This window comes from Pedobacter sp. B4-66 (genome assembly GCF_018492665.1).
Lineage (GTDB): Bacteria > Bacteroidota > Bacteroidia > Sphingobacteriales > Sphingobacteriaceae > Pedobacter.
This window is the reverse complement of record NZ_JAFVME010000005.1, coordinates 1-230,686: the sequence shown is the minus strand read 5'-3', so window position 1 is coordinate 230,686 and position 230,686 is coordinate 1. Positions and strand designations below refer to the sequence as shown.

Annotated in this window: 200 protein-coding genes and 1 tRNA gene (1 of these 201 cut by a window edge); 97 read left to right on the top strand and 104 right to left on the bottom strand. The window is 37.4% G+C overall.

Features of this window, described 5'->3' with window-relative positions:
• From metG to J1905_RS10355, 9 genes are all read left to right on the top strand, one after another.
• Window positions 1-1,082, top strand: the 3' portion of a protein-coding gene (gene metG, locus J1905_RS10395; protein ID WP_214227203.1) for a methionine--tRNA ligase. 1,027 nt of this gene lie to the left of the window's left edge; only the last 1,082 of its 2,109 coding nucleotides appear in the window; its start codon lies beyond the left edge, outside the window; its stop codon occupies window positions 1,080-1,082.
• Between the two features lie 257 nt (window positions 1,083-1,339).
• Window positions 1,340-3,691: a redoxin domain-containing protein gene (locus tag J1905_RS10390; RefSeq protein WP_214227202.1), complete on the top strand. Its 2,352-nt coding sequence runs from the start codon at window positions 1,340-1,342 to the stop codon at window positions 3,689-3,691.
• A gap of 106 nt (window positions 3,692-3,797) precedes the next feature.
• On the top strand, window positions 3,798-5,039 hold the full coding sequence (locus J1905_RS10385; protein WP_214227201.1) for a TPR end-of-group domain-containing protein: 1,242 nt from the start codon (window positions 3,798-3,800) through the stop codon (window positions 5,037-5,039).
• A gap of 58 nt (window positions 5,040-5,097) precedes the next feature.
• Window positions 5,098-6,096 (top strand): phosphotransferase enzyme family protein, encoded by a 999-nt coding sequence (locus tag J1905_RS10380; protein WP_214227200.1) that lies wholly within the window; start codon window positions 5,098-5,100, stop codon window positions 6,094-6,096.
• Between the two features lie 119 nt (window positions 6,097-6,215).
• Window positions 6,216-6,287: transfer RNA gene (locus J1905_RS10375), tRNA-Arg, on the top strand.
• Between the two features lie 223 nt (window positions 6,288-6,510).
• Window positions 6,511-7,110, top strand: a complete 600-nt coding sequence (locus tag J1905_RS10370) for an RNA polymerase sigma factor (RefSeq protein ID WP_214227199.1) — start codon at window positions 6,511-6,513, stop codon at window positions 7,108-7,110.
• Window positions 7,111-7,232: 122 nt separating this feature from the next.
• Window positions 7,233-8,246 (top strand): FecR family protein, encoded by a 1,014-nt coding sequence (locus tag J1905_RS10365; RefSeq protein WP_214227198.1) that lies wholly within the window; start codon window positions 7,233-7,235, stop codon window positions 8,244-8,246.
• A gap of 233 nt (window positions 8,247-8,479) precedes the next feature.
• Window positions 8,480-11,779 (top strand): TonB-dependent receptor, encoded by a 3,300-nt coding sequence (locus J1905_RS10360; RefSeq protein WP_214227197.1) that lies wholly within the window; start codon window positions 8,480-8,482, stop codon window positions 11,777-11,779.
• Between the two features lie 12 nt (window positions 11,780-11,791).
• Window positions 11,792-12,616 (top strand): hypothetical protein, encoded by an 825-nt coding sequence (locus J1905_RS10355; RefSeq protein ID WP_214227196.1) that lies wholly within the window; start codon window positions 11,792-11,794, stop codon window positions 12,614-12,616.
• A 169-nt stretch (window positions 12,617-12,785) separates the two neighbouring features.
• Here J1905_RS10355 and J1905_RS10350 read toward each other — a convergent pair whose 3' ends face one another.
• Window positions 12,786-15,086, bottom strand: a complete 2,301-nt coding sequence (locus J1905_RS10350) for a DUF6263 family protein (protein WP_214227195.1) — start codon at window positions 15,084-15,086, stop codon at window positions 12,786-12,788.
• Window positions 15,087-15,241: 155 nt separating this feature from the next.
• Between J1905_RS10350 and J1905_RS10345 the strand changes: the two genes are divergently transcribed.
• Window positions 15,242-15,580 carry a hypothetical protein gene (locus tag J1905_RS10345; RefSeq protein WP_214227194.1) on the top strand — a complete coding sequence of 113 codons (339 nt, stop codon included), beginning with the start codon at window positions 15,242-15,244 and terminating at the stop codon, window positions 15,578-15,580.
• A 74-nt stretch (window positions 15,581-15,654) separates the two neighbouring features.
• Here the strand turns inward: J1905_RS10345 and J1905_RS10340 are convergent, their stop codons facing one another.
• On the bottom strand, window positions 15,655-16,266 hold the full coding sequence (locus tag J1905_RS10340; RefSeq protein ID WP_214227193.1) for a hypothetical protein: 612 nt from the start codon (window positions 16,264-16,266) through the stop codon (window positions 15,655-15,657).
• A 374-nt stretch (window positions 16,267-16,640) separates the two neighbouring features.
• Between J1905_RS10340 and J1905_RS10335 the strand changes: the two genes are divergently transcribed.
• The 4 genes from J1905_RS10335 to J1905_RS10320 are packed head-to-tail and all read left to right on the top strand — an operon-like array spanning window position 16,641 to window position 22,077.
• Window positions 16,641-20,057, top strand: a complete 3,417-nt coding sequence (locus J1905_RS10335) for a ThuA domain-containing protein (protein ID WP_214227192.1) — start codon at window positions 16,641-16,643, stop codon at window positions 20,055-20,057.
• A 34-nt stretch (window positions 20,058-20,091) separates the two neighbouring features.
• Window positions 20,092-20,961 carry an alpha/beta hydrolase gene (locus tag J1905_RS10330; RefSeq protein WP_214227191.1) on the top strand — a complete coding sequence of 290 codons (870 nt, stop codon included), beginning with the start codon at window positions 20,092-20,094 and terminating at the stop codon, window positions 20,959-20,961.
• A gap of 38 nt (window positions 20,962-20,999) precedes the next feature.
• The gene (locus J1905_RS10325; protein ID WP_214227190.1) at window positions 21,000-21,560 is read left to right on the top strand and encodes a thiamine pyrophosphokinase; all 561 of its coding nucleotides are present in this window, start codon (window positions 21,000-21,002) and stop codon (window positions 21,558-21,560) included.
• Window positions 21,561-21,579: 19 nt separating this feature from the next.
• Window positions 21,580-22,077: a GNAT family N-acetyltransferase gene (locus tag J1905_RS10320; protein ID WP_214227189.1), complete on the top strand. Its 498-nt coding sequence runs from the start codon at window positions 21,580-21,582 to the stop codon at window positions 22,075-22,077.
• 3 nt (window positions 22,078-22,080) lie between these two features.
• Here J1905_RS10320 and J1905_RS10315 read toward each other — a convergent pair whose 3' ends face one another.
• Window positions 22,081-23,394, bottom strand: a complete 1,314-nt coding sequence (locus J1905_RS10315; RefSeq protein WP_214227188.1) for a M20/M25/M40 family metallo-hydrolase — start codon at window positions 23,392-23,394, stop codon at window positions 22,081-22,083.
• Between the two features lie 5 nt (window positions 23,395-23,399).
• Window positions 23,400-24,485 (bottom strand): DUF4407 domain-containing protein, encoded by a 1,086-nt coding sequence (locus J1905_RS10310; RefSeq protein ID WP_214227187.1) that lies wholly within the window; start codon window positions 24,483-24,485, stop codon window positions 23,400-23,402.
• 167 nt (window positions 24,486-24,652) lie between these two features.
• Here J1905_RS10310 and J1905_RS10305 point away from each other — a divergent pair, with 167 nt between their 5' ends.
• Together J1905_RS10305 and J1905_RS10300 are read left to right on the top strand one after the other, a co-directional pair.
• On the top strand, window positions 24,653-24,970 hold the full coding sequence (locus tag J1905_RS10305) for a rhodanese-like domain-containing protein (protein ID WP_173090139.1): 318 nt from the start codon (window positions 24,653-24,655) through the stop codon (window positions 24,968-24,970).
• Between the two features lie 3 nt (window positions 24,971-24,973).
• Window positions 24,974-25,162: a DUF6358 family protein gene (locus J1905_RS10300; protein ID WP_108204747.1), complete on the top strand. Its 189-nt coding sequence runs from the start codon at window positions 24,974-24,976 to the stop codon at window positions 25,160-25,162.
• Here the strand turns inward: J1905_RS10300 and J1905_RS10295 are convergent.
• Window positions 25,149-26,186 carry a dipeptide epimerase gene (locus tag J1905_RS10295; RefSeq protein WP_214227186.1) on the bottom strand — a complete coding sequence of 346 codons (1,038 nt, stop codon included), beginning with the start codon at window positions 26,184-26,186 and terminating at the stop codon, window positions 25,149-25,151. The two genes, J1905_RS10300 and J1905_RS10295, sit on opposite strands and share 14 nt — an antisense overlap.
• A gap of 88 nt (window positions 26,187-26,274) precedes the next feature.
• Here J1905_RS10295 and J1905_RS10290 point away from each other — a divergent pair, with 88 nt between their 5' ends.
• Window positions 26,275-27,243: a hypothetical protein gene (locus J1905_RS10290; protein ID WP_214227185.1), complete on the top strand. Its 969-nt coding sequence runs from the start codon at window positions 26,275-26,277 to the stop codon at window positions 27,241-27,243.
• On the opposite strand, the gene J1905_RS10285 is transcribed toward J1905_RS10290, so the two are convergent.
• From J1905_RS10285 to J1905_RS10275, 3 genes are read right to left on the bottom strand one after another with little or no spacing between them, the layout of a single operon-like run.
• Window positions 27,240-27,857: a rhomboid family intramembrane serine protease gene (locus tag J1905_RS10285; protein ID WP_214227184.1), complete on the bottom strand. Its 618-nt coding sequence runs from the start codon at window positions 27,855-27,857 to the stop codon at window positions 27,240-27,242. The genes J1905_RS10290 and J1905_RS10285 overlap by 4 nt on opposite strands.
• A 2-nt stretch (window positions 27,858-27,859) precedes the next feature.
• Window positions 27,860-29,599, bottom strand: a complete 1,740-nt coding sequence (locus J1905_RS10280; protein WP_214227183.1) for a M14 family metallopeptidase — start codon at window positions 29,597-29,599, stop codon at window positions 27,860-27,862.
• A 27-nt stretch (window positions 29,600-29,626) separates the two neighbouring features.
• A complete protein-coding gene (locus tag J1905_RS10275; protein WP_214227182.1) occupies window positions 29,627-30,274 on the bottom strand; it encodes a hypothetical protein in 648 nt (215 codons plus the stop codon).
• A gap of 67 nt (window positions 30,275-30,341) precedes the next feature.
• Here J1905_RS10275 and pepT point away from each other — a divergent pair, with 67 nt between their 5' ends.
• The gene (gene pepT, locus J1905_RS10270) at window positions 30,342-31,595 is read left to right on the top strand and encodes a peptidase T (RefSeq protein WP_214227434.1); all 1,254 of its coding nucleotides are present in this window, start codon (window positions 30,342-30,344) and stop codon (window positions 31,593-31,595) included.
• A 1-nt stretch (window position 31,596) separates the two neighbouring features.
• On the opposite strand, the gene J1905_RS10265 is transcribed toward pepT, so the two are convergent.
• From J1905_RS10265 to J1905_RS10210, 12 genes are all read right to left on the bottom strand, one after another.
• The gene (locus J1905_RS10265) at window positions 31,597-32,013 is read right to left on the bottom strand and encodes a DUF6691 family protein (protein WP_214227181.1); all 417 of its coding nucleotides are present in this window, start codon (window positions 32,011-32,013) and stop codon (window positions 31,597-31,599) included.
• A 10-nt stretch (window positions 32,014-32,023) separates the two neighbouring features.
• Window positions 32,024-32,581 (bottom strand): YeeE/YedE family protein, encoded by a 558-nt coding sequence (locus J1905_RS10260; RefSeq protein WP_214227180.1) that lies wholly within the window; start codon window positions 32,579-32,581, stop codon window positions 32,024-32,026.
• A 6-nt stretch (window positions 32,582-32,587) separates the two neighbouring features.
• Window positions 32,588-33,277 (bottom strand): class I SAM-dependent methyltransferase, encoded by a 690-nt coding sequence (locus J1905_RS10255; RefSeq protein WP_214227179.1) that lies wholly within the window; start codon window positions 33,275-33,277, stop codon window positions 32,588-32,590.
• Between the two features lie 27 nt (window positions 33,278-33,304).
• Window positions 33,305-34,702, bottom strand: coding sequence for an MBL fold metallo-hydrolase RNA specificity domain-containing protein (locus J1905_RS10250; protein WP_214227178.1), 1,398 nt, complete (start codon window positions 34,700-34,702; stop codon window positions 33,305-33,307).
• 10 nt (window positions 34,703-34,712) lie between these two features.
• Entirely contained in the window at window positions 34,713-34,919 is a 207-nt protein-coding gene (locus J1905_RS10245) for a YtxH domain-containing protein (RefSeq protein WP_214227177.1), read from the bottom strand.
• A gap of 73 nt (window positions 34,920-34,992) precedes the next feature.
• Window positions 34,993-37,482 (bottom strand): TonB-dependent receptor, encoded by a 2,490-nt coding sequence (locus J1905_RS10240; RefSeq protein ID WP_214227176.1) that lies wholly within the window; start codon window positions 37,480-37,482, stop codon window positions 34,993-34,995.
• A gap of 9 nt (window positions 37,483-37,491) precedes the next feature.
• Entirely contained in the window at window positions 37,492-38,619 is a 1,128-nt protein-coding gene (locus J1905_RS10235; RefSeq protein ID WP_214227175.1) for a PepSY-associated TM helix domain-containing protein, read from the bottom strand.
• A gap of 83 nt (window positions 38,620-38,702) precedes the next feature.
• A complete protein-coding gene (locus tag J1905_RS10230; RefSeq protein WP_214227174.1) occupies window positions 38,703-39,914 on the bottom strand; it encodes a DUF4374 domain-containing protein in 1,212 nt (403 codons plus the stop codon).
• A 32-nt stretch (window positions 39,915-39,946) separates the two neighbouring features.
• A complete protein-coding gene (locus J1905_RS10225; protein ID WP_214227173.1) occupies window positions 39,947-42,337 on the bottom strand; it encodes a TonB-dependent receptor in 2,391 nt (796 codons plus the stop codon).
• Window positions 42,338-42,427: 90 nt separating this feature from the next.
• A complete protein-coding gene (locus J1905_RS10220; protein WP_214227172.1) occupies window positions 42,428-43,675 on the bottom strand; it encodes a DUF4374 domain-containing protein in 1,248 nt (415 codons plus the stop codon).
• Window positions 43,676-43,693: 18 nt separating this feature from the next.
• Window positions 43,694-44,335: a hypothetical protein gene (locus tag J1905_RS10215; RefSeq protein WP_214227171.1), complete on the bottom strand. Its 642-nt coding sequence runs from the start codon at window positions 44,333-44,335 to the stop codon at window positions 43,694-43,696.
• Window positions 44,336-44,456: 121 nt separating this feature from the next.
• Window positions 44,457-45,002 carry a sigma-70 family RNA polymerase sigma factor gene (locus tag J1905_RS10210; protein WP_173089761.1) on the bottom strand — a complete coding sequence of 182 codons (546 nt, stop codon included), beginning with the start codon at window positions 45,000-45,002 and terminating at the stop codon, window positions 44,457-44,459.
• Window positions 45,003-45,153: 151 nt separating this feature from the next.
• On the opposite strand from J1905_RS10210, the gene J1905_RS10205 reads away from it, so the two are divergent.
• From J1905_RS10205 to J1905_RS10150, 12 genes are all read left to right on the top strand, one after another.
• Window positions 45,154-46,383, top strand: coding sequence for an enolase C-terminal domain-like protein (locus J1905_RS10205; RefSeq protein ID WP_214227170.1), 1,230 nt, complete (start codon window positions 45,154-45,156; stop codon window positions 46,381-46,383).
• Between the two features lie 19 nt (window positions 46,384-46,402).
• Window positions 46,403-48,046 (top strand): sodium:solute symporter, encoded by a 1,644-nt coding sequence (locus J1905_RS10200; RefSeq protein ID WP_214227169.1) that lies wholly within the window; start codon window positions 46,403-46,405, stop codon window positions 48,044-48,046.
• Between the two features lies 1 nt (window position 48,047).
• Window positions 48,048-48,464 (top strand): L-rhamnose mutarotase, encoded by a 417-nt coding sequence (locus J1905_RS10195; protein WP_214227168.1) that lies wholly within the window; start codon window positions 48,048-48,050, stop codon window positions 48,462-48,464.
• 52 nt (window positions 48,465-48,516) lie between these two features.
• Window positions 48,517-49,287, top strand: a complete 771-nt coding sequence (locus tag J1905_RS10190; RefSeq protein WP_214227167.1) for an SDR family NAD(P)-dependent oxidoreductase — start codon at window positions 48,517-48,519, stop codon at window positions 49,285-49,287.
• Window positions 49,288-49,447: 160 nt separating this feature from the next.
• Complete coding sequence (gene rplM, locus J1905_RS10185) at window positions 49,448-49,891, top strand: 50S ribosomal protein L13 (RefSeq protein WP_048907936.1); 444 nt, start codon at window positions 49,448-49,450, stop codon at window positions 49,889-49,891.
• A gap of 11 nt (window positions 49,892-49,902) precedes the next feature.
• Window positions 49,903-50,289, top strand: a complete 387-nt coding sequence (rpsI, locus tag J1905_RS10180) for a 30S ribosomal protein S9 (RefSeq protein WP_048907935.1) — start codon at window positions 49,903-49,905, stop codon at window positions 50,287-50,289.
• Between the two features lie 18 nt (window positions 50,290-50,307).
• Window positions 50,308-51,138, top strand: a complete 831-nt coding sequence (gene rpsB / locus J1905_RS10175; protein WP_173089767.1) for a 30S ribosomal protein S2 — start codon at window positions 50,308-50,310, stop codon at window positions 51,136-51,138.
• A gap of 101 nt (window positions 51,139-51,239) precedes the next feature.
• Entirely contained in the window at window positions 51,240-52,079 is an 840-nt protein-coding gene (gene tsf / locus J1905_RS10170) for a translation elongation factor Ts (protein WP_173089768.1), read from the top strand.
• A gap of 113 nt (window positions 52,080-52,192) precedes the next feature.
• Window positions 52,193-53,314, top strand: coding sequence for an N-acetylglucosamine-6-phosphate deacetylase (gene nagA, locus J1905_RS10165; protein ID WP_214227166.1), 1,122 nt, complete (start codon window positions 52,193-52,195; stop codon window positions 53,312-53,314).
• Window positions 53,315-53,337: 23 nt separating this feature from the next.
• Window positions 53,338-54,045, top strand: a complete 708-nt coding sequence (gene pyrH / locus J1905_RS10160; RefSeq protein WP_214227165.1) for a UMP kinase — start codon at window positions 53,338-53,340, stop codon at window positions 54,043-54,045.
• A gap of 42 nt (window positions 54,046-54,087) precedes the next feature.
• Window positions 54,088-54,651, top strand: coding sequence for a ribosome recycling factor (gene frr / locus J1905_RS10155; RefSeq protein WP_214227164.1), 564 nt, complete (start codon window positions 54,088-54,090; stop codon window positions 54,649-54,651).
• An 83-nt stretch (window positions 54,652-54,734) separates the two neighbouring features.
• Complete coding sequence (locus tag J1905_RS10150) at window positions 54,735-56,489, top strand: ABC transporter ATP-binding protein (RefSeq protein WP_214227163.1); 1,755 nt, start codon at window positions 54,735-54,737, stop codon at window positions 56,487-56,489.
• Between the two features lie 382 nt (window positions 56,490-56,871).
• Here J1905_RS10150 and J1905_RS10145 read toward each other — a convergent pair whose 3' ends face one another.
• From J1905_RS10145 to pnuC, 5 genes are all read right to left on the bottom strand, one after another.
• Complete coding sequence (locus tag J1905_RS10145; protein ID WP_250318071.1) at window positions 56,872-58,167, bottom strand: MFS transporter; 1,296 nt, start codon at window positions 58,165-58,167, stop codon at window positions 56,872-56,874.
• A 66-nt stretch (window positions 58,168-58,233) separates the two neighbouring features.
• Entirely contained in the window at window positions 58,234-58,866 is a 633-nt protein-coding gene (locus tag J1905_RS10140; protein WP_214227161.1) for a thiamine phosphate synthase, read from the bottom strand.
• A 4-nt stretch (window positions 58,867-58,870) separates the two neighbouring features.
• A complete protein-coding gene (locus tag J1905_RS10135; RefSeq protein ID WP_214227160.1) occupies window positions 58,871-61,333 on the bottom strand; it encodes a TonB-dependent receptor in 2,463 nt (820 codons plus the stop codon).
• A 263-nt stretch (window positions 61,334-61,596) separates the two neighbouring features.
• Window positions 61,597-62,130 (bottom strand): AAA family ATPase, encoded by a 534-nt coding sequence (locus J1905_RS10130; RefSeq protein ID WP_214227159.1) that lies wholly within the window; start codon window positions 62,128-62,130, stop codon window positions 61,597-61,599.
• Window positions 62,114-62,728 (bottom strand): nicotinamide riboside transporter PnuC, encoded by a 615-nt coding sequence (pnuC, locus tag J1905_RS10125; RefSeq protein ID WP_214227158.1) that lies wholly within the window; start codon window positions 62,726-62,728, stop codon window positions 62,114-62,116. The genes J1905_RS10130 and pnuC overlap by 17 nt, the downstream gene beginning before the upstream one ends.
• A 169-nt stretch (window positions 62,729-62,897) precedes the next feature.
• On the opposite strand from pnuC, the gene J1905_RS10120 reads away from it, so the two are divergent.
• Together J1905_RS10120 and carB are read left to right on the top strand one after the other, a co-directional pair.
• The gene (locus tag J1905_RS10120) at window positions 62,898-63,215 is read left to right on the top strand and encodes a carboxypeptidase regulatory-like domain-containing protein (RefSeq protein ID WP_214227157.1); all 318 of its coding nucleotides are present in this window, start codon (window positions 62,898-62,900) and stop codon (window positions 63,213-63,215) included.
• A gap of 218 nt (window positions 63,216-63,433) precedes the next feature.
• Window positions 63,434-66,250: a carbamoyl-phosphate synthase large subunit gene (gene carB, locus J1905_RS10115; RefSeq protein ID WP_214227156.1), complete on the top strand. Its 2,817-nt coding sequence runs from the start codon at window positions 63,434-63,436 to the stop codon at window positions 66,248-66,250.
• Between the two features lie 41 nt (window positions 66,251-66,291).
• Here carB and J1905_RS10110 read toward each other — a convergent pair whose 3' ends face one another.
• The 6 genes from J1905_RS10110 to J1905_RS10085 form a co-directional block, all read right to left on the bottom strand.
• Complete coding sequence (locus J1905_RS10110; protein ID WP_214227155.1) at window positions 66,292-67,257, bottom strand: DUF3137 domain-containing protein; 966 nt, start codon at window positions 67,255-67,257, stop codon at window positions 66,292-66,294.
• A complete protein-coding gene (locus tag J1905_RS10105) occupies window positions 67,257-67,814 on the bottom strand; it encodes a LemA family protein (protein WP_214227154.1) in 558 nt (185 codons plus the stop codon). Before J1905_RS10105 ends, J1905_RS10110 begins: the two co-directional genes overlap by 1 nt.
• A gap of 458 nt (window positions 67,815-68,272) precedes the next feature.
• On the bottom strand, window positions 68,273-69,649 hold the full coding sequence (gene radA, locus J1905_RS10100; RefSeq protein ID WP_214227153.1) for a DNA repair protein RadA: 1,377 nt from the start codon (window positions 69,647-69,649) through the stop codon (window positions 68,273-68,275).
• A gap of 100 nt (window positions 69,650-69,749) precedes the next feature.
• Window positions 69,750-71,300 carry an Rne/Rng family ribonuclease gene (locus J1905_RS10095; RefSeq protein WP_173089782.1) on the bottom strand — a complete coding sequence of 517 codons (1,551 nt, stop codon included), beginning with the start codon at window positions 71,298-71,300 and terminating at the stop codon, window positions 69,750-69,752.
• Window positions 71,301-71,550: 250 nt separating this feature from the next.
• Window positions 71,551-72,417, bottom strand: coding sequence for a tetratricopeptide repeat protein (locus J1905_RS10090; protein ID WP_214227152.1), 867 nt, complete (start codon window positions 72,415-72,417; stop codon window positions 71,551-71,553).
• Window positions 72,418-72,424: 7 nt separating this feature from the next.
• Entirely contained in the window at window positions 72,425-72,727 is a 303-nt protein-coding gene (locus J1905_RS10085; protein ID WP_008240139.1) for an HU family DNA-binding protein, read from the bottom strand.
• A gap of 171 nt (window positions 72,728-72,898) precedes the next feature.
• Here J1905_RS10085 and mutY point away from each other — a divergent pair, with 171 nt between their 5' ends.
• On the top strand, window positions 72,899-73,948 hold the full coding sequence (gene mutY, locus J1905_RS10080; protein WP_214227151.1) for an A/G-specific adenine glycosylase: 1,050 nt from the start codon (window positions 72,899-72,901) through the stop codon (window positions 73,946-73,948).
• A 14-nt stretch (window positions 73,949-73,962) separates the two neighbouring features.
• On the top strand, window positions 73,963-74,391 hold the full coding sequence (locus J1905_RS10075; RefSeq protein ID WP_173089785.1) for a single-stranded DNA-binding protein: 429 nt from the start codon (window positions 73,963-73,965) through the stop codon (window positions 74,389-74,391).
• A 65-nt stretch (window positions 74,392-74,456) separates the two neighbouring features.
• On the opposite strand, the gene glmS is transcribed toward J1905_RS10075, so the two are convergent.
• The 3 genes from glmS to J1905_RS10060 all read right to left on the bottom strand — a co-directional run bounded on the left by glmS (window position 74,457) and on the right by J1905_RS10060 (window position 78,657).
• A complete protein-coding gene (gene glmS / locus J1905_RS10070) occupies window positions 74,457-76,295 on the bottom strand; it encodes a glutamine--fructose-6-phosphate transaminase (isomerizing) (protein ID WP_214227150.1) in 1,839 nt (612 codons plus the stop codon).
• Window positions 76,296-76,377: 82 nt separating this feature from the next.
• On the bottom strand, window positions 76,378-77,814 hold the full coding sequence (locus J1905_RS10065; protein ID WP_214227149.1) for a DUF4270 domain-containing protein: 1,437 nt from the start codon (window positions 77,812-77,814) through the stop codon (window positions 76,378-76,380).
• 18 nt (window positions 77,815-77,832) lie between these two features.
• Window positions 77,833-78,657 (bottom strand): glycogen/starch synthase, encoded by an 825-nt coding sequence (locus J1905_RS10060; RefSeq protein WP_250318070.1) that lies wholly within the window; start codon window positions 78,655-78,657, stop codon window positions 77,833-77,835.
• Between the two features lie 153 nt (window positions 78,658-78,810).
• Here J1905_RS10060 and panC point away from each other — a divergent pair, with 153 nt between their 5' ends.
• The 5 genes from panC to J1905_RS10035 all read left to right on the top strand — a co-directional run bounded on the left by panC (window position 78,811) and on the right by J1905_RS10035 (window position 82,081).
• Window positions 78,811-79,650, top strand: coding sequence for a pantoate--beta-alanine ligase (gene panC, locus J1905_RS10055; RefSeq protein WP_214227147.1), 840 nt, complete (start codon window positions 78,811-78,813; stop codon window positions 79,648-79,650).
• A 44-nt stretch (window positions 79,651-79,694) separates the two neighbouring features.
• Entirely contained in the window at window positions 79,695-80,045 is a 351-nt protein-coding gene (gene panD, locus J1905_RS10050) for an aspartate 1-decarboxylase (RefSeq protein ID WP_214227146.1), read from the top strand.
• 98 nt (window positions 80,046-80,143) lie between these two features.
• Entirely contained in the window at window positions 80,144-81,283 is a 1,140-nt protein-coding gene (locus tag J1905_RS10045; RefSeq protein ID WP_214227145.1) for an acyl-CoA dehydrogenase, read from the top strand.
• Window positions 81,284-81,344: 61 nt separating this feature from the next.
• Window positions 81,345-81,548 carry a hypothetical protein gene (locus J1905_RS10040; protein ID WP_214227144.1) on the top strand — a complete coding sequence of 68 codons (204 nt, stop codon included), beginning with the start codon at window positions 81,345-81,347 and terminating at the stop codon, window positions 81,546-81,548.
• A 68-nt stretch (window positions 81,549-81,616) separates the two neighbouring features.
• Window positions 81,617-82,081 carry a pyrophosphohydrolase domain-containing protein gene (locus tag J1905_RS10035; protein ID WP_214227143.1) on the top strand — a complete coding sequence of 155 codons (465 nt, stop codon included), beginning with the start codon at window positions 81,617-81,619 and terminating at the stop codon, window positions 82,079-82,081.
• A 55-nt stretch (window positions 82,082-82,136) separates the two neighbouring features.
• On the opposite strand, the gene J1905_RS10030 is transcribed toward J1905_RS10035, so the two are convergent.
• Window positions 82,137-82,484, bottom strand: coding sequence for a phage holin family protein (locus J1905_RS10030; protein ID WP_214227142.1), 348 nt, complete (start codon window positions 82,482-82,484; stop codon window positions 82,137-82,139).
• Between the two features lie 18 nt (window positions 82,485-82,502).
• Between J1905_RS10030 and J1905_RS10025 the strand changes: the two genes are divergently transcribed.
• From J1905_RS10025 to infB, 4 genes are all read left to right on the top strand, one after another.
• On the top strand, window positions 82,503-82,937 hold the full coding sequence (locus J1905_RS10025) for a hypothetical protein (RefSeq protein ID WP_214227141.1): 435 nt from the start codon (window positions 82,503-82,505) through the stop codon (window positions 82,935-82,937).
• Window positions 82,938-83,079: 142 nt separating this feature from the next.
• On the top strand, window positions 83,080-83,544 hold the full coding sequence (rimP, locus tag J1905_RS10020; RefSeq protein ID WP_173089795.1) for a ribosome assembly cofactor RimP: 465 nt from the start codon (window positions 83,080-83,082) through the stop codon (window positions 83,542-83,544).
• Between the two features lie 2 nt (window positions 83,545-83,546).
• The gene (gene nusA, locus J1905_RS10015) at window positions 83,547-84,782 is read left to right on the top strand and encodes a transcription termination factor NusA (protein ID WP_108204798.1); all 1,236 of its coding nucleotides are present in this window, start codon (window positions 83,547-83,549) and stop codon (window positions 84,780-84,782) included.
• Window positions 84,783-84,865: 83 nt separating this feature from the next.
• Window positions 84,866-87,922 carry a translation initiation factor IF-2 gene (gene infB / locus J1905_RS10010; RefSeq protein WP_214227140.1) on the top strand — a complete coding sequence of 1,019 codons (3,057 nt, stop codon included), beginning with the start codon at window positions 84,866-84,868 and terminating at the stop codon, window positions 87,920-87,922.
• A 131-nt stretch (window positions 87,923-88,053) separates the two neighbouring features.
• On the opposite strand, the gene J1905_RS10005 is transcribed toward infB, so the two are convergent.
• A complete protein-coding gene (locus J1905_RS10005; protein WP_214227139.1) occupies window positions 88,054-89,016 on the bottom strand; it encodes a glycosyltransferase in 963 nt (320 codons plus the stop codon).
• A 30-nt stretch (window positions 89,017-89,046) separates the two neighbouring features.
• Window positions 89,047-90,066, bottom strand: a complete 1,020-nt coding sequence (locus tag J1905_RS10000) for a glycosyltransferase family 2 protein (RefSeq protein ID WP_214227138.1) — start codon at window positions 90,064-90,066, stop codon at window positions 89,047-89,049.
• Between the two features lie 55 nt (window positions 90,067-90,121).
• On the opposite strand from J1905_RS10000, the gene J1905_RS09995 reads away from it, so the two are divergent.
• Window positions 90,122-91,264, top strand: a complete 1,143-nt coding sequence (locus tag J1905_RS09995) for a glycosyltransferase family 4 protein (RefSeq protein ID WP_214227137.1) — start codon at window positions 90,122-90,124, stop codon at window positions 91,262-91,264.
• Here the strand turns inward: J1905_RS09995 and J1905_RS09990 are convergent.
• From J1905_RS09990 to J1905_RS09970, 5 genes are all read right to left on the bottom strand, one after another.
• Window positions 91,242-92,225 (bottom strand): glycosyltransferase family 10 domain-containing protein, encoded by a 984-nt coding sequence (locus tag J1905_RS09990; protein ID WP_214227136.1) that lies wholly within the window; start codon window positions 92,223-92,225, stop codon window positions 91,242-91,244. The two genes, J1905_RS09995 and J1905_RS09990, sit on opposite strands and share 23 nt — an antisense overlap.
• Window positions 92,226-92,230: 5 nt before the next feature.
• Window positions 92,231-93,181, bottom strand: a complete 951-nt coding sequence (locus J1905_RS09985) for a glycosyltransferase (RefSeq protein ID WP_214227135.1) — start codon at window positions 93,179-93,181, stop codon at window positions 92,231-92,233.
• Window position 93,182: 1 nt separating this feature from the next.
• Window positions 93,183-94,343, bottom strand: coding sequence for a glycosyltransferase family 4 protein (locus J1905_RS09980; RefSeq protein ID WP_214227134.1), 1,161 nt, complete (start codon window positions 94,341-94,343; stop codon window positions 93,183-93,185).
• Between the two features lies 1 nt (window position 94,344).
• The gene (locus J1905_RS09975; RefSeq protein WP_214227133.1) at window positions 94,345-96,186 is read right to left on the bottom strand and encodes an ABC transporter ATP-binding protein; all 1,842 of its coding nucleotides are present in this window, start codon (window positions 96,184-96,186) and stop codon (window positions 94,345-94,347) included.
• Window positions 96,187-96,260: 74 nt separating this feature from the next.
• Window positions 96,261-97,313, bottom strand: a complete 1,053-nt coding sequence (locus J1905_RS09970; protein ID WP_214227132.1) for a glycosyltransferase family 4 protein — start codon at window positions 97,311-97,313, stop codon at window positions 96,261-96,263.
• A 135-nt stretch (window positions 97,314-97,448) separates the two neighbouring features.
• Here J1905_RS09970 and meaB point away from each other — a divergent pair, with 135 nt between their 5' ends.
• The 6 genes from meaB (at window position 97,449) to recG (ending at window position 103,777) form a co-directional block, all read left to right on the top strand.
• Entirely contained in the window at window positions 97,449-98,333 is an 885-nt protein-coding gene (gene meaB, locus J1905_RS09965; protein ID WP_214227131.1) for a methylmalonyl Co-A mutase-associated GTPase MeaB, read from the top strand.
• A 379-nt stretch (window positions 98,334-98,712) separates the two neighbouring features.
• On the top strand, window positions 98,713-100,041 hold the full coding sequence (locus J1905_RS09960; protein ID WP_214227130.1) for an OmpA family protein: 1,329 nt from the start codon (window positions 98,713-98,715) through the stop codon (window positions 100,039-100,041).
• A gap of 193 nt (window positions 100,042-100,234) precedes the next feature.
• Complete coding sequence (locus J1905_RS23795; RefSeq protein ID WP_317172493.1) at window positions 100,235-100,375, top strand: DUF6728 family protein; 141 nt, start codon at window positions 100,235-100,237, stop codon at window positions 100,373-100,375.
• Window positions 100,372-100,752, top strand: a complete 381-nt coding sequence (locus tag J1905_RS09955; protein WP_214227129.1) for a RidA family protein — start codon at window positions 100,372-100,374, stop codon at window positions 100,750-100,752. Before J1905_RS23795 ends, J1905_RS09955 begins: the two co-directional genes overlap by 4 nt.
• A gap of 3 nt (window positions 100,753-100,755) precedes the next feature.
• On the top strand, window positions 100,756-101,667 hold the full coding sequence (locus J1905_RS09950) for an EamA family transporter (RefSeq protein WP_214227128.1): 912 nt from the start codon (window positions 100,756-100,758) through the stop codon (window positions 101,665-101,667).
• Between the two features lie 4 nt (window positions 101,668-101,671).
• The gene (gene recG / locus J1905_RS09945; protein WP_214227127.1) at window positions 101,672-103,777 is read left to right on the top strand and encodes an ATP-dependent DNA helicase RecG; all 2,106 of its coding nucleotides are present in this window, start codon (window positions 101,672-101,674) and stop codon (window positions 103,775-103,777) included.
• 3 nt (window positions 103,778-103,780) lie between these two features.
• Here the strand turns inward: recG and J1905_RS09940 are convergent, their stop codons facing one another.
• The 3 genes from J1905_RS09940 to J1905_RS09930 all read right to left on the bottom strand — a co-directional run bounded on the left by J1905_RS09940 (window position 103,781) and on the right by J1905_RS09930 (window position 107,476).
• Window positions 103,781-105,010 (bottom strand): serine hydrolase domain-containing protein, encoded by a 1,230-nt coding sequence (locus J1905_RS09940; protein ID WP_214227126.1) that lies wholly within the window; start codon window positions 105,008-105,010, stop codon window positions 103,781-103,783.
• A 98-nt stretch (window positions 105,011-105,108) separates the two neighbouring features.
• Window positions 105,109-105,855, bottom strand: coding sequence for a LytR/AlgR family response regulator transcription factor (locus tag J1905_RS09935; protein WP_214227125.1), 747 nt, complete (start codon window positions 105,853-105,855; stop codon window positions 105,109-105,111).
• 4 nt (window positions 105,856-105,859) lie between these two features.
• Window positions 105,860-107,476 (bottom strand): sensor histidine kinase, encoded by a 1,617-nt coding sequence (locus tag J1905_RS09930; protein ID WP_214227124.1) that lies wholly within the window; start codon window positions 107,474-107,476, stop codon window positions 105,860-105,862.
• Window positions 107,477-107,694: 218 nt separating this feature from the next.
• On the opposite strand from J1905_RS09930, the gene fumC reads away from it, so the two are divergent.
• From fumC to J1905_RS09905, 5 genes are read left to right on the top strand one after another with little or no spacing between them, the layout of a single operon-like run.
• Window positions 107,695-109,092, top strand: coding sequence for a class II fumarate hydratase (gene fumC / locus J1905_RS09925; protein WP_214227123.1), 1,398 nt, complete (start codon window positions 107,695-107,697; stop codon window positions 109,090-109,092).
• A 3-nt stretch (window positions 109,093-109,095) separates the two neighbouring features.
• Window positions 109,096-109,608: a fumarate hydratase gene (locus J1905_RS09920; RefSeq protein ID WP_250318069.1), complete on the top strand. Its 513-nt coding sequence runs from the start codon at window positions 109,096-109,098 to the stop codon at window positions 109,606-109,608.
• A gap of 31 nt (window positions 109,609-109,639) precedes the next feature.
• Entirely contained in the window at window positions 109,640-110,440 is an 801-nt protein-coding gene (locus J1905_RS09915) for a S1/P1 nuclease (protein WP_214227122.1), read from the top strand.
• Window positions 110,440-110,883, top strand: a complete 444-nt coding sequence (locus J1905_RS09910; RefSeq protein ID WP_214227121.1) for a low molecular weight protein-tyrosine-phosphatase — start codon at window positions 110,440-110,442, stop codon at window positions 110,881-110,883. Before J1905_RS09915 ends, J1905_RS09910 begins: the two co-directional genes overlap by 1 nt.
• Window positions 110,884-110,895: 12 nt before the next feature.
• Window positions 110,896-111,450, top strand: a complete 555-nt coding sequence (locus J1905_RS09905) for a DUF1543 domain-containing protein (protein ID WP_214227120.1) — start codon at window positions 110,896-110,898, stop codon at window positions 111,448-111,450.
• Window positions 111,451-111,504: 54 nt separating this feature from the next.
• Here the strand turns inward: J1905_RS09905 and cphA are convergent, their stop codons facing one another.
• Window positions 111,505-114,120 (bottom strand): cyanophycin synthetase, encoded by a 2,616-nt coding sequence (gene cphA, locus J1905_RS09900; RefSeq protein ID WP_214227119.1) that lies wholly within the window; start codon window positions 114,118-114,120, stop codon window positions 111,505-111,507.
• Between the two features lie 635 nt (window positions 114,121-114,755).
• Between cphA and J1905_RS09895 the strand changes: the two genes are divergently transcribed.
• The 5 genes from J1905_RS09895 (at window position 114,756) to J1905_RS09875 (ending at window position 122,283) form a co-directional block, all read left to right on the top strand.
• Window positions 114,756-115,631 carry a cyanophycinase gene (locus tag J1905_RS09895; protein ID WP_214227118.1) on the top strand — a complete coding sequence of 292 codons (876 nt, stop codon included), beginning with the start codon at window positions 114,756-114,758 and terminating at the stop codon, window positions 115,629-115,631.
• On the top strand, window positions 115,632-116,474 hold the full coding sequence (locus J1905_RS09890; RefSeq protein ID WP_214227117.1) for an isoaspartyl peptidase/L-asparaginase: 843 nt from the start codon (window positions 115,632-115,634) through the stop codon (window positions 116,472-116,474). It begins immediately after the preceding gene.
• Window positions 116,475-116,614: 140 nt separating this feature from the next.
• A complete protein-coding gene (locus J1905_RS09885; RefSeq protein ID WP_214227116.1) occupies window positions 116,615-119,146 on the top strand; it encodes a phosphocholine-specific phospholipase C in 2,532 nt (843 codons plus the stop codon).
• A 75-nt stretch (window positions 119,147-119,221) separates the two neighbouring features.
• Window positions 119,222-119,926, top strand: a complete 705-nt coding sequence (locus J1905_RS09880) for a tetratricopeptide repeat protein (protein WP_214227115.1) — start codon at window positions 119,222-119,224, stop codon at window positions 119,924-119,926.
• A 164-nt stretch (window positions 119,927-120,090) separates the two neighbouring features.
• The gene (locus J1905_RS09875; protein WP_214227114.1) at window positions 120,091-122,283 is read left to right on the top strand and encodes a carboxy terminal-processing peptidase; all 2,193 of its coding nucleotides are present in this window, start codon (window positions 120,091-120,093) and stop codon (window positions 122,281-122,283) included.
• An 87-nt stretch (window positions 122,284-122,370) separates the two neighbouring features.
• Here the strand turns inward: J1905_RS09875 and J1905_RS09870 are convergent, their stop codons facing one another.
• The 3 genes from J1905_RS09870 to J1905_RS09860 all read right to left on the bottom strand — a co-directional run bounded on the left by J1905_RS09870 (window position 122,371) and on the right by J1905_RS09860 (window position 125,115).
• Entirely contained in the window at window positions 122,371-123,303 is a 933-nt protein-coding gene (locus J1905_RS09870) for an SPFH domain-containing protein (RefSeq protein ID WP_214227113.1), read from the bottom strand.
• 74 nt (window positions 123,304-123,377) lie between these two features.
• Window positions 123,378-124,490: a CapA family protein gene (locus J1905_RS09865; protein WP_214227112.1), complete on the bottom strand. Its 1,113-nt coding sequence runs from the start codon at window positions 124,488-124,490 to the stop codon at window positions 123,378-123,380.
• A 70-nt stretch (window positions 124,491-124,560) separates the two neighbouring features.
• Entirely contained in the window at window positions 124,561-125,115 is a 555-nt protein-coding gene (locus tag J1905_RS09860) for a C40 family peptidase (RefSeq protein WP_173089827.1), read from the bottom strand.
• 234 nt (window positions 125,116-125,349) lie between these two features.
• Between J1905_RS09860 and pdhA the strand changes: the two genes are divergently transcribed.
• The 3 genes from pdhA to hisS all read left to right on the top strand — a co-directional run bounded on the left by pdhA (window position 125,350) and on the right by hisS (window position 129,516).
• A complete protein-coding gene (gene pdhA, locus J1905_RS09855; RefSeq protein WP_108204833.1) occupies window positions 125,350-126,345 on the top strand; it encodes a pyruvate dehydrogenase (acetyl-transferring) E1 component subunit alpha in 996 nt (331 codons plus the stop codon).
• A gap of 29 nt (window positions 126,346-126,374) precedes the next feature.
• A complete protein-coding gene (locus J1905_RS09850) occupies window positions 126,375-128,012 on the top strand; it encodes a dihydrolipoamide acetyltransferase family protein (protein WP_214227111.1) in 1,638 nt (545 codons plus the stop codon).
• 115 nt (window positions 128,013-128,127) lie between these two features.
• Window positions 128,128-129,516 carry a histidine--tRNA ligase gene (gene hisS, locus J1905_RS09845; protein WP_214227110.1) on the top strand — a complete coding sequence of 463 codons (1,389 nt, stop codon included), beginning with the start codon at window positions 128,128-128,130 and terminating at the stop codon, window positions 129,514-129,516.
• On the opposite strand, the gene J1905_RS09840 is transcribed toward hisS, so the two are convergent.
• Together J1905_RS09840 and hutU are read right to left on the bottom strand one after the other, a co-directional pair.
• Window positions 129,513-129,986: a nuclear transport factor 2 family protein gene (locus J1905_RS09840; protein ID WP_214227109.1), complete on the bottom strand. Its 474-nt coding sequence runs from the start codon at window positions 129,984-129,986 to the stop codon at window positions 129,513-129,515. The genes hisS and J1905_RS09840 overlap by 4 nt on opposite strands.
• The gene (gene hutU, locus J1905_RS09835) at window positions 129,983-131,635 is read right to left on the bottom strand and encodes a urocanate hydratase (RefSeq protein ID WP_250318068.1); all 1,653 of its coding nucleotides are present in this window, start codon (window positions 131,633-131,635) and stop codon (window positions 129,983-129,985) included. The genes J1905_RS09840 and hutU overlap by 4 nt, the downstream gene beginning before the upstream one ends.
• 72 nt (window positions 131,636-131,707) lie before the next feature.
• On the opposite strand from hutU, the gene J1905_RS09830 reads away from it, so the two are divergent.
• Complete coding sequence (locus J1905_RS09830) at window positions 131,708-132,052, top strand: hypothetical protein (protein WP_214227107.1); 345 nt, start codon at window positions 131,708-131,710, stop codon at window positions 132,050-132,052.
• Window positions 132,053-132,175: 123 nt separating this feature from the next.
• Entirely contained in the window at window positions 132,176-134,497 is a 2,322-nt protein-coding gene (locus J1905_RS09825; RefSeq protein ID WP_214227106.1) for a TonB-dependent receptor, read from the top strand.
• A 58-nt stretch (window positions 134,498-134,555) separates the two neighbouring features.
• Here J1905_RS09825 and hutH read toward each other — a convergent pair whose 3' ends face one another.
• Window positions 134,556-136,046 carry a histidine ammonia-lyase gene (hutH, locus tag J1905_RS09820; RefSeq protein WP_214227105.1) on the bottom strand — a complete coding sequence of 497 codons (1,491 nt, stop codon included), beginning with the start codon at window positions 136,044-136,046 and terminating at the stop codon, window positions 134,556-134,558.
• Window positions 136,047-136,134: 88 nt separating this feature from the next.
• On the opposite strand from hutH, the gene J1905_RS09815 reads away from it, so the two are divergent.
• On the top strand, window positions 136,135-137,124 hold the full coding sequence (locus J1905_RS09815) for an alpha/beta fold hydrolase (RefSeq protein WP_173089835.1): 990 nt from the start codon (window positions 136,135-136,137) through the stop codon (window positions 137,122-137,124).
• Here J1905_RS09815 and J1905_RS09810 read toward each other — a convergent pair.
• Both J1905_RS09810 and J1905_RS09805 read right to left on the bottom strand, forming a co-directional pair.
• A complete protein-coding gene (locus tag J1905_RS09810) occupies window positions 137,119-137,898 on the bottom strand; it encodes a M90 family metallopeptidase (protein WP_214227104.1) in 780 nt (259 codons plus the stop codon). The genes J1905_RS09815 and J1905_RS09810 overlap by 6 nt on opposite strands.
• A 4-nt stretch (window positions 137,899-137,902) precedes the next feature.
• Window positions 137,903-138,916 (bottom strand): Gfo/Idh/MocA family oxidoreductase, encoded by a 1,014-nt coding sequence (locus J1905_RS09805; RefSeq protein ID WP_214227103.1) that lies wholly within the window; start codon window positions 138,914-138,916, stop codon window positions 137,903-137,905.
• A gap of 133 nt (window positions 138,917-139,049) precedes the next feature.
• On the opposite strand from J1905_RS09805, the gene J1905_RS09800 reads away from it, so the two are divergent.
• Window positions 139,050-139,394 (top strand): hypothetical protein, encoded by a 345-nt coding sequence (locus tag J1905_RS09800; protein WP_173089838.1) that lies wholly within the window; start codon window positions 139,050-139,052, stop codon window positions 139,392-139,394.
• 79 nt (window positions 139,395-139,473) lie between these two features.
• On the opposite strand, the gene J1905_RS09795 is transcribed toward J1905_RS09800, so the two are convergent.
• From J1905_RS09795 to J1905_RS09755, 9 genes are all read right to left on the bottom strand, one after another.
• Window positions 139,474-140,154, bottom strand: a complete 681-nt coding sequence (locus J1905_RS09795) for a YiaD family glycine zipper/OmpA-like lipoprotein (RefSeq protein WP_214227102.1) — start codon at window positions 140,152-140,154, stop codon at window positions 139,474-139,476.
• A gap of 169 nt (window positions 140,155-140,323) precedes the next feature.
• Complete coding sequence (locus J1905_RS09790) at window positions 140,324-141,022, bottom strand: ABC transporter ATP-binding protein (protein ID WP_214227101.1); 699 nt, start codon at window positions 141,020-141,022, stop codon at window positions 140,324-140,326.
• 2 nt (window positions 141,023-141,024) lie between these two features.
• On the bottom strand, window positions 141,025-142,497 hold the full coding sequence (locus tag J1905_RS09785) for a DUF5687 family protein (protein WP_214227100.1): 1,473 nt from the start codon (window positions 142,495-142,497) through the stop codon (window positions 141,025-141,027).
• A 1-nt stretch (window position 142,498) separates the two neighbouring features.
• Complete coding sequence (locus tag J1905_RS09780; RefSeq protein ID WP_214227099.1) at window positions 142,499-143,779, bottom strand: replication-associated recombination protein A; 1,281 nt, start codon at window positions 143,777-143,779, stop codon at window positions 142,499-142,501.
• Window positions 143,780-143,825: 46 nt separating this feature from the next.
• Window positions 143,826-145,058, bottom strand: coding sequence for a DEAD/DEAH box helicase (locus J1905_RS09775; protein WP_214227098.1), 1,233 nt, complete (start codon window positions 145,056-145,058; stop codon window positions 143,826-143,828).
• Window positions 145,059-145,114: 56 nt separating this feature from the next.
• The gene (locus tag J1905_RS09770; protein ID WP_214227097.1) at window positions 145,115-145,501 is read right to left on the bottom strand and encodes a bactofilin family protein; all 387 of its coding nucleotides are present in this window, start codon (window positions 145,499-145,501) and stop codon (window positions 145,115-145,117) included.
• The gene (locus J1905_RS09765; RefSeq protein ID WP_214227096.1) at window positions 145,501-146,346 is read right to left on the bottom strand and encodes a M23 family metallopeptidase; all 846 of its coding nucleotides are present in this window, start codon (window positions 146,344-146,346) and stop codon (window positions 145,501-145,503) included. The genes J1905_RS09770 and J1905_RS09765 overlap by 1 nt, the downstream gene beginning before the upstream one ends.
• An 89-nt stretch (window positions 146,347-146,435) precedes the next feature.
• Window positions 146,436-147,170, bottom strand: coding sequence for a DUF4197 domain-containing protein (locus J1905_RS09760; protein ID WP_214227095.1), 735 nt, complete (start codon window positions 147,168-147,170; stop codon window positions 146,436-146,438).
• Window positions 147,157-149,115, bottom strand: coding sequence for a vWA domain-containing protein (locus tag J1905_RS09755; protein WP_214227094.1), 1,959 nt, complete (start codon window positions 149,113-149,115; stop codon window positions 147,157-147,159). Before J1905_RS09755 ends, J1905_RS09760 begins: the two co-directional genes overlap by 14 nt.
• A gap of 98 nt (window positions 149,116-149,213) precedes the next feature.
• Here J1905_RS09755 and J1905_RS09750 point away from each other — a divergent pair, with 98 nt between their 5' ends.
• Together J1905_RS09750 and J1905_RS09745 are read left to right on the top strand one after the other, a co-directional pair.
• Entirely contained in the window at window positions 149,214-149,792 is a 579-nt protein-coding gene (locus J1905_RS09750) for an RNA polymerase sigma factor (protein WP_214227432.1), read from the top strand.
• Complete coding sequence (locus J1905_RS09745; protein ID WP_214227093.1) at window positions 149,785-150,879, top strand: hypothetical protein; 1,095 nt, start codon at window positions 149,785-149,787, stop codon at window positions 150,877-150,879. The genes J1905_RS09750 and J1905_RS09745 overlap by 8 nt, the downstream gene beginning before the upstream one ends.
• Here the strand turns inward: J1905_RS09745 and J1905_RS09740 are convergent.
• From J1905_RS09740 to J1905_RS09720, 5 genes are all read right to left on the bottom strand, one after another.
• Window positions 150,876-151,886 (bottom strand): inorganic phosphate transporter, encoded by a 1,011-nt coding sequence (locus J1905_RS09740; RefSeq protein WP_214227092.1) that lies wholly within the window; start codon window positions 151,884-151,886, stop codon window positions 150,876-150,878. The two genes, J1905_RS09745 and J1905_RS09740, sit on opposite strands and share 4 nt — an antisense overlap.
• Window positions 151,887-151,897: 11 nt before the next feature.
• Window positions 151,898-152,539 carry a DUF47 domain-containing protein gene (locus J1905_RS09735; protein ID WP_108204854.1) on the bottom strand — a complete coding sequence of 214 codons (642 nt, stop codon included), beginning with the start codon at window positions 152,537-152,539 and terminating at the stop codon, window positions 151,898-151,900.
• Window positions 152,540-152,623: 84 nt separating this feature from the next.
• Window positions 152,624-153,652 (bottom strand): sensor histidine kinase, encoded by a 1,029-nt coding sequence (locus J1905_RS09730; RefSeq protein ID WP_214227091.1) that lies wholly within the window; start codon window positions 153,650-153,652, stop codon window positions 152,624-152,626.
• 62 nt (window positions 153,653-153,714) lie between these two features.
• A complete protein-coding gene (locus tag J1905_RS09725) occupies window positions 153,715-154,362 on the bottom strand; it encodes an HD domain-containing protein (RefSeq protein ID WP_214227090.1) in 648 nt (215 codons plus the stop codon).
• 4 nt (window positions 154,363-154,366) lie between these two features.
• Complete coding sequence (locus J1905_RS09720) at window positions 154,367-155,554, bottom strand: THUMP domain-containing class I SAM-dependent RNA methyltransferase (RefSeq protein ID WP_214227089.1); 1,188 nt, start codon at window positions 155,552-155,554, stop codon at window positions 154,367-154,369.
• A 72-nt stretch (window positions 155,555-155,626) separates the two neighbouring features.
• Here J1905_RS09720 and J1905_RS09715 point away from each other — a divergent pair, with 72 nt between their 5' ends.
• From J1905_RS09715 to J1905_RS09705, 3 genes are all read left to right on the top strand, one after another.
• The gene (locus J1905_RS09715) at window positions 155,627-155,992 is read left to right on the top strand and encodes a DUF3127 domain-containing protein (protein WP_173089853.1); all 366 of its coding nucleotides are present in this window, start codon (window positions 155,627-155,629) and stop codon (window positions 155,990-155,992) included.
• Between the two features lie 173 nt (window positions 155,993-156,165).
• On the top strand, window positions 156,166-158,013 hold the full coding sequence (locus tag J1905_RS09710; protein ID WP_214227088.1) for a sensor histidine kinase: 1,848 nt from the start codon (window positions 156,166-156,168) through the stop codon (window positions 158,011-158,013).
• A gap of 10 nt (window positions 158,014-158,023) precedes the next feature.
• Window positions 158,024-158,719, top strand: coding sequence for a response regulator transcription factor (locus J1905_RS09705; RefSeq protein WP_173089855.1), 696 nt, complete (start codon window positions 158,024-158,026; stop codon window positions 158,717-158,719).
• Here J1905_RS09705 and J1905_RS09700 read toward each other — a convergent pair.
• Together J1905_RS09700 and J1905_RS09695 are read right to left on the bottom strand one after the other, a co-directional pair.
• Window positions 158,716-159,492 (bottom strand): GLPGLI family protein, encoded by a 777-nt coding sequence (locus tag J1905_RS09700; protein ID WP_214227087.1) that lies wholly within the window; start codon window positions 159,490-159,492, stop codon window positions 158,716-158,718. The genes J1905_RS09705 and J1905_RS09700 overlap by 4 nt on opposite strands.
• A gap of 4 nt (window positions 159,493-159,496) precedes the next feature.
• Window positions 159,497-162,304, bottom strand: coding sequence for an outer membrane beta-barrel protein (locus J1905_RS09695; protein WP_214227086.1), 2,808 nt, complete (start codon window positions 162,302-162,304; stop codon window positions 159,497-159,499).
• Window positions 162,305-162,454: 150 nt separating this feature from the next.
• Between J1905_RS09695 and J1905_RS09690 the strand changes: the two genes are divergently transcribed.
• Window positions 162,455-164,749, top strand: coding sequence for a helix-turn-helix domain-containing protein (locus J1905_RS09690; protein ID WP_214227085.1), 2,295 nt, complete (start codon window positions 162,455-162,457; stop codon window positions 164,747-164,749).
• 6 nt (window positions 164,750-164,755) lie between these two features.
• Here J1905_RS09690 and dapF read toward each other — a convergent pair whose 3' ends face one another.
• A complete protein-coding gene (dapF, locus tag J1905_RS09685) occupies window positions 164,756-165,541 on the bottom strand; it encodes a diaminopimelate epimerase (RefSeq protein WP_214227431.1) in 786 nt (261 codons plus the stop codon).
• Between the two features lie 175 nt (window positions 165,542-165,716).
• Here dapF and J1905_RS09680 point away from each other — a divergent pair, with 175 nt between their 5' ends.
• The 4 genes from J1905_RS09680 to J1905_RS09665 all read left to right on the top strand — a co-directional run bounded on the left by J1905_RS09680 (window position 165,717) and on the right by J1905_RS09665 (window position 170,889).
• Window positions 165,717-167,240, top strand: coding sequence for a Do family serine endopeptidase (locus J1905_RS09680; RefSeq protein ID WP_214227084.1), 1,524 nt, complete (start codon window positions 165,717-165,719; stop codon window positions 167,238-167,240).
• A gap of 170 nt (window positions 167,241-167,410) precedes the next feature.
• Window positions 167,411-168,091 (top strand): succinate dehydrogenase cytochrome b subunit, encoded by a 681-nt coding sequence (locus J1905_RS09675; protein WP_214227083.1) that lies wholly within the window; start codon window positions 167,411-167,413, stop codon window positions 168,089-168,091.
• Between the two features lie 24 nt (window positions 168,092-168,115).
• On the top strand, window positions 168,116-170,095 hold the full coding sequence (locus tag J1905_RS09670; RefSeq protein ID WP_214227082.1) for a fumarate reductase/succinate dehydrogenase flavoprotein subunit: 1,980 nt from the start codon (window positions 168,116-168,118) through the stop codon (window positions 170,093-170,095).
• A gap of 23 nt (window positions 170,096-170,118) precedes the next feature.
• Complete coding sequence (locus tag J1905_RS09665) at window positions 170,119-170,889, top strand: succinate dehydrogenase/fumarate reductase iron-sulfur subunit (RefSeq protein WP_173089862.1); 771 nt, start codon at window positions 170,119-170,121, stop codon at window positions 170,887-170,889.
• Between the two features lie 77 nt (window positions 170,890-170,966).
• On the opposite strand, the gene J1905_RS23590 is transcribed toward J1905_RS09665, so the two are convergent.
• From J1905_RS23590 to J1905_RS09640, 3 genes are all read right to left on the bottom strand, one after another.
• Window positions 170,967-173,312, bottom strand: coding sequence for a TonB family protein (locus J1905_RS23590; protein ID WP_250318067.1), 2,346 nt, complete (start codon window positions 173,310-173,312; stop codon window positions 170,967-170,969).
• Window positions 173,309-173,686: a BlaI/MecI/CopY family transcriptional regulator gene (locus J1905_RS09645; protein WP_108204869.1), complete on the bottom strand. Its 378-nt coding sequence runs from the start codon at window positions 173,684-173,686 to the stop codon at window positions 173,309-173,311. Before J1905_RS09645 ends, J1905_RS23590 begins: the two co-directional genes overlap by 4 nt.
• Window positions 173,687-174,230: 544 nt before the next feature.
• Window positions 174,231-174,407, bottom strand: a complete 177-nt coding sequence (locus tag J1905_RS09640; protein WP_214227081.1) for a hypothetical protein — start codon at window positions 174,405-174,407, stop codon at window positions 174,231-174,233.
• A gap of 230 nt (window positions 174,408-174,637) precedes the next feature.
• On the opposite strand from J1905_RS09640, the gene J1905_RS09635 reads away from it, so the two are divergent.
• The gene (locus J1905_RS09635; protein ID WP_214227080.1) at window positions 174,638-175,669 is read left to right on the top strand and encodes a sensor histidine kinase; all 1,032 of its coding nucleotides are present in this window, start codon (window positions 174,638-174,640) and stop codon (window positions 175,667-175,669) included.
• Window positions 175,666-176,415 (top strand): LytR/AlgR family response regulator transcription factor, encoded by a 750-nt coding sequence (locus tag J1905_RS09630; protein ID WP_214227079.1) that lies wholly within the window; start codon window positions 175,666-175,668, stop codon window positions 176,413-176,415. The genes J1905_RS09635 and J1905_RS09630 overlap by 4 nt, the downstream gene beginning before the upstream one ends.
• Window positions 176,416-176,444: 29 nt before the next feature.
• Here the strand turns inward: J1905_RS09630 and J1905_RS09625 are convergent, their stop codons facing one another.
• Genes J1905_RS09625 through J1905_RS09615 form a run of 3 tightly spaced genes read right to left on the bottom strand, consistent with a single transcriptional unit; the run spans window position 176,445 to window position 180,290 of the window.
• Complete coding sequence (locus J1905_RS09625; RefSeq protein ID WP_214227078.1) at window positions 176,445-177,182, bottom strand: lysophospholipid acyltransferase family protein; 738 nt, start codon at window positions 177,180-177,182, stop codon at window positions 176,445-176,447.
• A 40-nt stretch (window positions 177,183-177,222) separates the two neighbouring features.
• On the bottom strand, window positions 177,223-177,777 hold the full coding sequence (locus J1905_RS09620; RefSeq protein WP_214227077.1) for an NUDIX domain-containing protein: 555 nt from the start codon (window positions 177,775-177,777) through the stop codon (window positions 177,223-177,225).
• A gap of 20 nt (window positions 177,778-177,797) precedes the next feature.
• Window positions 177,798-180,290, bottom strand: a complete 2,493-nt coding sequence (locus J1905_RS09615; protein WP_214227076.1) for a TonB-dependent receptor — start codon at window positions 180,288-180,290, stop codon at window positions 177,798-177,800.
• Between the two features lie 97 nt (window positions 180,291-180,387).
• Here J1905_RS09615 and J1905_RS09610 point away from each other — a divergent pair, with 97 nt between their 5' ends.
• On the top strand, window positions 180,388-180,987 hold the full coding sequence (locus J1905_RS09610; RefSeq protein ID WP_214227075.1) for a thioredoxin family protein: 600 nt from the start codon (window positions 180,388-180,390) through the stop codon (window positions 180,985-180,987).
• On the opposite strand, the gene J1905_RS09605 is transcribed toward J1905_RS09610, so the two are convergent.
• Window positions 180,984-181,265 (bottom strand): ATP-dependent Clp protease adaptor ClpS, encoded by a 282-nt coding sequence (locus J1905_RS09605; protein ID WP_048907811.1) that lies wholly within the window; start codon window positions 181,263-181,265, stop codon window positions 180,984-180,986. The genes J1905_RS09610 and J1905_RS09605 overlap by 4 nt on opposite strands.
• Window positions 181,266-181,345: 80 nt before the next feature.
• On the opposite strand from J1905_RS09605, the gene J1905_RS09600 reads away from it, so the two are divergent.
• Window positions 181,346-182,392, top strand: a complete 1,047-nt coding sequence (locus tag J1905_RS09600; protein ID WP_214227074.1) for a 3-oxoacyl-ACP synthase III family protein — start codon at window positions 181,346-181,348, stop codon at window positions 182,390-182,392.
• A 20-nt stretch (window positions 182,393-182,412) separates the two neighbouring features.
• Here the strand turns inward: J1905_RS09600 and J1905_RS09595 are convergent, their stop codons facing one another.
• Genes J1905_RS09595 through dcd form a run of 4 tightly spaced genes read right to left on the bottom strand, consistent with a single transcriptional unit; the run spans window position 182,413 to window position 187,328 of the window.
• Window positions 182,413-183,288, bottom strand: coding sequence for an SDR family oxidoreductase (locus J1905_RS09595; RefSeq protein WP_214227073.1), 876 nt, complete (start codon window positions 183,286-183,288; stop codon window positions 182,413-182,415).
• A gap of 3 nt (window positions 183,289-183,291) precedes the next feature.
• Complete coding sequence (locus J1905_RS09590; protein WP_214227072.1) at window positions 183,292-184,053, bottom strand: enoyl-CoA hydratase/isomerase family protein; 762 nt, start codon at window positions 184,051-184,053, stop codon at window positions 183,292-183,294.
• 6 nt (window positions 184,054-184,059) lie between these two features.
• Window positions 184,060-186,744 (bottom strand): carboxypeptidase-like regulatory domain-containing protein, encoded by a 2,685-nt coding sequence (locus J1905_RS09585; protein WP_214227071.1) that lies wholly within the window; start codon window positions 186,742-186,744, stop codon window positions 184,060-184,062.
• Between the two features lie 47 nt (window positions 186,745-186,791).
• Window positions 186,792-187,328 carry a dCTP deaminase gene (gene dcd, locus J1905_RS09580; protein ID WP_214227070.1) on the bottom strand — a complete coding sequence of 179 codons (537 nt, stop codon included), beginning with the start codon at window positions 187,326-187,328 and terminating at the stop codon, window positions 186,792-186,794.
• 68 nt (window positions 187,329-187,396) lie between these two features.
• Here dcd and J1905_RS09575 point away from each other — a divergent pair, with 68 nt between their 5' ends.
• The 5 genes from J1905_RS09575 (at window position 187,397) to J1905_RS09555 (ending at window position 190,475) form a co-directional block, all read left to right on the top strand.
• On the top strand, window positions 187,397-188,038 hold the full coding sequence (locus J1905_RS09575) for a 4'-phosphopantetheinyl transferase family protein (RefSeq protein WP_214227069.1): 642 nt from the start codon (window positions 187,397-187,399) through the stop codon (window positions 188,036-188,038).
• Window positions 188,039-188,050: 12 nt separating this feature from the next.
• The gene (gene lipB / locus J1905_RS09570; protein WP_214227068.1) at window positions 188,051-188,746 is read left to right on the top strand and encodes a lipoyl(octanoyl) transferase LipB; all 696 of its coding nucleotides are present in this window, start codon (window positions 188,051-188,053) and stop codon (window positions 188,744-188,746) included.
• Window positions 188,747-188,827: 81 nt separating this feature from the next.
• Complete coding sequence (locus J1905_RS09565; protein ID WP_214227067.1) at window positions 188,828-189,304, top strand: DUF5684 domain-containing protein; 477 nt, start codon at window positions 188,828-188,830, stop codon at window positions 189,302-189,304.
• Window positions 189,305-189,646, top strand: a complete 342-nt coding sequence (locus J1905_RS23710) for a DUF2752 domain-containing protein (RefSeq protein ID WP_284445102.1) — start codon at window positions 189,305-189,307, stop codon at window positions 189,644-189,646.
• Window positions 189,647-189,767: 121 nt separating this feature from the next.
• Entirely contained in the window at window positions 189,768-190,475 is a 708-nt protein-coding gene (locus tag J1905_RS09555; RefSeq protein WP_214227066.1) for an SGNH/GDSL hydrolase family protein, read from the top strand.
• A 7-nt stretch (window positions 190,476-190,482) separates the two neighbouring features.
• Here the strand turns inward: J1905_RS09555 and J1905_RS09550 are convergent, their stop codons facing one another.
• Window positions 190,483-191,214, bottom strand: a complete 732-nt coding sequence (locus J1905_RS09550) for an RDD family protein (RefSeq protein ID WP_214227065.1) — start codon at window positions 191,212-191,214, stop codon at window positions 190,483-190,485.
• 130 nt (window positions 191,215-191,344) lie between these two features.
• Between J1905_RS09550 and J1905_RS09545 the strand changes: the two genes are divergently transcribed.
• From J1905_RS09545 to J1905_RS09520, 6 genes are read left to right on the top strand one after another with little or no spacing between them, the layout of a single operon-like run.
• Window positions 191,345-192,319, top strand: coding sequence for a stage II sporulation protein M (locus tag J1905_RS09545; protein WP_214227064.1), 975 nt, complete (start codon window positions 191,345-191,347; stop codon window positions 192,317-192,319).
• The gene (locus J1905_RS09540) at window positions 192,297-193,187 is read left to right on the top strand and encodes a hypothetical protein (RefSeq protein WP_214227063.1); all 891 of its coding nucleotides are present in this window, start codon (window positions 192,297-192,299) and stop codon (window positions 193,185-193,187) included. Before J1905_RS09545 ends, J1905_RS09540 begins: the two co-directional genes overlap by 23 nt.
• A 1-nt stretch (window position 193,188) precedes the next feature.
• The gene (locus tag J1905_RS09535) at window positions 193,189-193,911 is read left to right on the top strand and encodes a hypothetical protein (RefSeq protein ID WP_214227062.1); all 723 of its coding nucleotides are present in this window, start codon (window positions 193,189-193,191) and stop codon (window positions 193,909-193,911) included.
• A complete protein-coding gene (locus tag J1905_RS09530; protein ID WP_214227061.1) occupies window positions 193,908-195,089 on the top strand; it encodes a DUF4350 domain-containing protein in 1,182 nt (393 codons plus the stop codon). The genes J1905_RS09535 and J1905_RS09530 overlap by 4 nt, the downstream gene beginning before the upstream one ends.
• A gap of 3 nt (window positions 195,090-195,092) precedes the next feature.
• Window positions 195,093-196,070, top strand: coding sequence for an AAA family ATPase (locus J1905_RS09525; RefSeq protein ID WP_214227060.1), 978 nt, complete (start codon window positions 195,093-195,095; stop codon window positions 196,068-196,070).
• Between the two features lie 11 nt (window positions 196,071-196,081).
• Window positions 196,082-197,428, top strand: a complete 1,347-nt coding sequence (locus J1905_RS09520; RefSeq protein WP_214227059.1) for a DUF58 domain-containing protein — start codon at window positions 196,082-196,084, stop codon at window positions 197,426-197,428.
• A 10-nt stretch (window positions 197,429-197,438) separates the two neighbouring features.
• Here the strand turns inward: J1905_RS09520 and J1905_RS09515 are convergent, their stop codons facing one another.
• The 9 genes from J1905_RS09515 to miaB form a co-directional block, all read right to left on the bottom strand.
• Complete coding sequence (locus J1905_RS09515; RefSeq protein ID WP_214227058.1) at window positions 197,439-198,866, bottom strand: L-serine ammonia-lyase; 1,428 nt, start codon at window positions 198,864-198,866, stop codon at window positions 197,439-197,441.
• Between the two features lie 16 nt (window positions 198,867-198,882).
• Window positions 198,883-199,542: an MgtC/SapB family protein gene (locus J1905_RS09510; protein WP_250318065.1), complete on the bottom strand. Its 660-nt coding sequence runs from the start codon at window positions 199,540-199,542 to the stop codon at window positions 198,883-198,885.
• Between the two features lie 90 nt (window positions 199,543-199,632).
• Entirely contained in the window at window positions 199,633-201,273 is a 1,641-nt protein-coding gene (groL, locus tag J1905_RS09505; RefSeq protein ID WP_173089887.1) for a chaperonin GroEL, read from the bottom strand.
• Window positions 201,274-201,349: 76 nt separating this feature from the next.
• A complete protein-coding gene (gene groES, locus J1905_RS09500) occupies window positions 201,350-201,643 on the bottom strand; it encodes a co-chaperone GroES (RefSeq protein WP_048907794.1) in 294 nt (97 codons plus the stop codon).
• A gap of 227 nt (window positions 201,644-201,870) precedes the next feature.
• Window positions 201,871-202,233, bottom strand: coding sequence for a preprotein translocase subunit SecG (gene secG / locus J1905_RS09495; RefSeq protein WP_214227057.1), 363 nt, complete (start codon window positions 202,231-202,233; stop codon window positions 201,871-201,873).
• Window positions 202,234-202,247: 14 nt separating this feature from the next.
• The gene (locus J1905_RS09490; protein WP_214227056.1) at window positions 202,248-203,399 is read right to left on the bottom strand and encodes a DUF8458 domain-containing protein; all 1,152 of its coding nucleotides are present in this window, start codon (window positions 203,397-203,399) and stop codon (window positions 202,248-202,250) included.
• A 33-nt stretch (window positions 203,400-203,432) separates the two neighbouring features.
• Entirely contained in the window at window positions 203,433-203,846 is a 414-nt protein-coding gene (locus J1905_RS09485; protein ID WP_350027978.1) for an LptE family protein, read from the bottom strand.
• An 86-nt stretch (window positions 203,847-203,932) separates the two neighbouring features.
• Entirely contained in the window at window positions 203,933-205,168 is a 1,236-nt protein-coding gene (locus J1905_RS09480) for a sigma-54 interaction domain-containing protein (protein WP_173089891.1), read from the bottom strand.
• Between the two features lie 16 nt (window positions 205,169-205,184).
• Window positions 205,185-206,633: a tRNA (N6-isopentenyl adenosine(37)-C2)-methylthiotransferase MiaB gene (gene miaB / locus J1905_RS09475; RefSeq protein WP_214227054.1), complete on the bottom strand. Its 1,449-nt coding sequence runs from the start codon at window positions 206,631-206,633 to the stop codon at window positions 205,185-205,187.
• A 142-nt stretch (window positions 206,634-206,775) separates the two neighbouring features.
• Here miaB and J1905_RS09470 point away from each other — a divergent pair, with 142 nt between their 5' ends.
• Together J1905_RS09470 and J1905_RS09465 are read left to right on the top strand one after the other, a co-directional pair.
• Window positions 206,776-208,575, top strand: coding sequence for an AsmA family protein (locus tag J1905_RS09470; protein ID WP_214227053.1), 1,800 nt, complete (start codon window positions 206,776-206,778; stop codon window positions 208,573-208,575).
• A gap of 45 nt (window positions 208,576-208,620) precedes the next feature.
• Entirely contained in the window at window positions 208,621-210,423 is a 1,803-nt protein-coding gene (locus tag J1905_RS09465) for a hypothetical protein (RefSeq protein WP_214227052.1), read from the top strand.
• Window positions 210,424-210,477: 54 nt separating this feature from the next.
• Here the strand turns inward: J1905_RS09465 and J1905_RS09460 are convergent, their stop codons facing one another.
• The 8 genes from J1905_RS09460 to J1905_RS09425 all read right to left on the bottom strand — a co-directional run bounded on the left by J1905_RS09460 (window position 210,478) and on the right by J1905_RS09425 (window position 222,503).
• On the bottom strand, window positions 210,478-211,545 hold the full coding sequence (locus J1905_RS09460; protein WP_214227051.1) for a phytase: 1,068 nt from the start codon (window positions 211,543-211,545) through the stop codon (window positions 210,478-210,480).
• 47 nt (window positions 211,546-211,592) lie between these two features.
• A complete protein-coding gene (locus J1905_RS09455; RefSeq protein ID WP_214227050.1) occupies window positions 211,593-212,846 on the bottom strand; it encodes a right-handed parallel beta-helix repeat-containing protein in 1,254 nt (417 codons plus the stop codon).
• Window positions 212,847-212,878: 32 nt separating this feature from the next.
• Window positions 212,879-215,644, bottom strand: coding sequence for a TonB-dependent receptor (locus J1905_RS09450; RefSeq protein ID WP_214227049.1), 2,766 nt, complete (start codon window positions 215,642-215,644; stop codon window positions 212,879-212,881).
• 257 nt (window positions 215,645-215,901) lie between these two features.
• Complete coding sequence (locus tag J1905_RS09445; protein WP_214227048.1) at window positions 215,902-217,497, bottom strand: tetratricopeptide repeat protein; 1,596 nt, start codon at window positions 217,495-217,497, stop codon at window positions 215,902-215,904.
• Between the two features lie 68 nt (window positions 217,498-217,565).
• The gene (locus J1905_RS09440) at window positions 217,566-218,375 is read right to left on the bottom strand and encodes a glycoside hydrolase family 16 protein (protein WP_214227047.1); all 810 of its coding nucleotides are present in this window, start codon (window positions 218,373-218,375) and stop codon (window positions 217,566-217,568) included.
• Window positions 218,376-218,401: 26 nt separating this feature from the next.
• Complete coding sequence (locus tag J1905_RS09435) at window positions 218,402-220,519, bottom strand: S9 family peptidase (RefSeq protein WP_214227046.1); 2,118 nt, start codon at window positions 220,517-220,519, stop codon at window positions 218,402-218,404.
• 113 nt (window positions 220,520-220,632) lie between these two features.
• On the bottom strand, window positions 220,633-221,919 hold the full coding sequence (locus J1905_RS09430) for an outer membrane beta-barrel protein (protein WP_214227045.1): 1,287 nt from the start codon (window positions 221,917-221,919) through the stop codon (window positions 220,633-220,635).
• Window positions 221,916-222,503: an RNA polymerase sigma factor gene (locus J1905_RS09425; protein WP_214227044.1), complete on the bottom strand. Its 588-nt coding sequence runs from the start codon at window positions 222,501-222,503 to the stop codon at window positions 221,916-221,918. Before J1905_RS09425 ends, J1905_RS09430 begins: the two co-directional genes overlap by 4 nt.
• Window positions 222,504-222,632: 129 nt before the next feature.
• On the opposite strand from J1905_RS09425, the gene J1905_RS09420 reads away from it, so the two are divergent.
• Entirely contained in the window at window positions 222,633-223,559 is a 927-nt protein-coding gene (locus J1905_RS09420; RefSeq protein ID WP_250318064.1) for a class I SAM-dependent methyltransferase, read from the top strand.
• A gap of 68 nt (window positions 223,560-223,627) precedes the next feature.
• Here the strand turns inward: J1905_RS09420 and J1905_RS09415 are convergent, their stop codons facing one another.
• The 4 genes from J1905_RS09415 to J1905_RS09400 all read right to left on the bottom strand — a co-directional run bounded on the left by J1905_RS09415 (window position 223,628) and on the right by J1905_RS09400 (window position 228,038).
• The gene (locus tag J1905_RS09415; protein ID WP_214227043.1) at window positions 223,628-224,692 is read right to left on the bottom strand and encodes a branched-chain amino acid aminotransferase; all 1,065 of its coding nucleotides are present in this window, start codon (window positions 224,690-224,692) and stop codon (window positions 223,628-223,630) included.
• A 78-nt stretch (window positions 224,693-224,770) separates the two neighbouring features.
• Window positions 224,771-225,736: a tryptophan 2,3-dioxygenase family protein gene (locus tag J1905_RS09410; RefSeq protein ID WP_214227042.1), complete on the bottom strand. Its 966-nt coding sequence runs from the start codon at window positions 225,734-225,736 to the stop codon at window positions 224,771-224,773.
• A gap of 33 nt (window positions 225,737-225,769) precedes the next feature.
• Window positions 225,770-227,068: an HAD-IB family phosphatase gene (locus tag J1905_RS09405; RefSeq protein WP_214227041.1), complete on the bottom strand. Its 1,299-nt coding sequence runs from the start codon at window positions 227,066-227,068 to the stop codon at window positions 225,770-225,772.
• Between the two features lies 1 nt (window position 227,069).
• Window positions 227,070-228,038, bottom strand: a complete 969-nt coding sequence (locus J1905_RS09400; RefSeq protein WP_214227040.1) for an NAD-dependent epimerase/dehydratase family protein — start codon at window positions 228,036-228,038, stop codon at window positions 227,070-227,072.
• 75 nt (window positions 228,039-228,113) lie between these two features.
• On the opposite strand from J1905_RS09400, the gene J1905_RS09395 reads away from it, so the two are divergent.
• Both J1905_RS09395 and J1905_RS09390 read left to right on the top strand, forming a co-directional pair.
• Window positions 228,114-229,295: a formimidoylglutamase gene (locus tag J1905_RS09395; RefSeq protein ID WP_214227039.1), complete on the top strand. Its 1,182-nt coding sequence runs from the start codon at window positions 228,114-228,116 to the stop codon at window positions 229,293-229,295.
• Window positions 229,296-229,404: 109 nt separating this feature from the next.
• Window positions 229,405-230,556, top strand: coding sequence for a TlpA disulfide reductase family protein (locus tag J1905_RS09390; RefSeq protein WP_214227038.1), 1,152 nt, complete (start codon window positions 229,405-229,407; stop codon window positions 230,554-230,556).
• Window positions 230,557-230,686 lie beyond the last annotated feature (130 nt).

Here is a 230,686-nt window from a genome sequence, read left to right as displayed (position 1 = left end):
TACCTGCAAATGAGTTCCTGAACCTGGAAGGCCAGAAAATATCGACTTCTAAAAACTGGGCTGTTTGGCTTGATGAATATCTTGTTGAGTTTAAAGATAAGCAAGACGTTTTAAGGTACGTTTTAACCGCTACAGCTCCAGAAACAAAGGATAATGATTTTACCTGGAAAGATTTTCAGGCAAGAAATAACAATGAATTGGTTGCCATTTTAGGTAATTTCATTAACAGGGTGGTAGTTTTAACCCACAAGTATTTTGATGGTAAAGTGCCAACGTGTATGGCTATCACGCCAGAAGATCAGCAAGTAATTGATGATTTGGCTGCATTCCCGGCAAAAGTAAGTGCTTCGATAGAAAATTATCGTTTCAGAGAAGCTTTAGCTGAGGTTATGAATGTTGCTCGTTTGGGTAATAAATACCTTGCTGATACTGAGCCTTGGAAAGTAATAAAAACCGACGAAGATCGTGTACGTACCATCTTAAATATCAGCTTGCAAATTGCTGCTACCATAGAAATACTGACTGAGCCGTTCTTGCCATTTACTGCCGATAAACTGCAGAAAATGCTGAATTACGGTGGTCATCTATGGGAAGATGCAGGTAAAATGGGGCTCTTGAAACGAGGACATCAACTTAATGAACCGGTATTGCTGTTTGATAAAATTGAAGACGAAACCGTACAGGCACAAATAGACAAGCTTAACAAAAGCAAGGCTGATAATATAGCTTCAACAGCTGTTGTAGAGCCTGCTAAAGAGAATATTCAATTTGAGCAGTTTACTGCAATTGACATTAGGGTAGCTACAATTGTGGCAGCAGAAAAGGTTGAAAAGACTAAAAAACTGTTAAAACTGACACTGGATACGGGTATAGACCAGCGGACTGTAGTTTCGGGTATCGCCGAATTTTATAAACCAGAAGAGGTAATTGGACAACAAGTTAGTTTAGTTGTAAATCTTGCTCCTCGCGAAATTAAGGGAATCCTGTCTCAGGGAATGATCTTAATGTCGGAGGATTCGGATGGTAAACTAGCTTTCGTATCGCCAGTTCAAAATCATAGCAATGGTAGCATAATCAGATAAGCTGATTGCACTGCTGGTGCGTTTTAAATATTATTGAAGCCCATTTCCTGTCGCAAATAGGAAATGGGCTTCTTCCGTTATAAAAGTCTTTAAAATAGTGAAGAGGTTAGGCGGTTTGTACTGAGACTCTAGCCAAATTATAGAATAGAGTGATGTGGCTGTGTTAAAGAAAGTTAAATCATTTTTTGTTTAGCAGACCACACCTCTTTTTTCTTTATCTTCAAGAATCGGTCTTTATCTAAACAAAATTAACGCTCATGAAATATCTATTACTTTGCCTAGTTCTTCTAAGTGTAAACCTTTCTTATAGCCAGAAACTGAAGCTCAGAAAAGGTCAAAAATTTACCTATGAATATCTTGATTTAAGTAGCTCTGTCCATTCAACACAATATAAAACCCTTAACTTTTCTGAATACAAGTTTGATGTAATCAACGTTAAAAACAACGTCTATAATATGAAAATGCAGCTTATACGCCGTATCAATTATAGCTCGCACAATGGTAGGATTCGCGATTCTTATGGACGGTCTGCTTCCGATGATAAAGATATTAGTAGTATGATAGATTCGATCCTTATCAAATCACCTATTACCTTTAGTATGGATTCGATGGGTAAGGTGATCAATTTAAATGGATTGGATAGTATTTCTGCCAGGATGACGCGTCAGGTTACAATCGAGAAAATTCCGCAAGACATCTATAGCTCTCCAAATGCAGACTTTATTAAGTACTCAACCCAGCCGGCAGTTTTTATTAGACAGGTTCATCTAGCTTTTCACCGCAACAGTCCTGCTAAATCCGACACTACTTTCCGCAGTTTTGAGGCTGGAAAAACTGACGACTCCATTACTGTAAAGAAGGAGGTTCTAGTTGATGAAGATTCAGGGGTAACCAAACTGGCTTATGTTGACTCCCTGGCGAAGGGTAGTATTCCTGGCAAAGCTTCCAGGCACGAAGATCAGGTTTCCTGGTGGTTTGCTGTAAAATCATCAAATATTGCAGGTTTGAAAGCCCCCATCGACTTGTTTGAAGAGTTTTCGCGTCAAACCGATTTGAAGAACTATAACACTCCAGTTAAAAAAGCAACCAGAGCAGTGGAAGACCTGAGTACGTGGTATCGAGAAAGTAAAGGTAAAATTGGTATCGATGATATTGCGAGGCAAAAATTGGATTCTTTGTCCAAGTTGGCCAAACCTGATGACTACGAATTTAATGCTGCCGCGGCTGAACTTCTTTCTTGGTTTGATTACGAGGGCAAAATGAAACTCATTGAAAAGATTCCAGTGGAATACCTCCGTAATGATCCTGCGGTGGCGGCTAAAGCAAAAATAGAATATCAGAATCGCAATACAGCGGGATTTGCAAACGCCCTCAAAGTTATGTTCACGAAGTTTTCACGTGATGGAAACTATCCTTCAAATACAGCTCATGTGGCCGATCTGATTCATTTTGATATCTGTAAAGAGGTATATAATACCAATACTAGCAGAGCTGATTTAATTAAGATTCAAGAAATGGTTAGGGCTGTTCAAAAGCTGAACTTACCTAAGCTTTCTTCACTTTTTGATGGCATTGAGCCATATATTGCTGCTACCCTGGCCAGCACACCTAAAGAAATTGAGGGTCTGGCTAATGATCGTTTTAAGGGCGTATTTGATAATTATGGCAGGTATCGCCTACTGATTTACGACCGCATGACAAGCTTAAAAGTACCCGATTCCATACGAATTGCATACCTGGACTATAGCATAGAGATGTTCAGAAATGATATAGCAGAGTTCAGCAAACCATTTGAAGGAGATCCGCAGGATCAGTTCTTCCATCGGTTTCATGTTGCCCCTCAAAGACTTGTTTTGCGCAAGCAACTTGCTGATGCGTATTACAGAAAAAGCATACTGGAGCCTAAAAACAGTGTAAAATATTTGCAGCTCGCCAGTGATTATCTGCCAACGCAAGAAGAACAGATCGAGGACAAATATATTATTAGTCATGAATACCCTTACTTGCCGGAAAGGAACTACACTGAGATGTACCTTAGCACGGCTGGTGCAACGGGTATCTCGGCTGAGGAAATGCTCAAGAAATATGTTGATATGGTTATTGTGGAGCCTGATAGATATTCCATTCTTAAGGAGAAATATCTTAAAGCTTACCCGAATGGTGATTTTAAAAGTTTCTTTAGGCAAGCACTGAAAGAAAAACTTCCGGCATCGCCTAAGTTTAATCTGAAAGAACGTAGCGGAACTGAGATTAGTAGCGCCAGTAATAAAGGGAAATTCCTGTTTATTGATTTTTGGGGCACATGGTGCGGAGCCTGTGTAGCCGAGATTGACAAGATTGAAGACCTGCATGTAAACAATCCTGTGCCTGATAAACTCAACGTTACCACTATCGCCTGCTATGATAAAAAGAACCTGGTTGATGAGTTCATGGAGAAAAAGAAATTCTCTTATCAGGTGCTGATGTCGGATGATAAGGTAGAGAAAGACTTTAAGGTGCAATCTTATCCCACCAAATTGCTCTTGCTGCCAAATGATGTGTATCTGCTCATTCCTTTTAGTGATGATTATAAAACAGTGGTGAAAAAATATACAAGCTGGGAATTATAAGAGTGATTATAGCCCTTCTTTGTAACTTACAGTGTTATTAAATAATTTTAAAGTACAAGTGCAACATATTAATTCATAGCGCGTCTAATTGTAAAAGCCAAATGGGATGAAGAAAATTATATTGACAACTCTTAGTTGTTTTATCCTTGTGATTTGTTCGGTTGCTCAGCAAAAACTTTCTAAAGAGGCCGAGGATTTTAAGTCCTACACTAAAGTTTTAGAGAATCAACGGGGCGCGGCTACCGACAAAAAGGATTACCCTGAGGCGATCAGGCTAGTTACGGAATGGTTAAATAAATACGAGCACGGATCGTCTGATATCAAGACTTCTGGTAAAGGCTACCATTCGGGTATGTATTACAATCTGGCCTGTTATCAGAATCTGGTTGGCAAAAAGGAGGTTGCATTGAGCACTCTTGAAAAATCGATAGAATTAGGATACTCTAATTATTCTGGTACGTTAAAGGATGCTGATTTTGCGAATTTACATGAGAACAAGCGTTTCAAAGCCGCGTTACAGCTGATGAGAGAAAAATGGGACATGAACTATATACTGAAAAAATCGGATCCATATCGCAATGAAAAGGTGGTTGGGATTCCGGTATTTACTTATCAGTCGCCTGATGCGCCAGAACTAGTTAAGTTAAGGAAGGAATTTAATCTGGATTCTGTGGCAGGTAAGGGTGATGAGATCACTAGAATAAAGAACCTTTTGTTATGGGCGCATAATTCAGTTCGTCATGATGGCGGAGCTTCTAATCCACCTTCAAGAAATGCTAGTGATTTGATTGCTGTATGTCGAAAGGAGAACAGAGGTATAAACTGCCGAATGATGGCGACGATTTTACGGGATGCTTATCAGGCAGAAGGTTTTAAGTCAAGAGTAGTTTCCTGTAATCCAAAGGATACAACGGATAATGACAGCCATGCAATTACAGTGGTTTGGTCGAATACTTTTGATAAATGGTTGTGGATGGATCCTACTTTTAATGCGTATGTGAGTGACAAAAAGGGAAATCTGCTAAGCATTGAAGAGGTTAGAGAAAGATTGATAAACGATTCGGATTTGGTTTTGAACGAGGATGCAAATTGGAACAACCAAAATAAACAGACCAAAGAATATTATCTTGGGTATTATATGTCTAAGAATCTATATTGGATTCAGTGTGCTGTAAACAGCACCTGGGGTGTGGAGACTTATAGGGAAAATGCTCCTCCTGTGGAATACGTAAATTTATTTCCGGGTAAGTTCGATACCATACAAGCCTGGAAAAAGAGTAGCGTTGAACGTAGAAGTACTGGAATTAGTAACCCCGCGTATTTTTGGCAGAGGCCTGAAGAGGAATAGTTCATTTGTCAGGTTGATAAGATGATCGTAATGTGCTTAAGAATATTAAATTTGATGCATGCAAATCTTCCCAACGCAATACTCTGTACTCCTTGCTTCGGCAATTGGAGATTTTATTGAGCAACAATATGGATTTGCTAAAACAGATTGCCGTCTTCTGATACATAATGTTGGCGACACCTATATTCTTAGCAATAAAATTGATAGGTATGTTTTTAAGATTTATCGCGATGCCCATCGTAGCCGAGATGAAATTAACGCTGAAATAGAATTGCTAAATGTTTTATACGAGGGAGGGGCTAAGGTGGCACGACCACTTGTAGATTTATCTGGAGCGTTTATACAATCGTTTAACGCTGCTGAGGGGATAAGGTATGGTGTTTTATTTGCCTATGCTCATGGAAGTGTACACCAGGACTTGAGCATTCAAGATCTTGAAGCTGTTGGTAGGGAAATGGCGCTGATTCATAATATCAGCTCTTCTGTGGAACTTTCCTGGCCGAGAAAAGCGTACAGCATAGACACGATGATCGTCCATCCATTAGAGCGCATTAAACCTGATTTTAAAAATATGGAAAGGGAGTACCATTATTTGGTACAGATCTCTGCTCAGGTTATGGAGAAAATTAGATCTTTCGACCTGAGTAAATTTAATTACGGGTATTGTCATTATGATTTTTTACCTAAAAACTTTCATTTCAAAGATGATGGTTCGATAACTTTCTTTGATTTTGACTTTGCTGGAAAAGGACATTTAGTTAATGATCTGGCATCATTTTATGCGCATTTCTTTTTACAGGTTCTATCTAATAAAATAACTCAGGAGGAGGCAGATAAGGATTTTGGTGTTTTCATTGCAGCATATAGGAGTGTTAGGCCTCTTTCTGACGAGGAGCTAAGTGCTATACCTTATTTTGGTTTCGCATGGTGGATCTTCTATTTTGGTTTTCATCATGATAACTTTGAAGATTGGTCTAACTTCTTTTATCACCCACGTTTTATTAAAGAGCGGGTAAGCTGGATAAAGAAATGGGCAGATTGGTATATTTTTAAGTAAATCTTTTTATTGCGTAGGGGTTATAAGATTGGCTAATAAATGTGTCAAATTTGTTTTAAAAAGCATTATAGCGCAATTATTTTATTCCTATATTTGCCCGAATTAAAACCCATATTATTGGTCCCGTAGTTCAACGGATAGAATAGAAGTTTCCTAAACTTTAGATATGAGTTCGATTCTCGTCGGGACCACAAAATAAGTCGAAGCCTTTAGATGAATTCTGAAGGCTTTTTTTATGCCGCGAGGCAAGAAATCCGCGAACCACGTTCGAGAGAGTTGCACATGCTGTTTGTAAATCCTTCCACCTCATTAACATTGATCCGACTTAGATAAGAGCTAACAAACAGTTAACATACATTTAATGTGCCGTTATCTACACGTGCCGTACTTTTGGTGGAAATAAAATTGGTTGAAATGTCCCCAAACCCAAAACACGAACGTGAATTGATTAGCCTTTGGAAAAACGGAGATGAAAGCGCATTCAACCGACTATTTAAACTTCATTTCCATAAACTGCTCAGCTTTGCTTCTCGTTACATTCCTGATTCGGAACTGGCAAAGGAAATGGCGATGGATGTCATGTTTAAGGCCTGGCAGAAAAAAGATAAGCTAGACAATGATTGCCAAAGCCTGGAGCCTTTCCTCTTTCATTTGCTGAAAGCAGTGATTGTGGATCAGTTCCGAAAGAAAAGCCTCCCTCTTTTAACCATAGAGGAGATGCTTACAGAACCTATGTCGATTGAACAGGCAGATGACCGGATCAATTACCGTGAACTTACAACAATATATCAGGAAGGCTTGAACTGCCTCAGCCCCCAAAGAAGGCTGGTATTTGAAATGCGTCAGCAGCAGGGAATGAGTTATCAGGAAATAGCAGATGAACTTGATATTTCATCAAAAACTGTAAACCGTCATCTTACGGATTCTTTTCATACGGTTAGAAACTTCATGAGAAAAAATGGTGAGATAGTCCTTCTTTTTCTAGCATCCATTGGGATCTCAATTTTTCGTTAAGTTTTTTTATCTCATTATCAGTGTTTTATGGGTTTATTGAAAAATAATGCCAATTCCTATTGGGTATAAATCCCGTTTCTTACGGTATGTATAGATAGGGGACTTTGCCCTGTACTATAAGAATGAAGAAAGAAATCGACAAGGAACTTTTAATTCGCTATATCAATGACAGATGCACTGCAGAAGATCTGCTCCAAGTGCAGCAGTTTCTTCAAGATCCACATTGGAAGCAGGCATTGGAAAACATGCTGGACACTGAATTTTCTGCAATGCAGAATGAACCGCCCAATGAAAAAGTTTTGGAAGAATGGACCCAGGAGTTTCGGGATAAATATTTTAAGAAGCCACATGTTAAATTCTGGAATAAACAGTGGATAGGCTATGCCGCAGCTTGCCTCGTGATGTTAGGTATTGGCGGATATTTTTTAAACAAGCAGAGACTAGAATCTAACCATTTTGTTGCCGCGTCCATTACAATGGTAGAAAAGACTAATCAAAGAGGTATCCGTTCTAAGATAATACTGGAGGATGGCTCTGTGGTTTATCTTGGTGCAGGGAGTAGCATCAGGTTCCCTAAGAGATTTGTCGGGAAAGAACGAACATTGATGCTTACCGGGGAAGCTTTTTTTGAAATAACAAAAAATCCTGAGCGGCCTTTTGTTATCCATACGGGAGAAATCCAGACCACAGTATTGGGAACTTCGTTCAAAATAACTGCATTCAAAGGGGCACCGCTGTCTGTCGAAGTAGCTACCGGTAAGGTGAGAGTATCTAAAAAGAAAAGCAAAAAAGGGGGTGCTGAACTTGCAATACTGATTCCAGGAGAAGGGGTAATGTGGGATGGAGGAAGCGGAAAAACGACAGCAATTCATACTGATATCTCCGCGGTTAAGGGCTGGGCTGCAGGTGAAATATCTTTCAAAAACCGCTCACTAGCGCAAATTGCCACTGAACTGGAAAACTGGTATAATGTAGAGATCAGTTTCGCTAAGTCAGTATCAGTTGGTAAGCGATTGTCTTTGAGCGTAGATGGTACTGGGTCGATATCGGATGCGCTGGATATTATCTGTAATACAGCTCATCTGAAATACCATTTTAATGAAAGACAGGAAATAATTATATCTGGTAGCAAATAGGATAAAAATGGAAAGGAGAAAAATGAACGGTTAGTTTTTACAAAAAAATCCGTCCCCGGTAAACCGGAAACGGAAATGTGATCACATGCAGTAACATGTTTACCAAGACGCTGTACTGCAGGTGAAATGCACCGGGCCAGGCCCGGATACAATTAAAGTGCTTTTATCAAACAACATTAACATTCAAAAATATGCATAATGTAGGAAAACTACGCCCAACAATTTTATATATCATGAAATTATCCCTGATTATTACCGTCTTCCAGCTCACCTTCATAGGGGTTCTGCTTGCCGGTGGTGTACGGGGCCAAAACCTCGATAAGTTAAAGATCGGGATTAAACTTAATGGTGCTTCTGTTGAAGAAGGCCTTATTACACTTTCGAAAAAAAGCGGCATTAGGATTTCCTATACTGATGACATGCTCCAGAAAGAAAGCAAGAAGATCACGTTAAACAGTAATGATATTACAGCAGGAGCTGTTTTAAGGAGCATCCTGGAGAAAACCAATCTTAAATATCGCCTCTTTAAAAACTACATTGTTATTGATGCTAAACCTGTTCCGCAACAACCCGGGCGCATTACCGGAAAAATTACAGATGACAGAGGTGATGTGATGCCAAGTACAACTGTTAAAATTGTAGAAACCGGTCAGACTGTACAAACTACCGTAGATGGTAAGTACAGCATTAGTCTTAAACCAGGGATTTATTCCCTGGAGGTCAGTTATATCTCCTACCAAAAACAGCGTATTACTGATGTTGAAGTCAAGGCGGGGGAGAATACAGCGCTAGATATTTCAATGAAACCGGATTCAAAAGGCCTGTCAGAGGTAACGATAACTTCGACCTATAAAAAAGCATCGGTGGCAGGGTTATATGCGCAGCAGAAAAACCTGTCCAATCTTTCAGATGGGATCTCTGCAGAGCAGATCGGAGCAACGCCGGATAAACATGTGGGTGAAACCCTGAAACGGATTACCGGGGTATCTACCAATGAAAATAAAAAAGTAGTGATCCGCGGTATTGCAGAGCGTTACAATGTGTCGCTGCTTAACGGAAGTACACTACCAAGCACAGATGTACAGGAGCGCGACTTTGAGTTTAACCTGATCCCCACTAATCTGGTCGAAAATATCGTGGTGGCTAAGTCCATCACAGCAGATATGCCTTATGGATTTGCTGGAGGTTTGGTTCAGATTACCACCAAATCTGTGCCCGAAAGCAATTTTCTGTCTATAAGTGCTGGTACCTCTTTTAACAGCCGTACCACCGGGAAAGATTTCCTTGGTTATGGTCGCGGTAAATACGATTACCTGGGTTTTGATGATGGAAACAGAAATCATTTTCCAAGTGGACTGTTGAACCTTGTGGGTAAATTTGATCCAACAAAAGATGAAAGCCAGAACGAGATCAAAGCGCCACAGGTTGGTGAGCAGAATAAACTTATAGGAGGAACCGGGCGTTTAGGCACACGCAGTTTTCAGGCTATGCCTTCACAAAATTACCAGTTGAGTTTGGGTAGGGCATATTCGCTTAGTGAAGCTAAAGTACGTAAACTTGGTTTTGTGGGCTCGGTAAGTTATCGCAACACACAGAGCAATGATTATGTCTCCACTATGCGTCGGGGCGACTGGGCCCATGAGCCTGCGCGGGCAGATGACCCAACTGATGTAAACACGGGGAATATTTATGGTTTTAATACGACCTTAGGACTACTGCTAAATGGGGGATTTAAGACAGAAAACCACCAGATAAACACCTATAATTTATATACAAGGATATTTGATAATAGGTTTAGCCGCTATACAGGCTGGAGTTTTGAAACTCCGAAAAATGATATGGACATGAAATATGGGGGCATACTAGAAGATGACCGGCCTAAGTTTACAGATTTGTTGCAAAACAAAGCAAGTGGCACGCATCGTTTTAAATCGCTCACGATTGAATGGGGTTTAGCCAGGACATCTTTAAAATCGCTTGAGCAGGATGCGATATCGGCCTCGCAGAATGCCAAGGAAATTGGAAATAGGGTGCTTTACATCTATCAGCCAGGCACCGTAAGCGATCCTGGTTCCGGTCCGCTGCACCGCGATGAATATGTCTACAAAGAAAATAATTTTGATGGTGTGATTAGTGCCGCATACGATTTTAAGCTTGGTAAAACCAGACATGTCTTTAAAACTGGGGTTAATTATTTAAAAAAACACGCGTTTTACGATTGGGAGGTGCTTCCTATCGTTAAAGGGGCAAATTCAATTGTCCCTATAGAACTAATCCCTATTCAGGATTGGGGCAATTATATGAGCATGGAGAATACCGAAAATAGTTTGTTCTACTTCAAGCAAGATTATACTTCAAATAAATTTGAAGCTAAAAGTATAAATAAAGGTGGTTTTGTAATGTTAGACCACAAATTGTTACCCGGCCTTAGGGTGGTTTGGGGAACCAGGGCTGAATATTTTAAACTGGATACCATAACGAACTCTGCCAGTTTGCTAAGGGACAAAAATAGTAAGATCTTTTTTGAAGAAAAGAAGGATTGGTATTTTCTACCTTCGGCAAACATTACTTATTCCCCTTTAAAAGATCTGAACCTACGTGCATCCTATGCCAAGTCAGCTGTTCGTCCAGGATTGATGGAAAATTCAAGGTTCTCACGTTACAACCCTAACTACGGATCGGTTGTGAGAAGCAACGGGGTTAGTAGTACGCTTATTGATAATTACGATGCCAAGATTGAGCTATTTCCCGGTGTAGGGGAACTCTTGTCGGTAGCCTATTTCTATAAGTATTTTGATAAGCCGGCAGAATATTATAGGATAGACAATGAAAATAATGGCAGGGGCTATATCACCATTTCAAACTCTGACTGGGCAAAAGTAAGAGGATGGGAGTTTGAGCTTCGTAAAAGTTTAGGTTTTGTGTATGATGGACTTCCTTTTCTAAAGGATGTGTACGTTAGCGGCAACCTTACTCTTCAAAAATCAGAAGTAAGGGCGCGGGAGGTACAATATGAAAAAACGGCTGCTGGAATCGATACGATGTATTACAAATACATGAAATATCCTCGCGCTTTATATGGACAAGTTCCAATATTGTACAACGCAGGAATACAATACGCGGGCAAAAAACTAGGTTTAAACGTCAGCTTGAACCATTCCGGGTATAAAACCTTTATTACGGGGATAGAACCCTCTTATGTTGAATATGAAAGGCCACGTACACAAATGGATGCACAAATCAGCTATAGATTTCTTAAAGGAAAACTAGAAACCAAGTTAAATATGAGCAACCTGCTTGATGCTCCTTTACGTTATTTCATCAATGATCCGACAACTTATGAACTAAAACCCGGAAATGAGGGCAAAGTTAACCTGGAATGGAACGATAAATACAAATATAAATTTGGTTTCTCTGAGAAATTTGAAGAGGGTTATATGGATCCGGTTACAAACAGGATGGTTGGTGACAGACAAACATCAACTCGTTACACAGGTCGTACATTCAGTCTTTCTTTATCCTATAATTTCTAATTTAAGTATATCATGATCAAAACATTTAAAATAATTTACCTGGCAGCTATTCTGCCTATATTCCTGTTCAGTGCGTGCGAAAAAGATGGTACTCATATAATGCCGAAAATAAAAGCTATTAACAAAGAATTTAGCATAAGCGGTTTTGTTGTAGGCGATACCCTTGAACAATATTTTGATGGTGTTAAAATGCGGGACTATTACGGGCAAGTTAGGACTGTATCTTTTCAGAACCAGCTTGCCTTTGAAAAGGACGAGATCAACATGGAATTGAGAAGAAAAAGTAGTGGGGAGACCATCTATCGCCAAACATTTAACATCAATGACAAGCAAAATGTTGTTCCTGAGTTTTATTTCGACGGGCTGAAGTTCAGCAAGGGCTACAATTACCCGGATCCACAGGGAGATGAGTATACCGCGAATTTTTATGTGGATCCCTCTGGAGGTTCTTCGCCAGTAGACATTAACATCGATGTACTTGAGTACTATTATGACAGTACCAAGCCAGATCCCATTGTAGTGGTAAATACCACTACAATCCCAATAGCCGAAAATGTTAAGCCTGGAGAATGGACACCTTACCTTAAAGTTCAAGTGCCAATAGTAACCCCACAGCAAAGTGGCACCGAACTTTATCCGATTGTCGTGATTAGAGATGCAAAGACCAAAGAATACTACGTCAATAAAAACAGGGACTATAGTACGGTCAATATGGAATTACCATACGATGGTGTTTCTCCGGGTAAGGTCCAGAGCATCTACTTGAATAAGATACCGGGTACTGGGAAAAGTTTCTTTCTGTTATTTTATGATCTTGTTCAGCTGTTTCCCCGCTAATTGTACGGGTGTGGAGATCTGATTTCTATTTTAGAGCGATAATTGTCGGTTCTTTAAAGTTGAGTATCGGGTCATATCAGCTCACAGAAAAACCTAAAAAGGATTAAAAGCCAGCAGCTTTTGCTGGCTTTTAAATTTTTATACAGAGATGCCGATTACTCTGTGTCCATTATTGGCTTGCATATATTTCATTAAACTTCTTCAGAATCCCTTTCCAGTCCTTACCAAATTGAACATTAAGCATACGTCCATCAGGGGAGATAATGATCTTTGAAGGGTATCCACTAACTTTATAATCTTTTTCGATCTTATTGTCAGACATTGCTACGGGTATCGTATACTTATTTAATTCCAAAAAGCCTTTTACTTTTTCTTCTGTATCATAACAAGCAACACTTAGGAAATTTGAATCGCCATGCTTGCCCTCTGTCAATTCTGTATAGAATTTATTCACGTCTGGTAATTCTTCCTTGCAAGGACCACACCAGGTTCCCCAAAAATCGAGTACCAGCCATTTGTCTTTGAAATCTGACAGTATATGTTCCTTGCCATCGATATTCTTTACCTTAAATTCGGGTGCATTTTGCCAAGTGGAGATAATGTGATCCATAAAGAAGGTCTTAAAACTTCGGTTAGGAAACTTTGTTTCAAAACGTTTCTGCATATCACTAAGAGTTTCAGGACTCGAATTGATTTGGACAGCCAATAATTTCAAAGCTTCTTGCTCATTGCCTGAACTGAGGAGCTGGTCAATATAGTCATCGCGATAGCTTTCTCTAGATTTTAGGAAAACCCGATCATAAAAGCTAGCATAAGCTTTCTCTTTATTGTTCTTTGGCGAGTATTCGGCTGCTTTAGCTAGATAAGCAATAGCCTTAGTCGAATCTGTTTTTACTACCGAAAGAAACTTTAAGTAGTAAGCGTGAGCCAGTATGTTCTGAATTGCGTAGCGCTCCTTGTTAAGGCTATCTGTAGTGTATTTTTGAAGTTTTATAATAGCAGAGCTTAACAATGAATCTGCCGCCTCTTTTTTGTTTACATCCAGCAACAAGTTGTACATCAGTAATGCATACCTGCCGCCATTACCTTCCTTCATTTCGGCGTCACCCATTTTGCTGAAAGCCATTGCGGTTGCTAGTTGTAACGGCGCATTTTTTGAATCAGCTTTGGCTTTAACCCACAGATTTAACGCCCTTGTTTTTTGGCGGTAAACAGGATTTTTATCGGATATAAACATCTGAATCAGCTCTGCACTTTTACTATCCATTTCTTTGCGTCCAGGATAATCGTGCTCACCAATGAAGTTTTGAGCAAAAGACTGTTGAACCCACTGTGTAAATGAAGATGTATTGTAGAAGTACTTACTTACTGCATAAGCATCTGCTGCACTTCCTTTATCCAAAGCGGTTCCTATCTTGTTGTGGAGGTGACTGTTTTGGTCTTTAAGGTACTCGTTTGGGGTTTCCATTAGGGCATCCGAATAGACCTGGTAACTATAGTCGTTTCCCGTTTGCTGGATTAAACGAAGTTTACTAACGGTATAATAAGCATCGTTTTTGAATTTGGGATTGAAAGTTTCTAAGGTCTTTTTGACTTTTAAAGAATCATATTCCCCCCGGGTTTTCAATTCATTGCTCCAGTAGCTCAGCTTAACAGCCATATCCATCCAAGTGGAATCTGGTTTGACAATGGTTGTTGTATTGCTTAGTTTTTTCATTGTGATGACCTCAGCCTGCTTTGTTTTTTCTGTACCCGATGAGAAGTCTGGAACTTTTGATGCAAAATTGGTTTTGGAGAATTCGTTAAGAATTAAACCTGTTTTTGAATCAAATGAATATTTTGAATTGGTGGTTGACCCATCTTTGCGTGTTTCTGACGTATTTAGTTTCAGCACCCCCGCCTTGTTTGCGACGATCTTGAACTTGGTACCTGTGTCTTTATTTTCCCAAGCGCTTTGAGTTGTTAATGCTTTGTCAGGGAATTGGTAGAATAGGCCTTGCATCTGCGCCGTAAAACCATCACCTGCATTGTTTAGTAGTTGTTGTTCAATTTCAGGATTTAAGTTCCATGTGCTAAGAGTAGATTTTAATTGTTCTTGCAATTGGTCTATACTAATTATCTTTCCTTTGTTATTTAAAGTTACTGTGAAAGGCTTGTTGAGCATGGCAATAGGAAAGAGTACGCCTGTTGACATGAAATTAGTCTTTTTTAGCGAGTCGGTGTTCAGCAATACCTTTTTGTCACTCTTGATTAATGCTTTTACAATTTTGCACTCAAAAATATTGTTGCCTTCCGAGCTTTTGCCTAATGATCGAAATGCATAAGTAAATGATTCATCAGATTTGGCGACTAAAGTATCGATAGTACGACTAGTGATTTCAAAAGTTTTGTTTTTGGCAACCTGTAGCTGTTGTGAAAAGCCATAGCTTATTGCCGTTAGAGTGATTAAGAGGGTTAAATAGGGTTTCATATTGAGAATGGTTAATAGTTCAATATAAGCATTTATTCCATGAATTTATCATTCAGCAACTATTACCATAGGGGGAGATTTGATGAAACAAAACAATAATGTCTCTAAAATTATTACCAGAATAGGATTTGATGTAAATTGCACAAAAATTAATTATGAGTACAATAAACGTTATTCCGGAATATAAAGATTTTAGTGAGTTTTATGTTAAAGGAGTTCTTCCATACAAAGAATTAAATCCAACTCATATTAGGCTTGATGGAAAAATGCGAGGAAGCACAAGAAATTTTTCTGCTTATTTTTGGTATTCGGGTAAAAAATGGAAAGTGGGTGCCGATACACATATTGACCGCCTAAAACTAGCTTATGATGCATGTAAAGCGAGTGATGAGCCATTCGTGATAAAAAGCACAAGAGACAAAAAAGGACAGTATTTAGAGATAAAAGGACAGCCCATAAGAGATAAGAAGTTCTATGTTTATAACGCAGGTTAAATATAGGGATCAATTAAGAAGCCTTTAGAATTATTCGTCTAAAGGCTTCTTAATTGACAGCTGTGTTATACAAATTATTTTAATTCGTCAAGTTTTACACTTTTGAGGAATGATTCTAATTCCTGAAGCGTATATCCAGTTCCATCTAAGCTTACAGAATACCTGTCTTTATGAAGGAATTTGATGGATGAGCTAACTGAGTTTTCAGATTTGGTTTCCTCAGTTATTGAACGAATGCCATTAACGTCTACCGTTTTAGATACAGTTCCATTAGACTCTGATTCTTTGTCCATACTTAATGTCATGGCCATTAAGGAAATGATCGCACTTCCAGAGTCACCTGCGCCATCAATAATGCCCACTTTTACATATTTAATATCATCACCGTACTCTGCTTCAATTGTACTCAGACCGGTTACGGCGTAACCTCCGGCACTAAAGCTCTTTCTTTTCAATCCGTCGATCGTTTCGGGAACTGCAGCTTTAAGTTCGTCGTTTGTTAAGGGAGTTAGTTTTTTTAGCTTGGTAGACAATTCTTCCATCTTATCTGCAGATTTGGCTACCTTATTCAGATTGCTAACATTGTCGATAAGATTGCCAGCACCAGAATCACTTTCTTCTTTTTTTTGATTACCACAAGAGAGCATTAAAAATGCCATGCCTGCTATTAGTGTCTTTTTCAGCATAGGGTTGAAATTAAATGTGATACAATTTAATGAATTTATAAGAATTAGTATATTAAATTTAGATGAATATTTAATCTAATTGTTTAATTGTCAGTCGGTTCATTGGGGGTTTTTCAGTTTGAGAATTTTGAGAGATGAAAAAGTGGAGGTATCCTAATCTCTGTAATCAGATGCCAAGCCCAAACTATCTGACATTAGTTGAAATCTTTTTCAATATAATTGCTAAGTTTACTTCTAAATGACCTGTATTGATAACCTAAACCCAGTGATTGTGAGTAGTTAACCAAAGTTTCTTCAGTAATTAGAACGCTCATTAATTCATAGGTTCTCCTTAAAATTCTTTTGGTGGAGGGCCACATTAACCAAATTCCTTTATGATTAAAACTAAATACTTTAAAATTTCTCTTGCTGTATTTTCAACAGTTTGTGCTTCTGTTGTATTTTATGCTTGTAAAACGGTAGTGCCTAAAACGCCTTCTACTCCTATTTCTGCCATTGCCACGCCAGTAAAGCCTTCACGAATTCTGGTGTTTTCAAAAACCAAAGGCTTTTACCATTCTTCTATTCCGGCAGGTATTGCTGCGATACAAAAGCTAGGTAAAGAGAATAACTTTATTGTTGACACGACTAAAAACGCAGCCTACTTTGTTCAAGATAGTTTAAAAAACTATAGTGCTGTAATTTTCTTAAGCACAACAATGAATGTGTTAAACTCTGATGAGCAGGTGGCTTTTGAAAGATACATTCAATCTGGAGGTGGTTATGCCGGAGTTCATGCTGCTGCTGATACTGAATACGATTGGCCTTGGTACAATAAGCTTGTTGGAGCCTATTTTATGAGTCATCCAAGTAATTCAAATGTGCGTAAGGCAACTATAGATGTTATTGATACAACACATTTATCTACTAAAGGATTGCCTAAAAGATGGGAGCGTACAGATGAGTGGTATAATTATAAGAGCATCCAGGGAGGCCTAAAAGTTGTTGCTAAACTTGATGAAAGTACTTACGAGGGGGGAGAAAATGGAGATAATCATCCTATTGCATGGTATCATGAATTTGATGGTGGTCGTGCTTTTTACACTGGTGGCGGACATACAGATGAAAGCTTTAGTGAGCCATTATTTTTAAAGCATCTTTTGGGCGGTATTAAGTATGCGATTGGTAGCAATGTAACTTTGGATTATTCTAAAGCGTACGCGGTTAAAAAACCAGAAGATAATCGTTTTACTAAAACAGTATTATCTAATGATTTAAATGAGCCTATGGAATTATCTGTAGCTCCGGATGGAAGAGTATTCTTTATAGAGCGTGCTGGTAATTTTTATGTATATGATCCTACAGATAAGAAAACAACATTGGTTTATAAATTCCCTGTTAAAGCGGTAGATAAATACCTTAATGGTTTATTGGGAATCACCATCGACCCAGATTTTGCAACCAATAGCTATTTGTATTTCTTCTATACAGCTTCAACAGGTGATAAGTACAAGCAACATATTTCTCGTTTTAAAATCAGTAAGGAAAATGAACTTGATCTTAAATCTGAAAAGATTATAATAGAGGTGCCAATTGATCTTGAAGTAAGTGCTCACACTGGTGGTTCTTTAGCTTGGGATAAACATAAAAACCTATACATTTCAACAGGAGATAATACTGTCCCTTTTGAATCGGATGGTTTTGCTCCTATAGATAGAATGGACAACAGGTTAGTATATAGTGCAGAACGTTCTGCTGGAAATACAAATGACCTACGTGGTAAGATTTTGCGTATTCATCCTGAAGCAGACGGGAGTTATACTATTCCTGAAGGAAACTTATTTGCTAAAGGAACGCCGAAAACTCGCCCTGAAATTTATGTAATGGGTTGTCGCAATCCCTATAGGATGTCTGTGGATGCAGAAACAGGGATCGTGTACTGGGGCGAAGTTGGACCGGATTCTGGCGAGGACGGCTTACAAGGGCCACGTGGTTATGATGAATTTAATCAGGCAAAAAAAGCGGGGAATTTTGGTTGGCCATATTTTGTAGGAGATAGTAAACCTTACAAAGAAGTAGACTTTGCGACAAGAGCGAAAGGAGCAACCTTGAAGGTAGGTCCACTTTTTGACATCAATGGAGCAACTAACAATTCACCGTATAATACAGGAGCGAAAGTCCTTCCTCCGCCAACCAAAGCTATGGTGTGGTATCCTTACAATAGGTCAGAAGAGTTTCCTGCTTTAGGGCAGGGTGGTAGATGTGCTATGGGTGGCCCTGTTTATCATTATAATGCAGCGCTTAAATCTGATACGAAATTCCCTGAGTATTATGATAAAGCTTTGTTTATGTACGATTGGATGAGAAACTGGGTGTTTGCTGTACGCCTGGATGAAAACCAAAACTATGTACGTATGGAACCTTTCATGGAAACTAACGGTGATTTCAGACGTCCTATTGATATAGAGGTTGGTCCGGAAGGATCGTTTTATATGTTAGAATATGGATCTGTTTACGGTATAGACAATGTTGATGCCCGTTTGGTTCGTATTGATTACAATGGTGGAAATCGTGCTCCGATTGCTAAAATTGAGACTAAAGATACTATTGGAATTGCACCATATAAGGTTGTCTTTAATTCAAAAAGCTTTGATAATGATGACGATGATAAATTATCGTACGAATGGCGTTTTGAGGGGGATAAGGTAGCATCAACAGACCAAAATGTTACTTATACATTCCAAAAAAATGGCATCTATAAAGCCATTTTAAAAGTAACAGATCTAGCTGGTAAAAGTGGACTAGACACAGTTGTGATTAAAGTAGGTAATACTATGCCTCAGGTAGCAATAAATACAACAAACAATAGTTCTTTCTTTTTCCCTAAGGCTACTAACTTTAATTATAAAGTTGATGTGAAGGATAACGAGGATAAGGTTATAGATGCAAAGAAAGTAAAAGTGAATCTTGACTTTATTGCCAAAGTAGAAAGCAACCAGGCACTGATAGGCCATCAGGAGATTTCGCCAACATATAATTTCGGTAAATCATTAGTTGCTAAAAGCGATTGTAAGGCTTGTCATCAGATAAATGGCAAATCAGTTGGTCCGTCATTTATGCAGGTTGCTCAACATTATTCTGGTAACAAAGAGGCTGTAGGCCTTTTGGCTAAAAAGATTATTGTTGGTGGTGGTGGTGTTTGGGGAGAGCATGCGATGAGTGCGCACCCTCAGATTTCTAATGACGATGCAACTGAGATTGTTAAGTATATTTTAAGTTTAAATGCTAAAAAGACCAATGTTGCACTACCACAACAAGGATCTGTAGCATTAAAACAGCATTTGGGTAATAAGGATCAGGGCAGGTATATTTTCTCTGCTTCTTATACCGATAAAGGTGGGGCAATAACCCCGTTAACAAAAAAGGAAACGATTGTATTGCGTCCTGCAAAAGTACAGGCAGAGGATGCTGATGTGTTTCACAATGTAGATAAAAGTGATACGTACGTAGGTAGCATTCATAATAAGTCTTATTTCGTGCTAAAAAACATCGACTTAAGAAATATTGATAAGCTTACTTATTACTATGCCTCGGCAAACCGTAATGGAACTATTGAAGTTCATATTGATTCGCCAAAAGGTGAGGTGATTAGTACTGTCGATTTTACCAAAACAGGTAACTGGGAGAAGTATACGGAACTAAGTGCTGCTATAAAAAATCCGGGAGGTAAGCATGATCTTTATTTCGTGTTTGTAAAAAATACCCAACCGAATAGAGATTTAATAAGTGTAGATTGGATCAATTTTGAATAAGTTATTCAGCTTTGCGTTTTTATCACTGGTGCTTATGGGTCTATACTGTAAGGCTCAACAGGTGATTCCATTATATCCAGACAAAATACCAAATTCCAGGTCTGTAACTAATGAAGAACTGAGAACAGCTAATGGAGACGTAGATAGTTTAACTTCTAACGTCTCTATTCCTACTCTTTCCGTTTTCTTGCCACCAAAAGGTCTGGCGAATGGAACTGCCGTTATTATTTGTCCTGGTGGTGGGTATCATGTTCTACTTACAAAAAGAGAAGGCAGTGATGCAGCGAGAGCATTTGCTAAAATGGGCGTAACGGCTTTCGTATTAAAATACAGATTGCCGAACGATAAGACAATGTTGGATAAATCTATAGGGCCACTACAAGATGCCCAGCAGGCAATTAAAATAGTGAGGCAGAATGCCAAAGAATGGAACGTTGATCCAAATAAAATAGGTATTCTAGGCTTTTCTGCAGGGGGGCATCTTGCCGCCACTGCTGGAACTCATTTTAAAAACCCTGTTGTAGAGAATGAGAAAGGGACTAGTCTTAGGCCTGATTTTATGTTACTCATAAATCCTGTTATTTCCTTTACTAATAAGATTGGCCATATTGGCTCAAGAGATAATCTTCTTGGGCCTTCACCAACGGAAGAAAAGATAAAGCTTTACTCTAATGAGTTGCAGGTAACTGCTGAAACTCCTCCTTCCATTTTAATCCATTCTGATGCTGATCAGGTTGTGCCTGTAGCTAATAGCATGGAATTCTATAGGGGCCTTAAAGAAAATAAGGTTTCAGGAGAGCTGCATATTTATGCTAAAGGTGAGCATGGCTTTTTAACGGCCCCATCTTTTGATGAATGGTTTGGGCGGTGCATTTTCTGGATGAAAAGCATGTCTCTGATTTGAAACTTAAATAAGAAAAAATAATAGGATATCTTTGCCCTATGTCGTCACATCATATCATTCGCGAGAAACAAGAACCAGCACTATACATCCACTATTTAGGTGCATTTGATGAAGAGTATCTTGGCCAGCTGTTAGAGTGGAGTCCAACATTAATAGTTAGTGCTGCGGTTTATGAGAAGGTAATTAGTCTTGGTTTAAAAGTGGATGTCGTGGTTAATTCAAGTGATCAGGATTTTCAGGAAAATACTAAAGTTATTCATGCCAAATCAGAGGAGTTAGATGCTGTTTTAGATTATTTGATCTCCGAGAAATATCCTGCGGTAAACATTATTGATTCAGAAAGTAACTTAAGAGAACTAGGAAGCTATATTGATGCAATAAATATTGTAGTATTTACGGAAACGGAAAAATCGTATGCCATTAAATCCGGATTTAATGTCTGGAAGCCTAAAGGCAGTGTCTTTAATATTGATGTGGTGTCTTATTTTGAAACAAGTAATTTAAGGCAGACAGAAAATAACAACTTTGAGGTAATAAATGATGGCTTTGTTGAGTTTACATTCAATGTGCCATATTTGTTTATTGGTGAAGTGTTGTAATTGAAAAAGAAACCTGTATATGATAATTTTAAGGAAAGCTAAGGAAGAGGATATTGCTACTATTCAAGATTTGGCAGATAGAACTTGGCGGATTACTTACGCTGAGTATCTTTCTACAGAACAAATCGATTATATGTTGGAGAAAATGTATAATCGTGGAGAGTTACTTTCGCAATTACAAAAAGGATATGCCTTTTTGATTGCTGAGGAAGATGATGTGGATTTGGGCTTTGCTAGTTTCTCTGTTTTTGAGCCTGAAAATCATTCCTTTAAATTGCATAAGTTATATGTTTTACCTCAAACGCATGGAAAAGGCGTTGGTAAGCTATTAATAAACGAAGTTTTTAATTTGGTGAAGAGAGCCGGAGCAAAATCACTTCAGTTAAACGTAAACAAGAATAATAAGGCTAAGGACTTTTATGAAAAGGCTGGGTTTATAATAAAAGAAACCGTTATCCTTGATATCGGTAACGGTTTCGTAATGGACGATTATGTGATGGAAAAGACCATCCTATAAAGTTTAGTTGTTTTCCAGTTTAGGGATTCTTGTTGGTGTATCAATACCTTTTACAATACTTATTGCACTCTTAGCAATCCCTTGTATGGTTGCCAGTATATTCTCTGAATCTAATGTGCTGTATTCGTCTTTTACAGTGTGATAAAACTTATCAATATCTATTTGATCAGTACTAATGGTGTGAGCCGGAACGCCAAGTGCGGCCAAAGTTGCATTGTCACTTCTATAGAATAGGTTTTGCTGTGGATATGGATCCGGATGAAAAGTGAACTCCGTTCCTTTAAGGTTTTTCTGTAAAATCTGTCCGAAATCCGATTTATCATAACCGGTTATAAAGGCAGTATTTTTACCAAACTTACTTTCCTTACCAATCATTTCTATATTAAACATGGCTACAACATCGTCAGGATTTAGTTTTTCTGAAAAATGTCTGGCGCCAAATCCTCCAATCTCTTCTGCTGTAAAAGCAACAAATATTAAAGTACGTTCATTGTTGTTTAATTTCTTGTAGTACTTTGCCAAAGCGATCATAGCTGTTGTACCTGATGCATCATCATCAGCCCCATTTGCAATACTATCTTGTCCATCAGCTTTGATAATGCCTAGATGATCATAATGACCTGAAAATATCACTAATTCTTTTGCTTTTGATTTACCAGGAATCATGCCTGCAACATTGAACAAAGGCATTTTTGCAAAGGAGTTTTTAAGCTCTACTTTGAAATTGTTCGCAACTGTATCCTTGTCGAGTACAAAAACAAGAGCGGTGGCTTTTGCGTTTAAATCTTTTTCGTCCAATATGCTGCCTTTCTCGAGATATCCTTTAATTCTATTAAAGGCATCCGCAAATTTTGCATCAACTAATATCAGCTGTTTCTTCCCACTTCTGCTGATTGGTCTGAACTGATCCATGAAAGGTTTAGATGGGTCAAGTTTTATCCATCCATCACTGTTTGTATTGTCAAAAGATAAGTTCTCTGAGGTGTTACCAAACACCATTATGTTTGTTGGATCAATAGGGGTACCATCAATTGAAACGGATGTAGCCTCAGGCTTTAGTTGATATTTAAAAAAGGATTGACGATAACCTGTTTGTCCTTCAAGAGGCTTTAAACCAATGTTTTTAAACTCCGATTCAATAAAAGTTGCGGCCTTATCAATACCGGGAGTAAAAGTTCCTCTGCCCTGCATATCGTCGCTGCTTAGGGTTTTGATCAGTCTGTCGACGTAATCTTTTGTGATTATTTTATTGATGTCTTGTGCGTTCACCTGTTGTGCAATTAGAAGCACAAAAAAGAAGTATAGGGCCTTTCTCATATATGTTAATTAGAATTCAATGCGTTTTTTCTTCTGTTTATCTCCGTTGAAACACGTGTGTCGTGAACGCCATCGATAACAGTTATTTCATAGTCTTTGTCTTTATCAGATTCATACATCTGGGCAGTTTCTATATTTTCTACAGATCTGTCATATGGTCCTCTGCTGCTCATCAATTTAACAAAAACAGGTAAGCATTCAAAGAAAATAAATAACAAGCCAATAAACGTTACTGCGAGTGAAGTATTTACATCTTTTTTACCATCCGGTTTAATGCTTAACTGACCTAAGGCAGAGTTCCTGTCGGCAAAACCGGCAATGCTGGTTAAACTATCAAGTTGTTTGCTGGTATATAATTTTTCACTCATTAAGCCATCAAACTGTTTTCTACCATCTACAAAATCCTCCAGTTTTCGTACCCCTGCTGATAAGGTGTCTAAGTTTTGTTCCCGTTGCTTCAGTTCTGCTTCCTTTCTTTTAGCATATGGGCCATAGCCCATAATCCCTGAAGTTTCAGTTGTTTTGTTTCCGAAGATTTCGAAATTTAGTTTTTGTCTGTCAACCTTTATTCTACTTTCCATAGAATCTCGCTGAGCTTTCACATCTTTAAGTTTAGCAAGCTCAATTTTGTATTTATTGCCAAAAGCCGCATTAAGGGTATCAATTTTTGAGCGCTGATTGTTTAAATAAGTAACCTTTAAGCGTTCCTTAATCTCCTTGTCGAATATTTTTAATTCAAGCGGACGAGAGATAACAATCCCGATCATGATAGCAAGTAAGATACGTGGGGTTGCTTGTAATAACTGTTTGCTAGTAGAAGCACTTTTATTAATGCTGGAGACGATGTAACGATCCATGTTAAAAATTGCAAGACCCCATATTAATCCGAAAAGAAAAGCAAATGGAAGCGCCGTAGAATCGCCTTTGAAAACGAAATACATAGCATAGCCACCTGAAAGAGCCGCAAACAATCCGGTAAAGAAGATGGTGGCACCGATGCCAATGTATTTATTATGTTCTGTAGGGTGTTTTTCAAGTGTAGAAATGTGTACTCCTGAGCAGAACCAAAAGAAACGTGATACTGAATTCATGATGTTAAGACCAAAGTTAGCAAAGACTTACTATTAAACGCCCGACATACCTAGTTGTTACAGTGAAGACTCTAAAATGCCATTATTCACTTTTTTGTAATGTTTCCTTTTACTCTTGTGGATACTTGCGTAACTTTATCTAAGTTTGAAAAAATCAAAATGATATGATTAAGGAAATAACAGTTGAGGAGCTTAAAGCAAAGATTGATAATAAAGAAGATTTTCAGTTGATCGATGTTAGAGAGCCATTTGAATACGAAACATCAAACCTTAACGGAGAGAATATCCCTTTGGGTGGTATTTTAATTGAAGCGGATAAAATTGCTACCGATAAACCGGTAATTATGCAGTGCAGAAGTGGTAAAAGAAGCGCTATGGCTGTAATGCAGTTGGAACAACAGCTTGGTTTAACCAATTTGTATAATCTTAAAGGAGGCATTCTGGCTTGGCAGGAAGCTTTTGATCCTGATATGCAAGTTTACTAAGGTATGTTTAAGAAAGTAGCTTTAAATGTTTTTTACAACCTGGGAGTTATCTTGTCGGGGTATGGAATATTTTGGGCTTTTAATAATGGAAAATACCCAATCGTAGCACTTTTTGTGGTTACTGCAGGGTTCTTTCTATATCAAAAGCTTCAACTCGTAAAAGAGATGCGTAGTACGCTTAAGAACAAGTAAAAAGATCATTAGGAATACCTTCCAGGCCAAGACCCGGAAGGTATTTTAATAAGTATTTGCCATCTACCATTTCTGGCGATTTAAATGGATTGTTTGTGGTTAATGATGGACCATCCAAATCTGCCCAGTCACACAAAGGAGCTAATGCAATTCCGGCTTGTGTTGCACACGAAGTTTCGCTCATACAACCAATCAGGATTTTCATTCCAAATGAACGTGCTTTTAGGATCATTTGGTGCGCCTCATACATGCCCGCACTTTTCATCAGCTTTACATTAATGCCATGATATGCACCTTTTAGTGCGTTGATACTCGATAGGCGCTGCACTGCTTCGTCAGCTATAATAGGAATTGGACTCCTGCCGGTTAGCCAGGCATTTCCATCCAGGTTGGTTTTATCCATTGGCTGTTCTATCAGCAATGCCCCCTTATCGTGTAACCAATAAATCATGTCAATAGCCTGAGCTTTGTCTTTCCAGCCCTGATTGGCATCAATATATAAAGGCAAATTACTTACGCTTCTTATCGCATCGATAAGTTCTTTGTCGTTGTCTCTGCCGAGTTTTATTTTTAGCACCTTAAATCCTTTGGCATCGGCTACCTTTTTCTTTATGACTTCAAGGCTATCAATGCCTATAGTAAAAGAGGTTACAGGCATTTTTAGCGGATTGGCACCATAAATTTCATAACATGGCTTGTTTAAAATCTTGCCGCTTATGTCGTTCAAAGCAATGTCTATCGCTGCTTTTATAGCAGGGTGGCCGCTTTCAATCTCATCAAGGTATGCTATTGCTTCGTTGAAATTAAAAGGGTAGGTGAATCTTTTCCAATCTATCTTGTTTAAAAAAGCTGCGGCACTTTCTATGTTTTCGCCCATGTAGGGAACCATTGATGCTTCGCCATACCCATCAACCCCTTCATAGGTAAGCTTTATCAGCATAAGAGGGGTACTTGTTCTGGTGAATTTGGCAATAGAAAATGGATGTTTTAATTCCAGTTGATATGGTTTGGCGTTTACCTGCATGAGCTAAAAAAGCTTTAAGTAATATCAAAGTTAAAAAAATGGGTGCTGCCGCTAATGTAAAAATAATATACCTAATATTGCGCCTAGTATGAATAGCACAATATATCAACCGTTTAAAAACTTCGATTTTAAGTATAAAAACTGCTTTCTTAGTGGAGATACATTTTCTGCGCCAATAACAGAGATCGGTATTTTGCCTGAATGGCTTTTAAAAGTGGCCAACTTTAGCGGAGAGGAGCAGATTAAATTGCTTGATGAAAGTATTCGCTCATACAATAGCTTAAAAGTACCATGCAGTACTGAGGTGCTCACTAATTTTATTGAGCCTTTAGAGGGGAAGATTTCTAATGCTTTTTCAAAAGGCTATGAAGAAGTTTCTAAGCTTGAAGAGGTTGAGCTGTTCAGATGGATTGGTAAATTCATGTTCAGCCTTATTTATGTAGAAATGAACGCAGCTGTTCGTCAGCAGCAATTAAGTGCTGATGGAGTAAACATGTCGCAAGGGTTAATGCATAAGTTTGGAAATCTACATACAATGATCCAGGGTATTTATACTGATGTCGTGTTTGAAGATTTTAACCCGTGGTCAATAATTGTTGTCCCATTGGAAAAGCAGGACACGGCTTTTAGTTTTAGGGATGAGATCAACACAATGACCTTCTCTTTGAAATTAAAGGACTTCGGTGTCATTGCCTGCCTGCAGGATAATGGGACAAATAAAAAATACCATCAGGAGTTGTTAGATCAAATTGGTGATTCAGCACTTTCACCACAGCAGTTTGAAGAGCTTTGTGCAAGATTCTTCTATTCGGCTTATTTGTTCAACAGGCTGCCGGAATATGCGATATTACCTGTTGAAGGGTCAATTTACATTGACGCAATGCCATTGAGAGGCACTTTGAATAAAGCTCTTTTTGATCACTGGCAGCATAAAACATATGCTCAGGTGTTACAGGATTTCTGGAAACCATGGGACCATACGCTTTTTGAAATCATTAAGGACCCAACAAATCCAATCAGTTATTTTACTCCATCTAGTTTACCGGCTACTACCTAGCCGATTTTTGCGATTATCTGGCTTAAGAAATGAGGAATTGTTCCCGGAACAATTAGTACAGTGACAATTAAGCCGGCAAGGGCCCCAAAAAAGTGAGCATCATGGTTAATGTGATCTCGTGAATGTCTGGATGCGTATACACAATATACCAGGTATAGTGGTCCAAATATTATAGCCCAAATTGGAATTGGTAGAGGGAATATCATCATGGAAGTAAAGGGCTGAAATAGAATGTAGCTGAATAATACTGCGCTTATTGCTCCTGAAGCGCCTAAACTGTTATACCACATGTCGTTTTTATGCTTTATTACTGATGGGATATCACTTAAGATTAAGCCCATAAAATAGACCACACCAAACTGCCATGACCCTATCATTGCCTCAAGTTGAAAAGCAAAGAAAAAGAAAGTCATCATGTTAAAAATTAAGTGCATCCAATCTGCGTGAATCAATCCGCTTGTTATCAGTGTATAAACTTTAAATCTACGCGACACACTATACGGATGTAGCATGAATTTGCCAAACAAATTTGGGTCGTTAAAGGCGTATATACTCGTAATAATTGTGAAGACAAAGATTATTGAGGCTACTGGTGTATGCTGAAGGTATTCCATTGTTATTTAAGGATTAATTTTGTGTCGTTTAATAGACGGGCTACGGGGTATCGGGAGTGCGTTTGTTCGTAATAATCAGAATTTTTATAGATAAAGTCAAGCTGTGCCTCAGCATTTTTACTTAAACTGCTGTCTTTTGTCTTTTGAGCATCAAGTTTTTTCTTTAGCTCTGGATTTTTCTTTAATAGTTCGGCCGCAGTATCTTCGAAAACATAAGCACTGAAGTGTTCTTTCATCCCAAGTATTGCATCAAAGAAATTCCAATTGAAAAAGGAATCCATAGCTTGGGGCTCAAGTGTTTCTATAATATATCTGTTAACAGATTGGTTTGTATAAACTACGTAATCACCTTCATAAAATTGCAACGCTTGTTTTACAGGGCTGACTTTTACAGAAGAATGTAGGTAATGTCCCTCAAATGGGGTGCTTACTGTTTTGTAATCAGTGATGTAATATGATTCGACATCAATTTGAGTATCCTTTTGCAGTTGTTGTACTTTTACATTGTTAAGCTTTAACAGATCAATTATTTTGTCCCAGGCTTTTGGAATGATATAAGCAACAGGCTTTGTAATGGTAATTGAAGGCTGATAGGTATTCCAATACTTTATGGTCTTAGTGTATGGCTCATTTCTGTCGTAATATAAACGATCTAGTCCGCTTACTTCACTTGGTTTTTGCTTTGCTGCATATCCTTTGAACTCCAAATCATCAGCTAGATTTTTATTGAGGCTCCATTCTATTGGAAACTCAACTTGATTTGTGGTCTCTTTATCTGCCCTTTGTTTATTCTCTCCAATTACTTTTGCATCACGAACTACTATGTCGATATAGATTTGAAGAAGCTTATATGTTGCATCAACTCTTTTATCATAATCTTTCAGCATATGAGTTTCGGGCATAAAGCCAATTGTATTGTGCAGGGTTGTGTAACCAGTAGAATACCTTGCTGATTCTAAAAAGCCTGTAATCCCTTCATCGGGTGTTTCCTCAACGGAATTTACATAAGGAATCATTTCGTACCCAACTTTTTTCATCTCAGTATATAGAGATGGCAACATGGTTTTGGTCATATAGCTGGATAGGATAGGGTTTAGCTTGTCCTTATGAGTAGGGATAAGGGTCATTACATATTGATAGTCGGCACCATTACTGGTGTGTGTATCTACAAATATCTCCGGCTGCCATATGTTAAAGATTTCCTGAAAAGAATGAGCGTTCTTTGAGTCTGTTTTTATGAAATCTCTGTTGAGGTCGTAATTTTTGCTGTTTCCTCTAAAGCCATACGCCACAGGGCCATTTTGGTTTGCCCTCGAAGTTCCTGTTCTATTAAAACTGCCATCAATGTTATAAACCGGAATAATACAGATTACTACGTCCTTAGGTAATAAATTGCCTTTTAGTAAGTCTCTGGCAAGCATCATGCTGGCGTCTATACCCTCTGGCTCTCCCGGGTGTATGCCATTGTTTATTAGTAAAATGCGCTTATTGCCTTTTTTTACTGCAATGGGATCAAATATTTTATCTTTTGATAGAACTAACAAGTTTAAGGGTTTGCCAAAATCGGTATTGCCGTAAGTTAGCAGCTTTGCCTGTTCATATGTTTTATCTAAAAGTTCATAATGTTTAATGGCTTCATAATAAGTTGCGGTTTCCTTTTTACCGCTTAACTCATATGGCGTTAACTGTGCTGATGTGTCCATTGCTATTAATAAAAGTAAGATGATGAGGTAGCACTTCATTTATGATTGATGTAGACGAAGGTATGCTTAATATAGTGTTTTTCTGGAAAGCCCCATTAGGCCAAACTGGTACCTGATCCCCACAGAAAAATAGGAGTATATATCTGTATGAGAAGTTGTTTCCTTCCCATCTATTCCTCCATCAAGGCTAATGGTGTTTTGATAGTTTGCGTTAATTCCATATCTGTAATATCCCGATCTGTTTGGGAAATAATAGGTGTAGCCAAGATTAAGTGGAATAATGAGGTCTTTGGTTTTAGGCTGTTCGGCACCACTAACATTGTTTAATATACCACCTAATCCCGCGCCAAAATAAAGGCCTTTTATGGTATTAGAAAAGCCATTTCTTTTATAATCAATTAATGCCCCTAAATATAGCTTACTATTAATTGTAAATGATTTGTATGAGTTAACAAATTGAGTGGGTTTAAGGTTAACATTACGAGTCTCACCTTTAATCCGGCCAATCTGACCTTCACCCCCGAGACTAACAAAAGGTGTGAAAAAAAATTCACCAACACCATAAAGGGACTTTCCGAAGTTACTCTTTTCGTAGTTAGTAAATGATTGCGTAAGTCCGGCACCACCCCCAAGGCTAAGTTTGTAAAAATTAGATTGCGCTGAGGCGGTTAAACAAAGTAAAAGGGCCAGGAATGAGATAACTGTTGTTTTCAAAGTTTCTTCTTTAAGTTTCGAACCTATTTAATAATCTTATATATAACTTTGTTCTTTCTAAATGAATATGCTAAAATATCAAAATAATAACAAAACACTTCAAGGTAGGTTCACAAAGTACGTTCAAATTGATACTCAATCAGATCCGTTATCTGAGACCACTCCGTCCACAGCTAAGCAAAAGGACCTTGGAAAGGTGCTTGTTGCAGAACTTTTAGAAATGGGGATTACAGATGCACATCTTGATGAATTTGGCTATGTGTATGCAACTATACCTTCTACCACAGAAAAAGAGGTTCCTGTAATTTGTTTCTGTTCACATATGGATACTTCTCCTGATTGTAGTGGAAAGGATGTAAAACCTATTATTCATGTTAATTATCAAGGAGAAGATTTGGTACTTCCTGATGATAAATCTATCATCTTAAAAATGACAGAACATCCGGATTTAAAGGACCAGGTAGGAAATGATATTATTACCGCAAGCGGAACAACACTTCTTGGTGCGGATAATAAAGCGGGACTTGCGGAAATCATGGAAGCGGCTTCTTTTTTAATTGAGCATCCTGAAATTAAGCACGGAAAAATCAGAATTCTATTTACTCCTGATGAAGAGATTGGACGCGGAGTAGATAAAGCAGACTTGAAAAAGCTTGGTGCTGATTTTGGGTATACAATTGATGGCGAAACCTTAGGCTCAATAGAGGATGAGACATTTTCTGCTGATGGAGCTGTATTGACAATAAAGGGTGTAAGCACACATCCTGGTTTTGCAAAGGGAAAAATGGAAAGCGCAATAAAGATTTTATCGGACGTAATTAGTGCACTGCCGGTAGATTGTCTTTCTCCTGAATCAACAGAGCTTAAAGAAGGGTTTATCCATCCGGTAACTATTGGAGGTAGTGTTGAGCAAGCTGAAGCTCGTTTTATTCTTCGTGCTTTTAATGATGAGCAACTGAGCTCCTATGGCGAATTATTGGATGCAACGGTTCAGAATATTATCGAAGATTTTCCAAACTCTACTTATGAGTTGAAAATAACAGAGCAGTACCGTAATATGAAGCAGGTATTAGATCAATACCCACAGGTAATTGAATACGGGGTTGAAGCGATTAGAAGAGCCGGAATTGTGCCTAAACAACAAAGTATTAGAGGAGGTACTGATGGTTCTCGCCTTTCATTTATGGGCTTACCTTGCCCTAATATTTTTGCAGGTGAGCATGCGTTTCATGGCAAGCAAGAATGGGCATCGGTACAGGACATGGAAAAAGCGGTTCAAACCATCGTTAATATTGCTTCCATTTGGGAAGAAAAAGCTTAGGCTAATGAGGTAAGCGGTTTTTTAATAAGCCGTAAACAAATGTACCCAACAGCGACCCACTTATTACCACTATCATAACCAGGTAGCCTTGTCCGAGCAGTACAAAAACTGGTCCCGGACAAGCGCCTGTAAGTGCCCATCCCAATCCAAATATGGTGCCGCCAAATAAATATCTGCGCCATGCTTTTTGTTTATCTGTAAATGAAATTGGGTTTCCTTCAACATCGCGAGATTTCATTTTTTTCATTAACCAAACCGCAATTACTCCTGTAATTACAGCAGTACCAATAATACCAAACATGTGGAACGATTGAAACCTGAACATTTCCTGAATACGATACCAGGATATGGCTTCTGATTTACTCATAATAATGCCAAACAGTATGCCGGCAAGAATATATTTAACTGATTTCATCATGAGTTACTGATTAAAAGATTAATGGGAAAATTAAGTGAGTCATCGCCAGTCCGCCTATAAAAAAGCCGATCACCGCAATGAGTGAAGGGACTTGTAGGTTTGATAAACCACTGATTGCATGGCCAGATGTACAGCCTCCTGCATAGCGGGTTCCAAATCCAATTAAGAAACCTCCTCCAAGAAAAATCAACAACCCTTTTCCTGTAGCCACAAAATCCCAGTTAAACAATGCGGAAGGGACAATGTTCCCGTCAAACGGTATGTTAAGTTTTTGGAGGTCATCAATAGTAGCTTGCGATAAATTTAATGGAGCCTCTGATTGAAGCCAATTAGCTGAGATAAATCCGCCAATTACAGATCCAATAAGAAAAAGTAAATTCCATCGTTGTGCCTTCCAGTCGAAATTAAAGAAGCTTACCCATTTACCTGCCCCCAGCATACTGCACATGGTTCGCAGGTTTGATGAAAAGCCAAAGGATTTGCCAAAAAAGATCAGAATTACCATAATAAAACTGATGGCCAGGCCCGATGTATACCAAGGCCAGGGTTGTTTAATAAGTTCAAGCATAACTGTTTATTTGCTTAATGTTAACCGTGCTAAATATTGATCGTGATCGTCTTCAAAAATTATTTCGGCATCCCAACCAGATTGCTGAGCAATATCTTTGAGGGTTTTCTGATCTACATAAACCCATTTAAACCAATTGCCTTTAATGCTTTTGTATTCATACCTAAAACTCACTTCTCCGTAATAGCCGTTAAGCGGGAAAGAAATTTCCTGGTATAGATAGGATAAATCCGAACTGTCGAACACCAATTGTCCTCCAGGGTTTATCAGGCTCTTAACATGTTTCAAAAAAGCTTTCAGTCCTGCTATTGATCCGGTTAGTCCAATGCCATTCATCATAAACAGCAGTGTATCGTAGGTGTCTTCTTTGTAAGTAAGTATGTTTCCCTCGATGGCTTGTTTTAAGCCACGTTGTTTCATAATGGTAACGGCAGGTGCAGAAATATCCATGCCGGTAACATTTAGTCCGCGCTTTTGTAAAATGAGCGCATGACTACCTACACCGGCACCAACATCAAGTACTTTTCCATTGCACAGCTCTAAAGCTTTAAGCTCTAACTCTGGCATTTCATCCTCACCTCTGAAGTAAACATCAACCGGCATTTCTTCAGGTTCATCATAAGAATTATGTACCCATAAGGTTTCAGCAGGTGGTTTTGTAAATTGGTCTTTTAAAGCTTCACCGAAAACATCCATGAAGGCAAAGATAAAAACCTTTGTTAGTTATAATTGAAACACCTGATGATATTCGGGAATGTTTACATTTTTAAAACCATTGTTAATTATACGTTGCGTAAATTTTTGCTGCACCTCATACTCTCCATGGACAAGGAATAGTTGCTTAACTTTTGTGGGGTCTTGTACTGATAGAAATTGTAGCAGATCCTCATAATCACCATGTGCACTCATTGATTTTATCGAGCGGATTTCAGCATGCACATCATATTCCTGGCCAAATAGCCAAACTCGTTTTTGTCCGGCAATTAATCTACCGGCCAAAGAATTCGAAGTTGCATAGCCCACCATTAAAATGGTGTTTTTCCGATCACTGATGTTATTTCTAATATGGTGTCTCACCCTTCCACCTTCAGCCATTCCTGACGATGATATTATTACACAAGGGCGATCATCACTGTTTAAGGATTTTGATTCCTCAACGCTTTCTATAAATTTTAAGCCTTTGAAATCAAATATGTCATGATCTACTTTGAAAACTTCTTTAACACCATTGTTATATACCTCAGGATGATTTTTTAATACCTGAGTTGCCTCAAGAGAAAGAGGGCTGTCTACATAATAACGAATATCTGGCAATTGGTTTTTCAATTCAAGACCATTTAATGCATAAAGTAGTTCCTGAGTACGACCTACACTAAAAGCCGGGATAATCACTTTCCCTTTCTTAACCTCACAAGTGTTCTTAATAATCTGCAATAACATATTCTCTATGGGCTCCAAATCTGCATGCAGGGAGTCGCCATAGGTAGATTCCATGATGATATAATCTGCCTGAGGGAATGTTTGTGGACTTTTTAAAAGCAAATCGCCATATCGGCCAACATCCCCGCTAAATGTAACGTGAGTTACTTTTCCATCCTCAGTTATTTTAAGGTGAACAGCTGCACTACCAACAATGTGCCCGGCATCTGTAAAGCGGAGGCTTATATTAGGGTCAATGGAAAAATCCTGGCCATAAGGAACGGTTTTAAACTGACTAAGTGTTTGGTTAACATCTTTGTCGGTATACAGAGGCATTTCCTGATCTTCTACCCGTTTAATTTTCTTATTTGCATATTCAGCATCCTGCATTTGTATTTTTGCTGAATCCAATAATAAAATTCTAGCTAGATCTCTGGTTGCAGGAGTACAATATATAGGGCCGCTAAAGCCTTCAGAAACCAATTTTGGTAACAATCCACAATGGTCAATATGTGCATGAGATAAAATCATGTAAGTAACCTTTGCAGGATCAAACCCAAAGCTTTCATTTAGGCCTTCAGTGATATCCCCCATGCCTTGGAAAAGGCCGCAATCTAGTAAAATTTGAATATTGTTGTTAAGGGTAATAAGGTGTTTACTACCAGTTACAGCACGCGCTGCACCATGAAAAGCAATCTTCATTAAGTATATATTATGCTCTTACTTTTGCAATGGTATCTTTTACTTTATCTGAAACATCTGCTATTTTGTCTTTAGAAGAATCTAATAAATCGCAGAACCAATCTGTTACTTTGCCCTTCATTTCGCCTTCTTTGTCTGATGATAGGATTATTGCTATTGCCGTGCCAAGAGCTACCCCTGCCAATATACCTGCAATTATTTTAGTTTCTTTCTTCATAATGATGTTGTTTTATGAAAGTTAAACAAAAATAAAGCAGAATGGTTCTGTTGTTTTAACATTTTTTCTTGACTTATCCGCCGCCTTTAACTCTGTTCTGAATATCTTCACTTCCAGTTCTTCTTTCTTTATTGTCTTGGTTTTGATTGCCAAATCGATAAGAAATTGATAGCATTACACGGCGACTATCAGGTCTTTTGTTGGTATACATATCTATATTCTGGTATTTTGTTTGTTCTCTATACCTGTCAGATTGGAAAATATCATTTACCATTAGCTTAATGTTTCCTTTGTCTTGTAATATTGTCTTTTGTACACCTGTTGATATTGCGTAACTCCCTTTGTAGGTTGATATGCCATAAACTGAACCAGAGTAATAAAAGCCACTTAACTCCATTGTATACCCCTTGCCCGCTTTAAATGAGTTTTGAGAGTTGAAGCTAAAGCTTGTTGTATTGTTGTTGAACGTATTGTTTTGCACGTTCCCTTTATACTCGTTACGGAAAACGTTGGCGAAATGTGTTCCATTCCACCAATTGAAAAATGTAGTAGATGCAGTGAAGCTAATGCCGTAGTTAATTAACCTGCTTAAGTTTTGAGGAGATTCAAAAGTGGTATTTAATGAATCTATTTGACCGCTTAGCCAGGTAATCACATCGGTAGTTTGATTGAAGTTTATTGCGGTAGTATATTTTCCCTTAAAGTTATGACTCAACTGAAATGTATTGATCAGTTCTGGTTTTAAGAATGGATTACCCTGATAGAAAAGTAAAGGATCTCTAAAGACTCTGAAAGGATTGAGGTCACCATAATCTGGCCTTTCTATTCTTCTGCTGTACGCAGCTTGAATTTGGTGATTGGCCCCAATGGGTTTATTAATGAAAATACTTGGAAACAGTTGGAAGTAGCTGCGGGTTAATAATGAATCTGTAGTTATTTGGTGACCTTGAGTTTTAGTGTATTCTCCTCTTAAACCTGCTTGTATACTAAAACCTTTAAAATCTTTATGAATGTTGATGTAACCTGCGTGTATCTGTTCTTTATATTTGAAATGGTTACTTCCATTGTTATCATACTCCCAATTGCCATTGTTTAAAATATCATAACGGAGGTTGTTGTCAGAATGAATAACACTGCTTTTTAGTCCGCTTTCTAATTTTATAGTTTTGCTTAGGGGATCTGTGTAATCTACTTTAGCTAAATAAACATCCGTTATTGCAGGCACATATCCTCGTCTGCTTGTTGTTGCTCCGGCTTGTCCATCGGCGGACTGTAGGGTCGTTGTTTTTAGATTTAGTCTTGAAGTAAAACTGTTACTTGCAAAATCTGCATCGGCAGAGAATGTTCTTCCTTCCTTTTTGAATTTATGAAGGTAATTTGCATTATAGGTTAAGTTTTTCCAGTTCTGTTGATCGTAGTTTGTTGTAGCCATATGGCTAATCATTGTTCCATCAGCTGCAATTAGTTTATTGCCTGTTTTGCTGTCGTGTGTATATTTTCCAACATTTCCATTTATAAGGAATCCGATTGTATTGGAGGTGTCCAGGTCATAATCAAGACCAACTCTGAAGTTATTTGTGTGTAATGGTTCATCGGTTTCTGTATCCTGATATGAAGTTCGGCTTGGGGTACCCGTAATATTGCTATTATCATAAAAACGTCTTACAAAATCCAGATATTCTGTTTCACCACGATAGCCATAATCATAGCTTCCATAAATATTTACTTTGTTGTTTCGGTAGTTTAAACCTAATGCGCTGCCATAGCGCGCATTTCTACTTGCCCCACCGTTTAAGGATACCGATCCATTTAAACCTGTTTTCATGTTTTTCTTCATCTGTATATTGATGATGCCTCCATTTCCGGCAGCATCGTATTTTGCAGATGGGTTATTCATAATTTCTATTTTTGAAATAGAAGAGGAATTGGTTCCTTTTAGTAGTGTACTTAACTCCTTTGGTGAGAGGTAGGTGGATTTTCCGTTAATCATAACCAGTACGCCGGAACGCCCTTTTAATGAAATCTGCCCGTCTTCACCAACTTTAACGCCGGGAGCTTTTTCAAGGAGTTCTAATGCGGTATTACCTTCAGACAAGATGCTGTTTTCTACGTTAATTATGGTCTTATCTATAGTCTGCTCTATTAGCTTTTTCTGTGCAGAAATGACTACGGCATTTAGTAGCTTGCTATCTTCCTTCAATTTTAAAAGGCCGAGGTCAAGTTTTCGGTTTTCTATGGATATTACAAGTATTTCGGTAGTAAGTGGATGATAGCTTACCCCGCTAATCTTTACAAGGTATTTTCCATCAGGGATAGCCGAAAACGAGAATTTTCCTGTTGAATCACTCAGTGCTCCCTTTAACATTTTGCCATCTTCATAAAGGAGACCCACAGAAATATATTCTATTGGGGCACCCCCAGGATCAACTATCTTTCCTGATATATTGCCATTCGTTTGTGCATAGCAAAGCGTTTGAAAAGTGACAAAAAATATCAACAAAATAATGGGTAATAGGGTTCCTGGAGCAAGCTTTAGGCTTGCTTTATTGTGGCATGTTTTCATAGAATATGTTTAAGAAGGTAGTGTGAGTAGTTTTGTTTTTCTAGCTGCTTTTTTCTTTTTACCCCACCAAACATAGAATCCGGTAATAGGTAAACTCGCACATATGAGACTGGCAAGAAAGTAAATGATTTTGGTCGGAAGTCCCGCAAATAGGCCTACATGCAAACCGTAATTAGAGCGCCTAATCCATGATGCAAGATCCTCATCCCTTAATTTTTTATTTGAGGCAGGTAATTCTTCAAGTGTATGTTGATCCAGATAAACATCTCGCCATGTCCCCTTGTACATATCTGTACAAACGTAAATCGGATCTGATGCTTTCTCTGGAAAATGCATCAGGATATCATGACGGTTAAACTCCGCAATTTCGTTTATACCTTTATACCATGCCTTATCGACCTGAGCAAGCATATTTGACTGAGGATTGCTGCTTGTATCAGATAATGCCTGTATGCGAGGTTTGTTTTCTCCTCCTGTCATCCAATACACACTTTTGTTAAACCACGTGAAGCTCATCATCAGTGCGGTAAATGCCATTATAATTGCTACAATGATTGAATAAAAACCGAGCACATTGTGTAGGTCGTAATTTACCCGTTTAAATTTTGCACGCCATTTTATTTTAAAACTCTGCTCGCGTGTTTTTTTATTCCATTTTTTGGGCCACCATAAAATAAGGCCACTTATAAGTAATAAAAAGAAAATAAATGTTCCCCAACCAACTACCTGATGCCCTATTTTTTCGGGTAGCCAAAGGTTAAAATGACCCTCCTCAAAAAAATGAAAATTATCTTCATGATCAACCATCGCAATCACCTCTGAAGTATATGGATTTACATATACAATAGAGTCTGATTCATGTACAGTGATTTGTGCGGTACGATTTTCTCCATAGTACCAAATTGACTCTGGCTGTTTGTTAGGCAGCCTCTTTTGAACGGACTTGTAAAGTACAGAAGGAGGTAGGAACTTATCGTTGTCGGTTGATTTTTTAACATGAAACCAGGGCGAGCTCAGGCTCTTAATTTCCTGTTTAAATACCAGTACGCAGCCTGTAATACTTAGGATAACTACTATAATTCCAGAAGCCAGTCCCAACCATAAATGAAACCATGCATTGATTTTTTTGAAAGTCATTTATTAAGCCAGAGTTTGGGTTTTAATTGTTAAAATGACTTTATACTCCCAGGTTTAATAGGTCCGGGAGTATAAAGTAGATATTATTTTATTTTCTCAAGACGGGTTAATCCACTAACACCTTCTAATTTAGCGCCACGAGTTACAGTGGCTGTGTTTACGTTGTATTGATAGATATAGAAACCATCAACAGTATTAGCAGCAATAGATACAATTCCGTTTTCTACAAGCACGTTTTCTGAGAAAGATCCGCTAAGGCTTTTTGGAATGTTGATTTTTGTTTTAGTTTGATTTGCAACATCAATAACATAATAATCAGTCATGTAGGCACTACCATATGATGCAGAACCTGTGATCTGTGTTTTGTCAAGGATTTTGGTAATTGCTTTCCCATTTCCAATATAAAATAAGCCAAGCGCTTCTTCTTTGTTTCTATCTGTTAGCTCGTAGAAGTAATCAGGATCTATCTTAGTAGCACCACCCTTTACTCTGTAAATTCCGAATGGCGCATTTTTGTTCGCCGATGTCCAGATGTTTGGAGAGGCTAAGAAGTAAGCTATTCCATTTTCTGTAAATGAGGCAGCCATATTCATTGTATAGTGTTGAGGTAAGGTAAAGCGAGAGTCCTGAGTAACTGTAATGTTGTTCATTGCAGGATAATCCATAGTTGCCAGATAGGTTATTTCTTCAGAGATATCATCACTGTTCCTGTTTTGTGTATAGGTTAGGTAGAATTTTTCACCAATAAAGGCTGCGTTATAGCCCCAGAAATAATGATTAGCCTTTAATCCAGGTACATTGATTTTTCCACTGGATGTAATTGTCATGGTTTCAACATTCAGAATTGCATATTCAAATTGAATAGCAGAGTTACTGCTGAACAATACCAAAGTTTTATCATCTTTCCATTTGTAGAAACTTGAGTAATATGCCCAACTGATTTGGGTGAATGGAATTTCCTTAATGAGGGTATTCGTTTTATTGTTCGAAGTATATTTAACGAGGTTACCAGAATCATTATCAATACCGTAGTAATAACCATTCTTTGTGGTTAAGGTTGTTAATTTCGTTTCTACACCATTTCCTGCAGTGTTTATTGTTCCTGATGCTATAGAACCTGTTTGTAAAATGTAAGTTGCAGCAGGAGTTCCGGATGTTACTCTTAAGCTGTAAGTGCTTTCTGTTGTAGGTTCTTCAGTGGATGGTTTTTTGTCATCTTTTTTACAAGAGCTAAATCCTGCTACTAATGCGGCCAGGCATAGTACAGCCGTTGATTTTTTTAATAGTGTCGACATAATATTGATTTTAAACTTTTATTTTCTTTGAGTTATTTAATGAAGTATCTAAGTTTCATGAAGAATGATCTTCCAGGTTTTTGAAGCCTGAAATTATCGTAGGTTAACTCATCTGTAAGGTTCATACACTCTGCGGATATGTTGTATTTTCCTTTATTGAAAGAGTAAGATAAGGCTGCGTTGTGAACAAGTTGCTGCGGAATCTTATTTTTAGATTCTTTACTGCCACGACTTTCCCAGTTAAGGTAAAACCAATGAACATATTGGGTAGACCAGTTAAACTGTATCCTGGTACCTTTTTGGAATAAATCATTTTTTCCTATTCCTACATTGGCATTGCCATATAACCATGGTTGATTTGGTATCCTATCTCCAAAAGTCTGGTCTGGAATCGTTGTTCCAGGCTCATATTGTTGATTGTTTTTTGCAGTTTGATAACTCGCATTTAATGAGGCTTCTAATAGTTGGTTATAGGAGTAACGAACCTCGGCTTCAACACCATTAATTTTCGCTTTGCCAATATTATCGTAATAAGAGTAAATACCACCGGTAGGAATGAAGTAGATAAAGTCCTTTGCATTTCTGAAAAAGTAACTTGCTTCAATAGCAAAGTGGTGCTTGTTAAAAATTTGATCGTAATATAGACCTGCATTTATATTGTCACTTTGTTCTGGTCTTAAATCGATGTTTGAAGAAACATCAATTCCGTTACCAAAAAGTTCTTCGGATTCCTGGAGTCTATAAGCATGTTCATATGAAACTTTTACACCTGCATGGGGAGTGAATTTAAATCTTGTTGCCATCCCATAACCGAAATAATCCTTACTGGAACGAGTGTCGTTCTTTACCCAGCTGTTTTCTGCACTGTAATAAACTGCGTCTCTCACAAAAGAGCTGAATGCGTAATACTTGGTGAACACGGAAGTCAACAGTCGATCATCAAGAAGATTCACCTGGTAAGCTAACCCTATAATATTTTTAGCTATAGTATTAGGGATATCAAAGGTGTTGCTTTGTACCTTACCTAGCTCTTCTCTACCCGTACGACCAAAATGATTAAATGCATAGTTCAAATTAATACTTTGATTAGCATCAATAATGTAATTAAAGTTTGTTCTTATGCTTGCCGCATTATTTCTGTAATGAAAAATGGATTTTACACCATTTAGTTCCCCTGCAATTAGGTCTTCACGTCCTTTCCCGCCCCAACCATAGATGTTGTTGGCTGTATCGGTAACCTGAGACTTATTGATTGAAACAGAAGCAGTAGTATTCATTGTCAAGCCCTTTAATAGAAAGTTAGTTTTCTTGTATTTAATGCTTGGCATCAGGAAATTTTCTCGGTTGTTAACACCTCCAAAAACTTTATTTTGACTGGCGCCGGTTTGTATTTCCTTATATAAGGAAGAATATACAAGGCCTAGCGTAATTTGATCTGCCCATGATTTGTTTGTTAACCCAGCATCGAATTGCCCCATCGTTGACCGATAGGCATCATGAAAGCGTCTGGCATCTCTTTCTACAACTTGGTTGTTCTCGTTTACCTTGATCGGGGCATCATATTTAGGATTGTTGCGCATCATATAGTCGTTATCCGAGTAGTTGTGAAAGCCACTTACGTTAAAGATTATGCCCGTTTTCTGATCGGTAAATCGACTATTTAAGGCCGCTCGGCTTGTATTAAAAGAGCCATAGCTGTAACTTGCATCCAGGAATTTTTTAGTGTGCTGATCTGTAATGATGTTTACTGCCCCACCAAGCGCGTCAGCGCCAAGCTCTACCGGAACTACCCCTTTGTAGATATCAATCCTTTCGGCAAGATTAACGGGGATATTATTTAGAGATAGAGAACCCCCAAAATTTTCCATTGGAATGCCGTCTAAAAAGAAGCGGACTTGTTTGCCTGAAAGTCCATTTAAGGAGAATTTAAAACCGGAACCTAATCCTCCCTGTTCCCTGATTTTTACTCCCGTGCTTCTATTTAAGATTTGATTAAGATCTGCGGTGGTATTTGCTAGTTTTCTGGTGTCAATAGTATTTACTGAGAATCCAGACTCTTTTAATTCCTGTGATTTTGTTTTTCCAAATACATCCACATTTCCAAGTTGGTGGAGATCTTTTTTTAAGAAAAAGTCAATGGAAAGCTTTTGGTTTTCTTTTACTGAGATTTGTTTTGATTGGGCTATGTAACCTAAGTAGGATACAATTATTGTGTATGACCCAGGATTAATATCCGTTAGTTCAAAATAGCCACTTGCATTTGTTAGTGTTCCGGTTTTTGTTCCTTTTAATAGTATAGATGCCCCAGAGATAACCTCGGTGCTATCTTTAACATTTCCAGAAACAACTATTGAGTTTTGTGCAAAAGAGTTAAGAGCGAAACTGCTAATTATAAATGAAAAGAGGATTTTATGAAATTGCATTCTATTTTAATATTGTGTATTTATACTGTAAGTAGCATAAGCACAAGTTTCCCGAAGGTGGAAAACAAAAAATATTAAAATAATTTAATCCTAAGGATTCAGATTATCGATGCGCATAATAAAATCGGTGTTGCCGGCCAGTTCAAGGCCTTTTTTTAAACTGCCTGTTTGGATATTGTAGATCCATATAAAGTTACCCTGAGTACTTGAGTTTACGGCAATGTAAGCTACATTGTCTTTTACAATAACACATTCTCTTCTTGTTCCTTTATCGAGCGGAAGGTTTAGTTTTTTAAGAACTTTTGCTGCGGCCAGATCAACTAGATAAAATTCAAAATGAGCAGTACTGTAATGATCACTAAGGCCTTTAAAAAGATCCTTTCTTTCACTTCGGATAATGGCCTTGTTGTTCCCAAGATACCACATGCCATAAGCATGGTTATTTATTAATGATGAAGATATGTTAATGAAGTAGTCCTTGTCCAGACTCTCTTCTCCTGCTTTGATTCTAAATATTCCAGTAGGTAAATCAGGGCGATTGCCAAGTGCTATTCCCGGGCATGACATGAAATAATAATTGTTATGCTCATCATTGAAGGAATAAGACTGCACTGTGTTTATGCCTCCCGGATAGGTTGATCGGGTGTCCTTGTCAACCTTTAAAAGATTCATTTGAGGATAACGCAGCTCGGCAATGTAAGTAGTGTCACTAGTCGTGTAATTAGAAGAGCTTAGCTGCTGGTGATATGTATAGCCCAGGAAGAGATGGTTTTTACGCAATTCGACAAAGCCAATTGACATAGAAGTGAACTTTCCTGAGGGTTGAGGAATAGCGAGGTTCCCGGATGAAATTAACTTCATCTTTTTGGTTTCTATTACAACATACTTTGCTTGCTTAAAACCATTAATATCTAATCCTGTAAGTAACAGAGAATCTGTACCTACCCAGAAATAATTTTCTATTGAAAAGTCTTTTAGCGGGATAGATGCAATGGCATTTAGTGAATCATTCTGAAGATTGTATTTAGACAATGTAGCCTTCTTTCTATTTAAATGATAATAGCTGCCATTTTTAACAATGATGTCTCTGTCCATTGCTTTTGCATCCAAAATAGCTCCTTGTTTTTCAGGTAATATTTTTCCGCTATCTAAGGAGTTAGTTTCAATAATATACTCTTTGCCATCTTTTCCGAGAATATACATGCTATATTTCTTGTTGACCAGGGCATTGCTGTTGTCTGGTTTTTGAGAGCATGAATAATAACAGAATGAAATGATTAGGGAGGCTAATAAGAGAATTGCCTTTTTAGCAGACTGATATATTTTTTGTTCTTGCAAGGAGGATTTGGGGTTGGATTAAATGCTGAACTGATTTGTAATTTGTTTTTGTAATACAGGAGGCAAGTCCATCAGGTTCCTTTCGCTAACCACAATGATCTTATCCTCATCGGTTTTTCCGTTAAGAATAATATAAGTCTGCCCCATTTTTAAAGATATTTTTTCCTTACTTCCTTTGAACCTAAGTTCAACATCTTTCTTGGGAGATATTAACATGCTTCCTGAAAGATCGACGGTGCCTGTTGCGTAATTTATTTTTGCAAACGTATTTGGCCCAACGGAAATATTATAACCATTCGCATCAAGGTGTTTAACGTTTATTGCTGAAGTGTTATCAACGGATACAAATTGAGGCGAATCATTCTTTGTTTTTAATGCGAACTGATAAAAGCCAATACCAAGTAGTCCGAAAACAAGTGAGGCAGCAATAGCACCTTTCCAGAATGAAAATGAATGATTTTTAGTCATACGCTCTTTAGTTGCCGGAGGTGCTATTTCATTCCATATAGAGGCTTTGTGTTCAGCCTTGTTCTCGCCAATAGGAAGGTCAAGCTCCTCTGCAAAATCATCTGCAAACAGCCAATCTTCTACTGCTGTGCGCTCCTCTTTGGTGCACTCATCTCTATGGTATCTCTCTATGAGCTCTTGATTGATATTCATAATGGCTTTACAGTTACCTAAACTATAGGTCTTTTTGGTAAAAGTAATATAAACTTATATAAAATTACCGCTTTAAATGTAAGTAGCATAACCCTGTAATTCCCGTAAGTCTTGTTGAGAATTAATTGTTATAGGGAGCAAGCTTAATTTTAAGTACGCTCATTGCTTTGGTAATATGGTATTCAACTGCACGCTCAGTTATTAGAAGAGCAGAGGCAATTTCTTTATTGCTAAGTCCTTGCTCACGACTCATCTTATAAACTCTTTTGCATTGGCAGGGCAAGGTGTCAACCAGGATGTTCACCTTTTCTTTAAGGTTGTTAAATAAAACATCCTCTTCAGTACAGTTGCTTGACGAGCAGGAGTATTGCATTTTGATAGTTACATGCTTTTGTCTGCTCACTTTATTTCTGATGTATTCGAATGTTTTAAATTTAGCAGATCTAATTAGGTAGTTGCTTACTTTTTCGAGTTCAAGCTCATCGCGGCGTTCCCAGAGTGATTTAAAGATGTCCTGCACCATCTCCTTGGCGGGTTCTATTTCCCGGATATTATTGTAACAAACTGCATAGACTTTTTCCCAATACAAATTGTATATGGTTTCGAACGCTTGTTCGTCAATCCGAAGTGGATTTTTACCGTAATCTGTATTTGTTTTTTCTGACAATGCCCTAGCGTTTAATGAGTCGGGTCAAATATAACTTATTTAGACTTGTTATAAACAGTTGAATTGAAAATTATTTCAAGTAATAGAATAATTCATTAAAACAGAAGTATAATGCATTGTTTGAAGGCAGTTAAGACGCTAATTTAGATTTATGATTAAAAGTATAAATATACAGGATGCAAGGTTTCCGTTAGCTAAGGGGGCAGGCAGTGATGCCATTCATCGTGACCCCATATATTCTTATGCAGTAACCAATCTGGTTGATGACAGCGGTTTGGTAGGAACAGGTTTTGCATTTACTCTTGGTGAGGGGAATGATCTTGTTTGTAAAGCTGCGCAGTTTTACGCAGAGCAGCTTAAAGGAAAAGATATTGAAGAATTAATGTCTGATTTTGGAAGTGTATTTAATCGACTGTCCAATGAGCAACAGTTTAGGTGGCTTGGACCGCATAAAGGCATAGTGCATTTGGCTCTTGCTTCGGTTACTAATGCCTGCTATGATCTTTGGGCTAAAAAGAGAGGAGTGCCTCTTTGGAAATTGTTAAGTGACTTGTCGCCTCAAGAGATTGTTAATACGCTAGATTTATCTTACTTAGAAGATGAGCTTACTGGTAGTCAGGCTTTGCAATTACTAACGGATAATCAAGTAGGAAAAGAAGGGCGTAAGCAAATTATTACTCAAGGTTATCCTGGATATGATACTTCCATCGGCTGGTTCAATTACTCGGACGAGAAGGTTCGTGAAAACTGTAAAAAAGCCATTGCTGAAGGCTTTACTGCTATGAAGCTAAAGGTTGGAAGTACAGATCCGCAAAGAGATATTCGCAGATCGCACATTGTGCGTGAAGTAGCAGGAGACGATGTAAAAGTGATGCTGGATGCAAATCAGCAATGGACATTACCTCAGGCTTTAAAAATATGTAAAGAGTTGCAGGGTATGAATCCTTATTGGATAGAAGAGCCAACTCACCCAGACGATATACTTGCGCATAAAACATTAGCCGATGCTATAGCTCCAACCAAACTTGCATTGGGAGAGCATGTGCCAAACCGGATTATCTTTAAGAATTATTTGCAAACCGGATCTGCAGGTTTTATGCAGGTTGATGCAGTAAGGGTTGGTGGGGTAAGTGAGTTTATCACTATAAGTTTACTTTGTCGTAAATATGGAGTGCCTGTGGTGCCGCATGTGGGTGATATGGGGCAGCTTCATCAGCATTTGGTATTATTTAATCATATTTCAATGGGGCATGAGGCTTTATTTTTGGAACACATTCCTCATTTGCAAAAACACTTTGTACATCCGGTAATTATAGAAGGAGGTGTTTATAAAACACCTATGGAGCCTGGCAGTAGCTGCGATTTGAAACCTTTAAATTAAACATGAAACAACATAAGCAATGTTAAAATCATTAGACTTAAGTATTACTATTATATACATCTTGGGTATTTTAGCCGTAGGTTTATGGGCGGGGATTAGTCACCGACGTAAAAGTAAAGCAAATGCTGCCGGTGAATATTTTCTAGCTGGTAAGACTTTAAAATGGCCTGCAATTGGCTTGGCTCTTTTTGCCACAAATATTTCTACAGTTCATTTGGTTAGCTTAGCGCAAAGTGGTTTTGACAGCGGCCTGCTTAACGGTAATTTCGAATGGATGGCCGCCTTTACACTTATTCTGCTGTCGTTGTTTTTTGTTCCATTTTATATTAAGTCAGGAGTAGCTACACTACCAGATTTTCTGGAGAAACGCTATGATCGCTCTAGTCGTGATTGGCTGGCAGTGATTTCAGTGGTATCGGCAATAATTATCCATATCGCATTCTCAATGTTGGCTGGCGGAATTGTCCTGAAAACGCTGTTTGGGCTCAACATGTATGTGAGTGTGATTGTAATTTGTGTGATCACAGCTATTTATACCATAATTGGAGGGTTAAAAGCGGTAGTTGTAACAGAGTCTATTCAAACGGTGGTTTTACTTGCAGGAGCATTTATCATCAGCTACGCGGCCTTTAATAAAATGGGAGGATGGGAATCAATGACCGATGTGTTAAAAAGCAAAGGTGAAATGGATAAGCTTTCTATGTTACGTCCGCATGGCGATAGTAGTGGAATGCCTTGGTATACTGTGTTTTTGGGTTACCCTATTTTGGGTATCTGGTACTGGTGCGCAGATCAGACTATTGTGCAGCGTGTGCTTGGTGCTAAAGATGAAAACCATGCAAGGGTAGGCCCTTTGTTTTGTGGATTTATAAAGATTTTACCGGTTTTTATTTTTGTATTGCCAGGTTTGTTTGCCTATACCTTGGTGCAGTCGGGCCATCTAGATGTAAGTAGTTTAGGTCTTGATGATAAAGGAAATGTAAACTCAAAAGGGATTTATACATTGATGATTACTCAATTGCTCCCTTCGGGATTGATTGGTGTTTTAGTGGCGGCACTTTTATCTGGATTAATGAGCCAGGTTTCGGGAGCATTAAATTCTATTTCAACATTGGTGAGTTATGATATGTATCAACGTTATCGCCCTGAAGCATCGGATAAACAATTAATTCGAATAGGGAAAATATCTGCCGGTATTGCACTGGTGTTTTCATTAGGGCTATTGCCTTTGCTTAATAGATACGAAAGTATATTTAGTGGTATTAATGATATCATTGCTCATATTGCTCCACCCATAACTTGTGTGTTTTTATTGGGTGTGTTTTGGAAAGGAGCATCAGCTCAATCGGCCAAATTAACCCTATGGATTGGTTCTGTTTTAGGGGTTGTGGTATTTGCTATTAACAAATTATTTCCTGAGACGCTGATTGGTCACATACCATTTATGATGATGGCATTTTACCTTTTTTGCACCTGTGTGATTATTCAGGTAAGCTTTTCTTATATCTATCCGGTGCAACATACGGAAGAGAGCGCTCAGCTTTATTGGAAATCACCGTTAGAACCTTTGCAGGGTTCGGCATGGAAAGGGTTAGGGAATTATAAAGTGCTGTCGGGATTACTTTTATTGGTTACAGGTGTGTTGTACTATATATTCAGATAAAATGAAAAGATATATTCTCCTTGTGTTTTTTGTTGGTGTTTTTTTCGCCGGATGTAAAGAAAAAACCGCATCAGTTGATGTTAAAAGATTTGGTTCTGTAACGGGGCTAAAGCCAGACAAGCTAGATTATTATAAAAAATTACACGCGAATGCCTGGCCTTCTGTGCTGAAAAAAATAAAAGAATGTAACATCAGGAATTACTCAATCTATCTCCAAAAGATAGGGGACGCCTACTATCTGTTCAGTTATTTTGAATATGCAGGATCTGATTTTGATGCGGATATGAAGAAGATGGCAGATGATCCTGATACTCAGAAATGGTGGAAGGAAACCGATCCATGCCAACAACCTTTGCCTGAAACAGCTGCTAAAAAGCAGATCTGGACAAATATGGAAGAGGTTTTTCATACAGATTAAAGGGAGTGCCCTTTAAATAACGAATAAAAAGATTTATAGAAAAATATTGAATATGCAATTATTATCCGGTAAAGTTATTTTCCTCACGGGAGGTTCAGCGGGGATTGGTTTTGAATGTGCAAAGGCGTATGCTGAAGCCGGTGCAAATGTTGTTGTTGCGGCGTCTTCGGCTAAGCCAGTTGAAGAGGCGGTAGAGCAATTGGGATCTGCACATCTGGGAATTGTATGTGATGTATCTAAGGCTCTTGATGTTGAAGCTGCGATTGCGCAGACCATAGCCCATTATGGAAAGTTAGATGCGATACATAATAATGCAGGTGTGGCATCGCCGTCTAAACCTTTACATGAAACGAGTGATGAAGAGTGGGAATATTTAATGAATGTGAATTTGAAAAGTGTGATGTATACTACACGATTTGGATTTGAGGCATTAAAAAAATCAAAAGGATGTATTTTAAATACAAGCAGTCTTGTGGGGGAGATAGGTCAGGAGAACCATGCTGCCTACACAGGTACTAAAGGTGCAATGAACGCACTAACGAAATCGATGGCGCTTGATTATGCGCAATATAAAATAAGGGTAAATGCGGTATTGCCTGCTGGTGTTTGGACACCGATGCTGCGTCAATGGAGTAAGGAACAGCCCAATTCAGCATCAATAGAGCAATATTTAGATAAGATACATCCATTGGGCTATTGTCCTGAAGGGGATGTGATTGCCGATGCTTGTGTCTTTCTGCTATCGGAAAAGGCGAGGTTTATTACCGGAACAATTTTGCCGGTTAGTGGTGGTGCGGAGCTTGGTTATAGGGCGTTGATGTAGTCTGGAAATGATGGGGTAATGTTTTTTATGTTAAGGGTGCATTTTTATTATTGGAATAATATTTCTTCAACTGTTTGACAATTAAATATATTACACTATCTTTGCAGTCCCTAAAATTTAGGGGGAATAAATAATTGTTAAACAAATTAAATACAAGCAAGTGAATACGTTAAGTTACAAAACTGTCTCTGCCAATGCAAAAACTGTTAACAAACAGTGGGTTGTTGTTGACGCACAAGGCGAGATTTTGGGGCGCTTGTCATCGAAGATCGCAATGATCATCCGTGGTAAAAACAAGCCTGAGTATACCCCACACGTAGACTGCGGTGATAACGTTATCGTTATTAATGCAGACAAGGTTAAGTTGACAGGAAATAAATTTTCAGAGAAAATTTATACTTCTTACACTGGATACCCAGGTGGTCAACGCTTCATTTCTCCAAAAGAGTTAATGGCTAAACACCCAAAACGTGTTATCGAGAAAGCTGTTCGTGGTATGTTACCTAAAACAAAACTTGGTGCTAAATTATACACCAACTTATATGTTTACGCAGGTTCAGAGCATCCGCACGAGGCACAATCACCAAAAACCATTAAACTTTAATTAAAGAAGAAATGTCAGTTACAAACACTTCAGGAAGAAGAAAAACAGCTGTTGCACGTATCTATTTAAAAGAAGGCAACGGCACTATTACCGTAAATGGTAAAGACCATAAAGTATATTTCCCTACGTTACCATTACAATACATCGTTAACCAATCGTTCGAAGTTTCTGAACTAGTTGGTCAGTATGATGTTAATGTAAATGTAGCGGGTGGAGGTGTTAAAGGTCAAGCAGAAGCAGTTCGTTTAGCTATCGCTAAAGCTATTGTTGAATTAGATGCTGAGAAAAAACCAGCATTACGTGCTAAAGGGTTAATGACCCGTGATATGCGTATGGTTGAACGTAAGAAACCAGGACGTAAAAAAGCACGTAAGAAATTCCAATTCAGTAAACGTTAATCTTAAGGAGACAAAACAATGGCAAGAACTACATATCAAGACTTATTGGATGCAGGTGTACACTTTGGTCACCTTACCCGTAAATGGAACCCAAAAATGGCGCCTTACATTTTCATGGAGCGCAATGGTATCCACATTATAGATTTAAATAAAACTTTAACTAAAACTGAAGAAGCTGCTTCAGCAATCAAACAGATCGTTAAATCTGGTCGTAAGATTCTTTTCGTAGCAACTAAGAAACAAGCTAAAGAAATCGTTGCTGAGCAAGCAAAAAAAGTAAACATGCCTTTCGTAACTGAACGTTGGTTAGGTGGTATGTTAACTAACTTTGCTACTGTACGTAAGTCAATCAAGAAGATGGTTACCATCGATAAAATGACTAAAGACGGTACTTATTCAATCCTTTCTAAAAAGGAGCGTTTAATGATTCAGCGTGAGCGTATCAAATTAGAAAGCTTATTAGGTGGTATCGCGGATCTAAACCGTTTACCAGCTGCTATCTTTTTAATTGACGTTAAAAAAGAGCACATCGCTGTTAGCGAAGCGTTGAAATTAAACATTCCAACTTTTGCAATGGTTGATACTAACTCTGATCCTTCAAACATCGATTTCCCAATCCCTGCGAATGATGATGCAACTAAATCTATCTCTTTAATTACTGATGTTATCATCAAAGCAATTGAAGAAGGTTTAGATGAGCGCAAACGTGAAAAAGACGAGGAAACTGAAAAAGAAGCTGTAGCTGCTAAAGCTGCTGCTGATGCTCCTGAAGCTGCTGCTCCTGGTGCAAGAAGAAAAAAAGTAGGTAGCGAAGCTGAAACCGAAGAAGGTACAAGCGAAGAAGCTTAATTAATAGTATAATTTGGGTTGTATGCTGTGCGTTGGAGGTTTTACTTACAACTATCACGTACAACCCATAATTTTTGATAATAACTTAAAAAGGAAATAAAATGTCTACAGTACAAATTTCTGCAGCAGATGTAAACAAATTGCGCCAACAAACCGGTGCTGGTATGATGGACTGCAAAAAAGCATTAATCGAAGCTAACGGTGATTTCGAAGCAGCGGTTGATTACTTACGTAAAAAAGGTGCTAAAGTAGCAGCTTCACGTCAGGATCGTGATTCTAACGAAGGAGTTGTTATTGCTAAAGCTACAGCTGATGGCAAACGTGGTGTTGTTGTTGAATTAAACTGCGAAACTGACTTTGTTGCTAAAAATGCTGATTTCGTTGCTTTGGCTAATAAATTTACTGATTTAGCTATCGATAAAAACCCAGCTTCATTAGAAGAGCTTTTATCTTTAGAAGTTGATGGTCAGAAAGTTTCTGATATCATTATCGAAAACACTGGTAAAATCGGTGAGAAAATCGGTATCTCTAAATTCGAAACTGTTTCAGGTGATAAAGTTGTTCCTTACATCCACGGTAACTACCGTTTAGGTGTTTTGGTTGCTTTAAACCAAGATGTTGCTGGTGTTGACGAAGCTGGTAAAGATGTTGCAATGCAAATTGCTGCAATGAATCCAGTTGCTTTAGATAAAGCTGATGTTGATGCTACTACTATTGAGCGTGAAACTGAAATCGCTAAAGAACAAATCCGTGCTGAAGGTAAACCTGAAGAAATGGTAGAGAAAATTGCTGCTGGTAAATTGAATAAATTCTACAAAGACAGTACTTTATTAAACCAGGAATTTGTTAAAGATTCATCTAAAGATGTTCGTAAATTCTTAAATGATACTGCTAACGGTTTAACTGTTACTGCATTTAAACGTGTACAATTAGGAGCTTAATTGCTTTTACACTGATATAAGAAAGGTTCCTTGTTTTCAAGGGACCTTTTTTGTGCGTGAAATATTCTGATAAACGCTTTTTATAATCTAAGTTTGGACATAATTCTATTTGTATGTTAGCTATTAAAAATTGTAAGTTCTTCGCAGATGGTCTGCAAATCATAGATCATAATATTTTAATTGATAGTGGTGAAATCGTAAAAATCAGCACTGAAGAGATTCCAAACGGATATGAAATTGTAGATGCTGAAGGAAGTTACCTAAGCCCTGGCTTTATTGACCTGCAGATTTATGGTAGTGGAAAGAATCTTTTTTCTGCCTATCCAACAGCAGAAACATTAAAGCAAATGGATTTGGATTTGCTAAGTAAGGGAACTACAAGCTTTTTAGCTTGTGTAGCAACAAATACTCCTGAAGTAGTAAATCAGTCTGTAGCTGCGGCAAAAGCTTATCGTAGCGAAGCCAAAGGCTTTCTAGGGCTTCATTTGGAAGGCCCTCATATTAATGCAAAACGCAGAGGGGCACACATAGAAAAATTCATTTGCAAGGCATCTCTTGATGAGATGAAAAGGCTACTTGAGTATGCAGATGGTACCGTGAAAATGATGACCATAGCTGCCGAACTTCAGGATGATGAGGTAATAAATTACCTGCTCGATAATGATATCGTATTATCTCTGGGGCATAGTGATGCAAATTTTGAACAGGCTACAGGAGCTTATAATATGGGCTTTAAAACTACAACGCATTTATTTAATGCCATGCCTTCGATTCATCACAGATCGCCAAATTTGCCTGCAGCGGTGTTTAGTCACCCTAAGGCAATGGCAAGTATCATTGCAGACGGATGCCATGTTGATTTTGAAATTGTAAAAATGAGTTATAGACTGCTTAAGGAAAGAATGTTTTTGATAACTGATGCAGTGACATCATGTGATATCGGCCCTTATCAGCATCAACTTTTAGGTGACAAATTCATCACTCCTGATGGAACCTTATCAGGATCTAATATTACAATGTTGCAAGCTGTACAAAACTGTGTGAAGCATTGCGACATCCCATTGGCAGATGCTTTGAACCTGGCATCACAGAACCCTGCAAAACTTATGGATCTGAGTGCTAAAATTGGTAATTTAAAGGTTGGTAATAGAGCCGATTTGGTATTGCTTTCTGAGAATTTAGACCTGATAAAAGTTTTTGCAGAGGGAGTTGAACATTTGAGCCTTATTAATTAAAACAAATAGTTATTTTTGGAGTCATGAAGTATAAACGGATCCTATTGAAATTAAGTGGCGAGTCGCTAATGGGCGATAAGCAGTATGGTATTGATAATGAGGTTGTAAAGCAATATGCTGAAGACATTAAGGCGGTACATGCCAAAGGCCTTGAAATAGCAATTGTTATTGGTGGAGGAAACATTTTTAGAGGTTTAAGCGCCGAAAAATCTGGGATGGACCGTGCTCAAGCTGATTATATGGGTATGTTAGCTACCGTAATTAACAGTATGGCATTGCAAGATGCGCTTGAAAAAGTTGGTCTTAAAACAAGATTACTTACAGCAATAAAAATGGAACAAATCTGTGAGCCATTTATCCGTAGAAGAGCTGTACGTCACCTTGAAAAAGGACGTGTTGTAATTTTTGGAGCTGGTACCGGTAACCCATATTTTACTACTGATTCGGCAGCTGCTTTACGCGCTATCGAGATAAAAGCTGATGTTGTTTTAAAAGGAACCCGCGTTGATGGTATTTATACCGCAGATCCGGAGAAAGATCCTTCAGCAACAAAATATTCAGAAATTACTTTTAAAGAGGTTTACGCAAATGGGTTAAACGTAATGGATATGACTGCCTTTACACTTTGCGAAGAGAATAAACTTCCAATTATTGTTTTTGATATGAACAAAACAGGTAATTTTATGAAAATCGCTAATGGCGATGGCATAGGTACACTTGTTAGAAACTAATTGCAATAAATTTTATATAAGTTTGGTTAAATTTTACACATCATGAATGACCTCATAAAGAAACAATTACAAGATACTCAGGCTACCATGGACAAGGCCATTTTGCACTGCGAGTCGGAACTGACGAAAATTCGTGCAGGAAAAGCTTCAGCTGGTATGCTAGATGGTATTATGGTTGATTATTACGGAAATCCAACTCCTTTGAGCCAGGTTGCAAGTATCAATACTCCTGATGCGCGTACATTGCTTATTCAGCCTTGGGAAAAAGCTTTGCTAGTTCCTATTGAACGTGCAATTATGGAAGCTAACATTGGTATTAATCCTCAAAACGATGGTATTATCATTCGTTTGGTAGTTCCGCCTTTAACTGAAGAGCGTAGAAAAGATTTAGTGAAAAAGGTTAAGGAAGAAGCAGAAAGAGGTCGTATTACTGTTCGTAACATCCGTAAAGATGCTAACGAGAGGATTAAAAAATTGAAAGGTGAGAGTGTTTCTGATGATGAAATCAAAACCGGTGAAGGCGAAGTTCAAAAAATTACCGATGCTTACATTGTAAAAATCGATAAACACGCTGAAGCAAAAGAGAAAGATATCATGACTGTTTAAGTCAAGATTATAATTTATACGTAAATTAAAGGGAATGAGGTTAATGCTTCATTCCCTTTGTTTATTTTTAACAAATTTTATTTATGAAAATCTTATTCAGCTATTTAAAAAACTATAAAAGCCTTATACTTCTGGCTCTTTTTCTGGCTGCAGTTAATCAGATATTTTCTTTTCTAGATCCGTACGTTTTTCGCTTAATCATTGATAAATACGTTACTAACTATAAAAATTATAGTACCGATGAGTTTATAAAAGGAGCAGGCGTACTTATTTTATTAGCTATGGGGGCTGCAATGGTGTCTCGTATTGCCAAGAATTTTCAGGATTATTATGTAAATGTAATTACTCAAAGATTAGGTGCTAAAATATATTCTGATGGTCTTGCTCATTCTTTGGAGCTACCTTATCAGGTTTTCGAGGATCAGCGTAGCGGTGAAACATTAGGTATTCTACAAAAAGTTAGATTAGATACTGAGAAACTTGTTCAGGCGGCAATAAATGTCCTGTTTACAAGTATTATAGGAATCATTTTTGTAACTGTTTACGCTATTTCTGTGTATTGGGTTATTGCGGTGGTATATTTTTCTTCTATTCCCTTACTTGGATTCTTAAGTTCAGTTCTAAGCAAACGCATTAAGAAAGTTCAAAAGAATATTGTAGCCGAAACAACCGCTCTTGCAGGTTCAACTACAGAATCCTTGCGCAATATAGAGTTAGTGAAAAGTCTAGGGCTTGCTAAACAAGAGATAAACAGGCTAAACACTACAACCACCAAGATTTTGGGCTTAGAGCTTAAAAAGGTGAAATACATTCGCAGTTTAAGCTTTATTCAGGGAACGTTTGTGAATTTGTTGCGTAATGGACTGCTCTTTTTAATGATGTACCTGATATTTGCCGGAAGAATTACCGTAGGTGAATTCTTCTCGTTGTTTATTTACTCTTTCTTTATTTTTGGCCCATTACAGGAATTGGGAAATATCATTAATATTTACAGAGAAACAGAGGTGTCTTTGAATAATTTTGAGAGGATCATGTCTATTCCAAAGGATAAGAAACCTGATAATCCAACCTCAATTGCTAAAATCAAGAAATTGGAGTTTGATGAAGTTAGCTTTAAACATCAATCGGCCTCTACAAATGCCTTAAATGGTATCAATTTTGAAACCAATATTGGAGAGACGATTGCCTTCGTTGGCCCATCTGGTTCTGGTAAAACTACCCTTGTTAAACTTTTGGTTGGGTTATATCAGCCCAAGGCTGGAGCGATTAAGTATAATGGAGTTGTTGCCACAAATATTGATCTAGATGTATTACGAGAAAAAATAGGTTTTGTAACGCAGGATACGCAATTGTTTTCCGGAACAATAAGAGAGAACTTACAGTTTGTAAGACCCGAAGCTACCGATGATGAATGTATGAGGGTGTTGCATCAGGCTGCTTGTCAGAATTTATTGGCAAGAGCTGATAAAGGTTTGGATACTATGATTGGCGAAGGTGGGGTGAAGGTTTCTGGCGGCGAAAAACAGCGTTTATCTATTGCTAGAGCCTTACTGCGCAAACCTGATATTCTGGTTTTTGATGAAGCTACATCCTCTTTGGATTCTTTAACCGAAGAAGAGATTACAGCAACAATTAAAGAGGTATCTGATATAGATAATCACATGACGATATTAATTGCCCACCGCTTATCTACAATTAAGCATGCAGATAGGATTTATGTATTAGAGAAGGGTAATGTAATAGAACAAGGGACTCATGACGAGCTTGTGCTTCAAAGCGGTTTATATTATGCGATGTGGAGACAACAGGTTGGTGAAAGATCATCTATTGCCATTTAAATGTCATCTAAAACGGCCAAAAGGACTTATTCCGTATAATTGCGTCGAATAGCGCGGTAAAACGCATGCAATGTAATCGTGGATTTATATTTTGCTTACATTTAATTAAAATATCAATGGAGCGCAATTGATGTTTTAATTAAATTGGATCTGCAACGTGGCTAGAATCTTATTGCTATAGTTTTGAGCCCGAATAAAATCCAAATTTCAACCGATAATATAGTCGTCTTTAACACCACCTTTAAACGCACCTTGTTCGTACCTCGTTCGACGGGTGTCGAATAAAGGCCGAACAAGACCCGACTAAAAGCCGAGGTAGTTTTAGAAGCCAAAAAAAATTATTGAGCTTTAGTATTAGAAGACGAATGCATAAAAAATAGCCTTATCTACTTAAAGATGCAGGATCATTATGCTCATTGATTTCTTGTAAGGTTAGTTTTGTTAAGTTTTTTGTTTTGAGATAGGTGATACCTGCAACAAGAATGGTCATACTGCCCCCAAATACTACAGCAGGTACTGTTCTCATCAGTTTTGCAGTTAAACCCGACTCAAAGGCTCCTATTTCATTAGAAGAGCCAATGAACATGCTATTTACAGCTGATACACGTCCGCGCATATCGTCTGGTGTTAGCAATTGCATGATGGTGGATCTGATGATTACACTAACACTATCGAAGGCGCCTTCCATAAATAGAAGCGCAAGTGTCAAATAGAAATTTTTAGATAGGCCATAGCAGATGATGCTGGTTCCAAATCCAGTTACAGCAATTAGAAGGTTTCTCCAGGGTTTGTTCATAGGAGAATAAACGGTCATGGTAAGCATGGTGAGTACAGCGCCTGTTGAGGCTGCTGCTCGCATAAGTCCTAATCCCTCTGGGCCTACTTTAAGGATGTCATTAGCAAATACCGGTAGTAGGGCTACTGCCCCTCCAAAAAATACAGAAAACAGATCGAGGCTCATTGCACCAAGCATCATTTTATTTTTAAATACAAATTGTACGCCTTCCGTTAGGCTTTTTACTATACTCTCTTTCGGGATATATGTTGGTGGATGAGGCTTTAAAAAGAAAATGCAAACTAATGAGATCGATATGAAGGCAATGATTACGTAGTAAGTTACCGTTATGCCATAGAAACCATAAATTAAACCACCAGCCATTGGTCCAAGTATAGAAGCAAGCTGCCAGCTTGTGCTATTCCAGGTGCTGGATTTTGGATACAATCTTTTAGGAATTATCTGCGCCATTAAAGAGAATGTTGCAGGGCTGAAAAAGCCTCTGGCTATTCCTATCCCGAAAACCATAAGGTACATTATGGGTACAATATAACTTGCGGGAATATAAGCATGCATTTGTTTTGTAGTAACTATAAGCATTACTAGGGAACAAAGAAATACCCCAAAAAATACTTTGAGTAAAAGACCTCTTTTTTCTGATTTATCGGCAATATATCCCCCGTATAAGGCTATGCCGATTGCGGGGATGGCCTCACAAAGCCCGACAAGCCCTAAGGCAAGAGGGTCATTTGTTAAATGATAGACATGAAAGCCGATGATAACAGCTTGCATTTGGTAAGCGAATGTAAAAAATAAACGCATGCCCAGGTAAGATCTGAATTCTCTATAAAGCAGAACAGCGTAAAAAGGATCCGGTTTTTCTATGATTTCGGTATTGTCCAAAAGGGAAAGTGTTTTGAACAAATGTAGTTGATAGACAAATAAATTTTAAGATTATTTTTATTGCAATTACATAATCTTGTCATAAAATGTAAGATATGCTTCTCTCATGTCTTCAGCCTGATTTATTGCTGCTGAGGCAGCTATACCAAAAACACCCGTTTCCATAAGGGCTTCTATATCCTCAGCGGTAACACCTCCTACTGCTAAAACTGGTAGAGTTATGCCGCTTTGATTTAGTGTTGCAATGACTTTTTTATAACCATCTATACCAATATGGGGAGCATTGTTGGGTTTTGTTGTGGTTTCTCTGAAGGGACCAAATCCGGCGTAATCTGCACCCTCTTTAGCAAGCTTGATTAGGCCTTCAACTGTGTTCGAAGAACCGCCAATAGTTACTGCTTCTCCTAATTGCGCTCTAAGCTTTGTGAAATCAGCATCCATATCCTCAATATGGAAACCCTGTATGTCGGCTTTACCATTAAGGTGAATGTGATCTGTAACGATTAAGGTCGCCCCCCAATCGTCACAGATTTCAGCAATCACATTGATATCTTCTAAAAGCTCATCATCATTTTTAGTTAAACAGCGATATTGAATCCATTTTGCTCCTGCCTCACAAGCTATTTGTGCTTGTTCGGTATGTGTTAACTGATCAATGTCGTGCGTAATAAAATGTAGTTTTTCGATGAACTTCTTCATGGTATTAAAATTTCAAATTTAGCGAAAGTAAGAAATTAGTTCCGGCCTGAGGGAAGTAAAAGTTCTCTGTTGTAGTTCCCCAAGGGTAAATTGAACTGTAGGTATACCCATTACTTTCGTATTTTTTGTTTAGAATGTTGTTGGCCAGTAGACCTATGTTTATGTTTTTAATTCCTTTAATGTTAAAATCATAACCTAACCTTGCATTATTTACCCAATATGCGTTGAGTTTACGACTTTCGTTTTGAGTGTTGTCCATGTATTGTTTGCTCACATATTTGCTTTGCAAAGCAATAGCAAAGCCAGCTACTGGCTTATAAACTAATTCTCCGAATAACACCGCATTTGGTGAAAAAGAGATGTCTGGATTAGCATAATTTGTAGCCTGTACATTAATTAAGTTATAATCTGCATCATATTCAGATACATAATCTATATAATTCTTAATCTTGTTTCTGCTGAGTGCTGCATTGGCATTAACTGCAAAGTGAGAACTGATAATGTAAGAAGCATCGAGCTCTAATCCAATTCTGTAACTTTTGTCTACATTTTGACGGTAAGCATCAGAGTATTCATTGATTTCTCCTGTAAAGATCAATTGATCTTTATAGAACATTCCATATACGTTTACGCCAGCATTAAAGTCACTGTTTTTAAAACGATAACCTGCCTCTACATTGTTTAAACGTTCTGGTTTGGGAACTGCCAGTCCTTCTTTTAAGTTTGTGAAATCATCGCGATTCGGCTCTTTATTGGCAACACTAAATGATGCGTAAAAATTGCTTAAATCATTTAAGAAATAAGTTGCTCCGACTTTAGGATTAAAGAAATTGTAGTTATTCTTGAAGTCTAAATTTCTACGATTCTTGTCTGTTCCAGAGATATCATATTGTACATTTCTATATTGCAAATCTGCAAATAGGCTTAATTGAGATACTGGACTATAGTTTACCTTAAAGTAGCTATTGAAATCATCTTTGTTTCCTTTGCCATCGTAATAATGGTAATCATTAGTTGCCGTAGATGCATATTCTGCCCATATAATTTGTCCAAAATGTTTACCTCTGTATTGATTATATGCTCCTCCAAGGGTGAAATTTAAACTAGACTGAGGTTGGTAAGTAAAAGCATAAGTAACACCGTAAAAATCATTATCTAACCAACGGCGACGAATCAGATTTGTTTTTTCAATGGTTGTTCCGCCAACTATTACATTCGGCAATCCGTACTTCTTAAATTTTTGATCGTTTTTGTATTCTTCAAAATACCCTTCGCCTTGCGTTAAATGTAGTGCCCCATTGAATGAGAATTTCTCGTTAAACTGCTTTGCGTATAAAGCCTGATAATGATTTTGTTTGTAATTATCATTTTGATCCTTGTAAAGGAACTGATTGTATTTTCTGTTATCCGAGTTAAAGAGATTTAAAGAATCTGCTTTCGTATTGTATAGATAACCGAGGTTGTTATTGTAATGTTCTTTTAGGGCTTCAATATCTCCTTTCAGTTTAGCTTCTGGAACACCATTCCAGGCTTGGTAGGTTTCTTCTGCTCCTGAGAATACATTTACACGTAGTATATCACTTTTTCCATGGTAAGCACCCGATAAGAAGTATGATTTAAGATTGGATGCTGCACGATCGATAAACCCGTCAGAACTAATTCTTGATAAACGGCCATCAAAGCTCCATTTACCATCTATAAGACCGGTACCTACCTTAACCGTGTTTTTAAGCGTGTTGAAGCTGCCGTAAGTATTATTTATTTCTGCATAAGGATTTTCTGAACTTGATGTAGTTTGAATGTTCAAACTTCCGCCGAATGCACCAGCACCATTTGTTGATGTGCCCACACCGCGTTGGATTTGGATGTTGTCGACAGAAGAAGCAAAATCAGGCATATTTACCCAAAACGTACCTTGGCTTTCGCTGTCATTATAAGGGATTCCATTTACAGTAATGTTTATCCTACTTGCATCGCTACCTCTTATCCTAATGCCTGTATACCCTACACCAGCGCCTGCATCGGAAGTAACAACCACGCCAGGTGTGTTATTTAGTATAAAGGGAAGATCCTGTCCGAAGTTGTTTTGTTCGATGTCTGCTTTGCTGATATTTTTATAAGTGGTTGCAGATTTTTCGTTTGCGCGGGTTGCACTTACAATAACCTCATCAGCAAGGAAAGCAGATTGTACTAAAACAAAATCGAATATTTGATTTGAATTAATGGTTATGTTTTTTTCTATTGTTTGATACCCAAGGTAACTGATCTGTAGGGTGTAGTTTCCCGACTTTAAATTGGTTAATTCGTATTTTCCTTGTTTATCAGCAGTTGTTCCGGCAGATTTGTTTTTTAACTTAATAGTTGCGCCAGGTAATATAGCATTTGATTTTTCGGATATACTACCCGAAATAGTGAATTGCGCTTTTACCAAGACTGGTAATAGCAACACAGCAAGTGCTGTGATCATTAATTTTTTCAATTTCTTGTTTCTTTTAGTTAAACCACTGCAAGTAAGGGGTACTTACAGCCCAGTTAAACTCCATAACTCCAATCCCTCCGCCGGCATTATCCGGATCAGGTGCATATATCTGTTTAAAGATATAATGGGTATGCTCTCAGCCTGTTTTCGTGTTTTTTACAAAACAAGGCACCCCTTTTTGATAACACAAAGGTATTGATTTTTTTTATAACAGTAAATTTGCATTCAAGAACAAGAGGATAATGAGATGGCTAGGCGTTTTTAAGAAATGTCTCCACAGCTGCAATTGCATTATTTAGCCTATCATCTGACTGTCCGCTAACGATAACATATGTTGCTTTTAGTGTGTTAAGTTCTTTGTGCCAAACTTGCATAAAATGCTCACGCTTATGGGGGAAATCCCGAAGAGGATCTTCTTGCCAAGGCAGATCAATATCCATCAGCAAGTATAAGTCGTAATTGTATTTTGGAAGTGCATCCAGAACAATCTGAGGAGTTTCTCCAAAAACTTCGTCACTCCATATTTTTACAGTGATGAAGGTTGTATCACAGAAAATCAGATCTTTTTCTGCGATTGCGAGGATCGAATCTTCAAGTGCCAACTGTCCGTGAAACATATTCACCTCATCTTGTAAATTACAAGGCTCAGTTAATCCTGCACAATAATAACGGGCATATTCGGGTACCCACAAGGTATTGTAGTGTTTTGCAAGTTGCTGGGTAATGGTTGATTTTCCGGTACTCTCCGGACCAACAATAGCTATCTTTTTAATGGGTCTGTTCACGATAAGTTCTCCTCCAATCTAAATAGCCTATTGAGGCAATATAGACATATAACGCATACATAACTGCTGTAGCGTACAAATCTTTCGAGATGTACATGCCCACATATATAATGTCAACAAAAATCCAGATTAGCCAGTTTTGTAATACCTTTCTTGCAAGAAATATTTGGGCTATTAAACTACAGGCAGTACAAAAGCTATCTAAAAATGGAAAAGAGGCATCTGTGTTTTTCTTAAGCACAAAACCTAGTATTCCAGTAAAAACAATTATGCCTAAAATAGACAGCATAATTTCTTTTTGGGTTATAATGGCAATTGGTCTAGATGCTTCGGGGTTATTTCTGTTTTTACTCCAAAAGTACCAACCATAAACATTCATGGCGAAAAAATAGACCTGTAAACCCATATCTGCATATAGCTTCGATTCGAAGAAGATGAAAATATAGATAACAACGCTAACTATTGCAATGGGCCAGTTGTAGATATTGTTTTTGGCTGCAAGCCATACACACAGTATTCCTGTGAAAACGCCAAACCATTCCAGTAATCCGGTTTGTAGAAATAACTGCGTAAAACTGTCTTTTAAAACATCAAACATTTGCCAAAAGTAATTATCCTAAGCGTATTCACAATATTATAGCTCTTATACTTATAATCATCTGATTGTAATTAAAACTGTATTTGAAAAAATAATATGATTACTACGTAATGATACCCTTAGATTGAACGTTTGATAACAGAAATGGTAAAGGATTAATTGACTACCCATGAAAAGGATAAGTGTGAATTTTTTGTTAATTACAGCATTCTCGCTGTTATTATTTGCATTCGTTACAATTAAAGATGGCGGTATTAAAGGGAAAGTTTCCTCTGCAGACAGCGTAGTACAGGTGATAGCCATATCAGGAAGTGATACATTAAAAGCTAATATTAATGGAGAGAATTTTACCATTAGTAATGTAAAACCGGGAACCTATGTAGTGTGGGTAAAAGGTAAACTTCCTAGTAGGGATGCATCTTTAGGAAACGTTGCTGTGTTGGATAGTACCACAACTGATGTTGGACAAATAAGACTTAAGCAATAAATCTGTGGAATAAACCTTAAATGGGAGGCTATTTGGCCTCTTTTTCTGTTTATGAGGGTTTTTGAAAAAATACCTGATTTATAATGATCAAAAGCGTAACTTTGCATCCCGACAGAAGAGTCGGGGATCTTTAATGATACTAAAGAAATCTCTAAGACAATTCCAGTCTACAATAATTGCATTTTTTACCCTTATAACTTTAGACTTTTTAAAGCCTTATGCCTAAAGACACCTCCATACGCTCGGTACTCATCATCGGATCAGGTCCTATTATCATCGGTCAAGCTTGTGAGTTTGACTACTCAGGATCTCAAGCCGCCTTATCTTTAAAAGAAGAGGGAATCGAAGTTTCGATCATCAACTCGAATCCTGCAACCATTATGACCGATAAAGTAATCGGTGATCATGTTTACCTATGGCCATTGACAGTAGATTCTATCGAGCAGATCTTACAAGAACGTAAAATTGATGCAGTATTGCCTACCATGGGTGGTCAAACAGCATTGAATCTTTGTATTGAAGCATCTGAACGCGGAATATGGGAGAAATATGGAGTAAGGGTGATCGGTGTAGATGTTGCTGCAATCGAAAAAACCGAAAACCGTGAAGCCTTCCGCCAGTTAATGGTTGATATAGGTGTGGGAGTTGCAACTTCAAAAATTGCCAATTCTTTCCTCGAAGGTAAAGAAGCTGCCCAGGAAATTGGTTATCCATTAGTAATTCGACCTTCATATACATTAGGTGGTTTTGGTGGTGGTTTCGTACACAGGAAGGAAGAATTTGACCAGGCTTTAAAACGAGGACTTGAAGCTTCTCCTACACATGAGGTGTTGGTAGAGCAAGCTGTTTTAGGTTGGAAAGAATATGAATTGGAATTGTTAAGGGACAGTAATGATAATGTGATCATTATCTGTTCTATCGAAAATTTTGATCCGATGGGCATCCATACAGGCGACTCGATCACTGTGGCGCCTGCAATGACATTATCTGATCGCTGCTACCAGGATATGCGTAACCAGGCGATCAAAATGATGCGTGCAATAGGAAACTTCGCAGGAGGTTGTAATGTGCAGTTCTCGGTTAATCCTGATAACGATGAAATTATTGCAATTGAGATTAACCCAAGGGTATCTCGCTCGTCAGCATTGGCAAGTAAGGCTACTGGTTATCCAATTGCTAAAATTGCAGCTAAACTGGCTATAGGCTATAATCTGGATGAATTGGAAAACCAGATTACAAAAACTACATCAGCATATTTTGAGCCAACACTTGACTATGTGATTGTGAAAGTTCCTCGCTGGAACTTCGATAAATTTAAAGGCGCTAACACGGAATTGGGCTTACAGATGAAATCCGTAGGTGAGGTAATGGCCATCGGACGTACTTTTATTGAAGCAATACAAAAAGCTTGTCAGAGTTTGGAAATTGGCAGAGCTGGTTTGGGTGCTGATGGTAAACATAGCCGTAGTATCGAAGAGATCATGCATGGTCTTGAGCATCCAAGCTGGAATCGTTTATTCCTGATCAAAGATGCCATGAGCATGGGTGTACCATTGGAGTCGATCCGGAAAGTTACCCGTATCGATAAATGGTTCTTATCGCAAATTCATGAATTAGTTCAGCTGGAAACAGAATTGAAACGTTATTCGCTAAATAATATCCCTAAAGATTTCTTCTTTACCTTAAAACAGAAAGGCTTCTCTGATATTCAGATCGCTTATCTGCTTGGAAATGTAACGGAAGATGAGGTTTATGAGCGCAGAAAATCTTTAGGTATTAGACGAGTTTATAAAATGGTAGATACTTGTGCCGCTGAGTTTGCTGCACAAACACCTTATTACTACTCAACTTTTGAAGAAGAGAATGAGTCGATCCCATCTGATAAAAAGAAAGTAATCGTTTTAGGTTCTGGACCTAATCGTATCGGACAAGGTATCGAGTTTGATTACTCTTGTGTACATGGATTACTGGCTGCAAAAGAAACTGGTTTCGAGGCTATCATGATTAACTGTAATCCTGAAACGGTTTCTACAGACTTTAACATGGCAGATAAGTTATACTTTGAGCCTGTTTTCTGGGAGCATGTACGTGAAATTATAGAACTTGAAAATCCAATTGGAGTAATTGTTCAGCTTGGTGGTCAAACTGCCTTAAAAATGGCTGAAAAGCTTCAAGAGAATGGAATTAAGATAATTGGTACTTCATATAATGATATGGATGTTGCCGAGGATAGAGGTCGCTTCTCTGATCTTTTAAAAGAACTAGAGATTCCATATCCAAAATATGGTGTTGCAGAGAATGCTGAAGAAGCAATTGTTGTAGCAAATGAAGTAGGCTATCCGGTATTGGTAAGACCAAGTTATGTACTGGGCGGGCAAGGGATGAGCATTGTTATTAACGATGAGGATCTTGAAAAAGCTGTAGTAAAATTATTAGGTGACTTACCTGGAAACAGGGTGCTTATTGATCACTTCCTTGATAGAGCTGAAGAAACAGAATCAGACTCAATCAGTGATGGTGAAGATGTTCATATCATTGGATTGATGGAGCATATTGAGCCAGCCGGTATTCACTCCGGAGACTCTAGTGCGGTGTTGCCGCCTTTCAGCTTATCTGAAAAGGTAATGAACGACATGGAGGTTTACTCTAAAAAGATTGCCAGAGCACTAAATGTGATCGGTTTGCTGAATATTCAGTTTGCGGTTAAAGATGAGAAAGTATATGTAATTGAGGCTAATCCAAGGGCGTCAAGGACTGTTCCTTTCATTGCTAAGGCTTATGATGTTCCTTATATTAACATTGCTGCCAAAGTAATGCTGGGTGTAAATAAACTGAAAGATTTTACAATCGAGCGTAAGCTGGAGGGTTATGCAATTAAAGAACCAGTATTCTCCTTCTACAAATTCCCTGAAGTGACTAAAGAGTTAGGTCCGGAAATGAAGTCGACAGGTGAGGCCATCAGGTTTATCAAAGATACTGAAGACCCTTACTTCAGGAAATTAATTAAAGACAAATCAATGTATTTATCTAAATAATATAAAGTCCCGAAAGGGACTTTTTTTATTTTAACTAATTTTTATTCCTTGCCCCAGATCCTTGTGTTAAGATCCAATTCGGCAATAATTGCATACATAAAACGAATTATGCTAAGATCTTCATCTAATGATTTGGTGGTGAGCAGGCTTTTAAATACAGGAGGTTCAAAGTAATCCTTTTCTAGTGGGAAGGCAATGTAAACGTAAGAGCCAATAAAAGATACAGAGATTGTTGCGCCACTTTTGTCGTTTAGTTCGCATAGTCGTTCCATCATTGCCGGAGTCAGAATGTATCTGGCTTCCACTTGGTCGGTTGAATAGGTCACAAAAGCCTTGTTAAATTCAGGGCTTTCAAGCTTTACAAGCTGTTTGCTAGACGAAGAGAAGATTGGTATTTTGTCGGATATCCAGGCGCCCAGAGCGCTACCCATGTCTTTGGGCTTAACTACTGTCAGACCATTAAAGTTCTTGTTAAAATCGGCCCAAAATACGATTCCTTTTAAAATGGTATGCCAATGCTCTTGTCTGCCGTTTTTTGTTTGAGTCTCAGTTTTGTATTCTGCATGAACTTCCGAGAAAGCGAACTGCGTTTTACCTGCATTGCCATAAATTTGATCCTCACTGGTGTATCTGTCTGGACGTTGGGTAAATAACTGAGAATTAATAAAGTCGTTCTCAGGCAATCCATATTTATATTCAATCTTGAAGCTTTGATCTATAGATTTTAATGCTGCTGAGACTACTCTTTGTTTAAATTGATCTCTGTAATCACTAAATTTTTGGCTGGCTTTACTGAAAAATACAATGGAAACGATTATGAGTATACCACCACAAATGGCTCCGGCAATTATCAGGCTACCCAACATAACACCTACAGCTATAAGTGCTATTCCCGAAGCAAGAAATAAATATGCTTTTGTCTTTAAGTTTGAGAGCTCTTTTCTTTGTACTTCAAGCTCATTGAGTACAGTTTGTAGAGAGGGTTGAGCTGCAGTTTCTTCTGCCATTAGTTATTAAAAAAGTCTTTAGCACTTATGTTTTTACGCTCCTCCTCAGTGTTGGCTAATACAGCAATAGGTTGGTAGTTCATCATCCCCGCAAAAATATTTCCTGGAAACATCATGATGGCATTGTTGTAGTCTGTAACCGAAGCGTTATAAGTTCTTCTGGCAGCCGCAATTTGTTCTTCGCTTTCAGTCCATGTACTTTGTAGGTTCAAAAAGTTCTGATTTGCTTTTAGGTCCGGATAGTTCTCTACGTTTACCATTAGGCCTTTCACACTTGAACTTAATTGCTTGTCAAGGTCTAACCTTTCTTCGTTACTTAAGTTTGGATTACCGGCTTTGGCACGTAATTCTACAACCTTGGTTAACAGGTCTCCTTCATACTGCATATATTGTTTAACAGTTTCAATTAAGTTTGGAAGTAAATCGAAACGTTTTTTAAGCATAACATCAATGGCAGAGAAAGCATTGGTTACCTGATTTTTTTTGCCAATCAGCGAATTATATATGCTGACGCCAAATATCAAAATAACGGAGAGGATAATAAATATTATAATCATTATTATAAGGTTAAGAGATTTTAAGATTTAAAGGTATTAAAATTTAACTTTCCTCTGCCATTTAATTCGTGGAATGAATACGGGATATAAAAAATAACCCTGCCTCGGAGAAGGCAGGGTTTAATCAATCAAATATCAAAAAGGAGAACCTTTTTAATGGGTTCTAAATTACAATTACTTTGGCTTAAAATGAAAAAATCCTCGCTATCTTACGATAACGAGGATAATCATCCCTATTGTTTATTACCATTCATAAATGACTGATAACATGTAGGTAATTGCAATTAGCAGGCCAGTTTATATTTAAGCCTGTTTACGTGGTGTAACTTGCTTGTAATTAGGTTTATGTGAGTTTTAGGTGGATTTGTGTCAAATATTTTAAAGGGAAATAATATCCCCAACCTGTGGAAACTAAACGTAAAATATACACAGCGATAGCTGTTTAAACATTTAATTAGTTACCCAAATAGTAATGAAAATACATCCTCAATTTTCCTTACCGGAGTTATCTCAATTTTAAATCGATCTAATATTAGCCCTTTTAAATTATAGTTTGAGATAAAGATTCTTTCGAACCCAAGTTTTTCTGCCTCAGAGATACGTTGCTCTATTCTATTAACGGCTCTGATTTCTCCGGATAGACCAACTTCAGCCGCAAAGCAAATTTTAGAAGAAATGGCTATATCTTCATGAGAAGAGATTATTGCAACCATAATAGCCAGGTCAATCGCCGGATCTTCAACTTTAATACCACCGGCGATATTTAAGAATACGTCACGAGTACTTAATCTAAAACCACATCTTTTTTCCAGCACGGCAAGGAGCATATTCATTCTTTTAGTGTCAAAGCCATTTGCTGAGCGCTGAGGCGTTCCGTATGCCGCTGCGCTAACCAGTGCCTGTGTTTCTATTAACATTGGCCTGGCGCCTTCTAAAGTGGCTGATATGGCAATTCCACTCATCTCTTCATCACGTTGTGATAATAAGATTTCAGATGGGTTGGATACTTCTCTCAAACCGCTACTATGCATGGCATAAATTCCCAATTCAGCCGCTGCACCAAAACGGTTCTTTATAGAGCGTAGAATTCGGTATACATGATGTCTGTCGCCTTCAAATTGTAAAACAGTATCAACCATGTGTTCAAGGATTTTTGGTCCTGCAATGGTTCCGTCTTTAGTGATATGGCCAATTAAAAATACAGGGGTATCAGTTTCCTTTGCAAACCTGAGTAATTCGGCCGTACATTCTCTGACCTGAGATACGCTTCCTGGTGTTGAATCAATATTTGAGGAGTGCAGGGTTTGTATCGAATCAACTATTATTATGTTCGGTTCAAGAGCCTCAATTTGCTTAAAAATATTTTGAGTAGAAGTTTCTGTAAGGATATAGCAATCAGCCTTGGGTGATTTAGTGATGCGTTCTGCTCTCATTTTGATCTGCTGTTCGCTTTCTTCACCTGATACGTATAGGATTTTTTTACCGGAGATATTTAGTGCCAACTGAAGCATCAGTGTAGATTTCCCAATGCCGGGTTCTCCACCTATTAGAATAACTGATCCGGCAACCAGGCCACCTCCTAATACTCTGTCGAGCTCCAGATCTCCCGTTAAAGTTCTGTCTTCACTTATAGATTGAATATCATCAACTTTAGATGGTTTATTTAAGCGTTGGGTACCTGTTGATGTTTTCCAGGAAGGAACTTTAGCACTTGTTTTCTCTATGATTTCCTCTACAAAGGTGTTCCATTCATTACAAGAAGGACATCTTCCAAGCCATTTTGCCGATTCATATCCACAACTTTGACAGAAATATGCTGATTTAGTTTTAGCCAATTTGATTACGATTTAATTCTACGAATTTATGCTTAATTCTATTAAAACAAACAGGCCCAATTTCATAGAAATCGGGCCTGTTTGTTAATTAAGTTAAAACTTACAATTTAATTTCTTCGTCTTTTGAAGAAAGAAAGTGAAACTCAGTCAAATTATAAGATGAGACTGCTCTGATTTTGATTCGTTGTCCGAATTTAAAAAACCATTTCCACTGTAAAGAGATAAAACCCTTTTTAATGAAAGCTTCAATATACGGGTGTACACAAAGCGTAATATTTTTTTCGTTTTGCTCCTGCAAAATATAGGTCAGGTTATTTTCAATGTCATCCATTAAAACAATACTGGCCTTAATTTCCCCCGTACCGTCGCAGGTAGGGCATTTCTCACTGGTTACAATGTTCATTTCTGGTCTTACACGCTGGCGTGTAATTTGAACAAGGCCAAACTTACTTGGAGGCAATATGGTGTGCTTGGCACGATCCAGCAACATCAGATCCTTCAGATAATCGAACAACATTTTACGGTTGGTAGGTTTGTGCATGTCGATAAAATCGATTACTACAATACCACCCATATCCCTTAAACGAAGTTGGCGGGCAATTTCTTTAGCGGCTTCTTTATTAACCTGTAAAGCATTGTCTTCCTGATTTTCTTTGCTCGCAGTTCTGTTCCCGCTGTTTACATCAACCACATGAAGAGCTTCAGTATGTTCAACTACAAGGTAAGCTCCTCCTGCTAAGTTTACAGTTTTACCGAAAGAGTTCTTAATTTGTTTTTCAATACCGAAATGCTCAAAAATAGGCTCCTTATGTTTGTATAATTTTACAATCTTTTCCATTTCTGGAGAGATTTCATGAACATAAGAACGAATGTCTTCAAACAGGTTATTATCGCTTACATAAACATTAGTAAAATCAGTGCTTAAAATATCACGGATTAATGTTGATGTACGATCCATTTCTCCCCAAACCCGTTTAGATGGTTCTGCATCAGGAAGCTTTTTAATGAAGCTTTCCCATTTAGCTACAGAATCTAGAAGATCTTTCTGGAGTTCTGCAACACCTTTACCTTCTGAAACGGTTCTGATAATTACTCCAAAATTTTTAGGCTTAATACTTTCAATAATCTTTTTTAAACGATTACGTTCGGTATTGCTTTTAATCTTTTTGGAAATAGAAATTACATTAGAGAAAGGAACTAATACAATATATCTGCCGGCTATTGAAAGGTCTGAACTTAAACGAGGACCTTTGGTTGAAATTGGCTCTTTTGCTATCTGAACAGGTAAAACAAGATTCTTGCTTACTACTTCTGATATTTTGCCTGCTTTGTTAATGTCTCCTTCTAGCTTGAAATTATCCAGTAGAGTGCCATTAACAGAGCCGTTACGCTTGATTTTAGTTAGCTTAATTAAAGATTGAACTTGAGGACCGAGATCAAAATAATGCAAGAATGCATCTTTTTCATAACCAACATCTACGAACGCAGCATTTAGACCCGGCATAATTTTTTTAATGCGGCCTAAATAAATGTCGCCAACGGCGTAGTTGTTGTTGATCTGTTCTTTATGAAGTTCTACAAGTTGTTTGTCTTCAACTAAAGCTATGGTTACTCCCAGTGGAGAGGAATCTATAATTAATTCTTTTACCAAAAGCTACAGATTTTAAGGCAATAAATGCCTTATTAACACATGGACAAATAAAAAAAACATTTGCAACGAAAAATAAGGCTAGGATCTCATCGTAGCCTTATTTCTGTGCAAATCAATAAGAAAAATTATTTTTTCTTATGTCTGTTTTTTCTTAAACGTTTTTTGCGTTTGTGGGTAGCCATTTTATGTCTTTTTCTTTTTTTACCGCTTGGCATAGTCTTGAATTTTAAATATTTTTTAAATCTGTTTATTAATTTTTACTCTTTAGCTCCAATACTTTGTCATCAATAAATTTAGATAACTTAGGATTTGCAGCTAGCTTTTTACTCTTCAAATAAGCATCAATTGCATCTGTATTTTTGCCGAGGCTTTCATAAGCTGTAGCTAAATAGAAGTAAGCATCTGGAGAAGGCTTAATGGCGATAATGTTGTTAAATCTGGTGATGGCTTTATCAAACTGACCAGATTTGATTGCAAATGTACCTAAACTCATATTCGCTTTCAAATTCTTTGGGTCCTTTTTTACCACATCCATTAATAACGCAATACCTTTCATCGGCATTCCCAATCCATCAACAATTGTGATACCTAAACCTGTCTTTGCGTCGTTGCTTGTCGAGTCAATACTCATTGCATTAGTATAAGCAGCATTTGCTCTCTGTAATAATGCAGGTTGTAATAAACTGTCTCTAGAGCTATCAAACGCTTTTAAGAAGCGGTCTCCGGTAACTAACCAACTGTTTAATGTTTTCTCTTGATTGGCTATAATCTCAAGGTATAAAGCACTTGGTGCGCTTTGTTCAACATCATCCCACTTTTGAGCAAGTACTTTTGCCGACGCGATTTTATCTTTATCAGCAGCAGCTTTAAATGCATTCTCAAGTGAAGTGATTTCAGCAGCAAAGTTAGGGCTGATCAGAGTTTTCCCAGAAGCCGAAACTTCTTCCAAACTGATTGGTTGAGGAGCCTCTGAAGCCATTGGCCCTGCAGCAGGAACATTGCTCGTTTGCTCTTTTGGCTTAACTAAACCTTTAATATCCCTTGTAAACAAAAATGCTCCAAGCAATACTATTGCTCCAATTATGATAATTTGTTTTGAACGGATATTGTTTAGCATAAGTTGATTAAGCTTCTACGCTTACTTTTTTTGAATTGTTCTTTACTTTATCAACAAAAACTTTTGCTGGTTTAAAACTTGGAACAAAGTGCTCTGGGATAATAATTGCAGTGTTTTTAGAAATATTTCTCGCAGTTTTTTGCGCTCTCTTTTTTACAACAAAACTACCAAAACCTCTAACATATACATTCTCTCCTCCGATCATACTGTTCTTGATCACTTTGAAAAATGCCTCAACGGTTTCTTGTACATCTACCTTTTCAATTCCTGTTTTTGTTGATATTTCTGAAATAATATCTGCCTTAGTCATATTCTATTATTTATTTATAGTGTATTATATACTTTATACGTGATTTGGGGTTGCAAAAGTATTGCTTTTTAATGAGATAGGAAAATAAAAGATGATTTATTTGTTTCACATTGTATCAGAGAATTGCAAGTTTTGCCGAAAACAAATTAATAACGCTGTATTTTTGTCCTTATGATTTTTCAAACGGAAATAGTAAAATGGTATTTAAATAATAAAAGAGATCTGCCATGGCGGGGTACAACGGATGCTTACGTTATCTGGTTGTCCGAAATCATTCTTCAACAAACACGGGTAGAGCAGGGGCTGCCTTATTTCAATAGATTTTTAGAAAATTATCCAACAATTACCGCTTTTGCTGCAGCATCTGAAACCCAAATTTTAAAGCTTTGGCAAGGTTTAGGGTATTATTCGAGAGGAAGAAATATGCTTTATACTGCAAGGCAAATTCAGGAAGTTTATGGGGGAAAGTTTCCCACTAAATACGACGATCTTATCCGTTTAAAGGGGATAGGCGACTATACTGCTGCTGCAATATCATCTTTTTCTTCCAATGAGATGAAACCTGTTCTTGATGGAAATGTTTTTCGGGTATTGTCTAGATATTTTGGAATAGATACACCAATAAATACTACTTCAGGTAAAAAGCAATTTATAGAACTGGCCCAAAAACTAATAGTCGGCCAGGAGCCTTCTGTATATAATCAGGCAATTATGGAGTTTGGAGCTTTACAATGTAAACCTAAATCTCCTTTCTGTGAATCCTGCCCTATTCAATCTGATTGTTTTGCCAGAAAAAATGAACTTGTGAATGTACTTCCTGTTAAAGAGAAGAAACTTAAAAAACGCACCCGTTATTTTAATTATTTGGTGTGTATCAATGGTGATGAAATCTTAGTTAATAAAAGGAATCCGGGAGATATCTGGCAGGAATTGTATGATTTCCCTTTGATAGAAACTGAAGATAATTATACTGAGGTACATGGACAATTCCTGGATAAGTTAAAGGATGGTTTTGGCGATACCTGTACAATCACTCCTTTAGAGCAGAAAAAACATTTATTAACCCACCAAACTATATATGTTCAATTTTTTGCTTTAGATAATTATATCATTAACTTTAATCAGAATGCAGAAATAAAATGGGTTTCATTACAGGAGTTCGACGAATTGCCGCAACCTAAAGTGATCACAAATTTTATAAGCTCTTATTCAGTTAATTAGTAAATTCAGAATTCATGTCAGGTATTAACAAAGTTATTTTAGTAGGACATTTAGGAAAAGATCCTGAAGTCAGACATTTAGATGGTGGTGTAACAGTAGCTAGTTTCCCATTGGCAACATCAGAAACGTATAACAAAGATGGCAAACGAATAGAGCAAACAGAATGGCATAACATTGTTTTGTGGAGAGGTTTAGCAGAAGTAGCCTCAAAGTATTTGCAAAAGGGTAAGCTTGTTTACATTGAAGGTAAGCTCCGTACCCGTTCATTCGAAGACAAAGAGAGAGTGAAAAAGTATGTTACCGAGGTGGTTGCAGAGAATTTTACTATTCTGGGCAGAAAAAGTGATTTTGAACAAACACCTGCCACGGGAGAAAATAGTACACCAAAAAGCGAAACGGATTATATAGATCCTACTGATGCTTCAGGCGATCTACCTTTCTAAACCGGATATAAAAAATGGCTGCCTCAACTTAATAAGGCAGCCATTTTTATCTCAGATGCTCTCGTTTATTCTACAGTAACTGATTTGGCCAGGTTCCTTGGCTGATCAACATTGCAACCTCTCAAAACTGCTATGTGATAGGACAGTAATTGAAGTGGTATAGTAGCCAGCAATGGTAAAAATGCTTCACTGGCATCAGGAATCTCTATGCAATAGTCTGCCATCTTTCTAACTTCAATATCTCCCTCAGTAACAATTGCCAAAACAATCCCTTTTCTGGCTTTTACTTCCTGAATGTTGCTAATTACTTTTTCATAAGAGGAGTTTTTAGTAGCAATAACAACTACAGGCATTTCTTCGTCAATTAAGGCTATAGGCCCGTGTTTCATCTCAGCGGCCGGATATCCTTCTGCATGTATATAAGAGATCTCCTTGAGCTTTAAAGCTCCTTCTAGCGCCACAGGAAAGCCGCTTCCTCTACCAAGGAATAAGCAATTTCTTGAATCTTTAAATTTCTGGGCAATTTCTTTTATGAGTTCATTGGATTCAAGCGCTATTTGTATTTTTTCAGGAATACAATCTAACTCAGTAAGTAATTCAATTAATTTAGAATTCGTGATGGTGCCTTTTTGCTGAGCCATGTAAAAGGCCATCAGAGTAAGCACAGTAACCTGAGCGGTGAAGGCTTTTGTTGAGGCAACGCCAATTTCAGGGCCTGCATGCGTATAAACGCCAGCATCCGTAAGCCTCGGTATAGAAGCGCCAACAACATTACATACACCAAAAATGGTAGCCCCTTTTTCTTTTGCCATCTCAATAGCTGCCATTGTATCGGCGGTTTCGCCCGATTGAGAAATAGCGATTACAATATCTTTTTCAGTAATAATGGGATTTCTGTACCTAAACTCAGAGGCATATTCAACTTCTACAGGAATTCTTGCATATTCCTCAATTAGATATTCTCCTACTAAGCCTGCATGCCAGGAAGTGCCGCAGGCAACAATGATAATCCGATCAATATTTTTTAGCTTGTCGGCGTATTCTTTTATTCCTCCTAATTGTACTTTACCCTCATTCGGGTAAATACGCCCACGCATACAATCTCTTATAGAGCGTGATTGCTCAAAGATTTCTTTTAGCATGAAATGCTCATATCCACCTTTTTCAAGCATTTCGAGTTTAAGTTCTAGCGCTTGCACGTAAGGGGTTTGAACAACATTATCCAATCGTTTAATTAATAGCTCATCCCGTTTGATAAAAGCAATTTCGTTGTCGTTTAAATAGATTACGTTTTTAGTGTACTCAACGATGGGAGTAGCATCAGAGGCGATAAAATACTCCCCGTCTCCAACACCAATAACCATTGGACTACCTTTTCTTGCTGCTATTAATTGGTCAGGATGTTCTTCGTCCATTAGAACAATAGCATAAGCGCCATTAACCTCACGCAAGGCTAACCTAACTGCCTCAAGTAGATCTACCTTTTCATTTTTATAAATTTCTTCAATTAAGTGAACCAAAACTTCAGTGTCAGTATCACTTTTAAACTCGTGTCCTCTTGTTTTTAGCTCTTCTTTAAGCGTGGCATAGTTCTCGATAATTCCATTGTGGATTATGGTAAGCTTGCCATTATTAGAAGTATGTGGATGGGAATTTCTATCGGATGGGGCGCCGTGGGTTGCCCATCTGGTGTGGCCAATGCCGACAGTTCCCGAAAGGTCTTTGCCTGTGGCAAAATTTTCTAATTCCGTTACCTTGCCCGCCTTCTTGTAGATGTTTAATTTCGTGTCAGAAATAAGTGCAATACCGGCACTGTCGTACCCACGGTATTCTAATCTTTTTAGTCCTTTAATAACGATTGGCCAAGCTTCTCTGTGGCCAATATAACCAACTATTCCGCACATACTAAATGGGTTTAAAAAAAGTATCCTCCGAAATTAATAATCTCGGAGGATATAAACGCAATAGTGTGTTAAATTAATTTAGTTAATCAACTCTAGTATAATAGATGTTTAACTTAAGGCCTTTTTCATTAGTGCCAGGAGTCGCTGTGTTAATGACTGAGCGTGCTCCAGAGGTTAATGAAGGGAAAATATTATATTCTGTAAGTGAGCTTGGTGAAAGATAAGTGCCATAATCTTTAGTCTTCTCATCAATCAAAGATTGTAGATAAGCAGTTACAGTGAATATATATCTTTTATTTACAGTGTCGTAAAAGCCACCAAATGCAGCTTCTGATCCAGCATAAGATGGATTTGAACTGGTTTGAGTAGGCGCAGTGTTATCTATTAAATTCACTCTTTGTCCGGCGATGTCAAGTCTGTAAAGCGACAATCTTTGTGCAGGATTCCATGGAGATACGTCTGTTCCATTGCTAAGATTAACAACCAATTCAGCTCTGTTAATAACCACACGAGCATTTGGATTACCAGCTTTTACTTTTTCTACAAAAGCTTTTAGATCAGGGAAAGCAATTTTATTTCTTACTCCTGAAAGTGCCTGTAGGTAAGTAACTTTATAAGGAGTTGCTGGGCTTGGAACATCTAGTTGTTCCTTAATCGCAGTGCCATCATAATCATGTTTAACGTATGCTGCAATTGGGCCTGAACCTGATGAGATTGGGAAACTAACAGCTACAGTATCTTTTTCAATAACACTTGTGCCAACTTGTTTTTTGTAGTAGATCTCAATTTTAGAATCAGTACCACCAAAATTAACAAACATTACACCACCAGGTCCATTTGCCTTAGCAGTTACCTGTAAGCCTTTAAATTGAGCAGCAAATTTAAGATTGGTAGATCTCAATGCCGAGTCTAAGTTTACAATTTTAGACTGAATAAACGCATTGCTAAGTTTTATTCTTAATTGAGGAACAACAACTTTAAGTGTATCCGGTTTTCCGTTCACTATGTCAGTAATTCTTAAAGGAGTTTTTGGTTTCAGCTTTGTGGTAAAAGCAGGAGCCGCATCAGCTTCCACAGGCCAAACTTTATTACTTAAAAAGACCTTTTGTGCGGAAAGGTCATCCTTAAGTTGTTTAACGGTAAAAGTATATTCAGTAGTTGTTGTATCTCCGTAAAATTGAGTAGAGTAAGGCAAAACAAGTATTGCCGAATCCACTGCAGGAATTCCTCCAAAGCTATAGCTATTAGAAGGAAGTGATACTGTCATCGAAAGGCTGGCGTCAGTTTTTCCAAAAATAGGATCGCCAGTTATGTTTCCCAGGGGATGTCTAACCAGTCCAATTGAAGCAGTTGGAGAATCAAGAACAGTTTTAGACTCAACAAGCACGGTGTTATCTAAAACGCCTTTAATAGGAGAGTCGCCTTCAGGTGTAAGACCGATAGTATTGGCATCTTTACAAGATGCAAAAAGAAAAAGACCTATTAACAGGGTCAATAAGTCTTGTTTTATAAATTTCATATTTTAAAATACCTGAGTTTATGCTAGTGAAACCAATTCTTCGTCAGAAATCTCTTCATATAATGAATAGAAATTCTCGAAATTTTCGGTTAAATTAAAAGCTAAAGTTGGCTTATTAGAATCTTTAACAAATTTTAACACATCAGCATTTATTTTCTCATCAGCTAACACTACTGCATCAGAGTAAGTTATGGCTCCAATATGCAAAGCGCTGCAATCAGCTTTTTCAAATGCTTTGGTATCTTCAACAGTCATAGAGTTCATAACTGCTTTTTTATACAAATCAGTGTTCATTGTTTCAGAGAAACAATCCTCATAAATTGAATATACCACTTTTGAATTTTTAAAAGTAGGATCGTTTTTATAAGTAGTTTTAATGTATGCAGGCACTAAAGCAGTCATCCAACCATGGCAATGAACGATATCCGGAGACCAACCTAATTTTTTAACAGTTTCAAGTGCACCTTTACAGAAGAAAATAGTTCTTTCGTCATTATCAGCATAGAACTTGTCTTCCTTGTCTCTAAATACGTACTTGCGTTGGAAATAATCTTCATTATCCAAGAAATAAACCTGCATTCTTGCTGCCGGAATTGAGGCCACCTTAATGATCAACGGGTTATCATTGTCATCGATAATGATGTTCATACCTGAGAGACGGATAACCTCGTGTAATCTGTTCCTTCTTTCATTAATGTTCCCAAACCTTGGCATTAAAATACGGATTTCAAAACCTTTATCCTGCATTGCCTGAGGTAACTGACGGGTAATTTCTGAAATCTTTGTGAGTTCAAGGAAAGGCGACATCTCGTGTGTAACAATCAGTAGCTTCGTTTTTGCCATCTCCATATTCGTAAATAAAAATTTATGTTAAAGAAAAGATTATCAAGGGGCAAAGGTAAGCAAAATAATAACATTTATCAATATAATACGCAAGATGTTTTGTTGGGAATGGATAAATAACCAACTTTGCCCCCTGAAATTTTATAAGCTGGTTTGGAAGTTCTAAATACTATCGCGGCGTTAAAGTCGTTGCTTGGTCCAATTAAATTGGCTCAGCAGAAAATTGCTTTAGTGCCAACTATGGGTGCGCTGCATAAAGGCCATGTGTCGTTAATAAAGATGGCTCAACATCAGGCTGATGTAGTGGTATGCAGCATTTTTGTTAATCCTACTCAATTTACAGATCCTAAAGATTTGGAGAAATATCCACGCCCGTTAGCGCATGATATGGCTATGCTTAAAGAAGCTGGATGCGATGTAGTGTTTATGCCTTCGGTAAAGGAAATGTATCCAACCGAGGAGACATGGCATATTGATCTTGGCCCTGCAGAATTTCTTTTAGAGGGCGAATTTAGAAAAGGTCACTATCAAGGGGTCACTCAAATCGTAAAAAAACTGTTTGATGCAGTGGAGCCTGATATTGCTTTTTTTGGACAAAAGGACTATCAACAGGTACTCATGATTCAGAACATGGTAGCCTATTTTAAACTTCCGGTTCAAATCATCTCCTGCCCAATCATTAGAGAAGATGACGGACTAGCTATGAGTTCCAGAAATATCCATCTTAATACTACCGATAGAGAAAACGCGTTAGTTTTAAGTCGTGCCCTTAATTACGTACATGAAAATTTCAAGAGCAAAAGTATACCAGAGCTATTACAAAAGGCTAAAGAGCTAATTGAAGAAACACCTGGGGTTGAGCTTGATTATTTTACCATTGCTGATGGTAAAACATTACTTCCGGAAACAGATAAAAAAGACCAGAATATTATAGCACTTGTGGCTGCAAAAGTGGGTCAAACAAGGCTTATCGATAATATGATACTTAGCTGAAAAACGGGAAACATTCATTCACAAACTTTATCTAACTTTGCGTTATGATTATCGAGATATTAAAATCGAAGATCCACCGTGTTAAAGTAACACAGGCAGAACTGAATTATGTTGGTAGCATTACCATTGATGAAGATCTAATGGATGCGGCCCAAATTATTGCAAACGAGAAAGTGCAGATCGTAAATAACAACAACGGCGAGCGTTTTGAAACCTATGTAATAAAAGGTGAAAGAGGAACAGGAACCGTTTGTTTGAATGGAGCTACAGCCCGTAAAGTTCAGGTGGGTGATATACTTATCATCATGTCTTACGGATCTTTACCAATAGAAGACGCAAAAAAATACCATCCTATATTGGTTTTCCCTGATGATAATAATCATTTGCTGAAATAGGCTGTAATTACATTATAAAAAATAATACTATGCTGCCATAGTAATTTGGTTGAGAAACACTAAATTTGGCGGTAGGTATTTTTTTATTATATATAATTATGCTATTTCAACTAAGTGAAGAACAATTGATGATTCAACAGGCCGCGAGGGATTTTGCACAAAATGAACTTAAGCCTGGAGTTATTGAAAGAGATGAACACCAGAAGTTTCCTGCAGAACAAGTAAAAAAGCTTGGCGAGCTAGGCTTTTTAGGGATGATGGTTTCAGAAAAGTATAGCGGTAGCGGTATGGATGCGCTTTCTTACGTACTGGTAATGGAAGAGCTGTCTAAAGTAGACGCATCTGCTTCTGTAGTTGTTTCTGTGAACAATTCGTTGGTATGTTATGGCTTGGAGGCATTCGGCTCTGAGTCTCAAAAAGAAAAGTATTTAAAGCCTCTGGCATCCGGCGAAAAGATCGGAGCCTTTTGTTTGTCCGAACCTGAAGCCGGTTCTGATGCAACATCGCAACAAACAACGGCTGAAGATAAGGGTGATTATTACCTGTTAAATGGCACCAAGAATTGGATAACCAATGGTAGCACTGCCTCAACATATCTTGTGATTGCACAAACCAATAAGGCATTAAAACATAAAGGTATAAATGCGTTTATTGTTGAGAAAGGAACTGAAGGTTTTACTGTTGGGCCTAAAGAGAACAAATTAGGAATCCGCGGATCAGACACTCATTCGCTAATGTTCAATGATGTTAAAGTTCCAAAAGAAAACAGAATTGGTGAAGATGGATTCGGCTTTAAGTTTGCGATGAAAACTCTTGAAGGTGGACGAATTGGTATTGCTGCACAAGCGCTCGGCATTGCGTCCGGGGCATATGAACTGGCATTAAGTTATGCTAAACAGCGTAAGTCATTTGGTAAGGCTATTTCAGAACATCAGGCTATCGCCTTTAAGCTGGCCGACATGGCAACTAGTATAGAAGCAGCACGGATGCTGGTTTATAAAGCCGCGTGGTTAAAAGATCAAGGACAATCTTATACTTTGGCGGGGTCAATGGCCAAACTTTATGCTTCAAAAGTAGCTATGGATGTAACGGTTGAGGCTGTTCAAATACATGGCGGTTATGGATTTGTAAAAGAATACCATGTTGAACGATTGATGCGCGATGCCAAGATCACCCAGATTTACGAAGGAACATCTGAAATTCAAAAAATGGTAATCTCCCGAGAGATTATTCGTTAAATAATCGTATTTGCTATCTTTGTTTTTATAAGTCTATTATGGCTTGTAAAAACAAAGAATTATGCCCGAAATACTTCTTTTATGTGTTATGCTGATCCCTCAAGTTGTTGCAGGAATACTTGCAAAAAGCATGGGCAGGAAGTTTTGGTTCTGGTTTTTTATCTCATTTCTTATTCCTATCGTTTCATTAATAGTACTACTGTTTTTAGAAGATAAAAGTGAGCAAGGTGGATATGAGCTGGCCGATCATGTAAAAAAAAGGTAGCTAAGGAGCACTTTTAATTGAGTATTAAAGCAGTAAAAAATAGAAGAATTAATAAATCAAATTAAAGCATGAAAGAGTCAAATTCATTGAATCAGGTAGCTGAATTTCACAAAACATTTAAGCACCCTATAGAGAAATCGCCAATTATCCCGTCAAAACAAAGAAGTGACTTAAGAGTTTCATTACTTGTTGAAGAAGTAAAAGAGCTGCAACAAGCAATTGAAGACAATAATTTGGTTGAGGTAGCTGATGCTTTATGTGATATTCAATACGTTTTGGCCGGAGCTATTTTAGAATTCGGACTTGCGGATAAATTTAAAGACCTATTTGATGAAGTGCATCGTTCAAATATGAGCAAAGCGTGTAAGTCAATAGAAGAAGCAAACCAAACGATAGCTCATTATAAAGCTAAGGACGATAGTGATTCGTATTTTAAAGAAGAAGATTCTTTGTTCTTAGTGTATAGAACTAAGGATGATAAAACACTAAAATCTATAAATTATTCTCCAGCAGATCTTGTGAGTATTCTTTAAGTAAAAAAGAAGCGTCCTGTTAAAAATGAGACAGTTTTAACAAGACGCTTTAATTTTAATCTTTATCTGTACCTGCGATAGCTCCAAATACGGCCTTAATTATGGCTATTGCAATTGCTAAAAATGCGGCAGCCCAAAATCCGTTAGTATTAAAGCCAGCCATTAGATAATCAACCAACATTATCATTAAAACAGTGATGATGAATGACATTAATCCTAGTGTAAGGAAGTTGATCGGAAACGTAAATACCCTTAGGATAAGGCCAATTGTTGAATTCGCCAAGGCAATTAATACAGCTGCAATAATTGCAGATCCATAGCCGTCTACTTGTACTCCTGGTACAATTTTAGCGCCTAGAAATACCGCAAGGCCCATCAATAAAATTTCTACAATTAGTTTCATAATGCGTAATTTAGTGTTATGCTTAAGTATTTTGTTAAAGTGTTCATGGCGTTTTGTGCCATTTCCTCTGTTTTTGCGTGTACATCAACAAATAGTAAGCCACTTTTAATAGGTTTCTCTGTTGATAGTTCTTCCATTGTATTTGGCAATATAAACGAGGCAGGTCTTTTACAACTGAAAGATGCTCCAGCGACCGACTCGGTTTTTCATAATCTGATCTCAGTTTTGCAAACGCCATCTGAAAAAGACACTGCTATAAAAGAGATGCCCATTGAAGGAAATATAAGCATTAAGGGCAATGAAGTAGTATTTGTTCCCGAAAAACCATTTGTAAAGAACCGTGATTACTTAGTGATAACGTATTTAAACGCGCGTTTTGGTAATGCTGAAGATATTATGAAAGGCGAATTGAGTTACGGAGTAAAACCTACGCAGAAGTTATTAACCAGATAAGAATTCGAAAGTAGATCTATATCACTTTAGAAGTGATTGTGTTATAGCATTTTTAATTTGCAAAAATATTTCTTACATTTGCACGGTAATAGAGGTAAGAGGGGGCAGAAGTCCCCTCTTTTCTATTATTGGTGAATTGGTTATGCAGATAGAAAAAAGAGTAACAGAATTAGTAGAAGAAAAAATTTCGGACAGACCGGAACTATTTCTTGTTGAGGTGAAAATGCTGCCAAATAATAAACTGATTATCCATGTTGACGGCGATGAAGGAATCACTATACAGGATTGCGCAGCCATTAGCAGACATGTTGGTTTTCATTTGGAAGAAGAAAACACCATTGATAAAGCTTATAACTTAGAAGTTTCATCTCCCGGTGTTGGTGAGCCATTGAGACTGAAAAGACAATATGATAAAAACATTGGTCGTGAGTTAAGTGTAAAGCTTACTGGTGGCGATGTGAAAGAAGGTAAATTGCTGTCTGTAGATGATAATGGCATCACTATAGAGGCAAAAGTGAAAGAAAAAGGAAAAAAGGCGATCCTGGTAGAAACCGGAATCGACTTTAGTAGTATAACAGAAACAAAGGTTTTAATTTCATTTAAATAAAAATGAGCAATATTAATTTAATCGATTCATTTCAGGAGTTCAAGGAGTTCAAGAACATCGACCGCCCTACAGTAATTAGTGTGCTGGAAGAGGTATTTCGCAGTATGTTGCGTAAAAAATATGGTACTGATGAGAATTGTGACGTAATTGTTAACCCGGATAACGGAGATTTAGAGATCTGGCGTACTAGAAAAGTGATGGAAGATGGCTTTTCTGAGGACGACGATTTAGAAATTGAACTTGCTGAAGTTAAACAGTTGGATCCGGATATGGAAGTTGGTGACGATTACATTGAGCAGATCACTTTAGAGAGTTTTGGAAGAAGAGCTATTTTAGCTGCCCGCCAAACTCTTGTTTCGAAAGTATTAGAACTGGAAAAAGACGAAATCTTTAAAAAATATAAAGACAGAGTTGGTGAGATTGTAACTGGAGAGGTTTATCAGGTTTGGAAAAAAGAAACTTTGGTTCTTGATGATGAAGGCAACGAATTAATGATGCCTAAAACTGAGCAGATCCCAGCTGATTATTTCAAAAAAGGTGATACCGTACGTGCCGTAATCCTTAAAGTGGATATGGTAAATAGTACTCCAAAAATTATCATTTCTAGAATTGCACCTGAGTTTTTACAACGCTTATTCGAAATCGAGGTTCCAGAGATTTTCGATGGTTTAATTACCATTAAGAAAATTGTTCGTGAGCCAGGAGAGAGAGCTAAAGTTGCTGTAGAATCTTACGACGATAGAATTGACCCGGTAGGAGCTTGTGTTGGTATGAAGGGTTCTCGTATACATGGTATTGTTAGAGAGCTTAAAAATGAAAATATTGATGTAATTAACTTTACAAACAACATTTCATTATATATCACCAGAGCATTAAGCCCTGCGAAAATCACATCTATTAAATTAGATGATGAAACAAAACATGCTTCTGTTTATTTGAAGCCTGATCAGGTATCACTTGCAATTGGTCGCGGTGGTCATAACATTAAACTTGCTGGTAAATTAACCGGTTATGAGATTGATGTTTACCGTGAAGCTGGTGAAGAAGATGAGGATGTGGATATAGAAGAATTCTCGGATGAGATTGATAGCTGGATCATCGATGAGCTGAAAGCCATTGGGTGTGATACTGCTAAAAGTGTGTTAGCACTTTCTGTTGATGAATTGGTTAAACGTACCGATTTGGAGGAAGAAACCATCAAGGAAGTGATGAGTATTTTAAAATCAGAATTTGAATAATACAAAAACTCATGACTTACAGATGAAATAAATAAGAATAAACGTTACTTTTGTATAAGAATTAAAGAAAAAATAGGATATCAATGTCAGACGACAAACCAATAATTTTATTTAAAGCAGTTAAGGAACTTAACGTAGGGATAGCTACGGCCGTTGAGTTCCTGGAAAAGAAAGGCTTTTCTGTTGAGAATAAACCCACTACTAAGCTCTCTCGCGACATGTATAATGCGCTGTTAAAAGAGTTTCAGGGCGATAAAATCGTTAAAGAAGAAGCCAATCAAATTGTTATTGGTAAAATTCGTCGTGATGAACCAGAGGTAACTGAGAAAGTTGCTGAGGCACCTAGAAAAAATGTTGAATTCGAAAACGAAGGCGTTTTAATTAAGAATCTTCATTCGTATACTCCTCCAGCTGAGAAGCCTAAGGAAGAAGCTCCGGTTAAACCGGCTGCTCCGGAAACTCCAGTAGAAAAGGTAGAAGAAAGCTCTTTACCAGGTGTTAAAATAGTTGGGAAAATAAATCTTGATGATTTAAATTCTAAAACACGCCCGGTTAAAGCTGAAGAAGCTCCAGCACCTGCCCCAGCGCCTACTCCGGCACCAGAGCCTAAAGCTCCGGTAGTTGAGGAAGCTCCTAAGGAAGTTGTGAAGGAAGAAAAACCTGTAGAGAAAGTTGAGAAACCGGTTGAAGAGGTTAAAGCTGAAGTTGTAAAGCCAGTAGAAGAAGTTAAACCAGTAGTGGTTGAGCAGCCTAAAGTTGTAGAACAGCCTGTTGTAGTGAAAGCTCCAGAGCCTGTGGCGCCTAAAGTAGTGCCTGCAACTCCTCCTGTAGCTCCTAAGGTTGAAAAACCTGAAGAAACAGAAGTAATTAAAGCTCGTTCTGTAAAACTTTCTGGACCTAATATTATTGGTAAAATTGTTTTACCAACTACACCTGATCGTAAGTCTCAGCCAGTAGCATCTTCTGCAGATAGCGCAGATGCGAAGAGAAAACGTAAACGTAAGAAAACTCCAGGAGGACATCCGGGACAAGGTGGTCATGGCCAACAACCTGCAGCTGGTAATCAGCAAGGTGCACAGCCTGGACAACCAGGGCAACCAAAACCTGCTCCTACGTTTAGCAACAGACCGGATTTTAGAAATAATACTAATAATACAGCCAACAGGCCTAACTTTAGGAACAGTAAACCAGGAGGTCCTGGTCATAGCGGTCCAAAAGAAGAACCTACGGAAAAAGAAATACAAGATCAGATTAAAGCAACACTTGCTCGTTTAAGTGGAGCAGGTAAATCTGGTAAATTTGCTCAGCGTGCTAAATTACGTCGTCAGAAACGTGATGATGTTGCCCTTTCAGCTGATGAAGCTGCAATGGAGCAAGAATTGCAGTCTAGAGTTTTAAAGGTTACTGAGTTTGTTACGGCAAATGAATTGGCTACAATGATGGATGAGCCGGTTACAAAGATTATCGCAACTTGTATGAGTTTGGGAATGTTTGTATCGATAAACCAACGTTTAGATGCTGAAACCTTAACAATTGTTGCTGATGAGTTTGGTTACGAAATCCAATTCGTTAAACCTGATGATGAAAGCGATATTGTTATCGAAGAAGAAGATTCGGAAGAAGATTTATTACCAAGAGCTCCCGTTGTTACCATTATGGGACACGTGGATCACGGTAAAACATCACTACTGGATTATATCCGTAAAGCGAATGTGGTTGCCGGTGAGGCGGGTGGTATTACCCAACACATTGGTGCTTATATGGTAACTACACCAACTGGTAAACAAGTTACTTTCTTAGATACACCAGGTCACGAAGCCTTTACAGCGATGCGTGCACGTGGTGCTAAGGTAGCAGATATTGCAATTATTGTTGTAGCGGCGGATGATGCAGTGATGCCTCAAACAAAAGAAGCTATCAACCATGCTCAGGCTGCTGGAGTACCATTGGTGTTTGCCTTTACAAAAATTGATAAACCGGGTGCTAACTCAGAAAAAATACGCGAGCAATTATCAACAATGAATATCCTGGTAGAGGATTGGGGAGGTACTTTCCAGTCGCAGGAGATATCAGGTAAAAGTGGACTAAACGTAGACTTGTTATTAGAAAAGGTATTATTAGAAGCAGAAATGCTGGACCTTAAAGCTAATCCTAATAAACGTGCAACAGGTAGTGTAATTGAAGCTACATTGGATAAAGGACGTGGTATTGTTACTACAGTTCTTGTACAAGCAGGTACGTTGAAAATAGGTGATCCTATTTTGGCTGGTAGTTATAGCGGACGTGTAAAAGCGTTGTTTAACGAACGTGGACAGAAAGTAGATAAAGCGGGTCCATCGGTACCGGTACAGGTATTGGGTATGCAAGGTGCGCCGACAGCAGGTGATCGATTTAATGCACTTGAAAGTGAAGTTGAAGCAAGAGAGATTGCAAACAAACGTTTACAATTAATGCGTGAGCAGGGGCTTCGTACTCAGAAACACATTACTCTTGATGAGATCGGTCGTCGTTTGGCAATCGGTAACTTTAAAGAGCTTAATTTGATCGTTAAAGGTGATGTGGATGGTTCTATCGAGGCATTATCTGACTCATTATTGAAATTGTCTACTCCAGAGATTCAAATTAACATCATTGGTAAAGCGGTAGGTCAGATTTCTGAATCTGATGTATTGTTAGCTTCTGCTTCTGATGCGATCATCATCGGTTTCCAGGTACGTCCTTCGCCAGGAGCACGTAAACTAGCCGAAGCTGAGCAGATAGATATCCGCTTATATTCTATCATCTACGATGCGATCAACGAGATCAAAGCGGCGATGGAAGGTATGTTGGCTCCGGAGTTTGAAGAGAAAATCACTGCTAACGTTGAGATCAGAGATACCTTTAAAATTACTAAGGTGGGTACAATTGCCGGATGTATGGTATTGGATGGTACAATTACACGTAACAGTAAGATCCGTATCGTTAGAGATGGTGTGGTAATTTACACTGGAGAACTAGCTTCATTGAAACGTTATAAAGATGACGTGAAAGAAGTATCAAGAGGTTACGAGTGCGGATTGAATATCCATAACTTTAACAACATTGAAGTAGGTGACATCGTTGAAGCTTACGAACAAGTAGAGGTTAAAAGGAAATTGTAATTAATTATTGAATATAATATTGAAGAGCACCTTAGTTTAAGGTGCTCTTTTTGGTTAAGGTCATTATATTTAAATTAACTGATTTTGTATGTGAGTGGAGTCTGTTTCTTTCTTCGCATACCTTAGGGAAATTAGAGCTTTAAAGCTTTAAGAATGGAATCTATTCGATTAAAGTAGGTATGGTTAGATAGGATATTTTCCTGCATCTTTTTAATCATTTCAAATCTCTCTTGCAAATGAGTTCTGTAATAGCTCATTTTATCTATGAACTCGTCTTTTGTTGTGGCAATAACTAATTCATCCTCATTAAAATATTGACTAGCAAGAGGATTGTCGCAGATTTGGAATCCTCCAAGCATTGTTGAGCTGAAAACTCTTTCATTAACGAGTATTCGTTCTTTTATCTGTGCAGGAGTATGAATGTTTGGTGCAATATGAGAACGTTGATATAATCTTTTAGCCTCAATGGATTCTGGAGTGATCATATTATGTTCATTGTATTCCAGATAATTGCTGTAAACGCCTTTTAAGGGCGCTATAAAGGAATTATACGTTTCTATTCGGTGACTTATGTTGCCGATCCATAAAAAGTCGAATTCAGGCTCTAGAATTGGCTCTGTGTACTGGGTTTTATCTGCACAATGGAGCAACTGGATAAACTTTACACCGAGTTCCTTTTCGTAACCACCAAAATATTGGTCATTAATTACTTTATCGTGTTGAGACCATACCAGTATATTATTTCTTGTACTATATTTATTCAATAGATCTTTTGTCTCCTTAGATACGTTATCTATCTGGGCTTCATAAAAGCAGGGAGAATAGAATTCACCCCAAAAAACTAAAGCTGTTTTTTTGAGTAAGTTTAAGGGTAGGTAAGCTATTTTACTTACAGGTGCGAAAATGATATCTGGATTAAATCTTAGTAGTCTTGCTTTCTCAAGAGGGATGAATTGTTTATCTAACCTACTTGAGTCAAAAGCCATGAATTGATCTCCCCGGGCTTTAAATGCATTTTTGAATCCAGTAGCTACACTTCTCGTAGCATAAGAGTATTTGTTGTTTAAATCGTAAACATAAGCAACTTTAAGCATAGTTAATTTTTTTTGAGGGGGGATGAATCATTATTCTTTAATACGGCCAAAACCTTTTATGGAAAGCTTAAAAACCTTCCGGAATTGACGTGCGCTTAGATAAGACCATTTAAATAGATTTGTATTTAACAATAAAGAGATTGCATTCATCTTTGCTTTTTTTATGAAAATAATTTCAAACCAGTAATTAAACAGGAACTTTTCAAAAGCAATAATTGGATACTTGTTTAAGTTTTGATTTGCTATTTTAAGTTGAGTAAATAAATTGAGGTAATCAGCAAATTTAAAAAGATTGAAATTCCATGTTAGTATGCTGTAAAATGTATGGATGAGCCTTTGATCGGGTATTATATTTAAATTCTCCAGTTGATTTTTTTTAATCTCTATTACTTTCAACTTAGCTGTCTCAGATTGAACAACCGAGGTGTTACTATCATGATCTCTATATTTTACTAAGATCTTATCTAAATTGTCAATTGGATATTTATCAGAAATACGTGTAAACAATTCATAGTCTTCAGCAGGGGCATAGTCTCTATACCCATTTAATTCCTTTAGTACGGATGTTTTGAACATCACAGTTGAATTTACATAAGTATTCAGGAACAGTAAGGTCATTTTTATTTTATCTGCACCCACAGGTACAATTAATCTATTGTCCTTTACTTGTGCTCCATTTTTATCAATTACAATCCCATGTCCGCCACATAGAGCAATCTCAGGGTGTTCCTGTAAGAAATTGTACTGAGCTTCTAATCGATCGTGAATAGCAATGTCGTCACTATCTAATATTGCTACATATGATCCTCTTGCCTCTGTTAAGGCGACGTTTCTAGTATAAACTAAACCTCGGTTTTTATCATTTTGAATCAACCTGATTCTTGGATCCTTAAAAGTATTAATTACATCAACAGTATGATCAGTTGATCCATCATTTACTATCAATAATTCAAAATCTCCAAGAGTTTGATCTAAAATACTTCGTATTGATTCACTTATATAGTTCGCTGCGTTGTAAGCAGCCATAAAAACTGTTATTTTTGGAGCCATGCTAGACAAAGATAATGCTGAGCATGGGATATTATAGTAATAAGGTTGTGATTATATGAAAAAAAGAATATTGTTTATTACGCAGGATCTGGGCAGGACAGGTTCGGAAATGGTGCTTTGGTATTTGCTGATAAATTTAGATAAAGAGAAATATGCTATTTCTGTATTTTGTATAAGACATGGTGCATTGTATGATGTGCTACCGGATTATATCGAAAAAAGTATCATGTATAAATCTAGTCCACGTTGGTCCGATCGTGCATTTAGGAGATTAATAAAGCTTTTCGGCATCCATCCACTCACTTACCAGTTAAATAGGATTCAAAATCGTTTTAAGGCCGATATCTGGTATGTTAATACTATTGCCGTTCCTGAAGTATTTGAGATAGCAAAACCTAAGGGTGTAAAAATGATCACCCATATTCATGAGTTTTTATATGCTTTTAGCGAAATTAAGGCTAAGACATTACAGCGAACGATTTCGTATTCAGACCTATGCATTGGTTGTTCGGATATGGTTTGCGAAAAGATTACAGACCTCCAACATCCAGCTGTTGAGCTTCAATATAGTTTTGTTGACACTGATACTATTCATACTAATCCCTCAAAAATAGAGGTTATCAAAAAGAAACTTGGCATTTTGCCAACAGATTTTGTCTGGATAGTTTCAGGAGGTACAAAATATATGAAAGGCCTGGATCATGTTTTGCCAATACTAGAACATTTTAAGGATGAGGCAATAAAAATAATCTGGATTGGACCTCAGTTAAATAATGCACTTGAGTTTTATGTGAGAACTGTTGCTGAAACAAAATACCCTAATCGATTGATATTTGCCGGAGCTTTATCGGAAGATTATTATAACTATATGTCAGCTGCAAACGGCTTGCTGCTACTGTCTAGAGAAGAAACATTTTCGTTAGTTATGATAGAGGCAGCCTATTTAGGTTTGCCAGTGGTTGCCTTTAACATAGGCATATCAAAGCAGTTCTTACAAGAAGATATGGGAGTAGTAGTAGAGAATTGTAATTTGGACAATCTAATAATGGGCATGAAAAAAGTCCATGAAAATCCAAATTACAATAAATTAAGTTTAAGGAATGCCTCAATGGTTTATAGTGCTAAGCATCAATTGCCTATTTATGAAAAGCTATTGGATAAGATAACAGAGGACCTTACGGCAAACAAAAAGTATTAGTTGCTTTTGTTAACACGTCATGTATTTTTGAATGTAAACCATCAAATAGATGTATAATGTATTCAGCGGCATTTGGCTGGAACTTTGGTTGGTTCAGGAATTCCTTATACAATTTTGGATTATGATGCAATTCTTCAATCTGTTTATTTAAGCCAGGTAAGCTCTCGGGCCCGTTATAAAACAAAATGGCATCCTTATTTAATACTTCTGGCTCGGGATTATTATTACCTCCCCAGTATATAGGTATGGTATTGCTTTTTATTGCTTCAAAAACTTTTTCAGTTACATATCCCTTTGTGTTTGAATTTTCGGGACAAATATTGAATTTATAATGGCCAATAAATTTCAATTTATCATCATTAAACTCTTCCTTTAACGCCTGGGTATTATTCAGATGCTTGCCACCGCTCTCTACTTTGTCGATTTTACTTAGACTATTGTATAATATGGTTCGGATTTTTCCATCGTCGTGACTACTAACCAACGAGGTGAATTTTTTGTTTTCATCCATACAAATACCCCTATTAACAAAATTGGATATTGCCTTACGAATCATTTCATTATCAGCATTTGGTGTGAAAAAATGTTCTAGCCAGTAAGGAAATCTCTGATAACGTTCGTGATCTAAGTAATCAAATCCAACCATTATATCTGCGATATCATTGCATTGATCTTTATACTCTTTGAAACGCAACACATTCTCGCCGGTGTAAAATAGCTTTACATGACTTTTACTTAATTTAATGCTTCTCTTCGGCCCGAAAACGGAACTTATCAGAAGGGAATTTTCTTGCGTTAAATGTTTAGCGAAATGAAGTTTTAAATACCGATAGTGCCATAGTTTTTCTGCTTCTGTTGTCCAGCAATTTAAAATTTCAATGTGATTTTCATCGGGAAGATACGTATAGTCTAATAAAGGTTTCTGCAATCCTAGACGGATTAAGAGAGATTTTAATTTCATTTATCTTATTTTTTAAAGAATTTCATTTTCAGCTTTTTAAAAAATGACTTTTTCTGAGAATTGTTTTTGGCAGTATAATAATTGGGCATGTTTATGTAGTGCTCATATTCATTTGCCTGTAGTGCTTTGTGGTATTCTTCTAATAGGAGTCTAACATCAGGGCGCATTTCCGGTGTAAACAGTGTCCATTTAGAAATGTTTAAAGGATGGTTGTAATCCCAACCGCTGAAATGAAAGAAGGAAAGGTAGGTAGTATCATTTACCATGAACTTGCCATTCTTTTGTGTGATCATTCTTTCATGTAAGTTCCAGTAGGCTACATTCAGACCTTGATTTTTATCAATCACGGCACTCTTAAAGTAAAGAGGAACAAAGTTAAGCCAAAGCTGCTCACCGTAATAACCTCTTTTAAAATCGTAAATGCAATCTTTTACGGATCTTTCTCTTAACCAATCTATGAATTTATCAGTCTCAGAAGATTTTTTCAGTTTAAAAAAGCCACCATTAAAAAGCCCGGCATTTAATACTTCCAATTCTTGTCGCTTCATTTCAATAGAAGGCGGAGAAGAGAAGTGTGGGGTGAAAATGATATCACTTTCATGAATAATATTCTCAGGCAGACGATTGAAAAATAACATATCAGAATCTCCAAATATGACTTGATCTATTTCACTTCTTTGGAGTAAATGTTTGGCAAAAAGAACTTTTGAACAGTTTGCCAACTGCATTGAATTGTAGTTGGTTGTGATAAACTCAAATTCGTCTGCTTCTATTTCATGTAATTGAAGTATTGGATACTTCTTCATCAAATTATTTGATTCAATTACATCTTGACTTAAATAATCAGTAAGGCAAATACATAATTCAAATTCAGGATGATGCTGCTTTACGGAATCTAATAAGGAAACAGCAAAGGGCAGATAATTTGTTGTGGCAATTGTAAAAAATAAAGTCATATTAAAATAGCCTATCTAGTTTTTTATAGCAGTTCTCTTCTTCATAATTAGACTCAAATGTCTGGCGAGCTAAAAGAGATAGCTTATTGTATTCCTGTTGGTCGTTTAAAAGAGTTGTTATATGCTCTTTAAATTCTTCTGGATCGTCACTTACTAAGCATCCATTATTTGATTTGTTAACAAGGCCATCTACTCCTCGTAGATTGCATACTATGGGCAGGCTGTAGGAGAGTGCTTCAATAACTTTAATTTTAGTTCCGGTTCCTGACAGCATAGGACATATGGCGATTTTAGCTTGTTCATAATAAGTGGCTAGATCCTGGGCAAAAGGAATAGTTGTAATATTTGAGTGCTCTTTACTTATGAATTGAGTAATTTCTCCTATCATACAAATAGTGACAGATTTAGGTAAAAGTGGATAAACCAAACTCATAAACCAACTTGCTGCTTGTATGTTGTGGGGATTTTTGCTAGCAACATATATAATGTCAAATTTTCTCTTCGAAACTAAAATTGGATTCTCTTTTGGTTTCTCGATCATCATTGGAGCTAGTTTAATCTCACTCTTACAAAATTGGCTAAAAATGTATTGTTCCTCGATAGAAATAGCGAGGACCAAATCAAATAGCGAAAGACGTCTTATCTCTTCCTGAAAGGAAGGGCCAATTTTGAACTTCTGCTGATTTTGTGCTGTCAAAAAATCATGTGTGTCCAGTATTATTTTCGCATTTTTAACTAATTTATTGTCTTCAATTAATGTAGACCAGCTGGCATAGTTGATGAAAATATAGTCAAAGTCATTCTTTCTAAGAATGTCATTAAAAGCTTTTTTAAGTCTATAAGTTACGAGTTCCGGGAATGGTGTAGGAGTGGTACTCAGTTTTTTTTGATAAAAAAAATTGGGGAGCACATAGCAGAAGAAATAATAGAAAAAATTTCTTTTAAAAGGTTTTCTATATAAAACCGAGGTAGTTTGTGCTAGATTGCTATTTTCGAATTCACTGGTATCATCGTCTGTCCATTCACCCCAAAAGTATTCACTAACAAAATGGACGTTAAAACCTCTGGATTTAAAATATTGGAGGAAACTTAACGCACGGATTTTATTGCCTGAATTCTTTTTTAAAGGATTATCAGGCATGAAAAATAAAATCTTTTTCATTTTAGCTCTCAAATGTTTGCATATCTATTAGTCGTCTATATAAACCATTCTTCTCCACCAGTTGATTGTGAGAACCTGTTTCTACAACAACGGATTTATCAAGAACAATGATCAAATCTGCATTCTGTATGGTAGATAAACGGTGCGCAATAATTAGAGACGTCCTATTTTCCATTAACTTGTATAGAGCATCCTGTACCAATTTTTCCGATTCTGTATCTAGAGCTGATGTTGCTTCATCAAGTAGCATAATTGGCGGATTGCCTAATATAGCCCTTGCGATACATAACCTTTGTCTTTGTCCTCCTGATAAGCGAATGCCTCTGTCTCCAATTGAAGTATCGTAGCCATTGTCTGTCTGCATTATAAAATCATGAGCATTGGCTATTTTGGCAGCTTGGATAACCTCTTCCTGTGTTGCATTTGGTTTTGCAAAAGCTATGTTATTAAAAATGGTATCGTTAAATAAAATGGACTCCTGATTAACAAACCCCATTTGACTTCTGAGAGACTCCGATTTTACGTCTTGAATATTGACGCCATCAATAAGTATACTTCCTTCATTTGGTTCAATGAATCTCGGTAGAAGATCCATTAGTGTTGATTTCCCCCCACCTGAAGGGCCAACAAGAGCTACTGTCTTGCCTTTAGGGATTTCGATGTTGATATTCTCAAGGATTACTCTGTCGCCATATGAGAATGAAACGTCTTTAAACTGGATTGACTCCCTAAAAGTTTTAATTTCCACAGCGTTAGGTTTGTCAATAATTAGAGGTCTCTCGTCAATTAAATCTAAAACTCTTTTACCCGCGGCAAGTCCAGTATGAATTGCACTAAAAGCATCAGATAATGCTTTAGCAGGACGCATTACTTGAGAAAATATGGCGATATAGGCAATGAATTCTGAAGATTTTAATGAGGATTGGCCTGTTAATACAAGGGAACCTCCAAAATAAACAATTCCCGCAACCATCATTACGCCTAAAAATTCTGATACCGGAGAGGCAAGTTGTTGTCTGCGTACCATCTTTCTAGTAATATTTGAATAGGTAACATTTTCTTTATGGAATCTGTCTTTCACATATTCTGTAGCATTAAAGGCTTTAACTATTTTTATACCTGACAGGGCTTCATCAAGATAACCAAGCATGTTTGCAAATGTTTCGTGTGCTCTAGTAGCTTGCTGTCTTAATCTTTTAACTATTTTGGCAATGATGAGTCCAGCAATGGGAATCACAAGTAAAGAGAAAAGAGTAAGTTTTACCGATATGGAAAATAGTAGCACGATGTAAACGATTAGTGTAACTGGCTCTTTGAAAATAACTTGAAGTGTATTTGTTACAGTAAATTGTACCACTTGTACATCAGAAGAAACTTTAGAAATGATATCGCCTTTACGTTGACTGTTAAAATAGCCTAGATGAAGGTTCATCACATTGTTAAAAACACTTTTGCGTAAATTTAGCAAGGTATGTACCCTCAGATCCTCCATGATTCTACCGGAGAAGTATCTGAAAATATTAGACAAAAATACTGAGGCTACAATAACTAGACAAACAAACTTTAACGTTTCCTGTGCACCATAATGATGAATGTAGTAGTCTGTTACACTTCTGAATTGGGCCATGATATCCCACCATGATTCATCTTTTGGAGCAGTAGAAGCAGCAACCGATGCAGTGTGAATTGCGGTTTTGTTATTAAATAAGGTATCTAATAGTGGCGCTAATAATGCAAGGTTTAATGTATTGAATAAGATATAAAGTAATGTTGCAATTACATAAGGTATAGCAAACTTTTCAATTGGTTTGGCAAAGGATAGTAATCTGAAGTAATCTTTCATTAAAAATGTAATATTTTTTCAAAGGTACGGAATTACAGTCATCTATGAAATTTGACAATAATGTCGTTGTTTGACTATGATATGGCTTTGTAAATTTTGATATAAGATTTGGCTGTATTGTCCCAATTAAACAGCGCCGCTCTGTTTTTCGCTTTTTCCGTCATATTGTTTTGAGGGAAATCTGTAAGGCCGTTTTTTAAAGTTCTTTGCATTGTTTCCGCGTCAAAATTTTCAAAATAGTAAGCGGCATCACCTCCGACTTCAGGCAATGAGGTATGGGTAGACAAAAATACAGGTTTGCCATAGTGCATGGCTTCAATTACAGGAAGTCCAAAACCTTCTGCTATAGATGGAAAAACAAAAGCTTTGCAGTTTTTGTAGTACCAGCTTCGTTCTTCGTTAGAAATGGCTCCAATAATTTTGACACGGTCCGATACTTTATACTTTTCTGCTTCTGCAAGAATGTGTGCAATATATGTCTGAGAACTTAAATTCCCTGCTATAACAAGTTCGTAGTCATTTTGCTGAAGAAGAGCGGGTAGTACATGGAAATTCTTTTTTGGTAAAACTGTACCGATGGTAAAAAGAAAAGGTTTTAACGGTAGGTATGATGGACTTTGGAAATCCGGATACTCATTAACCGTGCAGCCGTTATAAATTACGGTTATAGTTTTATCGCCTAAATTGCAATGTTGCTTTACTTGATCAGCTACAAAATTTGAGATACAGACAATTGCAGCTGCCTTGTCAATTTTTTGTTGAATTTTATCTAACAATTTGTTTATTTTAACCGGATGTCGCTGTTTTTCAACCAGAAAATTAAGATCGTGGATCGTTAGTAAAATTTTAGTGCTACTATTTGATGGGAAATATTTTGAGGATTGGTAAGAACTGTGCCACAGATCATACCCCGATAGCAATGGTATGAACACTTTATGCCAGGTCCTCTGAATAAGGTAATTTACGTCGTTACCGAAAATATTGCCTGTTTTGGCAGGGATGTATGTTGTAATCTCTTGGTCTGGGTTCGCGTTTTTTAAAAGTGCAGCGCCTAGGTATTTACAAAAAGTATAGAGACCAGTATTGGGGTACTTTAGTCGTTCGCAATCAAATATTACTTTATTCATCGTTTCCTTCATTAAAGCCATTAGATATAGGCTTCTCTATTTCTTTGGACACACCAGGTAGTTTTATTCAATGCTAATTGTTTAGTGTATCTGGTATAAATTCTATTCCTTTGTAGGACAAAGATAGTTTTATTGATGAAAACAATGAATGCTCTTTTAAAAGGAATCGAGGAAGGTAACTATTTGGCTTTGGCAAGGGTCTTAACTTTAGTTGAGAACGATATTGCGCCATCTGCAGATATTTTGCGTTTACTTAATGCTAAATCGGATATTCCAGTAATAGGAATAACAGGTCCTCCAGGAGCGGGGAAAAGTACACTGGTGAATGCGATTGCAGATTACATGGTTCGGTTGGATAAGAAAATAGCCATTTTGGCAGTCGATCCGACATCTCCATTTAATTTTGGTTCATTGCTTGGCGACCGTATACGGATGTCTCAACAGTTTAATAACCCAAATGTGTACATACGATCTGTAGCAACAAGGGGCACTTTGGGGGGGATTTCAGCAAAAACAATAGAGATGATCGATGTAATGAGGTCAGCCAATTTTGACATGATTTTTGTAGAAACCGTTGGCGTGGGGCAATCTGAAATTGAAATAGCTGGACTTGCAGATAAAACGGTCGTAGTTCTTGTCCCGGAGTCAGGTGATGAGATTCAGAATATAAAATCTGGAATTATGGAGATAGCTCAGGGGTTTATTGTCAATAAAGCAGATCGGGAAGGGGCAGATACGTTTACCAATAATTTAAAAAAACTCGTTTCTCTTCGACAAATACCAGTCTTTAAGACTGTTGCAGATAAAAGTGAAGGTATAAATGAACTGTGTGATTGGCTAATGAACCCAATTAAATCTGATAATGCCTTGAAGGTTTCTTTGTTGGCTGAAAAGGCATTCAAGATTATACAGCACTACAGAATGAGGAATGTTGATAAAGTTAAACTTCGCTCAGAAATGTTAAAGGCATTAAAAGAACCGGATTTTAACATTTATAGGTTTACGGATCAATGGGTTTAGGACACATTTTTGTCTTAAAAACAGGACTTTGATGTCTACATGATTAGGACAAAGACCAAGAAGTTGCGATTGTCTTGATTTTAAAGCACTCATTTGTTTGCTTGTTCATACATACGTTTTCTGTTAAATGTGCATTTTACATGGCTGTGGGCATTGTTTTTGGGCTTCATTGAGTGCAGAGTACGATAGATTCATTTCATTTGACATTTTTTTAATATAAAATATAAATACTATTCGCATTATGTTTGCATAATTGTCGGTATTTAATAAATTTGGAACAGAGTTTGTACAAGTGTTTTGAGAAATTAAAAATTTGTTTAATTTTGCTACACAAAAAAAACATACAATTAAAATTTGTTTAACCTTAAAAAAGAAAATTATGAATTATTCTACTTTAAAAAAGAGTCTAGCAGTTTCTTTTGTTGCGTTAATGGGAGTAACCTCTCTTGCTAACGCTCAGGAAGCTACTGGTTCTTCTTCTTCAGCCAAGGTATTTGGTGGAAGAGGACAGTACAGATCTTGGTCCTTCGGAATCAACGGTGGTGTTTTATCTCCATTTGTTGCTATCGGTGGTACTAACGATTTCAATAAAATGGACGTAAACTTAGGTTACGGTATTTCATTGAGAAAACAATTAGGTCATGCATTTGGTATTGAAGGTAACATTTTCCGTGGAAAAGTATCTGGATCTAGCAAAAACCCGGTTGCAGGTTCTCCAAAAGAATTTGAAACTGAAATCGGTTATGCTGCTGATATCAGAGGTGTTGTGAATGTTGCAACTGTTGATTTTTTACGTCGTGAGAACTCAGTTAACTTCTTCCTTACTGCTGGTTATGGTTTAATCGCTTATGCTCCTAAAGTTGATGGTGTTGACTGGAAAGACAATGCAATAGGTGATGTAAATGATAGACATGATGCTAAGACTTATGTTAAAGAAGCTTATATTCCAGTTGGTGCTGGTGTTAAGTTCAAAGTTTCTGAGCGTGTATCATTTAACTTAGGTTATACTATGCACTTCATCGACGGAGATAACTTTGATGCTACTTACAAAAATGGTGCTTCTAACAAAGATAAATTCTCTTACGGATATGCTGGTTTAGAATTCTCTTTAGGATCTAAATCTAAACCGAACTTGGATTGGGTTAACCCACTTGCTTTAATGTATGATGAATTGAAAGATCCTTCATTACGTCAAGAAGTTGAAGCTTTAAAAGCTCGTGTTGCAAATGTTGAGCAAGCTGTTGAAGGTTTGAAAAAAGATTCTGACGGTGACGGTGTTTCTGATCAATTTGACAAATGCCCAGGAACTCCTGCAGGTACTGCTGTTGATGGTTCAGGATGTCCTCTACCTAAAGTAACTGAAACTCCTGTTAGCAATGTAACTGGTTTTGAAACTATCCAATTTGAATTTAATTCATCAGTTTTAAAAACTGAAGCTTACCCTACTTTAGATAAATTATCTTCAGTATTGCGTGAAAACGGTGGTAAAGTAGCTGTAAACGGTTACGCTTCAAGCGAAGGTACTGCTGCATACAATTTGAAATTATCTAAAGACAGAGCTAACTCTGTTAAAACTTACTTAGTTAACTCTGGTGTTAACGCTAGTCAAGTTGTAACTAAAGGTTTTGGCGAAGCTAATCCAATTGCTTCTAACGATACTGAAGAAGGTCGTATCCAAAATCGTCGTGTTGAAACAGCTAGAAACTAATAATTTCTAACAACAATACTAAAAAGAGGGTTCCAATTTGGAACCCTCTTTTTTTATTTATACAGTCTATGTAATTGGAATAACCTAATCATAAATTTTATCAGATAGGTGTAGCAATTCTGGTCGTATAATTGAGGGTATCAAAATGCTAATAAGTTGTATTTAAAACTATTTTCTCTAAGTTTGTAGTAATATGTACTTGTTTAGAAAAAAAGACCCTAATAGGCCCACTAACACTAATATTAAGATAATGCACATTATCAATGCAATAGCTATTACGATTTTTGTTGCAGGTATTTTATGGAAACTAATTGACTTGATTTTACTGAAATGAATAAAATAATAAACACAACAAATGCTCCGGCGCCAATAGGTCCATATAGTCAGGCGGTAATAGCTAACGGCTTCTTATTTTTATCTGGACAGGTAGCAATAAATCCTGAATCCGGAGAGGTTATGCAGTCTTCAATCGCAGAGGAAACTCATCAGGTTATGAGAAATATAAAGGCTGTTCTATTAGAAGCTTCTTATGGTTTTGAAGACGTAGTTAAGACAACTATTTTCTTGTCTGACATGTCTTTATTTGCTGAAGTAAATGAAATATATGGTTCATTCTTTCATAAGAACTATCCTGCACGTGAAACAGTAGCAGTGAAAGGGCTACCAAAAGGCGTTAACGTAGAGATATCTATGACCGCGTACAAAGCTTAGGTTTTGCCAAAGTCTAATCTTAAGTACTTTTTTGCAGGCATTTTATCTTTTGCAATTTGGGGATTCTTTTCGATTCCATTAAGAAATCTTAAAGAATTTCCTTCAGAGGAAATTTTGTACTACCGAATTTTTACTTCATTAGTTTTTATTTGGATAGCTATTTTTCTTTTCAGGCGAAAGTACCTAAAAAAGGACATAGCCTATCTATCTTCAGTAACAGGAAAAGAGAAGAGGACAATTGCGCTACAGGTTGTAGGGTCAACTATACTCTTAACATCAAACTGGTATACCTACATCTACGCGGTAAATAACGTTAGCTTACAGTCTGCTGCATTCGCTTACATGGTTTGCCCATTAATTACAGCATTTGGTGGTTTTATCCTTTTAAAAGAAGAGTTGTCAAGGTTAAAGCTTATATCTTTAGGTATCGCTTTATTTAGCATTATTCTGCTTGCCAGCGGCTCTTTTGTAGAAGTTGCATGGTCCGTTGTTATTGCAACGTTGTATGCTTTCTATCTGATTCTTCAGCGTAAAATGCAAAATCTGGATAAGCTAAATGTATTGGCAACTCAAATTGGATTCGCGGTGCTTTTGATGCTGCCATTTTACATTAGCAAGCATGAGTCTTTTCCGTCCGATTTATGGTTCTGGGGTAATATCACTGTAGTAGCTGTAGTGTTTACTATCATTCCTTTATTTTTGAGTTTGTATGCATTAATAGGGATTCCTTCATCTACACTTGGGATTATTATTTATGTAAACCCGCTTATTGCGTTTGCTGTCGCTATTTTTTATTTTGATGAGCATATTGATTCTCATAAGCTATCAGCCTATTTGCTATTATTAGTTTCAGTTATTGTATTTAATTGGGGCATAATAAAAGATATCTTTACATTTAATAGAAAAAATATTTAAAGCTTTGTTTGTTTCTACCTTAGATACGACTATAGAATTTCTTAAAGGCGTAGGGCCTAAACGTGCTGAACTTTTTCAAAAAGAGTTAGGTATTTTCACCTATGAAGATCTTCTGAATTTTTATCCTTTCAGATATATTGACAGAACTCGATTTTATAAGATTAATGAGTTAGACCCGGACCTACCTTATGTACAAATACTCGGTAGGATTACCGGTAAGGAACAAATAGGCGAGAAACACAAAAAGCGCCTCATAGCAAGACTTACTGACGAGACTGGATCAATAGAGCTGGTCTGGTTTCAGAGTTTGAAATGGGTTGATGAGAATGTCGCCAAGGGAAAGGTTTACATTGTGTTTGGTAAGCCAACTGTATTTAATGGTTCCTTTAGTATTTCGCACCCAGAGTTAGAGACCTATCCAAGGCCGGCAACTATAACCGGCAATTTAACCTTGCAGCCGGTATATCATTCCACTGAAAAGTTGAAGAAATTTTTCTTAGATAGTAAGGGGATTCAAAAACTGCAGACCTTATTAATCGAGCAGAACCTAAAAGAAATCACAGAAACCATCCCTCCATATATTCTGGAGAAGTACCAAATGGTTGGCAGAAAAGAAGCTTTGCTAAACATACATTTTCCTAAGGATATAAAGGCGCTAAAGTCTGCCGAGAGAAGGTTGAAATTTGAAGAGTTGTTTTTTATTCAGCTTCAATTGCTGCATAGCAAGCAGTTGAGAGAGATGAGATTTAAAGGGCATTCATTTGATATCGTCGGAGAAAGAGTAAATGCTTTTTATAAAGAAATTCTGCCGTTTGAATTAACAAATGCGCAGAAGCGAGTGATAAAGGAGGTTCGATTAGATACCCAACGAGGAATTCAGATGAACCGACTGGTGCAAGGTGACGTAGGTAGCGGTAAAACAGTTGTTGCTTTGATGAGTATGCTGCTTGCAAGTGACAACGGGTATCAGGCATGTATGATGGCCCCTACAGAGATATTGGCGCGTCAACATTATCAGTCCATTGTTGACCTGTTAAAGGATCGCTTAGTGAAAGTTGCTATTCTTACAGGAAGCAGTACAAAAAAGCAAAGAACGCAGCTTCATAAAGAGTTAGAAGCAGGTGAAATTGATATTCTTGTTGGTACGCATGCATTAATAGAAGATAAGGTAGTATTTAAGAATTTGGCTTTTGTTGTAATTGATGAGCAGCATCGCTTTGGAGTTGAGCAAAGAGCTAAGCTTTGGAGAAAAAATGCCATACCACCGCATATATTGGTGATGACAGCGACGCCAATTCCTCGTACACTGGCTATGACGTTGTATGGAGACCTTGATGTGTCTGTAATAGACGAATTACCGGTAGGAAGAAAACCAATCGAAACAAAGCACCTTTATGAAGGTCAGCGATTGAGGATGTTTGGCTTCATGAAAGAAGAGATAAAGAAGGGGCGTCAGGTTTATATTGTTTACCCTTTGATAAAGGAGAGTGAGAAATTAGATCTTTTACATCTCGAAGCGGGAATTGAGCAGCTAAGTTATCAGTTTCCAATGCCCGACTATCAGATTAGTATAGTGCATGGAAAGATGAGCAATGCTGATAAGCAATATGAAATGCAACGCTTCATTGATCATAAAACACAGATAATGGTTGCAACAACTGTAATCGAGGTTGGTGTTAATGTGCCTAATGCCTCTGTAATGGTTATTGAAAATGCAGAGCGCTTTGGATTATCTCAACTACATCAGTTACGCGGAAGAGTAGGCAGGGGTGCCGAGCAATCGTTTTGTATTCTAATGTCAGGGAATAAGTTAAGTGCAGATGGCAGACTCCGTTTAGATACCATGGTAAAAACGAATAACGGATTTGAGATTTCAGAAATAGACTTACAGCTTAGAGGGCCTGGCGATATTTCAGGAACGCAGCAAAGTGGTGTATTGGAACTTAAACTTGCTGATCTTGCCAAAGATCAGTTGATACTACAAGAAGCTCGGAATACTGTTATTGAGACACTTTTTGAGGATCCTCACCTGGAGAATCCTCAAAATAGTTTGTTAAGAACTTACCTCTCTAAAAGAAGCAGAGGTATAGCATTTGATAAAATATCTTAAAGATTAGTCTTCGTCGCTTCCTGGTAGTGATCCTGAACCTGAATAAGCGCCTTTACGTATAATTGGTGTTTTAAGGTATTTGTAAAGCTCATCTAAATGTAACAAACTGCCGTTTGTAAGGTTGCCTAAGAATATAATAACAATGTTTTTCTGAACATCACGCACATAAATATGTCTGAATCCATGCCACCACCCTGTGTGATAAACTACTTTACGACCATTTTCTCCGTCAAATATGCGCCATCCGTATCCGTAATTGAAGTGACCGTTGATAGCTTTGTTATGGCCGGTATAGGCAGAATCAAGACTAGCTTTTTTTAGCAGTCTGCCATTTTTTAAGGCCTTGTCATAAAGAACTAAATCATGTAGTGTACTATAAATACCTTTATCACCAACAGGGCCATCCAGGAAGTTTTGTGCTACAGAATATCTCCACGTACGGTCATGTCCAACAACATCTACAGGTATTTTTGGATAAACAGTAGTTGAATAAACATGAGTATGTTTCATACCTGATGGTTTAAATATGTTCTCCATCATATAGTCAGAATAAGGCTTGCCTGTTACTTTCTCTATAATTGCCGCAAGCACCATATAGTTTGAGTTGTTGTAATGAAAGCGGTTATCAGGTTTAGTATAAGGATTTGGTTTTCTCTCGGTGATGACCTGCATCACATCCTGGTTGGATACTCCTTTTTTCATGTCGCGCTTTTCTTTGCGCCATATGTCATCAATAAAATACACATAGTTCATCATTCCACTACGATGTGAAAGGAGCAGTTTTACTTTGATGCCATCGTAAGGGAAGTTGGGGTAAAACTTTTTTACATCATCATCTAATGAGAGTTTGCCTTGCTCTACCAATTGCATGATGGCAGTTCCGGTAAAAGTTTTAGTTACCGATGCAAGTTCAAATTCAGAGCTTATCTTTAAGCTGTCGCGGTGTAGGTAATCTGCCCATCCAATTGCCTTTTCGTAAAGAATCTTTCCGTCCTTAGCAACCAGCATATTTCCATTAAAACCATACTTCTTATGAAGATTCTGTACAAAATCAGCGATCCACTTATCGCCTTTGGCAGGATCGTACGATAAAAGTACGCTGTCAGCTTTATCATCTGCAGCAGTACGTTCTTTACTTGGCTCTTGTAATGTCGTGCTTTTTCTGGAATTTGAACAGGCAATAAATAAAAACGCGGCCATTGAAGCCACTGCTAAAATATTACGATAACTCATGAATTGTGTGTACAGTTTAAAAGCCCGAAAAATAAGGAATATTAATGCTTTTAACGTAAAAGAGTTTTAAACATTGCTTTGAGTAAAAGTAAATTGGTCTAGAGCTGTTGCAATGCTTGTTTAACTGTTTCTTTGTTGGGTTTAGAGACAGGTATTTTTTCTCCAGAGGTTAAGAGTAGAATGCCACCGTCTTCTTTTAACCAGCTTTTTACATATTTTGGATTTACTAAATGGCTTTGGTGAGTTCTTAAAAATCCGTGGGGGCGTAGTAAATCTGCATATTCTTTGAGCGATTTAGAAACCAATATTTTTTCGCTATTCGCCAAAAAGAAATAAGTATAGGTATTATCTGCTTCGCAGCGTATGATTTCTGATAAAGTAACATACCTTATTTCGCTTTGCATCTGTAGGGCGATTTTGCCAACATTCGTTTCTGGCTTTTTTAGTTGTTGCAGTAAAAAATCGAGCTGCGAAGTTTGTATTTGTGTCGCCAATTTATATTCGGCTTTATTTACCGCATTTATCAACTCTTCAATATCAATGGGTTTTAAAAGATAATCTAAGGCAGCAAATTTTACTGCTTGTATGCCATATTGGTCGTAGGCGGTAACAAAAATAACTTCGAAATTACGCATTGGGAGCAGTTTTAGCACATCAAAGCCAGTTTGCTTGCCCATTTGAATATCCAGAAATACTAAATGAGGTAAATATTTTCCAATAGCATCAACCGCATCACTTACATTTTGCGCTGTTGCCATTATAGTTACCTGCTGACAGTGCTTTTCTAACAAAGTCCGTAGGTTTTCTAAGTTGGAATTTTCGTCATCTATTAAAATTGCCCTCATTATATTATAGCCAATCGGTTAATGCTAAGCTTATTTTAGTGCCGTTAGTGGATGATTGTATATCTAAAGTAAAGCGATTTTCTTTATAAATACTATTTAAGAGTGCTATTCTACTGTCACTCAATAGCAGACCCAAGCCATTGTTCTTTTTTTCTGTGTCAAATCCATTTCCATTATCGGTAACAGTTAATACCAAATCATTTGCTTGCTTAATAAATGTGATTATAATTTTTCCATCGGTAGCTTTTTGCGATATGCCGTGCTTCACTGCATTTTCTACAAAAGGTTGCAACAGCATACTTGGTATTTCTATGTTAGCTAAATCTAGGTTTTCAGAGTGGTTAATTTCGTACTTAAACCCGAACCGCAATTGCTCCATTTGCAGGTAATCGTCTAGTAAAGTTTTTTCTTGTGATAAACTAATCAGTTCTTTATCGTCAAGTACATTACGAGTTAACCGGGCAAATTTAGAAAGGTATTTGTTAGCATTGTCTATTTGGTTTTTGTTCATTAAATTTTGAATGCCAGAGAGTGCATTAAACAAAAAATGAGGGTTTAATTGAGAACGAATGGAGTTCAGTTGGAGCTTTGCAATGTTTTTTTGCTGCTCGTTTTCTATCAGCTGTTTTTTGTTTCTTTTTTTGATGAAGTAAAGTATCGTAAGAAAGGCTAATCCAATAGAAAACGCGACGATAAGCGTATAGATTAAAAGTTCTTTTTTGGTATAGTTTTCTTCCTCTAACGTTATAGAAAGTGTATATCGACTTACATATTTTTCTATATCTTTTGGCGAGAAATCGCAATCACGGCATCCAGTCCATTTAATTAATGGCTGAATAACAATCTCATAATCCCCCGATTTTTTGAAAACGCTTTTGTCTATTTTCACATAAGGTGAAAACTCACGTGCTTCATTAATATGGCCACCATATTGCCAAACAGTGGAGTTGAAGAATATATTGCCAGTTTGCTTATCTTTTATAGAGATGGCGTAAATATAGTCTATATCTGATTTAACCTTTACAATAGTGAGTTCGTCGTCTTTTTCATTTAAAATAAGATCTGTTTTGTTTTTTGGATCAACAATATACTTGTAATCAACACCGCCCTCAACTATAAAACGCTTTCCTATGGCTGCAATTTTTGCTCTTGGGATTGACTTGCCATAAAAGACGGTGGTGTAAACATCCTGGGGTTTCTGGATGTCGTATGTGATGATTGTAATGATTTTATCTTTGACAGGAAAGGTGCCAAAACTCGTAGAGCGGAATATTTCTTCGTCGCCCCTGTCGACCTCTTTTAATTGCGCTTCATTGATCGACTTGTTTACTACTATCGGCTTGTTATTCTCCAAAATTGTGTACCTGTAATTCTGCACATTATCCGTCTTTCTGAAATAGATCTGAATGTTTACCTGGTGTACTTCGGGTAAGAAACTGAAAGATGTATGGGGTTGATTTGGAAATACATTGGCATAAAACACATTTTTGGCGGAACTATCTACATTCATGAGCATTTTTCCTCCAGCAGCGTACATGCTAAAAAAGTTGATGCCTTTTTGCGCATTTACTATAAAAACTGAAATAAAGAAGCTGAGAAATAGGAAGATGATTTTTTTCATAGCGTTAAGTTTAATTTTCATCAAACCTGTAACAATAATAGCAAAACTAAAACCATAAAACAGCAACGGCAGTGTTTGAAATAGCAGATGTGTTGTTTTGCGCAGTATTCGTTTTACCAATAATCACTTTCTAATGTTAATGTTTGTGTAACGTTTCTAAATAAATTTCCTTTAAGGGGCAAAAAGGTTAAATTTGGACAAAATAATTTTTCAATACTATGAGTTTCAGAATAGAACACGATACCATGGGCGAGGTACAAGTGCCTGCTGATAAATATTGGGGTGCACAAACAGAACGTTCACGTAATAACTTTAAAATTGGTCCGGAGGCTTCAATGCCAAAGGAGGTTATACATGCATTTGGTTATTTGAAAAAGGCGGCAGCTTTAGCTAATGCTGAGCTCGGTGTTTTGACAAATGAAAAAGCCGAGTTAATTGCAAAAGCTTGCGATGAAGTGGTTGCAGGTAGCTTAGATGATCAGTTTCCATTAGTAATCTGGCAAACAGGTTCAGGGACTCAAAGTAATATGAATGCCAATGAGGTAATTGCAAATCGTGCTCATGTTTTAAACGGCGGCGCATTGGCTGATGATAAAAAAGTGTTGCATCCTAATGATGATGTCAACAAATCACAATCATCGAACGATACCTACCCTACAGCTATGCATATCGCTGCTTACAAACAAGCAGTAGAAATTACCATACCTGGATTAGAAAAATTGCGCAACACATTACATAAAAAAGCAATTGAATTTAATGATATCGTTAAAACCGGCCGTACCCACTTTATGGATGCTACACCTTTAACATTGGGTCAGGAATTTTCCGGATATGTACAACAAATAGATAATAGCATCAGAGCTGTAAAAAATGCTTTGGTAATGATAAGCGAGCTTGCTTTAGGTGGCACAGCAGTTGGAACTGGATTAAATACTCCTAAGGGATATGATGTTTTGGTTGCTAAGAAAATTGCAGAACTAACAGCTCTTCCTTTTGTAACCGCACCTAATAAATTTGAGGCGCTTGCGGCTCACGATGCAATGGTAGAACTTTCAGGAGCTTATAAACGTACTGCTGTTTCATTAATGAAGATAGCAAATGATGTAAGGATGTTAAGCTCTGGTCCTCGTTGCGGAATAGGTGAGATCATCATTCCTGATAATGAACCAGGTTCATCAATTATGCCGGGTAAAGTTAATCCTACTCAGCCGGAAGCCATGACTATGGTATGTGCTCAGGTAATGGGTAACGACGTTACTGTTGGTATTGGCGGTAGTAATGGACATTTTGAATTGAATGTTTTCAAACCGGTTATCGCTGCTAACGTTTTACAATCAGGAAGATTAATTGGTGATGCTTGCGTTTCATTCAATGATAAATGCGCCGAAGGTATTTTACCTAACCTACCAGAAATCAAGAAACATTTACAAAATTCTTTGATGCTGGTTACGGCTTTAAATCCTCATGTTGGATATGAAAATGCAGCTAAAATAGCTAAGAAAGCGCATAAAGAAAACAAAACCTTACGTGAAGCTTCAATAGAATTAGGCTTGCTTACCGGAGAGCAATTTGATGAGTGGGTTCGTCCGGAAGACATGGTAGGTAGCTTAAAATAGGAAATGAATAAATACCCATATATGTGGAGATTATTGTTTCCGGTGTTGTTTATCCTGTGTGTTGTATTCTCCTGTAGGAGGCTGCCTAATGTGCAAGGAGAGGGATCACCAATTTTACAGGGAATTTGGAATCAGGATAGTGTATCGAATGCAGATAAATTACTGAATTATACGCAGCATAAATTCAAATTCACCTGTGATTCATTTTATGTAGACTTTGTTACCCATTCGAAAGTGAATTACTATGCTGATTCTTGCTTTAATAATGGAGTATGGCAGGAATACGCTAAGGGGACTTATCAGATTAAAGCTGATAGTATTTTCTTGGCTGGTACTTTCACCAAATCCAATTATAAACAGAAGATTTCAGGATGCTATCAGATAGGACAATATATCAAAACCTTCAAAATTAAGTTGGCAGATACAAGTAGGTTGGTGCTTCAAGGAACAGACAATCAAAGGGAAGTTAATTTGAAACTTCAGGAGAAAGTAATTTGCACTCCGCAGAGTTTATAATAAATGCTGAGCAATTAAAAAGTAGATAAAGATGAAAAGAGTAGGTAAGATTTTTAAATGCATTATAGTTTTCTCAATAATAGCCTATATGCCATTAAGCGCAGGTGCTTGGGGAATGGTTGGCCATAGAATAGTAGGGCAGATAGCTGAAAGTCATCTTACTAAAAGAGCAAAGAAGGGGATTAAAGAAGTTTTGGGTAATGAAAGCTTAGCAATGGCAAGTAATTGGGGCGATTTCATTAAATCAGACCCGTCTTACAATTACCTGTACACCTGGCATTTTGTAAACCTGCCAGGAGGATTGGATAAGCAAGGGGTGTTTGACTTTTTAGATAAAGACACTGCGGCCAATGTGTATAACAAGGTTCCGCAAATGATCTCGGTTTTGAAAAACAAACAAAGCACACCAGATCAAAAGAAACTTGCAATGCGCTTGCTGGTACATCTTGTGGGCGATTTAAATCAACCAATGCACACGGCTCGCAAAGAAGATTTAGGAGGTAATAAAGTTTTTGTTACCTGGTTTGGAGAGAAATCTAATTTGCATAGAGTGTGGGATGAATCATTAATAGAATACCAACAGCTGAGTTATACTGAGTATGCAACTGCTATTAATTATCCTAATAATGAGCAATTGGCAGTATGGAAAAGCAGTTCTCTTAAAGATTTTGTTTATGGGTCTTACTTAGCCTGCAATAGAATTTATGAGAATACAAAGCCGGAGGATAAGCTGAGTTATAAATACAACTTCGATTTTGTAAACCTTTTAAACGAACAACTGTTAAAAGGAGGTGTTTGTTTGGCAAACATCCTTAATGATATTTATAAATAATGAAGATTTTAATGGTTTGCCTTGGTAATATTTGTCGCTCGCCATTGGCTGAGGGTATTATGAGGCATTTGGTAAATGAACAAGAATTAGGCTGGGAAGTTGCGTCGGCGGGAACTGGCGATTGGCATGTAAATCAACCTGCTGATAAAAGAAGCATAGCGGTTGCCAAAAACTTTGGATACGATATTTCTAAGCAAAGAGCCAGACATTTCAACAAGCAAATGTTTGACGAATTTGATAGCATTCTTGTAATGGATAGCAATAATTTAAGAGATGTTCAAAGACTGGCAACGGGCGAAGAACAGCGTAAAAAAGTCAAGCTATTTTTGCCTGACGAAAATGAAGTAACAGATCCATATTTCGATAGCAACCTTTTTGAACCGGTGTTTTTAGAAATAGAAGCGCGATGTAAGCAATTAATTGAAGAGCTTAAAGAAGTGTAGCTTAAATTTATAATGGAATCACCGAAGTTATTTATGCTACTATTGGGCTGCACACCTCCGGGCAGACATACTGAGCAACATGATGTTTTCTTTACAGTGGGTAATTCATTAAAGGATATCAAAGAAGAGATCATGGCTTTTTGGCCGGAGGCAAATGGTAAAATACATATCGATGCCTGGCGAGAGGTAACAGAAGTTGAAGGGTGTCATGTAAAGGTGATAAGCAAAAAAGAGCAATCCACAACGGATAGATTATTCTTTTTAAACTTAGGTGGATATAAGGAGGGTGAGTTTGATGAGCTTCATTATAAAATGTTAGCTGTTGCTAATGAAAAGGCTACTGCAATTAAACAGGCAAAAGAAACGGCATTCTACAAACATGCAGGTTTTGAAGGTGCAACATCACACATTGATGATAAATATGGTGTAGATGTGGATGATGTGTTTGAAATTGAGGACATACTTCCTACTAGTATTAAGGAACATTATACGCTACATATAAGTCCGGCCACAGATATTCCAAAGGATGAAATTCATTTAGGATATTTGATACTTAGTAAACTATAAGCAAATAAAAAAGCCAGGAATTTCCTGGCTTTTTTATTAAACATTATTCTCAGGTTATACTCCAAATTCCTTATCTAAGTATTCAGAAACTTTACCAATTGCGTTATCAATAGTATCACTTAAAATGGTGATGTATGACCCAGATTTCGCAGTTGCGATAATGTATTTCAAACAGTCATTCCCGTTATTATTAATCGTAATTTCCATCTCTGGTTTTATCTCGCGAATACCCGCTATCAATAAATCAATTATTTCCTGTTGATCACGACCCCTCAGGTATTTCTCCTGACAGATGATAACTCTATCGAACATCTGTGCAGCAATTCTTGCCGTTTCTTTTATGTCCTCATCTCTTCTGTCGCCTGTACCGGATATTACACCAACGTGTTCCGTAGCTTCAATAGTTTGTAAATAGGCTTTTATGCCGTTAAAACCATCCGGATTATGAGCAAAATCAACAAGAATTTTGAACTCTTTAAATTTAAAAGTGTTCATTCTGCCAGGAGTTTGAGCTGCCGAAGGTATAAAGGTTTCTAACGACATTCTGATGTCTTCAATTTTATATCCCCATAAGAATGTAGCAAGCGTAGCAGCAAGTACATTCTGGATCATAAAATCAACACTGCCACCAAAGGTTAAAGGAATGTGCGTAACCTTTTCTACTCTTATTTTCCAATCGCCTTTTTTAATGGTGATGTAGCCGTTCTCGTAAATAGCCGCAATGCCACCTTTTTTGCAGTGCTCTGCAATAACCGGATTTTTCTCATCCATGCTAAAAAAGGCAATATTACTATCTGCGTTGTTGGCAATTTTTATACAGTATTTATTATCTGCGTTAAGCACGCTCCAGCCATTTCTTTTTACTGCGCCAATTACAACAGCTTTTACCCTGCAAAGATCATCCAAAGTATGGATGTCTGATATTCCCAAATGATCCTCCTGGATATTGGTAACAACACCAATGTCACATTTGTTAAATCCCAATCCGGCTCTTAAAATCCCACCACGTGCAGTTTCCAATACAGCAAACTCTACAGTTGGGTCTCTTAAAATAAACTCGGCACTAATCGGGCCCGTTGTGTCGCCCTTCATTAGCTTAGTGTTTTGCACATAAATACCGTCGGAAGTTGTAAAGCCAACCCTTGTACCATTGCTTTTAACAATGTGGGCAATTAGTCTGGTTGTAGTTGTTTTTCCATTGGTACCGGTAACGGCAATGATCGGAATCCGCGCATCTTTACCAGGAGGGTATAACATATCAATAACAGGGGCGGCAACGTTTCTAGGTAAGCCTTCACTTGGCGCAAGGTGCATTCTAAAACCAGGAGCAGCGTTAACTTCCAAAACAACACCTCCGTTTTCTGGGAGAGGCTGTGTTAAGTTCTCTGCCATGATGTCTATCCCACATATATCTAAGCCAATTATTCTGGAAATACGCTCACTAATAAAAATGTTTTGCGGATGAACAAGATCTGTAACATCAATTGATGTACCTCCTGTACTTAAGTTGGCAGTTGATTTTAAATAAACGGTTTCGCCCTGCGGAGGGATAGAATCTAGTGTGTAATCCTTTTTTGCAAGCAAATCCAAAGTATCCCTGTCGACCGTTATTTCGGTTAAAACATTTTCGTGGCCATAGCCTCTTCTTGGGTCTTCATTTTCTTTATTTATTAATTCCTGAACAGTACTTTGTCCATTACCTGTAACATGTGCAGGTACACGCAAAGCCGCTGCAACCATCTTATGGTCTATTACCAGGATTCTAAAATCGTAGCCTGTAATAAAACGTTCAATGATTATTCTTCTTGAATAGTTTTTAGCATAATCAAAAGCTTCTTTGGCTGCTTCCTCTGTTTTAACATTAATAGTCGCACCTCTACCATGATTTCCGTCCAAAGGTTTAAATACCAATGGAAAGCCTACCTTTCTTATTGCATCCGGCAGGTCTTCAATGTCAGATATGGTTACTCCTTTTGCAACTGGAATAGCAGAATCTTGCAATAATCTTTTGGTCTCGTCCTTGTTGCCGGCAATATCAACAGCTATGCTATTGGTTCTCTCTGTCATGGTAGCACGAAAGCGTACCTGATTTTTGCCATAACCTAACTGCACAAGAGAACTCTTGTTTAGCCTTATCCAAGGGATATCTCTTGAAATTGCTTCATCTACGATAGAACCTGTGCTTGGTCCTAGTCGTTCCATTTCTCTAAGCTCACGCATACGTTGTATATCTGTTTCCAGATCGTACTCATGGTCGTTGATTAGTGCTTCAGCAATTTGGACAGAGGCTTCGGCGGCATAAATACCAGCTTTCTCCTCAATGTAGCTAAAAACGACATTGTAAATGCCTTCTGTTTTGGTTTGTCTAGTTCTTCCGAATCCGGTATCCATTCCTGCTAGAGTTTGAATTTCTAATGCAATATGTTCAATTACATGACCCATCCAGGTGCCTTCCTCAATCCTTGCTAAAAAACCACCGGGTTCACCTTTAGAGCATCGATGAGTTTGCAAGGAAGGGATCAATTTTTCAATACGTTCTCTAAATCCTTCGATAAGATTGGTTGGCCTCTGCTCCATTTCTCCCAGATCCAGTCGCATCTGGATCAATTTTTTTCTGTTTATCGACCAAATGTTTGGTCCACGGAGCACCTGTATGCCTAATATTTTCATTGGTATAAATTTGTTCTTTTATGATTAACATTGCCTAACGTTAGTTCTATAACACGCTAAGCTTAAATAAGTTTATTGTTTACTGTTGTTCTCTTTGAAGAAAATGCTCTTGGCTTTTTTACAGCATATTTTTAAAAGTATTTCGAACTTTTACCCGGATTACTCTATGCTTTAAATGGAGAGATTAAAGTATAAATATTTTCCGAGAGTTATGCAGTTATTAATCCAATTAATTGTGAATATATTTTGTGTAAATAATTTAGAGGTAAAGTTTAAATAATGAAATTGTTAATTGGTGTTTTAAACAGATGAAAAGCAAGAATATGTTCTGTTTTTAGGGCTGTTATTTACAATAAACTTCACTGTTTTGGTGGTAAGAATGAAAGGACCTTGAGTAGGTTTTATTATAAGACGGACACAAGTCAGATTGTACATTCAGTAAAAAGAGCCTTTTGTCAGATAATAGTCCTACAGACTCTGACCTAACTCTGATGAGAGTCTGACTTGAGTCTAAGGCGAGCCTAGGTTGTTAGGGTCTTCATTCGAAATCTGAAATTTTTCTGTATAGACTATAAAATTGCATTACAAATCAATTTTATCTAAGTTTGGCCCTATTGGAAATATAAATATTTGAAATGACTCCGAAGGGTAAATTAATTATTATAGGGGGTGCAATAAATACCGGAAGTTTTACTGAAACTCAGTTCGGGTTGCCCCAAAATATGAACTTTTTTGAAAGGGGTATTTTAAAGAAAATTACTGTTGAATCTATAAAAGATAATAAATCAAGATTCGAAATCATCACAACTGCATCACTTATTCCAGAGAAAGTTGGTGAAGAGTATATAAAGGCATTTGCCCAACTTGATGTGCAAGATGTTGGTGTGTTAAATATTAACAATCGTGAACAAGCCAACTCAATTGAGAATTGTGAAAGAGTAAAAGCTGCTGATGTTATCATTTTTACGGGTGGAGATCAGCTTCGCTTGTCATCAATATTTGGAGGTACATCTATTCATCAAATCTTATTGGATAAATACCAGAATGAACCTGTAGTAATTGCAGGAACATCGGCTGGTGCTGCGGCATCTTCCAAAAATATGATCTATCAGGGAAGTTCTAAGGATGCACTTTTAAAAGGAGAGGTTAAAATTACCGGCGGACTAGGCTTTATTGATGGAGTAATTGTAGATACACATTTTGTACAAAGAGGTAGAATAGGTCGTTTGTTATATGCTACGGCAAGTAATCCGGGTATTTTAGGTATAGGTTTAGGTGAAGACACAGGGTTATATATATCGGAAGGAAATAACATGGAAGCTATAGGTAGCGGAATGGTTATTTTGGTTGATGGCAGAGATATGGCTGATACGAACTTAACCGACGTTGAAATGGGGCAACCTGTTTCTATTAAAAACATGATTGTACATGTAATGTGTGATGGAGATACTTATAATCTTTCAGAGCATAAATTAACTATTCATCATCCAAAGGTTGTTTCAGCAGATTAGATGAAAGTAATTATACACGGCGGATTCTTTAGTGAATCTGATACCAATCAGGAAACGAAAAGAGCAAAACAGGAGGCCCTGTCGGCTATAGTTACACAAGCAAATACTTATTTGCAAACGCATACAGCATTGGAAACTGTGGTTTACACCGTGAGTTTGCTGGAAGATGACGAATTGTTTAATGCTGGCTTGGGGTCACAAATCCAAAGCGACGGGAAAGTCCGCTTAAGCGCCTCCCTAATGGATGGGAAAACTCAAAAGTTTAGTGGAGTTATCAATATTGAGGATGTAAAAAATCCAATTCAGGTTTCTGAGAGATTGTTAGGCTATGAAGACAGGGTTCTAAGTGGTGAGGGAGCATCCGCTTTTGCCACCAAAAACGGGTTTGGATATTTTGATCCAATTACCCCGCAAAGAAGATTAGAATATCAGGCCAAATTAAACCAGCAAGAAAGAAAGGGAACAGTTGGATGTGTTGCTTTGGATGCTGATGGCAATATTGCTGCAGCAACCTCAACAGGTGGAAAAGGCTTCGAAATTCCATGCAGGGTTAGTGATTCTGCAACTGTAGCAGGTAATTTTGCCAATCCGTTTGCCGGTATTTCTTGTACCGGGGTGGGCGAGGATATTGTAAATACTGCTTTGGCTGCAAAGATAGTTACCCGTGTAACCGATGGTTTTAGTTTAAAGGATGCTTGCGAAAAATCATTTGCAGAGCTGAAATTTATTGATGGTTTTGCAGGTGTAATAGGTATTTCTTCGCAAGGAGAGGTTTATCATCTGGATTCTCATCCGTATATGGTTTGGGCTTCTTTTGATGACAGCCTGCAGGTCTTCCCATAATAATGCTTGATAATTGAGTTTAACGTAACAGCTATAATACTGTATTTGTTATAGATTAACTGCCAGCTAACACTAATTTTAATTTCGTGAAAGATATTTGACCTGCGGCTTTGTTGCACGAACATTTAATTATTAACGAAATGGATTCTCGTAGAGACTTTTTAAAAAAGGTAGCGTTACTATCTGGCGGTACAGCCATGGCAACTGTTATGCCTTCGGCAATACAAAGGGCATTTGCCATAAATCCCGAAATAGGCAGTACCTACCTTGATGCCGAGCATGTGGTTATATTAATGCAGGAAAATCGCTCATTTGACCACTGTTTTGGAACCTTGCAAGGTGTAAGAGGCTTTAATGACCCTCGGGCTGTTCATTTACCCGATAAAAAGCCGGTATGGTTGCAAACTGATGCAGTGGGCGATACGTACTCTCCATTTCGATTAAATATAAAAGATACAAAAGTTACATGGATGGGTGATTTGCCTCATTCGAGAGCTAGCCAGGTAGATGCCAATAACTTTGGGAAGTACGACAAGTGGCTTCCCGCAAAAAGATCGGGCAATAAAGCGTATGCTGATATGCCTTTAACTTTAGGTTATTATACCCGAGAAGATTTGCCGTTTAATTATAGTATGGCTGATGCCTTTACGGTTTGCGATCAGAACTTTTGTTCTGCAATGACTAGTACTACACCCAATCGTTCTTTCTTCTGGACAGGTAAAATTACTCATGAAGAAGATGGTATTCCAAAAGCAAACATTAGAAATACAGACTTTGGTTATGGAAATATGCCTTGGGGTACGTTCCCTGAATTATTGGCAGAGAATAACATTCCATGGAAATTCTATCAAAACGATTTAAGCTGTGGAGGTGGTTTTGTTGGTGAAGAACGTTCATGGTTATCTAATTTTGGTTGTAACCTCCTGGAATTTTTTAAAGCTTATAATGTTAAGTTTTCCGAGCGGTACATCACGAATTTACAGAAACAAGCAGAGGAGCTTCCTGGTGAAATTAATAAACTTCAGGAAAGGACTCCATCTAGTGAGGATGATGGGAAAAAGGCTCTTGAAAGTATTAGAAAAAAACAGGAAGTATTAGATAATGCCCGTAGCGAACTTTCAAAATGGAACAAAGAAAGCTATGATAAGCTGACCGAAAAAGAAAAGCATCTCTACAAAAGTGCTTTTGTAATTAATTCCGGCGATGCTAATTTTCGATCCATTACAGCGCTTACTTATAATGATGAAGGTGCAGAGCGAAAAGTAACTGTTCCAAAAGGCGATTTGCTTCATCAATTCAGGCAAGATGTAAATACAGGTAAATTACCTGTTGTATCATGGCTTGCTGGTCCGCAAAACTTCTCCGACCATCCAAGTGCTCCGTGGTACGGCGCATGGTATGTATCAGAGATTCTCGATATTTTAACCAAAAACCCTGAGGTTTGGAAGAAAACGATATTTATTGTTACTTATGATGAGAATGATGGTTATTATGATCATATTCCTCCTTTTTCAATCTCAGATGCCAAAATACCCGGAACCGGAAAATGTTCAAAGGGAATAGAAACCGAAATAGAGCATGTTCGTTTGGAGAATGAACTAAAACAGGGGATTCCTAAAAATCAGGCACGTGAGGCTCCAATAGGGCTTGGTTTTAGAGTGCCTATGGTTATTGCTTCTCCGTGGAGCAGAGGAGGTAAGGTGTGTTCTGAAGTTTTTGACCACACTTCATCCTTACAGTTTTTGGAAGGATTTGTAAATAAGAAATTCAAAAAGAACATAAAGCTTGATAATATTAGCCAATGGCGCCGCACTATTTGCGGAGATCTTACCTCCGCTTTTAGTCCTTATAACGGCAATAAATTAGAAAAAATCGCTTTTCTTGATCGAGATAAAAATGTGGAAACTATATACAATGCCAAGTTTAAGGCAGACCCAATAGGATTCAAAAAGCTTTCTGATGCAGAGATCAAAAAAATTTCAGATCAGAAAGCAGGAATGTTAGTGCAGGAAAAAGGAATTCGTTCTTCTTGTGCCTTGCCTTATGAATTGTATGTGGATGGAGGATTAAGTAGGGATAAAAACAGTTTCGAAATCAATTTTGTATCGGGTAATAAAGTATTTAATGATAAAGCAGCAGGTTCTCCATTTACGGTAAGTGTTCCTGTAAAGTACAATGATGAAATAAGTAAAGATGAAGTTTCAAGAAATTGGTCGTTTGCTGTTTCTGCTGGAGATCAATTGAATTATAGCTGGCCGGTTAATGCATTTGAAAATGAAGCTTACCATTTGCGTGTGAATGGTCCAAATGGATTTCATAGGGAATTTATTGGAAATGGGAATAGCCCTCAGGTTAAGATAAATGTGGGCTATGAGCGTAACCGACTTAATCCAAATAAGCTAACCGGTAATATTAAGTTCGATATTGCTAACAACAGTGCCAAACCACAAACATTTATAATAACTGATAACAGTTACGGTAAAGGGGCTCAAACTAAGTTACTGGCTGCGGGTGGGAAAGTGAGCGTTATTTTAGACCTCTCAAAATCTTTTAACTGGTATGATTTTAGTGTAAGACTACAAGGGGATAATATTTTTGAGGAACGATTTTCAGGGCGAGTAGAAACAGGTGCTGAGACTAAAACAGATCCGTTAATGGGAGGAATTGTTTAGCATCTGAGCTTGTTTCTTAGTAAGTTAGCCTGAAGAGATAGTGCTTGTTTACTACTTTTGTTATATCTTTACCGTATGAACAAGAGTTGGTTAGCAATCATTTTTCTGATTATATCAAATCAAGCAATGACTCAAACCAGTCATTTTGTACCTCAGCAACTTCCCCAGGGAAGTGGGGCTATAAATATTGTAGTATCTAATCTCGATGAGAAAGAGGGAGATACTTATTTTGCTGAAGCCGAGAAAAATGAACGAAATGGGGAGCTAAATGAAGCGGTAACATTATTTGGTAAGGCTGCTTTTGAATACAATAGTTCTAAGCAATTTGCTCGCTACGGTGAAGCCTTAATGAGATTAAGTAATGCTCATTATCAGCTGGCACATTTTGTTGAAGCAGAACAAGTGGTTTTAAATGTGGCGTTAAAAAACTATTCAAAAATGGGTAGTAGAAACGGTCAGATGGAATCTTATAGCCAATTGGGTAGGATTTACCTTGCCTTAAATAAGCCTGTTCAATCATTATGGTTTTATACTCAGCAAGGAATATTAGCCAAGCAGTTAGGAAATAGTTCAGCTTATATAGAGTCTGTTTTAGGTTCTGCAAATGTAAAGATCAGGAAAAAGGAGTATTCTTTGGCAGCTAAGGATCTGGACAGGGCGGAGATTTTGGCGAAATCAGCTAATACCGTTGAATATAAAAATCAGATTAAAGATGCCAGATCAATGCTTCCTGCTATTGCCACTGCTAAGCCCGTAAAAAAATCATCAAAGAAGAAATAAAAATACATTATTGTAATCTTCTGTGTTTGAAGGTGTTTTTAAGTTTAATTTTTTTAATAGTATTTCGAGAACTTTCGTAAGTTTACAGAAAAGAGACAGTAATAATACTGTCTCTTTTCTGTTTATTTATGAAATTGGTATCATATTAGTGTTGTATTATAAAAATGGATTTTAAAATAGCAAAAGAGATGTTGAAAAGAATATTATTGGTAACCTTTACCGCCGCTGTACTCGCATGTCATGCATCACCACAACCACAGCAAATGGTGCAGGGTGTAAGTAATATTGTGCCCGATGAAAAACAAGCACTTGTATGTAAGGAGATAGTTACCCTCATAGAGAACTATAATTACAAAAAAATAAAAGTTAATGATTCAATATCTTCTGTGGTTTTAGACAAATACATTAAGGATTTGGATCCTTACAAGTATTATTTTCTTGCTTCTGATATAAAGGAATTTGAAAAGTTTAGATTTTCTCTGGATGATGATTTTAGAGCGGGTAGTTTAAATGCACCATTTTATATTTTCAATGTGTACCTAAAAAGATATAATGAATGGATTGCTTATTCATTGAATCAAATAAAAACTAAGTATGATTTTAATCAGAATGATAGTTATGTTTTTGATCGTGAAAAGATGCCGTGGGCAACATCAACTACCGCATTAAATGATATTTGGAAAAAGAAAGTAAAGTATGAACTTGTTAATCTGAAAATTGCAGGTACACCTGAAGCTAAAAATGTTGAGACCTTAACCAAGAGATATCAAAATTTAAAATCCCAGGCGGCTAAAGTTAACAATCAGGACATCTTCCAGACCATTATGGATGCTTTTACTGAAACTATAGATCCACACACTAATTATTTTAATCCTACCAATGCTCAGGCTTTTAATGAAGATATGGCACGTTCTTTTGAAGGAATCGGTGCAAGACTACAGTTAGAGAATGAGGTTCTTAAGATTTCAGAGATCATTCCGGGTGGCCCCGCCTTTAAGAGCAAGCTATTAAGTGCCGGTGATAGAATTGTGGGTGTAGCCCAAGGAAGTGCAGAATTTGAGGACATTATTGGGTGGAGAATAGAAAACTCTGTTGCTAAAATTAAAGGTCCTAAAGGAACTAAAGTTAGATTGAAAATAATTCCTGTAGGTATGGAGCTTTCTTCTAAACCGGTTATTGTTGAGCTGGTTAGAGAAAAAATTGTTATGGAAGAGCAGTCTGCTAAGAAAAAAGTTAAAACAATCCAATCTGATGGAAAACCGTATAAGATAGGTATAATTACTGTTCCTGCATTCTATGCTGATTTTAAAGCTGCCAGAGCAGGTGATCCTAATTATAAAAGTACAACCCGTGATGTAAGGTTATTAATTGATACCCTTAAAAATCGCGATAAGGTTGATGCGATTGTGATGGATCTTAGAGCTAATGGAGGTGGATCTTTGGTAGAAGCTATCGATCTTACTGGTTTATTTATTGATAAAGGACCTGTTGTGCAGGTTAAGGATATTAAAGGTGCTATTGAAGTTGATGAAGATACTAATGCAGGTGCAATTTGGACTGGTCCATTTGGCGTGATGGTAGACAGATTGAGTGCTTCAGCATCAGAGATTTTTGCAGGTGCAATTCAGGATTATGGTCGTGGCATTATCATGGGAACTCAAACTTATGGTAAGGGAACTGTACAGTCGTCTATAGATATGAATCAGCTGGTAAATCCATCTATTTTGCAAAGACTTGCTGCTTTGGTTGGTAAGAACGTAGCAGGTGGAGCGGCAGGTAAAGATGGTGTGGCACCTCCTCAGTTAGGTCAGATCAATTTGACAATGGCTAAGTTCTATCGTATAACCGGAAGTAGTACACAACATAAAGGTGTAATGCCGGATATTGAATTCCCTTCTTTATATCCAATGGATAAAATAGGCGAGGATACTGAGAAGTCGGCACTGCCATGGGATGAGATTAAGAGATCTAATTTTACGCCTGTAGCAGATCTTAATCCGATTAAACCTGAATTGATTAAGCTTCATAAAGAAAGAATGGCTCAATCTTTAGATTACAAAATCCTTAATCAGGATATTGCCGATATGAAGAAGAGAGAGAAAGAAGTCTCAATTACTCTAAATCAAGCAAAACTTAAAGCTGAACGCGATAGCCTGGAAGCTAAAGCATTGGAAAAAACCAATTTGTTAAGAGCAGAAAGAGGTCTTCCGCCTGTTAAAAAAGGTGATAAAATAAATAAAGAAGAGAGCTTTGATTTTGTTGAAGAAGAAAGTTTAAAGGTGATGTTGGACTTGATGAAATTTGCAACTCCTAATAAAGATAAAAGCGTTGTGAAAGCAACGAACGAATTCAAGTAAGGAATTCGTTATAACTGAGTATAAAACAAGAGTGGCGGCTAGAATTCTAGTCGCCACTCTTGTTTTAATAGCATTTTAACCTGAAGTTTATTTCTTATTGTCTGTGTTTTTTTGCATCTGCATCGCCATCATTTCTTTCATTGTTCGGTTCATACCCTCAGTAGATCCATCAAGGAAGATTACATTGCCATCGCTGTTTTCAGCAAATTGTTTTATAGATTCAGTCCACATGGTGAAAAGAATAACTGAAATATCTAGGTTGGCCTCTTCCATTTCCTGAGCGGCCTTAGTCATACCGTGAGCAACTTCTGCACGGAATAACGCGATACCCTGACCTCTAAGTTGAGCTGCCTCACGTTCTGCTGCGGCTGCAATTTTAATGGCATTACCGTCTGCTTCAGCTCCTTTTGTTTTAGTAATCAATAAAGCTTGACCTTCATTTTCAGCTGCAGCTTTTAAGTTGTTTGAAGCCACAACACGACTCATTGAGCGCATAATCTCCTCGTCAAATGTAATGTCGTTAAGCTGTAAATCTTGTAAGTGATAACCCCAGCTTTCTAAAACCTGATCTATCTGGTGTTTAACATGATCTACTATTTCGTTTCTTTGTGCAAGTACGTTTGCTTGCTTTTGTGTGGCTACATACGCCCTTATAGAGCCTTCAATGGTACGAATAAGTGCTTGCATTAAGTTTGTGGAATCAACGAATTTAAAGGCAACGTTCTTAATCGTTTCTTCATCATGGTTAATTACAGAATACAGTAACATGGCCTTGAAATATACATTGGCCTGATCTTGTGTTACTGCCTGGAAAGAAAGCTCAACAGACCTGTTTTGTATTGAAATTCTGGAGTGAATATTTTCAATCAAGGGTATTTTTAAACTTAGCCCAGGGCTAAGTAATCTCCTGTATTTTCCGAAAATAGTTACTACTGCAATCGTACCTTGTTTAACAGTTACAAATGAACTGATTAATATTACTGCTGCAATAAAAAGAATGATGTAAAAAGTGTATTCCATAGCGTTTTCTTATTAAGATAATGAATACCTCAAGGTACAAACAATACATCATAGATTGCGAAAGGTAGAGCCTACTATTTTTTTAATTCAATACGACCGTTATCAGAGAAATTTAACTGATGTTCCGGGAAGTCGGTATTGGTGAGCCACTGAATCTTTTTAAAAGCTGTATAGTTGGTGTCCAGAGTTAAGTGGCTAATCTTGTCTTGCTTTACTGAAACGATATCGGCGAGAATAAAATCTCCGTTTGATTTAATTTTAAGCTGAAGCAATGGTGCAAATCCATTGGGCCCCTTAAGGCTAAACATTCCATAAGTACAAAAGTTACCCAAGCTATACGCTATAAATTTGTTTTTATAAACCTCTACGGCCCTGGTAACATGGGGTCCGTGACCAAGAACAACATCAGCTCCTGCATCTATTACACCATGAGCAAAGGCATATACATCGCCTCTGTTCTCTTTATAAAATATTTCGTTTGTTCTTGGCACATGTTCAAATTTGGCGCCTTCGCCACCTCCATGAAAGGAAACAATGACAATGTCAACCTGCGTCTTTAATCTTGCTACAAGTGATTTAGCACTGTCGAGCTTGTTGATTGAAACGGTATTTTCATTGGGTGCAAAAGCACAGAATGCATATTTGATACTATCCTTTTCGAAAATAACTGAGGGGTGCGACTGCAGGCCCGCATAATTTATGTTTAGTGAATCAAGGATGTTTGCGGTTTTTTCTCTGCCTTTAAGGCCGAAATCACCAACATGGTTATTTGCAAGACTCAGTAAATTGAATCCTGCATTTTTTATGATTCCGGCATACCTTTCGGGCATTCTAAATGCAAAGCAGCTATTTCCAATGGTGTCTTTACATTTTGTAGACTTACCGCTGTTGAGGAAACATCCTTCAAGATTTCCGAAAACAATATCTCCTTTTAAAAAAGTGTCTACATTTTTGAAGCTATTTATCGCATCGTCTTTTGGCAAGTTTGATTTATCCGGATAGGCTGAGCCAATCATAATATCACCAACAGCAATTATCGAAAGAGTGTCTTTTTTTAAAACTGTAGTGTCCTTTTGTGTGGTGTCCTGAATTTGTGAAAGATCAGCTGTGGATGCTGTTGTTGTGGTGCAGCTTAGTAGGATTAAGCTAAACAGGATATTTAAAAGGCTTATGCTTAGAAGTCTCATTTTTAATTAATAAAAAAAAATCCTCCCAAAATATCAGGAGGACTTAAATGCGTTACATTCAAAAAGAAGCTTATTCCTCAATCAGATCATTCTTTACAGCATCAATTATTCTTCCGCCTTTATAGAAATATCTAGAGTAATAAGGTTCATTTAAATTACTGATTACAACACCACGTGTTGATGAAGCGTGAGCAAAGCGGTTATCTCCCAAATAGATTCCGATGTGTGTAATGCTTCTGCTTTTTATTTTAAAGAATACAAGGTCACCTTCTTTCAGTTCATCTTTAGACAATGGATCAACCATGCTAAAAATATCTCTTGAGTTTCTTAATATAGTAGTGTTGAAAACTTTATCGTAAATGGCTTTTGTAAATGCCGAACAATCAATGCCTTTGCTTGTATTCCCTCCAAATCTGTAAGGTGTTCCAATCCATTCGTAAATGAATTTATATAATTTGATGTTAGAAGTTGCATCAACAGCAACACCCATCACCTGCGAAAAATACTGTGAGGCTAAATTATCGGGATCTTCTAATTTATTAGTTTCTTTTGTTTTTGTTTGTGCGTTTAAGGCCGAGAGGCTGCACAATACAACTAGGGAAGACAACAAAAACTTTTTTATCATGTTATACTGTTAAGTTTGGGTAAAAAGCACTTACACTTAAACGTACACCACTGCGGGCTTATTGTTTGGATGGCAAACATATGTATTTTACAAATGTTATCCAAATGTCATAGACCTATTATTAAAAGTTATTAACATTTTTTGTAACCTTAGTGTGCATTTTACATCATTTTCTTCGATATGTTGCAATAAAGAAGTAGATTTGCTCTCGTAAATAAAAATCAACACCCAACAATGAGTGCAGTAGAAATTAATAAAGATACCTATCTGAAGTGGTTTGAGTCGATGTTGCTGATGCGCAAATTCGAAGAAAAAACTGGACAATTATACGGACAACAGAAAATCCGTGGATTTTGTCATTTGTATATTGGCCAGGAAGCCGTAGTTGCGGGAGCTATTTCTGCATTGAATCAGGAAGATTCCATGATTACTACCTACCGTGATCATGCTCATGCTTTGGCAAAAGGCGTAAGTGCTAACAGCATTATGGCCGAAATGTATGGTAAAGCTACAGGTTGCTCAAAAGGCAAAGGTGGTTCTATGCACATGTTTAGTAAGGAATTTAATTTTTATGGAGGCCACGGTATTGTAGGGGGACAAATTCCTCTTGGAGCAGGTATTGCGTTTGCTGAAAAATATAAAGGCACTAAAAATGTAAATGTTTGCTATATGGGTGACGGAGCAGTTCGTCAGGGAGCTTTAAATGAGACTTTCAATATGGCGATGCTTTGGAAATTACCTGTAATATTTGTTTGCGAAAACAATGGTTACGCAATGGGAACTTCAGTTGAGCGTACCACTAACATGCTTGATCTTTATAAAATCGGATTAGGTTTCGATATGCCATGTGCACCAGTTGACGGGATGGATCCTGTTGCTGTTCACAATGCAATGGATGAGGCTGCTCAACGTGCACGAAACGGTGAAGGGCCAACTTTCTTAGAAATGAGAACTTACCGCTACAGAGGTCACTCTATGTCTGACCCTGCTAAATATCGTACTAAAGACGAATTAGAAGAGTACAAAGCTAAAGATCCTATTGAAACTGTAAGAGAAGCTATTCTTAAAGAGAAATATGCAGATCAGGCTTGGATCGAGGAAATCGAAAATAAAGTAAAACAGATTGTTGATGAGTCTGTTAAATTTGCTGAAGAGTCACCTTGGCCTGAAGCATCAGAATTATTTACTGATGTTTATGTGCAACAAGACTACCCATACGTACAAGATTAATTTAGAACGCATTTCAATAGATATATAGAATGGCTGAAATAGTTAGAATGCCCAAGATGAGCGATACCATGACAGAAGGTGTTATGGCCAAGTGGCATAAAAAAGTTGGCGATAAAGTTAAAAGCGGCGATGTTATGGCCGAAGTGGAAACCGATAAGGCAACCATGGATTTAGAATCATATTGGGATGGTACCATTTTGTACATTGGTGTAGAAGAAGGTAAAGCTGTTCCTGTTGATGCTATAATTGCTGTAATTGGTAAAGAAGGTGAAGATTATAAAGCAGCTCTAGATGCTGAAGCTGGTGCAACACCTGCTAATGAAGAGCCAGCTGCTAAACCTGTTGAAGAGAAAAAAGAAGCTGCTTCAGCTCCTGCATTAACTGATGCTGATCTTGAAAAACAAGGCGTTACTGTTGTTCGTATGCCTTTATTAAGTGATACAATGACTGAAGGCGTAATTGCTGAATGGCATAAAAAAGTAGGTGATACAGTTAAAAATGACGATATTCTTGCTGATGTAGAAACCGATAAGGCCACTATGGAAGTAATGGGTTATGCTGATGGAACTTTATTACATATTGGTGTTGAAAAAGGACAAGCGGCTAAAGTAAATGGTATTATCGCTATTGTAGGCCCAGCAGGAACTGACATTAGTGGAATACTTAATCAGGGTGATGCTCCGGCAAAACCTGCTGCTGATAAAAAATCTGATGCTCCGGTTGAAGAGAAATCTTCTGCATCAGCTCAGAAAGAAGAAACTCCTGCTGCTTCAGTTAGTACGGATCGCGTAAAAGCATCTCCATTAGCTAAAAAAATTGCTCAGGAAAAAGGTATTGATCTTAGCCAGGTTGCAGGTAGTGCAGATGGTGGTCGTATCATCAAAAAAGATATTGAGAACTTTAAGCCTGCTGCTAAAGCTACTGAATCTTCTTCAGCTCCGGCTGCAGGGATAGCTGCGCCAGTTATTCCTCAATATGTTGGTGAAGAAAGATATACTGAGAAACCAGTATCGCAAATGCGTAAAGTAATTGCAAAACGTTTAGCAGAGAGCTTGTTCACTGCTCCACATTTCTACTTGAATATTAGTATTGATATGGACAATGCAATGACTGCACGTACGGCTATTAATGCTGTAGCTCCGGTTAAGGTTTCGTTCAATGATATTATAATCAAAGCGGTTGCTGTTTCGTTAAAACAACATCCAGCAGTTAACTCTTCATGGCGTGGAGATAAAATCCGCTTCAATGAGCATACTAACATTGGTGTTGCTATGGCTGTTGAAGATGGCTTGTTAGTTCCTGTAGTTCGTTTTGCAGATGGTAAGTCATTATCTCATATCTCAGCAGAAGTTAAGGAGTACGGACAGAAAGCAAAAGCTAAAAAATTACAGCCATCAGATTGGGAAGGTTCTACTTTTACCGTTTCTAATTTGGGTATGTTTGGTATTGATGAATTTACATCAATCATTAACTCTCCGGATGGTGCAATTTTATCAGTAGGTGCAATACAACAAATTCCGGTTGTTAAAAACGGAGCAGTTGTACCAGGGAATGTGATGAAGCTAAGCTTAGGCTGTGATCACCGCGTTGTTGATGGTGCTACAGGTGCGGCTTTCCTACAGACACTTAAAGGACTACTAGAAGAGCCAATAAGATTATTGGTTTAATTAGAAAATATGCCTGTTAGATTTTAACAGGTAAATCATATAAAATATTAAAGGTTGTTTGCCCATAAAGCAGACAACCTTTTTTATGCTTGTTACTTTTTGTACTTTTGCGCTCATGTCGAATATCAAACCCTCTTTAGCAAAAGGAACCAGAGATTTTTCTCCACAAGAAATGGTGAAACGCAATTATATTTTTGATACTGTTAAAACGGTGTTTAAAAAATATGGTTATGCAGAGATACAGACTCCTTCAATGGAGAATCTATCAACTTTAACTGGTAAATATGGTGATGAGGGTGATAAACTAATATTTAAGATCTTAAATAGTGGCGACTTCCTTTCGAAAGTAAAACCTGAGCTACTTGCACAGGCAAACTCAAATGCGATTACTTCATCGATTAGTGAAAAAGCATTACGCTACGATTTAACGGTGCCTTTTGCCCGCTACGTTGTGATGCATCAGAATGATATTTCTCTTCCTTTTAAACGTTTTCAGGTGCAGCCGGTATGGCGTGCTGATAGACCTCAAAAAGGGCGTTACCGCGAGTTTTATCAGTGTGATGTGGATGTTGTCGGTTCAGATAGTTTATTAAATGAAGCAGAATTTATATTGATCTATCAGGAAGCGTTAAGCAATCTCGGTTTAAAGGATTTTACAATCAAGATCAATAACCGTAAGATATTATCAGGAATTGCTGAAGTTGTAGGTAAGCCTGAGCTAATTATAGACATGACTGTAGCTATCGATAAGCTTGATAAAATTGGTTTGGATGGTGTAATTAAAGAGTTATTAGAGCGTGGGTTTACTGGGGCGGATATTGATAGGTTAAAGCCTGTTATCTTGCTGGAAGGAACCAATGAGCAAAAGCTTGCTAGTTTGAAAACAGTATTGGCAGCTTCGGCAACGGGACTTAAAGGTGTTGAAGAGATAGAATCAGTATTTGATTATGTAGCTTCAATGCTTAAAGCTGATGCATCTTTAAAGCCAAATGTTGAATTAGATATTACCCTTGCAAGAGGATTAAATTATTATACAGGTTGCATATTTGAAGTTAAAACCAATGAAGTTGCCATGGGTAGCATCGGAGGTGGCGGAAGATATGATGACTTAACTGGTATGTTTGGTTTAAAAGGCTTAACCGGAGTAGGGGTGTCTTTTGGTGCAGATAGAATTTATGATGTATTGTTGGAACTGAATCTTTTTCCTGAATCTACTGCTGCCGGCACTAAGGTTCTGATCAGTAATTTTGATAAGGAAGCGGAAAGATACGCGCTGCCGATCTTACAGCAACTACGTAGCGCCAATATAGCAGCTGAACTTTATCCTTCTTCAGCGAAGCTTAAAAAGCAAATGAGCTATGCCGATGATAAGCATATTCCTTATGTAATATTGATTGGCAGTGACGAAATGAGCAGTGGCGTGTTAACGCTAAAAGACATGCACAGCGGTCAGCAAGAGAAATTAACTGTTGCGGCTATCATTGAACAGTTAAAAGTTAGTTAGCCTTTTGTGGAAGCCATAAAGGCTTCCAGGTTTTCTTTTTCTTTTGTACTGATTTTGTTTCTTAAAAATCCTGTCCATCCTAATACAAGTCCTGTAAATCCAAGGGACTGTTTGGCCCATGTGTGGAAATTAAAATCATCCGTATGCTTTATGATTTTTCCATTCTCTATTAGAAAGGAAGCTTTAACACGGTTGATCACTTTGTTTCCGGTAGCAGAAAAAGTGTAGTATGCATCCCATTCAGCACTGCCTCCGGTCTCATTGCCTGAGATATTTTTGAATTCAATTCGCATATCCTTACCGCTTTTGATGAGCATGGCCCACATAGCTCGCACTTGATTTGCATCTAAATTACTAAAAACAGGATCGCTAAAGGTTGCATTATCAGCATAGCAGTTTTGCATTGCCTTTATGTCCTTATTTTGAAAACTGGTGTAAAAGTGGCGGATAAGTTCTTCGTTCGTTGTCATAAGCCTAAACGGTGTTTTCTTAAAGTGTCTTTTGCAATATCATATCCGGCATCAGCATGTCTGATAACCCCCATTGCAGGGTCATTATGTAATACCCTTTTAATTCTAGCTTCGGCATCAGCTGTGCCATCTGCAACTATTACCATCCCCGCATGGATAGAGTATCCAATTCCCACTCCACCACCATGGTGTAATGAAACCCAGCTTGCCCCACCAGCAGTATTAATGAGTGCATTAAGAATAGGCCAATCTGCTACAGCATCGGAACCGTCTAACATAGCTTCGGTTTCCCGATTAGGGGAGGCGACAGAGCCTGTATCTAAGTGATCTCGACCGATTACAATTGGAGCTTTTACTTTTCCTTCGGCTACCAGTTTGTTAAATGCAACACCTGCTTTTTCACGTTCTCCTTGTCCAAGCCAGCAAATTCTGGCGGGTAAGCCCTGAAAGGCAATACGTTCCTGAGCCATGGTGATCCACTGTTTTAAGCTTTCATTTTCAGGGAATAGCTCAAGAATCAGATTGTCAGTTTCATAAATATCTTGTGGGTCACCACTTAAGGCTGCCCATCTAAAAGGACCTTTTCCCTCGCAAAATAGTGGACGAATATAGGCAGGAACGAAACCAGGGAAGTCAAACGCATCTTTAACCCCCACTTCCAATGCACGGCCACGTAGATTGTTCCCGTAGTCAAATGTGATAGCGCCACGACGCTGTAATTCCAGCATTTGTCGCACATGCTTAGCCATGGTAGCATAAGACAATTCTACATACTTTTCGGGATTCGCTTTTCGCAAAGTGTTAGCTTCTGAAACACTTAATCCTTCAGGGAAGTAGCCAATTAAAGGGTCATGCGCAGAGGTTTGATCTGTTAATGTATCAGGTGTGATATTTCTCTCCATCAGTCGCTGTAATAGTTCAACAGCATTGCAAACTACTCCGATAGATAAGGCTTTGCCCTCTTGTTTGTATTGTAATGCCCTGTCAATTGCAGCATCTATATTGTGTTCAATTTCGTCGATGTACCGTGTTTCCAGTCTTTTCTGAATACGCCATTCTTCAACTTCGGCGGCTAAACAAACACCTTGATTCATTGTTATCGCAAGTGGTTGGGCGCCACCCATGCCACCTAGACCAGCTGTAACATTTAAAGTGTTTTTTAAATTGCTGTTGAAGTGTTTTTTCGCTAACGCGGAATAGGTTTCGTAAGTGCCTTGCACTATGCCTTGTGAACCGATGTAAATCCATGAACCTGCAGTCATCTGGCCATACATCATTAAGCCCTTATCTTCCAGTTCATCAAAATGTTGTTGGGTAGCCCATTTAGGAACGAGCTGAGAATTGGAGATCAAAACTCTTGGAGCATCTTTATGTGTTGGCAATACTCCAACTGGTTTCCCCGATTGTATTAGCAGGGTTTCTGTATCTTCCAGATTTTGCAAGGCTTTAATGATTAGCGCGAGGGCTTCTTTATTTCTTGCAGCTTTACCACGACCACCGTATACAATAAGCTCTTCGGGGCGTTCAGCTACATCGGGATCAAGGTTGTTTAATAACATTCGTAATGCAGCTTCCTGCACCCACCCTTTACAGGTTAATGTGGTGCCTGTTGGTGTATTTTTTTTACTGAGATCAAGATTTAAATTCATAATAGCAGTCATATAAAGGCAATGTTACCAGACAAATGTATAGAATTATATAGAATTGGTTAAGTTTGGTCTTTGAAATTGAAAGAAAAGGTTTTACATATCAATAGAGCTATCTCGGTTGTTTTGTTAATGGTCTTTTCCATTGCACTTACGCCGTTTAGCATTCTTCATAATCATCATGAGGAGGAAATTTCTTGTGCCAAAAATGGGGAGACCTGTAAACATCAATATCACATTCGCAACCATGCTGATACCTGTTTGATTTGCGCCGCTCATTTCGAAAAAGACTACATCACTACACATTCTCACTACACCCTATATCAGGCTAGTAAACCTGTTTTAAAACCTGTAGAAGCAATCAGCAGTTCTTATGCTGAGTTGATTAGCTTAGGGTTAAGAGGTCCTCCTATAGTTTAATTCCTAATTAAATTATTGTTTTCGTGAAGCTGCATTTTTTTATGTGGTGCTTCATGATTTTTATACACTCAAATAAAGCCTGTTTAATCATAGAACTGGTTTTGTACTCATATAAATACATTCATGAAAAAGATACAATTTTTACTAGTTGTACTACTATATACATTTTTGTCAGCCAATAGTTTTGCTGCTGAATTAATAGAATTGAAGGGTAAAGTGATTGATGCTGAAACTAAGCAACCACTACCAGGAGCATCAATTTTAATCCCTGATCTTCGAGTTTCCGCTATGACAAACGAATCAGGTGAATTTATCCTCAAAAATGTTCCTGCACATGGAAATTTCCTGGTGCAGATTAGATATTTAGGATACCAAACAATAACACAAACTGTCGATTTTAAGACCGTAGGCTCAATGGAGTTCGCTTTAAAGTCGAGTGTAATTGAGGGAAGAGAAGTGGTTATTACAGGATCGGCGAATAGTTCCGATAATAAGAAAAATAGTACCTCTATTGCAACTATTAGCAAGGCCGATCTTTTGTATCGCCCATCAACCAATTTAATAGACGCTATATCCCGTACTCCAGGGGTATCTCAGATCACAACTGGAGCTGGTATATCAAAGCCGGTTATTCGTGGATTAAGCTACAATAGAGTAGTTACTTTAAATAATGGGGTGAAGCAACAAGGACAGCAATGGGGAGATGAACATGGTATCGAAATTGATCAGTACAGTGCGGATAGGGTTGAGGTGTTAAAAGGGCCTGCAAGCTTAATGTATGGTTCAGATGCTTTAGGGGGAGTTATTAATATCCTCGATGCGCTTCCTGTTCCTGAGGGGTATTTGAAAGGCGAATTCTTAACAAATTATGCAACAAATAATGGTTTAACAGGTAGCTCTTTAATGCTTCAGGGTAATGAAAATGGGTTTGTTTATAGAGCCAGAGGTTCCTATAAAAATGCTTATTCTTACCAAACACCAACCGAATATGTTCCTAATTCCGGATTCAATGAATCTAATTTTGAAGGGCAAATCGGTCTGAATAAAAGATGGGGATATGCACATTTAGATGCGTCTAGTTTTCGTACTAATATCGGATTTTATGAGCCGGTAAGAAATGAAGAAGGGCAGCTTGTAAATGAGGACGGTGAGGTATTTACTGATGGTCAGAATAAGGATAGAGCATTGGCGTTTCCAAAACAAGATGTTCGTCACTATAAAATTGCTTTAAATAGTAATATTTTATTGGGAGATGGAAGTTTAAAAACGACTTTGGGCTATCAACATAACCTAAGAAGAGAGCTGTCTGCAGCAGGAGAGGACCCGGAACTGTTTTTAAACAGCTATGCCTATAGCTATGATCTAAAGTATTCCTTTAATGAAATGAATGGCTGGGCACCCGTAATTGGTGTTTCGGGGGAGTTTATTCATAGTTTAAATACAGGCGGATTAGAACAGCTAATTCCAGATTTTGATAGTCAGGCATTTGGAGGCTTTGCTTTTGTTAAGAAAACATGGGACAAGAACACATTTAATGTGGGTGCCCGTTTCGATTATAGAAAAATGACAGGTAAAGATTTTCATACTGATGATGTAGACTTTAATGCTTTTAGTAATAAGTTTTCTCATATTACCGGTGCCCTTGGTTATACACATGAGTTTAATGATGAGCTTAGCTTTAAAACGAATTTGGGGAGTGCTTTTAGAGCACCAAATATTGCAGAGTTATCTTCTAATGGAGTTCATGAGGGGGTATTTCGTTATGAGGTAGGTAATCCGGATCTTAAGCCTGAGCAGAGTTATCAATTTGATGCCTCATTTGATTATGAGAACAAATATCTAAGTGCCAGCTTAGGGGGTTTCGCAAATTACATCAACGATTACATTTATTACAGTACTAATGGAGATACAAAAGAAGTGGACGGCAGAAACTTTCCTGTATATAACTTTGTTCAGAACAATGCTTTTTTAAGAGGGATAGAGGCTTCTTTAACCCTACATCCTGTAAGTTTTATCCACTTAGAGAATGGGTTTTCTTTTACCAGAGCAACCAATCGTACTACCAAAGAGTCTTTGCCTTTTATTCCGGCAGCAACTTTGCGTAATGAATTGCGCTTTGAGCCAAAAATAAACGGCATGGAACATTCCTATGTTTCTGTTGGGATTGATAATTTCTTTAAGCAAAGTAAAGTAGACAGTTTTGAACAAACATCATCGGGTTATACGCTCTTGAATGCAGCAATTGGAACGACAGTTAAATTGAGCAAAACTCAAGATATCACGATTTATGTAGCAGGTAAGAACTTACTGGATAAGGCATATTACGACCATTTAAGCCGATTTAAGCCAGGAAGGTTAAGTGATGAAGATCAGACGCTTGGTATTTACAATCAGGGACGCAATATCACTTTTGGTGTGAATATTCCGTTCACTTTGAAAAAGTAAATCATTAAAGCATGTGGTATTAAAAACATTCTTTTTAATACCACATGCTTTTGAGTTTCTAAACCCCTCTATATTCCCTTAAAAACTGCACAGATTTCTGAATTTCAGTAGAGAGTAGTCTGTCGTTTTCATGAGCCGGTATTTCTTTCCTGAAAGCTGAAATCAATTTTTCTAATTGGGGAGATGTTTTAAGAGGTCTTCTAAATTCTAAAGCCTGTGCTGCGGTTAACAACTCAATTGCCAAAATTCTCTCTAAGTTATTTACAACCCTTAAGCATTTGGTGGCTGCATTAGCTCCCATGCTTACATGATCTTCCTGTCCATTACTCGAAACAATACTATCTACAGATGCCGGTGTGCATAGCTGCTTGTTTTCACTGGCAATAGATGCAGCAGTATATTGAGTTATCATCAGCCCGGAATTTAATCCGGCATTTTTAACAAGAAAAGGAGGCAGGCCGCGCTGTCCTGAGATCAGTTGAAAAGTTCGCCTTTCAGATATCGATCCAAATTCTGCCAAAGCAAGGCACATAAAGTCAAGTGTTAATGCTAAAGGCTGACCATGGAAATTACCTGCAGAAATGATCCTGTCTTCATCAGGAAAAACATTAGGGTTATCTGTAACAGAGTTTATCTCAGTTTCAAAAACTGACTGTATGTAATTGATGCTGTCTTTACTTGCTCCGTGAACTTGCGGTACACATCTAAATGAATAAGGGTCTTGAGTCTGCTTGCCTTCTTGCTTAATCAGCTCACTCTCTTCCAGCCATTTGCTAATATTTGCTGCGGTTTGCACCTGACCTGCATGAGGTCTGATAAGATGACTGAGGTCGTCAAAAGGATCAATTCTACAATCAAAACTATCAATAGAAGTAGCGGCAATTGCATCCGCCCATTTTGCAAGATTTTGTGCTTTAGAAAGGCAATAAACTCCGTATGCGCTCATAAACTGAGTGCCATTTATTAGTGCCAAACCTTCTTTAGATTGAAGAACAAGTGGTTGCCAATCCAATGTACGGTATAAGTCAGCAGTAGTAGTTTTTTCTCCTTTGTAGGTTACGGTACCTTCACCTATTAGCGGCAATGCCAGATGTGCAAGGGGGGCTAAGTCGCCAGAGGCACCCAATGACCCCTGAGTATAGATTACCGGAAGAATATCGTTGTTATAAAAAGCTACAAGTCTTTGAACTGTAGTTAATGCTATTGCAGAATGACCATAACTGAGCGATTGTATTTTCAGTAAAAGCATCAGCCGAACAATTTCTGTCGGCACCTCTTCTCCCGTACCGCAAGCATGAGATAAAAGCAGGTTATGTTGTAATTGAGATAGCATTTCTGCCTCAATTTTTACATTTTGTAAGTAACCAAAACCTGTGTTTATTCCGTAGATGGGGGTGTCATTATGATTCAATTTATTGTCCAGATATTTTCTGCACTTTTCAATTCTTTCAATAGCAGCATCAGATAATTCAATGGATTGCTTTTCAGCAACGATCTTTGTGATCTGGCTAAGGCTTAACCTTTCCAAACCTAAATAATGAATGCTCATTCTTTGTTTATATTTAAGCAAAATTATAAATAATGCTTAAGTTTAGAACTTTCACTACCTTATTATTGTTTCATTTTAAAACTAACCTATGTTAAAAGCGATATCCTTATCTATTATTGTTTTATTATGTACAGCGACTGCTGTATTTGCTCAAAAAAGTGATACCATATCTATCAATTTAGAAAATGTTAAGTACGCCTATCCTGTAAAATATTTTGCAGTTAATACTGAGGGGCAAGACCTTAGGATGGCTTATATGGATATTCCACCAACTCAGTTAGTAAACGGAAGAACAGTGGTATTGTTTCATGGTAAAAACTTCGCAGGATATTATTGGACGAATGTTATAAAGGCATTAACAAGCCGAGGATTCAGAGTTATAGTACCTGACCAAATCGGATTTGGTAAATCGTCAAAGGCTTACATTCATTATAGTTTTCATGAAATGGCCAGATGGAATAAAGAATTACTGGATGCCCTGGGCATTACAAAAGCCAGTATTCTCGGCCATTCTATGGGAGGTATGTTAGCTACAAGATTTGCACTGATGTATCCCGAAAAAACAGAGAAATTATTGTTAGAAAATCCTATCGGATTAGAGGACTATCGTCGATTTATACCTTATGGAAGTACAGAGGATCAATATAAAAAGGAACTAACTGCAACTGCAGAGAGCATTCGTAAATATTATCAAAGTTCATATTTTACTGTTTGGAAAGCTGAATATGAAGAGCTTGTTCGTATTGCCGGAGGTGTAACTTATAGCGGTGATTTCCCACGATGGGCTAAGGTTGCTGCCATGACATATACTATGATTTATGAACAACCGGTGGTTTATGAATTCTATAATATTAAGGTGCCAACAATTCTGTTTATTGGTAAAGAGGATAAGACTGTTGTGGGTAAAGGGTTACTTAGCCCTGATCAGCAAGCGCTATACGGACAATACAAGCTTCTAGGTAAACAAACTGCAGCTAAAATACCTGGAGCAAAGATTATAGAGTTCGAGGCTTGTGGGCATATTCCGCATATAGAAATACCTACTGAATTTAACGTAGCGCTATTGGGAAGTTTATAATGTTTTCTTTGCAGGATCTTGTAAGAATATTTTAGATAAACTATTGTAGAGCTCAGGATGTTTTTCATTAAACTGATCTGGTTTTTCGAAGAAATATTCTGAAACTACGGCAAAAAACTCAGCCTCATTGGTAATAGCGTAAGGGTTAATGTCGGATTTTCCCTTTTCAATGCGTTGTATTTCTTCATGGATCATTTTAACCCAGGGAATTGTGTATTCGTGCTTCATTAAGTTTTGCGGAACACCATCTGTTGCTCCGTCAGATTTATCTAACAGATGCACAAACTCATGAATTGCGGTGTTCTCTTTATCCGCACCATTAGAAAAACCTTGTAGAAGGGCAGATCTCGATAAGATCATCTGCCCATTCATAAAACCATTTCCAACCATACCCATAACCCTTCTTTCTCCACCTTCGTATTGAAATTCAGTATTAAAGGTGTCGGGGTATAAAACTACAGTGCTTAAGTTATTGTACTTCCAGTTGTCAAAGCCAAAAATTGGGATAATGGCACTTGAAGCAATTAAAAGCTTATCTAGAACACTAATCTCAGTTCCAACACCTTCAATTCGGACATAGCTTAAGAACTCTGAAATTTTCTGTTCAAATTTGAGTTTATCATCTACCTCCAGCTGCTGGTAATAACTTACGTTTTTGAATAGCAACTCTTTATCCCCTTCGCTTAAACGCACATAACTTTGGCGATTATCCTTTCTAAGAATAAAGTAAATTACCAACAATAATATTGGGATAAGAATAAACAAACCTTCCATTTTTTTATGCTTCCAGAATTTCTAGTTGAGTAATCACCTGATCTTGAGTAACCGGATATGGAGCATCATTAACAATACTTTGATAAACTGTTTCAAATAGAGATAGGTAGCTTCCTCTTAAAGAAGGTACGGTATGTACTGTTTTATTTCCTTCTTTATCAATTAATGTCAATTTTCCTTCTTTTCCTTCACGCTCAATTCCATAGGCAGGATCAGAAGGTTTCATTCTTTTTAACAATTGCTCTTCCTGAATGTCAGATTTTTCTTTATGTAATGAGCCTTTTTCTCCGTGTAAGGTAAAAGCAGGTAGCGGATCAACTACCAGCAGATTTGAATGAACAAAAATATTGACACTGTTTGGGTAACCCAAGTGGATAGTGAAATAATCATCAACCTTAGTGCCCGTACGGTTCTTGCCAAGGATTTTATGGAATGTTTCAGGTTTCCCAAATATGCTGATGGCTTGATCCAATAAGTGAGGGCCCAGATCATACATTAATCCACTTGCTGCAATAGGCTCTTCTTTAAAAGTTTTAGGACCAATAGCTAATCTATATCTGTCGTAACGAAAGTGAATTTCGTTTAACTTTCCAAGCTTTCCACTTTCAATAACCTCACGAACTGCGATGAAATCACTATCCCATCTCCTGTTTTGGTAAAAGAGTATCTTTTTTCCCATACGGTCGGCCAACTCAAAAAGTTCCTTTGCCTCTGCAGAAGTTGCAGTAAATGGTTTTTCAACCAAAATATGCTTTCCTGCGCTTAACGATTTAGTAGCATAATCAAAATGTGTATAGTTAGGAGTGTTTATGATGATAAGTTCAATAGTATCATCAGCTATCAAGTCATCAATTGTATTATAACTAATTACACCCGGATAATCTTCAGCAGCCTGTTTTTGGTTACGTTCAGTTACCGCATGTAATTTAAAACCTGGATGTGCATCAACAAAAGGGACATGAAATACCTTTCCAGACATCCCGTAGGCCATTACGCCCGTTATAATTTTTTTTTCCATTTTAATATAATTTCCTTTTAATTCCTCGAAGCTATTGTAACCTCTATAACATTCTGCTAAAAATAAGAAATCACTTTACTAAACCCTTAATATTATTGTAATAAAGCTTCGGGTCTAATTGTATCTTTGTAATATGAAACCTGCAGAAATACATGCGAAATGGAAAATTTTGCAACAAAAGATAGCACAGGAATTTGATTCTGATGTACCCGATCTAAAAGTTATACTGTTTTTGATTGGTGTTCAGGAGTTAGGGAAAGGCCCGGGGAAGTATAGTAAACGCCAAAAGGAAGAGCTAATGCATATTGCTACTTGTCGTTTATTAAGTGAAATGGGATTCTATGAACTGGAAGGATTAGACCAGGACGGATGGCCCCATTGGAAACTTGTAAAAGCAGTTCCCTCATTTGCAATGATGGAGCAGGAATTACTTCTTAAATCCCTTGCTATAGATTATTTTGAAGATATCTACCAATAAGGAGATATATCATAAAAAGTAAAAAACCCGAAGTACATAGTACGACGGGTTTTTATTTTATAGGTAGATGTAAATGTTCTTATTTGCCTTGTTGTTGAGCTTCTTTTTTCAACTGATCGTTAGCAACGATAACAACCTCAACTCTACGGTTAGCAGCTCTTCCTTCTTCAGTTGCGTTGTCAGCAATTGGCTCAGAAAAACCTTTACCTAAAGTGATCAAACGAGATGAAGGAACTCCTTGAGAAACCGCATATGCTTTAACAGCTGCAGCTCTTCTTTCAGATAACGCCATGTTGTACGTCTCAGTACCTTTGTTGTCAGTATGACCAATAATTTTAATGTCTGTTCCAGGATATTGGTTTAATGATCCTGCTAATGATTTAACATTTGTTTTAGCTTGAGCAGTTAAATCCGATTTATCGAAACCAAAAAGAATACCGCTATCAAACTTAACAATAATACCTTCTCCTTCACGGATAACTTCAGCATTTGGAATAGCATTCTGTATTTCAGCTGCTTGTTTGTCCATTCTTTTACCAATAAAACCACCGGCAGTACCACCAACAGCAGCACCTATAATAGCACCAACAGCTGTATTACCAGCTTTTTTACCAATAATAGCACCAAGAACACCACCTGCTGCAGCACCAATACCTGCTCCTTTTTGTGTTTTTGTTAAACTATCACATCCTTGAAATGCCATTGCACCAAGAGAAAGAGCGATACTAAATGTTGCTATTTTAAATTTCGAAGTAATCATAATATAATTGTTTGTTTTACTTTGAGCCTAACTCAAACCTAATGCCAGTTTTATTTTTTCCTGTTTTTATTGTCTCGTATCACCAATTTTAACCAACGTAAATGTTACAAAAGGACAACTTCGTATTTTAATTTGTATGAAAGCGACTACAATTCAGTACAATCAAGTGTTATTCTGAAAAATATTCTTCTAATTCTTTCAATGTGTTTTCATCAGTAAGAAAATCTTTAATTACTAAGCCCTTTTCTAAAAGAACAATCCTGTCACACACATCTGTAACGTGGTTTAAATCATGACTGGATATTAAGGTCGTCATTTTATGTTCCTGCTTTAAATTCTTAATCAAAGCTTTTAATCTGATTTGAGTAGTCGGATCAAGATTAGCAAAAGGCTCATCCAGTATCAGTAGCTCCGGATTTTGCATAAGCGCCGCGGCAATGCCGATTTTATTCTGATTGCCTTTTGAAAAATCACGAATATATTTACCCTTATTCAAAATCTCATCATTAAAGAACTCAGTATACTGAGTTAAATAATCCATTACATGAGCCGGACTAAAGTTGTGTAAGCCACCTATGAAAGTGAAATACTCCTCAGCTGTTAGGTAATCTATCAGGAAACCTTCATCAAGATAGGAGGCGGTATAATCTTTCCACTTATCATGTTTTGCTACATTTTCTCCTTTAGATAAAATTTGTCCGGTATTAGGACGGATCAAATCGAGCAACATCCTAAACAACGTTGTTTTTCCTGCACCGTTATTTCCAACCAAGCCAATAGTCTCTCCTGCATTGATCTGTAATTCCTCAATATTTACAACGGTTTTGCTTCCGTATACTTTTTTAAGATTTGAAATTTCTAGCATCATGATTATTCTCTAAAGCCTTCGGCAATGTTATATTTTCTTTTGTTAAACTGATTCAGTAAAAAGGTTACCCAAAATTCTCGGGTTAAAAGTGCTGCGCCACCCAATGCCCCTAAAGCAATAAGTCCCCAATACGGCAGGCCTGCAAAAGAGAAAGGCATAAAAATTATGTAAGGCAGTAAAAAATAGGGTAAGCCTAATACCCACTGACTGGCGCCAACACCTTGGAAATTAAACGTGGCGGCTTTGGTTAAGTCTATTGCTCGGTAATTTCTAGTTGCAAAATATAATACTATTATGGTGCCTATGCCAATATTGTATAGATATGCAGCAAACTGTACGGCCAATATCTTCCAACTGATAAAACCATATAGACTTATAATCAATGTGGTAAAAGTTGACATGATGGTGAATAGTAGAAACTTGGCTTTAATGAATTTTCTAAAGTCGATTTTGTTAACTAACAACCCATCAAAATGAGCGGCTTGCCAGCCGAACATAAATTGACCATAAATACTGATAAGACTCCCGGTCATAAAAACTGCGGCAAATAGCATGGCAGCGAAATTGTCATTTTTCAAAAAGTCTTTCTTATAAAAAAGAAAGCCATAAAAAACGAAGATTACACACATAATGATACTTGAACGGGTTCTTTTATGTCTCAGAATTAGTTTTAGCTCTAAAGCAACCAAGTTTCCTATCTCCCCAAAACGACCAAGGATAGGGTAGTCTGTGCTGGTTTTTTTCTCCTCATTTCTGCTAAGTTCCTCAGTATAGAGATTCATGCGAAGATATTTGGAGTTTATCAGAAACATGATGAGGGCAATTAAACCAAACCCTAATGCTGCTAATGGATGTATAGAAATGATGTTAAATACGTTATTTGATATTGCTGCAATTGAAAATACCTTGAAATACTCCAGGAGTCCAAGAGTGAAAATCAACGCAAGCAATATCGGAACCACTTTTAAATTAGATATGCTTAATCTCTTTACGTAAAGCGCAGTGTAATTATTAAAAATTGTAAGTGAAATAATTGCGACAATATACTTTATGGCTGTAAATGACCCATAAATATCAGCGATTGCCGTAACGCAAAAGGGAATAAATATAAATAATGGTAAGATGTTGAATGCAGAAAATAGCGCCCTTACATTTAAGAAGTTAACAATGGTTTGTTTCGGAATTTTAAGATGCAGATAAGGGATGATACTCAATGTAGGTAAGTCCTGCAACTGCAGTCTCATGATCATTTCAATTGCAAAATAATATAGAATGAAGCCATTAAATACCACCAATACATCCTTTCCGGGAAATGATTTCTCAATCAAAATCTCGAGGCTAAGCCCAACTAAAACTGCTACAGCAAGTAAATAAAGCAGAATAAGGCCAATAAAGATTTGTGCAGCAATGGAGCCTCCTTTGTTCTTTGAGCGCCAAAAGGCCTTCCATTGGTGACTTAGAAAAGTGATGAGCATATTAATAATTGTATTTGTTTTTCCAGTTCTGTTTTAATTTTTCTCTTAACTTTTCCTCTGCGGGATTCTTCCCCGGGTCATATAGTTTAGTGCCACTTATTTCCTCAGGAAGGTATTCCTGGGCAGAAAAGTTTCCTTCATAAGCATGCGAATATTCATAGTCTTTACCATAACCAATGTTCTTCATGAGCTTGGTTGGTGCATTCCTTATATGTAGTGGGACAGGCAGATTACCTGTTTGTCTCACCAAAGCCTGTGCGCTGTTTATTGCTTCGTAAGAGGCATTGCTTTTTGCAGAAGATGCCAGGTAAGTAACCGCCTGAGAGAGAATAATCCTGGACTCAGGATACCCGATCACATTTACTGCCTGGAAACAATTGTTTGCCAGTAACAATGCATTTGGATTGGCATTACCTATGTCTTCAGATGAAAGGATTAATAATCTTCTGGCAATAAATAAGGGGTCTTCTCCGCCCTCAATCATTCTTGCCAACCAATAGACAGCCGCGTTAGGATCACTACCTCGTATGGATTTAATAAAAGCCGATATGATATCATAATGTTGTTCCCCAGCCTTGTCATATAATGCAAGATTCTGTTGGGCATGAGCCAAAACGTTTTCATTATTCAAGGTCAGTTTATCACCTCCAATTCCATTTACAGCAATCTCTAAAACATTTAACAACTTTCTGGCGTCTCCACCGGATAACCTGATTAATGCTTCATGTTCCTTAATAGTGATTTTCTTTTCTTTTAAAACAACATCCTTTTTAATGGCAGTTTGTAATAGTCCGGAAAGTTCAGTTTCATCTAATGCTTTCAAAATATAAACCTGACATCTGGAAAGTAAAGCGGAGATTACCTCGAAAGAAGGGTTTTCGGTTGTAGCACCTATTAAAGTTACCAGGCCACGCTCAACCGCTCCAAGCAAGCTATCTTGTTGTGATTTGCTAAACCGATGAATCTCATCAATAAACAAAATGGGTAAGCCCATTAAACTGTTTTTAAGCTGGGCGGCTCTATCTATAACGTCTCTAATGTCTTTTACTCCTGAATTTATAGCACTTAGATTAAAAAACGGACGATCAAGTGTTTGAGAAATAATATAAGCAAGGGTAGTTTTACCAACACCCGGAGGTCCCCAAAAAATCATTGAGGGAAGCTGCCCGCTTTGTATGGCCTTTCTTAGCACAGCATCAGGCCCTACTAAATGTTTCTGGCCGACATATTCGTCCAGATTTTGTGGACGCATGCGTTCAGCTAAAGGAGGGAGGTTTTGCATAAAAGTAAAGATACAAAACCCCGGTTTAAAATATCATAGTTTTATACTACGATCCCGTCTTTTTAGCGAGCTTTTTCTTCCAGAATTTACGTTTTGGTTTAGCACTATTTACAGGTTTTTCTGAAGAATCAGCAGCTGTTTCAAGAGGTGCTTCTCCCAGATGTTCGGGTAAAGGCATTCTTTCAATTTGTTTTTCAATTAGCTTTTCTATACTGGCTAGTTTGCGCTTATCTCTATTGTTAACCAATGTAATAGCAGTCCCTTTAGTAGCTGCCCTTGCAGTTCTGCCAATGCGGTGTACATAGTCTTCTGCATCATGAGGCACATCAAAGTTGATTACCAAATCAATTCCCTCTACATCAATACCACGACTTAAAACATCCGTACCAATAATTATAGGGAGCTGTCTGTTTTTAAACTTCAGTAATATACTCTCTCTTTCTTTTTGACCAAGATCAGAATGAAAAGCTTCAGCTTTAAGTCCCAGATTTCGGAAAACTTTACCCAGATTTTTTACCTTTTCTTTAGTCGATGCAAAAACAATGATGCTTTTAAATTCATCGGTTTTTAGAATAGCAGTAAGCAAAGGCACTTTTTGTTCATCATGAATAAGATAAACCTGTTGTGATATTCCTTCGGCGGGCTTAGAAAGTGCTATGTTAATTTGTTCAGGATGTTTCAGTAGCGTTCCTGCCAGCTTCCTAATTTTTGGAGGCATGGTTGCAGAAAACATTACTGTCTGTCTTTGTTCAGGTAAATAGCTTACGATGCGCATGATGTCATCATAAAAGCCCATATCAAGCATTCTGTCTGCTTCATCCAATACAAGATGCTGCAATTGATCTAACTTTAAAACACCTGACGAGAGGTGAGAAATTAAGCGGCCAGGGGTGGCAATAATAATATCAACCCCATCACGCATCGATCTTTTTTGTTGCTCATAAGCAATCCCATCACCACCACCATAGACAGTTAAAGAGCTGATGTTTGTAAAATAGGAAAGTGCTTCAACCTGCAAGTCTATTTGCTGGGCAAGCTCTCTTGTAGGAGCAAGAATCAAAGTATTGTTGTGACGTTCTTCAGTTGCTGCAATCATATTCATGATTGGCAAAAGGTAGGCCCCGGTTTTTCCAGTTCCCGTTTGTGCACAGGCAATTAAATCTTTTTTACTTAAAATTAGTGGAATTGCCTGTTGCTGGATAGGTGTGGCGTCACGAAAACCCATTGCCGATAACCCTTCAAATAAGTCAGGGTTAAAATTAAAATCTTTAAAATCCAATATACTTTTATGTTGTTTGCATTATCTGTATAAAAGTAACCTTTTTCCGTCACACATCAAACGGTTTTCTCTTCAACCTGGATTAGCTTTTTCATCTCCAGATTTCCGTTGTATTGAGCGCCTAATTCTATTTCGAGTGTTTCAGTTTTAATGTCACCATTTACTTTTCCGGTTTTTTTTATTTCAAGTTGGTTAACCTTTACTTTCCCGTTAACCGTTCCGTAAATAATTGCGGAGGTAGTTTCAATATCACCTATAATTATGCCCTTCTCACCAAGAATAATGCCGTTTCCGGTTTTTACATTTCCGGTTACTTTTCCGTCAATTCTTATTACCGATGCACCTGTAAGCTCTCCGTTTAGCACAAAGCCATCGCCAATTAATGTCGAAATTTCCTGTTGATTAATATCGGGTAACTGAGTCTGTTTAGTTTTCTTGAACATTATTCGAGTGTTAAAAAAGATCTGGGATTGATTACTTTACCGTTTTTATGGATTTCGTAATGTAAGTGTGGGCCCGTGGATCTGCCTGTAGAACCAATTTTTCCAATGTTCTCACCTGCTTTTACCTGCTCACCCTGGCTAATTAATATTCTTGACAAATGACCATAGTAAGTTTCAAAGCCATTGCCATGGTTGATTACTATGCAATTCCCGTACCCACCTCTGCGGCCGGCATAAGTTACTTTTCCGCTGGCGGTACTTTTAACTATCTCACCTTGCTTTCCTTTAAAATCTAATCCTTTGTGTGTTTCAATGTTTTGACCAGAGAAGGGATTCTCACGATGTCCATAACCAGAGGTGATTGCGCCAAAATGAGGATAGCCTATTGGAGTAAAGGCAACATAATCAATCATTTTATTCAGATAAGCTTCATAGAATTTACCTATTTCATCAACGGACAGCAGGTCGGAATTACCCTCTCCTCCTTCATTTTTAGGAATAGTTTTTATTCCTCGTGCTTTCAGAAATTTATTTATAGTAAGTAACTTCTTGTCGATTGATTCGTAATGCTTTTTTAACGCCGAAGTATCTAACGCGGTAGAGGTTTTAGATACTTTTTTAGTCTCCTGTAATTGTTTGCTCAGGAGCTCTTTTGATGATTCAACTAATGTCATATTGTATGACAGATAGACTATCATTCCTAGTAAAAAAACAAAGGTACCCAACAGTGCAAATACATATTTTTTCCAGTGAACTATATAGCTGCTTGGAACCTGTATAGGCTTATTTGAGTTTTGATTGTTGTTTACAAAGATGATGGTTGTTCTATCCTTCTTCCTTGCCATAATTTAAGAATTTAAAATTTGTACGGCTGCAAAGATATCATTTTCAGCTTTATATAAAGCATCCGTACAAAATGGCGAGGATGTTAGTGCTATTTTTTCTTATCCGCGTAGCCGAAAACTTTCTGTAATAATGGGGTAGATCTTGCCCCAAGATTGTCTCTGATTTTTAATTCTTCCTGAGCTACCTGTATAAACATTCCATCAATAGCTTTTTGTGCTACATAGGACGAAAGGTCTGCTGAAACTGGTTTAACCAAAGGAATTTTATTATACTGACCAGCAGCATCACTCCAATATTTTGTAGCGCCTACCTTACTCAAACTCGCTGTTATAACAGGTTTAAATTTTTCCATTAGCTGGTCTGTAGTTACCCTTTTAAAATAATTAGTTGCTGCATCTTTACTGCCAAGTAAAATATTTGTGGCATCAGCAATTGTCATCTGTTTTATGGCAGATACGAAAATTGGCTTAGCCTCTTTAGCTGCATCTTCAGCTGCACGGTTTAGGCTGGTAATTACATTATCTGCTAGAGAACCTAAGCCAATGCTACGTAAGGTTTTCTCTACCTTTTGTGCCTCCGGAGGGAAAAGAATTTTAACAGCCATGTTACCTAAAAAACCATCCTTTGCAGAAAGTAAATCTGCACCACGCGAAGTGCCTAATTCTAAAGCTTGCTTAATTCCCAAACCCATTTCAGAAGTTGTTGGTGTGCCGCCGGTTTGAACCTGGTTTAATATTTTTCCTATTTGAGCCTGGCTTTGTACATCACAACTACTGAATGTTACTGCTACTAATGCTATCAGATAAATTTTAGTTTTTTTCATTTAATGCTGTCTTATCCTCCAAACTTAGCAAATCTTTAGCCAATAATTTGGCAGATTTAGCTAATTTGATGAATTCAGATCGATAGCCTTCATTGTCAGTGCCGACGGCATTCTGCGCATTGCGAATAACCTGATCAAAACTTGAATGCTGACGGAAATTCGACTGTCTTAATAACATTCCAAATTCAGCAACGGCAGCACTAAACCTAAAGTTGTTAGTTGTTTTATCGAAAGGAATCCTGCTGTCAATTATCGGTTGTTCAATTAACTTGCTCACATTACCATCAGGTTGTTTATAACGAAGTTTAACAGTTAGAAGCTCTTTATTATTTCCCATTATAACAGGCTTATTATTACTTTGGTATTTTAAATCATCCACACTGCCAGAAAAGACACTCTTTACGCCAACCGGTATTATTTCATATAGAGCAGTTACAGTGTGGCCAGACCCAAGCTCGCCTGCATCCTTTTGGTCATCATTAAAGTCTCTTGCTTTTAGCATGCGGTTTTCGTAGCCAATTAATCTGTAGGATTGTACTTTCGATGGATTGAATTCTATTTGCAGTTTTACATCTTTTGCAATAGTAAACAGGGTTCCGCCGAATTCATTTACCAAAACTTTTCTTGCTTCTGTGATATTGTCGATGTAAGCATAATTTCCATTGCCTTTGTTGGCAAGAACTTCCATTTTACTATCCTTGTAATTTCCCATTCCATAGCCTAGAGTGGTTAGAAATACCCCACTTTTGCGTTTTTTTTCAATTAACTTTTCCATGTCCTCATCGCTCGATGAGCCGACGTTAAAGTCTCCATCTGTAGCTAAGATCACTCTATTATTTCCTCCTTTGATGAAGTTTTCAGACGCCACTTTGTAAGCCAGTTCTATACCTTCTCCACCTGCGGTAGATCCTCCTGCACTTAGCTTATCTAAAGCATCTTTAATCTTGGTCTTTTGATCGCCTGAAGTTGAAGGCAGTACTAAGCCTGAAGTGCCTGCATATACCACAATAGCTACTTTGTCTGATGATCTTAGTTGTTCAGTTAACAGTTTAAAAGATGAAACAAGTAGCGGAAGTTTATTAGCTTGATTCATCGATCCGGATACATCGATAAGGAATACCAAATTTGAAGCAGGTAGTTTTTCTGTAGAAATTTTACGACCCTGTAAGCCTATTTTAACCAGTTTATGGCTGGTGTTCCAAGGGGCATCTGCTATCTCGGTGACAATATTAATAGGATCTTTTCCTTTTGGCTGAGGATAATCGTAATCAAAGTAGTTGATCATTTCCTCTATCCTTACTGCATCAGCAGGAGGCAATCCACCATTGTTAATGAACCTGCGGACGTTGGAGTAAGAGGCAGCATCTACATCGATAGAAAAGGTTGAAAGTGGATTTTTTAAAGCTATTTTGAATTGGTTTTCATTTATTGAAGCATAGCTTTCGCTTTCAGTGGGCTGATTTATAATGTATGCCTTTTCATTTGATACTATGTTAATCCCTGAAACCTTGCCTTGTAGCATTTGTTGCCCATTGGCTACCGCAACATTTTGGACCATCTTACCCCTAACAGTAAATGACTCAGGAATTGGGACTTCATCTCTTTGTATCTGATCGGCATTAATAACAACCTCATTAATTGTTTTTTTATTTTCCTCGAGAGCTACGTTTACTACCTTGCCATTGATTTTAAGCTTTGCAGACTCAAATCCAATGTAAGTAAAAATGAGTGTTGTCGATTCTTTTGAAACCGTTATTTTATATTTCCCCTGCTTGTCAGTTGTTGTACTTTTCTGATCGGGCAATGAGGTGATGAGCACACCTTTTAATGGAGCTCCGGTTTTCTTTTCTGTTACCGTTCCAGTAATCGTTTTAACAGGAACTTCAGCTGCCTTGAACGAAGTAAGTAACAAGACAACAATTAAGGGTAGCCATAACTTTTTCATAATCTTTAATTTGTTCTGATGATGTGTACAATAAAGAATTTCCATAACAGTCTCGAAAAATATTTTTATACTTGAGAAATTTATACCTGAAAAGCCCTTTGAAGTTCATAAAGAATAATGCCAGAATACAGGAGCAGGACGATGCTGCTTTAATTGCACGCTACAAGCAGAGCGGCGATCTGGAAGCATTGGGTGTTCTTTATAACAAATACATGCACCTTGTATTTGGGGTTTGTTTAAATTATTTGAAAGATGAGGAACAGAGCAAAGATGCAGTAATGCAGATCTTTGAAGAATTGGTTCTAAAGCTTAAACTTCACGAAGTTCAAAACTTTAAAAGCTGGTTACATGTTTTGTCTCGTAACCACTGTTTAATGGCTTTACGCAAGAATTCAAAAAATACAACCGTTTCATTAGAAGATACTTTTGTGGAAAACACAGATTTTGTGCATCTTGATATTGATGATACAAAAGAGACGAAGCTAACCGTTATGGAAAAGTGTATGGAAACACTGCCAGAAGAACAGCGTGTGAGTGTAGACTTGTTCTATTTGCAAGAGAAATGTTATAAGGAAGTAGCAGATATTACCGGTTATGAAATGCTAAAAGTTAAGAGCTATATACAGAACGGTAAAAGGAACTTAAAAATTTGTATAGAAAAGAATAGTGGTGAATAACGATTGGTTAGATATAGCAGTTTTAGAAGATTATCTTGATGGTAAGCTTGATGCAAAAACTATGAACAGGGTTGAGCGTGAAGCGCTCGAAGATCCTTTTGTAGCAGAAGCATTGGCTGGTTTAAGTATGTCGCCTAAGCGATCTCTTGAATCACTATCATTACTCCAAAAACAATTACACGATCGTGTTGCTGAGCATAATTCTACTAAGAAAACAACAGTAATTACGTGGCAACGTTTAAGTATTGCAGCTACAGCGGCGGTGATATTTATCTCTGTTGGAATTATTTTCTGGATGAAACAGGTGAACTATCAGGAGATGGCATCTAAACAACATAAAAAGATTGATATAAATATTGCACCAAAAGCTGATGATGATACCGTAATTAAAAATGCAGATGCAATAGCTGCCGTAAAAGCTAAAACTACTGAAAAAGCTGTTTCCGAAGCTGATAAAGGGGCAATAGGAACTCAAGCCTCAGATCAAGTGCCCACAGAAATTGATAAGGCGATAAAGGACTTAAAAACTAATGCTTACGCTGCTAATTCAAAATTAAGAGTGAGAAGTGTGCCTGCTGAAAGAGCAGATGCCAGAGCTACTGAAGCGATAAGTGTACTGGCAGCTCCGGCATCAATAGCAAAAGAGGTAAGTGATACGAATGTGAACGTAACGGAAGAGGGAAAAGCATTGAATGAGGTTGCGGTTAGAGGTTATCAGAAGCAAAATAAGAAAGCAGTTGTTGTTAGTGGTAACGAAGCACAGGATGTTCCGGTTGCCAATGTAGAACAATTGCTCCAAGGTAAAGTAGCAGGGTTGAATATTGAAGCAGCTTCTGCTCCGGCGATAGGCTGGGCCGAATTTAAAGCATATCTGGAAAAGGAAAACCGTTTCAATAAAGAAGCAAAGATTGGTAAATCTGTTGAGCTTAAGTTTACTGTTAAGAACGGCAAGCCGAGAAATATTACTGTAGTAAACGGTATCAATGAGAAATATAATAAAGAAGCCATCCGCTTAATAAGGGATGGCTCCAAATGGATTGTGCCTGAAACAGGAAACCCTAATGTATCTATTCTAATAGAATTCTAGAAAAACAAGTGTATTATGCCGTAAACAATTGCGGCTAGTGTTGCAGAAACCGGGATGGTTAAAACCCATGCCCATAGTAAGCTAACTGTAACTCCCCAACGTACTGCTGATACCCTTTTTAATAAACCAACACCTACAATTGAACCTGTAATGGTGTGGGTAGTAGAAACAGGAATACCAAAATGCTCAGTAATACCCAAGGTTACCGCACCCGCAGATTCTGCAGCTACACCTTCAAAGGCATTTACTTTAGTGATTTTAGAACCCATGGTTTTAACAATTTTCCAGCCACCACTCATGGTACCTAATGCAATTGCAGCGTAACAAGAAATAGGAACCCATTCAGGCATCACATCCCCGTCGTTTATTACTTTCGCCGCAACCATCGATACATAAATAATACCCATTACTTTTTGAGCATCATTACCGCCGTGGGTAAAGCTTAAGGCAGCAGAAGATATCAGTTGTAATCTTTTAAACCATTTCTCTGCTACAGAAGGCCTGGCATTTTTGGATATGTGTAAAATGATAATCGAAATAATAACTGAGATTATCATACCAATTACCGGTGCCAGAACAATAAAAGCCACAACTTTTAAAATAGGAGCAAGGTTAATTGCTGACATTACACCAGCACCTACGGTAGCGGCCTTTGCCATTCCGGCTCCCGCAAAACCACCAATTAGGGTGTGTGATGAACTTGAAGGGATACCAAACCACCATGTAAAAAGGTTCCAGGTAATAGCAGCTGTAAGACCAGCCAGGATAACTTCAAGTGTTATGAAATCGCTAACTACAGTTTTAGCTATAGTGTTAGCCACTTTATGATCTGTGAAATAAAAGTAAGCAGCAAAGTTGAATACTGCTGCCCATAGCACTGCCTGAAAAGGAGAAAGCACTTTTGTAGAAACGATGGTAGCAATTGAGTTTGCCGCATCGTGAAAGCCATTAATATAATCAAATCCTATTGCCAGGATGATTACAACAACCAATAAGGTAGTTACCATTTTTTGAAGGTTTAAGCGTTCTTTACCAAAATAGATTCCAGCACATTAGCCGCATCTTCACATTTATCAGTAGCCATTTCAAGGGTTTGAAGAACCTCTTTTTGTTTGATCAGTTCAATTGCGTTGGTTTCAAATTCGAACAAACGGGCAATTGCTAAATTACAAACATAATCAGCCTGATTCTCGCCACTGTTGATCCTTACACAGGCATCAGCGATAACACGAATATTCTTAAAACTTCTTAATTCTTTGATTGCTTTATCTAAGTCGGTACACATTTCCACTAATAGTTCTGCAAGTTTGATCATTGCATCACCAATGTTTTTCACATTGTATAATTCAATGTTACTTGCCGAAGCATGGATGTAATCTGCGATATCATCTACAGCACTAGCCAATGCATGGATGTCTTCCCTGTCAAACGGAGTGATAAAATTTTTACTAAGCTCAAGGAAAATTGAGTGAGTAATATCATCACCTACGTGCTCTAAGCGTTCAACTTCCTTAATATATTCTTTTCTTTTTTCCATATCAGTTGCCGTTAAAGCAAGCAATAGAGCTTCAGAAATTTTCAATATATTACTTCCAGCTTGTTCAAATAGCGGTTGGAACTTTTTGTCTTTAGGGGTGAAGAACTTAAAAATACTATTCATCTTTTATAAAATATGATACAAAAGTATGAGTACAATGTTAAGTTAATGTTAAGTGTTAAGTTTTTTTAACTAAGGTAATTATGGCTAGCCAACCTTTTGAAGTGTAAAGGCAAATGTGGTCCCAATCTGTAACGTGCTTCTTACAGAAATGATTTGCTGGTGAGCTTCCAGTATATGTTTTACAATAGCTAAACCAAGCCCGGTTCCACCTTCTTCTCTTGATCTGTGCGAATCAATTCTATAAAAACGCTCAAATAGGCGAGGCAGATGTTTTTCGTCAATGCCTATTCCATCATCAGTTACTTCAATTAAATACTGGTCATGAAGCTCAAAGATTTTTATTGCAGTTGAGCCTCCATGCTCTTTACCATACTTTAGTGAATTCTGGATCAGGTTTATCATTACCTGTCTGATTTTTTCTCTATCGGCGTTTACAAAAGCCGGATGGGTGTATTTTTCTTTAAAAGACAAGGTAATCTCTCTGATTTTTGCTTTGTCTTCCAGAACATCCATTACTTCCTTTGCTAATAAAACAAAATCAAACTTCTCGTAATTGATCGGAATTTCTCCGGTTTCTAATTTAGATATTGAGTCGAGGTCATTTATTAAGTAGCTTAACCTTTCAACATTTTTCCCTGCCTTTTTTAAAAACTTTTCGGCCATTTCGGGATCGTCAACCAGGCAATCCTGTAAAGTGTCTATGTAACCTTGTATAGCGAAAAGAGGTGTTTTAAATTCATGCGAAACATTCGAAAGGAATTCTCTTCTGAATTGTTCTTGTTTCTTTAAAATATCAATTTCACGTTTTTTTGCACCAGCCCATTCTTTAACCTCTTGCTCAACATCATTAATTGGGTCGGAACTTACATATTCGCCTAATGCATCTTTAAGATCCTTGCCTAATTTTAGGTTGTGAATTAACTTATATATAAGTACTATTTTAGAGTAAATGTATTTTTCGAGCAAATAATAAAAAACAATAAAACATGTTAAAAAGGAAACGCCGAAAGACATCAGCATAAAGTACCAGCTATGCTGAAAGTAGAAATTTACAAGACCGATTGAGATCCCAACAGCCAAAGCTGCAATTAAAACTAATACACTTAATTTCATTTTATTGTTCAAATTAACTGTAAGATAGAGCGCTTACAGGGTGAAGGCAATTTACAATTATTTTACTTTATTCCGTCCCATTCAGCATAAAACTGATCGAGGTATTCCTGCATGAAATTATGACGCTGCTGAGCGATATTTTTTCCAGAAGGAGTTTTCATTAAGTCCTTGAGTAATAATAGTTTTTCGTAAAAATGGTTAACGGTAGGTCCGGTACTATTTTTATATTCTTCTTTACTCATATTCAGGTTAGGCTTAATCTCGGGGTCGTAAAGCACACGATTTTTGTAGCCACCATATGTAAAAGCTCGGGCAATTCCGATGGCACCAATGGCATCAAGCCTGTCGGCATCCTGAACAATATCTAACTCTTTCGAATGAAAAGTAACAGTACCTAAGCTAGCTTTGTAGCTTAGGTTTATAATAATCTGTTTTACGTGTTCAATGATTGTTGAATCGACATTGATACTTTTAAGGAAATCACCGGCTATACGCGGACCAATTTCCTCATCACCATTGTTAAATTTAGGATCAGCAATATCATGCAGCAAAGCAGCCAGTGCAATAATTAATTCATCGCCTTTTTCTTGGGCATTAATTGTTAAGGCAGTTTTGTAAACACGTTCAATATGGAACCAATCGTGTCCGGCTTCTGCACCTGCTAATGTTTCCTTAACAAATTGAATAGTTTTCTCAATTATCGGATTCATAGGCTTAGTCCTTAGTTGGTCTTTCGCCTTCAGGTCTTCTTGTGCCGTCGTACAATTCATACTCAAGCATACGACAATCTAGTTTTCCGTTATAGAATTCTATTTTTCTGGTAGCTTTTAGACCGATTTTTTTTGCAAGATCTGGGTTTCCTGTAAAGATGTATCCAAAATACCCTTTGCATTCTTGTTTCATAAAATCACCCATACGTTTGTAGGTTGATTCTAACTTAGAGTGTACTCCTAAACGCTCACCATACTCCGGATTAAATACTACTACACCTTTGCCGCCTTCTGGGACTTGTGTTTCAGCGAAATCACAAACTTCGAAAGTGATCATGGTGTCTACACCTGCAGTTTTTGCATTTTTGCGACTTACATCTACTGCATCTTCAGAGATGTCGGTAGCGATAATCTGTAAGTCAACATTTTTTATTACCTGATCTTTTAAGATTCTTCTTTCATTAAAAAACACTTGCTCGTCGTATCCTATGATGTGCATAAAGCCATAGTTCATACGAAACAAGCCTGGTCTGCGGTTTGTGGCAATTAAAGCGGCTTCAATGGCTAGTGTTCCTGAACCGCACATTGGGTTCACAAAAGGAGATTTTTGATCCCATTTTGTACTCAATACTGTTGCGGCAGCAAGGGCTTCTAACATTGGTGCTTTGCCCGGAATTTTACGATAACCATGTTTAGCTAGCGTTTCGCCTGAAGTATCAATAAATATATCTGCGTCGTTATCTTTCCAGTATAAATGTACCACAGCTTTATTGGCATCAGAACCTGAATTAGGACGGATACCTTTTTTGTCTTTAATGCGATCAACTATTGCATCTTTTACTTTTAAATTAGCAAAAAGTGGAGTAGTAATAGTTGGGTTATCAACATTTGAGGTAACAGAAAAATAACCTGAGAAATCAATTAATTCCTCCCATGGCATGTCAACCATTTCGCGGTAAAGCTCTTCCGGGTTTCCGGCCTTAAAGCTCTTTAAGCAATATAAAATCTGGCTGGCGCACCTTAAATTCAAATTTAATCGAATACATTCAGATAAAGTGATGTCCAATTCTAGGCCTGTAGGGAAATCCCTTACTACGTCATAGCCAAGGGCTTTAACTTCTTCTAGCAAATACGGCGACAGGCGCTTATTGCAGGTTATGATAACCTTACTTTTTGTGTGGAAAACTTGCATAATTAATTGTACGAAGTTATCAATAAAAATATAGAGATTTGAACTTCGTAGTAGAATAAAATAGTATTTGTTATGGAATTAAAAGGAAAAGTGCATGAAATTGGTGCATTACAGCAGGTGAGTGAGACTTTTAAGAAACGCGACCTTATCATAGAATATGCAGAAAACCCTACCTATCCTGAATACATCAGGTTTGAGGCTTTACAAGATAAAACAGCTTTATTTGATAGCTTAAAACCAGGAGATGATGTAGAAGTAGCATTTAACTTACGTGGTCGTCCGTGGACTGATAAAGCCGGAAAAACATCTTATTTTAACAGTTTAGTAGTATGGCGTATCAATGCGTTAACAAATAGCGCAGCAGCATCTACTCCAGCATATGCTCCGCCTGCTGATTTAAGCAGTGCACCGGGCGAGGAAGATGATCTTCCTTTCTAAAGATCTTTTTTAAATAAACAAATTGACCACCGTGCCGTCCTAAATTAGGGCGGCATTTTTTTTGATGTTGTAATTTTAAAGGTATAAACTTAGCCTTGCTGCCTGTTTTGACTGTTAAAATTTGTTAAATTAAAGCGTTTCTATTAATGCTTCGTTAATTTTGAATATTCAATATGAAGAAAAGAAGCCTTTGGTTAATCACCGTCCTTATGACCATAGCTTTGCTTGGGGTGTTTGTAATGCAGTTGTATTATATAAGGGAGGCTTATAATCTTAAATCTCAACTTTTTGAACAGGATGTAAATCAGGCACTTAATAGCGTGGTTAATAAAGTTCAGAAGCGAACAGCCGCTCTTTATATTAACAAAAGAGATAAGCAATTAGAACGAGATCGTGAGGCTGAGGTACGAAATCAGGCAGAACTGTTGGTTGAATTTAAAGAACACTTTAAAGATCAGGAACAAAAGCGATTGCTTGAGCAGCGTAAATTAATTGTTGCTGACTTAAATCAGAATGATTTAGAGATTAAAAAGTCCTATCTCGATCCAATACTGATTACTGAGGCAGAATACCTTGCCGCTTCTGATTTGAATAATCCTTTAAAGTCACCTATACATTTAGATGTGAATGTTGGGCTAGATGCATACGGAAACTTTATCGGGGAGCAACGCAAATCAACCTTTGTCCCTATTCCGTTAGAAACAAAATCGTTTATTATTGCTTCCAATCAGATGCCGGATACAATTAGGTATCATGCCCTGAACCCTGTAACAGAAAAAAGTGTCCTCATTAGCGTGCCGACAGTAAGCGATGAACTTGCGCGTAAATTTCAGCTCGAAAATAACCTCGCTAAAAGGAAGTATGAGGATGGAATGGCAAGATTGATGTCGGACACTATTCCTTTAAAGAGTGAGTCAGATATTTTTAGCCAGGTTAAGGATGTTGCCCAGGAAATGCGGGAGGCAAATGTACCCTTAAGTAAAATGATCTCCAAAGAGAGTCTGGATACATTGATTCAAAAGGAACTTTTGAATAGAAACATTACCTTGAATTACGATTTTTGGGTGAGTCTTGCAGAAAAGGACTCAGTGGTATATATAAAAGCGGTAAACAACATCAACAATGCGTTGCCTAAAAATACATTTAAAGCTACTCTTTATAATTATGTAATTAGAGATCCCGGAATGCTATACATTAGCTTCCCTGATAAAAATTCTTTAATTCTGAGTAACATGTGGGCTACTATGGCTTCATCAGCAGCTCTGTTGTTTGTACTGATCTTCATTTTTGCTTATACCATTTATGCAATAATGAGGCAGAAAAAGATTTCTGAAATGAAAACAGATTTCATTAACAACATGACCCATGAATTTAAGACACCCGTGGCTACAATTATGATTGCCAGCGAGGCGCTCAAAGATCCGGAAATTGTTGAGGATAAGGCTAGGATCAGTAGATTAGCCGGAATAATATATGATGAAAATGTTCGCCTCGGAAATCACATTGAGCGTGTTTTAAGCATCGCCAGATTAGAGAAAAAAGAACTGAAACTGGAAGAAAATGAGGTTAATCTTAATGATATAATTGCTGCGGTTGTGGATAGCATGGGGCTACAGTTACAAAAAAGAAATGCAATAGTTAACTTAAATCTTAATGCCGAAAATTCTACTATTTATGGAGATGAACTACATCTTTCTAATGTGATTTATAACTTAGTAGATAACGCAAATAAGTATAGCGGAGAAATCCCTAAAATAAATATTAGTACAAGAAATACAGCCAAAAATCTGATTATAGAAATCTCAGACGAAGGCATAGGAATGACTAAAGATCAAACCAAACGTATTTTTGATCAGTTTTACAGAGTTCCAACAGGTAACCTGCATGATGTAAAAGGCTTTGGTCTTGGATTAAATTATGTGCAAGATATAGTTAACCAGATGGGGGGGACAATAAAGGTGCATAGTGAAAAAGATAAGGGAACTCTATTTGAAATAAGCTTACCATTAAACCAAAATTAACGACACACACATGAAAAGAATTTTATTGGTAGAGGACGATCCGAATTTGGGACTTCTCTTACAGGATTACCTCCAGCTTAAAGGCAAGTTTGACGTTGTATTGTGTGTTGATGGCGATGAGGGATTAAAAGCTTTTACAAAGCAGGATTTCGATTTGTGTATACTTGATGTGATGATGCCTAAAAAGGATGGATTTACACTGGGTAAAGAAATTAGAAAGATCAATCAGGACGTACCTATTATATTCGCTACAGCTAAAGCAATGATGGAAGATAAGGCATCAGCCTATGATCTTGGTGGTGATGATTACATTACAAAGCCTTTTAGAATTGAAGAGCTTTTATTAAGAATAAATGCCTTATTAAAGAGGGTAGCTGTAAAAGACACGCCTGAGCCGGGTAGTGCCCAAACCTTATTTCAAATTGGTGATTATACTTTTGATTATACCACTCAGCTGATAGATTATAAAGGTCAACAACAAAAACTCTCTACTAAAGAGGCAGAATTACTTCAGCTGTTATGCTTAAAAAAGAATGCTGTTCTTACCAGAGAGGAAGCCTTATTAAGTATTTGGCATGATGATAATTACTTTAATGGCCGCAGTATGGATGTGTTTTTAAGTAAGCTAAGAAAATACCTTAGGGAAGACCCTAAGGTAGAGATTCTTAATGTTCATGGTAAGGGTTATAAACTGCTGGTAAATTAAAGCAGAAAGGCCTTTAAAGCGGATTGGGCATAATCTCCCCAATCTTTAAGGGCTGCGTTAATTGTTTCTCTTAAGCTCTTATTGTTTGTCGCTTTGCCTTTGGTTGGCACCTTAAGTTCATTTGCGGTTACAGGTTTGTCTGTTACTGTTTTTGCAAACCATGTTATGTTTTCGTGTGGTAGTGCAACGCCAAGTATCATCCCAGGTAAGCCTGTAAATGATTCCGGACCTCCGGATACAGGGATTTTATCGGTATAAAAGGCCACCACGTAAATGGAGTCAAGGATAATGGCATTTGCTCTACGACATTCGTAGCCAGCTATTGTGCGCATTTCGCTAGTTATTTTCCAGTTTATTTTTCTTGTAGTGTCTTTTACTAAAAAGGTTTCTTCGTAAACTTTTTTCTGAGTAGTAAACATGCCAGAAGCAAGATCTGTATATGTTGTGTTGTATTGTTCGCTTGCAGGGTCGTTAAAGAAATATCCACGCGAGCTGCTTTCTTCGGCTATTGGGCTGTATAACGTTTTATCTTTTGAAAAAGCTAAGGTGCTTTTCACTACTCTAAACTGAGGCTGATTCTTTCTGTATGACTCATAAGCCTGTTGCATAAAAGTACTGGAGCTCTTTTCTACTCGTTTCTTCATGATGGCAAACATGTTCGCGCTTTTCTCAAATTCTATTACGCCATCTGTAGCAAATCTTACATTCTGTGCAAACAGGCTGCTTATATTAAATAGTAAGCAAGCGCTGAATATTATAAGTTTCTGTTTCATATTCTTATTTTTTAGGAGCTGAACCGCCCATTTTATTAAAGTCCCAACTAAGTGTGCACATAAAATATCTTTGTATGGTTGTGTAACTGTTTTGAGTAACCATGTTGCCATTTGCATATCTGCTGAAGCCTACATTCTGGTTAAGTAAATCGTTTCCGGAAAGTGAAATTCTTAAGTTTTCTTGCTTAAAGAATTTCTTAGATATAGACGCATTCCAGATGAAACGCTCCAAATCCTGAGCAAAGGTTTGAGTTTTTGCAGTAAACTGATACTCGGCATCTGAGCCAATCTGTATTTTACCAGGCAGATATACGTTAAAGCTCGCGTCACCCTGAAATCCCCACCCTTTGTTGTTGCTTCTGGTTTGCAAAGAAGAAGTGATGATGTTATAGCTTGGACCACCTGAAATTCGGAAATCATATTTCTTTTCTTTGTATTTAGAAATGTTCAGTCCGCCAGAATAGCTATAAGATTTACTGGTGTTTAGTTCAGTTCTAACAGTGTCGCTCACTTGTGTGTAGTTGACATTTCCATTTGTGCGAAGGTTGAGGCCTACGCTCATGTCTAAAGCTTTAATTTTTTTGTTGGCGCCAAAGTTAAAGTTATAGTTATAAGGGCTTTTGTCGTGTAGATTGATGGACTGATAGAAGTTTTTACCCTGGCTGTCAGTTGTAGTGTGGTTTATTATTGGGTTTGTTGTAAATGAATATCCACCATTAACATATATATATTGATCGCTTAATACCTTGTATGAGTTGTAGTATAGGTTCATGCTGCTTCTAAAAGATGGTTTTAAATTAGGGTTACCAATGCTTTCATTTAATGGATCGGTATTTACCCTAACCGGTTGGATCTGATCTATACTTGGTTGACTGGTATTACCATAATAACTTAGATATAGAGATTTTTGCTGAGAGAACCTGTATTGATAAGATAATTGAGGATTCCAGTTCATGAAATTTCTTTTGAAGGTTTTGTCGGTATAAGCGTCAAATTGTCTAAAGCTTACGGTACTTACCTTGGTGCCGAAATTTATTGTTGACTTGTCTTTCTTAAAGTTGAATGTTGCCCCGCCTTGGTTTGAGAGTTGATCCAAATCAAAGTCGTTACTGAATTGTCTGTCTAATATATCATATTCGCCAGATGCTCCTTTATTAAAAGATTTACGATCAGAATTACTGTTGTTAATTCCAAGACCATAGCTTAAAACTAGAGATAATGTTTTAGAAAGAGGCTCAGTATACGTCATATTGGTGTTAAATGAAGAATTACTGGTGTTGTTGATTTTGTATTGATTAACTAGTAAAATGCTATCTGAAACTCCCTGGTCATTAAAGAACTCACTTCTTGAATCCAGGTAACCTTTTGTGTCATTTTCATTTACTGCCTGTTTAACATTTACAGAAAGTGTTCTTCCTTTTTTCTTAAGTTTTTTAGTCCAAAAGGCACTTGCGTTAAACAATTGTTGGTCGCCATCGTTACTTAACGACCTCATGCCTGTGTTTTGTTTGGTGTTATCCCCTCTTAAACTTGCAGAAATATTATCTTCTCTTGTTTTGCTGTTTTTTAATGTTCCATCAACCATTAACTTTAATGTTGATGTTGAATCCAATTTTATAGTATAGGTTACGTCGGCTTTCTGCCTGAACATTAGGTTATCAAAAGTCTGATTAGAGCTACTGTTGATTAGTCCACCCGGCAGGTTGTTTTGAGTCAGATTTTCTCTTGTCCCTTCTACTCCAATTGAGCCTATCTTGTAGTTTGAGTTAATAGCATGTTTATCGCTATCCCATTTGTTCTCGTAATGTAATCCGCCACTATGAGCAGAAGGGATGCCCTGGCCATTGTATTGCCCGTCCCATGATTCGAAATCATCATTGCCTCCAGAAAAGAACATCATTCCGCCATCATCAGAAAATTCCATATTGCTTGATGCACCTCCGTATTTATCTCTGTCTCCCCAGCCTAGTCCAGTTTGACCGGTATTGCCGGTAATACCATAGGCAGAAAACTTCTGCTTGCCTTTAAATGCATTAAACATAGCTTGTCCTTTATAGAACTTATCTGTGCCTATGCCGCCTTCAACTTTTCCGAAGTAGCCGTTTTTCTTGTCTTCTTTTAATTTGATATTGATTGTTTTGTTTTTTTCTCCGTCATCAATTCCGGTAAATGTGGCCTGATCACTTTTCTTATCATAAAGCTGCACTTTGTCTACCATATCGGCACGTAGGTTTTTGGTTACGAGGGTAGGGTCATCGCCAAAAAACTCTTCACCGTCAACCAATACTTTATTTACTGTTTGTCCCTGAGCAGTGATTTTTCCATCTTTATCAACCTGTATGCCGGGTAATTGTTTTAGTAAGTCTTCTACTTTTGAATTGGGTTGTATTGCATAGCTGCCTGCATTAAATTCAGTGGTGTCGCCCTTAATTTTAATTGCCGCGACTTTCCCTTTGATGATAACGCCTTCCAAAAGGGTGGCTTTAAGGATTACATTTATGTTTCCAAAATCTTTACTTGATTTGGCAGAGTCTAGGGCAAAATCCTCAATATAATCGGCATAACCGGGATAGGTTACCATAAGGATAAACTTCCCTGACTTTAAATTGTTGAAAGAAAAGGTCCCTTCGGGAGTAGCTCGGGTGTATTTTACAAGAGTTGAATCTTTTTGGTTTAATACGGTTATTGTGGTATTAACCATTTTGTAGGTAGCAGCGGTATCTACTACAGCCCCTTTTATGGAATAGGGGTTTTGTGCAAACAATAACATCGAGCTAAATACCAGCAGGAGTGTTAGAGAGGTTAGTTTCATAGTATGAATTTTTGTCAGCACAAGATATAACTAAAAGTTTAGTAATGGAATTACGGAATTGTTAAAGTTTGTTAAACAATGTTAAAATATTGATTGTAACGCATTTTTTACCGATTAGGTTTAAGCTGTAGTTCTTGTTAACTTTGGCCCATGTCGAATTCTGAGAGTGCTAATCCTGCAGAACTTGCCGCGAGGTTTGTCAATTATACTTCTAAACATATATTCCTGACTGGAAAGGCGGGGACAGGTAAAACCACATTTCTGCGGAAGTTAATTGAGCTTACCCATAAAAAAGCTGTTATTGCTGCGCCTACAGGTATTGCTGCGATAAATGCTGCGGGAGTTACTATACATTCTTTGTTTCAGTTGCCTTTTGGAACCTATTTGCCAAAGCAACCCGATGCCGACGGAGATCACTACAATCAGCAGTATAATACACCAAAATCTATTGTAAGGCATTTAAACATGACCGCCGCAAAGCGTAAGGTGATTATTGATATGGAACTGTTGATTATTGATGAGGTAAGTATGCTGCGTGCAGATTTGCTGGACGCAATAGACATGATTTTGCGTTACATCAGAAAAAATAACTCTGCGAGTTTTGGTGGGGTGCAAGTTTTGTTTATTGGTGATTTGCATCAGTTGCCGCCGGTGGTAAAATCTAACGAATGGAATTTACTGGGGCAGTTTTATAAAAGTGCTTATTTCTTTGATGCACTTGCATTGCAAAGGAGTCCGCCGATATACATAGAGCTTGAAAAGATTTACAGGCAGGCTGATGAAGTTTTCATAAATCTGCTTAATAATTTAAGGAATAATACTGTAACTGCACAGGATGTAGCTTTGCTGGAGAGATATTATAAAGCAGATTTTAAGCCATCAATAAATGATAAATACATCACTTTAACTACCCACAACAATAAGGCTGATACGTTGAATAAACAAAGTCTTGAGGAGTTAAAGGCGGCCTCGTATTTATATGTTGCTAAAATTGAAGATGATTTCAGTGAGTACTCATACCCTGCAGAGCATATTTTAGAACTTAAGGTGGGTGCTCAGGTAATGTTCATTAAAAATGATCCTACCGGAGAACAGCGTTTCTTTAACGGTAAAATAGCGGTTGTTACATCATTAAAGCCAGACCAGATTGAGGTACAGGCTGAGGGGAGTAGAGAGAAAATCATTCTTGAGAAATATACCTGGAAAAATATAAAGTATACTACTGATAAGATTACAGGCGAAATACATGAGGATCTGGCTGGTACTTTTACTCAGTATCCTCTAAAACTGGCCTGGGCAATTACAGTACACAAGAGTCAGGGTTTAACTTTTGAAAAGGCGATCATAGATATTGGAAATGCATTTGCACCCGGACAAATTTACGTGGCGCTTTCGCGTCTTCGGTCATTAGATGGTTTGATACTTACCTCTTTGATTTCAGGTTCAGGGATTCGACAGGATCAAAATGTTACCTTCTTCTCCAGAAATAAGCAAGAGCCCGCTCGCTTGGAAGCGCAAATTAAAGAGGAGAGTGATACGTTCTTGCGCAACTATCTGTTACAGTGTTTCGATTTGAATCCGCTTGATAACTATGTGTATGATCATGTACATTCTTATACTAAGGACATCAATAAATCTGCAAAGCAGAAACATCATAAGTGGGCTGCGCAGCTTTTAAAAGATCTGAGTGAGGTTAAAGCTCATGCTAATAAATTTCTGGTGCAAATACAGCGCTTGTCGCAGGTTAAAACTGAGGAGGGGTTGTCTGCATTGCTAGAAAGGACTGCTGCTGCTGAGAACTATTTTAACCCACTGCTATCCGGATTCTCTAAACGAATCTTTGAACGGATGGAATTGGTAAAGCAGGATAAACAGGTGATTGCCTTTTTAACAGAGCTATTAGAGATGGAAGCCTTGTTTTATGAGCAAGTAAAGAAGATCAGTAAGGCAACGGCGTTATTGAAGGCTACCATAGATGGGGTAGAATTTACCAAAAAGGATGTTAACGAATTGATTGATCAGGCTAAGCGTGCATCTCAAATGGAAAAGGTATTTGCTATGACGGGTACACTTGACTTTACTGAGAAGAAATCTAAAACTACTAAAGCAAAATCAGGAAATACTAAAGCTAAAGTTGAAAAGGCGCCTAAAGTTGATACTAAAGAGCTGTCGCTTGTATTGTTAAAAGAGGGTAAAACGATAGCAGAGATAGCCTCTGAACGTAAAATGGTAATAGGTACTATTGAGGGTCATCTAGCTCATTATGTTGCTAAGCAAGAAATCTCAGCAAAAGATATTATTGGCTCAAAAAAGCTGGATAAAATACTGGACGCAATAACAGAATTAAAGACGCTACAGATGAATCCAATAAGAGAATACTTGGGTAGAGATTATTCTTTTGGGGAAATTAAGATTGCTGTTGCGGCTCATCTTGCAGAGAGATAGTATTTGTTAAATACTAATCTCTCCTTCAAAAACTTGTTTGGCTGGTCCACATAAGAATACGTTGGTAAACTGTTTGCCATCGTAGTCGAACTGGATTTTAAGGTCTCCACCCAGTACTTTAATAGGGGTTTCTATGTGTCCGATTTGATGATTGTGTTGAGCCATTGAAAGTGCAACGGCAGTTACTCCGGTTCCACAGGCATAAGTTTCATCTTCTACGCCTCTTTCAAAAGTACGTACGAACAAATGATCACCTTTGTCCTCAACAAAGTTCACATTGATTCCCTCTTTTTTATAGGTCTCATTATTTCTAATGGCTTTGCCATTTTCATAGACATCGTAATCCTTTAAATTTTGCATTTCTGCTACGTAATGCGGAGAGCCTGTATTTAGAACATAAGCATCACCATCTTTATTGATGGTATCTATATCGATCATTTGAAGGTCTATCCAAGTGCCTTCTTCTGAAATTTTGGCATAGTGCGGCCCATCAACTGCCAAAAAATCAGTCTCTTGGTCAATTATCCCCAGGTGTTTGGCAAATGCTACAATGCATCGGCCTCCGTTGCCACACATACTTCCAAGGTTGCCATCAGCATTAAAATAAAGCATCTCAAAATCATAATCAGCATGGTTCTGTAAAAGCATTAAACCATCTGCTCCAATGCCAAAACGCCTGTTACATAGTTGTAAAACAGCATTGTTATCCGTATATTTAAAGGTAAGATCCCGATTGTCAATCAGAATGAAATCGTTACCTGCGCCTTGGTATTTGAAGAAGTGAGTGTTCATCTTTAATGGGTGATGTTCATTTAACATTTTTTAACAGTATTCGTGACTTATTACAGATGCAAATATCGTTGATATGGTACTAAATTTGATTAAATCAATGAAAAGAAAAGCATTTGTAAGTAAATATGAGACTCGTATGAGTTTACAATTGAGAATAAAATTAAACAATATATAAATGAAAAGAATAGGATTAATAGTGTTGGCTGCATTTATAGGTGGTGCGGCTGCAATTGGCGGTTATAAATTATTAGAGCCAAGAACTGCTCAATTATCGTTTCAAGATCAGCAAAAAGTACTTTTTGCGAGCAATTCAAAGGTATCTTCAGCAGGGTCAGTTGATTTTGTAGAGGCGGCGGCGGCAGTTTCGCCTGCTGTGGTACATATCAGAACTTTATACTCAAGATCTAATGGAGATTCATCTCCAATGGATATGTTTGATCAATTATTTGGTGGTGGTGGAAGAAGAATGCAACGTGCACCTCAAGCTGCTTCAGGTTCCGGCGTAATATTAACTTCGGATGGGTATATCGTTACAAATAACCACGTGGTTGATAATGCAGATAAAATTGAAGTTGTTTTGTCTGACAGACGTAAGGTGAGCGCTAAGGTGATTGGTAAAGATCCAAATACTGATCTGGCTCTTATTAAGGTAGATGCTACAGACCTTCCGGTTGTAAAAATGGGGAATTCTGATAACGTTCAGATTGGCGAATGGGTATTGGCTGTAGGTTTCCCGCTTGATTTGCAAACAACTGTTACAGCAGGTATTGTAAGTGCAAAAGCTCGTAGCATAGGTATTTTGGCCAAAAGTCAGAACCAACCTACTCAAGAAGAGTATGAAGAATACCAAAGAACAGGTAAAGTGCCTGAACGTACTAATACTAGTATAGAATCTTTCATTCAAACAGATGCGGCTATTAATCCAGGTAACAGTGGTGGGGCATTGGTAAATGCAAACGGAGAATTAATTGGTATTAATGCTGCTATAGCATCGCAAACAGGTACTAATGTTGGTTATGGATTTGCTATTCCAATTAACCTTGCGAAAAAGATTCTTGATGACTTTAGAAAGTATGGCGAAGTTAGACGTGGCTATATTGGAGTAACGTTTGCACCGCTAGATGCAGATATGGCCGAAAAATTTCAGGTTAAAGAAAATACCGGGCTTTATATTACCGGTGTACTTCCAAATAGTGGAGCTGCCGCTGCAGGTTTACAAAAAGGAGATATCATTAAAAAAGTTGAGGGAGCTGTAATTTATGACTCACCAGATTTGCAAGAGAAAATTGGACGTTTGAGTCCCGGTGATAAAGTTCAGCTTACTTATTTAAGAAACGGCTCAGAAAAAAGTACATCTATTACCTTGAAAGGTGATGATGCAAAGAAAACTTCGCCAAGCTTAGCTGCTAGCGGAAAACCAACAGGGGCTACAATTAGTAAGTTAGGGGCTTCGTTTCTTCCGGCCCCTTCAGAGTTGAAAGCTAAGTATGGCGTTAAAAATGGCGTTATGGTTACTGAAATTCAAAAAGGTAAGTTATTTGATTCAGTAGATGTACCTAATGGAATGTTGATCACAACAGTAAACGGAAAGCCGGTAAACAATGCTAAAGATGTAGAAAACGCATTGCCATCATCTAAAAATGGTATGACTACTATTTCAGGTGTTGGACCGAATGGAAATTATACATTCAGCTTCTAATCACATTTTTCTATAATTGGAACGGGGGACAACGAAAGTTGTTCCCCGTTTTTTATTTATCATAATATTGTAATATTAGAATGTTTCTAAATAGCCGATTTGTCCTTGAAATTAACCAATTAATTCTTTTATTAAATACTTTTGCACTACAGAACTAAAATATAATTCTAATGGCTAGTTTCGGAAACGCTTTTTCCTCATCTATAGGAAAAAAATTAATAATGGGTATCACCGGCCTGTTCCTTATCTCATTCCTTGTCGTGCATTGTTTCATCAATGCTTTGATCATTGTTAATGACGGTGGCTTAACCTTTAACATGGGAGCACATTTTATGGGTACTAACTGGATAATCCGCGCAATGGAAGTTGTGTTGTTTGCCGGTTTACTCGCTCACATTGTTCAAGGATTTAGGCTTGTTTTTCAAAATCGTGCAGCAAGACCTGAAAGGTATGCGGTAAATAACGGTTCAGCTAACAGTAAGTGGTACTCACGCTCAATGGGCTTGTTAGGTACTTTATTGTTGATTTTCCTTATTGTTCACGTCTCTAAATTCTGGGTAATGTCTCGTTTTACAGGTATTCCTACAGTAGATGCGAATGGAAATCATGATTTGTTTGCTGTAATGGTAGAGACATTTAAAGATCCTTTGTTAGTATTACTTTATGTACTTGCAATGGTTTCATTGGCTTATCACTTATTACATGGTTTTTCTTCTGCATTTCAGACTTTAGGCTGGAACCACAAGAAATATACTCCACTTATCAAAGGATTCGGTTTTTGGTTTTCTATCATTATTCCTTTGCTTTTTGCATTGATGCCCATTGTGATGTACCTGGGTTGTATTAAATAATTTTTGATCTTAACTTTAAATAACATGGCAGAATTAAATGCTCATATACCCGAAGGAGAATTAACCGATAAATGGACTAAACTACGTTCGTCTATGCCATTGGTTAATCCATCCAATAAAAGAAGCATCGAGATAATTGTAGTAGGTTCTGGATTAGCTGGTGCCTCAGCGGCAGCAACCCTTGCCGAAATGGGTTATAAGGTTAAATGTTTTTGTTTTCAGGATTCACCAAGAAGAGCGCACTCAATTGCAGCTCAAGGCGGTATCAATGCAGCAAAAAATTATCAGAATGATGGTGATAGTACTTATCGCTTATTTTATGATACAATAAAAGGTGGTGATTACCGTGCAAGAGAAGCTAACGTACACCGTTTGGCTGAGGTAAGTACTAATATTATTGATCAGTGTGTGGCGCAAGGTGTGCCTTTGGCCAGAGAATATGGTGGTTTGTTAGACAACCGTTCTTTTGGTGGTACACAAGTTCAGAGAACATTTTATGCTGCCGGACAAACCGGTCAGCAATTGCTTTTAGGAGCATATAGCGCTTTAGAGCGTCAGGTAGGAATGGGTAAAGTTGAAATGTTTACCCGCCATGAAATGCTTGAAGTGGTTGTAGTTGAAGGAAAGGCAAAAGGTATTATTGCACGTAACTTACTTACCGGCGAGCTTGAGCGTCATTCTGGTCACGCTGTATTGTTGTGCAGTGGAGGTTACGGAAACGTATTCTACTTGTCTACAAATGCAATGGGAAGTAACGTAACTGCTGCATGGAAAGCGCACAAAAAAGGTGCTTTCTTTGGTAACCCATGCTACACTCAAATTCACCCTACTTGTATCCCTGTTTCTGGAGATCATCAGTCTAAACTGACCTTGATGTCGGAGTCGTTACGTAACGACGGACGTATCTGGGTTCCTAAGAAAAAAGACGATACACGTAAGGCTTCGGAAATTCCTGAAGATGAAAGAGATTATTATTTAGAGCGCAGATACCCTGCTTTCGGTAACCTTGTCCCTCGTGATGTTGCATCTCGTGCAGCTAAAGAGCGTTGTGATGCCGGTTATGGTGTAGGTAAATCTAAGCTTGCTGTTTACCTTGACTTTAAAGAGAATACAGAACGTTATGGCCGCATTGAGGCTAATAAGAACAATATCCACAATCCGGATAAAGAAACCTGTATGAAATTAGGTCGTGAGGTAATTAAAGAAAAATACGGTAACCTATTTGATATGTATGCGCAAATCACCGGAGAAGATCCTTATGAATTGCCAATGCGTATTTATCCTGCTGTTCACTATACAATGGGTGGTTTATGGGTAGATTATAACTTAATGACTACTGTGCCGGGCTTATATGCTTTAGGTGAGGCTAACTTCTCAGATCACGGTGCTAACCGTTTGGGAGCATCTGCATTAATGCAAGGTTTAGCAGATGGTTATTTTGTTCTTCCTTATACTATTGGGGCTTACCTTTCAAAAGAATTGGCTACTAAACCAATTCCACAAGATCACCCTGCGTTTGTAGAAGCTGAAGCTAGTGCAAAAGCAATCCTTGACAAGTTTCTATCTATTAAAGGAACTAAATCTGTAGATCATTTCCATAAGAAATTAGGAAAGATCATGTGGGATAAATGTGGTATGGCACGTAATGAAAAAGGTCTTAAAGAAGGTATTGCTGAAATTCAGCAGCTTCGTAAAGAATTTTGGAGTGACTTACGTGTGCCGGGCAGTTCAGATGAAATGAACCCTGAACTTGAGAAAGCTGGTCGTGTGGCCGACTTTATTGAGCTTGGTGAGTTGATGTGTATGGACGCATTGAATAGAAATGAATCATGTGGTGGCCACTTCAGAGAAGAATATCAAACTGAAGAAGGTGAAGCATTACGTGATGATGAAAACTATGCTTACGTTTCTGCATGGGAATATAAAGGTGATGTAACTTTTGAACTTCATAAAGAAGAATTGAAGTTCGAAAATATCAAAGTTGCACAAAGAAGTTATAAATAGCTAAGTACTAAAATCTCAATATTATGAGTACAGGAAATATGAATTTAACGCTAAAAATCTGGCGTCAAAAGAATAACAAAGCCAAAGGCGGTTTAGTAGATTACAAAATATCAGAAGTATCTCCTGATATGTCTTTCTTAGAAATGTTCGACGTGCTTAACGAAGACCTGGTTGCTAAAGGAGAAGAACCGGTTGTTTTTGATCATGATTGCAGGGAAGGAATTTGTGGAGCATGTTCTATGTTCATTGACGGAAGGCCACACGGACCAAAAGAAGGTATTACGACCTGCCAGTTACACATGCGTTCATTTAATGATGGTGATACCATTGTTGTTGAGCCATGGCGTGCGAAGGCTTTTCCGGTAATAAAAGATTTGATGGTAGATCGTACTGCATTCGATAGAATTATCGCTTCAGGAGGATTTATATCAGTAAATACGGGAAATGCTCAGGATGCTAACAACCTGCCTATTCCTAAAGTTCAGGCTGATTCAGCTTTTGAGGCTGCGGCTTGTATAGGATGTGGTGCTTGTGTTGCTACCTGTAAAAATGCTTCTGCAATGTTATTTGTATCTGCAAAAGTATCTCAATTGGCACAATTACCTCAGGGTCAGCCAGAACGCTACCGTAGGGTTCAGAGTATGGTTGCTCAGATGGATGCAGAAGGTTTTGGTAACTGTACCAACACTGGAGCATGTGAAGCTGAATGCCCTAAAGGAATATCATTAGAGAATATCGCACGTATGAATAGAGATTTTTATTCTGCAAAATTTGTATCTGAGGAATCTATTTAATAGATTTATCTAACGAGACAAGGGTATTACACATAAAACCCCGGCTATTTTAGCTGGGGTTTTGTGTTATTAGAGCATTATTTTGTGAGCGTAAATGAAATCGGTATGTTGTATTTAACTCTTACTTTTTTGCCTCCCTGAGTTCCTGGAGTCCACTTAGGACTTGCTTTCATAACCCTTACTGCTTCCTCATCTGTGCCTCCACCAAGTCTTCTATCTACTTTTATATTGGTTAAGGAGCCATCTGTTTCAACGATCATGGAAATAAAAACTTTTCCCTGAATGTTTTTTTCCTGTGCTTCTTTAGGATATTTTACTGTTTTCTTTAAGTAGTCGTAGAATTTTTCCATACCACCTGGAAATGAAGGTTGTGTATTTAGCGAGACAAAGTCATAAATTTTCTCTTTGGATTCGTTCTTTTTTAAATCAGGTGTTTGTTTGGCTTTTGTAGTGATATTTATTACTCCATCTTTTGCGTCTTCCCCGTATATTTCTGTTGCTGCTTTACTTTTCAGTACTTCGATTGAGACGATGTCATCCGGCTTAAGATTTAATAATTTGAAGTCCTTCTGTTTTTCGCCATCAACAATGTACAATGGTTTTAGATTGCTATTAGTGGGTAATAGACTACTGCCATTGATTTGTATTCCTGCTGTTTTTCCTTGCAAATCGGCAACGGTCTTATTTAGTGCAAAACTTATAGGAATGTTATATTTTACCCGTACTTTTTTGCCATCTTGAACCCCTGGATTCCATTTTGGACTTTCCTCCAGTACCCTTACAGCTTCTTCATCGGTACCGCTGCCAAGTTTTCTATCTACCTTGATATCTGTTAATGAGCCATCTGTTTCAACAACAAAACTTAGAAATACTTTACCTTCTATTTTATTTTCAAAAGCTTCTTTTGGATACCTAACACTTCTCTTTAAGTACTCATAAAACTGATCCATTCCTCCAGGAAAAGTAGGTTGTGCTTCTAGTGATACAAAATCATATACTTTCCCACTTTGCGCGTTTGCGGTTTCTTCACCTGCTCTAATAACCACTTCGCTCAAGCTTTCATTTTTGTCAGTTGTTTTCGGTTTATAGCCGAATATAGAAAGCTCACTCAATTGGCTATAACCACTAATAACAGCAGGTTTTACTTTATTGGAAGTAGTAGTGTTTTCGCCACCCATCAGTGCGAATGAAAAGGGGAGGCTGTACTTTCCGTCATTATTTGCTTTAAAGCCCGGATAAGTTAATATAGCTCTCATTACCTCTGAATCACATCCTCCACCTAATGCTTTCGTAGCAATACTTACACCCTCAATTGCTCCATTTTTAACGGTAAATTTTATTTGACTCACTCCCTGAATATTCGAGTTTTGAGCATTTACAGGGTACCTTACTGATCTTTTTAAGTATTTATAAAATTCGTTCCATGATGAATCTATACCTGCAGTATTTGATGTTAAAAGTTCTTTTTTTGCTTCATTTATTAATGACTTAGAATCTGATACAAATGGAGCGGCAATGGTTGTTTTGATAGCTTCTTGAACTAGTTTTAAAGGTTCTTCCATTGGAATTTCCTCAGCTACTTTTTTAATTTCCTCATTGTTTCGGATGGTTGCCGAAGACATGATTAAGGCAACTGCAAACAGAGGAACAAACATTCCATATTTTAGTATAGCAGTTTTGCGAGAGCGTTGTTTGTGTAACATATAAATTCTTTTTTTAATTAGTGATTTATTAAAAAAACTGTTTGTGAGTGTATTTGTGGGAACTTTAAATGCACGGCTTAGTAGTAATAAAGCATATTCCTCTTTATCTCCCTGAAAGCTTGCGGCTTCTTCATCGGCCAGATATTCATGGATATGCTTAACCGTTGTTTTATAGAAATAGATTACAGGATTGAACCATGTGATTATTCCCAGGAGTTCAAAAAAGAGTACATCAAGAGTGTGCCATTGTCTGATGTGAATTTCCTCATGTTTTTGAATCGTTTGAACCTCAGGAAGATCCTGGTCAACTACTTTTTTCTTGAAAAATGAGAATGCCGATCCACGTTTTTTTGCCTTCAATAAGACGTGAACAGAGATTAACTGAACTATAAATCTGATTACAAAGAACAAGATACCCGCTAGGTAAATAAACACAAGTGTATTTCCCAGATTAAACCGCTCAGGGACATCTTGTACGACTGCCATTTGTGTAATGAAGTCGTTTATTTGAACAGCGCCAGTGTAAACCGGTTGAACAGCTGGTTGTGTGCTAAACCATTCGAGCCGTATGAAAGGGATGGTGAGTGAGAATATCCCGGCAGCAACCAGGTAAATTCTGTTCAGTAAGAAATAAGTTTCTTTGTCTAACAATAACTTATAAAAGCCATAAAATACAACTAAGTAGATATTGACTTGAAGGATGTAATGTGCCCAGGTCATCTCGGTCTGTTTTTAATTTTGTTAATCATTTTAAGAATTTCGTCAACATCACTCAGATCAAGCTTTTCTTCTTTAACAAAGAAAGAGAACATACTTTCCACTGAGTTTTCAAAATAATTGCCCAATAGCTTCTCTGTAGCATGACGTTTGTATTCTTCCTTACTAATTAAAGGATAATACTTATGTGCCTTGCCAAAGGCCTCGTGAGCAATGAATCCTTTTACCTCGAGTATTCGGATAATTGTAGAAACAGTATTATAGGCCGGTTTAGGCTCTGGCAGGAAATCCATTACGTCTTTAACGAACCCTTTCTCTATCTGCCATAAAATCTGCATAATCTGTTCTTCTGCCTTTGTTAAATCTTTAATTTCCATGAATTATTAGTTTAGTTTTTAATTAGTTTTTAGCCTTACCTATACTGCGCAATATTCGTATAACTAAATTCTTAGTATAAACTTAAAACTAATTATTTAGTTTTCAAAATATTTGAAGAAGAATTTTAAAGAAGTGCATAGATTTATTAAAAATATACACAATAGGTAAAACTATAAATAGGATGAATTTTACTGTGGCTTATCTTGTTAGTGTATAAAGAATTGTATAAAAGATGCTCTCCTGTGGCTCTTATTAGGGTTTAGTCTGACCTGAGTCTGAGGAGAGTCTGACCTGAGTCTGACTTGAGTCTAAGGTGTTATAGGGAAAAATCGAATTGTCAGATTTTTCTGGCTGCAACAGCAATTCGAGAAACAGAGGAGAGTGCAAAAAGAAAATGGCGGTGTAAACCGCCATTCCTTACTATTAACTAAAACTAAACTTATTTTTTGTGGTGCAATAAACTCAATTTATTTCTTGCTAACCATCATTAATCCTGTTAAGGCATAAAATGATTTTATTGCACCTATATATAGTACCATTCTCTTATTTAGAGAAAGGGTTGCTTACTTTTACCATTTCGGTTTTGGCAGCCGATGAAGCTTTTAAAGCAATATCTTCACTGTGGCTATTTGATATACTAGTAGTAACGGTTAATAATACCATGATAAAAACAGGAACTAGTAAAAGTAAAAATGGCGACACGTTTGCTAACTTTTTCATAATCGTTTTGTTTTGATGAAACAAATAGAATAAATAAAAAAATGCTGCTAAAATCTTTTAGACCAAGTGTATATTATCCTAGATAAACGGTTAAATTGAATAGTTTTGTGATTAGTTGCTCTATTTTGCGATTTGGTAGAAAAAAAATGCCAGTTCGTCGAAAGCAAACTGCTTAAACAAGCAGATTAATTTATTTTGGACCTATGGAATTAAGTTTAGTTGTTGTTTAAATGAAAAGTAGAAACTCTGTTATTGTACATCTTCTCTTCTGGCTTTTTATTCTTCTGTTTGTAACTGCAGTGGTTATTTATAGTAAAGAACCGGTGTCTTTGTATAGTCTTGCGGTAAACTTTGGTTATTCCGGACTAATCCATATTTCAATTTTTTATATTAATTATACCCTACTAATTCCTTTATTGATTAAAGAGAATAAACGGTATGGTCTTTATATCATATCCATTATTCTGTTGATGGTGGTAATGAGTTTCTTAAAAACTGTAATTGCTGTATTACACCCAGAAACTATTCTGCAGCATATGGATAGCAATGGGGTTGTTCAAGATAGGTCTATTGCCAATTATGCAATTAGTGCATTGTTTATTTCGGGCTTTTTTATTGTGGTTAGTTCCTTGCTTAGACTGGCTATTGATTGGTTTGGAAACGAGCGCACTCAAAGAAATCTCGAAAGTGAAAAGAAGGAAATGGAACTTCAATTTTTAAAATCGCAATTGAACCCTCATTTTCTTTTTAACTCTTTAAATAATATTTATTCACTGGCATATCAGAAATCTGATAAAACTGCTGATGCGATATTAAAGCTTTCGGAAATAATGCGGTACATGATCTACGAAAGTAACGACAGCTGGGTTTCCTTAAGTAAGGAAATTGAATACGTGCAAAGCTTTATAGAACTGCAGAAATTAAGGTTTAAAGATGGGGCAGCTGTAGAATTTACTATGAATGGTGAAATCGATAATCAACAGATTGTGCCTTTAATATTGATATCATTTGTAGAGAATGCATTTAAGCATGGAGTGGCTAATGACCCTAAAAATCCAATTAAGATCAATATTATCGCCAATCAGAAGATATTACATTTTAGTATAACCAATAAAAAGAATAAATATAATAAGGATGAAGTGGGGGGCGTAGGCTTAAACAATGTTGAACGAAGATTACAATTACTTTATCCCGATAGGTATAAATTAAATATTGTAAATTCGGCTACCCATTACACCAGTGAGTTAATGCTTGATATATGATAAAGTTAAAATGTATTGCGGTTGATGATGAACCGTTGGCACTTGATATTATTGAGGACTACGTTTCGAAGGTTCCGTTTCTAGAATTAGTTAAGCGGACAGAAAATGCTATTGAAGCTTTACAGCTGGTTCAGGCTGGAGGCATTGATTTGGTATTTCTGGATATTCAGATGCCTGAGCTTACGGGTATACAGTTTCTTAAGATAGCTAACGGGAAGGCTAATTATATATTAACTACCGCTTATTCGCAATATGCGCTTGAAAGTTATGATTTAAATGTATCAGATTACCTGTTGAAACCGATTGCATTTGATCGTTTTTATAAGGCAGTAGAGAAGGTTCATAATCAAGTTAAAATTGCAGAACCGGTTGTCGCTCCACAATCATTTGTCGCATCTGCTCCTTCTTCAACACCTGCAAATCCAATTCAGGACTTTATTTTCGTTAAAACAGAGCACAAAATTCAAAAGATTCAGCTTGATGATATTCTGTATATAGAGGGATTAAAGGATTATATCTCTATTTATACTAAAGCGGAGCGTGTTATTACTTTACAAAACATGAAAAAGATGGACGAGACTTTGCCAAAGGGGCAGTTTGTAAGGGTTCATAAATCTTATATCATTTCTCTTGATAAAATAGAGAGTATAGAACGTAGTCGCATTTCTATTTGTGGTAAGATTATCCCAATTGGCGATACTTATCGTGATGAGTTTTTTAAACACATTGATAATAAGAATATTTGATAAAAAGTTAGTCGTGATGACGGATAGTATTAATTCTGATTTAGTTTAGCTCTTATTGCATTTTCAGCTTCAAGAACAACTACTTCAGGATTTCTTGCTTCAGGTTCTATTGGATTTAAAACAGTCCATTTTAAGCGCTCTCCAAAGCTTAAAGGATACGCGCCATACTGAACCAGTTTCCAGGAGTTTTCTATTGCTACAGGAACTATCAGGGCGTTAGGGACAATCTTTAACAAGGTTGCAATACCACCAACCTGAAAGCTTTTCATATTACCGTCTTTTGCACGTGTTCCTTCAGGAAAGATCATGGTGGACCATGTGTTATCTTTCATTCTTCTGCCAAGTTTTATAATTTCAGAAATGGCTTGCTTGCTGTCCTTACGATCTATGTTTGCGCCACCGCCATATTTCAGGTTAAATGAAATTGAGGGAATACCTTTTGTTAATTCAATTTTAGAAATGAATTTAACATGGTATTTTCTCAAAAACCAGATTAAACCAGGAATATCATACATGCTTTGATGGTTGGCAACAAAGATGATGGGTCTGTCTAAAGGAAGGTCATGATCGTTTATAAATGTTATCGACGAGCCTAAGAATATATCACAGTAGGTTAGAAAGAAATTTAAGATGTCAACCGAAGTTTTATGGGCTTTATATCCAAAAAGACGGTAAAAAACCCACTGAATTGGCTGGAATATAACGAGCGATAAAAAGAAAAAAAGATAAAAGATGGGGCTAAAGATATAGCCTAAAAACTTATTCATAGTTTATTCGGTAAAGCTGAACAAAATTACTGTATTTTGATTATAAATGACCTTCCTGCAATAGAATTTTAGTTTTTAGAATGGCTGCAACACTCATGCTGTCGGTAATATCTCCATTAATAACCATTTGATAGGCATCATTAAATGGCAGCTTTTTTATAACAAGCTGTTCGGTTTCTTCGGGTGATGACGCACCTTGGGTTAGTCCTTTAGCAACGTAAATTATGGCAAGTTCATCACTTACTGAATTTGACAGATGCATCCGTTGAATTTCAATCCACTCGGTAGCTATAAGTCCGGTTTCTTCAACTAGTTCGCGCTTGGCACCATCTAAAGGGTCTGCCGATAGCGCTCCGCCGCCTTCGGGGATTTCCCAACTATAGGCTTTTATTGGGAATCTGTATTGCCCAACCAGCCATGTGTTGAGTTCATTATCAAGTGGCAAAATTCCTATGGCGATGTTTTTGAAATGCACTTCACCATAAATCCCTTTGCCACCTGATGGATTGATAACCTGGTGTTCGGTTAAACCGATCCAGTTGTTCTCATATATCTTATTGCTTTCGATGGTTTTCCAGGGATTTGTATTTTCCATGTCCGCAATATACAAATTAACTAAAATGATTCTTCGTCAGGTCTGGAATCCTGTTGATCTTGTTTCTTAGTCTTTTTGAAACTAAAATCATTTTTACCAAAACGATAAGAGTAGGTTAAATTTGCCATGGTTCCTTGCATGTATCTTCTGAAGTCGATTACAGAATTGGTTCCATTTGTAGTCATACTCCATCTTCTGGTACTAAATACGTCTCTAATGTTTAAGCTTAGTGATGATTTTTTGTTTTTGAAATCATACTTAGCGCCTGCATCTACACCGTACATTGCATTTCTTTTACCCTGTGCCATTACTTCAGGTGCACGGTAGTCGCCTCTTATTTGAAGTGAAATATTGTAAGGTAAAACGAAGTTGTTGGTTAGGTTGGCATTCCAGCTAAAACCCGAGTTTTCTACAATTCCGAAAGCAGGAACTCCGTTAATTTTGCTCTGATACAAGTTAACGTTGGTTGTAAAGTTCCAGGCTTTAGCTACATCAACTCTACCTATTAATTCAACTCCGCTAGCTAATTGTCTGGTTAAGTTTTGTGGGGTAACAATGGTAATTCCATTTTCATCAGGCTCTGTTCTTACTCTTTGGATTACGTCGTTAGTTTGACGCATATAAGCGCTTGAAGTGAATGTTACTTTAGGCCAGAATTTGCTATAGCTAAGCTCAAAAGCATGTACATCCTCTGGTTTTAGGTTAGGATTACCCTGACGGTAGTTAAGTGGGTCGGATACATCAAGAAATGGGTTTGTATCCCATCCTCTTGGTCTGTTAACCCTTCTGCTATAGCTAAGTTGTACTTGTTGTTCTCCTTTAAATTTTTGAGTTAGGTATACGCTTGGGTATAATCTTGTGTAAGCTACCTTTCCTGGGATATAATCTATCTGATTAAGCTTGTTATACATTCCTAAACGAGTATCCAGTGTTGCATCTTCGGCTCTTACACCAACCTGATAGCCAAAGTTCTTAACCTGATTCTGATAATTAAAATAAAGGGCATGAACCTGGTCTTTGCTGTTAAATTCGTTGGTTAAGGCATAGTTTACTTCATATTCTCCGGTCAGGTTATTAAATTGGTCTGAGAATGCAGTATTTTCTGCTAAACGGATTTGGCTTCTGTAACCTGCTTCTATTTTTCCGGCTTTACCAATTGGCAAAGTATAATCGGTTTGAATGTTATAGTTTCTGTTGAAACCACTTCCATCATTTCGTAGGATAGCCGGCAATGAATTAACGGGGTCTCCATCAACATTGTAAATGTATGTGCTGTAAACCTGATCGTTGTCGTTTGTGCCTTCAGAGAAGCCTAGATTAAAGGTTAGTTCTTCTCTTGGTTTTTTAAACTTCTGGTTAAAATCCAGATTAAGATCATAACTGTTTCCAAAACCTTTATTGGAGTTGTTTCTGTTGCTTAATTCTAGCGGATTTTTAAAGCCGTCAAGCTTGTCTATGTTAAGAAACTCATTCCTGTCGTTGTCTCTTGCGTTAAAGCCTCCTGAGAAGCTGATTACGCTTTTGTCAGTAATGCTGTAGTCTATACCCGCTTTTAGATTGTGGCCTTTGTCCTGTGATTTTGAATCGGTGTTTTGATTGGCAAAAACAGTTGGGAAAGGGGTATCTAAATAAGTGATATTGCTATATCCACCACCCAAACGATTGCCATAACGGTAACCGTAGTTGCCATAAAGGTTTATTTTTTTATTTTGAAAGCTCATGTTTGTGCTTGCATTATAGTTGTCGCGATTACCCGCACTTAATGCTACAGATCCATTTAGGCCTAATTTTTTGTTCTTCTTTAATACGATATTGATAATTCCTGATTGCCCCTCTGCATCATACTTTGCTGATGGGTTAGTAATCAGTTCAACGCTTTCAATTGAGCTAGCTGGGATTGATTGAAGGATTTGAGCAACGTTTCCGCCTGCTATTAATGATGGTTTGCCATCTATCAGCACCTTTACTCCGGTTGAACCTCTAAGGCTTACATTACCATCAATATCTGTTTGAACTGAAGGTACGTTTTGAAGCAAATCTGAAGCAGATCCACCTTCGCTAACCAAACTTTGATCAACAGAGAAAACTTTTTTATCTATACCAAGTTGGATGGCGCTTTTTTGAGCTGTTATGGCAACCTCATTTAATACCGTTCCTTTGGCCGGTTTCATTTTGATTGTTCCCAGGTTGATTTGGTTTTGAGCATCAGAAATAGAAACGGAATCTCTAACCATTGTTTGGTAGCCAACATAGCTTATTTTGAAAGTAAAGACTCCTTTTGGTAGTCCCTTGATTAATAAGTTGCCGTTAACATCTGTTTGGGCCCCTTTAATTATTGCTTTTGTTTTTCTGTTAAGGATAGTAGCAGTAGCAAATGGTACTGTTTCATTACTTTGAGCATCTACAACTTTAGCTGTAATTTGGCCCTCTGTATTGGTTTGGGCATTAAGTTTTACAGTTGTAATACAAAAGGCAATCGCTAAAAACAGTACTTTGCACGTAGAATTCTTCATTCGGATCTTTCTTTTTTTAGGTTTGTTTTAAGGAGGGACAAAGAAACGGCGGGAAAGTTTAATTATAAAAGAGTAACTATTTTATTACAGCAAGAATATGATTGACTACAATAATTTTTTCCTTAACGACGGAATGACATATCAGGAGTATAGAACCCTGATTAATGAGCTTTTATTACAGCATAAAACGACTGGCCCAGATGATTCTGATGCAATGTTACATTATACTAAAATGAATGTGCAGAGGATGAACAGAGTTGATAAAACCGTTAAACTAAATGATGAGTTTCTAAATGTACTTAGCGCTGTAAAAAACAAGTATCGGTTTTTAGTGATTTCTGAAGGATGGTGTGGAGATGCGGCTCAAATTGTGCCTGTGTTTGATAAAATTGCGACTTCTTTTGCTGATAAATTTGAACTGAAATTTGTTTTGAGGGATAAAAATTTGCCGTTAATTGATGCGCATCTTACTAATGGAGGCAGAGCGATTCCGGTATTGCTGATAATGGATGAAAAGGGAGATGTAGTTAAAAAATGGGGTCCAAGGCCTAATGTCTTGCAGGAGCTATTAGCAAAATGGAAAAAGGAGACAACCGATATGATGGAAATCGCCGAAAAGCTCCATGGCTGGTATGCTAAGGATAAAACCCAAAGTACACAGCAGGAATTACTTGAAATATTTAAGAGTATAGTTTAATCTACAGAAACTGTTAATCCTTCTTGCTGAAGAATTTTACGGTAAACTTCCATTTCAGTAAAGGAACCTTCTAAAACAGCGCATTTGCCTTTGTTGTGAACCTCCCACGCAATTTTTTCTGCCTGAGTTTCAGAATAATCCAAATATTTCATCATGCAATGAATTACATGGTCAAAAGTATTTACATCATCGTTCCATAATATTAGGCGGTGAACTGTTTTTAATGAGGTAAGGATCTCTTCTAATGTAAATGTTTCCTCTTTGGTTTCTGTTGACATATTACAAAAATAAGCTTATTTCAAAATAATGTTGCAGTTAAAGTTATTTTTGCTTAAAATTTGTATTAAACTCAAATATAATGCAGCGTTCAAAGATTGCCGGTATTGGCTATTATGTGCCCAAAAATGTTTATTCTAATAACGACTTATCTCGTTTTATGGATACAAACGATGAATGGATACAGGAGCGTACGGGAATCAAGGAGCGCCGTTTTGCCGATAGGCTCGAAGAAACAACCACAACTATGGGGGTTGAGGCAGCTAAAATTGCCATAGAGCGAGCAGGCATTACTGCACAAGATGTCGATTTCATTATTTTTGCTACACTTAGTCCTGATTATTACTTTCCGGGGTGTGGGGTATTGCTGCAACGCGAAATGAAGATGAAGGAAATAGGTGCGTTGGATATCAGAAATCAATGCTCAGGATTTGTTTATGCGCTATCGGTAGCAGATCAGTTTATCAAAACAGGGATGTATAAAAACATACTTGTGGTGGGTAGTGAAAAGCACTCCTTTGCTATGGATTTTGAAACACGAAGTAGAAATGTTTCTGTGATATTTGGTGATGGGGCAGGTGCAGTTGTTTTGCAACCAACACAAAAGGAAAATCAGGGGATATTAAGCACCCATTTGCATAGTGATGGTGCTGATGCTGAGATTTTGGCTATGTATTATCCTGGTGCTTCGGCAAATAAATGGCTCAAGGATAAACCAGGTTATCCTGACAAGGAGCTAGGTGGTCTGTTTATGACAACCGAGCAGTTAGAAAGCGGTGCCGCACTACCATATATGGATGGGCCTGCGGTGTTTAAAAAAGCTGTAGTTAAATTTCCAGAGGTAATAAGAGAAGCGCTTAGTGCCAATAATCTTACGGAGAAGGATATTGATATGTTGGTGCCTCATCAGGCTAACCTCAGAATAAGTCAGTATGTACAACAGTTATTAGGTCTAAGTGATGACAAGGTGTTTAATAATATTCAAAAATACGGAAATACCACGGCAGCTTCTGTTCCCATTGCACTTTGCGAAGCTTGGGAAGAAGGTAAAATTAAAGACGGTGACCTTGTTTGCCTTGCGGCCTTTGGCTCTGGCTTTACATGGGCGAGTGCATTAATCAGATGGTAAGCTTACTTGGTGTTTAAGTGCTAGCTTCCCTTTGCTGATCTTGTCATTTGCTCAAAGGCATCCCACATTTCGTTTGGAATGGCTTCGAGACCATTAAATTGACCTGCTCCTTGTAACCATTCACCACCATCGATGGTAATTACTTCTCCATTGATGTAACCTGCAAAATCACTGATTAAAAATGCTGCAAGGTTAGCCAGTTCCTGATGATCTCCAACACGTTTTAGCGGAACTCTGTTTTTGAAATCGAATTTCTCTGCCAGATCTCCTGGCAATAAGCGTTCCCATGCGCCCTTGGTAGGAAAAGGACCTGGTGCAATGGCGTTTGTTCGGATACCATATTTACCCCATTCAACAGCCAAAGAACGAGTCATGGCCAGTACACCGCCTTTTGCACATGCCGATGGTACTACGTAAGCAGACCCTGTAAAAGCATAAGTAGTTACAATGTTTAAAACGCTGGCAGGCTGTTTTTCCTTTATCCAGTGTTTGCCAAAAGCCAATGTACAGTTTACCGAGCCTTTTAAAACAATATCTATTATGGAAGAGAAAGCATTAGCTGATAGACGCTCTGTTGGTGAAATGAAATTTCCGGCAGCATTGTTAAGCAAGCTATCAACTTTTCCAAAGGTTTTTAAAGTCTCTGCCAATACATGTTCCACTTGTTCATATTCCCTTACATCGCAGGCAAGAGCGAGTACTTTCCCTCCAGTTTCTTTTTCCATTTCCAATGCCGTTTGCTGAAGCACTTCAAGTTTACGGCTGGTGATAACCAGATTAGCGCCTAACTTAAGAAAGTAAGTGCCCATAGCTTTACCTAAGCCTGTACCGCCTCCGGTAATTACAATTGTTTTTCCTTTTAGAGCATCGTCTCTTAGCATTGGTTGATTGAACATCGCTTATTTCTTTTGCAGGTTATCAATAATTGTTTTTAAAATACTACGGGTTGTAGGTGCCCACCATTGTTTTAGCATTACTTGCAGTGCTTCGCTTTGATCTGCAGTGGTTGCTGCTATTAAATCTTTTCTGATGTTGAGCTTGCTCTGTTCCCAGGTATTGCGCTCCATGGCCATGTATTTTCTTATTTTTCTCTCAGCAGCTGTAAGAATACTTGCCGGGTTTACAACCTCGTCAATTAACCCAACTTGTAACGCTTCTTCTGGAGTAAATAGTTTGCCTTCTAAAAGACTTCGCGTAGCATTGGCCTGGCCAATCCAAAATGAGTAAAGGTTGAAAATACTGTTTGGTACAATTATACCCACTGGAACCTCATTTAATCCAATAATGTATTTTCCTTCAGCCATAATCCTATAGTCGCATGCAAGAGCAATGACACATCCGCCAGCAGGGCTGTGGCCATTTACAGCTGCAACTAATGGTTTTTTAAAGGAAGTTATGGTTGCTGTGAAATTCAGAAATAGGTGCCAGAATGATTCAGCTTCTTGTTCTGAATAGTTGTATAATTCTATAAGATCCAATCCTGCAGAAAAGAAATGCTCCTTTCCCGTGATAATGACGCCTGCAATATTTGGGTCGCCAGAGATGTTTACTAGTATATCATTTAACTCAGTAATCATCTCACGGTTTAGTGCATTGGATTTACCCCTATCGAGTGTGATGATGCTTAGGTGGTCTTTTATGGTGACTTTAATTGTATTCATTTATATTTATTTTACTTCATAGGTGTAAACTGTATGCGCTAAATTTCCGAGCATATCCATGCCCTCTATAACTACTCTGTAGGTTCCTGGTTCATCTGAATTGAAATAGTTGAACTCAGCTTTTCCACTTTCGTTTGTTATAATATTTGGACTCCAATAAATAGTGGTTCTGTAATCAGGTTTGTTATCTGGAACGTCATATCTAGGAGAGTAAAATTCTCTTGGGGTAAAATATCCTTTAGGTGTAAAAGGTATGATGCCCGGAGTAAATGTGGACGCACTTGAATAACCACCACCGCGTTTTGTAGTTATTACCAATATGCCACCACCACCCTGGCTACCATAAATTGCTGTATTGCCAACTGATTTTAATACTTCAATGGTTTCAATATCAACAGGGTTTATGTTGTCAAGAAACTCAGCCTCCATGCGCATACCATCAAGAACAATAGACATTGGTGTGTTTCCGTTTCTCAGTAAATATGGAACACCGTTTCTAATAATTAAACCAGCAACACGCCCCTGTAAACATTGTGATAGTGTTGTACAGTATTGAAGCTGATCTGCACTAATTATGGCATCGGCGTTTCCACCTCCATTTAGATTTGAAGAGTTCTTAGCCTTGTTTTTCTTCTCAACAATATTGACTTCCTTTAACAGGATAGTTCGCTCGAGTATTCCTCGTTTGGTTAAATCGTTAAAGTAATTTTCGCTTTGCTTCAGATATCCTGATAATGCCTCATTTACATTAACTTCAATGTCTCCGGTATTTTTGTTTTTGGTAACTACTTGCCCGGAAACAACATCAAGTACAATTTCTACACTTTTTTTGTTTTTTGCGGTTCTACCCTGCACGATGAACTTTGTGCTATCATTAAATGACAGCTTGTCAAAATTGAATCGACCTTGAGCATCGGATATTGTATCTATAACGAAAAGCCCACCTGAAGAAGAAAATAAGGAGACCTTGGCATTAGGTATTGGTTTACCTCCATAGTTTGTAATAACACCACTGATTTTTAGTGATTTTTCGGCTTCATAACGGATATTTGGGGCGGCATTATTAATGATATTTTTCCATAATATTCTGCGCCAGCCTTGGGTTAGCATTAAATTGTCTAGGTCTTGCTGAGTTTTCGGATCATCATTTAAAAAGTAATAGTTCGGTTTTTCTATGTACCCAACAAGGTCAGATGTAAGCAGAAGGGTAGTGAAAATATTGCTTTCATTTTCTTCATCAGGCTTAACTGATGCGGTATTGGTAACGGAAATAGAAAAGCTTGCTTGGGTAGGTTTATCGGCAAAGGCGGCTTGAAGATCTACACTAACCTTTTCTTTTGGTCCATAAGTCTTTTTAGCTGTAGAAACAGTTGTTGTTATCCTGTCCTTCATATTATTCACAAAAACAAGACGCTCAGCAACTGGAGTGTTCTGAGCAGAAAATAGTGTTAGTTGGATAATGCCAGAAGGCAAATCTTTTTTTGGAATAGAAGCAGTGATAATTTGTTTTTGGGATGAAGCCTTAGATATGAAACAAACATTCCCATTGTTTTGGGCTACTAGTTTTAATTCGCCAGGTCCTAGCAAACCGGTACTTAGCATAATTTTAACTACTACATTTTCAGAATTAGTGTTGGTTGTAATAACATAGCCACTTTGTAATACCCGTGGTAAGTTTACGGAACTTTCAGATCCGTCTTTATAACTAACCTTGGCAGTATAAGTTTTACCCGGCTGGGGGTTAAGTATAAAGCTGCCTATTCCTAAATGTTGGGTGCTAAATTGAGTAACCTCTTGTCCATCGTTATCTATGATTACGCCTTTTACATCTTCGCCTAATCCTGATGCATTTACCGCCTTGATTCCAATCTTATTTGGCAAGTCTTCTACCAGGTTTCCACTTTCCGGGAAAAACTGAACATCAACAGTATTCGATGTCGCTTTAACGGGGATTTCTTTAATGATCTTTTTCTTATCAGGAAGGGTTAGTGTGGTAATAATCTTTCCTGATTTATATAGTGAGGGCTGGGTGTTTAAAAAACTGATGTTTACCTCGCCTTGTTCATTGGTGAGAGCCTTTCCTTTTGCCAAACTTCTATAATTTAGCTGAACTTCGTAGGTAACTTCATTTTGAGTGTATGGTGTGCCTTCTTTGTCGGTAAACTTAACTCGGGCATCTACTTTTTCAGCTTCGTTTTGTTTGCTGTAGGTATAATTGGTGTTAGTGAAAACATTATTTGCCCATGAATTGCCAATCTTTATAGTTTTATCAAAGAAAAACTCAGTGCCTGCATTTTTCATCCACTGAGTATATGCTCTAATTCGGTAGTTTCCTTCGGCAAAGGAATCCGGAAGCTTAAAGTCACCCCAGGTAAATCCTGAAATAAGCGGTAGTTTAATTTGTTTTTTTACTGAATCTTTTTCATTGATAAGCTCAACATATATCGCATTGCTAATTGTTGAGGGCTTTCCTGTTTGGGTATTTATAACGTAGGCTTTAAACCAAATATCATCGCCGATAGCGTAATAAGGTTTATCCAGATGAATGTGTACTTTTTCCTGAGGATACTTTTCAATATATACCTCAAGCTTTTTTATCAGCTCAGCAAAAGGATCGTCATCTGCTGTATAGGCAAAAGTTATAAATGCCCCAAACAATAATAACAGAGGAAGAATTAGCTTACGTTTCATAAATATGAGCCTTACCAAATAAAGTCTCAATATACGAAATATTACGCTTAGAACTTATTCTTCCACATCATGCTTTCTACAGGTTTTGTAGTTTTATTGTTGTATTTAGCATTGATTTTAGTGTTGTACATGGTTTGAATATCACCTTCAACCATAAAATAGATTAACTGTCCAATAGGCATACCTGCGTACACCCTTACCGGTTGTGCACATGAAATTTCTAAAGTCCAGGTGTTACAAAAACCAACATCACCTTTACCCGCTGTTGCATGTATATCGATACCTAAACGACCGGTACTTGATTTTCCTTCGAGAAAAGGAATGTGGGCATGGGTTTCTGTATATTCTAAAGTTACGCCAAGATATAATGTGCCAGGATGGAGTACGAATCCGTCTTTAGGAATTTCGAAATGCTCTATTTTATTGTGTGCTTTTGCATCAAGAATCCGGTCTTTATAAGTAGCCAGGTATTTGCCTAAATGAACATCATATGAGTTTGTGCCAAGGCATTCTGAATTAAAAGGCTCTATTATAATGGTTCCCTTATCTATTTCTTGAAGAATTCGTTTATCCGACAGTATCATTTTATATAGTATTTGGACGAAATTATGATTAATTTAAGATACTTTTGCATAGTTTTTCTAAAATAGAGATGCCTGTAGTTTTTAATAAAAATATTGACGACGATACCATACTTGCCGTATGGAAAATCGAAGAAACTGAAGAGCAACTGATTTCAGGGTTACAACTGAAACAGCATGAGCTTGATGTTATTTCATCGTTAAATAATGGAAAGCGTTTGCTTCACTGGTTAAGTACAAGGGTTTTATTAAGAACAATGCTTAATACTTCGGAGTATATTGATTGTCGTATGGACGAGCACGGTAAACCGTATCTCCCAAATCTTGGCTATCATATTTCTTTAAGTCACTCTTATGATTATGCTTCGGTTATTGTTGGGAAAAAGAAAAAGGTGGGGGTTGATATAGAGCTTATTAAGCATAAAATAAAGAGCATTAGAAATAAGTTTCTTTCTGACTCGGAACTTTCTCAAAAACAGATAGGTGATAACACCAATGGATTATATGTATGCTGGTGTGCAAAAGAAGCCATTTACAAATGGCATGGCAGGAAAGGCCTTGAGTTTAAACGCGACATTCATATTAAGCCTTTTAAACTTAAAGACGAGGGAAGTCTTAATGCGCTTGTAGATCTTCCGGAGGGAACTCAGGAACTCATCGTACATTATTTTAAAACTAACGATGGCTATATGTTAGGCTATGTGGTAGCTTAACTCTTCATAAAAATGAATAAAAAAGTTGAATTTATAGATTGGGGCCTTATTGATTATCAGGATGCCTGGGATAAGCAGGAAATTTTGTTTAATCAGACTGTGGCTTTAAAGACACAAAACCGATCAAATAATACTACGTTGGAAACTCCAAATTATCTGGTGTTTTGCGAACATCCTCATGTTTATACTTTGGGTAAAAGCGGCCATCCTGAGAACTTGTTGCTTGACGAACAAGGATTATTAGAAAAAGAAGCAACCTATTATAAGATTAATCGTGGTGGAGATATAACATATCATGGCCCCGGGCAAATTGTAGGTTACCCGATTCTAGATTTGGATAATTTCTTTACGGATATCCACCTTTACTTAAGAACACTTGAAGAGGCCGTTATTTTGACACTGAATGATTATGGAATTAAGGCTGGCAGGTATACAGGTTATACTGGTGTGTGGCTGGATGCTGATAATGAGAAAGCGCGAAAAATATGTGCACTTGGTGTAAGGTGTAGCAGGTGGGTAACCATGCATGGATTTGCATTCAATGTAAATGCAGACTTGAATTACTTTAAGAACATTGTTCCTTGTGGCATTGATGACAAGGACGTAACGTCAATACAGCGTGAATTGGGTTATTCTGTAGATATTGCAGAGGTTGAGGGGAAGCTCAAAGGGCATATTGCCAGCCTTTTTAATATGCAGTTAGTCTGATTTGTATTTGAAAATCGAGGTAGGAATTTTGATTTTTTGACATAAAGATTATCTTTATATAAATTAAAACTCAAAAACCCTATGGATTACAATTCAGAGTACTCTTCAGCCGCTGCCGGTATAGGCGCAGGCATGATTTTTTTCTGCCTTTTTGTGGCAGTTATTGTTTACGCAGGATTATGGAAAACGTTCGTTAAAGCTGGGAAACCAGGCTGGGCAGCTATCGTGCCTATTTATAATTTAATCGTATTGATTGAAATTGTTGGTAAACCTATGATCTGGATACTTTGGTTATTAATACCATGTGTAAATATTGTATTCAGTGTTTGGCTTATGAATCTATTAAGTAAAAGTTTTGGAAAGTCAGAAGGTTTTACTGCTGGACTTATTATTTTACCTATTGTTTTTTATCCGATACTAGGATTTGGTGATGCTAAGTATTTAGGCCCATCTGCAGCAGAAGCACAGAATGGCTTTAATAACCCTAACAATCCTTTTGGTAATAACAATCCATTCAACGATCCGTTTAATAAACCTCCAACCACTCCTGGAATTTAATTGTTAGTATTCATAACATATATTATATCCGCCTGGTCTTCCTTTTTAGACAAGGCGGATATTTTTTTTATTCCCTGTCCGCTTAAATATATCTTCAATATTGACTGCCCCGGGTGTGGCTTTCAACGCTCATTGCTATTTCTCCTAAAAGGGGATTGGGAAAAGAGCTTTGATATGTATCCGCCGACAGTTCCTCTTCTTATTACTTTTATTGTGGGTTTGTCGGCCAATTACTGGTTTGGTAAAAGAAGTGATATTTTAGTTAAAACACTATACCTCATTGCAGGTTCAATTGTGTTGATAAGCTATGTTTATAAAATGTGGGTGCCTCACACTCATTAATACAGTTGTACTCGGAAAATCTGTAGCTGTAATTTCTGCGTAAGTACGGAATATGAGATTTTCAATATTAATCTTTTCATTTTTACTAATATTATCCTGTAAAAAAGGAGATTTAAAATCTATGGATGACACTAAACCTACAGATACTCTTGTAAAGCCAGCTGATACTATTACTAAGCCTGTGGATACAATATCTCCAATAGATCCAAATAAGGGGAAGCAGCTAAATTATATTGCTCTTGGTGATTCATATACCATTGGCGAATCTGTAGCGCGTAATGAGAACTTCCCAAATCAGTTGGCAAAGGAACTTACAGCAAAAGGACTTATCATAAATCCACCAACTATAGTTGCAAGAACAGGTTGGACAACCAGTGAATTGCAAGCCGGCATTAAGGACTCAGGGTTTCCTGAGCATAAGTATGATATTGTTACTTTACTAATAGGGGTAAACAATCAATATAGGGCTGAATCAAAAGATGTTTACAGGAAAGAATTTAAGGAGCTTTTACAAACTGCAATTAACTTTACCAAAGATAAAAAGGCGCATGTTTTTGTAATATCAATTCCAGATTGGGGAGTTACTCCATTTGGCTTGCAAAGTGGCCGAGATCAGCAAACTATTGCCGAAGAGATTGACGCTTTTAATGCAATTAATAAAGAAGAAACATTAGCTGAGGGGCTGAGTTATACAGACATTACCCCTGCTTCAAGATTAGCGCTCTCAGATAGGTCGTTGGTGGCCATTGATGGTCTACATCCTTCGGGTAAAATGTATATGGGCTGGGCGGTAAATGTGGCTCCTGCAATCTTAAAGAATTTGAAATAGCCTTTGCTTAATCTGCTCTTGAAGTAATATATCTATAATCTTTAATTACTGTTTTTAAGAAATCTAATTCGTTCATGCCGGCCGGGATAGTGATGGCAAGATGTGTCGAGATTCTTTCGGACATGGTGTAAATTAAATCAGCATTATTTGTTTTATGAAAGGTGCTTATCACTTCATGAATTAGTTCCGCATCCCTATCAGTGAGTTGGTCGACGTATGCAAAAACAGGGGTATACTCATCTTCCACAGGATGAAAAGCAATGTGATTAAAATCAGTGCGGGGAACTGTTTTTATGAGCGTAGTTCCGGCAACTACATCACCAATTCGTTGTTTTTTTTCTGTTGCGGCAATGCAAATTAGCCCGCCTACCTGAGCAGTTAACGAAAAATCTACTAGTCTGAATACCCAGCGAATGAAATATTGTCCTATACTGGGTTGGCCTCCATTTAAGCTAATCACCTTTATTTTTAGAAGCCTTTTTCCAATGCTTTGGCCATTCATAAAGATTTCGGTAAGAAGGTTGTAGAAAACATAACAAGCTCCAAAAATTGACCAGATGGAAATGATGAGGATGTTTGATTGAACGCTTATGCCAAACATAGTTAATAGCATGAGTAGGCCTCCAACTACTATAAAGGCGCCCAGGTCAATTAATCTGGCGGCCACTCGTTCTCCTAATCCTGCCACGGGATAATCAATTGCTACATGCTGACTAGTGTTTACCTGTATTGTTTCCATATAGACTCAAACTTAGATAAAATTTAAAGGAAAGAAATGTTCAGGAGAAATAAAATAATGATTGTGAATTTTTCTTGTAAGATTGTTTTTTGTGCTATTTTACATAAAAATTAAAGCCCTCGCAAAACCTATGAGAGAATCGTTGTTTGTTAAACAGAATTCCGCTAAATGGAAGTCCTACGAGCAAATGAGCGTAGCAACGCCTGATGAACTTGCGGATAGGTTTGTAGACATTACGAATGATCTGGCCTACGCCAAAACATTTTATCCAAAGTCTAAGACAACGGAGTATTTAAATGGAATAGCGGCATTACTACACCAGTCTATTTACAAGAACAAAAAAGAAGACCGCAATGCATTTGTTGAGTTTTGGAAATTTGAACTTCCCATGCTTTTTTATACTTATCGCAGGCAACTTTTATATTCTTTGATCTTCTTCGTGATCTCAAGCTTAATCGGAATTTTATCAGCGAAATATGATGATACCTTCATAAGGTTAATTCTTGGAGATGGTTATGTTAATATGACCAATGAAAATATTGCAAAGGGAGATCCATTTGGTGTTTATAAAACACAAGGTGAGATTAGTATGTTTTTTATGATTGCAGCAAACAATATTTATGTATCACTAATAATGTTTGTGAGCGGAATTTTCCTGTCAATTGGGCCTGTGTTTTTTATTTTAAGGAATGGAATTATGCTAGGCTCATTTGAGTATTATTTTTTTAGCAAAGGACTGGGAATCGAATCTATCCTTGTAATATGGATTCATGGAACTTTAGAAATATCGGCTATTATTATTGCCGGTGGCGCAGGTCTGGTTTTAGGCCATGGCTTGTTGTTCCCCAAAACATATACTCGTTTTCAGGCATTTGTAAATAGTGCAAAGGACGGAACTAAAATAGCATTAGGGATACTACCCATAATTGTGATAGCGGCTATTTTTGAAAGTTTTGTTACAAGGCATACTAATATGCCACTTTGGTTAAGTGTATCCATTCTTGGAGGATCACTATTATTTATGGTTTGGTATGTAGTTTTATACCCGGCCCAACTTATTAAGCGCAATCAAAATATAAACAATGTTGGAGAAATTAGAATTTAGAAAACTTAGGGAGTTTGGAGAGATCATTAATGATATGTTTCAGTTTTTGAAACAGAACTTTAAGCCATTAATGAAAACGTACATTTATTTATGTGGGTTCTTCACGCTGGCAGGAATGATAGCAGCAATAATGTATCAGTTGGGCATTCAAAAGGTGGCATTTGGTTACGGGAACGGTCAGTCGACTGTTTATGGAATTCAAAGACTATACGATGTGTTTACGTTGAATTATTTCCTTGTGATCGTATTGTCTATGCTAAATTATACGGCTATAACTGTTTCGATCTTATGTTTTATTGCTTTATATATCCAAAAAGGCAATCAAGCGCCGACGGTAGAAGAGGTTTGGGCATATTTCAAATACTATTTTTTTAGGGTTTTTGCCAGCAGTTTTGCTATAGTTATTTTTCTTGTTATTTGCTTTCTGTTTTGCTTTTTCCCCTTTGTATATGTTTTTCCGGCAATGTCTATTTTTTATTCAGTAATGGTATTGGAAAACGGGAGCTTTGAATATTCCTTTAGCCGTTCTTTCAAGTTATTAAAAGATCAATGGTGGGCAACTGCAGGGGCAATATTTGTAATTTGGATTATCTCTTATGCATGTATGTCAATGGCTTCTCTGCCTGCAATTATACTTACTTTAGCTTCTGGTTTTACCAAAGGAGCCGGGGGCTTTAGTAGCTTGGTTATCATTGTATCTACTATTATCCAATATGTATGTCAGGTGTTTATGATTTTGCCAATTATTGGTGTAACGTTGTGTTATTTCAACTTGGTAGAGCGTATGGATAATACTGGATTATTAGAAAGAATAAATCAGCTAGGGAAGTCAGGAGCTGACGTAAACTCTACACCTGAGGATTACTAATATGCGTTTACTGCTCTTTATCTTTCTTTTTTTTGGAGTTCCACAGGTTCATGCTGAAGCAGGGGTGAAGGATTCTACTGCGAAAAAAGCGGAGATTAGATTAGATACAGCTAAAGTTGAATTGCGGAAGATTGATAAAAATAAACTTAGTACATACAGTAAAGAAGCAGATTTCATTTACGATGATGCCCCTGCACCGGAACTTAGTTTATGGGATAGATTCTGGAAATGGTTCTGGGATATAATAAACCAGATTTTGAGGAATAAGGTCTCCGGAGGAGCAATAAAGTATTTCGTAATCGTTGCGCTTATTGCGTTAGTGGTTTTTATAGTGTTGAAAATAACAGGAGCTGATCTGAAGATATTTTCCCGGAAGTCTAAAGTAGTGGAAGTTCCTTATAGTGAGTCAGATGATAATATTCATGAAATCAATTTTAATGAAGAAATTGAAAAAGCAATTTCAAGTTCTAATTATAGGTTAGCTGTTAGACTTTTATATTTACTATCACTCAAAAAATTGAGTGATAGGGATCTTATTCATTGGCTCCCGGAAAAAACGAATCAAACCTATATTAATGAAATTAGCGATCCGAATAAACAAAGAGAATTCAGTAAACTTACTTATCAATTTGAATATGTTTGGTATGGTGAATTTTTTATTGATAAAGAGAGTTTTAGTGCGATAAAGGATACTTTTGAACGGTTTAATTCGCATCGCTCATGAAAGGATTAAGAAGATACCTTATTCTGAGTTCAGTGCTTTTGGTGGCTTATCTGGTGGCTCAATATTATAAACCAACACCTACAAATTGGACATCTACTTATTTAAAAGAGGACAAGATTCCCTTTGGTACTTACATCCTGTTTAATGAAATACATGATTTATTTTCTGAAAAGGAGGTGAAGGTAACCAGGGATCCCATATACAACACTTTGAAGGATAGTGGTTATGAGAAGACTAACTATCTCTTTATATCTCATTCAATAGAGGTTGATAAGTTAGACTTTAAGGAACTCGTAAACTTTGTAGAGCAAGGTAATAATGCATTTATTGCTGCTTTTGATTTTGGCAAAACTTTGAGGGATACTCTTAAATTGGAGATAGGATCATCCTATAATTATTCGGTAGAAAAGTCGACAGGTGTTAATTTTACCAATCCGGCTTTAAAAGCTAAATCCAATTATATCTTTGGGAAGCAAATTGCGGAGCAGTATTTTAGTGCATTTGATACCTCAAGGGTAACGATACTGGGCAAAAATGTGGAGGGAAAACCCAACTTTATTAGATACACCTATGGCAAAGGCAGCATATACATTTTGCCTAATCCTCAACTGCTAACTAATTACAGCTTACTAAATCCTCTGGGCGCTGATTATGCAGCCAAGGCTTTATCTTACCTCCCAGCTTCGGCAAGTTTGCTATGGGACGAACATAATACGAGGGGAAATATCGATGATTCAGCAATCCTGCGTGTCATCTTTAAGAATGAGTCATTACGCTGGGCATATTATATAGCAATGGCAGGATTGATCATTTTTGTCTTGTTTGAAATGAAGCGTAGACAGCGGATAATCCCTGTAATAGAACCATTAAAAAACTCGTCGCTGGATTTTGTTAAAGTAGTAGGTAAAGTATACTATCAACAAAGAGATAACAGTGATATTGCAAGAAAGAAGATAAACTATTTTCTTGAACATATCAGAAGCACTTATGCGCTGAAAACCGGATCATTGGATAACGAATTGAAGCAGGCATTACATTTTAAATCAGGTGTTCCTGAGGAGACAATTGATCAATTGTTTACCATCGTAAACGAGATAAACAATAATCAACGTGTTGATGATAACTCACTGATTAACCTTAATAAATTAATTGAAAGATTTTACAAACAAGCTCAATAAACTATGGAACCGGAAATTTTTAATGAAAGAACCGACTTAACTGAACTTAATCAGGCTGTTGATCAGATAAGACAATCACTGGGCAGTATTATTATTGGACAAAAGGAAACTATTGATTTTCTTATCGCCGCTTTACTTGCTGATGGCCATATTTTGCTTGAGGGTGTTCCTGGGGTAGCCAAAACTTTAAGTGCTAAACTTGTTGCAAAGAGTATTGATGCCTCTTTTTCGAGAATTCAGTTTACTCCTGATTTAATGCCTTCAGATGTGTTGGGTACTTCAGTGTTTGATCCACGATCTTCATCATTTGAATATAGGAAAGGGCCAATATTTGGCCATATTATATTGGTAGATGAAATTAACAGGGCTCCAGCTAAAACACAATCTGCTTTATTTGAAGTAATGGAAGAGCGACAGATAACTGTCGACGGGCATACTTATCCAATGGATGAACCTTTTATGGTTTTGGCCACTCAGAATCCAATTGAACAGGAAGGTACTTATAGATTGCCTGAGGCTCAGCTAGATCGTTTTCTATTTAAAATTGAGGTAAAATACCCTACTCTGGAAGAAGAGATTATTATTCTCCAAAATCAACATCAGCAAAAGCTGGAGGTGGAAATAAATGCAGTTGAAGCTGTTTTAAGCATTGATAAAATAAAAAAATGTAGAGCCATTATAAAAGCTTTGCATGTTGAGCCTAAGCTAATAGAATATGCAGCAAGGATAACTCACGAGACAAGAAACAATAAATCACTTTATCTGGGCGCTTCGCCACGCGCATCTCTAGCCATGATTAATAGCGCTAAAGCTATTGCCGCAATGCAGGGCCGTGATTTTGTAACACCTGAAGATATTATTAAAGTAGCAGCTCCTGTGCTGACACACAGAATTATGCTGACACCGGATAAGGAAATGGAAGGACTCACACCTGCAGATATAGTTGCACAGATTATTCAAAAATTAGAGATCCCAAGGTAATACCTAAGCTGTTGAAAAACTTTTTTAAGACATATTATAAAGACCTGTTTTTAGGTAAAAGGCTGTTTGCAGGAATTGGGCTGTGTGTTACTTTGTTCCTGTTCTCCTTCTTTTTGCCATGGCTTGGCGATATTCCATTCATTACTTTTTGGATATTGATCTCACTGGTGGTTGTAGATCTAATTATGCTTTATCGTCAGGAAAGGGGATTCTTCTTAAGACGAGATCTTCCGGAAAGACTAAGTAACGGTGACGAAAATGAGCTACATATTTACATAGAGAGCTTTTATCCCTTTGCAACTAAGGTGGGGATTATTGATGAGATCCCTTTCCAGTTTCAAAAAAGAGATATTTGGTTTACCAGCAGTTTAAAAGCCCATGAGCATAAAACTATCAATTATACTTTACGGCCAACTAAAAGAGGAGAATATGTATTTGGCCTGGTTCGTTTGTACGTTAGTTCGCCTCTTGGCTTAATTGTAAGAAGATTCAATTTTGGAGAAGAAGTGACAGTTCCGGTTTATCCCTCTTTCCTTCAGTTAAGAAGGTATGAATTGATGGCTATTTCGAATAGATTAAATGAAATTGGAATAAAAAAGATTAGAAGGATAGGTCATAGTTTGGAGTTTGATCAGGTAAAGAACTATGTGCAGGGCGATGATTATAGAACTGTTAACTGGAAGGCCACTGCCCGAAAAGGAGAGCTGATGGTTAACTCTTTTACTGATGAAAAAGCTCAGCATGTTTACTGTGTAATTGATAAATCAAGAGCCATGAAAATGCCTTTTGAAGGCTTGAGTTTATTAGATTATGCCATTAATGCAAGTTTGGTTCTTTCTAATGTAGCCTTACTAAAAGAAGACAAGGCGGGGCTAATTACTATAGCTGAAAAAACGGGTAGTATTGTGCCTGCTGATAGAAAACCTGCTCAGCTTGGTAAAATTATGAGCGTATTATATAAAGAGAAAACAAGGTATCTGGAAACGAATATGGAGGCGCTATATACGAGTATCCGTGGTGTTATGAAACAGCGTAGTCTGATTGTTTTCTTTACAAATTTTGAAAGTATGTCTGCATTAAACAGGCAGCTACCGTTTTTAAAGCGCATTGCTAAATTCCATTTATTACTAATTGTATTTTTTGAAAATACAGAACTGAAATCTCTTACTGAGGAAGAAGTAAAAGATGTGGAGGGGATTTATATTAAAACCATTGCCAGTAAATTCGCGTATGAGAAAAAGTTAATCGTTAAAGAATTGGCCAAGCATGGAATACTAAGTATCCTTACGCCACCAGAAAAGCTAACGATAAACGTAATCAACAGATATCTGTCTATTAAAGCACAACAGAAAATTTAATAATAGGATTTTAGCACTCAGGTAAACTTATTGGAATATTGGTAGCCAAACCGCCATCTGATGTTTCCTTATATTTTGAGTTCATATCTAAGGCAGTTTCCCACATTGTATTTACTACAGCATCTAAACTCACTTTTGCTTTATCCGGATTGCTTTGCAACGCTAGCTGACTTGCTGTAATTGCTTTAATCGCACCCATGGTATTTCTTTCTATACAAGGTATTTGAACTAAACCACCAATAGGATCACAAGTAAGTCCTAGATGATGTTCCATAGCTATTTCAGCAGCCATTAGAACCTGTCTCTGAGAGCCTCCTAAGCATTCAGTAAGCGCAGCGGCCGCCATTGCTGAAGATACTCCAATCTCTGCCTGACAACCTCCCATCGCGGCTGATATAGTAGCTCCTTTTTTGAAGATGCTTCCTATTTCAGATGCACAGGCAATAAATTGTATAATCTTTTCTTCATTAAAGCCATCACAAAAGGTGATAAAGTATTGCAATACTGCTGGAATAACTCCTGCAGCACCATTTGTTGGAGCGGTTACTACACGGCCAAATGAAGCATTTTCTTCATTAACCGCCAATGCAAAACAACTTACCCAGTCCAGCGTATAATTAAAGCCATTACCGCCTGCTCTAATGGCCATTACCCAACTTTCATAGTTGGTGTAAACACTATTGCACATTAACTTTTTATTGAGTGCTGCAGCTCTCCTCGCTACGTTTAATCCACCAGGTAAAAAACCGGAAGTATGACATCCTCTGTAGATGCAATCTTTCATTACATTAAAGTGCTGCAAAATCCCTGCTCTGGTAACAGCTTCTGTACGCCAGGCTAACTCATTTTCCATTACCACTTCAGAAACCTTCAGGCCTGTGGTAAGACACCAGTGTAATAGATCTCCTGCTTTTTCAATAGGGAAAGGTAAATCTACTTGCTCTTTCTCTTTGCCGTCTTCGCCTTCTTTAACTACAAAACCACCACCAATTGAATAATAGGTTTCCGATACAGCTTTGCCGGTCTTTAAAAGAGCTTGAAAAGTAACTGCATTGGGGTGAAAAGGTAGGCTTTCAAAAAAAAGAAATATGAGGTCTTCAGTATAATTGAAGGTAATTGACTTTTCTCCGGCCAGGTTTAGCAATTGATCTTTTTTGATAGATTCAACTGTACAGTCAATTGCATTCACATCAAAAGTTACCGGATCTGCTCCGTTTAATCCAAGTAAAATGGCTATATCGGTACCGTGCCCTTTGCCGGTTTTTGCTAAAGACCCATAAAGCAAAATCTTTATTTGCTCAACATCATCTAGTAAGTTTTGTTGCTTTAATGAAGCAGTAAATTGCTGTGCCGCCCTCCATGGACCAAGTGTATGTGAACTTGATGGTCCAATTCCTATCTTAAAAATATCGAATACCGAGATCTGTTCCCTTTGCATAGCGCAAAGCTAAAACTTAAAAGTCAAATGCTATGATATTTCTATCTTCAAGCATCCGATCTACAAATTTTTTGTGATTTTTAGGGCTTCCAACAGCTATCCATGTCCCACTGATGATACCATTTGCGAGCTCCTGCTTACCTCTTGTGAGCTTTAGTTTAGATGTTTTAATGTCTTCTTCGTACTTCTCCAGACTTTCATTTTCAAACCTTTTAACTATTCTGTAGACCCTTTTGGTAAAGCGCTGTTCCACCATTTCTTCCAGAAAAGGAAAAGTGAATAATGCGACAAGAACGACGAGGGTTACACCAATAGCCTGTTCGTAATATCCTGACCCAATAGCCATCCCAATTGCAGCTACAATCCATATTACACAAGCTGTAGTTAAGCCCTTAACCTGATTGTCTTCCTTAAAGATAACCCCAGCACCTAAGAAGCCTATACCCGTCACAATATTGGAGGCTATACGATCATGACTGCTTAGGCCAATTTTTATAGATAGAATTGTAAAGAGGGTAGAGCCAAGGCCAATCATAATCATTGTCTTTAATCCAGCCTGTTTGCTTCTAAACTCTCGCTCAGCGCCAATTAGGCCGCATAGTAATGTTGCCATTAAAAATTTATTCACCTCACTAACTGTAATGAAATGACCGTTTTCTAATATATTCTCCATCATGTTTTAACTACCTAAATATAATAAAGATTTAAAACAAAAAGACCCGCTGATAACAGCGGGTCTTTTTTATAAGTGAAAGGGAAATGATGATTACATCATTCCACCCATACCACCACCACCCATTGGAGGCATACCAGCACCTGCAGGAGCATCTTCTGGATCATCAGCTAAAACAACTTCAGTTGTTAATAACATAGCTGCAATAGAAGCTGCATTTTCCAATGCTACACGACCAACTTTAGTTGGATCAATAACACCAGCAGCAATTAGGTTTTCATATACATCTGTACGGGCATTGTAACCGAAGTCAGCTTTACCTTCTTTAACTTTTTGTACAACGATAGAACCTTCGATACCAGCGTTTTGGCAAATCTGACGTAAAGGCTCTTCAATAGCACGACGAATGATCTGGATACCAGTAGTTTCATCATCATTTGAACCTTTCATGCCATCTAATGCCTCAATAGCACGGATGAAAGCAACACCACCACCTGCTACGATACCTTCTTCAACAGCTGCACGAGTTGCATGTAAGGCATCATCAACACGGTCTTTTTTCTCTTTCATTTCAACTTCAGAAGCTGCACCAACATAAAGAACTGCAACACCGCCAGCTAATTTAGCTAAACGCTCTTGTAATTTCTCTTTGTCATAATCAGATGTAGTAGTCTCAATTTGAGCTTTGATCTGGTTAACACGAGCTTTGATGTCTTCAGATTGACCAGCACCATTGATGATTGTAGTATTGTCTTTGTCAACAATAACTTTCTCAGCAGTACCTAAATAAGTAAGATCAGCATTTTCTAATTTATAACCTCTTTCTTCAGAGATAACAGTACCACCGGTTAAGATAGCGATGTCTTCTAACATTGCTTTTCTTCTATCACCGAAACCTGGAGCTTTAACAGCAACAACTTTCAGAGAACCACGGATTTTGTTAACTACTAAAGTAGCTAAAGCTTCACCATCTAAATCTTCAGCGATGATCAATAGAGGTTTGCCAGTTTGAACTTGTTTTTCCAATACAGGCAACAATTCTTTCATGTTGCTGATTTTTTTATCATAGATCAAAATGTAAGGGTTTTCTAATTCCGCTTCCATTTTATCAGCATTGGTAACAAAATATGGAGATAAGTAACCACGGTCAAATTGCATACCTTCAACTGTTTTTACTTCAGTTTCAGTACCTTTTGCTTCTTCAACAGTGATAACACCATCTTTACCAACTTTGCCCATAGCTTCAGCGATCAATGCACCAATAACTTCGTCATTGTTTGCAGAGATAGATGCAACTTGTTTGATTTTGTTGTTGTCTTCACCTACAGTTTGTGATTGAGCTTTTAAGTTCTCAACAATAGCAGTAACTGCTTTATCAATACCGCGTTTTAAGTCCATTGGATTTGCACCGGCAGCTACGTTTTTAATACCTGCAGTTACAATTGCCTGAGCTAAAACAGTTGCAGTTGTAGTTCCGTCACCTGCTATATCAGCAGTTTTAGAAGCCACTTCTTTAACCATTTGAGCACCCATGTTCTCAATTGGATCTTTCAATTCGATTTCTTTAGCTACTGTAACACCATCTTTAGTGATAGCAGGTGAGCCAAATTTTTTGTCAATAATTACGTTGCGACCTTTAGGTCCTAAAGTTACTTTTACAGCATTAGCCAAAATATCAACGCCTCTTTTCAGAGCGTCACGAGCTTCTACATTATATTTTACTTGTTTTGCCATTTTATTTTTTTTGATTCTTGTTTAAGCTAAGATGAATTAAGGCTTAGCCAATTTCATTTCAATAATTATACTTGGATTAAAGAGTTCCTAAGATATCAGAATCTCTCATAATTAAATACTCAGTACCTTCAATAGTAACTTCGGTACCACCATATTTGCTATATAAAACCTGATCACCAACCTTAACACTTAATGGGATTAGATTTCCAGTTTGGTCAGCATATTTACCAGGTCCAACAGCTACTACGATTCCTTGTTGAGGTTTTTCTTTAGCGGTATCAGGGATATAAATACCAGAAGCTGTTTTTTCTTCTGCAGCAGCAGCTTCAACAACTACTCTATCTGCATTAGGTTTAAAGTTTAAAGCCATAACTTATTATTGTTTTGTTTTTAGATTTATAAATGTAAAAGTAAATTAATTACGCAGGAAAGAACATATCAGTTTTTATGCCAACGCGCTTAAGTTTGACAAATTTACGTAGCCTTGTCAGCTAATGGATTGTAGTAAACTATTTTTGTGTCAGAGTGGCAGGGGCATAAAAAATCCCGGGAGGTATTAAACCTGCCGGGATTTTGCATTCTTATGGATATAAGAACTTATTTTTTTGTAGTGTCAGTAGTAACTGGTGGCGTATTTGCCGGAGCAGGAGCTGTAGTTGCACCGCCTCCAATTGGAGATGGAGTAGGAGTTTTGTCAAGTTGTTCTTGAATTTTAGAGCCGGCTCCAGTTGATGAAGAACCTCCAGATTTAGCAATAGTTGTAATTGATAAAGTAACCACTACAACAAGGGCTAATAAAATCCAGGTTCCTTTTTCTAAAACGTCACCTGTACGTTGAACACCAAACATATTACTGCCAGATCCGCCTGTTGCCAGACCACCACCTTTAGGATTTTGTATCAAAACAAATAGCGCTAAGGCAATACAAATGATGATTAATAAAATAATTAAGAAAAGCATAGTATGTTAGGTTGTTAAATTTTTTTTTCTATCGATTGAATAAGGTCGGCAAAGTAACGGCTTTTTTCTGGAAACATCAAACTTAATTTTTCATAAGTCTCTATGGCCTTGTCATAAAGCATCTGCTCAATATAGATGTTTGCCAGCGTTTCAGATACCAGGTCATTATGATCCTCTGCACTTTTTTTCGCTTTGTTTTCGTTGTTGATCTGTTCCGGTTTTGGCGGACTTATCTGAGGCTCATTCTTAATGAAGCTTTCGATGATTTCATCCCCTTTTGAGCGATTTCTGAATTCATTGGGAGAATATTCGCTTTCTTCCCCTTCTTCAAATGGGCTTTGCATGTGAAATATGTTCTCCACATATTGTTGCTGAAGCTCATTGGATTTTCTATTTCTATCAGGTTTAGCTTCCTGGTGATGTTTAACCTGTTTAGGTGAAGCATAAGGTTGAAATATTTGCTGATGCTCTTTCCTTGTCTTTGCCAGCCACCATAAAAATGTATAAGGCAGCTGATCATCATCATATTTGCTGATTATAATCGGCTCCTCTTCAGCGATTGATCCCTCTTCTTTATATTCCTCTATCTGGGGCTCTGTGATTACTGTAGTTTCAGACACAGGTTCAACCTTAAAGTTTTCCTGAAATGCAAAAAAGTCTGTAGCAACAATATTTTCTAATACAAGATCGTCTTCTGGTTTCTCTTTGTTTTCATTAACTGGAAGTGGATCAATTTCATGCGCTTTATAGTCATGTATATTGACTTCGCCAATTTCGTCAAAGGTCTCCTGATCATCTGCTATCTTAAGCTCTTCCGATTCCGCTGGAACTTCATCAATGATAACCTCATCTAAAGTCTCTGGATTATTGTCAAAAACACCGAAAGAAGAAGAGTTAATAACATTGAAATTAACTGATTCCAGGCTTTCCTTTTCATGAAGAAAGTTATGAAGTAGCTGACCATTAGTATAAAGAGCGGCAGTAGCAAGGTTGCGGTTGCCTTCATCTGTATTTAAGGTTGCTTTTGCAAGGAGGAGATGAACTGGCTGAAAATAAGGATACTGCTCAGCAAGATTTTTAAGCATAGCTGTATCATTATGAGATATTTTCTCAGGCACGGCAATGAATCCTGTTAGCTGTTCTTTAATATTTATATCCTGCTCCACGTTGCTAAGTTAATAATTGATCTCTACTTTAGCTTACCATTGTGCAAAAGCTCTGTTAAAAATATCCTCAGTAAGCTGAGCAGTAACGTCTTTAATTAATCCAGGTTCTTGTGCTTGAAGGTTTCCAGCTAGTTTAAAATCTTTATGACGCTCAAAAGATTGCTCAAAAGTTTTTGTGGAATCAAGATTGTTTACGTATTTAACATTAACTGTTATTGATAATCTATTTGCACCGGCTGTAGGTTGCTTATTATCTGTTATTGCTACCGGAGTGATGCTGTATCCTGTAATATTTCCAGTGAAAATGGCATGCGCGTCATTTTGAGTAATACTTAACTTCGTCTGGTTTCTGATACGTGTTTTCAATTCCTCTGTAAATTGCGAGCTTAAAGATGCTACGACTAATGGAGCGTTGTTTTCAAAAACTTTAACGCTAATTGTTTTCATGTCAGGAGGAATAGAAGCTCCGTCTAGGCTTATTTTGCACCCGATTAAAAAGAATAACAATATAATTATAGATAAATTTTTCATTCTTAGTTTAAATTCAGTTCCTTAATTTTTCTATATAACGTTCGTTCTGAGATGCCTAGTTCCTGAGCGGCAAATTTACGCTTGCCTTTGTGTTTCTTTAAGGCTTTTTTGATCAGATCAGATTCCTTGTCTATTAAAGATAAGGATTCTTCAACCTCCTCAGCTTCATGAGTATAGTTGTAGTCTACAGGGGTATTCTGAACTGGTTTTTTTATCGTCAGTGTAGCTTGTTCATTCCCGAACGTCTGATCCACCTCTTGATAAAGCTGATTGATATAATGAGGGTTGTCAGCCATGATGTGTGAAGTATTTCCTCCACTCTGAATGATTTCAGCTACAAGCTTTTTCAATTCCATCATGTCCTTTTTCATATCAAAAAGAACCTTATAAAGAATATCTCTTTCTGTATAGTCTTCTTTACTATTGCCGTTAATTGCTACAGGTAAATTGTTGGCGCTTTCATTAGGAATATAGTTTAGTAAAGCTGCGGCACTTACATTTCGTTCTTTCTCCAGAACGCAAATTTGTTCTGCAATATTTTTCAACTGCCTTACATTTCCCGGCCAGCTATAATTACTTAGTATTTGTATGGCATCAGGTTCAAGCTGTATACCCGGACTACGGTACTTATCGCTGAAATCTGCAGAGAATTTTCTGAATAATAAATAAATGTCTTCTTTACGTTCATGCAAAGCAGGAATGCGTAATGGAACAGTATTTAATCTATAATACAAGTCTTCACGGAATTTACCCGATTTAACGCGGTTATAAACATCAACATTTGTTGCTGCAATAATCCTCACATCAGTTTTTTGTACTTTGGATGATCCTACCCTAAGGTATTCGCCACTTTCAAGAATACGTAATAGACGTGCTTGGGTGCCTAAAGGCAGTTCGGCAACTTCATCAAGAAATATTGTGCCTCCATTAGCTACTTCAAAATAACCTTTACGGGCTTCGTGGGCTCCTGTAAAAGATCCTTTTTCGTGTCCGAAGAGTTCAGAGTCAATTGTTCCCTCTGGGATAGCACCACAGTTTACTGCTATGAAAGCGCCATGTTTGCGTGTGCTCATTTGGTGAATGATATGAGAAAATACCTCTTTACCACTACCGCTTTCACCGGTAATTAAAACAGACATGTCAGTTGGTGCCACCTGTCTGGCAATATCTATAGCCCGGTTTAACAGCGGAGAACCACCAATTATCCCAAAACGGTTTTTTATGTCTTGTACGTCCAATCTAATCTGTGTTTAATTAAACAATCTCAGGTTCTTCAACTACAACAGTTCCCAGTAAGGTTGCCGAAGTACAACGATCTACATGTACATTAACATATTGACCTGCCGTAACCCCTTCTGTTGCTGGGAAAACTACCATTGCATTCTGATCATTTCTTCCACAGAAATCTTTATCTGATTTCTTAGAAGTTCCCTCTACTAAAATCCTAACAGTTTTACCAACAAATTGTTGCAAACGATATAAAGAAGTTTCTTGTTGTTTTAACAGGATTTCACTTAATCTGCGTTTTTTTACCTCTTCAGGAATATCATCTTCAAATTTACGCGCTGCAAGAGTTCCTGGGCGCTCAGAATAGCTAAAGGTAAATGCGAAATCATATTTGACATAATCCATAATACTAAGCGTTTCCTGGTGCTCTTCTTCCGTTTCCGTGCAAAAGCCAGCAATGATATCAGATGAAATCGCGCAATCAGGAATAATATTCCTAATGGCATCAATTCTGTTAATGTACCATTCTCTTGTGTAAGTACGATTCATTAACTCCAATACTCTGCTACTTCCTGATTGAACAGGTAAGTGGATGTAATTGCAGATATTATCGTGTTTAGCAATAGTATATAAAACTTCGTCAGTAATGTCTTTAGGGTGTGAGGTAGAGAAACGAATTCTCAATTCAGGGCTAATCAAGGCAACCTTTTCAAGTAACTGAGCAAAGTTAACCTCGATCTCCGCGCTTTCTTCAACGTCAGTACCTTTCCATTTGTAAGAATCTACATTCTGACCAAGTAAAGTAACTTCTTTATAGCCACGATCAAATAGATCTTGAGCCTCAGCCATAATCGAATGCGGATCTCTGCTGCGTTCGCGACCCCTAGTAAAAGGCACTACACAAAAAGAACACATATTATCACAACCACGCATAATAGAAATAAACGCGGTAATGCCATTGCCGTTTAATCTAACAGGACTAATGTCTGCGTAAGTCTCTTCACGTGATAGTAATACGTTGATGGCTTTATGACCACTTTCTACTTCACTTAGTAGCTGCGGCAATTCACGGTATGCATCCGGGCCAACCACTACATCAACCAATTTTTCTTCTTCAAGAAATTTAGATTTCAAGCGTTCAGCCATACAGCCTAAAACACCTACGATAAGTTTAGGGTTTCTACGCTTTTCCACACCAAATTGTGATAGACGATTACGAACTCTTTGCTCCGCGTTTTCACGAATAGAGCAAGTGTTTATAAACACTACATCGGCTTCCTTATAGTCACCGGTAGTTTCAAATCCCTGATCTAATAATATAGATGCAACAATTTCGCTATCCGCAAAATTCATTTGGCAACCATAACTTTCGATATACAGTTTGCGGCCATTGCGCACCAAGGGTGCATCAACAATTAAGGCCTCGCCCTGGCGCTCTTCATCATGTTTCTTATCTGTCAACTGTAAATCAATCATAAATGGTCAATTGTTTTATGGGCTTCAAAAATACGTAATTTAATTTACAAATGACAAATTGGCAGAATGCTAAATGAATATTTTGTGACAATAGCCAACTCTATTTTTCATTATGGCCTTGATATTGCAGGTTAGACTATATATGGCGACTAAAAAATATGGAAAATACAAATTATTAAAATGGCTGGGAGGTATTGTTGCCGTCCTGATTCTTGTCGTTGGAAGCACGGCTTTATATTTTAGTGCAAAATGGAAACCGCTTCTTACTGAAAAGATAAAAGATGGCGTTTACAAGGGCTCTCAGAAACTTTATAGAATTGATTTTAGAGATATTCGCCTTAACCTCATAACCGGTAGCGCCGTGTTAGATAGCGTTACATTAACGCCTGATACGGCTGTTTTTAATCAGTTAAAAGAGCTTAAACTTGCTCCGACTAATCTATTTCAAATAAAACTGGCACGTCTTCAATTAAGTCGGATAGGCGTGCTTACTGCCTACTTTAAGAAACGAATAACCATGAATTCCATTATTATGGAGCAACCTTCCATTAATGTGATCCATTATAAGGTTCTTAAAAAAACTGATACAGTTGCAGATAAAGGTAGTTTGTATGATCAAATCTCTAAATCGCTAAAGTCTATTCATGTAAAAACTATTAAAATAATAGATGCCGATTTTGACTATATTAATGGAGCTACTTTAAAACCAATAAATTCTGTAAAGCATTTAAACATCAATGTGAATGACCTACTTGTCGATTCTCTGTCTCAGTTTGATACCACTCGTTTTTATTACACTAAGGATATCAATTTTGAATTGACAGGTTATCGGTCTACGGGTAAAGATAAAATGTACGCGATTAAGATAGATACTGTAGCAGGTTCTGTAAGAAATAAAGCTATTCGTATAAAGGGCTTACAAATGATTCCTCTTTACCCGGATTTAACATTTACCAGAAAGTATAAATATGGAAAAGACCGATATGATTTAAAGTTTAATGAGATCGCTTTTAATGGAGTAGATTTTACTAAATTAAGTTCTGAAGGTAATTTATATGCAAGGAACCTGAGTATAGGTCCTGCAAAAGCAGGTATTTTTGTAAATAGAGAATTACCTGCTCCACCTAATTTAGATAAGGCTCAAAACTTCCCTCATATAGCGCTCAAAAGACTACCTATTCAGACAATTATTGATAGTGTTAAGTTGTCTAATATCGATGTTGCTTATACAGAGTATAATCCGATCGCCCAAAAAAGAGGGACAGTATATTTTCAGAATCTTAGCGGAAATATTCTCAACATAACTAACGACTCCCTTCAGTTAGTAAAGGACAATCATGCCATTGCTAAATTAACGGCCTTGGTAATGAAAACAAGCCGTATAGATATTACCTTAAACTTTAATTTAACAGATAAAAATGCTGCTTTTAGCTATAAGGGAAATGTAGGTCCAATGGATATGGTGGCTTTAAACCCTATGGTAAAAAACATGGGCTTAGTTGAAATTGAAAGCGGACAAATGCAGGGAACTGATTTCGATATCCAAGCTAATGTGAAAGGGGCTTCAGGCGTAGTTCATTTCTATTATAAAAACCTTAAGATAAAGCTTCTTAAAGAGGGTGAAAATGGAGGCATCGGTCAAAAGAAAGGGTTCTTGTCCTTCTTAGCAAATAGTCTGCTAATTGAAGATGCTAATCCGAGTAAAGGGGCCGCTCCTCGAAAAGCTAGAGTTATATTTGAAAGAACGCCCGCCGCTTCATTTTTTAATTTATTGTGGAAAGGTGTTTTTATAGGCATGCGCGAAACAGTTGGATTAGGAGTTGTGCCAGTAAAAACACCTGAAGAAGCAATGGAGAAAATAAAGGATAAAAAACAAGAGAGACGTGAAAAAAGAGAAGCAAGAAGAAAAGAACGCGCAGAAAGAAAAAAGGCCGATTTATAGTGTCTGATTAATAAAATCGTATATTAGGTTAAACCACTAAGGCCTATGATCAAAAAAGTCCGAAAGAGTTACAATACACTTAAATGGGTTTCCGGGATCATGCTCTTTTTTATTTTATTGCTGGTTGTGGCATCCAGACACCTAAGTTCAAAATTTCAGCCTATAATTAAAGCGCAAGTTAGAGACCTGGTTTTAAATTCAACGGACAGTTTGTATAGTATAGAATTCTCCGATGTCAGCACTAATTTTATTACAGGAAGAGCTTCATTATCTGATGTTAAAATTACACCGGATACCAATATCCTAAAGAAGATGGTTGGCCTAAAACATGCACCAAATAACATCTACTATATACAGCTAAAAGAGCTTGCTATTAAAAACTTCCATCCTTTTGATTTGCTACGATATAAGAAAGTAAAAGTTGATCTCCTTTTGTTTGACAATCCGAACATTGTAATGGTAAATAAACAGCTGCCATTTAATGAACTCAAAAAAACATTTTCCGATAAATCTCCTTACGATTACATTTCTAAATTTGTAACGGAGCTTAAAGTAAAAACCATCGACCTTAAAAATATAAGCTTTAAATATGTTAATAAAAATTCCGAGATTCCAGAGGTAGATTCTATTAAGAATCTTAATGTCACATTAAAAAGCTGGCTGATTGATAAAAACTCGGTCAGAGATACCAGTCGGTTTTATCTGCTTAAGGATGTGGCTATAAATTTAAATAATTACACCTTCGCAACCCCTGATAGTTTGTATCACATCAATCTTAATCAACTTGATTTTGTGGCATCATCTGGCAAGCTGAACATTAAAAGTTTTAGTGTTGTTCCTCGTTATGATGAAATGGGTTTTGGAAAGACTGTCGGTTATTCAAAAGATAGGTTTGATATCCAAATGAGTAATATTAGCCTGGAAGGCATAAACTTACCTTTGTATGTACGTAAGCAGGAATTGTATGCTACCGAGATGAATATAAGCAATGGTTCCATTTCTGTTTTTAACAATAATGAGCTACCTAAAAGAACCGAAATTAAGACAGGGAAGTATCCTCATCAACTATTACAAAAAGTTAATGGGTTGTTAACGGTTAAGCAACTTAATCTAAGTAATATAGATTTAACTTATGCTGAGTTTGATAGAGGTAGTAAGCAAAAGGGGAGAATCACTTTCGAAAACACTTCGGGAAGTATAACCAACATCACCAACTCCGAAAAAATTAAAGACAAGAACCCTTTTATGTTTGCCAAACTAACCAGTTATATGATGGGGCAGGGTAAATTAGATGTGAATTTCAAATTTAATCTTACGGCTAAAGATGGTGCCTTTTCTTATTCAGGAGCTTTAGACGGCATGGATGGAAGGGTGCTGAACAGAATTACCAGACCATTAGGGATGGTGGAAGTTAAAAGTGGCCATGTGAAAAAGCTCGAGTTTAGCATTGATGCCAATGAAAGCATTGCAACCGGTAAAGTCAAATTTGCTTTTAATGATCTTTCCGTAGCACTGCTCAAAAAAGAAGCAGGGCAAGATCATTTAGTTAGGCAAGGGCTAATGTCTTTTTTAGCAAATGCGATGATTATTAATTCTGATAACCCCAAAGCAGATGGCGTACTAATAGCAGCCCCAATAAAATTTGAAAGGGAAAAAACTGCATCCTTCTTTAGTTTTATTTGGAAAACACTGTTTCAGGGGATAAAATATAGTGTTGGTGTAACACCTGAAAAGGAAAAAAAGATACGGGAGCAAATCGCAAAATTTGAGAAGATCAAAGCGGATAGAGAAAAGCGCAGACTTATCAGGCAAAAACGGAAGGCGATTAGAGAAAAGCATAGGCTATGATTTGTTAATTATTGTCGCCCAGAAATTAAAATCCGAGCGACAATAAATCTACTATCAATTTACTTTTAATAATTTACCCGCCAGGTCTTCCCACCTGTAATATTGAAACGTTTTGTTATCGCTCATTGCTACAAAAATGCCGTGCTTAAAGTCATCGTTAAGTGGCTTTGAGTAAATGTCAGAACCATCACTTTGATTGGTTGAAACCTTAATACTTGTGATCATTGGATGGTTATTAGGGCTCTTATCACCTTCGCGGCTAAACACCTGAAAATGATTTGCTGACTGGTCAGATACTAATATATAGCCTGTACTATCCGATGTTTTATAGATACTGATTCCCTCATTATCTTCTGTAAAGCCCTCTTTTGCAAAAAGAGCAAGCTCTTCGTTTCCTTTAGCCGGATCTGCATAATATTTGCGAACGCCAAATTGCTCATCTGAGTAATAGATATATCCTAACTCATTATCTACAGCAACAGCTTCGATCTCTTTTTTTCCGCTGTACTTTCCGAATTTCCTTTTTAGTGTAGCCTTAAGTTTTCCTGAACCATCGTCCTCAAGTAAGTACTGCCATAAGTAGGAACCATCCTTTGGCCCTGTCTTTCTACCGGTAACAGCATAAATCTGCCCCTGCGGATTAGTATACAAAGCAATGCCCATTAGGTCACGATACATTTCTCCTGTTTCACCTTCAAACACAGCTAGCCCCCCATTGTCTATTGGTTTCATATCAGGTAAAGAAAACACCCGTAGTTTGTGAGTCATTCGTTCCGTAGTTACAGCAATGTCAATTTTTTTGCCACCTAGTATCAGACCATAGGCAATGTCTACATTGTTGGGTCTTTTTAATCCTTTTACAGTTTTATCCTTAATGATCTTTCCTTTGAGGTCGAAAACATATAGTCCCCCATTCTCATCTTTATCCGTACCAATCACCAATGATTTGGAAGGATCTTCAGGGTTAACCCATATTGCAGGATCATCAGAATCAAATTGTACAGGTTCAGTAACATATAAAGGTTTTACCGCTTCAGTAGTATCATGTTTTTGTTGGGTACAGGCAATGTTCAACAACATAAGTATTGTCGAAAATGTAGTAATCAGGTTAAATTTATTCATTGGTATTGATTTAATATTTTTCTTATTCTTTGCTCTCGATTTTTAAATTAGTTTGTGCCAAATGCACCAATGTAACTAGACGGCTCAGGTGATTTATAAGTGATTCCATTCAAAACCAATCCTGAAGCATAGTGTCTGCTAAAACCTGCTGTCCCTTTTCCAAGGGCTGGAGAGCCAGACTTCAAATGAAAGTCCCATGAGGTATTAAAAGCTGAATTGTCAACAGGAGTATTTAGCGGGTAGTTTGAGAACATAGGATCATTGTCGCCAGCTGTTTTACTGATGACATCATTAGTGCCCGCAATGATTTCTTTTGTCGGTTGAAACTGATCAACAGTGGTCTGATTAAATCCATAATAGTAATTATTCCCAAATACAGATCTGTCATCCTCTGGCTTTTTGGTATCTCTCTTAATTCCAAAACGCGTATTCGCAAACATATTGTTATAAACACTTACACGTACTGTTGCCTCTACCCAGATTGATCCTCCCTTTGCAGTAGGGCGTCGCCATCCGGTATTTACCATGGTGTTGTTATAAACCACAATGTAAGCCTGTGGCGTACGATCGCCGCTATTTGATAATTTTAAAGCATTGGTATTTGTACTGTAAACTAAATTATAGGCTACATCTGCCAAACAACCAGATTTTAAGTTGATGGCCTCGCCACCAGTAACTCCTGTAGTGTAAAAGGAATTGTTTGCAAATATGACTTTCCCTCCGTCTATGTAAGTGCAATCTTCCTGTAGGTTTCTGAAAATACTATTTGTTACCACCAATTTGCCATTTACATTCGAAAACCAAAGTGCCGGTAAGTTTTCCCCCGCTACTGCCTTGTATAAATGTTGTTTAACAGAAGTTGAAGCATCAGAAGTTGTGGCACCGGCATATTCTATTATGGTATGGTCAAGTAATAATTCTTCACAGCTTGGTGCAGCAAGAATACCTCCCCAAAGTCTGCCAAACTTTTTCGCTTCAGTTCTAAATTCCTCAGCTACTGTGAATTTTATAGGAAGAGCGGCAGTACCTTGTGCATATAGATTTCCCTTTACAATAATCTCCGGCTTTGCAATGGTATCCATTATGATCGTAACTCCCTCTTCAATGGTTAGAGATTTACCTTCTGGAATAATAATATCGCCTTTAATGAATTGCGTACTTCCTTTTAGCCAGATTCCAGAAACATCACCTACAACGGTTCCATTCCCAGTATCAGGATCGACATCAATATTGGCCTTTTTGCATCCGGTAAAGATTGAGGTTGCTATGACCAGGTAGATAAACAAATATTTTACTTTCATTTTTTTTCTCTTTTATGATGAATAAGATTGATTTATAATTTATAGCGCAAGCCTAGCAAATATGTTTGCTCATAATAATCATTGCGGATCAGTGTTTTACCATCAAACTGATTGCCTGTGTCTGCATTTGCAGGGTTAATACCCTTAATAAATAGCTTAGAGGGTGTGTTTAACAAGTTCCCGGCTTTTATGAATATGCTAATGCTTTTCTTGAATTTTTTCTCAGCAGATGCGTCCATTTGAATAAAGCCTTTTTGCCAAAGGTCATTGTCCAGAAATTGCGATACCGTATTAATTCGCGGGCCAGTATAGGATCCTGAAACTTGTGCATCCCATCCACTTTTACTGTTTTTATAGATTAGGGAAAGATTGGCAATGTGTTCAGATTGTCCGTAAAGTGGGCGCGATTGCATCACTGTGATTTTTTTGGAATCGTTAGTTTCCGGATCTATAGTTAATAGATCTTTTGGTGTTGTAATTCTGGAATGCGTATAGGTATAGTTGGCCTTTATTCCGAACTGGTTTATAAATTTGATGTAGTCAATTTCCAAACCATAATTTCTTGCCGTTCCGAAATTGCCGGGTAAATAATAGGTATCCTGCGGACGGGTTGGGTCTGCCTGGAAGCTATATTCTATAGGGTTTTTAATAGCCTTATAGAATGTTCCAACTAGTAATTGATCACTACTGTTTGGAAATAATTCATAGCGCAAATCGAAGTTGTCGGCAATGGCGCGCTTAAGGTCTGGATCTCCTTTTTCTTTGTAGTCATCCTGAACCACACCTCCTGGAATAAGCTCATAAAATCCCGGACGGTTTAAAGAACGGAAATAGGACGCTCTTAATTGTTGTTTTCCATTCAGCTTATACTTCACATTTAAAGACGGAAGAAAGTCTGTATAAACCTGATTACCCTTCGGGCGAAGTTCTCCGGCAGGGAAAAGCATCGTGTAACCTTGATCGGTATGTTCAATACGTAATCCGCCGACTACCTCAATGTCATCTTTGCTGATGTTAAACATTCCATAACCGGCAGCTAGTTTTTCTGAGGCATCATAAGTGAGTGGATTATTTACAGCTCCACCCGGAGTTTGAACTGTCCAGTCTATTTCAGTATAATTATTAAAATCAATACCGTATTGAGCAGCAGTATTTACTGGAGTTAAGGTGTAATTGTTAAAGAAACTGCTACGTTGTTTATCACGGTATAATCCCCCGGCAGAGAACTCTACTTTTAGTCCTCCAACAGGAACTTTATAGCTGATGTCAAGATATCCGGCCTTGTCTTCATCTGTGTTACGTTCCCAACGATGGGTAGTCCCGTTTGTTTTTGCAACAGTACGGTTATCCATAAAGTTCTCACGTTTTCCGCTTAAGGTGATGGTGGTATTATCCGGCACTTCATTTTTAGCAGACGAATAAACGGCCGACCAGGATAGCTTTAATTTATCAGGAATGATCTGATGTTCTCCATGCAGTGTGCTATTGTAAATCTGTTGCTCCGTTACGCGTGATCGTGTAGCATATTCCAACTGTGCTTTTCCTGCTATGGGATCATAACCGGTAGAAAAATCTGTAGATTTCTCATCTCTAACCTGGATGCTATTCAGATCTACATAAGCATTGTAAAGACTTAGTTTATTGTTCTCATTAAATGCGTAATCTAACTTGCCATGAAAACCATAACGTTTCTGCTGTTCTGAATATTGGCGCTCATTCATGCTTGTGATCGTTGCAAATTTGTTTGATGCATTGGCTGCAGATGAGCGGTAGAAAGTGCCATCACTACCACGATAAGTGTTCTGGTAGCTTCCTGCAAGGATTATCCCAAGCTTATTGTCAAGAAAACGTTGCCCTATAGATAATCCCCCTACAACATTAGGAGAGGGGTGGCTCGATTTATAATCTGCAGTACCTTTTGGAAAGTCTGCCTGGGTAGCTTTGTAGTTTTTTCCGTTAATCTCATAAGGAGATTTAGGATGAACTGACGAAGCATCAAAAGTAGTGAAATCACGATCTATAAACAACTGACTATAGCCCCCTGCAAGATTTGCATTGATCTGTAGTTTTTGCGGTGCATCTTTCATTACCATGTTTACCACACCACCTATGGCATCGCTCTCTAGGTTTGGGGTTAAGGTTTTATATACTTCCAATCTGTCCAGAAGTTCTGATGGGAAAATATCCAAAGGCACATAGCGGTATTTATTATCTGGACTAGGTATTTTTATTCCATTAACCAGAGTGTAGTTGTACCTTTTATCCATTCCTCTAAGAATAGCGTATTGTCCATCACCACTATTGCTCCTTTCAACTGAAACTCCTGATACACGTTGAATAACATTCGCAACAGTTAAATCAGGAGAGATCTCCATTGCTTTGCCAGATACGACATTAATTAGTTGGGTAGATTTCTGCTCAATACGTCTTGCAGTTTTTTCTGCAGAGCCATCATTTTTTGCTGAAATAACTACCTCGCTTAATTCTTTCTCCTTCGTTTCGGAAAGGTAGATTTTGATGGTTGGATTATCTTCTTTAAGTATTGTAATCTGTTTAGATAATACTTTGTACATGATGTACGATACTTTTAAAGTGAAGTTTCCGGCGGGTGGGTGTTTGATCTCAAACGAGCCATCCAATCCTGTTAATACTGCCTTGTCAGTATTTTCCAGATATACTGACGCGCCTACTAAAGCTTCACCTGTTTTCTGATCAAAAACATAGCCTTTTAAACTGGTTGCACTGGCTGTGGCAACACCCATTAATAAGCAAAAAAGAACTTGTAAAATTGACTTCATTTTCCTGATAATTTGTTTGTTGTGGTTGTGTTTTTAAACTATGATGCAAATGTGTCAATCAAGGAATGAGGTTTTATATTTGATGCGTGTACAAAATGTATACAGCGTTACAAGTGCTGTATACAGAACGGATACAACGTGAACATAATGTGTTTAAGTTATTGTTGTTTAGGTGTTTGTGTGTAACTAAAGTCGCCATTATCATTCAGTTAGCGTTATGTTAACAGTTTGTTAAGCCCTGGGAGGTGCTGGTTTTGTTAGAGTGTTTGTATAAAAGAACTAAGATTTTCTCCTTGAGGGATGTTCAGTTTTTTACGCAGACGGTAACGCGAAACACGTAAGCTATCCTGAGAAATTCCAAAAATAACGGCCATATCTTTCGAACTGACATTCATCTTTATAAGAGCTACTAAACGGATGTCGTTTGCTGTTAAATCATCGCTGTGGCTTTTCAGATTATCAAAAAAGACCTGATGAATTTGTTCAAATAGAGCAGAGAATTCTTTCCAATGCCTGTCATGATTAATGTTTTGATTTATTTTCATCATGATCTGCTGGAGTTGTCTTTTCTGATCTCTTTTTTCGTCCTTTATCATAGCGGAGATTTCCTCTTTTAACTCATCCAGAAACTGATTGCTTTGAATTACATGAAGTGTATTGTTGGTTAATTCCTTGCTTTTAAGTTCAAGTTCAGCTTTTATTGCGTTCTTCTGTATTTCATAAAGCATATTATTTTGCTCATTAAGCTTCTGTTCATTTCGGAGCTTTAGGCGCTGTCGGCTAATGATACTTATCCCTAGTAGAACCAATAATAATATGATCATTACAATAGCAATGATGATATATTGATTTGCCTTTCTTTCATTCTCAAACCTTACAATAGCATCGTCCTTTTGTTGCATTTCAAATAAGGTTTGCAGTAAGGCCAATTGTTTGTTATTGTCAGCTGTATAGATTTTCAGGAAAATATTACGGCCAAGCTCGCTGTAATGATAGGCGCTATCATATTTTTTAATCAGATCAAATGTTTTTGATAAATCTCTGTAGGCGCTACTAAGCTGATATTGGTCATTCATAACTAAGGCCATATGTTCAGCCTTGCGGGTATAAGTCATTGCTTCAGCATACCTCCCTGTTTTTCTGTAAACATCACCAATGTTATTTACGATTTCTATTTGGGCAAGATCATTTGCTACGGCTTCATTTAATTTTAATGATAATGAATAGTATTTGAGGGCAGAATCAAGATGGAGCTTGTCTTCATAAATGCTACCCAAGTTTTCATAAATCTTTGCTATACCGGTTTGGTTCTTTTCTTTCTTGTAAGTAGTAAGAGCTAATTGCTGATATTTCATAGCGCTTTCATACTTGCTACTTTTCTCATAGGTTTGGCCAATAAGGCCATAACACTCTGCTATGCCTACCCCGTTATCTATCTTTTTGAAGATATTTAAAGCTTCTTGAAATTTAGCCAGTGCGGTTTTATATTGTCTGCTGTAGTAATATGTTTCCCCTATTTTGTTGAGGTTTTCAGCCAGATTCGCTTGATCTTTCTGGTTTCTGAATATGCGATCTGCTTTGTAGTAATAATTTACAGCTTGAGAATAGGCTGCCTGGTGATAGAATATCTCTCCAAAATATTGATAGTATTTTGCAGCAGCCATTAGATCATTTTGCTTTAATGCAATATTTAATCGCGCCTTTATATTTATAAAAGCTGAATTGGGGTCTTTCTTAATCAGTGTATTTATATCACCTTTTGTGGCTGTCTGATTGTAAACTCCAAAAACAGGTAATGAAAAACTAAGCAGAATTAAACCAATCGTAATACTATTTAAAGTAAGTTTCTTCACCTGTTAAAAGTAAACTTACAGTATTAACTCAATGTTAAGTTAAAACGATTGGCGTTTTAGGTGTAACCTTAATCTAATTTGTAAACCCTCACATAATCCACCTGGAACTTTTGAGGAAATATAGAATCTTCAATATCACCACCCCATTCACCACCAATAGCGGTATTCATAAGAAGGTATAATGGAGATATAAATGAATCCTTGTATGCAGTTGCCGGAGCCGCCATACTGAAGTAGTACTGGTTGTCAACAAAAACTTTTACACTATCACCTTTTCTCTCTAAACCATAAACGTGGTATTTTTTATGGATATCATCCATTTTTATATGAGCACCACTGCTTTTGTGCCCATTAGGGTCTTTTAAACTGGTGTCCGACCAATGTAGAGTTCCATGAATGGTTGATGGCGTATGGCCTACAAATTCCATAATGTCAAATTCTACACATTTAGGCCATCCCACCTGTTTTATATTTGATCCCATCATCCAAAGGGCGGGCCAAATGCCCTTTCCTGATGGGATCTTTGCTCTTATTTCAATACGGATATCTCCAGCGAACTGCTGTTTGCCAAGTGTGTTGATACTTGCCGACGTATATTCAGCATCTTTATATTTTTCCTTTAGCGACTTAATGACAAGTTTACCATGTTTTACATAGCAGTTTTTTAATCTTGCCCTGGTATAAAACTGTTTTTCTCGGTTTCTTATAAATCCTTCCTCATAATCCCATTTGGTAGAATCCGGAAGGCCTTTGTAATTGAACTCATCACTCCATATCAAAGTTCTGCCCTTTTCAAGAGGTGTAGATTTAGTTTGCGCCATACCCGAAAAGGCCGACATTAACAATGCAGTTCCGATAAAACAGTTAAATAATTTCATAACTAAAGATGATAAAAATTTACTATTTATTTAAGCAACTCTTCTGGTACCGGTTTATTCAAAAGGTTCTGATAGTAAAAACGGAAACGTTCGGCTTTATCATGAGCAGATTTAACTCCACCCCATCCGTGTCTTCCACCAGGATAGATCATTAATTCAAAATGTTTGTTCGCGTTTTGAAGCTTATCTATCAATTGTATGGTGTTTTGCATATGCACGTTATCATCCATATCTCCATGCATAATTCTAAGTAAGCCTTTGTAATTGTCAACGTAAGTTAATACCGACCCGTTTTTATATCCTTCAGGGTTCTCTTGTGGGGTATCCATAAAGCGCTCAGTATAATGAGAGTCGTATAATTCCCAGCTGGTAACAGGAGCTCCGGCATAACCAAAATCAAAATCATCAGCTCCTTTAGTTAATGCCAGACAAGTCATGTAACCACCATAGCTATGGCCGGTAATTAATAGTTTTTTATTATCAACCCAGTTTTTAGCTTTTAACCATCTGGCGGCGGTAGTATAATCTTTCATTTCCCATTTGCCTAAGTTGCGGTGCATTAAAGCAACGCCCTCTTTACCAAACTGACCTGATGCGCGATGATCTACAGATATCTGTATTATTCCTTCATTAGCCCACCATTGTCCACCAATTCCTTTCCAGGTATTAGTTACGTTTCCTGCATTAGGGCCGCCGTAGATACTCATTACTACAGGATACTTTTTATTCTGATCAAAATCAGTAGGGTAGGTGATCACTGCAGGTAAGTTATAGCCGTCATCAGTAGGGATGCTAATCATTTCTGTTTTACCATAGTTGAACTGTGTAAAATCATCAGCTTTACTATCGCCAAGCTCTTTAATGATGGTTCCTTTATTGTTAAGCAACGTTCTCTTAGTTGGTGTAGAAACATTTGAATAGGTAGTGATAAAATACGATCCATTAGGAGACATCATTACTTGATTAGAATAATCTCCAAATGTTAATCGTTTTAAGTTTTTACCACTGTAGCTTACACTATAAAAATCTGTTCTGGTCGAAGCTTCTTTACGCGCCATAAAGTAAACCATTTTATTTTTCTCATCAACATGAATAAGATTAGTAACCTGCCATTTGCCACTAGTTAATGGATTTACCAGTTTTCCATCTAAAGTATATAAATAGAAATGCGCCCACCCTGTTTTATCACTTTTAAGGATGTAATGTTTTTTATCACCTAAATATTCAATACGACCATCATAATCTAAGTCTACCCATGAAGGTTGTTTCTCATCATAGATTTCCTTTTTAGAACCATTAATAGGGTTTACAGCATAAAATTTTAAGTTGTCCTGCCCGCGGTTCATCCATTGTACCATTAAATTACTGCCATCAAAGCTCCAGTAGGGTGTACCGAAGTATTGATCGTCTTTTTCATTAAATTCAGCCCAAACAACGGAACCTCCGGTTACCGGAACAAAGCCCACTCTTACTTCTGGGTTTGGGTCTCCAGCTTTGGGATAACGTGTTTTTTCTGTATAACCATGTTGCCCTGTCGATCCATTAATTGGAAACATAGGAACTTTGGTGTCGTCGAAACGCATAAATGCAATGTTCTTACTATCTGGCGACCACCAGAAAGCTTTGTAGTTGGTCGATCTGCCAAGAATCTCCTCATAATATACCCAAGAAGACCAACCGTTATAAATTACATCAGTCCCATCATTGGTATATCTGATCTCTTTTCCTGTTTCAACATCAACCGAATACAAATCATTATTTCGTGTAAACGCTACATGTTTTCCATCTGGAGATAAGGTTGGGTTTTTCTCCTCATCCTTGTCATTAGTTAAGCGTTTTGCTTCATCTTTGCCGTATTGAATGTAAACGTCATTGTCTTTTACTGTTACATTTACATTGCTTTTTGGAGGTGGAGTATAAGGTGTTCTTTTACCAGATTTAACATCTACGGCATACAAACTATGATCTTTGGAGTCCATTTCGATGTAATGATTGTCATCACTCCAGCCGGTTACTGTGTTAATAGATTTAGTTAGTGAAGGCTGTCCGCCAAAGATTTGCTGCTGAGAAAGTTTTTTAAGCTGAGCCTCTGATCTGGTAATAAATAACGACATCGCTAAACAGGTAAGTAATAGTTTTTTCATGCTGTGGGTACTGTTAGTTTTAATAATGCGGCTAAGCGCCGCGGAAATTACTAAAGTATAAGTACTTTCCGAAAAATGTAAGCAAGATGTTGTCTGATTTATTGAAAAAAGACTTATTTAATGTTATATCCTATTCCAATCTGAAACGTTTTAAAATCTTTTTTATAAGAACCTAAGTCGCTGCTTACTTTATAGGGCGTAAAGTTTTGCCTATAGCCAGCTTCAATGTTAAATTGTTTGAAACGGACACTTAATCCTGTAGAGAAACCAATGTTAAGCTTGTTTGTAGTTGAATTGGCAAGTGAGTTATTGATCTTTTTACTGTTGTAAACTGTATCAAATAGGTTTTTAACCGTCCCTAATTTACTTCCCATTCCACCGTTTTTAATTAGGAAACTAAGAACTGGGCCAGCTTTTATACTAACTCGATTTGAAATTTTATATTCCAAGGCTAGAGGTATGTCTGCTGTGGTTAATTGTCGGTGGTCTAGTATTGTTAAGTCTTCTTTTTTAGCTGAATCTCTTAAATTGTAACTTGGATGTGTATAGCTTCCCTCCACAACATTAGCTAAACTAAGCCTAAGGCCTGCGTTTACGAGTAGTCGTTTATTTATTGCATATGCAGCATTTGCACCAAGAAAAATATTTTGGTTAGACTGGTAAACATTAAGCCCTGCTTCAAAGCTATAATTATATTGAGGAGTATAAATTTCTTTCTGCTCCTTAATTCTTACTCTTTTCTTGTTGTAAGCACTCAAATTGATCATCCGAGTGTTTACATTAAAGAACCCAGCGTTTTGATTAGTAAATAAGGAAACATTTGAATTAAATCCAGCATTGTCAATTGAACTGGTTATTTGTTCATTTGAAAGATCAGGTAGTGTTTTAATAGCTTCGGTACTGTGTGGGTCGGCGGAACTAGCTCGGGCCAACACTACCTGATCTTCATCAATAGCTTTTTCAGTGTGAGATGAGTATGGCAGGGTTTTGTTAATATTAACACGAATCGTTGTATCAGATGATAGACTTTCCTCAGCCTGAAGTTGGATAGTATTGCTGTCTTTTGCGCTATCGATCACCTTTAAGATATTAGGTGTTTTTAATAGAGAATTCTTGTTAATCTGTTTTGTATTTATAGATTTTTCTACTTTCGGTTGTTTCGTAGCAAAATAGGTTAATCCTGCAATCATTGCTGCGACAGGTAATATATAGCCAAGCATAGAAACTATTTTGTTGCCAATTGTTTTTGCTAAGCCATCACCTTTAGGTAGGTCACGAAGTGGTAAGCTATTATCTAAAATAGACTGCATCTCCGACCACGCAGAGTTCAAATCTGTCTCTACGGGAAGCTCATTGAGCTTTTTCTTCCAAAGTTTATGATTCCATCCTGAATTTCTCATCTTGCTCCTTTTTTATGTTCAGTTGGATAATCATTACCCGCTCCACTAGGCTCAAGTAAAACTCTTAATTGTTTTTTTCCTTCAGATAGATGCCATCTGGAAGTGCTTTCTGTAATATTTAATTGCTCACTAATTTCTTTATGGGTATATCCATCAATTACGGATAAATTGAAAACCATTTGGGTAGCATCAGGTAGCAATCTGATCATACCGATTAAATCTTCTGCATATAGCTTATCCAAAATGGCTGGTGATACAAATACATTTTCAGTAATTCCGGCCTCATCAATGTCTGTTGTAAACTTAAGTTCCTTACGCTTAATGTCTATGCATGTTCTAATCATGATGGTTGCTACCCATGAGTTCAATTCTCCTTTCTTATCATCAAATGAATTAATGTTCTGAAATACCTTTAGAAAGCCTTGATTTAATGCCTCTTTTGCAAGGTCATTTGTTTTGAGATATCTGATGCATAACCGTAGCATGTCTGCATAAAATTGCTTATACAACCCCTCCTGCGCTGAGCGTTCATTGGCCATACAGCCTTTTACGAGCTTTATGGTTTTTTTAGCGAGAGGGCTCATTCAAATGGTTATGGGGTCGAATATACATAAGTTTCTTATAGGTATTACGTAAGCCGATAGCCAAACGCTGGGTAAATAATAAATAAATTTTTCTCCCAACGTTTTATCATTTCAAGACGTAATCTTTCTATGGAGGCACAGCAAATGTTTAACAAAGAAAGCTACGAAAGACACGAAGGTTGGTATAATCTGCAATTTCCAACAGAACAGTCTAAAGTTGATTACTTAAAGAAAAGCACAGATGTTTGTGTTAAAGATAATCTTGGTGTGTGGCTTCAGAGTATATTTTTTAGCTGCCTTGATCCATTGTTGAAAAATAGACACAAAACATGGCTTACCATAGGTGACGCTTATGGTTTTGATGCTCAGTATATCCTTAGAAAGGGCATCAGAGCCACTGCATCTGATTTAAATGTCGATTTTCTGCATATCGCTCAAAAGGAGGGTGTGATAGATAACTTTAGTATGCAAAATGCAGAGCAACTGTCTTATGATGATGATCAGTTTGATTATTTGTTGTGCAAGGAGGCATATCATCACTTTCCGCGACCATATGCGGCCCTATATGAAATGATTAGGGTAGCTAAGAAAGGCATTGTGGTGATAGAGCCTCAAGACCCGATTTCTAAAATGCCAGGATTGCTTTTTTTCTTGAATATCTTTTCTGCAGTTAAAAGCAAATTAGCAAATCTGTTATGGAAAAACAGGTTTTCCTACGAGCCTGTAGGAAACTTTGTATATAAAATATCTGAGCGGGAAATGGAGAAATTTGCAGCAGGACTTAACTTACCTCTGGTGGCATTTAAAAAGATTAATCCTAATTTTTATTTCAAGGGAGCAGATGAAATAGTGTGTAGTCTTAAAAATAAGAAGTTCAGGAAAGTCTATTTCAAGAAGAAACTGATCGATGTGTTGGTGAAGATCAGACTAATTCCAAGCCAGGTGTTATCGACTATTGTTTTTAAAGAAGTTCCTGATGATAGCCTGCTGAAAGAATTACAAAATGGCGGTTATCATTTGGTTTACATTCCCGAAAATCCATATTTGAAAACCTGATCAAGTGAATATAAAAAAAGCGCCCTTTAGAAAGGGCGCTTTATAATTTTATAAAGATAATCTAACGATTATACGATCCAGTTCCAGCCGAATTCATCAGGAATCAATCCATAACGGATATCATTCAATGTTTTAGCAATACCTGCTGAAATTGTACGAGTAGAAGGATCGGTTAAAGTATAAACTTTGCCTTCGTATCCAATTTCACCAATTGGAGTTACTGTCGCTGCGGTTCCGGCTGCAAAAGCATCAGTTAACCTGCCATTTTCAATTCCTTCAATTACTTCTTTCACACTAACGCGTCTTTCTTCCACTTCAATACCTGCGTTTTTCGCAAGTTTGATAATTGTGTCGCGTGTTACGCCATCTAAAACAGTGCTTCTTACAGAAGGAGTTACCAATTTACCATCAATTACGAAGATTAAATTAGCAGTTCCCGCTTCTTCAATATATTCATGAGAAACAGCATCTGTCCAGATTAACTGATCAAAGCCTTCTTTTTGCGCTTCTGCAAATGGATATAAAGAACGTGCATAGTTTCCTGCGGTTTTAGCATAACCAACACCACCCTCATCAGCACGGGTAAATTCAGTTTCAATTTTAACTTTTAAAGCCTTGCTGTAGTAAGGACCTGTTGGGGTAGTTAATAAAGCAAAAGTATACTTGTCAGATGCTTTAACACCCAAATAAGGATCTGTAGCAAACATCACCGGACGAATGTATAAAGAATAACCATCCTGACTAGGGACCCACTTGTTGTCGATCTCAATCAGCGCTGCAATCCCTTGCATAAAAATATCCTGAGGGATGCTTGGCATAGCCATGCGAGTTGCTGATTTGTTGAAACGCTCAAAGTTTTTCTCTGGTCTGAAAACACTGACTTTACCATCAGCAAAACGATAAGCTTTCATCCCTTCAAAAATTGCCTGTCCATAGTGAAGGGCAGAAATTGCAGGGCTCATTAGAATCGGACCATAAGGTAATACCTGTAGGTTTGTCCACTCACCATTTTCGTATTCTGCGATAAACATGTGATCGGAAAATACCTTTCCGAAAGGTAATTGAGAGAAATCTGTTACTGTTAATCTGGTTTGCTCAGTCTTGGTTACTGTTATATCCAATGTCTCGTTCATTTTGACTTGTATTTTATTACTGCAAATTTAATAAAAAAAGCAATGTTTATTCTCTATTATTTTGCAATTTGATGATGTTTATCCCTCATTTCTAAGTGTTTTCAACACACTAAGTACCCATCCCTTGCCCCATTCCTCAATTTGTTCTTCAGTCCACAAGAAAGGATAGAATATTCTTTTCTGAAAACGGGGAGGTAAATACTTCTGCCAGTTGGTACCTCCGGTAGCTGCAATATCAACAGGATCTCTTTCCAGATACCTCACCGCCGATTTGTAATGAGACAATGGCCATTCTACATTGACATATAAATCTAGCTTTCTAAGTTCATCTGCTAATGCAGAAACGTCATGTCCCTGCTTTAATAGTTTATGATATAGTGCAGAAAAATTGCTTTCCTGTCTGTCCTTTATCAACTGTAAAAACTGATCGGCATACTTATTAATAAACTGCTTTAAAGTAAGCGTTTGTTTGCCGCTTGCCAATTCTGTAGCGCCAAACTTCCAGTAAATAAATTCAAATTGCTCCTCAATACTCTTATCTGCAAGCTCTTCTCTTTTACTTTTATCTACCAGCCTTATAAAATCAGTTGCCGAAATCTCAATCATGCGATACTGTCCAGATTGGAAACCACTTGCCGGTAACAATGACATTCTGAATTTCAGAAACTGATCCTTATCCATCCCGTTAACCATCACTTCAAACGAAGTAACCAAAGCATTAAAGTAAGCATTAATGCGTCTTACCCGATCGGTAAAAAACTCCACTGTTAGCTCCTCATTATCTGAAATCTGTTTACACTCATGAAGCGCAAGTTTAAAATATAGCTCAGTAATCTGATGATACATGATAAAAATCTCTTCATCAGGGAAAGGCGTTTTCGGGTTCTGTAAACTCAGCAAAGTATCCAGGTGGATGTAATCCCAATAAGTTAAGAAATCAGCATACAACAAACCATCCAAATAGGCCGACATATCCTGTCCCATAGCTGCATACTTTTCCTGCAGCTTATCCAGTTTTTCTTTTATCTGAGGTGTAAGTTCCATACTATAAATTTAATCAAGTTTGAGGGCAAAGGCCTAATACAAGACTCTGAATTTTATAGTGTGTTCAATCTTTTTTAATGATTTAAACAATTGCTTGTCGTACTCCGCATTAATATCTGTAATCACATAACCGATTTCCGGATTAGTCATTAAAAACTGGCCAACAATGTTAATGTCGTGCTTGGCAAAAACGGTATTTATTTTAGCCATAATACCCGGCACGTTTTTATGAATGTGAATTAACCTGTGCGATTTCTCAATTCTAGGCAATTGCAGGTTCGGGAAGTTACTGCTAAGATAAGTAGTACCTGTATTCATAAAATCAATCATTCTTTTAGGAATGAAATCTATGTTGCGAGGATTATGTTTTGGATCTTCAAAAACAACAATACCTTGTTCAGTACAGGTAGTAATATCAACCTTGTTTTTTGCACTTCCAATGCAACCTATGGTTTTAAGCTTAACTGCTCTTTTAAGTTTTTCATGCTCAATTTTCTCGCCATCAGCCAAAAGCATCATGTGTACATCGGCAACATATTTCTCTTCGAAAGTAGTTTTATGACGAACAGAGAAACCATCTTTTTTAAGCAATTCAATACTCATTGGATCTGCATCACCAATAATCAGGCATAGAATCCTGTTTTTAGGATAAGATATCGCTCTTGGTAAATTGTTTACATACAAGAACTCATCAAAACTGGGGGTAACATGGTCGGCCTTTTTAACAATGCTCTCTCTCGAAATATTTTCAGTGAAAGCATAAAATTTCTTGATCATGCCACTTTCGCGGAGCTGAAAATCAGAATAGCCATCACCAATACCATAAAGATCACCTTCAAGGTTTAGTTGTTGCATCAATTTAACTTTTCCACCTTCTTCACTTAAAGGATTGGAGTGGTCGTAGTCAATTATTTTTCCATCACCTGTAGTTACAAAAGTGTTGGCGTAGATGTTCTCTTTTTTAATATGAAACTTACTTACCACAGGAGTGATAAATTCTTTAAAACCACCAGAAACTATTAAAACTTCATCCGCATGTTTTTTAAAGAATTCGGCATTACGCGAAAAAGAGGCAGAAACTTTTTTCTTTAAATGCTTAATGAGTTGTTTTAAATGATCTTCATCAGCCTCAAGAAGTTTGACCCTTTGAGCCAAACTCTCGCCAAAAGATAGCTTTCCTTCCATTGCAAGGTTGGTGTAATCCTCAATTTTCTGAAAAATAGCGTCTTTCTCAGGATGTTTTTTAAGAGAGATACGGGCCAGCTCATCTAAAGCCTCTACCTGTGTAAAGGTGCTGTCAAAATCAATAATGTAAATGTTTTTCTGCTTCATTTTAGTTGTTCTTTAACCCTTCGCAAACTTCTCCAATGCTTTGCTTAAGTGGTTTAAATTGTATTCCTATTGTATTCTTTATTTTTTCGTTACTGTATAAACTTTCATTTAAGCTACTTCTTGCAGCATCACTTGTTAATGCTGCAGGCTTTCCTGTAAATAGCGAGGCCAGTTTAGCAGCCCTCCATGCAATGCCAAGCATCCATGGTTTAGCTTCTTTAGCAGGCGCTTTTACGTTAAAACCTTGCGCAATTTCTCCAAAAAACTGTTGATAATGGTAATTTTCCGACGAAATGGTGTAACGTTCGCCAGTTTCTTTACTGTTCATTAACGAAATCATACTTTTCGCCACATCATACACATCAACAATTCCGGTAGCACCTTTGGTATAATACGACAAGCCGTCTTTTACTAGTTTAAATATTGCACCGCTACCTTCAAAGCCTGCTCCGCTACCAATAATTACTGATGGATTTACAATTACAGCATCTAAGCCCTCGGCTATTCCACGCCAAACCTCCATTTCACCCTCGTATTTAGAGATGGCGTATGAATGTGCTTTCGAATCATACTCCCAGAAATCTTTTTCAGTAATCAGCTGTCCTTTTTTAGCATTTCCTAAAGCGGCAACTGAACTCACATGAACCAAACGTGCGTTATTTTCTGCACAAAGGTTTACAATGTTGCTGGTGCCTTCGATATTAACTTTTAGCAATTTGGTTTTATCCTTCGGATTAAAAGAAACCAATGCCGCACAGTGGTAAACCTGATCGATACCTTCAAAGGCATCCTCAAGTAAAGAAATGTCATTTACGTCCGCAACAAACCATTCAATATTGACGTTGTTACTTATTGATGTGGGTATAATAGAGTGCTCGCGTTTTAATGCTTTTACCTTTACACCCGACTCGGTTAATTGATTTATTAATTCTGCTCCTAAAAATCCAGTGGCGCCGGTAACTAATATCATTTCATTTTTTTTAGGATGTTCATTAAAATATGCTCTCAAAAATAGATATTTGATGGCATACATTTATAGTACTATATGTCTTTATCAGATTTTTTTTCACCTTTAAGTCCAGAGAAATTTTCGCCAAAAGCGGGATTTTACACCAGCCAGCTAGGTTTGAAGGCCACTTTTTACACAGATAAATTTCCTGACCTTGAAGAAAATGAATACGATATTGCCATTTTTGGAGTACAAGATGACCGCGCTTCTGTAAATAATGAGGGCTGCGGCCTGGCTCCCGACTATTTTCGCGCACAGTTTTACAGCTTAAATGAGGGCGCTTACAACAGTAAAATTATAGATCTGGGTAATATAAAAGCGGGAGCTTCAATTTCTGATACCTATGTAGCATTAAAAATGGTGGTGTCAGAACTGATCAAGCAAAACATTGTTCCTATCATTATTGGTGGCGGACAAGACCTAACTTATGCTCAATATCTGGCTTACGAAAGTCTGGAACAAAAAGTAGATCTGGTAGTTGTAGATAGTAGATTTGACCTTGATGAAGAAGATCAGGAAGGACTTGCTGCAAAATCAGACACCTATTTAAATAAGATTTTATTACACCAACCCAATTACCTTTTCAACTTTAGCAATATAGGTTACCAAACCTATTATGTGAATCAGGAAAGCTTAAAGGTAATGAACAAGCTATATTTTGATGTACACAGGTTAGGTGAATTTGCTGATGATATCAGTTTAACTGAGCCCATTGTTCGCAACGCAAATATGATCAGCTTTGATATTGGTGCTATCCGCTCATCAGATGCAGCGGCAAATGCAAACGCGGGTCCAAATGGCTTTTATGGTGAGCAGGCATGTCGTATAGCAAGATATGCGGGGATGAGCGATAAGCTTACTTCTATCGGGTTTTACGAGTTTAATCCCGCCTTCGATACTAATGGACAAACAGCTATGTTGCTTGCTCAAATGGTTTGGTATTTTGTTGACGGCTTTTACAACCGTAAAAAGGATTTTCCGCTTACGCCTAAATCTCAATACCTTATTTATAGAGCTAGTTTAAATGATGGAACAGGGGAGATGTTGTTTGTGAAAAGTAAAAAATCAGATAGGTGGTGGATGCAGGTGCCTTATCCAACAGGTATCTCTAAAAACGAGCGTTTTCACTTAGTACCGTGCCGTTACGACGATTATACCACTGCTGTAAATGGAGAAATGCCCGATTTATGGTGGCGTACCTTCCAAAAGCTATTATAATTTTACATTTTTTATAGCGTTATGTAGGGACTTGAATTTTATATTTGAGTTCAGGCACATCATTATGTAATAAAAGGATTGAATGCTTGATAAAATTAAAGAACAAAATATGAGGAAATTATTGATTACTGCAGTTTGTTTATTGCCCGTTGTAGCTATGGCTCAGAGCAAATTTACATTGCAGGCTAAGGTTGGAAATTTAAATACTCCAGCCAAAGCATTTTTATACTATAGCACCGGGGGGAATCAGGTTGTTGATTCGGCGGTTATCACCGGAGGAAAATTTTCGTTTACTGGCCCATTGGCAGGGGTTACTCAAGCAGCTATCAGGGTTGCTCATGATAACACAGCTCCTGATGCTAAAAATCCTGCATCTGTAGATGTTTTCACTTTTTACCTGGAGCCTAAGGCTGTAGCGATAAATTCTGCTACCGATTCTGTTAAACATGCAATAGTAAAAGCGTCAGCGGTAAATGATGACAACCTTAAATATAAGGCCATCACTAAACCTGTAATGGAGAAAAATGCAGCATTACATGCTGAATACAATGGAAAAACTGCTGAAGAGAAAAAGGATGAAAACTATTTGAAAACCGTTTATGCTCGTGATGAAGCGATTCAAAAAGAGCTTGGCGATATCAATAAACAGTTTTATTTAGCTAACCGCGATTCTTATGTTGCCTTGGTAGCATTTGCCGGTACAATTGGCCCTGATGTTAATCCAACTGTTTTGGAGCCTGACTTTAATAAGTTTTCTGCCGAAGTTAAAGCTACAGAACTTGGTAAGAGTATCGCTACAATGCTTTCTGCATCTAAAAAGAATGCGGTAGGCTCAATGGCCATTGATTTTACTCAAAATGATGTAAATGATAAGCCTGTTAAGTTATCTGATTTTAAAGGAAAGTATGTATTGCTTGATTTTTGGGCTTCGTGGTGTGGACCTTGTCGTGGTGAGAACCCTAACGTAGTTAAAGCTTACAATAATTTTAAAGACAAAAACTTTACTGTTCTTGGTGTTTCTTTAGATAGACCGGGTAAAAAAGAGGATTGGCTAAAAGCGATTCAGGATGATGGTTTAACATGGACTCATGTATCAGATCTTAAATTCTGGGACAATGCTGCTGCAAAGCTGTATGGTATCCGTAGTATTCCTGCTAACTATCTGATTGATCCAACAGGAAAAATTATTGCTAAAGATATAAGAGGTGAAGAATTGCAGGCTAAACTAGCCGAAGTATTAGGCGCTCCAAAATCAAAATAGATATTAATGTTGTCCTCATTCTGAGGACCTAGCATTAGAAAAATAAAGAGAAGTGGTAATGATAATTTCATTATCACTTTTTTTTGGATTTTTTTCTGCTTCTAGAACTGCTTCGGCCTTTCTACTGATA

Excerpts from the sequence above, each read along its gene's own strand:
- groL (WP_173089887.1), bottom strand. The coding sequence starts at position 201,273 with ATGGCAAAACAAGTAAAATATAATGTAGAAGCTCGTGACGCTCTGAAA.
- nagA (WP_214227166.1), top strand. The coding sequence starts at position 52,193 with ATGTTAGCTATTAAAAATTGTAAGTTCTTCGCAGATGGTCTGCAAATC.
- J1905_RS10000 (WP_214227138.1), bottom strand. The coding sequence starts at position 90,066 with ATGGCTCCAAAAATAACAGTTTTTATGGCTGCTTACAACGCAGCGAAC.
- hutH (WP_214227105.1), bottom strand. The coding sequence starts at position 136,046 with ATGAGCATTCATTATTTAGGTTTGGAAAGGTTAAGCCTTAGCCAGATC.
- J1905_RS09690 (WP_214227085.1), top strand. The coding sequence starts at position 162,455 with ATGTCGAATTCTGAGAGTGCTAATCCTGCAGAACTTGCCGCGAGGTTT.
- J1905_RS09555 (WP_214227066.1), top strand. The coding sequence starts at position 189,768 with ATGGATGACACTAAACCTACAGATACTCTTGTAAAGCCAGCTGATACT.
- J1905_RS09805 (WP_214227103.1), bottom strand. The coding sequence starts at position 138,916 with ATGGAAAAAAAAATTATAACGGGCGTAATGGCCTACGGGATGTCTGGA.
- pepT (WP_214227434.1), top strand. The coding sequence starts at position 30,342 with ATGCTAAAATATCAAAATAATAACAAAACACTTCAAGGTAGGTTCACA.
- J1905_RS10370 (WP_214227199.1), top strand. The coding sequence starts at position 6,511 with ATGTCCCCAAACCCAAAACACGAACGTGAATTGATTAGCCTTTGGAAA.
- fumC (WP_214227123.1), top strand. The coding sequence starts at position 107,695 with ATGAGTTTCAGAATAGAACACGATACCATGGGCGAGGTACAAGTGCCT.
- J1905_RS09530 (WP_214227061.1), top strand. The coding sequence starts at position 193,908 with ATGAAAGGATTAAGAAGATACCTTATTCTGAGTTCAGTGCTTTTGGTG.
- J1905_RS09665 (WP_173089862.1), top strand. The coding sequence starts at position 170,119 with ATGAGTACAGGAAATATGAATTTAACGCTAAAAATCTGGCGTCAAAAG.
- J1905_RS09790 (WP_214227101.1), bottom strand. The coding sequence starts at position 141,022 with ATGATGCTAGAAATTTCAAATCTTAAAAAAGTATACGGAAGCAAAACC.
- J1905_RS23590 (WP_250318067.1), bottom strand. The coding sequence starts at position 173,312 with ATGACCTGGGCACATTACATCCTTCAAGTCAATATCTACTTAGTTGTA.
- J1905_RS09620 (WP_214227077.1), bottom strand. The coding sequence starts at position 177,777 with ATGGAAAATACAAATCCCTGGAAAACCATCGAAAGCAATAAGATATAT.
- J1905_RS10345 (WP_214227194.1), top strand. The coding sequence starts at position 15,242 with ATGAGTACAATAAACGTTATTCCGGAATATAAAGATTTTAGTGAGTTT.
- J1905_RS10200 (WP_214227169.1), top strand. The coding sequence starts at position 46,403 with ATGTTAAAATCATTAGACTTAAGTATTACTATTATATACATCTTGGGT.
- J1905_RS09540 (WP_214227063.1), top strand. The coding sequence starts at position 192,297 with ATGTTGGAGAAATTAGAATTTAGAAAACTTAGGGAGTTTGGAGAGATC.
- J1905_RS10040 (WP_214227144.1), top strand. The coding sequence starts at position 81,345 with ATGCCCGAAATACTTCTTTTATGTGTTATGCTGATCCCTCAAGTTGTT.
- J1905_RS10265 (WP_214227181.1), bottom strand. The coding sequence starts at position 32,013 with ATGATGAAATCAGTTAAATATATTCTTGCCGGCATACTGTTTGGCATT.
- J1905_RS09795 (WP_214227102.1), bottom strand. The coding sequence starts at position 140,154 with ATGATTACTTCGAAATTTAAAATAGCAACATTTAGTATCGCTCTTTCT.
- J1905_RS10135 (WP_214227160.1), bottom strand. The coding sequence starts at position 61,333 with ATGATCACAGCACTTGCTGTGTTGCTATTACCAGTCTTGGTAAAAGCG.
- J1905_RS09815 (WP_173089835.1), top strand. The coding sequence starts at position 136,135 with ATGTTAAAAGCGATATCCTTATCTATTATTGTTTTATTATGTACAGCG.
- J1905_RS10285 (WP_214227184.1), bottom strand. The coding sequence starts at position 27,857 with ATGGAATACCTTCAGCATACACCAGTAGCCTCAATAATCTTTGTCTTC.
- J1905_RS09990 (WP_214227136.1), bottom strand. The coding sequence starts at position 92,225 with ATGAAATTAAAATCTCTCTTAATCCGTCTAGGATTGCAGAAACCTTTA.
- meaB (WP_214227131.1), top strand. The coding sequence starts at position 97,449 with ATGAAAACAATGAATGCTCTTTTAAAAGGAATCGAGGAAGGTAACTAT.
- J1905_RS09615 (WP_214227076.1), bottom strand. The coding sequence starts at position 180,290 with ATGAAGAATTCTACGTGCAAAGTACTGTTTTTAGCGATTGCCTTTTGT.
- J1905_RS09395 (WP_214227039.1), top strand. The coding sequence starts at position 228,114 with ATGTCTTTATCAGATTTTTTTTCACCTTTAAGTCCAGAGAAATTTTCG.
- J1905_RS09920 (WP_250318069.1), top strand. The coding sequence starts at position 109,096 with ATGAATAAATACCCATATATGTGGAGATTATTGTTTCCGGTGTTGTTT.
- frr (WP_214227164.1), top strand. The coding sequence starts at position 54,088 with ATGAATGACCTCATAAAGAAACAATTACAAGATACTCAGGCTACCATG.
- nusA (WP_108204798.1), top strand. The coding sequence starts at position 83,547 with ATGAGCAATATTAATTTAATCGATTCATTTCAGGAGTTCAAGGAGTTC.
- J1905_RS10295 (WP_214227186.1), bottom strand. The coding sequence starts at position 26,186 with ATGCAGGTAAACGCCAAACCATATCAACTGGAATTAAAACATCCATTT.
- J1905_RS10110 (WP_214227155.1), bottom strand. The coding sequence starts at position 67,257 with ATGGCAGAAGAAACTGCAGCTCAACCCTCTCTACAAACTGTACTCAAT.
- J1905_RS10320 (WP_214227189.1), top strand. The coding sequence starts at position 21,580 with ATGATAATTTTAAGGAAAGCTAAGGAAGAGGATATTGCTACTATTCAA.
- J1905_RS09575 (WP_214227069.1), top strand. The coding sequence starts at position 187,397 with ATGCCTGTAGTTTTTAATAAAAATATTGACGACGATACCATACTTGCC.
- J1905_RS09440 (WP_214227047.1), bottom strand. The coding sequence starts at position 218,375 with ATGAAATTATTTAACTGTTTTATCGGAACTGCATTGTTAATGTCGGCC.
- J1905_RS10190 (WP_214227167.1), top strand. The coding sequence starts at position 48,517 with ATGCAATTATTATCCGGTAAAGTTATTTTCCTCACGGGAGGTTCAGCG.
- panD (WP_214227146.1), top strand. The coding sequence starts at position 79,695 with ATGATTATCGAGATATTAAAATCGAAGATCCACCGTGTTAAAGTAACA.
- J1905_RS09455 (WP_214227050.1), bottom strand. The coding sequence starts at position 212,846 with ATGAAAGTAAAATATTTGTTTATCTACCTGGTCATAGCAACCTCAATC.
- J1905_RS09635 (WP_214227080.1), top strand. The coding sequence starts at position 174,638 with ATGAAAAGTAGAAACTCTGTTATTGTACATCTTCTCTTCTGGCTTTTT.
- rpsB (WP_173089767.1), top strand. The coding sequence starts at position 50,308 with ATGGCAAGAACTACATATCAAGACTTATTGGATGCAGGTGTACACTTT.
- pyrH (WP_214227165.1), top strand. The coding sequence starts at position 53,338 with ATGAAGTATAAACGGATCCTATTGAAATTAAGTGGCGAGTCGCTAATG.
- glmS (WP_214227150.1), bottom strand. The coding sequence starts at position 76,295 with ATGTGCGGAATAGTTGGTTATATTGGCCACAGAGAAGCTTGGCCAATC.
- J1905_RS09895 (WP_214227118.1), top strand. The coding sequence starts at position 114,756 with ATGACTCCGAAGGGTAAATTAATTATTATAGGGGGTGCAATAAATACC.
- J1905_RS09770 (WP_214227097.1), bottom strand. The coding sequence starts at position 145,501 with ATGTTCAAGAAAACTAAACAGACTCAGTTACCCGATATTAATCAACAG.
- J1905_RS10215 (WP_214227171.1), bottom strand. The coding sequence starts at position 44,335 with ATGAATATCAATCAAGAGCTCATAGAGAGATACCATAGAGATGAGTGC.
- J1905_RS10385 (WP_214227201.1), top strand. The coding sequence starts at position 3,798 with ATGAAGAAAATTATATTGACAACTCTTAGTTGTTTTATCCTTGTGATT.
- secG (WP_214227057.1), bottom strand. The coding sequence starts at position 202,233 with ATGCTTTTCTTAATTATTTTATTAATCATCATTTGTATTGCCTTAGCG.
- J1905_RS10045 (WP_214227145.1), top strand. The coding sequence starts at position 80,144 with ATGCTATTTCAACTAAGTGAAGAACAATTGATGATTCAACAGGCCGCG.
- J1905_RS10240 (WP_214227176.1), bottom strand. The coding sequence starts at position 37,482 with ATGAAAACATGCCACAATAAAGCAAGCCTAAAGCTTGCTCCAGGAACC.
- J1905_RS10230 (WP_214227174.1), bottom strand. The coding sequence starts at position 39,914 with ATGTCGACACTATTAAAAAAATCAACGGCTGTACTATGCCTGGCCGCA.
- J1905_RS09425 (WP_214227044.1), bottom strand. The coding sequence starts at position 222,503 with ATGAGCCCTCTCGCTAAAAAAACCATAAAGCTCGTAAAAGGCTGTATG.
- J1905_RS09960 (WP_214227130.1), top strand. The coding sequence starts at position 98,713 with ATGAATTATTCTACTTTAAAAAAGAGTCTAGCAGTTTCTTTTGTTGCG.
- J1905_RS09975 (WP_214227133.1), bottom strand. The coding sequence starts at position 96,186 with ATGAAAGATTACTTCAGATTACTATCCTTTGCCAAACCAATTGAAAAG.
- lipB (WP_214227068.1), top strand. The coding sequence starts at position 188,051 with ATGAATAAAAAAGTTGAATTTATAGATTGGGGCCTTATTGATTATCAG.
- J1905_RS10105 (WP_214227154.1), bottom strand. The coding sequence starts at position 67,814 with ATGATTATAATATTTATTATCCTCTCCGTTATTTTGATATTTGGCGTC.
- J1905_RS10235 (WP_214227175.1), bottom strand. The coding sequence starts at position 38,619 with ATGACTTTCAAAAAAATCAATGCATGGTTTCATTTATGGTTGGGACTG.
- J1905_RS09800 (WP_173089838.1), top strand. The coding sequence starts at position 139,050 with ATGAAACCTGCAGAAATACATGCGAAATGGAAAATTTTGCAACAAAAG.
- J1905_RS09645 (WP_108204869.1), bottom strand. The coding sequence starts at position 173,686 with ATGGAAATTAAAGATTTAACAAAGGCAGAAGAACAGATTATGCAGATT.
- J1905_RS09525 (WP_214227060.1), top strand. The coding sequence starts at position 195,093 with ATGGAACCGGAAATTTTTAATGAAAGAACCGACTTAACTGAACTTAAT.
- J1905_RS09810 (WP_214227104.1), bottom strand. The coding sequence starts at position 137,898 with ATGGAAGGTTTGTTTATTCTTATCCCAATATTATTGTTGGTAATTTAC.
- J1905_RS09470 (WP_214227053.1), top strand. The coding sequence starts at position 206,776 with ATGGCGACTAAAAAATATGGAAAATACAAATTATTAAAATGGCTGGGA.
- J1905_RS10060 (WP_250318070.1), bottom strand. The coding sequence starts at position 78,657 with ATGGCAAAAACGAAGCTACTGATTGTTACACACGAGATGTCGCCTTTC.
- J1905_RS09940 (WP_214227126.1), bottom strand. The coding sequence starts at position 105,010 with ATGAGTTATCGTAATATTTTAGCAGTGGCTTCAATGGCCGCGTTTTTA.
- J1905_RS10205 (WP_214227170.1), top strand. The coding sequence starts at position 45,154 with ATGATTAAAAGTATAAATATACAGGATGCAAGGTTTCCGTTAGCTAAG.
- J1905_RS09870 (WP_214227113.1), bottom strand. The coding sequence starts at position 123,303 with ATGGAATACACTTTTTACATCATTCTTTTTATTGCAGCAGTAATATTA.
- J1905_RS10330 (WP_214227191.1), top strand. The coding sequence starts at position 20,092 with ATGGGTCTATACTGTAAGGCTCAACAGGTGATTCCATTATATCCAGAC.
- J1905_RS09840 (WP_214227109.1), bottom strand. The coding sequence starts at position 129,986 with ATGACAACGAACGAAGAACTTATCCGCCACTTTTACACCAGTTTTCAA.
- J1905_RS09715 (WP_173089853.1), top strand. The coding sequence starts at position 155,627 with ATGGAATTAAAAGGAAAAGTGCATGAAATTGGTGCATTACAGCAGGTG.
- J1905_RS09850 (WP_214227111.1), top strand. The coding sequence starts at position 126,375 with ATGGCTGAAATAGTTAGAATGCCCAAGATGAGCGATACCATGACAGAA.
- J1905_RS09515 (WP_214227058.1), bottom strand. The coding sequence starts at position 198,866 with ATGCAAAGGGAACAGATCTCGGTATTCGATATTTTTAAGATAGGAATT.
- rpsI (WP_048907935.1), top strand. The coding sequence starts at position 49,903 with ATGTCAGTTACAAACACTTCAGGAAGAAGAAAAACAGCTGTTGCACGT.
- J1905_RS09390 (WP_214227038.1), top strand. The coding sequence starts at position 229,405 with ATGAGGAAATTATTGATTACTGCAGTTTGTTTATTGCCCGTTGTAGCT.
- J1905_RS09420 (WP_250318064.1), top strand. The coding sequence starts at position 222,633 with ATGGAGGCACAGCAAATGTTTAACAAAGAAAGCTACGAAAGACACGAA.
- J1905_RS09640 (WP_214227081.1), bottom strand. The coding sequence starts at position 174,407 with ATGAAAAAGTTAGCAAACGTGTCGCCATTTTTACTTTTACTAGTTCCT.
- J1905_RS09865 (WP_214227112.1), bottom strand. The coding sequence starts at position 124,490 with ATGAGACTTCTAAGCATAAGCCTTTTAAATATCCTGTTTAGCTTAATC.
- mutY (WP_214227151.1), top strand. The coding sequence starts at position 72,899 with ATGATTTTTCAAACGGAAATAGTAAAATGGTATTTAAATAATAAAAGA.
- hisS (WP_214227110.1), top strand. The coding sequence starts at position 128,128 with ATGTCGAATATCAAACCCTCTTTAGCAAAAGGAACCAGAGATTTTTCT.
- J1905_RS23795 (WP_317172493.1), top strand. The coding sequence starts at position 100,235 with ATGTACTTGTTTAGAAAAAAAGACCCTAATAGGCCCACTAACACTAAT.
- J1905_RS09450 (WP_214227049.1), bottom strand. The coding sequence starts at position 215,644 with ATGAAGTCAATTTTACAAGTTCTTTTTTGCTTATTAATGGGTGTTGCC.
- J1905_RS10120 (WP_214227157.1), top strand. The coding sequence starts at position 62,898 with ATGAAAAGGATAAGTGTGAATTTTTTGTTAATTACAGCATTCTCGCTG.
- J1905_RS10030 (WP_214227142.1), bottom strand. The coding sequence starts at position 82,484 with ATGAAACTAATTGTAGAAATTTTATTGATGGGCCTTGCGGTATTTCTA.
- J1905_RS09510 (WP_250318065.1), bottom strand. The coding sequence starts at position 199,542 with ATGATGGAGAATATATTAGAAAACGGTCATTTCATTACAGTTAGTGAG.
- J1905_RS09435 (WP_214227046.1), bottom strand. The coding sequence starts at position 220,519 with ATGAAAAAACTATTACTTACCTGTTTAGCGATGTCGTTATTTATTACC.
- J1905_RS10150 (WP_214227163.1), top strand. The coding sequence starts at position 54,735 with ATGAAAATCTTATTCAGCTATTTAAAAAACTATAAAAGCCTTATACTT.
- J1905_RS09630 (WP_214227079.1), top strand. The coding sequence starts at position 175,666 with ATGATAAAGTTAAAATGTATTGCGGTTGATGATGAACCGTTGGCACTT.
- J1905_RS10290 (WP_214227185.1), top strand. The coding sequence starts at position 26,275 with ATGAATAGCACAATATATCAACCGTTTAAAAACTTCGATTTTAAGTAT.
- J1905_RS10335 (WP_214227192.1), top strand. The coding sequence starts at position 16,641 with ATGATTAAAACTAAATACTTTAAAATTTCTCTTGCTGTATTTTCAACA.
- J1905_RS09985 (WP_214227135.1), bottom strand. The coding sequence starts at position 93,181 with ATGACTTTATTTTTTACAATTGCCACAACAAATTATCTGCCCTTTGCT.
- J1905_RS09670 (WP_214227082.1), top strand. The coding sequence starts at position 168,116 with ATGGCAGAATTAAATGCTCATATACCCGAAGGAGAATTAACCGATAAA.
- groES (WP_048907794.1), bottom strand. The coding sequence starts at position 201,643 with ATGGCTTTAAACTTTAAACCTAATGCAGATAGAGTAGTTGTTGAAGCT.
- tsf (WP_173089768.1), top strand. The coding sequence starts at position 51,240 with ATGTCTACAGTACAAATTTCTGCAGCAGATGTAAACAAATTGCGCCAA.
- J1905_RS09890 (WP_214227117.1), top strand. The coding sequence starts at position 115,632 with ATGAAAGTAATTATACACGGCGGATTCTTTAGTGAATCTGATACCAAT.
- infB (WP_214227140.1), top strand. The coding sequence starts at position 84,866 with ATGTCAGACGACAAACCAATAATTTTATTTAAAGCAGTTAAGGAACTT.
- J1905_RS09610 (WP_214227075.1), top strand. The coding sequence starts at position 180,388 with ATGATTGACTACAATAATTTTTTCCTTAACGACGGAATGACATATCAG.
- J1905_RS09860 (WP_173089827.1), bottom strand. The coding sequence starts at position 125,115 with ATGATAAAAAAGTTTTTGTTGTCTTCCCTAGTTGTATTGTGCAGCCTC.
- J1905_RS09695 (WP_214227086.1), bottom strand. The coding sequence starts at position 162,304 with ATGAAACTAACCTCTCTAACACTCCTGCTGGTATTTAGCTCGATGTTA.
- J1905_RS10325 (WP_214227190.1), top strand. The coding sequence starts at position 21,000 with ATGTCGTCACATCATATCATTCGCGAGAAACAAGAACCAGCACTATAC.
- J1905_RS09730 (WP_214227091.1), bottom strand. The coding sequence starts at position 153,652 with ATGAAATTAAGTGTATTAGTTTTAATTGCAGCTTTGGCTGTTGGGATC.
- J1905_RS09825 (WP_214227106.1), top strand. The coding sequence starts at position 132,176 with ATGAAAAAGATACAATTTTTACTAGTTGTACTACTATATACATTTTTG.
- J1905_RS09720 (WP_214227089.1), bottom strand. The coding sequence starts at position 155,554 with ATGCAAGTTTTCCACACAAAAAGTAAGGTTATCATAACCTGCAATAAG.
- J1905_RS10350 (WP_214227195.1), bottom strand. The coding sequence starts at position 15,086 with ATGAAACCCTATTTAACCCTCTTAATCACTCTAACGGCAATAAGCTAT.
- J1905_RS09955 (WP_214227129.1), top strand. The coding sequence starts at position 100,372 with ATGAATAAAATAATAAACACAACAAATGCTCCGGCGCCAATAGGTCCA.
- J1905_RS10035 (WP_214227143.1), top strand. The coding sequence starts at position 81,617 with ATGAAAGAGTCAAATTCATTGAATCAGGTAGCTGAATTTCACAAAACA.
- J1905_RS09910 (WP_214227121.1), top strand. The coding sequence starts at position 110,440 with ATGAAGATTTTAATGGTTTGCCTTGGTAATATTTGTCGCTCGCCATTG.
- J1905_RS10310 (WP_214227187.1), bottom strand. The coding sequence starts at position 24,485 with ATGAATTCAGTATCACGTTTCTTTTGGTTCTGCTCAGGAGTACACATT.
- J1905_RS09460 (WP_214227051.1), bottom strand. The coding sequence starts at position 211,545 with ATGAATAAATTTAACCTGATTACTACATTTTCGACAATACTTATGTTG.
- J1905_RS09600 (WP_214227074.1), top strand. The coding sequence starts at position 181,346 with ATGCAGCGTTCAAAGATTGCCGGTATTGGCTATTATGTGCCCAAAAAT.
- J1905_RS09625 (WP_214227078.1), bottom strand. The coding sequence starts at position 177,182 with ATGAATAAGTTTTTAGGCTATATCTTTAGCCCCATCTTTTATCTTTTT.
- J1905_RS09740 (WP_214227092.1), bottom strand. The coding sequence starts at position 151,886 with ATGGTAACTACCTTATTGGTTGTTGTAATCATCCTGGCAATAGGATTT.
- hutU (WP_250318068.1), bottom strand. The coding sequence starts at position 131,635 with ATGAATTTAAATCTTGATCTCAGTAAAAAAAATACACCAACAGGCACC.
- J1905_RS10075 (WP_173089785.1), top strand. The coding sequence starts at position 73,963 with ATGTCAGGTATTAACAAAGTTATTTTAGTAGGACATTTAGGAAAAGAT.
- J1905_RS10090 (WP_214227152.1), bottom strand. The coding sequence starts at position 72,417 with ATGCTAAACAATATCCGTTCAAAACAAATTATCATAATTGGAGCAATA.
- J1905_RS09680 (WP_214227084.1), top strand. The coding sequence starts at position 165,717 with ATGAAAAGAATAGGATTAATAGTGTTGGCTGCATTTATAGGTGGTGCG.
- J1905_RS09590 (WP_214227072.1), bottom strand. The coding sequence starts at position 184,053 with ATGAATACAATTAAAGTCACCATAAAAGACCACCTAAGCATCATCACA.
- J1905_RS10340 (WP_214227193.1), bottom strand. The coding sequence starts at position 16,266 with ATGCTGAAAAAGACACTAATAGCAGGCATGGCATTTTTAATGCTCTCT.
- J1905_RS09885 (WP_214227116.1), top strand. The coding sequence starts at position 116,615 with ATGGATTCTCGTAGAGACTTTTTAAAAAAGGTAGCGTTACTATCTGGC.
- dapF (WP_214227431.1), bottom strand. The coding sequence starts at position 165,541 with ATGAACACTCACTTCTTCAAATACCAAGGCGCAGGTAACGATTTCATT.
- J1905_RS09980 (WP_214227134.1), bottom strand. The coding sequence starts at position 94,343 with ATGAAAAAGATTTTATTTTTCATGCCTGATAATCCTTTAAAAAAGAAT.
- J1905_RS10380 (WP_214227200.1), top strand. The coding sequence starts at position 5,098 with ATGCAAATCTTCCCAACGCAATACTCTGTACTCCTTGCTTCGGCAATT.
- cphA (WP_214227119.1), bottom strand. The coding sequence starts at position 114,120 with ATGAAAATATTAGGCATACAGGTGCTCCGTGGACCAAACATTTGGTCG.
- J1905_RS09905 (WP_214227120.1), top strand. The coding sequence starts at position 110,896 with ATGGAATCACCGAAGTTATTTATGCTACTATTGGGCTGCACACCTCCG.
- J1905_RS09710 (WP_214227088.1), top strand. The coding sequence starts at position 156,166 with ATGAAGAAAAGAAGCCTTTGGTTAATCACCGTCCTTATGACCATAGCT.
- J1905_RS09605 (WP_048907811.1), bottom strand. The coding sequence starts at position 181,265 with ATGTCAACAGAAACCAAAGAGGAAACATTTACATTAGAAGAGATCCTT.
- J1905_RS09780 (WP_214227099.1), bottom strand. The coding sequence starts at position 143,779 with ATGCAAAACCTCCCTCCTTTAGCTGAACGCATGCGTCCACAAAATCTG.
- miaB (WP_214227054.1), bottom strand. The coding sequence starts at position 206,633 with ATGATTGATTTACAGTTGACAGATAAGAAACATGATGAAGAGCGCCAG.
- J1905_RS09545 (WP_214227064.1), top strand. The coding sequence starts at position 191,345 with ATGAGAGAATCGTTGTTTGTTAAACAGAATTCCGCTAAATGGAAGTCC.
- J1905_RS09465 (WP_214227052.1), top strand. The coding sequence starts at position 208,621 with ATGATCAAAAAAGTCCGAAAGAGTTACAATACACTTAAATGGGTTTCC.
- J1905_RS09675 (WP_214227083.1), top strand. The coding sequence starts at position 167,411 with ATGGCTAGTTTCGGAAACGCTTTTTCCTCATCTATAGGAAAAAAATTA.
- J1905_RS09935 (WP_214227125.1), bottom strand. The coding sequence starts at position 105,855 with ATGAGGGCAATTTTAATAGATGACGAAAATTCCAACTTAGAAAACCTA.
- J1905_RS09550 (WP_214227065.1), bottom strand. The coding sequence starts at position 191,214 with ATGGAAACAATACAGGTAAACACTAGTCAGCATGTAGCAATTGATTAT.
- pnuC (WP_214227158.1), bottom strand. The coding sequence starts at position 62,728 with ATGTTTGATGTTTTAAAAGACAGTTTTACGCAGTTATTTCTACAAACC.
- J1905_RS09755 (WP_214227094.1), bottom strand. The coding sequence starts at position 149,115 with ATGAAAAAGTTATGGCTACCCTTAATTGTTGTCTTGTTACTTACTTCG.
- J1905_RS10225 (WP_214227173.1), bottom strand. The coding sequence starts at position 42,337 with ATGCAATTTCATAAAATCCTCTTTTCATTTATAATTAGCAGTTTCGCT.
- J1905_RS10355 (WP_214227196.1), top strand. The coding sequence starts at position 11,792 with ATGATCAAAACATTTAAAATAATTTACCTGGCAGCTATTCTGCCTATA.
- rimP (WP_173089795.1), top strand. The coding sequence starts at position 83,080 with ATGCAGATAGAAAAAAGAGTAACAGAATTAGTAGAAGAAAAAATTTCG.
- J1905_RS09875 (WP_214227114.1), top strand. The coding sequence starts at position 120,091 with ATGGATTTTAAAATAGCAAAAGAGATGTTGAAAAGAATATTATTGGTA.
- J1905_RS10390 (WP_214227202.1), top strand. The coding sequence starts at position 1,340 with ATGAAATATCTATTACTTTGCCTAGTTCTTCTAAGTGTAAACCTTTCT.
- J1905_RS09700 (WP_214227087.1), bottom strand. The coding sequence starts at position 159,492 with ATGAAACAGAAACTTATAATATTCAGCGCTTGCTTACTATTTAATATA.
- J1905_RS09585 (WP_214227071.1), bottom strand. The coding sequence starts at position 186,744 with ATGAAACGTAAGCTAATTCTTCCTCTGTTATTATTGTTTGGGGCATTT.
- J1905_RS09705 (WP_173089855.1), top strand. The coding sequence starts at position 158,024 with ATGAAAAGAATTTTATTGGTAGAGGACGATCCGAATTTGGGACTTCTC.
- J1905_RS09415 (WP_214227043.1), bottom strand. The coding sequence starts at position 224,692 with ATGAACGAGACATTGGATATAACAGTAACCAAGACTGAGCAAACCAGA.
- J1905_RS10365 (WP_214227198.1), top strand. The coding sequence starts at position 7,233 with ATGAAGAAAGAAATCGACAAGGAACTTTTAATTCGCTATATCAATGAC.
- J1905_RS09970 (WP_214227132.1), bottom strand. The coding sequence starts at position 97,313 with ATGAATAAAGTAATATTTGATTGCGAACGACTAAAGTACCCCAATACT.
- J1905_RS10140 (WP_214227161.1), bottom strand. The coding sequence starts at position 58,866 with ATGAAGAAGTTCATCGAAAAACTACATTTTATTACGCACGACATTGAT.
- dcd (WP_214227070.1), bottom strand. The coding sequence starts at position 187,328 with ATGATACTGTCGGATAAACGAATTCTTCAAGAAATAGATAAGGGAACC.
- J1905_RS09880 (WP_214227115.1), top strand. The coding sequence starts at position 119,222 with ATGAACAAGAGTTGGTTAGCAATCATTTTTCTGATTATATCAAATCAA.
- J1905_RS09485 (WP_350027978.1), bottom strand. The coding sequence starts at position 203,846 with ATGAAAACAATTAGCGTTAAAGTTTTTGAAAACAACGCTCCATTAGTC.
- J1905_RS10280 (WP_214227183.1), bottom strand. The coding sequence starts at position 29,599 with ATGAAGTGCTACCTCATCATCTTACTTTTATTAATAGCAATGGACACA.
- J1905_RS10250 (WP_214227178.1), bottom strand. The coding sequence starts at position 34,702 with ATGAAGATTGCTTTTCATGGTGCAGCGCGTGCTGTAACTGGTAGTAAA.
- J1905_RS09565 (WP_214227067.1), top strand. The coding sequence starts at position 188,828 with ATGGATTACAATTCAGAGTACTCTTCAGCCGCTGCCGGTATAGGCGCA.
- J1905_RS09410 (WP_214227042.1), bottom strand. The coding sequence starts at position 225,736 with ATGGAACTTACACCTCAGATAAAAGAAAAACTGGATAAGCTGCAGGAA.
- J1905_RS09735 (WP_108204854.1), bottom strand. The coding sequence starts at position 152,539 with ATGAATAGTATTTTTAAGTTCTTCACCCCTAAAGACAAAAAGTTCCAA.
- J1905_RS10300 (WP_108204747.1), top strand. The coding sequence starts at position 24,974 with ATGTTTAAGAAAGTAGCTTTAAATGTTTTTTACAACCTGGGAGTTATC.
- pdhA (WP_108204833.1), top strand. The coding sequence starts at position 125,350 with ATGAGTGCAGTAGAAATTAATAAAGATACCTATCTGAAGTGGTTTGAG.
- J1905_RS09535 (WP_214227062.1), top strand. The coding sequence starts at position 193,189 with ATGCGTTTACTGCTCTTTATCTTTCTTTTTTTTGGAGTTCCACAGGTT.
- J1905_RS10025 (WP_214227141.1), top strand. The coding sequence starts at position 82,503 with ATGCTTAAGTATTTTGTTAAAGTGTTCATGGCGTTTTGTGCCATTTCC.
- J1905_RS09400 (WP_214227040.1), bottom strand. The coding sequence starts at position 228,038 with ATGATATTAGTTACCGGCGCCACTGGATTTTTAGGAGCAGAATTAATA.
- carB (WP_214227156.1), top strand. The coding sequence starts at position 63,434 with ATGCCTAAAGACACCTCCATACGCTCGGTACTCATCATCGGATCAGGT.
- J1905_RS10315 (WP_214227188.1), bottom strand. The coding sequence starts at position 23,394 with ATGAGAAAGGCCCTATACTTCTTTTTTGTGCTTCTAATTGCACAACAG.
- J1905_RS09725 (WP_214227090.1), bottom strand. The coding sequence starts at position 154,362 with ATGAATCCGATAATTGAGAAAACTATTCAATTTGTTAAGGAAACATTA.
- J1905_RS09595 (WP_214227073.1), bottom strand. The coding sequence starts at position 183,288 with ATGTTCAATCAACCAATGCTAAGAGACGATGCTCTAAAAGGAAAAACA.
- J1905_RS09995 (WP_214227137.1), top strand. The coding sequence starts at position 90,122 with ATGAAAAAAAGAATATTGTTTATTACGCAGGATCTGGGCAGGACAGGT.
- J1905_RS09760 (WP_214227095.1), bottom strand. The coding sequence starts at position 147,170 with ATGAAAAAAACTAAAATTTATCTGATAGCATTAGTAGCAGTAACATTC.
- J1905_RS10085 (WP_008240139.1), bottom strand. The coding sequence starts at position 72,727 with ATGACTAAGGCAGATATTATTTCAGAAATATCAACAAAAACAGGAATT.
- J1905_RS09765 (WP_214227096.1), bottom strand. The coding sequence starts at position 146,346 with ATGGCAAGGAAGAAGGATAGAACAACCATCATCTTTGTAAACAACAAT.
- J1905_RS10005 (WP_214227139.1), bottom strand. The coding sequence starts at position 89,016 with ATGCTTAAAGTTGCTTATGTTTACGATTTAAACAACAAATACTCTTAT.
- J1905_RS10260 (WP_214227180.1), bottom strand. The coding sequence starts at position 32,581 with ATGCTTGAACTTATTAAACAACCCTGGCCTTGGTATACATCGGGCCTG.
- J1905_RS10245 (WP_214227177.1), bottom strand. The coding sequence starts at position 34,919 with ATGAAGAAAGAAACTAAAATAATTGCAGGTATATTGGCAGGGGTAGCT.
- J1905_RS10255 (WP_214227179.1), bottom strand. The coding sequence starts at position 33,277 with ATGGATGTTTTCGGTGAAGCTTTAAAAGACCAATTTACAAAACCACCT.
- J1905_RS10360 (WP_214227197.1), top strand. The coding sequence starts at position 8,480 with ATGAAATTATCCCTGATTATTACCGTCTTCCAGCTCACCTTCATAGGG.
- J1905_RS09785 (WP_214227100.1), bottom strand. The coding sequence starts at position 142,497 with ATGCTCATCACTTTTCTAAGTCACCAATGGAAGGCCTTTTGGCGCTCA.
- J1905_RS09405 (WP_214227041.1), bottom strand. The coding sequence starts at position 227,068 with ATGAAGCAGAAAAACATTTACATTATTGATTTTGACAGCACCTTTACA.
- J1905_RS10065 (WP_214227149.1), bottom strand. The coding sequence starts at position 77,814 with ATGAAATTTATAAAACAAGACTTATTGACCCTGTTAATAGGTCTTTTT.
- J1905_RS09430 (WP_214227045.1), bottom strand. The coding sequence starts at position 221,919 with ATGAGAAATTCAGGATGGAATCATAAACTTTGGAAGAAAAAGCTCAAT.
- J1905_RS10195 (WP_214227168.1), top strand. The coding sequence starts at position 48,048 with ATGAAAAGATATATTCTCCTTGTGTTTTTTGTTGGTGTTTTTTTCGCC.
- J1905_RS09930 (WP_214227124.1), bottom strand. The coding sequence starts at position 107,476 with ATGAAAAAAATCATCTTCCTATTTCTCAGCTTCTTTATTTCAGTTTTT.
- J1905_RS09915 (WP_214227122.1), top strand. The coding sequence starts at position 109,640 with ATGAAAAGAGTAGGTAAGATTTTTAAATGCATTATAGTTTTCTCAATA.